The following is a 230,686-nucleotide window of genomic DNA, read 5'->3' on the forward strand; positions in this document are numbered from 1 at the left end:
CCGGTACAGCTCACAACTGACCGCGGTCAATACGAACGCCGATGGAGCCGAAACGAAAGCCGTACCTATGAAGTCCCAAACCCTTCGCAAGCTGATCCGTGCCATCGCTGCACGAAGCAACGACGATTTAGATCGCATCGCTTTTCAAATCGTGCGTGACGAAAAGCGTGTCGGTCACACGCGTCTCGCCGAAGAACTGGATGTTCTTTTGAAATCAGAGACCGCGACCAATCGCGAAAACAGCGAGGACATCGGCCCGACTTCGTCGGATGTTGGGAAACTTACCGAACTCCCACGAAGTCGCCGTTACCGCGATCCGCTCGCGACGATCATTCCGCGAGAGCAACTTGAGCACCACATGGTGCTGCCTCCGGAAGTAGAATCGCGGTTTGCAAGAATCGAGAAGGAATACGCTGCTCGGCATCGACTAGCCAAGCACGGGATGGTGCCGCGGAAGAAGATTTTGCTGTACGGCCCGCCCGGTTGTGGGAAGACTCTTGGGGCGAAACGACTGGCTTGGAACCTTGGGCTACCGCTCATGAAGGTTCGATTTGATTCGCTAGTGTCATCCTATTTCGGTGAATCGTCATCGAACCTGCGAAACGTATTCGACGCAAGCGCAGCCAACCCGTGCGTTCTTCTTTTGGATGAATGCGATTTCGTTGCCCGATCTCGTCACCAAGCCAACGACATCGGTGAAGCATCGCGAATCGTCAATACGATGCTGTTGCTTTTGGACGAGTATGAGTCTCCGGGTCTTTTTGTAGCGACCACCAACGTAGCGAACAAGTTAGACGCAGCCATCTTCCGTCGGTTTGACGAGGCTTTTGAAGTCCCACCACCAAGCGAAGATGAAATCGAGCGATTGCTGCATCAAACACTGAGTTCGATGGATGTCGATCCCAAGATCAAATGGGTAGAATTGGCGGGGACTATGGTGGGAGCCTCTGCAGCAAAGGTTGTGAAGCTATCCCGTGATGCCGCAAAGCTTGCGATCTTGGATGAGCGTTCAAGGATCGAAAAGAATGATCTCGAACAAGCATTAGCGGACAACGATATCGATACTCTTTAGCTTCGTGAACTATGCCCGAGACGGAATTCCCTCATCTTCAACTCGTCAAACGCACCAGTGGTTCATATCAGACTCCGGATCACCAGCAACGAGGCTATACGCCGGAGCATGAGAAGGAACTGAAGGCGAATTTTAAGACGCACGCTACTTCGCTTAGCCGTTCTGTCGACGAGATGCGGGCAATCTGGGCCAAGATCGAAGAAGAGAGGCCCGATGGAGCGCCCGCACTCCCTGCCGGCAAACCAATTTTGCTGAAGCTGGATCCAGACAACCTTGATCTGGATGAGATAAGACGTCGCTTAGACTTCGAGATCGTGTGCCAAGAGGAGGACGGGTTTGTAATCGTCGCCTCGCATGACGTTGATGTCGTGACGTTCAACGAAGTCGTCGACCTATTCAGTCGCTTGGATCGTGGTGGCGGCGTCGCAGCCAGAATCTACGATGTGTCGGCCAGTTCTGGCGACCAACGACTCCAGCACATCCTTTCCCCCACGTTGTACGAGCGGTGGGGCGAAATCGACGATGACGAGGCAATTTGGATCAATGCCGGTATCTCCTGCAACGGTGGCTACGAACCCCGTCTAACACCGATGGGAAAGAAAGAAAACGAGGAAACTTATCGAGCTCGCCACCGCTCGGAACTGATAAAAGCCTACGACCGATGGGATCAAGTCCGAACCGACCGAATCGGCCAGATCGAGAAATTTATTGAAGCCTACGACAGTTACATCGACCCAAGCACAAAAGAACCCGACACTGACGTTCCTGATGAATTTACTGCACGCATTCGCCTACCAGGCGTCGGGCTGCGAGACTTTGTTTTCAACTATCCCTATCTATTCGATGTCGAAGAAGCTGATGTCGCGGATCTTCCCGTTGAGTCCTCGACGGTTTCGACCGGTTCCACCAGCCCGGTCGTCATCACCCCGCCTGCATTCGATGCGGTCGCCGTCTGTGTCATTGACAGCGGCATTCAGGAAAATCATCGGCTTCTCAAAGCGGCGATCGACTCGTCCGAGTCACGTTGCTTCTTCGGGAAAACTCCGAGAGACGTAGCTGACTATGTGACTCCATCAGGACACGGAACCCGAGTCGCAGGCGTCGTACTGTTCGGCGAAAACATTCCAACGAGCGGGACTCACCAAGCCGAGTTTTGGATCCAGAATGCCAGAGTGTTGAACGATCGAAACAGTCTGCCGGATGATCGAGCGATCTTCGATATGCTCAGCGAAATCGTTGAACACTTTCGATATGGTCATCGCGGCAGTCGGATCTATAACCAGTCCATCTGCAGTTGGAGCGTATGCCGCATGCGTCACATGTCGCCATGGGCAGCCAGAATTGATGCGTTGTCGGATCGCCATGACCTACTGTTCATTCAGAGTGTCGGCAATGTTTTCCCTGACGCTACGGGGCGCATGCGTTTAGGAATTAAACAGCATTTGGCTGCGGGGCGTGACTACCCAGGCTACCTATTGATGGATTCGTGTCGTGTCGCGAATCCTGGTCAAAGCTTGCAAGCACTCACGGTCGGCTCGATTTCAACCGACGTTTACCGGTCATCTACCTGGAATAGTTTTGCGGACGGTCCCGAACGGCCGTCCGCATTTTCTCGTACGGGCCGAGGGATTTTCGGAGTGGTGAAACCGGACGTGGTTGAATTTGGTGGTGACTTCGTTCGCAATCCCAGCAACGACATCTCGAACAACCCGAGTGCCAAAGCGGTTTACCCCGACCTCGTCCGCTGCAATCTACACGCTGCAGGACCATCAACCGATCGCGACCAAGTAGGCACCTCGTTTGCCGCTCCTAAGGTGACTCGATTGGCAGCTCAACTGCAGAAGATATTTCCAAAGGAATCCACGCTTCTGTACCGGGCCCTGATTGCTCTGTCCGCTCGTTGGCCAGACTGGGCATTTTTCGGTACGCGGCTGGAACAAATTGAAGCAATTCGCCATTTGGGGTACGGACTGCCAGACCACGACCGGGCGACGGGGAACACCGACTATCGCGCCACCATGATCACTTCTAATTTGCAGAAGATCAAAGCGAAGCAAGTGGATGTCTATCAAGTCAACATTCCTGATCGGCTTCGTAAGCCAGGCAATGCTTCGGAAGTGTTGATTGAAGTTTGCCTATCCTATTCGGCTGCATCGAGGCGAACCCGACGTGATCGAAGAGGCTATCTCGCCGTTTGGCTGGATTGGCGGACAAACTATGCTGGTGAGACAGCTGAAGAGTTTGCCGCGAGGTTGGTGAAAGAAGAAAGTGGCACGGTAACGACGGATCGTGATCGGTTCAATTGGGTCGTTGGAGAGAACGCCGGAGCTGGCAAACTGACGGCAAGCAGCCGCACGGCGGGTACACTTCAAAAAGATTGGTTCACAATGCCTGCGGACCAGTTACCCGCATCATTTTGCATTGCGGTTGTGGGACACCAGGGCCACAGCGTCAGCCCTCTGGATGAAGCGAAATACCACTTGACGGTTGCGGTTGAATCTCTCGGTCAAGAAATTCAACTCTATCACGATATGGAGTTGGAAGTTGATCTGCTGTCGCGTAAGATCGAGGCGGCGGAAGCGGAAGTCAATGTGGAGTTGCTGTAGGCGACTGATCAGGGCCGGGTGGCAATTAGCGAACGCGGCCGAACCTCCTATCACCAATTGCTGTCCATTTCTGTTTGCTCATCTAACTCGAGATCGAAGCGACTTCACGCGGCAAGAGAATCACTCGCGATTCCCACCCGAAACCAATCCGTAACTACAATGGGCCTGGATTACGTCGAGAACTCGGAGGCGCCGGTTTGGAAAATTCGGGGATTTACTTCATCACGTGTGAATGCTTCGGCGTAAAGTTCGTGAAGGTCGGGAGATCGACCGACGTCGCCAGTCGCCGACGCGAACTGCAGTGCGGCTGTCCATTCGAATTGGTGATCGAATACGTGCAGCCGGTGGATGAGGATGAGGCGCTCATGCAGGAGCACCGCTACCGCGCGAAGCTCCGTTCGCTGGCACAGCGAATCCAACAAGCGGACGCCTGGCAGCTATCTGCTAGCGAGAACCTGATGCCGAGATGGTTCCCCTTTGTCGGTGAGATCGAAGCACACGTGCTCGAGCTGAAAAATGGGGAATCGCCGGAATCGCCCTTCGCGACCGACCAGCAGGCAATGTTGTTTTGAACAAGAATCGACGACCGCTCTCGGCACAGTTCGTTGCCAGCGAACGCCGCCCCTCCACGGCGTGAGCATGCGCAGCAACCATTGTCGTCTCATTGGCGACGCTGACGAACATCTCCGCATGATCGGATCGTCCAGTCGTCGTCGGCAACAACCGGCGGGGAATAATCGTGAATGAATTTAGTTTTTTGCAAGCTCTTGGGCAAGTTCTGGCTCCAGAAGTTCGGCGAGTCTTTCACGACTGGATGTGAGTCCATCCGTTTGAAATGGCCTGTGCGGCTACTGACAGGGCGCCCAGGTGCCAACGTTCGATTCAAACACCTGGAAGCAATTAAGAGACGGCAATTTGCCGGTCTTCTATTGCAACCTGGCAAAAGCATCTTGGGCATTTCGAGCGTAAGGCAATTTCCGCGACTTTGTCAAATCCGGATTTCACACGGCTCGCTTGAAAAGCCCCGCTTCGAGCATTTTCCGAAAGTGGAGAGACGTCTTGGTTGCCAGGTGGCTGGAGTTCAGGTGCAGACCGACCTCGATGTTTCTCTGCTGCGCCGCTTCGGTGAAGTTGGCTGACGAGATAAAAACGTGAGCGTTGTCGACGATCACGCACTTGGCGTGCAGCGATGACCGAATTCGGACTTCGTCGGAAACGGATCGTGGATCGTAATAGACTTTCGGCAACCGGCTGTCCTTCGGCCACTGGGCCGTTTTGAAACGTTCTACGAATCGGGAGACCAGTATCTCAGACTTGGTCGTATCGCGATCGGGGCGAGGGACGTTCAGAAAGAATTCGACATCCAGGCCAGGAAGCTCATTCATGCGTTTTGCCAAGGCCTCGAAGACCATCTGCCCCTGGTAGATCGCGTAGCCGACCACAATGACGCTATTCGCGGCATGCGAGAAGAGTTCTCGGACCACGACGGCTGTGTCCCGATTGGTCAGCCCTGGTGCTTCAGGGCCGGACGTGACCAAGTCAATTTCGATTTTTGCCCCACCAGGATTTTCAAGACGATCAAGCGAGATCATGTTAAGGCAAGCGGCAACTTGACCGGCACTGAAGAATTGCTCCGCCAAGTAGCTGATCGCTGAAATGACATCGTCGACCGCGGACGCTGAAATCAGGCGACGAAGCTGCAATGCCGAGCATGGAACAGAGATCCGTCCTGACTCCAGCCCCATGGTCAAAGCACGTAGATCGGAGTCGCTCAAGCGAGCGAAGCTGCTGGACGTATTCCGGATGCTCATCGGTTACCGTGTTGTGAAAAACTCGATGCCAAGGTTGTCGACGGTAGGAACGACCAACGCCCGATCCAGGAATTCGTTGTGTTGTTCACAAGACGTCTCAGAGATCAAAAGACAACCGTGACAGGCGGCACCATGCAGAAATCGCCGTTCGTGCTGATTCGCTGGCTCGTGCTGAGCACAGACGGGATCGTTCGAGCAGAGTTCGCCCATTTCGAGTGCACCTCGAATGTGTTCATCAATTCGACGACCGACCTGAATGAGTCCACCGAGTGTCCCCTCGGCATCGGAAGTTCCGGTGTACAGGAGCACTCCGTAGCCAATATCGGGAATCGTGTAGATTCGCTCGCGAATGGAACTAGCTGGGTATCCGCATTCAAGCGAAACCGCCGTGATCAACATGTGAGCGAATGAGTGAAATAGGACGTACGGCAGTAGTCCACCTTCCTCGACAAACTTCTTCGTTGCTCCACTGCGTTCATCTTTCCATGCCTCGTAGCCACTGAGTAGCCGCATGCCGCGGGCTTGAACCTCAGGCCGAGTGGCCCAATTCTCGACAACGTCTTTCTTAAACTGAATAAAGATTCCCTCGCCACGATTCTCCACCGCCGGCAGCCAGGTGATCTCCCGAGCCAGCGACGCTCGGCGAACGCCCATTTCGAGTTCCCCGTCGATGTCGGGTGACACCGCCTCGAACCGCGTGAAGCCAACCTGAGCCATTACTTCACGCAGGCGATGGACTAGTACGATTCGCTCGACTGACTGCATCCACGGCTTGTCCCAAATCTGCTTGGGCAGCGTTCTTGCGAAAAAGTTACCGTCAGGCTTGTCATCACCTAGCTCGTCTTTGCTGGCGATCAGCGTTTCCATCTCAGCTTGCTTGATGGTCTTCGGTGGGCCAGCGGATTGTCCGCGACGCATCTTGATCTCGGCGAACACCTCATCGTTCTCGTAGCCGTCCAGAACCGTGTTTACCTTCGCCTTTTTTCGTTCGTATTTCAGTTCGCCGACATCTTCGACTTCACCGATGAAGTCCCAAACTAGCTCCACAGCTTCACGAAGTTCAACGTTTCGGTCCGGTAGCGAGATGGCACTCATTAGCTGAGTAAAGTAGGCGTTGCTGGCCGTCCGAATTAGCAGCCGGTTGGGCTCGCCACACTTCTCGTTCGCGTACGGTCCCAACCACGGACGCTTACCATCGCATCGAAGCATCGTATCAGGCTGCTCAATTGCCAAAGCCATGCTGCGTTCTGCATTGCCACATTCACAGCGAATATAGACTTCGGCTAGGTCACCACTCGTTCCGCGTTCTTCAATCCAGAGCTGACGCCGACATTCAGTATTGCCACCATGAACGAAGTTGTACCAATCGATGTCACCAATATGCCCATTGCGGCAAGCACGCACAAATCGAACCGGCACAACGCTCCGCTTTTTCCGATTGTCGTCGATGAACTTCCCCTTAGTCAGCCTCTTGCGATGGACCAACATGCGAGCACGCACCACACCAAAGCTAGCGTCGCGATCAACGTCCTGCGTGATGAACCACTCGGGGAACTGCCAAGCGGTAATCCCGGTCTGTGGTGCTGTCGGATCATCATTGTCCGGCGGTGGGCTAATCAGTTTCAAGACCTGGAGTGGCGGATCAAACAGCTGCTTCAGCTTGTCTACCAGCCGCGGCTCGATGATCTCTTCACCGCCAGTTGACCATGCATCAAGACCGCCAATCAGAACGGAGTGATTGGGCAGGTCCATCATTGAGCCGGGACCAAAGGATGTGATCAACTGGCTCTGTCGGATCTGACCGTGAGGACGGGCTCCGGGTTTCCTACTCATTATTCGTCCTCCGATTCGATCTCAACACCATCAATCGTCTTCAGCCAGAGGTTCACGCTCGGTTCAACATCACGCATTGAACGGTTAGCTCGGAATTTTTTGTGTCGTGCTGGCAAGTTTTTGAGGTCTGGATTGAGGAACTCGTAGAGTAGACGCTGGGCACTCCCTACTTCCGTTTGATACTGCAACGCGCCACCAGTGTCATGCAGCTCTTTCGCAATCGTGCTCCAGGTATCCAGCAAGTCCTTGCAGCGATCCAAAACCTTCTGACGAAGCTCGGCAGCATCGGTTGATGAGGAATCGTGATGCGTCTCCAGGGCGCGGTCCGCGAGTTGGACAATGGCGAATTGCAAACTTGGCATCTCCCTCAAAATTTCGGTCGCCCCACGTGGCGGTGTCATTGGTGAGTGGCCGTGTCTTGCCAAGGCGATGAACGTGCCCGCCAGACCGCGATCAAGTGCTCGTGGCGAAAACGGTGTCACACTAGTGGCTTCTACACTGCGGTAGAACGATTCGTGAAAAGCTGCGAAGCGTTCAAAATGAGATCGATCGCGAGGTCGGTGAATGTTCAAAATCGTGATCACCAGCCCCGGTCGCTTGTCATCACGACCAACACGGCTGGTCGCCTGGATGTACTCGCTGCTTGTCTTGGGCTGGCCGAAACAGACCATCAGCCCCAGCCGTGTGATGTCCAAGCCAACCGAAATCATGTTTGTCGCGATCGCTACGTCGACTCGGTCCTTTCCTTTGAAAGCCTGCTCAAGCCGTCGTTTCGCTTCAGAAACCTTGTCCGTGCTGACCCGGCTAGTCAACTCTACCGGTTCGTAGGCAATCGTGCGGTCTTTAAACACTCCCTCCATTTCGCCGACACGCTTGCGGCTGCCTCGGCCCGTCAACTGTGTGCGGATTTCATCCTCGATCAATCGACGTGCCCCACCCAGTTCTCGCAAGCTGTTGAAGTAGCCGAGCAACGTCATGTAGGGATCGGCTGGGTTAGAATCGACTTTCGCACCACCGAGTTCGTCGTACGCCTTTTGCGATGCCGCGAGCAGAGCGAGATACAGCCTCAGCATGATGACTTTGGGACTTCGACCCTGAGCCGCGATGCCAACGTATTTGCGGGCGTTGCTTTCAGACGTAGAGTGTGTGCGGGCGAAAAATGAATCGCGGATGTCTGGTCCCGGAGGCGGAAACACGTCCACCTCCCGTCGGTTGAACAGGGCTCGAATCTGACTGAGCGCTCTCCGAACCGTCGCCGTCGACGCAATGATCTTGGGTCGTATATCTTTGCCATCGACTTGAATGGTGGACAGTTCGTCCAGTGCCGTTTCGTAAAGCCCTACCATCGTTCCGAGTGGCCCCGAGATCAAATGCAACTCGTCTTGGATCACCAAATCCGGCGGCGGCAACCGATCAATAGGCAACGGACGGCCCGAACCTGTATCGCAAGGACCGTAGAAACCCTCGGAATCCACTCGGTTGACCTTGCCAAAGAACCCGCCCACTTCACCCGTCCACGGCATCGCTGCAAACTTGTCGACCGTCGCAATAAGAAAGCAAGGCAAGCGGCGATAGATTGGCTCATCAACCGACAGAATCGGCAGAGGATTACCGCGTGAGAATTCACAGTGGCGATTCGCACACGTGACTCGCAAGTCTGTGGGGTTGTCCGTGTTGGGAACCAACTGAAACGAGTTCGACTTAAACTTCGAGCCGCACCACGGGCATTCTTCCAACGGAATCGGTGAGGGCTTTCGATCATCATTCTTGAATGCGATTGTTTTCGCTCTCGCAGAATCACGATTGCTTTCGCCTTTCCGGCCCATTCGGTTCGGTGTTGCCGCACGACCGACCCACAGCCCGATTTCGAATGGCCACTCGCCAAGCTTCTCGACATCCTTTTGTCGCTCCAATTCCAAAGCACAAACCAATGCCGCCGCACGGCCAAGTTGGTCAAGTGTCAACAGTCGCAACGTGTACCTCATCAGCACGCTCAAGCCCGACGATGTCAGTCCTGGATTTCGCAATCGACGCAACACCAGCGTGAATGCCGCCAGACCAAGATATGCTTCTGTCTTACCGCCGCCCGTCGGGAAGAAGAGCAAATCAACCAACTCACGATCGTTGCTGGCCGGATCCGCAATTCCTTTCAGGTTCATCAAAATGAATGCCAGCTGGAACGGACGCCACGCCGGCGTGATTTCTTCAGGAGCTTTCCCCAACTGCAGAGCCAGCCGCCGCCGACCTTGGTCAGCCATTGCCTTGTTTGCAATCCGAAACGCTTCCAAGCAGTCTGGATCCGCCAGCAGCTCGATCCCAGCTTGGATGCGATTTGCGGCCAGCCCCGCGCGATGCAACAGTTCTTTGGCCGTTTCCATTCGCCGCGGTGAAAGCCCCGCTAGCCCGGCCGACTGCTTCTTAATCCAATCGCGGTAGCTGCTCGCAAATCCACCGAGCTGCTCGAGCGCGTCATCACCATCTCGCAGGAAGGCGAGCGTCTCCATGTTCAGCGTCACGCCGTCGATTTTCGACGGAGCTACCTTCTCGACCTCGGCGGTGGGCAAGTGGCACGTGCGAACCGTTTTGCACTGTCCGTCTTCCACGACCGACTCCGTTGCCACACTGTGCCCCACCGAGAACTCGTACGAGTCGCGATACTGCAGATCCGCTACCCGCTCATCCCAGTCATCGCTTTCAAGGCTGTGAAGATTCGGGCGAGCAATGAAGGAGGTGTCGCACTGCACTTCCAATTCGACCTGAAAGATAAAACCCTCGTCACGAACTTCGTCCGGGGAAGCCTTGCGTCGATTGACCACAAACATCGACAGGCTTCGAGTTCCCTTAGGTAACCCACCGTCAATGTCGCTATCAGGCACGCCCCGCAGCGACCAAACAATTTCGACCCCCCGACTGCCGTGAACTTCGACAACACCTTGCGCAGGAACCTTGCTGCCAAGAGCAACCGAAGCGATTTCTTCGTGCGGATTGCGACGCCACTGAACCGGCGCCCCCTGCTTTGGCCCTTCTTCCTGCTCGACCCTCAGGTATTCACCAAAACGAACGATCGCTTGCAGTTCCCGCGTCGCGGCCGGCACCAAAACGCTCAGCCCAAGACTACTCGGCAAATAAGATCGTCGAGCCGCTGATTTCTCGGGCTCTTGATTCTCATCGACACCGGCAACCGCAGGAGCCTGATCGACGTCATCATCGCTGTTGGGATCGAATCGTTGCTCTTCATCCGCGTCTGTCGGCACCAAGAATCCGGTCAGATACCAACGTGACGGAGCCTGTGGCAAAACTTCGCGGTGATCGCCCAATACACCCGACGGGCCAATCAAATCAATCTGCAAAGCATCCAGCAACGATTGGCGGACTTGGATCGGTTCAGTGCTCATCGAATGGCTTCATGCTCGATTGTCAAAACTGCAGGGTCTGGGGAGGGCTGATTGTAGCACCTCAACGACCACCGCCATACAAGCCCGAAGCGCAAGCGAATGACACTCCTGCTCAGGTCGCTCTCTTACACGTCAGGCTTGTATTGTTCGAGCTCGCACTCTCAACCGACGCCGCAAATCAAACTACACACCCACTAACTCGGGGATGGCCTCAAACTCAGGCCCGCTACATGGCTTGAAATCGGCTGGCCAGCATCCTTGAAAGCGACACAAAAGTCTCTGCTGGAACGGTGCGTCGGGATTCACCTTCTGAGCGAATAAATTGACGGTGCCGCTGGGACAATCTCGCAGCAGTCGGGTCAAGTCATAGGCCAAATAGCGAGGTGCATAGCCGATGTGCGTTTGGCCCGAATCAATCGCAACCGCGAAAGGGTCGACCGGGTTGTCGGGTTCACATCGCAATGTGAGACGGTCCCCGGCGTGCATTTGCAACAAAGCCTGGATCGCATCGCTGCGGTCCAGTTGATATCTCATGCCGTGTACGAAAAAGTGGTTCAGATAACAACCATGGTCATCTGGAACCGGGCACGGGAACACCTCGATCGCATCGGTTTTCTTGATTCCCTCACTGCGCTGAAGCAACACCAATGGTTCTGGCGGATCGGCGGGATTGAAGTCGTTCCAGCGAAGAAAGTCATTGTATTCTGGGCGTGACTTTGGAAGCAACCGATTCAACAGCACCGGAAACAATGCTTCCGACTGATAGACCGCTCCCAAATCTGTCATTCCATCAAACGGCCGGAAACCGTCCAAACCACGAGCGCCTTCGGTGTAACAGAAGCGATAATTCACCGCGTTTCCGACGGACGACCGCATTGCATCCACCCTTGCCACTGGCCCCCAACGAGGGCTTGGCTGTTCGGTGTGCCAAGCGACAAAGAGTGACGAAATGGGTTTCACGAGATTTCAGTTCCTTGAGAAAGCAGAAGGTGTTGATTGGTCAACAGCAGCTCCAGTGTAAATTCTTTCGCCGACCGAGTCATCCGCCCTTCGGGCACTTGCTCAATCAGTTCCGCAAATTGGTGACGCTCGATGCCGCTAAGGCGCTCCATCCAAAAGTCACCGACGGATCTGTCGATTTCCCGCCACTTAGCGAAGCAATCGTGACTCCGCAACGTTCGGCTATCCGAGGTTGTGTCGTAGAACCCCGACTTGGCTCGCCGGGCGAAGGCTTCCATCTGCCGCTGGCGATCACCAGCATCCAAACGACGCCGGCGTTTGAGATCAGGTTCGTTACGTGCCAGTCCCGCGCCGTGATCAAACGTCGGCGCGAGCCAGCTTCGATTACCTTCCCGAATCGCACCCCAGTTCTGATGGTGACGATCTTGGTTGGCGATCAACGTGTCCAGCATCACATAGCCAATGAAAACATCCACCGCACTGCTGCACACGCCCTCTGGACGCCAATGCTCGTCGATCGGTGGAGGATCCAACTTTTCAAGGACTTTCGCGACGGCCGAAACCGTGTGCTGACGGACGCCGTATTTCTTCTCCTCTTCTGCGGGATATTCGGGGTCGACCTCGACCATCAATTGATTACCCAAGACAAGCGCCCTCGGCTTGTTTGCAATATTGGGGCAAACAACGCCGGGTAGGTCATTGCGAGTATCGTGCGCGAGCTCGTAAGGCACATGCGGCAGACCGAGCAGCTCACAGATCCTCGCGGCGATCACTTCTGCCCAGTCTTCACCGGTCTCGCGATTGTCAGCTTTGAACAACGTTCGATGATTTCTAAACGTGAACCAGAACTTCGGTTTGGTGCCGAGCTGCTCCAAATCTTCTGAAAGACTAGCGTCAATTTGATGAATAGAGTAGGGCGTCACGACAACCCACCAAGCATGGCGTTATCGCGATCCCCTCCAGCATTGGGCAATTCAACGAGTCGATCGAGCACCTTTTTCTCAAAGTCATCTGGCCAGCGAAGTCGAGGCTCTTTTTCGTCTTGGGCCGATCGCCGAAAGAACCGTACCTGCTTGACTCCGGGTGGTGGAAGAAACTCGCATCGAGCTGACAACGCCAGATCTTGCCATCCGTAGGCGTTGAGGACCGCACGGTCCATGACTTCGTGAAATCCTCTCAGCTTTTGAATCTCTTCGCTGGTTTCGTTTCGATCATGGAAGCGATCCATCAGCTCGATCAGTCCCGCATCTGAATGGATCAACGTGTTGGTCCGAAAGTCGAAAAACTCCGATGTCGCCTTCTCGAGTAATTCATTTGAGCCTGCCGGCATAGGCATCATTTGAGGTCTGGCGATCAACCGTTGCGATACCGCGTCGGAAGCAAGTTGTTGCTGATGGGCATTCCAAATGTCCGACACTCGAGACAACGACACGGACAGCTCCAGCCATGAGTCACACCGATCCCGAGGTCGTGCAGCGTCCAATGCCGCCACGCTGGTCCTTTGGTCGCGGAGGTCATCTAACGATATCAATCGTGAATCTCGTTCGATGAACACTTTCAAGAAAACGCTTCCACCGAAAGATTTCCGATCGGGCTCAAACTCCCGGCTGATCCGTGTGAGTGCCTCGTTGATGCTATCGACTTCGATATCCAATGCAGCAACACGGCAATGTCCGCCGGCAAGCCCCGCCTTCTTCCCCGGAATCAACGAGAGCGACACATCGGACAAAAGCTCGATTGGCACGTAGGCACTGGGGTGCCCCGTTTTTTGAGGCTTCTCAAGTGCTTTTTCTTTCATTGGACCGGGAACACGATTCCGGTTCACCTGCGCCAGCAGTTCCGTTCCTGCGGTCAAGAAAACGACGGTCTCGCCCGCCGTCCAACGTTCGCGTTCTTCATCCATCGCCAAGGCGATGGCGGGCATGAACAATTCAGCGCAAACGTTCGGCTTCAACTCCGGCAGCTTTCCACCGCCGATCAACTGCCACTGTCCGTCGATCCATTGCACGGGAATCCGAACGGTACGCTCAAATGCATCCGGGATCATGGATTCTTCGCCGTCTTAGCATTCCAGCGTTCAAACTGTGGGTCATTCGACTTTGGAGTGGGGAAGGCATCAGGAATTCGCACGCGAGTTGGAAGTGGAATTGCAGATCCAAACAAAAACGCCTGCTGACGTGGCAAACCTGAAATCGCCGCAACTTCTCTTCGGTCAAGCCACTCGGTGGCATTGCTGACCGCTTGTATGTCGGCTTGTCCGGTTAGCCGAAAGCATGCCCACGTGCCGCATTGAGATAGAACTGTGCCGGAAACCTCCGATGGCCGCTGAGTACTGATCCAAAGGGCCCGATTGAACTTCCGCCCTTCTTTCGCAAGCCTCTCGTACGCCAATGCATCGCCGGTTGATCCATCCTCAAGCGATACGGAACGCAGGTAATGGTGGGCTTCCTCCAAGACAAGTAATGTCGGATAGGCACGGTAGGCGACTATCTCTTTCGTAGTCGACATGCTGGCAGTTGTGGTGTCGTCATCGCTTGGATCGAGTCGACGAGGGTAAGCTTTCTTTTTTGCCATTGTTGATGCTGTTGAGAATTGGTTGGACAAGAGTAGACGCTAGAACTTCAGCTTCAGCAACCGACCCGCAGGTTCGCGGCCGTGGAGGATTAGGCGGGTGTGAGGTTCGTTTTCGATGCGGTAGCTGGGGGGAGCGTTGGTGGTGGTTACGATGTATTGGAAGGACGGGGGTGAGTTGCCGAAGACGCTTTCAAGGTAAACGGCGACGTCGAAGAGGCGTTTGAATAGCGGCATCTCCATTTCGCCCTCCCGAGGACTGTCGTGAATCAGGAACCTGGGGTGGTTGCCGACGCCGGCGATGCTGGCCATCACGCTGGCCAGATCGAATGCGATGACCGAGGCCATCGCGCTGAGCGCGCGACCATTGGGGGTCAGCTTTTGAGCCGGCTTGGGTTGCAGCCCGTTGCCGTCGACCTGGAACGTGCCGGTGGCGTCCTCGTCAAAGAACCGCTGCAGAACCTGTGTGTACGCGACCGACGCATCGTGGACCCGTTGGCGGTGGTCCATCGCTGACCGCGCGACATCCTGAGTTTCGTTGGAGGCCTCGATCGCCTTGGATAAGTTGGAAACGTTTTGCTCCAGTTCGGTCGTCGCGTGCTGGACGCCGTCGAACCGCGTGGCGTCGCTCACGTGTTGTTTCCACTTGCCGATTTGCTCGATGAGTTTGGTTTCACTCTCAGTCAGACGTTCCTTGGCCAGACGCAGGTCTTCCTTTGCAGCTTTGACATCCTCCTCGAGTCGCTTTCGCAATTCGCCCGCTTCCTTTTCCGCCGTGGTTTGCTCTTCGATGGTTTGGGCGGTGTCGGCCAGACGTTGGACGTTTCGTTCGTCTCGGGCGTGTTTTTGGTCTTGCTGCCGTTTTTCGCGAAGCCAACACGGATCGGCCTGACATTTTTGCAGCAGCGGTGGTTCGTCACCAGCAGATTGCAAGTCGCGTTGATACTTTCTATTCCATTTGACCGACGTCGAAGCTTCCGTCTCCGCCGCCTTCGCTTGATCTAGCCTCGATTCGATCTCAGTGAGCTTGGCTTCCAAGCCTGGCACCGGTGACGACTCACGGACTTCTCCCAGTATCGCGTTACTTTGATCCAACATCGCTTGTGCGTGTTCTAGAAACGAGCATTCTGGATTGCCCGCGAGAAACTGCGAATCATCGCCCTCCGGAGATTCCGTTTTCGGGGTGTACCCCATCGAATCTCGCAGGTTCTGCTGTGTCAACGTCGTCGTCTTCGATTGTCGTTCGGCGGCGGCTTTGGCTTTGCGATGTTCGGCCAACAGTCGACGGTGTTCGTTCTTCACCCTCGCCTCGTCCGGCGTCATCAGCCCGCATAGCCACTGCATCATCAGTTTGTGAATATTCAGATCGCCCGGCGAACCGGAATTGGTGTCGGCGTGTCGCCAATCATTCGCTTGGCGATAGCCGCATTCGCAATCACGGGCCAGCCAACCGAGAATGTCCAACCACTTGGGAGTTCGATCTTTGGCGATCTCCAATCGAGGCAAGTCGCCCCCGATGGCGGCATCCAGGCGTCGAAGAAACACTTTTAGTGATTGTTTCTCGGCGGAATCATCCAACGCGGCCTGCCATTGGTCGCTTTCGATCGCATCACTTTCCGCAGCGTCGTGTTGGTGCAACGGCCGGCGGACGATCCAATCCTGCCCATCTACTCGCCAATGAGCGACCACGACGGCATCCGGCAACACCTTGGCGAGTGCGTTTTGCGATTCATCGGAGGTGTAATTCGTTTCACCGGCGGTGTAGCGGATCAATCGCATCAGTAGCGTCTTGCCCACGCTGTGGGCGACAACACGTTCTTCGTTCTCTTTGCGTTCCTCCGTGCGAATGATGTTCAAGCCACAGTCGAAGGGAATGTCGCGAATTACCGCATCACGATCCGGCTGCCGCAGAACGACCAAGCGGCGAATCCAGACCAGCGGTTCGGTGCGATGGGTGTCGGGCACCAAGTCCTCATGCAGAGGAAACAAGACCGGGTTTGGCATCGGTCACCCCCTCGTTGCAAGTCGCCATGCCGTTGTCGGCGTCGATGGCTTGTTGAAAGATCAACCGAGTCTCTTCGAGTGCCTCGGTTTCCTTCTTTGAGATCGTTCCGAGCGGCGGAGGCGTTTCGCCGAGCGTCCAGATTTGCTGGTGTTCGCTTGGGTGTTTGGCCAGAAAGCCCTTGTCGACCAAGCCACCGATCACTGCGTCGCGGCCCGGATCGGCGGCAGGAATGGTCTTTGGCAGATCGCCCAATCCAAGCTTTGCCTTTCGCAATTTGGGATAACGCATCGCGATGAAACCTTCATCGAGTCCATCACGAGTAATTAGGTTGAAGTGCTGGACCAGCAGCACCACGGTGCGTTCGTCACGATCAAGCTCCTTGAACAGCGGAGTTGGTTCGACCTTCTTCGGCTTCTTCGCTTTCTCCTTCTTCTCTGGCAACTGCGAACTGGCAACTAACAACTCTTCTTTGTGGCGTTGTTCGTTGAGTTCGAGGAGGCGGGCGAGGACTTCGTCGCGGAATTCGTCGGGCCAGCGGAGACGCCAGGGCTTTTTCTTTTTGGACTTTTTCCGCGCTCCCGCTGCGGGCGGCCCCGCGTCAGCATCGTCTTCTTCCTCTTCGTAGTCGAGCAGGAACTCACAGCGAGCGCTCTCGGCGAGGTCGTCCCAGCCGTAGGCCCGCAGCACCGCTCCATCCATCAAACCGTGAAGACGACGAAGCTCTAAGATGCCCTCCGACTGCTCATGCGGATCATGAAAGCGGTTGTATGTCTTCGTGAGTCCCTCATCTGCGGAAATCATGAGTTCCGCTCGAAATTGGTACAGTGCATCGCCACTCCGCGTCAGGTCCGCACAAGTTGATTCACCTGATATATCCGCGAGGTTCGGCACTGGCATGGGAAACGTCTCAAAAACGTCGGAGATTACATATCGCAATCGGTCCTCCAAAGATGACCCAAAGAACCTAAACCAGGTCTCGTGAATCTGCGATTGAAGAATCGCAAATGTTGCGAACGAGTTCTGCGCAAAGACGACGTGCGGGCCGGACACGATCGTTTTCGCGTCTATTCTCGCGAATGCAAGATACGTCGAAGTAAACGGGTGCATCAACACAAAGTCCAATTCTGCGATAGTGTCTTGCAGTTCTTGTCGCGGTCTCTCAAACTGCCACCACGGCGCGGTTGAATGCGATCCGCGCTGCCCTTTCACTTTCGACTCGACGATCGAAATTAGATCAGGCCATCGTCTCGCTTCCGCTTCAGACATGGTCCCAAAGTTGATTATGAAGCGTCGGTGTTCGTGTCGCGGATCATTCAGCACTTCATCGCCGCCGATGTACGGGAAAATCCGCTCTTGATTCGCAGGATTTGCGTCGATCAAACGCCGCATCTCATCAATGGGTGTTGCTACACCTGATTTGTCGTTGTCGTCAAACGTCAGCCCCATTCCGAGCGGAATTGGCCCTTGGAAAACAATGCCGTCATTCGCCTTTAACGTTCGTGGATTTTCATGCCCTCCGGCATGGAACAAATAAGCAGAAATGAGTGGCACGTCGCGACCGTCCAAAGTGCAAGCGCCGTTAGCAACAGCTTCGGGCTTTTTGACAACATTCACGATACTGACAACGACTGCGGCAACTCCTGGCCACTTGTAGCGGCGAATTGCATTGAAGATCGTTCCACCATGCGTGCAAATCCATCGAAGCCCTGTTGAACGAGTGTCACCTTGACCGATTGTGTTGGTCGCTATCAGGCCGAACGCGCCACCTTGACGTAGTAAGTCGAATGTTCGACGGAAAAAGTGTGCAACTAAATCAGCATTGCCATGCGAATCCGCGTGAACAGACTTTAGCCAATCAGGAAAGCTCCTATGGCTTCCTTGGGAAATAGTGTTCTTCCCCGCAAACGGCGGATTCCCCACAAACGCATCGAACCCGCCATTCTCCCTCGCAAACACTTCAGGAAACTCAATCTCCCAATGAAACGCAGGGATGGGGTGCGAGCCTGCGCGCAGCCGCGCGGCGGCCTGGCCCAAAACGCGACGCGACTCGAAATCCACCTGCTTCCCACGCCCCGCGGTCAAACTCTCTAAATAAGAGCTGGCGACTCCAAACAGACGCTCGGCGTGCTCTTCACGCTCCTTCTTTTTCTGACCCGCAAAGAAACCGCTCACACACGCATCGCCCACCAGACGGATCAGGTCCAGCGCCTCATTGGCGAGGGCCATCTTTTGTTGTTGGTCGCGATAGGCGACGTCTTCGCGGGCATTAAGGATCTTGGCCCGCGCTTCGGTCGCTCGGTCCAGACGCCGCTGTATCAGGTCTTCGCCAAATTTCTGCTGCTTTTTCACTTCCCAATGGAAGCCAATGATTTGCTCGCGCGTCAGACCCACCAGCGAATCGCCGTGACGCAGGGCATGGTCCAGAAACGTGAAGGCGTGGTCTTTGGCTAGCGTCACCAGCCATAGCGAGAGTTTGGCCAGATCGACCGCCATCACATTCTTGTCCACTCCGTACAGACATCGCTGGGCGATCAGACGGCGGGCGTAAAGCACTTCGTCTTCATCGGGGGGAATGTCGGTCGGGACGACATCGTGCGCGTACCACGCTTTGATCAGTTCATCGCCCAGTTGGCGGCACGCTTCGACCAGAAAGGCTCCGCTGCCCATCGCCGGGTCGCAAACTTTCAGGCCGAGGATTTGGGAGGGGTGGGGTGTGCCGACGGTGCGGGCGGCTTGAGCGTGTTTGACGGCTTTCTGTGACAAGCGAACCCGCGCACCCAGTTCGCCAGCAGTGTAACGTCGTTTGTCTTCGCGGCTGGGCGAATAGACAGCTGGTTCGGGTGCTTCCCGATCGCACAACTGTTTCAATATCGGTTCAAGAGTCGTGCGAACGATCGGCTCGGTCAACGACCGCGGGGTGTAATGCGATCCGCTGCGACGTCGTTCGTCCGATGGCTGCAGAACGATCGCCCCAGCCGGCACCACTCGCGGCGTGACTTTCTTAGCGATTTTCTTATCGAGTGCGGTGAGCAGTTCTTCGATGTTGGTCGCAGCTTTTAAAAGTTTGGCATCGGCGGTGCCGACTTTCTGATCTGCGTTCTCCTTGAGCCACTTGCCTCGATCCTTGCCTTCGGTTTTTAGCAACTCATCGAGGTTGGCCGTCGCCGGCGCACCGTGTGATTTGACGGGCTTGATCGCGATCGACTTGCCGGCAGCGACCTGCAAGTTGAATCCCATCACGGTTTCATACACGCTGCCGATCTGTTCCACGTCGAGCGTCCGGTAACTAAGTCGTTCACCACCGAGGATGAGCAAGTTTTTCAGGACGCGGAACACAATTCCGTCCGAGACCCGTGGTACCGGCGTTGGCTGGTCAAGGGCGGCGTCGCGTCGGGCAAGCGAGGACTTCGTATCCTCGTTGAGCTTGAATTCTGGTGTGGCTTCGGCAACTCTTTGGGCTTCTGATTCGGCTTGGTTGACTGGAAATTCAAGAGTTACTGGGGGCTCGGAAGGGGCTTGCTCAGGTCTAGCTTCTAATGTGCTGTCACTCGATGCGGTCTCCGTCGAGGCGGTGGATGATCGGCCTTCCAAGAATGGATAGCGATCGGGATCGAACAGGTATCCTTTTCGGGCGGGTAGTTTGAATTCGCCGTGCTGGCCGCCTTCGTAGACCAGTCGGAACAGCGTGACGAGTTGACTCCAAGCGCCAAACCGCTGATCCATCGTGTCGGGGAACCGGCCCTCATCTTCTCGCAGACGCTCGAACAGCCCGGTGACGCTGTAGTGATTGCTGTAGATCGGATCACTGGACAGCAGGTCGCGGTCTTCCGAGTAGAGGATGAATACCAACCGCATCAGGACGGTCAGTAACCCGGAATAAACTTGGTTCGGATCGCGGTCGAGAACGCCTGATAACAATTCACCATTGCGAACGTCGTTGGCAGCTTGAAAGCCGCGCATCAATTCGTACAGTGCCGCCAGGACCTGCTCCGCCAGTTCAGTGGAGACCGTATTTTGATACTTGCGGCTGTTAAGCAGGATTGCAGGCAACCGTTGACTGTCGCCCATGGAGAACATGCGTTCGGCCGACAACAGCATGTGCAGGGCGGCGAACATTGGACGACCAGCAACCTGGGCCATTTCATCCACATTGAACGTGGCGTAGCCACTTGTTTCGCCACGAGGCGAGTAGACGAGCCGAAGGGAGCGTCCGTTGGACAATAGCCCAATCGGAACTTCGGTCTCACGCAGCAATCGTTCAAACTTGGCCTGTGGTGAAGCGTTCCAATGTCGACTGCTATCGGCGTCGCCGGCGTCATCAAGGTCCGTGGCGGCGGGCCATTCCTGGATCAACAGCATCCATGGGTTCTGATCTTCGTCGGGCTTGAACACGGGCACCGCATGCGTCGGCCGCAGTGTTTCATTGTACTGAGGCAAGACGACTTCCAGCTTGGCCATGTTGCCATGCAGGACTTCGCGAGCCGGTATGTCAATTAGGTCTTCGGCTTCCCAGCCCAACACAGCCTGGACGAACTCACGCAGATCGCGAATCTCCGGGATCGTCGTACCGGCCTCGTCTTGCACCAAGCATTCCAAGAACCGGGCATGTTCGCCCATAATGTTCTTGTTGACGTAGCACTGGGCTTCGAGCATCGCGGGGATCGAAACGACAAGCCCGATGGGCTGGACGTATCCCAGCCATTCGATGTGAGCGAATTCTTCAGGTGATTTAGCCATGGATTGTTACCCCGTCACCGGCCAGAGGTAGACCAGCCCAACCGGTTCGATCCGCTTGGCTTGGACTTCGTAGATGCTTGCGATCCGATCCGGCTCCGTTTTCAGTTCCTCGCGGAGTTCTTCGAGACGCTTTGCCCAGTAACGCTTGTTGGCGTCAAGTTGCAGTAGTTCATCGTCGATCTCACCAAAGTCGAATCGCATTTGCTTGGGGTCGAGTTTGGAAATGCGCTTGATGGTCTCGGAAATGTGTTTGCGCTGCGTTTCCAAGATTTCTCGCATCGCCTTTGCCTCGGCGACTCCACGGGCCGTGAGTTTCCTTTCCGCATCGGCCGCGTATTCCTCGCCGCGGGTTTCAAGATGCGTTAGCAATTCGCCGATGTCGCCGGCGGCGGACTGCCTGAGCTGTTCGATGACCTCAGGGGTGAGCTTTATGCCACCACCATCGAGCAATGAGTCGTTCAATAAGCCCATCGTCTTGGCTTCCGCGTCTTTCGCATATGGCGAAAGCGGGTCTTTGCGGATGCTGGGGGCCGACCAACGTGCGGTGACGGGAATGAGTTCTTCGTGCAGGCGGGCAGCACCCTCGCCATACAGTGCCAGACGCCCGAGAAGCACGACGCGGGGAATCGAGTCGGTTGCCTGGGCAAAGCAGGCTCGCGATAGATCGTGATGAACGAATCCCTGAGCCGTGAACCGTCCAAGCAGGCGTTGGACGACACGTTGTTCGAGGTGCAAATGAACGAAGTCATCACCGACGACGCCAGGGTCTTCAAATACAACGGGGCGAATGGGTGACGATCGCCGCCATTCCCACAGTTTTTGGTCGCGTCGGCGCGGGACACGCAGCGTGTCCATCGTTTCGGCCCATGTCGGATCGGCACCGGACCGTTCGTCGATGGCGGGAAAGGTAAAACACCTGGCCCCATCGTCGTCTTTGGTCTCGTCGAGAGTCTCGGTGCCGAGCAGAGCCAGCGAGCATGAGATGGCGGATTGAAAATGTTCGTCGCTGAGTCCAATGCTCTTGCGAGATTTCTCGAGCAACGTTCGCAGTCGATCGATCTGCTGGCGAAGATCAGTTTGCCGCTCTCGCGAGGCTTCGAGTTCGTCTTCGATAGCCGCTCGATGATTTTCGGCAATGTCGGTGGCGTCGATCTCCGCTTCGAGGTCGTCGATGGCACCGTGTCGAATGCCCAGGCTCATGGACTTGGTCAGCTTGGCGTCGATGACCTGGGACAGGCTTCCCAATTCCTTCTTAATCGTTTCTGTCTTGCGAACCAGGACTTGAAGAATGCGGTCTTCGGGCCGCTGGGTGTAGACGAAGTAGTGACAGAATACTTCGTCTTTGGCTTGCAGCTTACGGTCGATTCGTCCGTTTCGCTGCTCCATTCGGCTTGGGTTCCAAGGCACGTCGAAGTGGAACAGGTTGCTGCAGTGTGCTTGCAGGTTCAGACCTTCGCGGGCGGCATCAGTAGCGATCAGAATCCGAACCGGGTGTTTTCGCGGATCGGTGTTGAAGGCCTGCTTAATCTCTTCCCGTTTGGGTGGCGGTGTGGGGCCATGAAAGATGTTGATGCGAGCGTCGGCGCGGTCGCTGCCGGCAATGGCAGCTTCCAGGCGACTCACCAAATAGCGTTTCGTGTCGTCGTACTCGGTGAAGATCAACACACGAGTGTCGTTCCACTGGGCATCTTTCTTTCCCAGGTCGGGACACATGTTGTCGCGAATCCACTGGATCAGTTTTTCCGTTCGCGTGTCCGTCTTGCCCCGTGATTGCTCGGCAACGTCGGTCATTTCCTCTAGCAGTTGTTGCTCGCGAGCGAACAAGCCTTGGGACGCTGCGTCTTTCGTCGGCCCCATCGTTGTCGCGGAGACTGCTTCGACTTGGGACGCGACCTCGTTTTCCATTTCCTCTTCGGTCAGGGTGGCTCGCTCGTCGTCATTGTCGACACTTCCGGATAGCAGATCGGCTCGTCGCGGTGTCTCGGCTTCGACGATCGCCTCGGCTTGCATCTTTTCCCATTGTCGCTTGACCGTCTTGCGATGCACTTTGAGTGTCTTCGCGAAGGCTTCGATCGACGACAACAGTCGCTGTTGAAGGCCCGTGATCAGCAGGCCGGATGCGGCTTGCTTGCGTTTGGTTTCGTTTTTGAGGCGTTCTTCACGAGTCTGCCGGTATTCATTCAGCAGACGTGAGAGTTTGAGTTCGGGTGCATCGTCTGGCAGTCCGTCGATGGTGACCTGGACGACGCGGCGTTTTGGAAAACCACCTTGAATTTCACGAATGTCCTCTTTGATCCGGCGAACGACCGTTTCGTCACGAAACTTCGCTGATACAGGGACACCGCGACAGAAGCGTTGCGGGTCGAGGATTTCTAGCAATGCCGAAAAGCTATTGGAGTGCCCGTTGTGGGGAGTCGCGGACAGGAACAAACGGTGCTCGAAACGCGGGGCCAAGTCGCGGACGGATCGAGTGATTTGGGAGTCGATTGCGTACTTTTGCCCGCTCGATGGTGCCGCGTGGTGGGCTTCGTCGAGAATGAACAGCGATCCACTGCGAAAGGTGCCGAGATGATCGCGGAGTGGACCGGCGTAGGCTTCGTCGATGAGCAACCGATGGGAGATTAAGAATCTTGTGTGGGTGCTCCATGGATTGACGCTGAAACCGCGCTCCCGTCGAACCCGTTTCATGTAGTCCTTGTCCAAAATCTCGAACGTCAACCCGAAGCGGGCTTCGAGCTCTTCTTTCCATTGCAGCAACATCGACGGCGGGCAGGACACGAAGATCTCGCGGACCTTCTTCCGCAGCAAAAGCTCGCGTGCGATGAGTCCCGCTTCGATTGTTTTGCCCAGGCCCACATCGTCAGCGATGAATAAATTGACGCGAGGCAGCAACAACGCCTTTCGCAGAGGTTCCAGCTGATAAGCGTCGAGTCGGATACCTGCACGAAACGGTGATTGAAAGAGTTTCGGATCGGTCGATGTGACGCAGTTCCACTTGAGCGTGTTCAAGTAAGCGGCAAACACCTTTGATTCGTCGAAACCCTTTGCCGCGATTGACTCCCAGGCTTCGCTCGTCAACACTTGCGGATCGAGTTCTTTTTCCCAGAGAACTTCAAGAGGCGCACCTTGGTTGTCGTCATCAACGCAGGATAATTTCACCAGAGTGCTGTCCGCGACCCGTTTCGGCTTTACGATTTGCTCAACCAAATAGGTGCGTTGGCGTACGCGAGCGATCTGTCCAGGCTGAAGTGTTTCAATGGTCGTTGTCATGCTGGTCTTCCTGCCCTGCGGCTTGCTTACGATTACTTCTCAGACTTACTTCTGCCTCGCTGGCGTCTTCGCCGGTCGCTAAATTCGTTTCTGGAACTGCTCCAAACTCGGCGGACACAGCGGTCAACGCCTGAGCGGAAAGCATGCCTGGTTGGAAAGTTTATTCGGGATTGATTCCTCGTGGGCGCACCGGCCTCGGACCGTCGTCCCGATAGGGTACCAAACCGTGCGGCAACATGCTGCTAGGTTCACAGTTTGCCTGAAATAACCTCATCTAGCTCAAAGCCCCACGTTTTCGCAAACTCTGCGAGTTCGCTGAAGCCGCGAAAGTGTGTGGTCCCCCAATTTTGCACTGAAAATCCACTCCAAAACACGACACGTCATCTCGGTGTCCAGCGGGACGCGATTGTACGGACGAGCAGTGTGCCAGCAGTTGTTCATCGACGACCAACGAGGCCCACTTTTCTGAACCGATAGCACTCCCGCTCGCTTCGTTAGCTTGCACCCTGTAGTACATTCCAAACTCGATCAGTTATTGCTAAGAACATTTGGCTGATAGCTAAAAAAAAGCTCACGATGCCCAACCGGATGCGATCCGGCTGGGTTCGCGAGTCGGGGTGTGGTGAACGTCATTTCGACGCGGGTTGTTTGCCTTTCAGCTCATCGATCAACGTGGACGCCTCGCTGATCGTCAGTGCTGAGAGTGCCGATGCACCAAACCGATCGTGCAGCGTGCGGTCGAGCGTGATGCCTTGTCGCTTTGACATGATGGCGATCGCGTTGATCTGTTTTTCAGTCGCAAAGCGTTTCATCGATGGTTGGTGACCGGTCGGTGCTGTTTGCGAGGGATCCCGCTGCGACGGCTCGTTCGGAAGCGATTGTTCTGCCAGCATCCGGCAACGCCGGACGGCAGCAAGAATCGCGTCATTGCTCGCCTGAGCGTCCAGGGGCACGGACACCCGGACTGCTGGTCCTGACTGTCCATGTGAGCTCTCGGCCGTAATGCCGAGTGTGATTGCATTATGCAAACGTGTTCTCCTGAATGGATGATGTGAATTCGCCAGCGACGTTCAGTTCGCTGGCGAGTAAGTTAAAGGTGAAATCGCTGTCCAGTGGCATATCGCGTAGCCAGCGAGTGAATTGATGCACGGACAAGCCAGCGGCAATGGATGCCGCGTAGATTGTCGATTTTGCTGTGCATGTTCCTGCGTGAGCGTCACCCTGAGCGAACAAGGTCGATTCGTACGAGTGACGTGATTTGCTGGGCTCAGCCGTCAGTAAACGAATCGTCTCGCCGTTCATCCGAGTATCAATCAGCAGTTGGATCCGCCTTTGAAGGCATCGCCACACCGCTGCCCGCGTCGCGATGCTGTCGACACAACAAAACACGACTTCACCGACGGTGTGCATTGAGCGGAAGCGGTCGATGATGTAGTCGATCTCGATCGATGGATCGATGCGTTCGACTTCCAACGTCGTGGCAAGGGCCTTCGCTTGCCCGACCTCATCGGCCCGGTAGCCTTGCGTGGTGACGTTCGTCAGCTCGACGGTGTCGAAGTCAATCAGTTGCAGCTTCGTGACGCCGATCGAGGCGAGTTGCAGAGCGACTTGACGACCGATGGCTCCGACGCCGATCACCGTAACGCTGGTGTCGCGGATACGATCTCGTGGAACGAGACTCGCTTGACGCTCGAAACGATCTTGGTTGGTATTCAAGATGCCACCCATTCACTTTCCGACCAGCCGGTGTCATCCCGCCACTCAAAGGGATCACTGCTCAGTGTCCTCGGACGCCGAGTGAACGGATCATGAACCGTGACAGCGGCTTCGTACTCGGATTCCCAAAGATCTTGATCGGTCTCCGGGAATTCGGTGTTATAGTCGACTTCGACGCCCAGCCGCTTGTTGCATCCCGGCCCGACGTTCATCCGCAGCCGAGCGTATGTGGCACCGCCGCGAGCGACGATGAACATCACGGCCCAGTCCGGGGTGCCAAAGGCACGCTGAAACGTCTCTTCGTCCGTGCCACTGGGTAGCGGTGACGAGCCGGGATGCGTGTGCAGCCAAATTCGTCCACACGTTTCAGGCGTGTGCCCCTCGTCGATCTGATCGTCGAAATAGTCCGCAACAGCGGAGTCATCGAATGACACCGTAACGGGCGTGCAGATCTGTTGGACCATCGCCACCGACTCGATCAGCAGTAGATCGTCGGGACTGGTGATACCGAACATTCCGACCTCCGTGTTTCCCAGGTCACGCAGGAATAGCAATTTGGCCCACGCATAGGGCGTGAACCGTAGGCTCTGACGATTCCTCGCTGGGATCCGACGTCGACTCCCCTTCTTCTTCGTTAACGCAATCATCGCATGTGTCCTCCGTTAGACAGTCTTGGCAAAAGGGTTTGTTGCATCGGTCGCAGCTTGAAATGCAGCTTCCGCAAAATTGGTCTCGGCAGCCTTCGCACTTCGTCATGCAGTCGTCACAGTGAGTTTCACTGCAACCGTCACATGAGCACGTACATCCGCAGCAGATCTGGGCGTCACATTGATCACACGAGCAAATGTCGTCTTCATCAACGGTGCTGCCGCAGTCCCGGCACTCGGTACCCGACCAGTCGCCCAGCGTGGTGTAGGCACTGTGTGGGTTGTAGGTGTGCAGTACCTGATTCACGATTGTGAAGAAGTCATGCAGTCGTCCTTCGGTCAGAGCCAACTTGATCGGCCCCTGGCCCTCGCCTTCGCAGAGAACTTCCGACTGCACGTGCGGATGAGTTGTCGAATCACAACTCGACGCTGGGTTGGGATCAACTGCGACCACGCGATAGGGACATGACTGTCCCAGATACTTCAGCTCCAGTTCGATTCGGAACGCACCGAGGTCGGTGTACTCGATCTCGATGGGTTCAGTGGTGACCGCGATGGTTTTCTTCGTAAAGTCAAAATCGCAGGCTGGAAATTCAGCTTCGATCGCCAACAGGTCGGCTGTGACATCAGCTAGCGAAATGCTACGTCGTGGAGCCATCGACGCGGCTGCCGCATAAATGGCGTCATCGACTTCGCGTTGAAGATCGTTCAGAGCGTCAAGCAGACGCTTGCCAAGCGACCGCTCAGCACCGTGATATTGACGTGATCTAGCGACTGATATCAAGCGTTGCCATCGCTTCACCTTATCCGCCGATGGGACTCGAAGCGTCTTTTCCTGCTGTGAGCAATGACGATCAACGGCCGCCTTGACGAGTCCCGCCATCCGCCAAGCACGCTTGACGGTGCGGCGGCTCTGTGGTGTGAGGCGACTCACGATCCGGCACCTTCGATCTTGGTTGGCGTGATCGAGACACGGTCTCCTTCGACCAGGATTTGGTCGCTGGAGACTGGCTGGCGGTTGACTCGAATCAAGTAGTTCGATTCCCTGCCTTCACCAATGCGTTGGTTGAACAGAGATTGCACCGTCGTATCGGCTTCGATGTCGATGTGGTTGGCGAATCCGGCTCCGTCGTTGTTGATAAAAAGGATTTTCATGGTTTGTGGTTCCTGGGTTTGTTGTGATGGGGATGTGCGGTCGTCGCCGGCGTGTGTTGGTGTCTTCGCCGTCGGGTTCCGCGTGGGACAAAAGAGCGACCGGCGACACGTTCAGAGTGCCGCCGGTCGAGGGTCGCAGTGGTGAAACCGGTGTCCGGTTTACAACGCTGCAAAATCAAATGATGTGGTCGCATCGAAGTCCTCTTGGTGGGCCTCGAACTCGTCCCAGTCGATGACGTGGGGGCCTAGGTGTTCGGCTTCCGGATCGCTGATCGGCTGCGAGGGATTGGCGATCAGAAAGCCGAGACGCTTGATGGTGGAGACAGAGTCGCCGGTGGTACGAGCGATGTTGCGGTACATTTCAGCTTGAAACATGTGCATGGTTCCTGAGTTGGAAGGTGTCAACGAAAAAGCCCTCGTCGATCGGCATGGTGCCAATTCGCGAGGGCTAGGAGAGAAACGAATCGATTGGTGAAGGCTTAGCGGGACGCTGGCAAAAGCCAGTGCTCGTTGAGCCATTGAAGTTCGGCATCGAGTGCCTCACTACGGATGTCGAACGGACCGAGCATCGGACCGTCGACGGGTGAAAGGTCGGCCATCCATTGGCCGTCGTCGGTGGGTTCGACGTGCGATCCACGGCGTATATCGATGCTCCCGAGTCTGTGAAGCTCGATCGCTTCGCAGTACACGGTTCGCATCATTCCATGCGGCGTGATGACAATTTCCATGTCACCGCTCATCGGGGTCGTCGCTGGATGTTGCGGCGTGGACGATCAACCAGAAGCTGATCCAAACCAGCTTGCACCGACGCCATTCGAGTGGAAACACTCTGGCGAAGTTGCTCGCTCGTTCGCAGTTCCTGCGGGCCGATTCCGTTGACTGCCGCTCGGGCCTGACTGACCAATTGATCGAGCTGCTCATTGGATCCGATGTTGAGAGATCGGAAACGATCGAAGAATTCGTTCAGGTTCGTCACAGCCGAGTCGCGAAACACTTTCGGCTTGCCGTCCTCTTGGCCAGCGATCCGCTCAGTCAAGTGCTCGACGAGCTTCGCAAGTTCTTCCAAGAACGCTTGCTCGGCAAGCTCGACAGCCTCCACGAAACGAGACTGCACACGGCGGCATTCCGATTCGTAGACTTCCGGGTTAAGCTGCCGCAGGTAGTTGGGCGGCTCGACAGCCGGAAAGTCATGCGTGATCGCGAACTCATCGACCAGCGTGGCTGGGTAATCGCTCACGTCAAACAGGTCGCCGAGTCGGTCACGAGCGGCTTCACGCATTTCAGCGAAATGCAGATCGAGTTCGGAAACGGCAACAGTCAGCTCGTCGCGAAACACTTCCATCTGTGAGTCAAAGTCACCGATGGTTTCACGTTTGATGAGCCGCAATCCCGGTTCGGGATAGGGAAGCGACACCGTCTTCCAGTACGACACTGCTCGCGATCGAACCGACGTGACCGCTTTGTACGCGGGATGGGTCGTATCGATCAGCTTCTTCGACGCCGACAGGTATTTCGACTCAGCGTCGAAGGAATCGGCAGCCTGAGTCTTCTGTTCGGACGTCAGCGTCTTGCGAACGCCGAGCCAGTTGAAACTGAGCCTGGCCGCAGCCATCGTTGATCGCAGTCGATCACTGGAGGTGGTGACGCTTTGGGACGTCGGTTCTTCGAGGACAGTGGACATGTCAAAAATCTCCAAAAGAAAAGCCGGAAGCCGATCGCGATGATCGACTCCCGGCAGGGGTGGCAAAAAACGAGTGGAAAGAACAGCTAGCGGTCGCTAAGTGTTCGAGGATTGCTGTCGCAATCTTGGGGACGAATCTACTTCTCGATGCGGCCTTGATGGCCTCCTTCTGGGACGATCTCATTGACTTACGAACGGCCATCCAGTTGAAGATCAGCCGGACGGCATCCCAGTTGGGACACCGTCCAGTCAGGTTTAAAATCCGGATTTTAAACCCGGATTTCAGTCACGGACTTTAGTTGTTCGACGGTTCTCGATTGACTCGGCGACGAGTCTTTGGCGAACCGTTGGTCTGCTGATAGATGCCAGGGCGACTGGCCGACAGACATCGACCGCTGGCCCAGGAACGCAGTTGCCCCACGGACTCTGCCGCGGTCACCGCCACCGGCACGACGTTCTGTGCCGCCTGATTCAACGGCAGATCAAGTAACGCTGCCAGACGGCAGCACGACTTGATCTCGGCCCCAGTCCAGTTCGTGTCATCGGGAGCACTCTGCGCGGCGTCAACTTCATAGAGATCCCGATAGATCTTCCAAATCGCATCCTTCTCTTCACGACTGGGTAGATCGAGAAAGAACACACCGTCGAAACGTTCGCTGCGGCTGAACTCAGGTGGCAGCTTGGAGACGTCGTTCGCTGTACAGACCACGAACACATCCGACTCGTGATCATTGAGCCACGATAGGAACGTGCCGAACATCCGTGATGCCACGCCTGAGTCTCCACTGCCGTTCATTCCCGCAAACGCTTTTTCGACTTCATCGATCATCGCCACGCAGGGCGCCATCGCATCGATGATCTTCAGTGCCTGACGAGTCCGTTCCTCAGACTGCCCGACAAGCGAACCCATCAGACTGCCGACATCGATGTTCAAAACGGGCCGACCAACTTCCTTTCCCAGTGCTTTGCAGAACTGAGACTTGCCGCATCCTGGTGGTGACAGCAATAGCACACCACGCGGTCGATTGCGTGAGTTGCCTCGGTGCGACTGCAGCATGGCCCGCTTGCAGAAAGCCTTGAGTGCCGACAGGCCTCCCAGGCTGCTGAAATCCTCGCCGCCGCGGTACAGCGAAAGCAGACCACTTTTCTTTAGCGTTTGGGTCTTCATTTCCCAAACCGCATCGGCAGTGATCCGTTCCTGACGGACCAGTGACAAACTGAAAGCGTTCTCAGCTTCCATGCGAGTCAAGCCAGCCGCAGCGTCGATCACCGTTTGAAGCTCGGAGTCTTTCGGCAATTCTCCCTCTTCGGTGGCGATTCCCCGCGCGATCTCATCGAGTTCCTGGCGGTTGGGCAGGTCATGCTCCATCACGACGAACATCTTTTCGAGTTCCGTCGGGATCTGCACCACCGGTGAAAGTACGACCACGATCGTGCGGTTCTGTTTGCCAGCCACGATCTGCCGTGCCAGTGCCTGGACGACTTCAGCGGACTGCAGGAACCGATGAAAATTCTGCAGTACGAGAATCGCTGTGCCATCAGGCGAGGCGAGAGCGTTGATCGACCGGATCGCGGTCAACGGATCGTTGCCGATCGTGTCCTGCTGCGGTTGATCGGGAACGTTCAAGCCGGATTCAATGTCCCACGTTGCCAGTTGCCACTGTTGATCGCGGCAGAGCTGAGCGATTTCGGTAAGGGCATCTTGGTGTTCGTGTGATTCGATCCAGATGCCCGTAAAACAGGCTCTCACGTACTCCGTGAGACGGGTATTGAGTTTCAAGATTGATCTCCTTGTTAGTGGTGTTGTTGGTGGGATTGCGACTGATTGGCCTGCTGATGAAACTCAGCGGTCAGTTGTTCGCTGGTACGTTGACCAAGAGCCTGCTCGATGAACTGACTGGCCTGTCGGCACTCGCTGCCTGTAAATCCCTTGGTTTGGACTTGCGTTTGTCCCGTCGGCGTGACGACGATTTCGATGGTTGGCATCATGCGGCACCTCCCACCGTGACGGTTAACTTGATGGAGCCGTCAGCGAGTGACTGCTCCGTCACGGTGTGCCCCTTCAGATGAGCTTCCCGTTTTGCCTTCTCGACAGCGTAGGCTTGCAAGAAGCGATCGAGTTGAGCCTGTTTGCCCCAGTGGCCGTTGTAGGTGTCGAAGCGAGCCTCGCCGGATCGCGTGTCGAACACAGCCGGGTATCGCCAGCCCGAGAGATTGACAATCACGCCGGTTGCCTCGCTGCTAAACAGCTTGACCGTGCCCCGCGTGGGCGGATCCAGCTTGAGGCGTCGGCAAGCGGAACCGATTGCGACCTCGTCTCGGACTTCGGTTTTGATTTCCACAATGTGGCTCATGGATTGGTTCTCCTGGTGTTGAGATAAATGGTTAAATCGGTGGCTCGACGTCCGTCGAGGCACCACTGAACAATGCGTGATTGTTTTGCTCGTCGTCGTGATCCAAAGCTGGACGCCAAGACGCAGGCCCCGGCAACAACCTTGGCTCATCCGATGTCATTTCGAGAACGAGCATCTCCGCGACCGCCGCATGGTCCGGTTCCTGCAATTGCATTTGCCGGATCACAAACACCGCGACCACGAGCGGCAGCACGCACGCAAGCGTCAGTCCCAAGTTCTGAATCACCGTCGCGATGATAGGATCTCGGTGACGTTGCGATGCGATATCGCGACGATCCTGTTCGAGCTGGTCATGGCCTGAGTAGATGACCGATTGCTGCTCATTGAGCTGCGAAGTCATCTCAGATTGGGCGGCGATCAGTTCCCGGCGAGCTTCCGCGTCGCTTTTGACCAGTTCCTTCGCGGCTTCCGCGAGTTGGTGGCTTTCGGCCACGACGGCTTGTGACTGATCAGCGATTCGGTCGTTCTGCATGCGCTGTTCGGCCATCGATTGTTGAGCGAACTTAGCAAGCCGTTCGTCAGATGAGTCACTGCACCCGGCGACGCTGAGAATCAGCAGAACCAGGCACATCGTGACGCGTTGAAGATGATTCGTTTGCTTCACGAGGATTTCTCCATTGGGAAAAGACTCGGGCCAGGAGCGACTGCAGAGCACGCCGCAGTCGAATCTCCTTCACCCAAGCCAGGGTGAGTAGCACGACCAGCACGCTGCTGGCCGCCAGAACGGCAAAGGCCATTGGGTCTCCTTCAAAAACGATGGGATAGAAACGAAAAAAGCCCCGCAATCCAGGCATCTCTGAGTGAGATGACTGAACGACGGGGCTTTGGCGGGGGTTCCGGGGACTCAGAAAATCTAAGTCTTCCCTATTAATAGTGACACCAAAAACGCCGAAATTCGATTCTAACCGCGTGATTTACGTGTTTTCTACGCAAATCAGGCTGTTTTCGGCATTTCTGGAGATGGCAGCGAAAAAGGGGACCACTTTGGCAGCCTAAAAGGGAGCCAGGTGGTTTAAGAGGGGATGACTTGGGGGTGCCGGTGCGATGAGCTATGCCGATCGTGGTTTTAGCTCTTCTCGCACCGGAGGATCCCAGGGTGCTCAACATGCTCCAGTACGAACTGATTCGTCGAATGGTCTTGGTCGACGGACTCTCCCAGCGAGAGGTCGCCGAGCAGCTTGGCCACTCGCGGAAGACGATCGCCAAGGCCATTCAGTCTGCGTCTCCAGAACCCTACAAGCGTACGGCACCGAGGCCGCGACCGATGCTCGATGGATTTGTCGAAATCGTTCGCCAGTGGCTCATCGAAGACAAGTCCCGACACCGTAAGCAACGACACTCGGCTGTCCGCATTCATGAGCGGCTCGTCGATGAACACGCCTTTGCCGGTAGCCGACGAGCGGTCAGTGATCTTGTCAAAAAGTTGCGTCGGGAGATGCTCCCGCCCGAGGTCTTTGTCCCCATCGAACATCCGCCAGGGGCTGAAGTTCAGATTGATTGGGGGCAAGCGGAGGTTGTCTTCAACGGCGAGCTTACCAAAGTCATGTTGTTCTGCGCGCGGTTGGCCCACAGCAAGGCAACCTATGCACGAGCTTACCTACGCGAAGACCAACCAAGTTTTCTGGACGCTCACGTTCACTTGATCGATTACCTCGGTGGCGTTCCCAAGACGTTTGCCTACGACAACCTTAAGAGTGCCGTCACCAAAGTCACGGGCCGCGAGCGAGCGCTCAATCGTAAGTTCATTGAGCTACGAAGCCATTATTTATTCCAGAGTCGTTTTTGCAACGTTGCTCGCGGTAATGAAAAAGGGCACGTCGAAAACGCCGTCAAGCGAGCTCAGCAGAATTACCTCACGCCGATGCCTTCGATCACGCGAGTTGAGCTAGTCCCCAATTCCCGTACCACCGACTAAGCTTCATTTTTGAGATTTTTGCAGGTATGCTCCGGTCGTTCACTGTCACCGAATCAAAGGAGAGATTCATGGCGAAGCAGCGAAAGACGATTGGAGCGAAGCAGAAGGCCAAAGTGGCGCTCGAGGCGATCAGGGAGCAAAACACGGCTCGTGAGCTTTCGACCAAGTACAAGATCCATACGACCCAGATCAATTCCTGGAAGAAGAAGCTGATTGACGAGGCTTCAGAAATCTTTGAACGCGGACACGCCGGATCTCGCGAGCAGGAGTTCCAGCAGCGGGAGTCCGAGCTCTTTGAGGAGATTGGACGGCTGAAGATGGAGCTCGAATGGCTCAAAAAAAAAGCTGACCAATTCAGTTGAATCGCTTCGAGCGATGGTCGAACCGGGCCACTGCGAACTGAGCATCCGTCGGCAATGCGAACTCCTCGGCCTACCACGTTCCAGCTATTACTCGGAGCCAGCCAAAGAGTCTCAGGACAACTTGAAACTGATGCGGATCATCGACGAACAGTACCTCGAACATCCGCATATGGGTCGCTTGAGCATGACACAATGGCTTAACGGCAAGGGGCACAGAGTGAACATCAAGCGGGTCCGGCGACTGATGACTTTGATGGATTTGACGGCCATTTACCCGCGTCCAAGGACGACGATTCGCAACAAGGAGCACTCCGTCTATCCGTACTTGCTGCGAGGCGTGAAGGTCCAAAGAGTCAATCAAGTATGGAGCACTGACATCACTTACATTCCGATGGAGCAAGGATTCATGTATTTGGCAGCTGTCATTGATTGGTACAGCCGGCACGTGCTTTCGTGGCGGCTTTCGAATTCACTCGAAGGATCTTTTTGCATCAACGCACTGGAGGACGCGTTGACGATGACAGGCCGAACCCCGGAGATATTCAACACGGACCAGGGCGTTCAGTTCACGAGTCACAGTTTCACCGGCGTGCTCAAAACCAACGGAATCCAGATCAGCATGGACGGCAAAGGACGTGCAATCGACAACGTCTTCATCGAACGATTCTGGCGAAGTCTGAAATACGAGGACATCTACCTCAAGGCATATGAAACGGTAGCCGATTTGATTGAAGGGCTGAGGCGTTATATCGAGTTTTACTCAAATGAGCGGCCTCATCAATCGCTAGGCGGGCAGACACCCGCGAGCGTATTCCACCAAGCAGCCTGATACCAGGCGAGCAACGAAACACCAACCAGTTCCTGACAATGCCCGACCAGGGCAGCCACACGGCAGCATCTTAAATCGCGCCGTCGGTGGTACGGGAATTGGGGACTAGCTCAAGTTGACCAACTCAACGAACATCTCCTGGCAAGATGCGAAGCCGACTTAACAAGGACCGATCGATCAACCGGACTTACTTACGGCCAACTCCTTCAGCACGAACGCGGTTGCTTCCACGAACTACCCGCTGAACCGTTTAGGGCATGTATCCACCGACCGTCGCGTGTCGACCGCTACGCCACGGTTCAGCATGACGGGGTTCGCTATAGCGTCCCCATCAAGCACGCCTGCGAACACTCAGTTGTTCGTATTGGTATCGAAGCCATTGAAGTGATCGTCAACGATGCGATTGTGGCTACACACCGACGCGGTGAACCCGGCCAGTGGGTGCTGTTGATGCAACATTACCTCCCCGCTTTAGAACGCAAGCCTGGGCTGCTTGATAGCGGAAAACCCTTTAACAGCGGGGCTTTCAGTGAATCCGAACAGTTGCTCAGACGGGAGCTTGAGTATCGGTATGGTGAGGACGGAACGCGCCAGTTCATCAACATCTTGCTGCTTTCCAAACAGCATGATTATCAACTTGTCCAACAAGCCATCGAGCGATGCGTTGGGCAACGCGCCTTTCATGAGCAGGCTGTGCGGCTGGAGCTGCATCACCTCACCTGTAGCCACGGCACAGAACCCGCTGTTGCACTTGCGCTACAGGACCGCGAAGACCTATTGCGGGTCGATGACGGTTGCCGCGACCTATCGATCTACGACCAGCTCCTGATCGACGCGGCGGACAACGGTTCCGCGGTGATGTCACCGCCAACAACATCTGCATCCAAAGACTCTGTCTCTTTTTCAATTCCCGTGCAATGGAGTGCACCTCATGACGTCGAAGTTAAACCAGGAAACGATGGCGAGCGCCAAGGTGAACAAGCCAATCAATCTCAACGCCGCGACGCCTCACCTGGAGAACGATCTCAAGCGTCTTCGCTTGCCAACCTTTTTGGCGGAGTATGCTTCACGCTCTGCGGAATGTTCTCGTGAAGACGCCAGCTACGAAGACTACTTAGCCCGTCTCGCCACCGCGGAACTCACGGAGCGCGACAGCAAGTCAATTCAGCGCAACATCAACGCGTGTAAACTGCCATCGTCCAAGGAACTCGCCGACTTTGACTTCAAGTCTGTGCCCTCATTGAACAAGGCCAAGGTTCATGAGTTATCGCGTTGCGGGTACATCGGCGATCATACGAATCTCGTCATGCTGGGACCGCCCGGTGTCGGAAAAACACATCTTGCTATCTCGCTGTGTCTTTCGGCGTGCCGTAGTGGTTACCGTGCCAAGTTCTTCACGGCATCATCGATCGTCAATACTTATCGTGAAGCACGCGATGAGCGGTTGGTGACTCGCTTGGAGTCGAGTTTAAGTAAGCTCGATGTGATCGTGATTGACGAGTTAGGATACTTGCCCATCGATCGCATGGGTGCAGAAAGTCTGTTTGGATTTTTCAGCCTTTGTTATGAACAAGTCAGTGTGATCGTGACGACAAATCTACCATTCGCTCAGTGGCCTCAAACGTTCGCCGGTGACGAACGGATGACCGGAGCACTCCTCGATCGCCTGACTCACCGAATCGAGATTCTGTCCATCGAAGGCGACAGCTACCGCCTCAAGCAGAGCCGAAAAAAGAGTCGTTAATCAAACCGTCAGTGAAAACAGGCCCTCAAGTGGCCCCCTTTTAGACTGCCAGCGGCAACTTTTAGGCTGCCAAAGTGGTCCCCTTTTTCGCTGCCATCTCCAATTTCAGACTAACTGGCTGAAATCGGAGCCTCAGAGAGAGATGGCACGTCTAATGGCCGAAGCAACTAGGATAAAAAGAATGAATGTCGCGTACGGCATTGCAATATGATTCGTCAATGAGAGTTCCGTAGACGAATATGAAGCCTCAATGATCCCTATGAAAATCCTCTACCTGCACGGCTGGCACAGCGTTATCGGCGGCATCAAATCGACGTTTCTCTCGAACGCTGGTCATGACGTCATCAATCCGAAACTTGATGACGATGATTTCGATGCTGCGGTCGCAACGGCACAAGCGGCGTTCGATGAGCACCAACCGGATGTGATCGTTGGTTCATCGCGCGGTGGTGCGATCGCGATGAATATCACGTCAGGTGATGGCCATCTCCGGTGTCACACTGACGACGACACATTGTGTCTTTACCGTCAGAACAAGCCAATGAAAGTCGTCCAATACGACATGACCAAGACCTTCTCGCTTGGTGCTCTCCAACCAACAGCTCGGGCGGCCGCTTATCCGTTGGCTGCAACACGCGATACTGGGCGTGTGGCTAGCAGTTACCCAGATGGGAGTCACACCCGTTTGTCAATCAGACCATGCCAGTCAGCACGTTCACCGGTTTTGTTATCCGCATTTGGGCTGGGATCTTCGTTTGCAAGCAGAAAACGTGCGTTCGTCGCCGGAATCGCCCGTCAGCATTGGCGACGGTGGAGCATCATCAGCCCAGGCGACGATAGCCAGTGCTTCTGCATACTCGGCATCGGTTAGGCCGTGCAGAATAGAACGTACATTACGATCATACATGTGTTTCGCAAGTACCGGCGCATATTCGGCGAAATCATACCCATCGCATCCGTAGTAAACGAAGCGATCAAACGTCACATCAGGACCACGTTTGCCGGTGTACTCCTTGTGCGGCCCCACTCCAATCCAATTGACCAAGCGTGCGATTCCGTGAGACTGTGCCTCAGGACCAATCCCTCCGACACCGATTACCGCATCATATTCGCGATCACGAACAATGCCCATGCAGTCATAGACGCCAAAGCAGCCATCAGGGCCGGGGTCGCCAGCGTGGGTTCGCTTGTAAACGAGGATGTTCATGTGGACTGAGTCGGGTAACGATAGGGTTTTGCGGGCCGGAACGGTCGATTTGCCATTGCCAAACGCTCGCAAATCCGGCTCCGTAACAACCCTTGGTTCAAGACAGTCAACCATCGCACACGCCGGGGCGTCGCGTATGAAAGCAAAAACCATACTGGGTTGGCACTCCACCGGGCTTCTTGAACAGAGGACTTGAGCTTCGGCTAGCCGATCGCAATTCTACCCGCGACGAACGGAGTCAATTTGAAAAGAAAGTGACTCAACCGTCGCGTTTACGAGAAGTCAAATCCTTATTGGTTATCGCAATCATACACGATTCGCCGCGTCGTCATGGGATGCCTCTGTAACAGCGGGCATGACTTGCGCAGCAATGCTCAGGGCGCTGGAATTATGTAGGACGGATCTAAGTAGGCCGCGAGATAGAGCGTCGGAAGGTACGCCGCACCAATCAGACCAATCACGACAGCCCACAGAGCTAATCGGCGTGGAGAGCGAAAACAAGTAGCGACACCGATGACGACACCGGGAATACTAAGCGACGCTAACCAGAATACAAATGCGAACAAATATGGAGGTGCGAATCCCGCAATCGAAACACCGCCGAAGCCGGCTAGCGAAAACAAGAAACCAAGACGTCCGGCAGTATTTCGTTCAATGCGCGACGACGTACAAAGTTTTGATGGCGACTCGTATGGATTGTCCATCAAGGCTTAGCTTTCCTCGCGGCTTAAATAGATCCTGTCCACCCGAATGAACGTGCTGCACCGACTGTCGGCCCACAGCATTGGTGTGCGATAACGGTAGCGTTTTGCGGGCCGGGACGGTTGATGTTCCATAGCCAAAACGCCTGCAAGCCCGGATCGGTACCAACCCATTGTTATTTGCTTCCTTAGTTCACAGGGGACGGACCAAACGATGCGATGATGTTCCTGGCATCGGGGGTATAGACGGGATCACGCACAGCAACATCCTTGGGTATTCCCTCGAAAGTTCTGTCGGATTTTGTATCTGTGGTCGATATCGAAACGGGAATTGGCCGTCCATCAAGAATGCCTGTCACTAAAAGCGTGCGATCGCTTGGATGCCAGTCGAACGACAGTCCGTCTATCACTGGTGGCGTATCGGCTCTAGGCTTGATGATCGCAAGAGTATCGATTCCCTTGTCTGCATTGATGGTCGCAGAAGCAGAGCCACTACCGTCTTTTAGTGGGCCGCCAAATGCGACCAACCGATCGTTAGCCTTGCTCCATTCAAAGTGATAGCTTAGTTCCCCGAACGGCGACTCTGATGGCGCAAATACATTCGATGTATTACCAGTCGCCACGTCGTACAGTCGCAAGCAAGACTTTGGCACGGCGTTACCGGCATCGTCTAGACCACCGTGGAATACGATTGATTTTCCATCCGGCGACCACCGCCCACCCCACGCTCCCTGATCGGCAAGCATCTTCTTGTTTTCCCCGTCGGAATCCATCATCCAGACGGACATTCCTTTCGCTCCATCTTCCTTAGCGTATTTCGGAGGCCGACTGACAACCAACTTGGCTGCGTCAGGCGAGAACGAAGGCATGACGCCATCAGAAATATCTTTCGCGTTCGTGCCGTCAATGTTAACGACGATGACCCGTGATTCTCGCCAAGTGAATTCGCCGGAAGCGGTCCAAGCATCGAAGACGACAAGTTTGCCGTCTGCGGAAACTTCAGGTGTGCCTTGCCGGTCAAACTTGTGACGCAATGTTACGTCGGACACCAATGGTCGTATGGGTGAGCCGTCGATTTCGCAATAGTGGAGCAGAAGACGATTCAGCTGCGATGGGTCGACGTCAATTGCGCCACCCTCGGCGAAAACGCCGTTGGTCATAGCGAGCGTTACGCAAACAATAATGGCAACGCGGATGAAATTATTGCGCATCGTCAAAGTTCCATTGAGGGTTGAAAACGGGATACGTAGTTTCAATCAAATAACGACCGGCGTCACCGGGCGGGGAATGTAAAGTTGTCCATTACAAATCCAGCCGCAAGCCCCGCTCCGTCATCAGTACGCCCAACATGGGCGTGATCTTGTGGGGTGAGAGTCCCCTGTACTTAGTTCCGGTTTCTGTCTACGAGGCAGTATACCAAATGTAATCCAACAGAAAGACAGTACGAGGCGAGGGCAACTGCGGCGAGGCAACAGACCGTGGAGAGGAAGCCTGCGAAGATGATCGATAAGCCAGCGAACAACACGTGCTGGACATCTTCTCGCCAAGACCTGCCAGGTTACGAACAGAAACCTCATATGAGGCCGACGACTCCAGGCGAGCGGGCTGCTGACCGCGAAGCCGAACCGGAAGAAAGAGCGGAGGTAGATGAGGAGATTGCGCAGCGAAAGTTCACGTCCCTTATTCGGGGAGATCTGTGAGCGTACCCGTGAGTAAGGCTTGGCCTGAAAGGCGGGGCGACCGGGGTGACCCGACTCGTGCGAGCAGAAGTCAGCAGAGGTCGTAGTACCGCACTTCTTCGCAGCCTGCGGAGACGGGAAGGACCGAACGTTTCTTGACAAGGAAGAACTATCCATGAACTCAGTCGATCCGAAACACACAGAACTGACCTCCGACAACCACAAAGGAGCGGAGGAAGCAAACGGCCCGTGCTCTTCGGAGTCCCTCACAGGTCAAGTCGACTCGGCGATCATGGAGAAGCCAGCCTTGGACACCGTGGCCATGAACCTCATGGAACAAATTGTTGACCCGGCCAACCTTGAATGTGCCTGGGAACGAGTCAAAGCCAATCGTGGCGCGCCCGGACCAGACGGGATTACCATCGACGAGTTCCCCGACCACTTCCGAGACCTCTGGCCGAACCTGCGTCAACAACTCTTGGAGGGGACTTATCAGCCCGGCCCCGTACGCCGGAAGTCGATTCCAAAACCCAATGGCGGTGGCACTCGCGATCTCGGCATTCCAAACGTGATCGATCGCGTAATCCAACAAGCCATTCTGCTAGTCTTAACGCCGATCTTTGATCCGAGCTTCTCGGAGTCAAGTTTCGGCTTTCGGCCTTATCGCTCAGCCCATGAAGCGATCCATCTCGTTCAGCAACACATCCGGGCGGGTTACCGCTGGTGCGTTAACATGGACCTTACGAAATTTTTCGACACGGTTCAACATGACGTTCTCATGTGTCGTGTCGCTCGCAAGGTTCGCGACAAGCGATTGTTGCGTCTGATCGGGAACTACCTACGGGCTGGCGTGATGGTCGATACCGACTTCCACCCATCGAACGAAGGGACCATGCAAGGCGGGCCGCTCTCGCCACTACTTGCGAATATTCTGTTAGATGACTTCGACAAGGAAATGGAACAACGAGGGCACCATTTTGTGCGATATGCAGACGACTTCTTGGTATTCTCCAAAACTGAGCAGTCAGCAACACGAGTCTTTCGGTCAGTGGAACGTTACCTCACCAGAAAGCTCAAGCTTGTGGTCAACCACGACAAGAGCAGCGTTTGCCGCACGGAGGACGTCGAGTATCTCGGCTACCGCTTTCGTGGCTTCGGCGGACGCTTCGAAGTGAGTGCGAAGAACCTTCGCAAATTCAAAGATCGCGTGAAGGAGATAACACGCCGCACCGGAGGCCGGTCGATGTCATCACGCTTCATTGAACTACGACGGTACTTTCAAGGATGGATTGGCTACTTTCATTACGGCCTACGCAAGACGCAGTTGCAGTATCTCGACAAATGGGTTCGACGGCGCATCCGCGCTTGCTACTGGAAACAGTGGTACCGAGTCCGCACACGGGTACGAATGCTGTTGAAACTAGGAGTGCGTAGGGACGAAGCCATCTCGCACGGATGCAGTGGAAGAGGATACTGGGTGATGTCATCGAGTGCTGCGATGCACGTCGCGATCTCGATCGACTATCTCAAGAAGAACGGACTAGCGAGCCTTGAGGAAATCTGGAGCAAGTTTGCTTCCAAGAAACGAACCGCCGGATGCGGACCCGCATGTCCGGTGGTGTGAGAGGGGTCCGCAGCAATGCGGCCCCTATCTCGATCATTGTTACCCGCTGGTGCAGGTCGTCCAATGTAGCACATTTTCGTCACGTAGCAGGATGCCGCTCAGCAGCCGGATGTGAGAATTAAGGATTCAGGTTGCCGCGCGAACTGGTTCCGTTTCAGCTGCGATCTCGGCGGAGGGGGTCCCTCCTACGCCACACGCGGCCGAGACTCCCGACGTCCCATCGCGGCGGACCGGTACCGCCGGACCATGCGGACCCGCCGGATCAGCCGCCCCCTGCGGCGCGGATCTTCTCGAGCGTCTCGGTCGCCCTCTGCCGGACGGCGGGGTTCGGGTCCTCCGTCGCTGCCGTGACGACCGGCACCGCTGCTCCGGCCGCGCCCCCGTATTTCCCGAGTGCCTGAAGCGCGTACAGGCGAACCGACGTCGATGCATCGACACGCACCAGCTCGCTGAGCGCGGGGACGCAGTCCTCGGGAGCCGCGCCGAGGCTACCGAGCGTCCGGGCCGCCCGCCACCGCACGTTCTCGTCCGGGTCCTGGAGGGCTGCGACCAACGCCCCGGCCGCCTCCGGCCCGCCGCCGACGGACTGGAGCGCCTCCGCCGCACCGAACCGCATCCTCACGTCCTCGGACCGAAGTGCCTCAATCAGCAGGGGGACGGCGGCCGGGCCGACATAGGCGAGTGCCTCTGCCGCCCCGGTTGCCTTGCGGCTCGCGAACTCCGTCGCCGGGCCCTTGCCCTGGACTGCGTCGCGGAGCAGGGGCAACAGCCGGATCAGAGCGGGGATCGCCGACCGCCCCTGTCCCTCGAGGAGGCGGAACGCTTCCACAGTGGCGATGTTGTCAATCATGTCCGAACCGGCAAGGTTCGACGCCTCCTCCGACTTCCCCTGCCGCTCAAGCGCCGCGATCCGTTCCAGCAGCCGCTCCGCGTAGGGGGTCGTCGGGTTGAGCCGTTCGACGAGCACCGGGATAGCGTCCGGGCCGATCGCCAGCACCGCCCGCTCGGCGGCGTCCACCTTTTCCCGGTCGGGAAACCGGCCGTAGTCGAGATCGCCGAGCCACGACGTCAGCGTCCTGCCCCGGTGGACCGGCTCGTTCGCCCCAGCCCGGTCAATCGGGTCCGGTACGGGCGCGGCCTCGGCGCCGACAAACCGCAGGTCCGCGTGCGGGTCCTCCGCTGCGTGCCTCAGGATGACGCTCACTTCCCCGTCGGTCGCGATCCGCAGGGTAAGTCGGTCGGCCCGGCCGCCCTCGAAGGCGAACCCGAACAGGCGGTTCTCATGCCTCCCGTCCCCGCCGGGCTCGCTCCGCCGCCGTTCCTGGACGACATAGAACTCCCTCCGTCCCCCGGCAGGCCCGAGCAGCACCGTCGCCTGGATGTCCGCCGAAAGGGGCAGTCGCTCTCCTTCAGAAGCGAGTACGCATGATACCTTTCGCGACGGGGCGAACTGAAACTTGACGGCGCCGCCGAGCGTCCCGTCGGTGGCGACGGACGCCCGGAGCGACGGCGTTAGCGTAACCGTGCGGTGCGGCGCGACGGGGCGGGCGACTTCGACCGGCGGTTCGATCGCGGCGAGACCGGCGACCGTGTCGTGATCGGCTGGCGATTCATCAGATCGCACTTGAACCGCAAAGAATCCGAATGTAAGAACGATCGCAACGATAAAAGCCTTGGGCTTCATGTTCATCTCCGAGTAAGTAGAGGTCGATCGGGTAACGTCACTGGGAACGCGCGGAAAAGTTTCTAACGCCAAAACCGCTAGGCTCATGTTCTCAGGCGTACTCGCTTTTCACCCGCCGTCTTGCGGAATTTGGTTTCGTCAAGCGTCTGCGCCGTCAAGCGTTAGTCGCCAGTAAGTGTGAGAAATGTACAGCAGTTTGGCCCCTGGAAACAAAAACACAATACGGTCGGACGCGTCAGTTTCGGGGTGAAAAAGATGGTCGGCAACCCAAATCCGAGTTTGAACCCAGTGCCCAGGTTCGACGGTTAGCCGATCAATGCCGTAGAGTTTACCGACGACGTTGATCGTCCAGTCGTGATCGGTACGAGCCAACGGTTGCGCGGACGCGACTGAAGGAAGTACAAACGTCGCGATGATCGCGAGGGCGAAACAAGCCAGGGTTACTTTGCAGTTGCGCATTTCAGTCGGGTAAAGAATCCATGTAAGTCCAAGGTTTGACGGGTGGGAGCCATTCGTTAAAAAACTGGCGACTCAAACCCGTGATCACGGCAGCTTGCGACTGCCGGTCACATTCACTCCACCCACCAAACACATGAACTGAAATCACATGAAGATTCTCGCACTTGACCTCGGCAAATTCAACTCCGTTTGCTGCTTGTTCGACTCAAAAACTCGCAAAACGCAGTTTGTCACGACACCCACTACGAGAGAACACTTCGGTGTCATCTTCCACGACACCAAGGCCGATCTGGTCGTCATGGAGGCCTGCGGCCCCTCGGGATGGATCAATGATCTGGCACAACATCAAGGGCATGAAACACTCGTCTGCTCCACCAACGAAGAAGCCTGGCGGTGGGCCAACGTCAAACGCAAAACCGATCGGGACGACGCTCTCAAGCTCGCTCGCATGGCCGCCATGGGTGAGCTCAAAGGCGTTCACACACCGACGCTGGAACATCGTGAGTTCCGATCGCTCGTCAAATACCGCAAGACTCTCGACGGACGAATCAACAAAACCAAGAACGCCATCCGTGCTTGGTTCGTTAACCACGGGATCGAGATCGCAACCGGCGAGAAAGCCTGGTACTCCGGTCGCGAGCACATCAACTCGTTTCGCAAACCCCTGACTGACTGTGGACCTGACGAGCTTTGGAAAGGAGAACTCGACATCGAACTGACCATCCTCGATTCGCTGACCGAGCAACTCACTGGTGTCGTCAAGAAGCTCGAAGCGATCGGCAAGAATGACGAACGCATCAAGCGAGTCCAAACGATCCCCGGAGTCGGACCACGAACCGCTGAAATCCTGGTCGCGTGTCTCGACGACCCGCACCGCTTTGAAAACGGACGACAAGTGTCGGCCTACTTCGGCTTGGTTCCACGGCAGTATCAATCCGGCGAAACGGATCGCAACGGACGCATTACCAAGCGTGGCAATCCACTGGCACGAACGATCCTCGTCGAATGTGCTTGGGCCTCGCTGCGATACAACCCATGGGCCAAGGGCGTCTACGAAAGGATCTGTGGCAAACAAAAAACACGTAAGAAGAAAGCGGCTATCGCGTTGGCTCGTAAGATCGCTGTGATCGCCTGGGCAATGCTGCGAGACGAAAAGGATTGGGATCCCAAGCAAATGATCCAGGTCACTGAATCGTTCGGAAGGATGCCGACGGGGCTCAAGGACTCACTGCAAAACATGAAACCCAAAGAGAATGCAGATCAGCGAAAAAGTCGTCTTCGCAAGGAAGCCCGCGCGGCGAGAGAGGCCGCCGAGAGGGGTGCTTCAAAAACAACTGGGCAGAATCCCGTGAAGAGAACGAGCACTGGATCTGCCAAGCCGACCGCTTCCAAACGCAAGGCGACCAACTCGCCGGCGACGCGCTCGCCTCGGTCCACTTCTCAAACAAACGGGAAACGACAAACGAAAACCTCCAAGCCACGGCGAGCAAGAAAGCCAGTATCGCGTGACTGATGCTCCGACATCGGCGTAACGAATCGGCCTTGCTCGCCGCTCTCATCTTCCGGTCACCAGGACAACCTGTATCGGCTGCCTGATGCTTCGACATCGGCGTAACGAATCGGACCTGCTGACCATTCAAACCATCTCATTACTCCAACCCTATCGTCATTCCTTCAGTCAACACCACCCGGTCACCCCAGGAGCCCGCTGCCAGCCCACGACACGAACCACCAAGGAACAGACCTGCCCTCCGTACTGAGCACCGACCCAAGTTGATGCGGACCGTTCGATTTAGGATCGATCCATTGCAAAGGATCGCTAGAACTATCCGACACATCGCCCTAAAGAATGTGCCGTACCGAAGGAAGACCACTTGCTGCTCATTGAAGCCTCCAGGCAAGTGCTCGCCGAAACACGTCGCCAGTCCGAATCAAGTGGCTGGAACCGTGCAAGGATAACTGAGGGGACGCCGCCATCATGAATCATGTTGGCCCACCAGGACCAAGAGCGTTCACACCTCGAATAGTCGTTTAATCCAGCTCCTTACCCGTTCGTGTCAGAAGCCGTTGATGCATCCGTGATCGACATCAACCGAGATGGAAACCGGTGCCATTCACCTGCGCCTTTTTTCGGTCGCCACTAACGGGCGAGCGACCGAAAAAAGCCTCCGGCGAACGGCACCTCACCTCCACCAGCGGAAAAAAATGAAGTAAGACAAAAAACAACCCAACACCACTTGTCAAACCTTGGACTTCATAGTCGGTAACGATCACGTGGTCGCCGCGAACGACTAACCACTTCAACAAACTCAGCTCGGCGACTCACGTGCATCGTCTGGTTCGCCGCTTCCTCGCACCCCGAAGGTCCGTCACAAGGCGGAACCATCTGTATCGTGCGATTCGCTTTCCGGTTCAACAACGATCATGCGAATTGCCTTGGCACGCACCATAAAGCGTCGCCCAACCGCGTCTTCTAGGATCACCATGCCATTTAGTTCATACGGCACGTGTGTCTTGATGCTTTCGGTATTCGTAAATCCTACGAACCGCACACGATCGAATGTCTCGGAGCCGGTCATGTGAACGGTGGCCCAAGTGTTCTTCTTTAGCACCCCGCGAATGGACATCGTGTCTGGTTTCGCGCCGCCACGGTTGACGCGAGACAATACAGTGAAAAAGATCGCAAGTGCCATCACGCCCAAAACGACACACAGCACACCAACGCCCAGCGTGCTGAACATCTCGATGGCAGTGGGGTTCATGTAGTGCTTCTCACGTCAGGTCTAAAGATGCTGCTGTCTGTCGGCGAACGGTAGACATCACGGGGGACGGACGAAAGACTCTCCACTTCAAAAAACCGCGCAAGCCGTCCTCCCGTGCATGTCATGGTTCTGCCTTCCGATTTATGACCGAAATCACGCGTCCGTCCTGGACCAAGTATTCACGATCGTCGGGACTATTGGAAGACGAAACACGTATTGTCTTTGTTCCATTCTGTGTCAGTTCGCATGCCAACGCAACTGTAGAGGCACGAAAGGGATAGTTGCCTACGCATATCCGTCCGCCATCCCGATGCTCCCAGACCTGCCAGCTGCCCTCGTCATCAGGCGGCTGAACTGCGTAATCCGCGTCGGGATTTTCGCGAAGATACGTCACAAATGTATCGGCGTCTTGTTTCGACGAGGCTCGATAGATTGGATTGTCAAATCCGCGTGGGTCGTTGCGAATCACGACATGACTCGATGGCGCATCAGGCAGCGTTTCGACATACCAAACATCCAGGAGATCAATTGAGTTCGGCAGCGGCTTAAGTGCAAGCAGCGTGCGCCACACGAAACCATCGGATGGCAGCCGCGTTGTGATTGTGCAAACGTCGCGCTCGATGGGATCGGTTGGCAAATCAAGCGTCAAGTAAATGTCATCGATCCGTGCATGCCAACGGTGAAGAGGGGCAGGATATGTCTCCTCGCAATCCGTGATGTCAGGTTCAGTCGGCACGGAACGCCGGAATTCAGCGGCGTCGATACCCACACAGAGTTCATGTGGGTGGCCAGGCAAACGACCGACTCTGTCAATGAAGTCTAGAACGTTGCGATGTGTTAGCCACTTCACGTAGCGAAACTCTCCGTGGCAGAACGACCAACGTAACCGGGCCGCCGCCCAGTCCGTTGACATTCAGTTTGATGCGGACGGCGGCTCCGGTTCACGTAATTGTTCTGTCGCGTTCAGTAATGGTTTGCACTCAGCTTTGCATTCAGCGGTTGTTGCCGTTGGATTATAGCCTGGAATGCGACCAACAAGGTCAGGAAATGCCGATGTCAAGGCCGCCCATCCTGCGGTGCGACGATGCATTTCATCGGATGCCAGCAGTGATTGGACGAATGGTAATTCGCGTTGAATGTCGGAGCCACGTCGGTTAAGTTCAAGCAGGAGTATGTTCGGAGTCAGGCAGGCGGGATCATGGAGTTCGCCGACCAATTGTTCATCGGTCATGCGATCAAATCGTCGTGACATCCACTTGAGGCAGACGATGAGAGGCATCTGTCCAATCATCGCACCCATCACGAATCCGATTGGGATGCCCACAACACAGCCGAGTATGCCAAACGTGTTCCATCCGGTTGATCCGAGAACGACCGCTCCACCCACAGCGGCAATTAATCGAATTAGGTCAAACAGGGTAAACATGCCATTGACGTGAAGGTGGTCTTAGCGACAGAACGTTGGCCATCAGTGGGGACGGCAGAGCGACGTTCGCCTGCCAAGACGTGAGCACCGTCCTTATGGTCACCGCCGCATTCATCCTAATGACTTGAACGTGTCGGAGCCACCTTGCAGCTCAAGACAAACGTTCAATTCAATTGAAAACAGATGCGGACGAAAAAAAAATTTGTTCGAACTAACCTGGAACCAACCGTCGGAGCGTCCGACGGAGGAATGCCGCTTGACTGATCGTGGACGAATTTACCGTCCTGCCGCACCGCAATCAAAGACTGCGTTGACGGCTAAGTGGAGACCTTCGCCACGATCGGTAGCGGGATTTGCCTAACGACTACTCAGATGACGCCTTTCACAAAAAAGACCATCCATAAGGACGTCGACGTGCATCTCCCTGACTCAAGCGGAATCGCCTGCAACTCGTTCACTACAACCTCCCAAGTTTAACTCATGAGCCAACAGATTACCGTCTCGGTCGGCATCGATTGGGCCGATGCTAAACACGATTTTCATCTCATCTCGCCCGATGGTCAGAACCATACCGGCGTCTTTGAACAGAACCCAAAAGCCATTGCCGACCAAGTCGCGGCTTGGCGTAAGCTGTGCCCAGGAGCGATCTTTGCCGTTGCGATCGAAGCCACCAAAGGGGCTATCGTCAATGCGTTGTTGGAGTTTGACGATCTCCACATCTATCCCGTCAATCCAGCGGCGATGGCCAACTACCGAAAGGCATTTGCTCACGGTGGCGGCAAGAATGACCCGGTCGACGCAAAGCTTTTGGCGCAGTTCATTCATCACTATCGAGAGCAGCTTAAACCGCTCCAGCCCAACAGCGAACTGACTCGCAAGCTTGCCGCAATGGCGCAGGACCGACGGCGACTGGTCGACCAGCGAGCCGACCTAGCCAATGAGCTGACTGCACTGCTGAAAGCCTATTTCCCTGCTGCATTGGCATTGAAACCGGCCCGCAGCTACTGTGATTTCTTCCTCAAATTCTTGCAAAAGTATCCCTCGCTCGCTGCAACTCAGAGCACTGGAGCGACGCGACTGAGAAACTTCTTTCATGGTGTCGGTGCCAAACGCAAAGCCGATGACTACGTCAAAACCTTGCTGGCCGCTGTCCCGCTAACCACCGACGCGGCGACAATCGAGATGTCGGTCCTGCGTGTTGAAGCGGTGATCGATCAATTGCAAGCGCTGACCAAGCACGTCAAGCGTTACGAAAAACAGATGAAAGAACAATTGCCACAACACGATGGCTAAGCACATCTGGGTAAGTATTTCGGTATAACTGGCAAGCTTTTTGCACCCATGTTGAGTTGGGAATCCTTTCTGATTTGCTAGCAAATGCTCGATGGTCGAGATTATGCGAAGCATCATGTTTCTCCCTGTTTCACGAACCGGGAGATTCAAATGGCACGCCCCTCTACAAAATTCGCACAAATTGGCTCAGTCGAGCAAAAACAGCAACTGACGGAAATGTGGAAAAGTCATCATTGCCACTATACGCGAGTTCGTGCGCACGCAATCTTACTCAGCGACCAACAGTACGAAATAAGTTCCCTTGTCGATATCTTTGGCGTGGATCGAGATTCGGTATCCAGTTGGATTGACAGATTTTCAGAAGGCGGCCCCGACGCACTTGAAGACTCCGAGCATCCCGGTGCGCCGCCGATACTCAACGCCTCAGAGCAGCAAACTCTCCGGCGACTACTTCGAAAATACCCGAATCGACCAGCCAAGGTGCTGAAAGAGCTGAAAGAAAAAACCGGCAAGGAAATCAAGCGACCCACTCTGCGAGAATACGCGAGGCGGTTTCGGCTGAGTTGGAAACGTTATCGTCGAAGTTTGCGGCAAAAACGGGATGAAAAGAAATTTCAATTGGCCAAGGAAGAGCTAGCCGAGTTTCTCGAAGAACCGGATTTGAACGTTGTTTACTTTGACGAGGCGGGTTTCTCGCTCAAAGGAGTTGTTCCCTACGGATGGCAACCGATCGGTCGACGCTACGAAATACCCGTAACCGGGGCACACGGCAGCAACGTTCAAGCGATTGGGTTTCAGGGTCAAGACGGTGAAACCCACACCTATCTCCACAAAGGCTACGTGAACAGCGAAATGGTGATTGCAATTTTCGATGATTATTGCCAAACAATCGACGGTCCAACTGTTGTGGTCCTTGACAATGCCTCAGTCCACACGAGCGGAGCATTTCAAACTCGCATGGAAGACTGGGCAGAGAAAGGACTCTACATCTACCATCTGCCGCCATACAGTCCAGAGCTGAATGCAATTGAAATGCTTTGGAAAAAACTCAAGTACCAACTGCTCCCCGCTGCGCCCTGGGAGCGCTTCAGTACACTGCTAAACACACTTACGAAAACACTCAATGAGTTTGGAGAAGTGTCGTATATGCCTACGCTTTTTAATTATGCCGAATAAATTCACCCGACGTGCTTATCAGGTAGTCAAGTCACTTCCGGGTGCGGCAGTAAACACGCAAGCGAGAATCATTGCAGCGTTGGGTGACGATCGCAGCCGATTCGCAACTGCGGCGAATCTACAAGCGGCGTCGGGAATCGCACCAGTCACATCACAGAGCGGTCGTCAAAAGTTCGTCAATGCTCGGTGGGCGTGCCCCAGGTTCGTGAAGCAAACGTTCCATGAGTATGCCGGCTTATCGATCGCGAAAAGTCGCTGGGCCAAGGCGTACTATGAGCAGCAAAAAAAGAAGAACAAAACCAAACGTAACGGAACTCAAATCGCGAAACGTGCGCTGGCCTATAAGTGGCAACGCATCATCCACCGACTGTGGATCAGTGGCGAGCCCTACAGCGAAGATCGCTACATTGCGAGGCTTGAAGCGACAGGATCGCCGCTGTTCAAGTTACTCTCCGACGAAGCATAACCGCCAGTGGAAAACATGTCGAAAACTGCCCCTTTCTATGTGGAAACAATGTCTCAAAAAATGACCAGTAAGCCGCGTGCCCCCTAGACACGCTGCCTCAGATGTCTCCACTGCATGGCTTTGTTATTTGCTAGTTTGTGGTGCGAACAGGCTCGACGTCAAGTTAACGAGCGGGTCAATTGTTGGGAAATCGAGTGCCGTCTGAATATGAGCGATACGACCGTCGCAAATCCAGATGAGTTCACCATATCCGCCCAATCGACCAAAATACGGACGCCCGTCGCGTGTGGGCCAGCCAGGAAGCGCCGTAAGCGGTTGGTAGTGGCTAGGCCCGTTAGTGAAGTCGGCGAAATGGAATCCAATTGGCGTGGCCGGATAGATCTCGCTCCACCGGATAGCAAGTTCAGCGAAACGGTCAAGTTGTGGACGCATAGGTGCCCACCCCACATAAACAAAGACAATTGCACGTTTTGAGTGAGCGGCATTGCTGATGACGTTTTCAACGTCCGACTGAGACATGCCCGTCGCCTCCTCGAATGATGCGAGCATAGTCGCAGTCGACACGGTCGCCATTGGCACCGACTCGCTTTCAGGAGCGCAGCCGCATAGCAAGAAGCATGCGGAGGCGAGCAGGAGATTCGTGACAGGCATATTTGAATCAAATAACGGTTGCGACAACCGAGTCGCGACGAGTGATTCTCAATTGCCAACAACGGCGACTCCGCGACTTCGGTTCGTCGCATTGTTACGAGTCGTTTAGTGTAGCGTAGTACCCGTGGGCTTACCCTTGACTTCGGTCCGCAACGAGCACTGCGGCACAGTCACCAATTGTTCAGGCGTCGGACCATGCCCCGCAGGGCAGGCGTTGGTTGATGCCCCGCAGGGCAGTACTGCTTCGTGCCCCGCAGGGCTGGCGTTGGTTGTCACGACTCGGCGTCGGACGATGCCCCGCAGGGCACACTTCGCTTTGCATCCACACTCGGCTTCAGTACGGCTTGATCTCGTAACGTTACCCGTCACCGCGGACGGACGGTTGATGTTCCATTCAAGTAAACGCGCAAGCCGTCCTGCGGTGCACGGGATTGTTATTCGCGGTTTTCGGGATCAAGGTTGGACGCATCAATACCTTCGAGTTCTGAGACCAGTTTCCATCGTTGAAGCTTTAGTTTGGGGAAGATCGGAAAGTCGATAATGCGCAATCGCGTAGTGTAGCCTAGCGGATTCGCAACGGCCTCTGTCGTGTTGGTTGGATTTGTTGGTGTTCTCAAATCAAGCACGGGAACACGCTCGATAGCGTTAGCGGGAACGGTGCCGGTCAACATGCACAAATATCGCTCGCCAGCTATCACGGTTTCGTATTGGTGTTCGATATTGATTCCGGATTCGATATCGACACGGCGAAGAACCGTGTGCATCGAAAGTACCGGAACCGGGGAGGCGGCTTTGTCGAGAGACATTCGATTCACGCGAGCGTAGACCCGTGCCGCATCACCAATTAGTTCAAGATCTAGGAGTTCGCCTTCTTTGAGAGGCGGAGGAGTCTCGTCGGCAACTAATGTTCCGCCACTCACGGTGAAGGCAAGAAGAGCAACTGCAATCCATTTGTGCATCAAGACATTCCTCTGGGTCGTGAAATGATTTCAATCGAATAACGAATTGCGATCTATCCGCTGGTCAGGCGTTAGAAAAGCCCAACTTTGCGGGTTGAGCTGATCGCCTGACTTGCGGATAGATCGTGCGTTGAACTTTGTCGATCGTGATCGCCACGCTGGCAAAAACGTATGCGGAATCAATCAATTGGACTGACCCGGCGACTCCTTGATTCTACTCCACTGGCCACGCCGACCGCAACTTGTCGCGGCAGATGCTCGCCGCCGACTACCCCACAATCCCCATTTTTAACCTGATTTCTCACTTCGGCGCAGCACTCAACCAACAGCATCTCTAACGAGATACGGTATGACAACGATTTGGGAAATGTCAAACGTGTCGCCGGTCTAGGCATCTTCATACCACCTTGGCCGATACCGACTCGACATCACCTCAGTCCATGAGGGTTTGAGCGACGAAGAGATCAACTCCATTGTTTCACCACAATGCCGACACTTCGGTACCGACTCGTCAGGTTCTTCCTCCGGTTTTTCCTCGGCGACGGTCGGCGGTGTCGATTCCTCGACCGCGCTGAGCCACTCGGCACATTCTTTCATGTAGCGATCGCGATGGTGGTTACTGTAACCGCCATAGCGGCGAGATTTTGTAAAACCCTTGGGCAGAATGTGCATCGACCAGCGGCGGACGAACTCCACGCCGCTGAGGGCGTACGGTGCGCTGGCACCATCGCCACCGCCAGTCTGATTGCCAACCCGGGCCCAAAACTCGACTTTGCCGTCGGCGTGCGAAATTAAGCGACGATCGCTGATCGGGCCGCCAGTCATGTAACGTGCCAAGTATTTCGCAACATGTTCGGGCCGGCAATGCTCGTTCGGCGGGGCTTGGATGAATGACACCCATGTCTTGTTCTCGAATCGACTCAGCCACTCGTCCCAGTTCGCCTGATCCTGCAATGGGCTCCAATCGCCTTCCAGCTTCAGCTTGCCCTTACTCCGCAATCGACGCAGTCCTTTCAAGACAAGTTCGCGGTACAACCTGCGGAGTTCTTTCGCGTCCACCAAATAGGGAGCCGATGAAGGCTTGCCCTTCCGCTTGCGACTATTGATCCAGCCCGGTGCCGAGGGGGCGAGCGACGGTCCGCCACCAGGGACCAACGCGTGTACATGAGCGTGTGCGTCAAGCTTCTGATTCCAAGTATGCAGCACCATCGCAGCCGCCGCTTCAAAACCTTGTTCCTTAGCGATTAGAACGCGCAGGGCTTCCCAAGCGCAGTGGAACAGCAGGTTGTAGATTTCCCGGCGGTTTCCCAATGCCAATCCCGACAATTCCTCGGGCAGCGTGAAGACGACCTGAAAGTACGTCACACCGGGAAGCAGCAACTCGCAAGTCGACTCCAGCCAGTCGGCACGCCGAGCACCGCGACACTGGGGGCAGTGACGATCACCGCAGGAATTGTAAACCGGCGTTTCTGATTGACATCCGTCACAGCGATAGACGTGTCCACCCAGGGCCCGCGTCCGGCACAGCGCCGTCTTGGCAAGCGTGCTCTGCACTTGCGGGACTGCCTGGCCGGAGTGCTTCTTCACGTACTGCGAAGCATACTGCTTGAGCAGTCCAGTAACGGTCAAGCCTGACGGTTGCGATGCCGCCTTGCCGAGTTCTCCGTCTTTGCCACCGGCTTCGCTCTTGGCGTCGGGAACCACAACGCTGGTCGGGCCGGGTTGAGCTGGTGCCAGCTGGCGAAGCTTCCTCAGCCCGGCGGCGATGGGGTTGGCAATCGCCGCGACCAGCGGACTTGCGAGGACACTCATTAGGACTCATCTCATGAACAGACGCGGTCACCCCGCGTCGTCATGTTCAGCACTCAGCGGGCGAAAACCCCAACGCTATTTGCGTGCATGAAAGAATCCAGCCACTCGCTTTCGTTATCCGGGCACCAATTTGGTTATCCAACCCCCCGCAGCAAGAACAATCGCACCGAGGGAACCCACCGAATCGCGTTCGCGGAAAAAGAAGTGCCAGCGCCGATGCAGAACGAGCGGTCTATCGACGGCAGTCCAAGGGCGTGAAGTATCAACCGAGTGACGCATCCAACTCAGGGTGGGGACGTTGCTGAAGCGAGAGACCAGCCTTGCCGTCTCGCCATGGCTCGCCGACTACTGAGTCACCTCCGCACAAATCGAAGCGACCGATCACGATCGATTAAGTTCAACGTTACCAATCACCCGGCGGCGACGAGAGATTGTCGATTGTCAAAACGCCCGACTTCGCCGCTCGGGGAGAGTAGACCGGGGTCTCTTTGGTTTAGGTTATGCTTTGTGTTCACTGTTTGCCACTGGTTTCCCGTTGTGGTGTCACAATATTTCAACCTTGCCTCATTGACCCTCGGCCCCTCGCAGATCCGGACGTGCCGCGTTACAGCATCCGGCTCCCAGATGTCACTTGTCCCTCGCACTCAGCAACTCACGGTTCATCGCGATCAGGTCCTTCAATTTGGTCGGGCCCGCCAAGGGATGAAGTTCCGTGAAGCGATTGAAATCGTCCCAGTTCACATAGCTCTTCTGACTCCGACGGCTCAAGTGACGCTTCGCCATCCGACGAACCTTGCTACGGTAAGCCATCAGCATCGGCCAATTGTCATTGATGCCGTAGTACTGATAGTGACCGCGAAGTTTCATGTTAAGCGTTTGCCACATCTCGCCGACCGGTGTCGAGAGCTGATGATGAAACCACAGACGCATCTCCATCAACTTCACACGAAGTTTCTTTCCTGACGTTCTCCGCTTCAGTTTGAACTTTCCTGCACGCGACAGGCCACAGTAATGAGTGAATCCGAGGAAGTCGAACGTGCTCGGCGCGCCTTCGCCACGTCGCTGGTGATCGCGACTCGCAAAACGTCCGAACCGGATCAACTTGGTTTTCTCCTCGGCGACTGACAACGAGTAACGGCCCAGTCGCTTAGGCAACACCGCTTGGTATCTCATCGCATCGGTTTCGAGCTCAAAACAACACACAAAATCATCAGCGAAGCGAATGATTTCCGCTTCTCCTCTGAGTCGCGGTTTGACTTCACGCTCGAACCACTCATCCAACACATAATGTAAATACACATTGGCGAGCAGCGGTGAGAGACTGGCTCCTTGCGGAACGCCGTCTTCGGTGGCCTGCAACCGGCCTTCGATCATCACCCCTGCTTTCAGAAAACATACGATCAGCCGCAGCAACTTCGGATCGCTAATGCGTCGTCGCAGTAGCTCTTCGAGGTGCTGGTGTGACACGTTATCAAAGAATCCCTTGATGTCAGCATCACTGATCCAGTTTACTTTCCGCGTGGCGATGAATCCTCCCAGCGTCGACAATGCCTCGTGACAAGATTTGCCTGGACGGTAACCATACGAAGTATCGTAAAAATCCACTTCGTAGATTTGTTCCAGGATCATCACGACTGCGCGTTGGACAAGTTTGTCCTCCACGCAAGCGATACCGAGCGGTCGCGTTTTCCCATTCCCCTTGGGGATGTTCTTTCGCAAGCTCGGCTGCGGGCGATACGAGCCTCGATGGAGTCGCGTCAGTAGACCGCGAAGGTTCGCTTCGAGATCTGCTTCGTACTCTTCCACCGTGACGTTATCGACACCAGGTACTTTGCCTCGTTTGAGTCGGCGAAAGGCATACCACAACAGCTCATGAGTGAGCAGCGAAAAGAGGTTGTTAAAAACCCCTTCGTGGTCAGCCTTCGCTCTCTGAGAGATGCGATCCAGCCGAGTTAGCACCGAGTCTCCGTCACTGAGTACGGTCGGTGCCCGGTCTGGACCGCGTGTCATCCCGATCCGCTTCCCTGCTCCGATATTACTCGGCATGCCGCGTCCCGATTGGCATTCGGGCCGCTGCGGTACTACTGGATCGTCCGATTCCCTGAAAGTCATTTGTCTTCGTTGCTTATTCCACTTCTAGGACATACTCGATCGATCGAGATCGGCAGTCGCGAATCGATCAAGAACCTCAGGGCCTCACTGGTTGCCTGATTGACATGGTGTGTAGCGCGAGCGGGGCGCCGACTCCGGATCTCCACTCACAGCTTGCCGGTAGCGCTGTGAGCAATGTTGCCTTAAGGCATGCACAAACCTTGGGCAGATTCAACAGTTACAAAATTTCGGAGCTAATCCCGTTCACGGTCACAGGGCTACCTGCGATCCATTCACCCTCACTACCTTTCTGTGTACGCTTCAACCAACGACTTCGGCGGTGACGCCTTATACGTTGGCTGCAACACTCGATACCGGGCGTGTGGCTAGCACTTACCCGGACGGGATTCACACCCGCTTGTCAATCAGACCTTGCCAGTCCGCACGTGCATTGGATTGTTCTGCCTCTACTACGCATCCGAGTTGAGGTTGGAGTCCAGTAGTTCGATCATCTCGTAAACGAATCGGCGTTTGGACTCGTTCAGGTGCAAACGGTTACCGATTGTCTTGTCCGCCCAACCGCGAGCACTGCCACCGTCTTGTCCGAATTCCTGCGACATCGCCGTCCAATCGCAGACCATTTCAATCAGGTCGACATCCGTCATGTCGTTCGGGTCACTGTGGAAGTCAGGGTGATGGCGGTTCGTCGTCATGTGGTGATCGATTGCCGACCGGACACGTTCTTCCATTCCGTCAGGGTATGCGAACGGTTCGCTAGTGCGGCGGCACCGATGAAACTCGGTGAGCCAGATGTAGGGTATCCGTTCTTCGGGGCCGTATTTGGACGCGTCATGAACGCGTGCACGCTCATCTAGTTCGTCGGCGTATTCGGTTACGGAAGCCATCACGGTCAAGCATCGACGGACGCGATCGATGTGCTCCGCGGTTCGGCGTTCGTAAAAGGCGACCATCTCTAAAGTTGGTTCAGATGTTGTCATTCCGTGATCCGTCTGATGGCAGAACGGTACGCGTAACCGGGAACGCGCGGTGAAGTCTCTAACGGCCAAATCGCTTAGCTCGCGTTCTCCGGTTCACGCGATGGTTACCCGCCGGGCTCATCGAATATGTGCGTCCAGCCGTGGTCTCGCCACATTGCAAAATAGTGCCCGACGAGTAGTCCGAACAATGCGACAAAAATAGTCGATCCTACGACGAGCAGGAAGAGCAATGGAGGATCAATGAACCGAGTCGCTGACGATAATCGGCCAAGGCCACCGTCCGATACCAACGGGTATACGACACCCCGAATTAGGACCAGCAGCCAGTAGGCTAAAACTGAGACGACGGTTGCAGTAATGCGTGGAGAAGTCCTGGATGTACGTGCCGACCTAAAAGCAGCGCAAAACGTGCAAACCGCGACCGAGACGCATATCGCCGGTGCTGTCGCAAGTGGCTGTGCGGCAAACACGCCCGCAAAAGCGACGACAAGAAGCAGCAGGTCGATTGTCCGATAGGTCATGTACCGATATTAGTCGGGTAACGAATTGCGATCTATCCGCATGCCAGGCGTCGAAAGATCCCGGCTTTGCCGATTGGGGTGCTCGCCTGACGTGCGGATAGATCGTGCGTTGAACTTTGTCGCCACACTGCTGGGCTCGCGTACCGAGTGATGCGGCGGTGACGACCACGGTCTCTATTCTATCGCGTAGTAACTACCGGATTCTAGTCCTGGGAGCATTGCCTGGCTGCTTGGAGCACTCTCTGGATCCAGCGTCGCCGCCGCGACTGCGTATGCACCTTCTACCTGGTGTTTCAGGTACCAATCGTAAAAACCGTCACCATTGGCACCGTCCCAGAACGCTCGATCTGATCCTTGCAACGAGCCGGAGTACCAGGCTGGCACCGTTTTGCTGCCACGTGAAAATATCTCTCGCCAAGATGGACGCGGAGTCGTCGATACCACTCGCAGGGTCGCCTGCTCGCAACGCGGGCACGTTGGCTGGGTCGATCTTGGTTCGGTGGCCTCAGGTTCCGCGGGTGGGAACTCCATCGCGCCAGCGGCATACGGTAGCTCGGCGGCGTTGATGTCATCGATGCAACGCTGCTGGTAACTCGCTTGTTGACTGTTGCTCCAACCGCCAAAGTATCTTGTTTTCGTCAGTTGATCGGGCTGGATATGGAGGCACCAACTACGCACGAATTCAAGTGTCGACAGCGTCACCGGAACTTGCCTTGACTCTCCGCCCTGCTTCGTTCCCTCACGAGCCATGAATGTCACTTCGTGTTCGTCTGCGGTGACGATGCGTGAATTGCTGATCGGTCCACCGGTCAAGTAACGCGTCAGGTAGCGTACCAAGTCGCTCGGACCACTCGATTCCGATGGTGGTGGTTGGATGTAGCTGACCCACTCCAGCGATGAGAGATGTTCGATTAGCGAATCCCAGGCAGCAGCCTCTCGCAAGTCACCATACTCACTGTCTGTGTCGAGTTTGAGTTCGCCACGCTCCCGCAACCGTTCCAAGTGCGAGATCGCAAACTTACGAAATGAGGCGCGGAGATTGATCGCATCGACCAAGTAGTGACTGTCGCTGTTGTTGGACTGTGGCGGTGCCGTGCTGATCTGCCAACCGCTGTTTTTAACGCCCGGTCCCGCCCCGGGGACTAACGCATGGACGTGCCAGTGGGCTTCCAGTTTTTGGTTCCACGTGTGCAACACCAAGATCGCCGCAGGATCATAGCCCTGTTCACTGCGGATTGTTTTTCGAAGACTTTTCCAGGCCGATCGGAACAGCAGGTCGGCGAGTGACTCGCGATTACTGAGCGCCAACCGCGAAAGCTGGCTCGGCAATGTGAACACGACTTGGTAGTAGTCCACTTCATCGAGCAGCAGCTTGCCAGCCCGCTCGGCAAAGTCGTATCGTTTGCTGCCGCTGCACTGATTGCAGTGCCGGTCACCACACGAATTGTAAACATGGCAAGTCGACTCGCAGTTGTCGCACTGGTACTTGTGTCCGCCCAGAACAGAGGTGCGGCACAGCGATAGCTTGGCCAACACACTCTGCACGTGGTAACATGCTCCGCGATCACGATACTCGGCGACGTACTCAGCCGCACCGAGTCGAATGATTTGAGCAACGCTGAGTTTCTTGTTTTCTGCCGTTACTCGGCTGGATCGCCAGGCGGCTTGCTCTCCGGTTCGTTGGCCGGTTCCTCCTTGGGCGTCTCGCTGGTCTCCGGCTGGCAGTTCTCCGCGGGTGGTTGATACGTCGGCAGTTGCTGCACGGGCAACCAGTCCAGTGGACTGGGCGTCGAGATCATGTGCTCTCGTCGGCAATGCAAATAGATCATTGTCGTGACGAAACTCGCGTGGCCAAGTAGTTTGCTGATCGTCAGCAAGTCTACACCCGCTTCGAGTAGCCCCGTCGCGTAGGAATGACGAAGCGTGTGCGGCGAGATGCGTTTGCGAAGCTTCGCCATACTGGCCGAGTGCTTGATCGCCTTGAGAATCGACGTGTGGTTGTAAGGACGGTCCGGCAGGTTGCCGGGGAACAAGAGAATGCTCGGTTTGTAGATCAGCCAGTAATCTCTCAGCTCGGTCAAGAGTCTCGGTGAGAGCGGCACTTGTCGATCCTTGCCTCCCTTGCCGTGGCGGATGTGAATCTGCATCCGCTGCGAGTCGACGTCGACCAGTCGCAGATTGGCGGCTTCGGAGAACCGCATCCCGGTCGCGTAGAGCGTCGTCAGGAAGGTTCGTTGTTTGAGGTTCTTGGTGCACGTGAGCAGCTCGTTGACTTCTCTGCGGCTGAGGACCACAGGCAACGTCTTAGGGCTCTTCCCAAACGGCACCATGGAGACCGGCCATGGGACACGGATCGAATGGGTGTAGAGAAACCGTAAGGCACAAACGGCTTGGTTGAAGCTGCTATATGCGAGATTCTTGTTTTCGATCAGGTAAAGCTGGAAGCTTCTAACGTCTTCCGGGGTTGCCTGGTCCAGGGGCTTTTTAATGAAGTCACCAAACCGTTTGGCGTGGTAGGTGTAAGCATCGATCGTCGCGCCCGCCATATGGCGAATCTTCATATCCTCGGCGAGTCGCTGCGTGAGTGGGCAAAGGCGTTTCTGGTACGGAGTCATGCTGGGTATTCCAGTAGGTAGGCAACTTGCCAGCTCCCGAAGTGGGAGTGGTCAAGCAGGAGCCCCAGTACAGTTGCCGTCACAAGAAGCGCAACCTCTTTAATCACTTTAATCGTTAAACGGACGAAATAGGTGTCGCTCCCATCCCCTACAACCGGCCCGACACCGAAGTCCTTGCTCACGCCACATCTCACCGCTTTGATGTTGTCGACGTAACATGCTTGCCTTGAAACGCTGGGTGAGAATCACATCAGCGGAGACGCCCGATTTCCAGCACCGGTATCCCAAAGAAAAAAGAAAACAGCGAGCGTAGCTCATCACTTCAGTTCTTGGCTGGCATGGATGCCAGCCCTCCGCCCGCAGGGATGCGGCCAGTCATCTGAAAGCTGAATACCCCAAGCTGCACAGGAGCAATTCGATTAAGTTCAACGGCAGCGACAACCGAGTCGCGACGAGTGATTCTCAATAGCCAACAACGGCGACTCCGCGACTTCGGTTCGTCGCATTGTTACGAGTCGTTTAGTGTAGCGTAGAACACGTGGGGTTACCCGCAGCTTCGATCCGACACGAGCACTGAGTCACAGTCACCAGTTGATCAGGCGTCGGACAATGCCTCGCAGAGCAGGCGTTGGTTCGTGCCCCGCAGGGCTTGCGAGCTTCGTGCCCCGCAGGGCAGGCGCTGGTTGTCACGACTCGGCGTCGGGCGATGCCCCGCAGGGCACACTTCGCTTCAATACCAGCTTGATCTCGTAACGGCGGCGATATGCGGGCGGCGGCGAGCGACTCAACCACTGAGCCAACGGCGACTACGCCGCTCCGTCATCATTGCATTGTTACGAGTCGTTTAGTGTAGCGTAGTACCCGTGGGCTTGCCCGCGAGTTCGATCCGCAACGAGCACTGAGTCACAGTCACCAATTGATCAAGCGTCGGACAATGCCTCGCAGAGCAGGCGTTGGTTAATGCCCCGCAGGGCCTGCGATGCTTCGTGCCCCGCAGGGCAGGCGATGGTTGCCGCAGCTCGGGCGTCGGACCATGCCCCGCAGGGCATACTTGGCGTTTCATCCACACTCGTCTTCAGTCCGGCTTGGTCTCGTAACGAGGTAATTATCGCCGGTTGGCGAGGAAGGCACCCGGCGATAAGTAGCTCGTGGGGGTGTTATCGCCGGTTGCACCTTCGGTTCCCTCGGTGACACGGAAAGTGTTATCGCCGGTTCGAGGGAATGTTATCGCCGGTTGGCGTCTGTCGAGTATGAGGGGCCTGGATTCTTGGGTCAAGTAAAATTTTGCACAAATTTTGCCGCCAAAGCATTGACCTGTTTTGAGGACACGCGAAGAATCGGCTCGGTAACGCTGCGGCGATGCGGTACGGCGGGCAGGACGGTTCCAGTCTGGGAACGCCAACGGGTCGCATTGGAAGGGCCGTGGAAGAGGGCGGCGGTCTTCACTGGGAGGCTGCGGGAATCTGGGACGGAATCTGTTGCGTACGATCGACTTGGCGAGTTTCTCGTCGCCGAGTCGGGTGATTGCAAAGGACGATGTCATGGCTGGCTCTAGTCAGGCTGAAACGAGGTGGCCTCAAGACAATTGGCACGAGCAGCGTGATAAGTGGGCGAAGATTTGGTTCGAGAAGCTCAGTCGCTTCCATGGTCGCAAGCCCCAGGCGACCTGGGAATTCACAGCCGACGATGTGATCGCGTTCCTCCGCGACCGCCTGCGCCGCAAGACACCCGCTTGGAAACGTCTCAAAATCATTCAGTCGCTGATTTGCTATCGCCGTTACGTCCAGGCCGCTCCGTTTGATGACCTGATGTTCATTCGGACGAAACTCGAAGATCTTGCACTCGCGGAGAAGGTCAAAGAAGAACGGCTCAGAGAGTCAGGTGACGTCACGGCCGAGGAGATCGAAGACGTTGTTGGTCATATTGATCCGAGTGAGCCGGACGTGATCCAGAACCTGCGTCGTGCCATACGGGGGCGGCAGGACACGCTCGAGACCGAACGAGCGTATGTGTCGAATGTGAAGGCGTTCATGCAAGATCGAGGGCTCAAGTGCCAAGCGGATTTTGCTGAGATGCACGCGACCGATGTGGAGGCCCATTTGACGGATCTCGCAGTGGATGGGAATGTTGCCCCATCGACTCAGAATCGAGCTTTCTACGCGCTCTTGTACGTGTTTCAACATGTGTTGAAACGCGAAATGGGCGAAGTGCAGGCGATTCGCTCGAGCAAGGGGAAACAGATTCCCACCGTACTGAGCGTGGATGAGATTGAGCAGATTTTCGCCCACCTAAACGGCGTTCATTTGTTGATCGCCAAGCTGCTCTATGGATGCGGGATGCGGATCAGTGAAGCGTTGCGGCTGCGAATGAAGGATTTCGACTTTGACCGGATGGTGATCGAAGTCCACGCCTCCAAGGGAGGGAAGAGTCGAATCGTGCCGATGCCAGCGAGCGTCGTGCCGGACATCCGGAAGTGGATGGAATCGCGTCGCGTGCTGCACGAGCACGATTTAGAACAGGGTCAAGCGTCGGTGTGCCTACCGAAGGCGCTGGAGCGGAAGTATCCCGCTGCTGCACGAGAATTGAAGTGGCAATATTTGTTCGCGTCCCACCGCCTGTCACGCGACCCACGAACGCGTGTACTGCGACGACATCATTTGCACAAAGACACGTTCCCAGCGAACTTGCGAGCGGCGGTACAGAAGGCAGGGATCCACAAGCACATCAGCTCGCATGTTTTTCATCATAGCTTTGCCACGCATCTGCTGCGTGAGGGAACCGATATCTGCACCATCCAGGAGTTGCTCGGTCACGCGGACATCAAGACGACGCGGATTTACTTGCACTCGCTCAACCGCGAGGACGTGAAGGTGGTCAGTCCGCTGGATCGGATGACGTCGAATCACGCTGCGATTGCCCCCAACCACGAAGCGGCTGACACGAGAGACTCGGCGCAGGCGGAATCGTGTGGCGGTGCTGGAACAGTCGAAGGCTCGGAAGCGGAGTCAGCAAATCCTGAGCACCTGGCGGCTAGCGAGAACGTCGGTGTTGCTCACACGCTCACAGCGTTGGAGAGCGAGCTGTCAGCACCCAAGGGCCACACGCTAAAGAGCCGCAACACAAGTCCACGCAAGGCAGATCCAAGCGACGCGGCGACCAAACGCGTGAGTGATGCGAGACCAGCACCCGCAGCATCATTGGCCGGGCCGCCGCGAACTCGGTTGAGGTGGTGGAGCCACGCGGCAAGGGCATTCCAGCGGGCCTCAGTCGTAGTGGGCTGCTTCCTGCCATTGAGCTGATCGGACAGGTGGTTGCTGCATGTTATTCGGAGAGCGTCGACGGGCAGCACGATAAGATGTGCAGCTACCCAAGCTCCTGAAAGGTGGGATTGGACTGGTGCACCTCACCTGCCATCCTCAGCTACCGAATCGGTCCGTCGCTGCTCCGTTTGGGGAGTAGTACGCGTCATAGGCGGCGGTACCACTTCGGGAAGATCATGCTTCGATGCGGCCAAAGTATCGCCACTTGCGTCCTTTCTCCGCCGTCGGGCCAAATCCGCTCTCGATTGCCTGCTCGGTAACACTCTCGCGGGTCGCTCCGACTTTCTAGATGGCGTGTCACCGTCACCAACCAACGGCAACTCAACCGGGCCGCGGCGATGGTCGAGCGAAGTCGTTCACTTGCCGACCGACACCGTCCGGCTAGTTTTACAATCCGGATTTTAAAACGGGCTCAGTTGTTCGACGGTTCGCAGTTGAATCGGTGACGAGACTTTGTCGCCCCATCGGTCTGCTGATAGATTCCTGAGCAACTGGCCCACAGAGACCGACCGCTGGCGATCCATGGACTCAGACGCAGTGACGGCGACAGGAACCACGTTCTGAGCCACAAGTTTCAGTGAAAGATCCAACTGTGTCGACAGACGGCAGCAGCACTTGACCTCCGCACGCGTCCAGTTCGTGTCATCGGAAATGCTCTGTGCGGCGGCGATTTCATAGAGATCCCGATAAATCCTCCAGATCGCGTCCTTCTCTTCACGAATGGGAAGAATAAGATCGGTGCATATCGTTACCCCCAGATTTGATTCCATTTCTGACACGGTATGCTAAGCCTGAACGTTTGCCGTCCACAGTCCGAGGTACTCCAGTGCTGTTTCAAGTTTCCTTCGATTATCGTCCCTGCCCGTCAGAACCGGATGACTATCTGTGCCCCTTCACGGTCGACGTTCTGTGCTGGAACGCGGACACAGAGGAACATGTGCTCGGAGGACGGATAAAAGGGTACGATCTCGATATCTTTCGTGTGTTGGGAATTGGTCGAGGGATTTGGGACGTATTCGATGCTCATTCAGGAGACTTGGAATATGTGGGGACAACCCTGCTCACAGACGATGGCGAGTTGCGGGAAGAACTGAGCGACGATTTCGTCTCGCGATTGATGCTGATTGATGACGTTTGCCTGCATCCAATACTCCATCGGTGCGAACGCTTTATTTTGGATCAAGTCTCGACCTTGTTTTCGGAGGCTTCGGTCCTTGTCCTGTGGAAGAGTCAAACACTTGTTTCGGAGAAAGATCTAGCTCAAATGGGCTTTCAGAAAATTGCTGACGCCGATGCGATTTTCTTCCGTCTGAACATGAACAAATAGGAATACGAGGCCAGTCAGGACAGAGCGATTGCTGAAGACATTGAATTACCACCTGATGCCGCAACGTACATCGAAGATCTCTGGCGGCAAAAGTTCTTGCATTGATGGTGGCAAACCGTTGTCTGAATAGCCCGACCAGTCACTGGGCTGACCCCAAGCGAAAAGGACATGCGAAAATGAAGAGCATACTGGACGATCCAGCGATCAGCGGTCGCTACTTGTTTCCACAGGATCGCAACGTTGATGACCCTTTCTGGGTAAAAGCCGATGGTGCGGAGTTGGCGTGCTATCACAGGATCGTCGACGCCGAGGCACTTACGGTGATTCACTTCCACGGCAACGGTGAAGCCGTTGCTGACTACGTGCCGTTCATGGCGGACGTGTTCACTGACTTGGGGCTGAACTCTCTTTTTGTCGAGTATCGAGAATACGGCGGATCGACCGGACACGCAGAACTCGTTGCGATGCTCGGCGATGGCGAAGCCGCAATGAACGCGGCTGGCGTTGTCGCAGAGAAAGCGATCGTGTTTGGACGTTCAATGGGGTCGCTCTATGCGATTGATTTGGCGCATCGTCTGCCGGCTATTGCGGGGCTGATCATCGAAAGCGGCATCGCCGATCCTGCCGAGCGATTCCTGACTTCCGCTGATCTGAAATCGGCTGCATTCGCTGAGGCCGATGTTCGCTCCGAGGTCAAGCGATACTTCGATCACAAGAAGAAGATGTCAGGATACACGAATCCGCTGCTACTCCTTCACACCGAGAACGACGGCATGATCGACATCTCTCACGCCGAACGCAATCACAAGTGGGCAGGGTCACGCCAGAAGCAACTTGTTCGATTCCCTCGTGGGAACCACAACACGATCTTTGGTGCGAATGGAAAGGAATACTTGGCTGCGGTTAGCAGTTTCGTGAGGAGCGTCCGAGAATAGCCGTTGATGTTATAAAATCCGGATTTGAAAACTCAAGTTGCAATCGCTGAGTTGTTGCAGGTAACCCGCCACGAGAGGTTTCGTCGTTCTGACCATTCGAAACAAGCCATATCCCATCAAAAACCCAACTTGCCAGAGAAGATTTGCGTTTCTTGCGGACGAGTGTTCCGATGGCGGAGAAAATGGGCGAAGGTTTGGGCCGAGGTAAAGTATTGCAGCGACAAGTACCGCAAGATTCGTGGCGGAAAAGCAGAGACTTCGTAAAACTTGTCGTGACCATTGTCGGTCCCTTTCAACTGCTGGCCATCGCCGCATCCTGGGTATGCGGTTTCAGGGGGATCTTTGAGCCGACGTACGACGCTCTGGGTTTCCGAATCGGATACGCCGTGAGCGGCGGCGGTTAATACGCGGGCATGGGCTGGGAGCGATTGACACTTCTCCTAAATCACCAGACCTCGCACTCCGCTGCGGGAGTTTCCACCGACCGAACCAGCGTCATGATAGTTTGCCGGATGTGCTGCGGTAGTTTCGGCCAGCGGGTGAGCAGGAAAACAAGCTCAAGCTCGGTCGGGGCCATTGAGTATCCATGGGTGCCGCTCAGCAACTGCAAATATTCTGAGACAGGATTCTGTATGGTGGACACTTCCTGAAGCTGCTCCCACGAGAGTTGTTGGGGAACGTTATTTCCATTCGAAGCTGGCTTTGATGTGGCGGAAGTGCCTTCGCTGGGGCAACCGCTGGGGCAACGTAGATCGCCCACGTCGATTTGCTCGGCGATTTGCGGGGTTTCCGTCACATCGCTCTTGCTTTCGGGACGCAGAGGTCGCAAGTTCAAATCTTGTCGCCCCGATTACCTAAGTCCTTTTAAGCAAAGAACTTACATCGCCTGGTTGGTGATACCTTTTTGGCCGTTTCGTCGGTGATACCTTTCGTGATACCCTCGGTGATACCTTTGAGAGGACGGAGGGTAGCTGGGCGACCCTGAAACAGCCTTTCAGCTCAAGCTGCTGAGATGTGTCGCCACGGCCTGCATTTGGCCTGGCCTTCGTTGATTCGAGGACGCTCCCTCTGGGGCAGACCGCCGTCCTTTCAAGCTTAGCGTCTGGTTAATTGCCGGACAGCTTCGAGCCCAAGCCGGCTCAACGGGCGAAGCCCTGATCCTTTTGCTGGGGCAGGACCACCGTCGTAGTCGCCTTTGCCCAGCCGATCCTTGAAGAGGCTCCCGACCCGCTCGCAGGCTAGACCTTTGGGCTTCAGGAGCACGACTCCGCCGTTTTGGTGAGCACGCGTGCAGTTCTGCGGGCCTGCTCTTGGCCTGTCCGTGCCCGGCGGAAATCACAAGGTACGTCCTGAGGATACTATCGGCGGATTCCGTGCCTGGGCTCAGTGGTTGACTCCAATGGATCTGGGCTTGTTGATGCGGATCACCCAGCGTCCCTTCCTCAAGGAGTGCTTTCCCTGTTGTTGTTGACCGGGGGTCGGGCACCAGCGAGAATAACTCACGAGCGGCTGAGAAAAGCCTTGCGAACGCGGATAGTTTCCTTTCTCACCGGGGCGACCGCTGAGAAACGAGTTCATCGGATGAAGAGGTCTGTGCATGAACATTTTCAAACGGCCATGGTTGATCGCTGGACTGTTCATCCTCTCCCTTTGTGCCGGGTTCGTTGGCCGGGTCGCCTATGTGTGGTGGCATATTCCTGAGGCTTACGCTGCGTGGGATGCCGGTGACATGCTGCTTTGGTACATGCGTTCCCACAACAACGACTGGCCCAACAACTGGGATGACTTTCAGTCTGCCATTGAAAGTGAACCTGAGTTGTTCTTGCGGGGACGCCATCCCGAGGAACCCGACTATATGGGACGGATGAGACGTACGATCAAGATTGACTGGTCATTTGACACCGCAAATCCTCAGAGCCCAACGCCCGTAACGAGGCCAGATGGTTCGCCTTTGCACGCATACTGGAGTGACCCTAATGGTATGATCTACCAGTACTTGGATCGCCTGAAAGCCAATGAACCAAGCGACGGACCCGAAGCCGTCGACGACGCGTTTCCAAACGGCTGACCGGTCGCGGGGGCCAATGCTGTTCAGCGAGATCGATTCTCACGTTTTTCCACTCGGAATTTCCTGATGCTTGGCCTGATCCCTAAGCTCGACGTTTTGCTGCCGTTAAATGAACAAAATCCCTCTGATCCTGTGGCAGAAAACAATGACGCCCAAACACTCAGGCAACGATCCAACGTCTCGCAGAACGACGATTGCTTGCCGCTCGGGGATTGTCGCCAATGGTTACTCGAACGTCGCCGCAGGAGTTGAGTCAGACGCCCGGCGACTTGTTGAGGCGAAGTACGCAGACGAATGGAACGCCGCAAGCCTACTACGCAGATGGAAGCTGCAGCGTCTAATGGATGCTGAGATTGCGGAACTGGCTGCCAAGCTGATGCCCAACCTATCACCTGAAGCTCTGTTCTAACGCCGCATGCGTTGACCCACGAAGGTACCCATGGAGCCCAGACTTCTCCGAGCTCAATGAGGTTTCAGCTAATCGCGAAGACGGCGAATTATCAGCGTGGATTTGACTTCGCGTCGACGCGACGGTTGAGTCCCCTATTCTCTACATGATGCTCGTGCATGCGGTCGCCTGCTCGCCCCTCGCGACCTGTGCCTCTGGATTCTGCTTGCAACCGGATCCTGAACCCTTTACCGTGAACCCAGTCCAGACGGGGTGCACGCGATAAGTCCCCGCCGAACCGGCCATAACGCGTCGCGTGTCACCGAAGAAGCCGAAGGTGCAACCGGCGGTCACACTTTTCTCTCGTTCTTGTCCCTGGCCCAACCGGGGATAGTTACATCGTCATCCGAATGAATCCCTATCTTGGACCCGTATCAACCCTCCTCGACAAACAACGCGAGCGATTCGCCTGCGGTATTCAACCGATCGCTGCTTACTCGGCATCTGTACTCAATGCTTATTGCCGGCATTGCGATCTTTTGCCTGCCTCGCCTGCTTGACGTCGTTGACCAAACTGGTTCGGTGACAGACCGATTCCGGACACTACCGTTCTTCGCCGATTCGTTCGGCTTCGCTGGTGGAGCGATTGCAATCTGGGCGATACACTTACTTTCCGTGGTGCGCAAATGCGGCCGCTAGCTGCCGAGTGAATACTAGACTCGGCCCGTTGTAATCGGATAACGAGAGAATCGCACGCGAGCGGGCGACGACGGCTGTTCTTGAAATTTTGCATGTCACTCGCCCGTCACCTGAAAGCGACCGTTACTCGTACAAGCTTGTGCCTGCATTTGAACGACTGGTCATTCGCCCTTCCTCCGTGATCTCTAGCTTTGTTCCCTGAAATCCATCGAACATGATGCGTCGACTCCTCCTCTGCACTGCCGTTGCGATCGTACTGGGCGTCATCGCGATTGTCGGTGCTGCTATCGCTTCGCTGAACCGTCTTGACGATGCTTACGCTCAATGGGGTGCCGCCGACATGCTCGTTGACTACATGAGCGACCACGATGGCGACTGGCCAAGCCAATGGGCTGACCTAAAACCCTATTTCGACGCTGGTGGAGGCCGTGTCTCTGGCTGGGACTTCAACCGGTTCACCAAACATGTTTGGATCGATTTCACTGCTAACGCCGACGAACTGCGTGCCGCGTCTGCTTCGCGGGACTCCGCTCCGTTTGACGTTGTCGGCTCAACGTCCATTTTCGGCCCATGCTTCGGGGATGGGCTAGATGATATGCTGCATCGTCATTTTAATCCCGACGCACCTAACCCGAACCCGCCAACAACCGCAACCGTCGCGAAAAGAGGGCCACCCATTTTTCAGCCCGGGCTGCGGTTTGTATTTCGGCCGATTTAACTACGATCCGGTCCTCGCAGAATGCTGCCACCGAGCATCGGGCTGATTCTGATCCGATTCTCCAATATCGGCGCAGCATCGACCCCGGAGGGAATCAAGGTGGGAGGTTTTCCGAAGACGGTCAGGCCGAAGATATCCCGAGTGGGTTGTCACGGGCGGAGAGCCAACCTTGACCGCGACGGCTGGCTTCCTCGGCGAGGTGTTCTGGGCTGCCCGCTGCTCGCTTGAAAACCCGCCCAAGTCGGCTCACGACGTCACACCAGGCATGGGTATCCAAGCCGATGCGTGTGAGGATCGGCTGCAAGTGCGAGGGGATCGCACCGACCTTGTCACTGCGGAGTTGACGGCCTGTCCAGTCGAGCAATTCCAGATAGCTCGCCAACGAGACACTTAGGAAACCCTTCAGGCTGCCTCGCCTGCCCGAATGATCCAGGTGCGGCCCGACGGGATCGTGCTGCTCGTCAATTTCGATTGGACTCATCCAACCACTGTGCTGGCGACGGCGGCTTCGCTCCCAGTCATGGGTGCTTTGGCGGGTCCGATCTGAGCATTGAGTCAAGTCATCAATCCGATCCTTGGCTCCGGTGTACTCGCTCGATTCAGGCGTTTCCGCCATGGCGGCACGAATTGGGTTGAGATCCACGTAGGCCGCACACGCCAACAAACTCGTTTCATCGAGGAGCACCTGTGCCCGAAAACGCCCTTCCCAGAACCATCCCTCGCAACGCGAGGGAAATCGGGACTGGCCGATCTGACCAAATCGGGATAATTGACTTTTCGGCACTCAAATCGCTCGTTTGCTGGCTGGAGCGGTACCACCGCAAACAAATCACGGAAGGTCTCCCATGCGCCCCGACGGAAACCCCGCCGCTGCCCCCCCCCGCCTATCATTGCCATCGATAGTGAAAGCGGTTCCTCTCGATCGCGTGTGGGAGCCTGGGCATCTTCATCACCTCCATCAGCGTCACGGTTTTGAGCAGCGAAACCATCGGCAATGGTACGCAAGCCGCGATCGAAGGCAACTATTCATTGCCTGTCCCTAATCTACTATTTTACTACTTCCCGCCGAATAGCTTGCGTTGACGAGAACGTCCCTGTCGCCTTTTCATTTGGTATCCTTAGCTGAGGATTTGCAGGTGCCGGGTAATGCCCGGCCTTCTTTCCTGACCAATTTCAGTCCCCGTCACCAATCCTTCCCAAGTAAAGCCTACTGATGCGCATCGTCTCCCTCTGTGTGGCTCTCGTGGTCATTCACCTTGCAATGATGGACACATCCTTCGTCTGCGCTGACGACGTGATTGATCTTGGCAGTCGTCGTGAATTGTTTGTCGACCATTTTCTCATCGACAAGCTTGATAACGTCCAGCTGACACTCAATCGTCCCCGCGACGAAGGCGTTGCGTTGGAATTCGACAAGCCGTGGGAGGGGATGTTCTGCGGGTATTGCACGGTCATTAAGGATGGGGACCTGTATCGACTTTACTATCGTGGCAGGCCGAATGTTGGCGCCGACGGCAGTCCAGAAGAAGTCTATTGTTACGCCGAGTCCCAAGACGGCATTCAATGGACCAAACCGGACTTGGATCTCTTCCCGCTGGAAGGCCACCCGAAGACCAACATCATTCTGGCGAATGCATCTCCGATCACCCACAACTTCAGCCCAATGTTGGATACTCGGCCTGGTGTCGCAGCCGAACATCGCTACAAAGCCCTCGGAGGAACCATGACGAGTGGTCTGATCGCCCTTGTGTCAGCCGACGGTCTGCGATGGAAGAACCTGCGTGAAGAACCGGTGATCCCTGTCGAGATGGTTCCGTATAAATACATGTTCGATTCGCAGAACCTCGCCTTCTGGTCCGATCTGGAACAAAAATACGTGTGCTTCTTTCGCGTTTTCGAAGACGGGATTCGACGCATCGCCCGGGCAACCAGCGACGACTTCGTTACCTGGTCAGCTCCCGTCCTCATGGAGTATCGCCATCACGGCGGGAGGGCGCCGATTGAGCATCTTTATACCAATCAAACCCATCCCTATTTTCGAGCCCCACATCTGTACGTTTCTGTGGCCGCTCGGTTTATGCCCAATCGCCAAGTCTTGACCGCCGATCAGGCGGCGGCCATCGACGTGTCTCCGAAGTACTTCCAAGACACGTCGGATGCCGTGCTAATGACTTCGCGAGGTGGAGCAGTTTATGACCGCACATTTTTGGGAGGATTTGTTCGGCCCGGTATCGGTGCACGAAATTGGGTCTCGCGAACGAACTATCCCGCTTTGAATATCGTTCAGACGGGACCGACAGAAATGTCCGTGTACCTGAATCAGGATTACGCTCAACCCACGTCGCACCTGCGCAGGTATTCGATGCGGCTCGATGGATTCGCTTCCGCACAGGCCACCTATGCTGGCGGCGAGCTCGTCACGAAGCCGCTGACGTTTGCGGGCAGTGAACTTGAGATCAACTTTGGGACGTCAGCGGCGGGCGGTATTCGCGTTGAGATTCAGGACATGGCGGGACAACCGATTCCCGGATATTCGTTGGCGGAGGCGACAGAACAGATCGGCAACGAGATCGCTCGCAAAGTGATGTGGAAACAGGGTAGTGATGTCTCTGCGTTGGCAGGCAAACCGGTTCGTCTACGATTCATGTTGAAAGATGCCGATCTGTACTCCTTCAAATTCAACGAGTAAGACGGCTGGTCCGATGAAAACTGATTTGCAGAACGAACGCCTCGGACCGCACAAGTGACAGCGATTCAATACCTGCCGTCGTGGATCTTGTTAAAGATCCTGCTGCATGAGGATCCTTAACGGCGTGTCAATTTAGTCAGTTTTGCTGTCGACACTTGAGCCTATCGCGCTAGACTGCTGCTCACAACGATGGAAAGCTACATTCGCTGAGAATCACATGACGTGGGCCAAGCCCAAAGAGAGTCACGATCGGATCGTGCTCTTTGCTGAAACCCTTGACGACACCGTCCCTATCAACCATTCGGTTCGCACATTCGATGCCATTCTGGGTCAAGTCGATTGGTCGACGTGGGAAGCCATCTATGATCTCACGAAAGGTCAACCACCGATCCATCTAAGAGTTCTTGCCGGTGTGATTCTCTTCGACCTGCTCAAGCGTATTCGTATTTCGCGAGCTCTCGAAGAGGCGTTCGCGGTGCGGATCGCACTTTCGCTGGTTGACCGAAGGTCGCTCGATCGACCATAGCACGATTGCGAATTCCCGTACTGCTCATGGAGAGCCGTTGGCTGACCTGTTTGTTCAGATTGGACTGATTGCTCAGCAGATGGGGCACCCCACGCTGGTCACTCTGAGCTACGACGGCACGCGTTTACGAGCGAGTAACCGAAACACCGGCACGCGAACCCCCGACGAACGTCGCAAAGCAAAGCAGCAACTTGCCGGCGAATTCGCGTTGCACCGCGAAGCGATAGAGAAAACGCAAGCGAGCGAAGAGGAAGCCTTTAACGCCGCTGCGGCAGCAGAATCAAAACAGCGCGGCGAACAACGTCAGCGCCAAAGCGACCGAATCGAGGCGGCTCTGGCAGAAATTACGAAGATCGAAGCTTCTGGCAAGAAGACTCCAGCGCGCCTTCCCATTACCGGTCCAGAGTGCCGTATCGCTCCGAACAAGGAGGGTGGCTTTGCGGCCAACTTTCCCCCCACCGTGACGATCGCGGTCGATCGCGGTCTGATTGTCGCCCGCGATGTGATCAGCGGCATGGACGAACAAAGTCACATGCACGAAGCGATTGGTGAGGAGTGTCCGCTGCGGGCGAAATGCTTTCAGGACAGTCGTAATAACTACGATCGACAGATCGAAAGTGACCCAAACGAAGCAGCCCAACAGCCTCATGCAGCGAAGATGCAAGAGGAGGATTCTCGTGAGAAGTACTCGCGACGTGCCGCGGTGAGCCAACGTCCGTTCGCGGTCATCAAGCAAGTCTTCAGTGCTCGAGAATTCCTCGTTCGAGGTTTGGAGAAAGAGCGGGAGGAGTGGCGTCTACTTTGCATCGCCCACAACCTTTGCCGTCTGTTTAGCCTGATTGACCAGCAGCGTGCTCGGGAGAGCATTTCGTAGCGAACCATTTTGGCATCGTGCCCGATTCTTTGTCCGCATTTCCTACAACCGCCTACGATGATTGCGCAGCAACCGCTGTGCAATCATCGTAGGCGGAGAAAAGGTGAGAACCAGCTATGATTAGCGTTCTCAACCATCGATCGACACGCGGTTAAAGATCTTGCGCACAGGATCTTTAACAAGATCCACTACCAATTGCAAACGCTGTGCAATCATCGCAGGCGGAGAAAAGGTGAGAACCAGCTATGATTAGCGTTTTCAACCATCGATCGACACGCGGTTAAAGATCTTGCGCACAGGATCTTTAACAAGATCCACTACCAATTGCAAACGCTGTGCAATCATCGCAGGCGGAGAAAAGGTGGAAACCAGCTATGATTAGCGTTTTCAACCATCGATCGACACGCGGTTTAAGATCTCGCGCACAGGATCTTTAACAAGATCCACTACCAATTGTTGCCGTATTCTACGAAGAGCGAATGGAGGGAAAAAACCGAAGCCGCAATCCGCATGAAAAGTGGATGGCTGTTTTTATGTCATTTCATCTCAAATTCATCGGCGGATTCTCATCCCCTTCGAGCCTTTTCAATATTACGCATCGTGAAGTCGTCAGCGGCGGCGGTTTGGACAACGGCGACCCGAACGCCAGGCAGTTGCTTCGGCTCAGAAAGAAGCCAACGCACACTATTTCCTGTGGACAGGGAGAGGGGTGCCTGATCTGGGTACGCACCCAGCGCAAGTACGCCATCATTCCCAATCAGCAGACGAACTGACCACGTTCCCCCAATCCAGAGTGCAGGTTGCTTTTTTTCACCTCCCGTTATCAACTTCCGCATTCCTGTTTTGCCGGCGTTCCTTTACCCTGCTTGCTTGGGTTGTGAAAAGCGCAACCTACATGCAAGCTTGCTGAAACCGAATCGCGAATCAAAGAAAGGCTCAGTCGGCATGAATCCATTGCCCCGCCGAATTATCCAGGCAGTACTCTACGAGGTCATCGCGGTTGCCGCCGTTGGGCCTGCATTAGCACTACTCTTCAAAGAACCAATGACCTCGACCATGGGGCTCGCCATATTGATGTCCACAATCGCACTTGGTTGGAACTACGTGTTCAATGGGTGGTTCGAACGATGGGAAGTTCGTCAGGAAACGAAGGGTCGCTCCATTCAACGCCGCTTAATGCATGGGCTGGGCTTCGAGGGCGGCCTGGTGATGATACTGATGCCCGTCATGGCGTACTGGCTTAACACATCCTTGCTATCCGCCTTCATTGCGAATCTCGGCGTCCTCGCATTCTTTTTCGTGTATGCGGTCGGATTCACGTGGGCTTTTGATCGGATCTTCGGTCTCCCACTGTCTGCGTCCGAACACCGTCAGGATTAGCAACCGCAGGAATGCCCCCTGCACTATCGCGATGCTGCCGAGTCACACTAGTGATGCTCTCCAATACGTGCTATCGCTCGCAATTCGAGGTGTTTGCCGGCCATCTTCCCTCGAGAGGTGTGAGATGGTTCGCTTGGCGCGAAGGTGAAGTGTTTAATCGTGATGAGGTGGTCATCGGGCATGTCACAAGGACATGCCGTCGCTGCTACCTCCTAGAGCACGATCAATTTTCCGAGGAAAACTTTGATCACCACACGGTTTGGATCGAAGAGTACCTGCAGCAATTCACGGCCTGTTTCGGGATCGACCTGCTGGCATTCTCGATTCTTTCCAATCCGCTTCATCTGATTTCGAGGTCCCGCCCTGACGTGGTGGCGACTTGGACCGTTCAAGGGCCGTCCCAGCGGTGGTTGACGCTCCATCCTCCATCGCCGCTGCTTGATTTCCATTGTGCCGCCTATTGCATGGAGTGGAGACCGATCACATTCCCCTCGGTGTCTGTCGCAACCGCGATGAACCCGTATGGACCGATAGCCATTTTGGGTTTGCAGAGTTTCCCGCCGGCCGGTTCGACGCGTGACGCCTCGTTGGCACAGTCGTCACACGAAAAATACACCAACGTGCCCATGCCGCCCGACGGGCACCCGTCCATTTTGGCCAAGGCGCCGGACGCTCCGCCTGCTTCCATGTCCATGGGGAACGCATGCATCTCAAGGTCAGCGTCCGGCGAGTCCAACTTCATCAGCTCAACCCCAAGAACGGTTTCATAGAACTTCTTGGCCCGGGGCATGTCTTGCACATAAATTTCAAACCAGCCGACAGGATTACGATTCATAGGAATTCTCCAGTATCAGGTTCAGGAAGTTCAGGTAAATCAAACAGTGGTCGGATTTCGACAGTACCCTTCTTGGAAGGTGGCAGTCGTGCGGCGATCGCGATCGCTTCGTCAAGATTGCCCACGTCGATGACGTAGTAGCCGCCTAGCTGTTCCGTGGTTTCCGCGAACGGGCCGTCGGTAATCTGCTTTATACCATCCCGGACACGAACGCTGGTGGCGGTTGTCACCGAGTGCAAAGGCGAAGCCGCGATCCACTTACCTTGCTTTTTTAGTTCCTCGCTGATGCCCATCGACTCGATCATGCATTCCTTACGTTCGTCTTCGGTCCAGCAGCTTTCGGCACCGTAAATCAAAAGCATGTACTTCATGGTTGGTTCTCCGAGGCGTCCGGTTTGTCATTTCCCAGGGCAAGTCGGAACACGTCGGGCGTGCGAAGTCCCAGCGCAATCCAGGCGATCACCCCGATGATGATTGGAAAAAAGAATGGCTCGCCGACACGAACGTGAGTTGCCGTGGCACCGCCCAGGTAGGCCGCCAACAAGATGGCGGCAATGAATGCGGTTCGCGGAATCAGAAACAAAATCGCAATTGCGACTTCGGCGATCCCGATTTTGAACATCACGTCTTCCCCCCAGCCCAAATTGGCAAACATTTCGGACTTGCCCTCCCACTGTGTGAACTTGCCCGTTGCGCTGGCGACGATCAAAAACAAGGTGATCAGGACGCTCAGCACCCAACCGGTCATTCTCAGCTTTTTCGATCCGCTCATTTTTCAACCTGCCTCTCCTGGAACCATTACCATCCACCCCACACCAAACTTGTCGGTCACCATTCCATAGCTTGGCGACCAAAACGTTCTCATCAGTGGCATATCCACTTTCCCACCGTCTGCCAGTGCACGGAACGCGCTGTCGGCGGCGGGCTGGCTTGGAACGGAAAGCGCCAACCGAAATCCGTCGAACTTCGATTGCTCATCGCAACCGTCGGATGCCATGATCGTCATTTTCCCGACAGTGAACGACGCGTGCATGATTTTGTCTTCGAAACCGGCTTGCAGCGTCCCCTCGGGGACAGCGTCGGGACTTTCGCTGAATCGCATCTTCATGAGGACCGCAGCGCCAATCGCTGCTTCATAGAACGCCAATGCTTCTTCGCAACGACCACCGAAGAACAAGTAGGGCTGAACGGAGGCCTCTTGCAGTGCCATGGTTTGCGGCATCGCTTCCCCCTGCGCACGGACCGTTCCCTGCAAATCGCTGGGCGCAAAATCTTCGATTTCGTACAGCGGACGAATATCGATGTCGGAATCTTCCAGCATCGGGTTGGGACAGCGTTTCACCCAGTCGATGGCTTCCTGCATCGACTCGACTTCCCACAACCAGAATCCGGCGACCAACTCTTTGGTCTCCGCAAAGGGCCCATCCGTCACCGTGCGTTTGCTGCCATGGAAGTGAACTCGTTTGGCTGCTGAACTCGGCTTCAGCCCGTCGCCAGCTTTCATGATGCCGGCTTGAACGAGTTCTTCGTTGAATGCTCCCATCGCAGTCAGCAACTCCTCGCTGGGAAGTTCCCCCGCTTCGGAAGTTTGGGTTGCTTTGATAATCACCATCACTCTCATATTATCTTCTCCAATGTAGTTAAATTCAGTATTCAATCGTTCGGTAGCGGTTCTTCTCGGTCGCGACGAGGGCGTTTGCCGACAGTCCAACCGGGGAAACCGGCCCCTAACGCCCCCTGCCGCTCATGCGATTCGATTCAGAGCGATCAACGAAGGACGCTTCGTCTATCCTTGCATCGCATCCACATCCATCCACATCATTTCCCAAACGTGGCCGTCCAGGTCCGCCAATGCGCGGCTGTACATGCAACCCCACTCCTGCTTTGGATTGATGTCGGCAGTGCCATGATGCAGCGCCGCTGCATCATTCAACTTGTCTACCTCCTCTCGGTTGTCGCAGGACAAGGCCAGCATCACTTCGCTTGAGTCTGCCGCGGGAATGGGTCGGGTGGTGAACGTCTGCCATTTTTCATGCGTCAGCAACATGACATGGATCGTCTCGCTCCACACCATACAGGCGGCGGTTTCATCGGTGAACTGCGGATTATTCGTGAAGCCAATCGCCCGATAGAAAGTGATTGACGCCTGGAGGTCGGCGACGGGCAAATTCACAAAGATCATTTTTGACATTCTGTTTTTCCTATCTCGATTTTTCGACAAACTGCAAGCCATCGCGCGAACATGTCTTCTCGGCAAGTCGCGTTCCGTCCGACCACAATCAATCACAACTGAACGAGTTCCGGCGAACCGTACTCGTCGTGCCGGCGCCACCAAACGTAGGGTTCCGACTGCGGCCATCCCGTTGGCGAATCTTCCCAATTCTCCTGTCGGCCCAACGGTGCCATGTCGAGCAGCGTAAAGTTACTGAGCAGCACTTCGACGCCGCGGCGACCCGTGAAATAGGTCTGATACACATCGTCTCCCTCCCGCAGAAACATGCTCAATCCATGAGCCTCGCCCTGTGGAGTCGTCACGCCAAAGTCTTCGTTGAAAGACGACCCCGCCGAGGAGTACCAAGGCAGACGCCAGCCCATCCGCTGTCTGTACTTTTCCAGATTTCCCAGCGGCCCACGCGACACCAGGGCCAGCGAAAGATCCCTTGCTTCAAAGTGAGCCGGATGGCCGATGTTGTCGACCAAACAGGAGCAACCTGAACAGCCAGCAGTCGGCCAGCCACCGACGCCATCGGCAAACATGAAGTGATAGATTGCAAGTTGCCGCCGGCCCTGGAACAAGTCAATCAGCCCGACCTTTCCTGATGTCCCCTCCAGGCGGTAGTCAGTCTCGATCTTCACCATGGGGAGACGACGACGCTCGGCAGCCAGTGCGTCTCGCGTGCGGGTCGCCAACTTTTCTTTTGCTTGACATTTCCCGAGAGCCTGTTGCCACTCGCTGCGCGACACGACTGCTGGGCGCCCGTCCGGGGGGCTTGCCTGTCGGCTTTCTGATTCTGTGTCTTGGGTGAATTTCAAAGCCCGCGCGGCGATCAAACCGTTGACGTGTTCATCGGCGGGACGAATCTCGAACGGCCCCATCGTCACGCCCGGATGTTGTGACATCAGTGCGATGGCGTGATTCAAGTCGCGAGCTTCCAGCAATAGAATACCGCCGAGCATTTCCTTCGTTTCGGCGTAGGGGCCATCGGTCACGTCGGCGGATCCGTTCTTGATTCGCAAGGTGACCGCATTTTGGGTCGATTGCAATGCTTCACCCCCTAGAAAATGCCCTCCGCGACGCAGTTCGTCGTCATAGGCGAAACACTCCTCCATCATCCGCTGGCCCTCTTCTTCGGACATCGACTCCCATTTGGACTCTTCGATGAATCCCATGCATACAAACTTCATCGTGCGTTCTCCTGTTCATTCGCCTAACTGAATTCGAATCATTTTGCAGTCGGTTTGATAATGGTCGAACGGAAAACGCGGATATCGACATGGTTCCAGAAACTTTCTGAAGAATTTCAAAATCCGGATCGATCGATCCAGGACCCTGCTCCACCTCGCATTGAGTATCGAGCGTGCAACGAGTTTCTTCAGGAGGTGCGATGTCCCTCTGATCTCGATGCAGTGGTGCAGAAAATGAACGCAGAGACGCGAGAGTCGCGGAGATGCAGAGAAGAGGTACAATCGGAGGCCTTGATGGGCTTACTCTGCGTCCTTGGGTCTCCCAAACTCTCGCGTTGAATTCCTATCGACGACACAGATCCACCCCACGAACTGAAACGACATAGGACTATCTCTTTTGTCCAAAATCGCCCAGAAGCACCAGTGTGGGACACCGAAGATGAGCCAGGCCGGACCAGAACGAGTCACATTGGATAAGTTCAGAAAGTGCTCTGTCCCTAGCTCTATCGCTGTCCCTAGCTCTTTCGTCCCTAGTTCAGTTTGTCGGCTGAGCCGTATAATCGGAACCGACTTCCTCGTCGACGTTTTGAATCTCGATGAAGCCATTGCAGTAGCTGCAAAACTCCCCGGCACGAGGCGTGGCACGACTGAGATCCGTCTGAACATTGAACTGCCGGGATTGTCGTAGGTTGTCGATGAGCGTGCATGAATTTGAAGTCCTTTACCGAACCCACTCGCGGAGAGTATTTGCCACACTCGTTCGCATGTTGGGCGATTTCGACTTGGCCGAAGAAGCAACCCAAGAAGCGTTCGCCGCAGCGTTAGAGCAGTGGCCCAAACAAGGAATGCCAGCCAATCCGACAGCGTGGCTCGTCTCGGCGGGGCGGTTCAAGGCTGTGGACATGCTGCGTCGTCGAACACGGCAGTCAACGCGACAACCCGAATTGTCGCGTCGACTGGCTGAGATTGAAGCGGCCAACCAGTCAATCGCCGAACAGGAAATCGAAGACGACCGCCTGCGATTGATCTTCACGTGCTGTCACCCGGCCATTGACCCCAAACTTCAGGTGCCTCTGACACTTCGCGAGGTATGCGGCCTGACGACAGAGGAGATCGCAAGGGCGTTTCTGATTGCGCCAGCGACCATGGCACAGCGGATCGTTCGCGGCAAAGCAAAGATTCGCGACGCACGAATTCCTTATATCATCCCGGCGCTAAATGATCTCCCGGAGCGACTTGAACCCGTCCTGTCGGTGATCTATCTGGTGTTCAATGAAGGGTATTCGGCATCGAGCGGCGGCAGTCTCACTCGCGTCGAATTGTCGGACGAATCCATTCGTCTATCGCGTCTGCTGTTGAAACTCTTGCCGGACCCGGAAGCCCGTGGGTTACTAGCTTTGATGTTGCTTCACGAATCGCGCCGGGCGTCACGATTGAACGCTGAAGGAGACATCATCCTACTAGAAGATCAAGACCGCGGGCTATGGAACCAAGACTTGATCGCCGAAGGCAAGGCTTTGGTAGAACAGTCGCTGCGTTCCCGTCGGTTTGGAGTCTACACCATTCAAGCGGCGATCTCGGCAGTACATGCGGAAGCCGAGACGGCGAGTGAAACCGACTGGGCACAAATCGTTGCCTTGTACGACGTATTGCTTAGAGCGCATCCATCGCCCGTCGTCGAACTCAATCGGGCCGTGGCCATTGCGATGCGAGACGACATAGCCTCGGCCTTAGCCATCATTGACGCGATTTTGACTCGTGGGGACTTGCAAGATTATTTCCTCGCCCATTCCGCCCGCGGTGAATTCCTGCGCCGACTCGGACATCACGATCAAGCCAAATTCGCTTTCGAGCGAGCTTTATTACTCGCCAGGCAAGAGCCAGAACGGCGATTTCTACGCCGCAAGCTCGCTCAGATTGATAGTAAATGCTAAGGCTTCCATGCGGGGCACACGATCGTTTGCCAACAGAGATCACCGAACTGAGGGACACAGCACTTGTTGGGGAATTCCCGCTGCGTCATCGAAGCGGATACGCCGAGCTGGATGCTTGCGGCGATTTTCACGAGAATATGCTCTGTCCGTCCGACTCCTGTCCCTCCGACTCCCTGATCTTGGTGCGGTGGTGAAGGAAGTGACGCAGAGACGCAAGAGGCGGGGAGACGCAGAGAAGAGGGACAGCAAGAGGCCGTGATGGGCATTCTCTGCGTCCTCGTATTTCCCCGACTCTGCGTTGAATTCCTCTCGACGGCATGCGTCCACTCACCGATCTGAAACGACACAGGGGCGACTCATTTAGCAAAAACCGCCCAGACGTACTACTTCCGGATCATCCGACGAAAGCGTGCGTCGGAGGTTTTCGAGGCGTGCTCGGAAGTGTCCGACGATTTATTGGTGGGACTGGATTGACAGCGTTAGGCTGCTTGCCGCGAAATTAGACTGGGACTGCCGGGAAAAACGGAGCGAAGCTCTGCAGAGGTGCGGGCTGGGCAAGGGATATCCCGGTCGATGGTACGCCAATGGTGTTGCCAGTCCCTGCCGAACATTCGTTCGCCAGGGACGATTCGTTGAAAACCTATTGGATACTGGAGCTATGCCGTAAAAACCTTCCACTGTACTCCCGCGCACCCTTCCGTCGGACCAGCACTACTTGCCCGAGAATTTTGACTTTTCCATCGGAGCGGACCAGCTTAGTTTGATGCTTGCAGCGGTCTTCTTGACAAGGTGCTATGTCCCTCTCATGTTCTCTCTGAACCGGCAAATGCGAGCAAGCGATGAGAGAAACATATGCCCCATAGTATTGTCGGTGATCGTTATCTCGCAGTACCCGCAACATCGACAACCACCACCCAAACAGACTACAAACTCGCTCCGTCTACTCCATAAGGATCTTGACTAATTTCCGAGCAAACTTTTTCGAATAGCTCGCGGAGCAGGTATGTCGCGCCATGAGCAGATAAGTGATTATCGTCATGGTACAGGGAACGCGAACCGTCAAAAACAATGGAATTTCCGTTCGCATCAAAGCAATAGGGCCAAGGGTCAATTACTCTTGGACCTATCACGCGGAGTTCATCGATAATTGCATTCGCCTTATTGTGTCGGTCAGTGTTCCAATCCCTAGACGCTCCGCTGAAATCGCCTCCTTGAATCATCTTGGCTATGATTAGCTTGCTAATGAGATCGCTTGGTTGCGATGGCACCTGCTTCATCACCCAAACACGTACCCCCGCTTTCTGCAGAGATTCAATAGTTCGTCTAAGACTTCTGGCAACCGCTGCTTCTGCGAAGTCAGGCATGCCAACTTCAGACTCAGCATCGACAATTAGCATGTCCTTATCGCCGTTTAATCGGCCTTCGATATAGATGGACCATCTAGCAACCAAGACTACGTCAGCGACGTTGTTTTCCTGAACATACTTGAAAACGGCCCTATTCCAGCGAACGATATCTTGTTTGGGTCTGCCAATGCACCAAGCGTCGAGCAAGGGTGGAAAACCGCCCCAGGCGGCAATAGCACCATTGATTTCTTGCTTCAATAGTGCTTGATCGATCACGTCAACGAGACTTCCAAGATGGCTATCACCCCAAAAGAGCACACTCTGCTCTACAGTGCCCGTTGCTCCGACCGCTGGAAACTCTCCTCTTTCAGCTCCTTCTATTGAGCATATCCCGTTACGAGGAAGCTTACTGTCGGCAATCAACAACGTCTCAGCTGAAAATCTGCTTGGTAGTCCCCGACTCTTGTAAATGAATGTCGATAAACCAGCTACCAGTACAGTTACGACCAAAGCTCCCGTAAAGTAGACGCGTCGTGGCAATAGTCTCTTATTGAGTCGAAAAGGAGTCTCTACGAATCGCCAAGAAAGATACGCCAGAAAAACACTTACTCCTAACAGCGCTGCTCCGGTGATCTGATCCGGACCATCAAACCAACGTCTCCAAATTGCCAAAATCGGCCAATGCCAGAGATACAGCGAATAGCTGAGTAGACCGACAAAGACGAACGGCTTTGAAGCTAACACAGCGGCGGGGAAAGAAAGCCGGAGCGAATTACAATATATCAGCAGAAAGGCTGCGCCGCACGGCACCAAGGCGTTCAGTCCCGGAAACGGCGTTATTGGTGTAAAAAACCATCCGGCAACCAAAATGGCGCAAAGCGAAAGCCAGCTAAGAAGACTCAATAGCCACGGGCGGAGGCGATTTGGGGGGGGGACAAAGCAGATCAGACCTCCGACAAGCAACTCCCACGCTCGTGTCGGCAACAGAAAGAAGGTTGCTGACGGATGGTGTTCCACGCCGTATTGGCTTATCGATATTGAACCAAGCGCGAGTAGCCCAAGAACAAGGAGGGAGATGCGGCGACCAAGCCCGTTAAGGAGCATCAGCAGAAATGGGTACCCTAGATAGAACTGCTCTTCGACGGCGAGCGACCATGTGTGCAAAAGGGGCTTCAAATCAGCGGGACCATCGAAGTACCCTGTGTTTCGCCAGAAATAGATATTGGAAAGCATCAGCTGTTGAGCGATCGTCGACTTGCTGAGATCCGCATAGTCAGCCGGTAGTAGAAGAAAAAATCCGGCAACGAGTACTGAAACTACCATGACCGTCGCTGCGGGAATGATCCGGCGTATTCGACGCACCCAAAAATTTGCGAGGCTGAACTGTCCGGCGTCTTGTTCTTTGAGAATCAAACCGGTAATCAGAAACCCAGAAATGACAAAAAACACGTCCACGCCAATGTATCCACCCGTGAATCCAAGCCCTGCATGAAACAGAAGGACAAGTGTCACTGAAACCGCGCGAAGTCCGTCAATATCTGGACGGTATTTGAAGTCAATCATGGACGCGCAAGATTCGATAGTACAGACAGGCGGGTGTGCAACAGCCCACGACTGGTGGATTCCGGAATCACTTTTTTAGCTTGCTAGATTGCTTTGGTAAAGAGCTTCGAGCTCCTCCGAGGGTTTTGTAGCCGAGAGCCTGATGGATACACACGGTGTTTTCAAGCATCTCGATGTATTCAAACAGACTCGGCTGTGCATGTTGTCGATTGACGCAGGTTTCGAACTTGGTCCACTCATGCTTTAGCAACCAGAAGAGTCGTTCCATCACGGCGGTATCGTAGCGACATCCGGCGTGGCTCATCGAGTACTCGATCCCGAGTGACCGAAGCGTACCTCGATAAACATCGCTAGTAGTCGAAATTGAGAATCTCGATGAGGCCATTGCGGTAGCTGCAGAAATTTCATTCAGGCGGCGTGGTACCTAAGAAGCGTTCGCCGCGGCCTTAGAGCAGTGGACAAGCTGCATCGTCGAACACGCCAGGGCGAGCTACAACAAGAACTGACGTGTCGACTGGTGGAGATTGAGGCGGCTAACCACTCCAACAGCTTATCACGAAATCGAAAACGACTGCCTGCGATTGATCTTCACGTGCTGTCACCCGGCCATGGAACCGAAACGACAGGTTTCGCTGACACTTCGCGAGGCATGCGGCCTGGCGACAGATGACATCGCAAAGCGAATATGAGCACTGAAGGACACAGCACTTGTCGGAGAATTCTGGCTGCGTCATCCAAGCGCATACGCCGAGCTGGATGCTTGCGGTGATTTTCACGAGAATATGCTCTGTCCCTCTGATTCTCTGTCCCTCTGATTCTCGCTGTCCCTCTGATTCTCGCTTCGTCCTGATTCCGGTCCCTCTGATCTTGGTGCGGTGTTGAAGAAAATGACGCAGAGGCGCGAGAGGCGGGGAGGCGCAGAGAAGAGCGGGGGGCAGAGGCGGTGATCGGATTTCTCTGCGTCCTTGCGTCTCCCCGACTCTGCGTTGAATTCCTTACTACGACACGGGCCACCCATCTAGAACTGAGGGACACAGCACTTGTCGGAGAATTCTGGCTGCGTCATCGAAGCGGATACGCCGAGCTGGATTCTTGCGGCGATTTCCACGAGAATATGCTCTGTCCCTCTGATTCTCGCATCGTCGAACACGCCAGGGCGAGCTACAACAAGAACTGACGTGTCGACTGGTGGAGATTGAGGCGGCTAACCACTCCAACAGCTTATCACGAAATCGAAAACGACTGCCTGCGATTGATCTTCACGTGCTGTCACCCGGCCATGGAACCGAAACGACAGGTTTCGCTGACACTTCGCGAGGCATGCGGCCTGGCGACAGATGACATCGCAAAGCGAATATGAGCACTGAAGGACACAGCACTTGTCGGAGAATTCTGGCTGCGTCATCCAAGCGCATACGCCGAGCTGGATGCTTGCGGTGATTTTCACGAGAATATGCTCTGTCCCTCTGATTCTCTGTCCCTCTGATTCTCGCTGTCCCTCTGATTCTCGCTTCGTCCTGATTCCGGTCCCTCTGATCTTGGTGCGGTGTTGAAGAAAATGACGCAGAGGCGCGAGAGGCGGGGAGGCGCAGAGAAGAGCGGGGGGCAGAGGCGGTGATCGGATTTCTCTGCGTCCTTGCGTCTCCCCGACTCTGCGTTGAATTCCTTACTACGACACGGGGCACCCATCTAGAACTGAGGGACACAGCACTTGTTGGAGAATTCTGACTTCGCCATCGAAGCGGAAACGCCGAGCTGGATTCTTGCGGCGATTTCCACGAGAATATGCTCTGTCCCTCTGATTCCCTGTCGTCAACTCGGAGAAACCATGAACCACCATCGAATTTGCGTTCTCACTTCGACCGTCACGCTGCTCGCCATCTGCGTGGCAGTCCATTCGGCGGCCGACGAGCAACAGGCAAATGTGAAGACAGACCAGCAACCTTCGTTTACCCAAGGTGAAGCACAAACGAATATCACGAAGCTCTACCAATGGGCGGGAAACAATCCACGCACGGCAAATGTCGGGACGATCAAATCGGCGAATGGCGATGAATGGACCGTGCCTGCCAAGACGCATTTCCAGTCGGCCACCCAAGCGGCAGACCTGTACAACGAAGCCAATGGATTTGAGCCAGACGGGATTACCGACGTTGATCTTGCAGCGATTCCGGTGATCGACATCGGCGGCGACGAGATATTCACGGCTTACGTCTTTGGCGACAACTATTTCGAGTTTTCCGTAAACGGCAAACTGTTAGCGGTCGATGCGGTTCCGATGACACCATTTAACAGTGCCATTATTCGTTTCAAGACACAGCGACCGTTCACCGTTGCGATCATGGGCGTCGACTGGGAGGAACGTCTGGGGCTGGGTTTTGAAAAGTTTCGTGGCGCTTCTTTTCACCAAGGGGATGCCGGATTGGTAGCGGTTATCAAGGACGCAGCAGGCAAAACCGTTTCCGTCACCGATTCGAGCTGGAAAGCACAAACGTTTTACACGGCTCCCCTTCAGACGAAGGAATGCCTGATACTCAACGGTGCCATTCGGGACAGTTCCCAGTGCAGCACGGATGATGTGGCAGACGGCACTGCTTTCTTTGCTGCCCATTGGCGGATTCCCGAAAACTGGGCCTCCGCCGATTTCGACGATCGCGATTGGCCCAACGCAAAAACGTTCACCAACGATTATGTTGGCGTCGACAACAAACCGGCGTACACGAACTTCACCGACCTGTTCGACGATCCGAAAGCGGATGCGAAGTTCATTTGGTCATCGAGTCTGGTGCATGACAATCTCGTATTGATGCGAACCACCGTTGGCAAGCCGCGGGACTGAATGAGGCGATCGGTCGCTACCGACAAACGACACCAAGCTCGCCCGTGAACCGCGACCAGGCCTACCGAAGACTTGTTCTCTTCCGGATCGCCAGCGGCGGAACGTCCCGCCGTTGGAAGTGATCGACAGATTAACCACCCACCCCAGGCCGCCGAACGTTTCTACGTTGCGGCGTCGTCACCCCAGGTATTCCATGACAACTTTACGAGATCAAACGAATTCGCAGTTCGCGAAGCTGCAGGAAGTGAACCCTGATTTTGCGAACCTGATCGAGTCCCTGTTGGCCCGAGCCCGTGATTTTGGTGAAGGCAAAGATGCGATTGCAGTGGGGCAGCTCGCTCCAGGATTTGTTCTGCCGAATGCCAAAGGTGAAGCGATCGAATTAGCGGCTTTGCTCAGGGGCGGCCCCGTGGTGATCATGTTCTATCGTGGCAGTTGGTGTCCTTACTGCAACCTGCAACTCCGCGCGATGCAGGACCGATTGGCTGACATCGAAAAGCTGGGCGGCCAACTGGTTGCGGTGAGTCCTGAGGTTCCCGACGGATCACTGTCGTTGATCGAGAAGGCGGAACTCAAATTCTCAGTGCTTTCCGACCAAGACGCTCTGGTCGCCGCGCAGTATGGAGTCGCTTGGGAGGTCCCCGAACCGATTCTCAACCACATGCGCAACGACCGCGGTCTTGACTTGACCGAGATCAATGATGGCAATGGCTCCGTGCTACCGATCCCAGCGACTTTCGTCGTTTCACCTGATGGCATCGTGGCATGGCGATACGTCAACATCGACTATCGCCATCGTGCTGAACCCGACAACGTCATCGATGCGCTTCGCAGTCTAAAGTGATGACGGAACTATTTAGTTAGAGGTACTCTTGGACGAGAAGCACTTTCCACCGTAAAGCCCTCCCCTCGTACTCTCATTCTGATGGAGTGCAGTTGCTATACTGTATTAGGACACGAGGCCGGAACAAGGTTCAGGGGACTCTGCTCCCACAAGCCGACGCCCACGTGAGGCGTGCCGCACACGGAATGGCGGTGGAGAGTTTTCGCAAGTGGTTGCCTGGTTTCCGCCGACGGACGGCACTGGCCATTGCGTCATCCCACTGACCCGAAATATCGAATCATATGACCACTGGTAAAACGATCGCCATCATCTTCGCCGCATGTGCTGGCTTGGGCATTGTCGCGATCGGCTTTCTCTGTGTCCTTGCGGCTCCCCGACTCTGCGTTGAATTCCTCTCAACGACTCGGGGCATTGAGATTTGTGGTCCGGCGAACTCTAGGCGGGGATTTCGACTATCGGTGTTGCTGAAGAAAATGACGCAGAGACGCGAGAGGCGGGGAGACGCAGAGAAGAGGGAGGGGCAGAGGCGGTAATCAGTTTTCTCTGCGTCCTTGCGGCTCCCCGACTCTGCGTTGAATTCCTCTCGACGACACGGGGCACTGAGGAAATGCTCTGTCCCTAAATGCTCTGTCCCTAAATCTCCTAAATCTCGTTAATGGAACGGTTGAGCGGATCGCGCTATCACTTCACCAAGGTGAGTGGGGGAGCCTTCCAAGAGCCATCCAGAGCGGCTTCTTTCGGCCAGTAGAGTCGCATATACATCGCGAAAGGCCCTCTCGGGGCAGGCAGCCAGTTCGATTCGAGCTCCTCACCCGGCGACTGGTTCTGGATGTAGATTGTCAGTCCGCCGTCGGCATCCTGCTTTAGCTCCGGCAGCATCGGCGAGTTAATGAGATAGCGGTTGATGGGATTAGCCACCAGCAGGCTTTCCGGAAGCTCATACATCGTCAGCGACCAGAAAGCGTTGACGGGCGGGAACTCCTCAGGTGCGAACCGCAGCGTGTAGCGATTGGCGCCATGGAGCATCTCCCCGGCGGAATCCACTTGGTACACCGGATACATCGCCTCCTGTTCCGAGTTACCGTAGATGCCAATCGTCGCCAACCAACGGTACAGGTAGTTGTTCTTCATAAATTCGCGAGTGCCAAAGCATTCCCCCGAGGTGATCTTTCCTTCCTCAAGCTCTTTGGCTGCTCCGGCAAACTCTTCCCACGCTTCGCTCCGACCTTGTTCGATGGCGGCGTTCATTGCGGGCGAAAGTTTGGTTGGATCGAAAGTCTTGCCGCCCACGATACCGATTTTGGCGAACCGCTTGCGCAGCTCCACTTCACTCGAGTCGACGGGGCAATAGCCCAGCACAAAGTTCATGACATTGAAGAACTCAAGCGAGGTTTTCTGCTGTTCCTTGGTAAGCGGCTTGACCCAATCGACGGCCGGCACGACGTCCGGAGCGGGTGTGCTGAGGAACTCCGATAGTGGTTGGACTCTGTATTGATCCTGGATTTTGATGACATTCTTGATGTCGGCGGGATTGAACAATTGCGTGCGGAAGACAGCAATGTTGAATTCCGTCTCGGACTGAATTACCTCCTCAATGCCCTCCGGCTTTTCGCCTTTCCAGCCCGGCCCGGCGATCAGGAAGCTACCCGCGTCATTGCCGGTGGTGCGACTGCCGGCGTAAGCGAAGTTGAAGGTGTAGGCGTCAATCAACTGGATGCTGTAATAGCGGCTCTTCTCGATCTCCGGTACGGTGATCACCACCGGTTCGGCCCGCAGGTCGAGGCCCGCCCAAGAATACGGCGTATCCGAGTTCGGCGTCTGGACCGCGGTATCCGCCGGGGTATAGACGTTAGGTATGTTTTTGAGAAAGTTCCAAGGGGCCTTGAACGACTTGTCGCTCGTGTCCACGAAGTAGGCGTATTGAATTCGGTAGCTGTCTACCAGCGGATAGCCGTAGACATAGGCCTCCTTGGCAATGGCGCGAACTTCGTCGGGTGTTGGTTCTTCCGCCGAACCCGGCGAGCACAAGACCAGCGTAGCGACCGCTACAAGTAGGTGGGGGATTCTCAGTATTTTCATCGGATAAGTCTCTGCTGATGATTGTGCGGCAGGGTGATTTGTGACTCCGTTGGACCTCTGATCGATGGCATGCATCGCCTGGTCTGGTGTTCAATATCGGAGCCATCCGTTCCAGTCAGATCGAACGAGATTAGACCACCGACCGCTAACAACGTGAAAGCAGAGGTGATTGCCCGATTAGAGGTCGCGAAGACAGGACTGAGTTCGATATACCACCAATTTAGCCGAAGTCACCTCCTACGAACAGGCAAACGTGCGTCAGAAGCCCCCGGACACTCATGTAGCGGGTACGTGCCCATTCTGGCCGCCGCGTCAGCGACACGATGTCGGTTTGTTGTTACCGGGGATGTCTTGAACCGCGGTGTGGGTGAACCGTGCGCAATGGCGGCGACGAGTAGCGGCGTACAGCCATGGACACATTGGGGCCGAAATCGACTGCCTCTGTCCCGAACCCTGTTCCAGTCGCAACCGGTTCACCTCCCGCGGGAACCGGATGCCAGCGAGCACTTTCGGCAATCGAATTTCATTGCAGGGTGCTGGTCTCAACCGAAGCGACAGGAGTGAGTTCAGAGAGGGAGAGTTCAACCTCTTCGAGAATGTCGCCGGAGGGAGTGATCAGTCGGAATGTGACGGAGGCTTCTTCGCCAGACACGTCAAAGGTGAACTCGCCGAATGCTACGAATCGGTTTCCCTGGTCGTCACTGCCACTGTATCCAAAGAGTTGCTCCGGACAATTTTTGACCAAGCCGGACGGCCCCGACACGCCACCGAGCGTAGCAGGTTCGAACTCATAGAACGCGAAATCGGATGGTCTCGGAATCCGAAACCCGCGTGCGCCATGACGATCACCACTGACCAACAGAACACCACCGATCGATTCCTCCTCGATCAGGCTGAAGATTTCCTCACGGGCCTCGCGGTCCCAGATCCCCCAGGAGTCTTTCGCGTTGCTGACGTAGTCGCTCCACATCGTCCCACTACTAATCACTTTGAACTTCGCGGTTGAATTCTTCAGCGTTTCTTTTAGCCAGTCCATCTGAGGCTGGCCGAGATAGGAGCCGTATTGACCACGTTGCCGACCATCGCGACATGAGCGAGTGTCGAGCATGATCACTTCGACCGGGCCAATGCGTGCATTGAAATAGATACCTTCGCGGCTATCGTCCGCGGGTGGATTATTCCAGTTTTCGTGCCAGACCTTCCTGACGTTCTCACGATCTTGCGAAGTGAACTTCCGGGGAATACCACTCAGGTCGTTGTCAAAGTAGTCGTGATCATCCCACGAAGTGAAGACCGGCACGTGGGCGACAAAGTCGCGCCACGGTTTCGAAACGTCTCGCAGTTGATAGTCGGCGCGGTGCATGGCGACCTGGTCGTTGCGATCATCGACTGCGATGTCACCGAGCAACAGCATTGCATGCGGTTGACGATTGGCAATTGCTTGGAACAAATTTGGATTGTGAACGCCGATTTTGTGGCAGCATGATCCGAAGGCAAGCCGAAAGGAGCCCTGAGCGTTGTCCGACGGCGCCGTTTTAAATTTGCCCGACGCGATCGTGCGTCCCTCCGCCTCTACCGCGTAGTCGTAATTGGTGTTGGCCAACAATCCGTCAATTTGAACCCGAATCGTTTCACCGGGACGATGGGGTTGGGCGGAATAAGATTTTCCTGCAACGGTGACCGACAACTGGACATCGGTCGCGGGCCTCATCCAAATGGTAACGCCGTCTTCGCTCAAATCGCCGAGCATGGGTCCGCCCATCAGCAGCACCCCATTCTTCTGCGCGGACGCAACGATCTCCGAATCGGTGAAATCGCCCCGTTCGCTGGTCTCAAAAACATGGCGCGCTTCCAAATAGAACTTCCGTAGATTTTCTTCTGGCCCGCCGTAGCTATCGAGCAGTCGTGTATCGACGTCTAAGGTCCCCTGATGCGCCTCCCGCAGCGTGACTTGGAATGTCGGCTCAATGGCCTTTGCGAAAATGCGTCGGACGGGAGCCAGAACGGTCGCTGACGCGAACAGGAATAGACGACGTTTCATGTTGGTCTCCAAAATCAGGACGAGGGGCGAATCATGAGCCGGTCTTATTATGACAGGTCGACGGCAGGATCGGCAACGCTGCCATCGGCAAGGGTTGCCATCGGCAAGGGTTGCCATCAGCAAGGGTTGCCATCGGCAAGGGCTGCCCCGGAGCGAGTCGCTTGATTCCACGCCTCGGTCGAGGGTGGGTCTCAAGCCGAAATTTGCGAATCGTCTAGCGATTGCGAATCGTCTAGCGATTGCGAATCGTCTAGCGATTGCGAATCGTCTAGCGATTGCGAATCGTCTAGCGATTGCGAATCGTCTAGCGATGGTGATGATCGCGTTGACGACCACAGCAGCATGCGTCACGGTGAAACAAACGCTCAGCGATCCAAGTTAGCCGCCGATTCGGCGTGCGTTCCCACCACCCCTTCGGTTTTCGATGCATTCGGGCGTCGTGATGCCCACGTTGAGAGCGAATTCAATCCGAGCTGCGATCAATCGTGGAAGTTGACGGCATGAGACGGCTGCAGGCGGCTCACGTCTGCAAAAGAAGCCGCTATGATATCCGGCGTTGATACTTTCGTTGTTGTCCACAGCCTTCCCCTCGGCCGCATTTTCATGAGTACTCTTTTTATCGCCGTCGCTTCGGTGATTGCCTTTTTGATCGCGTATTACACTTACGGTCGATACTTGGCGCACCGTCTGTTTGACTTGCGAGATGACGAGGCCATGCCGAGTGTGACGCATCGGGATGACGTCGACTTTGTGCCCACGGATCGGAGCGTGGTGTTTGGGCATCATTTTACGAGCATCGCGGGCACAGGACCGATCGTTGGGCCCGCCCTGGCCGTATTTTGGGGCTGGTTGCCGGCTTTACTGTGGGTGGTGTTTGGTTCGATTTTGGTCGGGGGCGTCCACGATCTCGCCGCCCTCGTTATTTCGATTCGCAATCGAGGCGAGTCGATCGGGCAAGCGGCTGGGCATCTGATCTCGCCCCGCGCGAAGTTTCTGTTCCTGATTGTCTTGATGATGGCGCTATCGATCGTGCTGGCCGTGTTCGGTTTGGTGATCGCCAATATTTTCAAGCTCTACCCCGAATCGGTGTTGAGTGTGTGGGCCGCGATGCCGGTGGCGGTGCTGATCGGATGGGGGGTGATCCGCCGGGGCCGAAATCTAATTCTGCCCTGCCTGGCGGGCTTGATCGTGCTGTACTTGACGGTGTACCTCGGCGCGTATCGCTGGCCCATTGATTTGACGGATGTCTTGCCCACCGGCAGCGTTTATCTCACGCCCATTGTGGTTTGGACGGCGTTGCTGCTTGGGTACGCGTTCATCGCCTCGGTGTTGCCGGTGTGGCTGCTCCTGCAACCACGTGATTTCATCAACTCGCTGCAACTGCTCGTGGCGCTTGTGCTGTTGCTCGCCGGGCTCGCGGTGGCGTCATGGGTCGGTCAAGCGGACCTGATTCGCTCGGCACCAGCAATCGCCACCAACATTCCCAGCGATGCACCGCCGATGTTCCCGTTCCTGTTCATCACGATCGCGTGCGGCGCCTGCAGCGGTTTTCACTGTCTGGTCAGCAGCGGCACGACCAGCAAGCAGCTCAAGAGTGCTTCGGACGCGCAGTTGATCGGCTATGGATCGATGCTCGGCGAAGGCATGTTGGCCGTGCTCGTGATTCTGGCGTGCTGTGCCGGCGTGGGAATGGGCCGTCTGGAGCGAACCTTGGTCGATGGTCAAACCGTTGTCAGTCGCGTGGCACCGGATCTCGAAGCAGATGCCGCGGCGTCGGCAGATCAAGAAGGATCGGCAGCGTGGCGATCCTATTACCAGACCGGTCAAACCACATCGGCGGTTGCACTCGCCGCCGGGGCGACCGGCGACGCGCCAACCGCCGAACCAGGTGGCTGGCGAAAACAAGGCTTGTCCCAAAATCTGGCCGCGTTCATCGACGGGAGTGCCAACTTTCTCTCGGCGATTGGCATTCCATTAAAGATGGGTGTCGCGATCATGGCGGTCATGGTGGCGTGTTTTGCAGCGACGACACTCGATACCGCGACGCGTCTGCAGCGATACGTGATCAGTGAATTATCCGAGTCGGCTGGATTCACACCGGGCACGAACAAGTACGTGGCGACGGCCATCGGAGTCGGTATCGCCATGTTGATCGCGATCTTCGCCGGCGATGCACCGGGAACGGGCGGGCTGATCTTGTGGCCGTTATTCGGCGCGACCAATCAATTGCTGGCGGGACTCGCGCTGATGGTTGCTGTATTCTATCTGGCCCGTCGCAATCGCAGCGTGGCATTGGTTGCGATACCGATGTTCGCCATGCTACTGATGCCAGCGTGGGCGATGACGTTCGACCTGATCGAAAATTGGTGGCCCGCCCGCGATTGGGTTTTGGTTGTATTTGGATTGGTCATCCTGAGTCTGCAAGTTTGGATGGTTGGTGAGGGCGTGGTGCTGTGGCGGCGTGGCGTTGCCGACTCCCCTGCAGCAGACAATCAGGTAAGTTAAAGTTCGCCAAGAGATTCTTCCCCACTACGCAGGATTGAGTAGCCAGATGACTGTTAACGTTGCCATGATTGGACTCGGTTTTGGTTCTGAGTTCATTCCGATCTACCAAAACCATCCCGATGCGAACATCATCGCGATTTGCCGTCGCAATGAAGAGCAACTGCGTGAAACAGGGGACCAGTTTGGAATCGAGAAACGGTACACCCGTTACGAGGATGTCCTGGCGGATCCCGATGTGGACTTCGTGCACATCAACAGCCCGATTCCCGATCATGCCTGGATGTCGTTGCAGGCGCTCGACGCGGGCAAGCATGTCATCTGCACGGTGCCGATGGCGACAACGGTCGAAGAGTGCCGGCAGATCGTCGAAAAGGTCAAGGAGACCGGACTGAAATACATGATGGCTGAAACGGTGGTCTATAGCCGCGAGTTCCTGTTCATTCGAGACATGTACGAGAAAGGGGAGTTGGGCAAGATCCAGCATCTCGCGGCCTCACATCCACAGGACATGGACGGTTGGCCGAGTTACTGGGAAGCGATGATCCCGATGCACTATGCCACGCACGTGGTCAGCCCGTGTCTCGGACTGATGAATTCACTCGCCGAATCGGTGAGCTGTTTTGGTTCGGGACGTGTTCGCGAGGAGATTGCAAAAAAATCAGGCAGCCCTTTCGCGGTCGAGAGTTGCCATATCAAACTGAAAAACAGTGATGTGGCGGCACATATTTGGCGGTTCCTCTACGACGTCGCACGCCAGTACCGCGAAAGTTTTGACGTTTATGGAACGAAGAAGAGTTTTGAATGGACGCTGGTTGAAAACGAACCGCACGTGATCCACACAGCGAAGAAACCGGAGCACGAGATTCCGGAGAAGATCGAAATCCCTGATTTCGCACACTTGCTACCCGAGCCGATTCGCCGCTTTACGCTTCCCGCCGAAATTCACAATGATCAGCATCTGTCGTTTGTTCAGGGTGGCGGACATGGCGGATCGCATCCCCACCTGGTCCACGAATTCGTCAGCGCCTTGGTCGAAGACCGCGATCCGTGGCCCAACGCGGTCACCAGCGCGAACTGGACCTGCACAGGGATCTGCGCCCATGAGTCCGCGATGAAGGGTGGAGAACTGGTGCGGTTGCCTGACTTCACCCAAGGTTAAGCCAGAGCGGCCCCGACGTGTGCCCTCTCGCCGCCCCAGCCATCGTGGATTGGCCTTAGCAGGCTGTTGATTTCGCCGAAGTTCGACCGGCAATCGTGAGCCGAATGCCGTAAGGCATCGGGTAGCACGAGCCGCCCGGTCGCTCACGCAACTCGGCTCAAGAAATCAACACGCCGTTAGGGCGTGTCGCTAACCGAGTCCTCCTGCCCGTCTTCATCTTCCGGCCGGAATCGGTAGGCAGTGTTGGTGCGATCAAAATCCAGATCAGTCAACTTGGCGTTGAGATCGATTTTAGTGATCGCATACTGTTCTTGCAAAACCGGTTCATCGTCTGGCTTGTCTGACCACGAGTACGATGAAAAATAGACCGGCAGTTCGAGCTCGTTGTCGATGTAGACTTTCGCCACCTGGAACTTCGAGTCCGGTGTGTGTTCGATCTGGCTAACTTCGATATGTTGACACGGACGCCCATCGACCTTCGCGTCCGCAAAGTACCGGATCTTGACATTCGCGGGATCGATCTGGGACTCCATACGATCGAGAATCTGTTCGAGCATCGGACGGATGCCGGTTTGCAAAATCGAATAGTTGCTTTTGCTTTTCGCCAAACGCCCCTCGGGGTCCAGTTCGAGCGTCAGGTTAGGCAAACGCGTCCCGCCGCGGCGCACCAAGAGGTCACCGTCGCGTTGGTTTTCGACGTAGAGCACCTCTCGGCCCACCACATCGCTGGGTTTCAGGAATTTCGCGTAGAGACTCTGCGGCTGGATCACGCGATCATCGACCACGCGTCGTTCGCGGATCTTCACCCGAATGTATTGGGCGGGCTCGAGGCCTTCTTCGAGTGTTTCTCGTTTGACGAGCAAGCAGGTGTAGGCATCGATTTCGCTTTCAAATCGGAGCAACGATTTCCGTGCAAACTCAATCAGGGGCTGCAGTGAATCGGGTGGTCGTCTACCCGGGCCGATAAGATCAATGGGCATTGAGGATGCGTCATCGGCTTCCGCATCAGTGAGATCCTCGCTGGACTCGGCTGCGGCCGGTTCGGACGTGTTCACCGATGCGGCCGCGCTTCCGGCGGCGTCGTTCAATGTGGGTTCGTCGGCCGATCCGAGTACTGGATACATGACGACGAGTACGAATAGCGCACTCGCGTATAGTCTGTACAGACGATCAGACAGATTACCAGAGCTCTTTTTGCTCACAAGATTCGTAAACGTCATTGGGTCAAGCCAGCTTGGAAGAGAATGGAACAGGAGTCCACGTATGAGTCTCCATAGTCTGGTTCATTGAGGTGTGCAATCGAGATACCATTTTGCGGACGATAGCAGCGCCACGCCATGCGAAGCAATGCGAAGCTCGCCATCGGACGATGGCGAATAAATCTGTTGGCAACGCACCAAAGGAGTCTGGGCATGGGTTATAATCCGCAATCTCACCCCACGTTCCCACCTCCATGCGATCGGTCCGACGTCTGCCCGGCAGACATTGCCCGCTCGACGAGCACTTCCATTCAAATTGACAGGGCGTCGATACATGCGTTTTTCCCGTTTATTCTGCTTGCTTCTCCTGTTGCCGGTCGGTGTTCCGGTTGTTGGTTCTGCCGGGGCAGCGGCCCCCTCTGCGGCCGATTCGAACGCATCGAAGAAAATCGTGTTCCTGGCGGGTCCTCCGTCTCACGGATATGGCGCCCACGAGCACTATGCGGGCTGTCGACTGCTCGCCGAGGCTCTGCAGGAGGCGAATCCTGGCTACGAAGTCGAGGTCGTCAAAGAGAGCTGGCCCACAAACGGGGTCGAGGCGTTAAAGGATGCCGATTCCGTCGTGGTCTATTGTGATGGGGGGGAACGCCATCTGCTCAACCAACATATCGATGAAGTCGATGGTCTGATGAAAGACGGAGTTGGCTTGGTATGCATCCACTACGGTGTCGAGACGCCCAAGGGAAAGACAGGCGACGCCTTTTTAGACTGGATCGGTGGCTATTTCGAAGCGGACTGGTCGGTCAACCCACACTGGGAAGCGAAGTTTGAGAGTTTCCCGGATCACCCGATCAGTCGTGGAGTCAAACCCTTTGAAATCAACGACGAGTGGTATTTCCACATGCGATTCCGAGACAAGATGGAGGGTGTCACTCCGATTCTGTCCGCCCATCCACCAGAATCCACGATGCGCCGGCCCGACGGCCCACACAGCGGAAATGCGGCGGTTCGCAAAGCGGTCTCCGAAGGCAAGATTCAACACATGGCGTGGGCGGCCGAGCGGGATGGTGGTGGTCGGGGATTCGGATTCACCGGCGGCCACTTCCATTGGAATTGGGCCGATGAAAACTTCCGCAAAGTCATGCTCAATGCAATTGTCTGGACCGCGCACGGTGAAGTCCCCGACGAGGGGGTCAGCACAGCGAATCCGACCGAAGCAGAACTGGAAGCGAATCAGGACGAGCCCAAGCCAAAAAAAAAAGGCTAGAGAAGGCAGCAGCGAGTAAGCCCGGGCCGCAAATCAAACAGTCGGTCTCGCGAGTGAACGCGAATCGCGCCGATGCGGAGCGAGCCAAACCAATCTTCCAAAGCGAAGTGATCACGAAGCAATCCGGTGGTCACGCTGTCGACATCGATGTCGCTTTGGGTGGTGCCAAGGAGCTGTACTTGGTCGTCAATGACGGAGGGAACGGCTACTCGTGCGATTGGGCCGACTGGGCAATGCCTCGATTGGTCGGTGCCCAAGGTGAAAAGCGGCTGACGGACCTGAAGTGGAAGTCAGCGGTTGCCGGGTATGGCGAGCCCCGCATGAATCAAAATTCCGGCGGCATGCCGCTGCGAATCAATGGCGAAGCGGTGCCATACGGTATCGGCACCCACGCCAACTCGATCATCGCCTATGAAATCCCCGCTGGGTACGACCGTTTCCGGGCGCGTGCCGGTTTGGACAACGGCGGTAGCGATCAAGGTGGCTGTGGGAACGATGCCAGCGTTCAGTTCCTCGTCTACACCTCGGCACCGCCCGAGTTGCCCGGGTCAGGCTCGCATGAACCCGCCGATGCCCTGGCGGGGCTGGACGTCGGGGCGGGATTGACCGCGAGTCTGTTCGCCGCCGAACCACAACTCCGCAGCCCTTCGAACATCGACATCGATCACCGCGGGCGAGTGTGGGTCTGCGAAATCGTGAACTACCGCAGCCACAATGGTGAGCGAGTCGAAGGCGACCGCATCCTGATCCTTGAAGACACGGACGGCGACGGACTCTGCGACAACGAGAAAGTCTTCTACCAAGGCAACGACATCAATTCGCCGCATGGTGTTTGTGTGCTGGGAAACCAAGTCATTGTGTCCGCCGGAGACAAGGTACAGGTCTTTACCGATCATGACGGTGACGATCGACCTGACGAGCAACACGTCTTGTTCAGTGGCATCTCGGGTAGCCAGCATGATCATGGCATTCACGCATTCTTCTTTGGCCCCGACGGAAAGCTCTATTTTAATTTTGGCAACGCAGGCCGTCAGATCAAAGACACGCAGGGCAATCCGATTGTCGACAAAGCCGGCAATGTGGTTGATGACCGGCGGCAACCCTACCAGGACGGGATGGTGTTCCGTTGCAATCCCGACGGCAGCGAATTCGAAACGCTGGCGTGGAACTTTCGCAACAACTGGATGGTCACGGTCGACTCCTACGGAACGATATGGCAGTCGGACAACGATGACGACGGCAATCGCGGTTGCCGCATCAACTATGTGATGGAGTTTGGCAACTATGGCTATAAAGACGAGCTGACGGGGGCGGGCTGGCAATCGCCGCGGACCGGCATGAGCGACGAAATTGCCGAGCGGCATTGGCACAGCAATGACCCCGGTGTTGTGCCGAGTTTGCTGCATACCGGTGCGGGATCGCCCACCGGCATCACGGTGTATGAAGGGGATCTGTTACCGATGTTTCGGGGCGATTTGATTCACTGCGACGCAGGCCCGAACGTTTGCCGCGCCTACCTGCTGTCGAGCGATGGGGCGGGTTACACGGCGAAGATTCGCGACCTGTTGACGGGCACGCAAGATAAATGGTTCCGTCCCTCGGACGTGAAAGTTGCTCCGGATGGTTCACTCGTGATCGCCGATTGGTACGATCCAGGCGTTGGCGGACATGGCATGGGTGACGTGGATCGCGGACGTTTGTTTCGCATCACTCCCGCCTCGGGAACCGTGGACTACCCGGTTCCAAAATATGACTTCAAATCCGCTGGCGGGGCGGTCGAGGCGCTCCAAAACCCCAACGACGCGACACGAGCGATTGCATGGCAGTCGCTCCACGCCATGGGACAGGACGCTGAGAGCGAACTGCAAAAACTCACAGGTTCTGACAATCCCATCTATCGCGCCCGAGCCCTATGGTTATTGGGCAAGATCGAGGGACGCGGACGGAAGACCGTCCACGAAGCGATTGCCGATGACGACGAAAACATTCGCATCGTGGGAATTCGCTTGGCACGCCAACTGGGCATCGACGTCAACGAGTATGCCGCCTCAGTCGAGAAGGATTCATCGCCCGCGGTACGCCGGGAACTCGCCATCGCATTGCGAAACAGCGACTCACCGCAAGCGGCGAAGATCTGGGCAACGCTCGCGATGCAATACGATGGGAAAGACCGCTGGTATCTCGAAGCTCTCGGCATCGGCGCAGGCCACGGTCATGATGATGAATTCTTTGACGCCTGGATCGCAGCGGTCGGTGACGACTGGAACACGCCAGCCGGACGCGAAATTGTGTGGCGCAGTCGCGCAGCCAACGCAGCGGGCTATCTCGTCAAAATCTTGCAAGATCCGGCAACGCCCGCCGCTCAGCAGGACCACTACATGCGGGCCTTTGATTTCCACGAGGGACCGGCCAAAGAGGCCGCACTCCAAGCCCTGCTTGGACTATGAGCGGGGCATCGGCCACACGCCACGTCCCCCGGTCCAGCCAAATCTGTCACATTCTCGTCTCGCCCCCTCCCCACTCAACCGCGGTGGAGAGGCGAGGGCGGGGACTGAATTTTTTACACCACCTCAATCACGTTCCATGCACTCTCGAAATTCGATTCATTTCGTCGCCCTGCTCGCCCTGCTCGCCCTATTCACCAGCGGTCTCGCTACCGCCGCAGAAGAGGCAGCACCGCTGGCGGCCAAAGACAAGCTCGTTGTCGAAACAGTGCTGCGTCTGAAGAGCTTCAACCTCGAATCCTCGGCACCGGCCAAAGCCGCTGTGCTTCGATATCTCCGCGCTCGCCCAGGGACCACGCAATCGTTCGATCTGATTGAGCGATTCAAGCCTGTCGAAATCGCTCCGGACTTGGCCGCGTTCAGCCTCGACCACGCCGACCAAACCTCCGGAGTACGGGCTGCCGAGTTGTTGTTCGCAATGGATCAACAGACTCGATTGTTGGAAGTATCCCAAGCGGAAGAACCGGAACAGGCACTCAACGCGATTGCTTTGATTGGTCGCAGCGGTGGCGTCCAGGCTGCCGAAATACTGCTGCCGATCGTGACATCCGAAACGCTCACGATGGATCGCCGTATCGCCGCGGTAACGGCGTTGGGCAGCCACACCAACGGCCAAACACAGATTCTTGACCTCGTCAAGAAGTTCGCGATTCCCGATGATCTGAAATTCGCTGCTGCCAACGTGTTGCTGTCTTCGGACAACGATTCGATCGCGAGCGAAGCGAGCAAATATCTGACCCTCCCCGAGACCGCTGACAGTCACCCCTTGCCCCCCGTCGCCGAGTTAGCGAACCGCAGCGGCGATCGGTTGGCGGGCGCGCGTGTGTTTCGGCAGCAGGGTACCTGCATCCAGTGCCACACGCTCGGTGGGGAAGGAAAAGCCGTCGGTCCTGACCTTTCTGAAATCGGCAGCAAACTCTCACGCGAAGCGATGCTGGTCGCGATTCTCGACCCCAGTGCCGCAGTCAGTCACAACTTCGAAACCTATGTGCTGCTCACCGAAGATGGCACTGCGGTGACGGGACTGCTGATCAGCCAAACGGATGCGGAAATCACGCTGCGGACGAACGAGGGGATTGATCGTACGGTTGATCGCGACGAAGTAGAACTCTTCGAGAAGAAGTCCCAATCCATGATGCCGCAAGATCTCCAGCGATTAATGACGGTCGAGCAACTCGTCGATCTGGTCGAATACCTAATGAGCCTACGGAAGACGAATTGAGAGTCACTATTTGCTCTGCGATCGGGAGGAGCGATCGCGCTGAGTGGGTCCCATCGATCGATCTCGGGGCGATCCACGGCTCCAATTCGAGCCGCGTTGAGTCGGACATGCTTGACCGATCCGGACGGCTACGGCAACCTGCTTGACGACAACCCTGCTTTTGGCGTCTGATATGTTGTCCGCATTTTTCTTGCCCGCACGCTATCGATTCCATGACTGCTGCTCCGCTCCCACCCGATTCCACTCCCCGCACCACGCCGAGCTTCCCGCTAGGCGTCGCGGAGATCGAGCGGATGATTCCGCATCGCGCACCGATGCTACTGCTCGATCAAATTGTCGAGCTGACGTCGACGACCATCCACGCGCGGAAGACCTTTTCGGCGGACGATTATTTTGTGCAGGGACATTTCCCCGGCTATCCACTCGTGCCTGGGGTGATCCAGTGCGAATGCTGTTTGCAGGCGGGTGCGATCCTGCTGAGCGAGCAAACTCCGGACGTCGGCGAGTTTGTGCCGGTGGCCACACGGATGGATAGTGTGAAGTTCAAGAATATGGTTCGGCCTGGGGATACCGTCGACATACATATCACGCTGAAGGAGCGACTTTCAAACGCATACTTCTTGACGGGCAAAATGCTGCTCAACGGAAAAACCACGACGCGTTTGGAATTTGCCTGCAGCATCACCAACCCTCGTGACACTGCGGCAGGTACCGGGGGCAATGCGTCGTGAGTGGTCCCGATTCAACGCCAGCAGCTTTCGATTTCCTGGGTTTCACCGGGAAGACGTACTTGGTCATGGGCGTGGCCAATCGCAAGAGCGTCGCGTGGGCGATTGCGAGCCTGATTGAACAGTCCGGTGGTAAGGTAATCTATACCGTTCGCAGTGATGCCCGTCGCGATAGCACCGCGAAGTTGCTGGCCGGTCGGCGCGTGATCGTGTGCGATGTCGAGGACCAATCCAACATCGATGCGCTCGCTAAAACGCTCGCCGACGAGGACGTTACGCTCGCGGGCTTTGTGCATGCGATCGCGTTTGCCGATTACTCGGAAGGCATACGACCGTTTCACGAAACCACACGCAAGCAATTCTTGCAGGCGATCGATATCTCGGCATTCTCCTTGACCGCGGTTTGCCATGCACTACGAGACCGTCTCGCCCGTGACGCGTCGGTGGTAACGATCGGCATCAGCACCACGCGGATGGCGAGCGAGAGCTATGGGTTCATGGCCCCGATTAAAGCCGCTCTCGAATCATCACTCGCATTCCTGACGAAATCCTTCAGCCGATTCAGCGAAGTGCGGTTCAATAGCGTTGCTGCGGGACTGCTGAAGACGAGTGCGTCGGCGGGCATCCCTGGCTATGTCGATTCGTACCTGTTTGCGGAGAAAGTCATTCCGCGAGGCCGCGCGGTGCAGACTGAGGAAGTCGCCGCAACCGCGGCGTTCCTATTGTCGCATCGGTCGAGCGGCATCGCAGCTCAATCGCTCGTCGTCGATGCGGGCATGTCAATCAACTACTTTGATGCCAATGTGGTCGACGCGGTGACCGCAGCATCGGTTGATTGAGACTTCCTCGGACCGTGATCCTCTTACTTCTCACTTTTGACGACAGAAATCTCTCATGGCTCAAGCGATCTACATCAACGGCGAATACTTCACGCGAGAAGACGCCAAGATCAGTGTTTACGATCACGGGTTGTTGTACGGTGACGGCGTGTTCGAAGGCATGCGCATCTATAACGGGAAAGTATTTGCCCTCGAAGATCACCTGGTCCGCCTGTACGAATCGGCTCGTGCGATCGCGTTGACGCTGCCCATCGACATTGACGCCATGCGGACCGCGGTCAAGGCAACGGTCGAAAAGAATGGCTTGCAGGAAGCATACGTGCGATTGGTGTGCACACGCGGTGGCAACCAATTGGGACTGGACCCGAACCGGTGCGTTGATCCGCAAGTCATCATCATCGTCGACAAAATCTCTCTGTACCCCGAGAAATACTACACGGAGGGTTTAGATCTGATCACCGCGTCGACGATCCGCAACCACCCGGCGGCATTGAGCCCACGGGTCAAGTCACTGAATTACCTCAACAACATCATGGCGAAGATCGAAGCGATCCGAGCGGGTTGCATCGAAGCGGTGATGCTCAATCATAAAGGCGAAGTTGCCGAGTGTACCGGCGACAATATCTTCATCGTCCGCCGTGGACGTTTACTCACGCCACCGGTTCATGCAGGCATCCTAGAGGGGATCACTCGCAATACGGTGATGGATCTTGCTCGCGACGCGGGCATCGAGGTCGCCGAGGAAACGTTGACACGTCACGACCTATTCATTGCCGATGAGTGCTTCTTGACCGGCAGTGCCGCTGAAGTCATCCCCGCCGTCCGGCTTGATGGACGATTGATCGCCGACGGCAAAGTCGGCCCGATCACCAAGCAGCTCAACGAGCTGTTCCGAGCCCACGTGAACCGTGGCTAGCAGCCCGTTTCGTTCCTCGCATCCCGGCGGGAACAACATCGTCGTTGAGAGGAAGAGCAGACCGCGGCCCGCCTTCCTCATCAACGGATGCGCAGAGACAGAATCAACCGATACGCAGGGACAGCGATACGCAGGGACAGAGCATCTCATCAGCGTGTCCCGTTCGCTTCCGATTGCGACGGCCCGTTTTATCGAGACTCGGGGCCTTCATTCCCACGCCTTGCTGCTCCGTCAAACCGTCCGATGAGAGGGCAACGAATCGGCCCACTCTGGGTGTCCGGCAACACTGCCGAAGAACGGTCTGAAATCATGGACCAGTTCACACCAGGCCAGCGCATCGCGTCCCCGAGAGCCCAATACGCGCCCCGCTTCGTTTTTGCACCGAAGTGGGATCGCTTTGCTGGGTCGTCTCGCAGGTCGCTGGCATGGTATGCACGCGGGGCTATTTGATTCGACGAATGGCCTTCGCCACCAGACGCGGCAAACCACGCTGGATTTCGCTCCACTCCAAGACCGCGCCCTTTTTAGGGCGAACGACGATGTCAAACCCGGCTGGCATGCTGGCCCGCTGTGTTCGGAATGACTCGCGAATCAGCCGTTTCCATTGATTGCGAACGACCGCATTGCCTGTTTTTTTGGGGATCGTGACACCGAGGCGAGACGTATCGCCGCGGTCGACGGCTCGTGGTCGAGCGAACACGACCAGCGTCCCGTCGGCGGCACACCCTCCGCGCCGCATCACACTTGTAAAATCGTCGCCTTTGACCACACGGAGCGATTTAGGGAAACTGAGATCCGACATCGACACAATACAAAGAGAGATGGACTGGCGTGAATGAGTGGCCGTGAGTATTCCCTCGCGACCGCAAAGCCACACGACGCCTCGTTTAAAACGATCGGTCGCTGGCCGACGTCGCAAGCCACGTTCTGGCGAGCGTAGCGACTCGGCTAATTTCGTCCGCTACGCTGGATTGGGAAATGGTGACACATGCGAGAGTGTAGCGTAGAATCACCTGGTCGCGTAACGACAAGCCGGGGCACCGGCGGCGCGCGCCCTCACGTGTTTTGAGCCACCGATTTGTCCGTCACTCTGCATACGATTGCTGAATCCGCTAGCGGGGCCATTCATGTGGTCATTGGAGGCTATCGTTCTCGTCCGACGGCGAGCCTAATCGGGGCCGCGGGACTCACGGGGTCTACCTATGCCGTGCACTGGGCCTCGGGCCGTTGGAGCGAAGCCGGTGCGTCCGTAGGCATGGCGGCGCGTGGAATTCGATTGGGCATCCCAGCGCTGCGTGCAGGAAATACATTGCTAGGCATCGGCTCGCTCGCCGGCGGTGCTGGCGGCGCACTCGTGATGGGCGCGGGACAGTTTCGCCATCGTTATTTCTGCGCTCGCCGCGACGGTGCGCTACTATTCGCCCTGCTACGCGATATTCCAGGCATCACCAAACGCCCGCTGATTCTGTACGGCCACTCACTTGGGACGGTCGTGATCCGTTCCGCATTGGAATCGCTCGAGGAGCACCATTACCGGATCGAAGACGTTGTGCTGATGGGCGGGATGGCCTCACGAACGGGATGGGATCCGCTGGCGGAACGGTTTACCGGGCGGTTAATCAATCTCTACTCGCCACGTGATAGCATCCTGTCGATTGCACCCGTTTGGGGTCGCGTCGTAGGGACGGGCGAAGTACAGCGAACAGCGGAGAACCTGCTGCCCGGTGAGCGAGTGATCAATCACAACATTACCCGCGTGCTCCCTCATCCGATCAAAGCGGTCGCGCACCACAGTGGGTACTGGCGGCACTTCGGTCGTTTCGTGGGACGAGGCGCACGGACATGAGCGAGCGTGTTTCGGATGCGTTGACGATCACGCACCTCAATGTTAGCGCGGCGGGCAACGAGTTGTTGCGAGACGTCTCGCTGAGCGTTCCCGGTGGCAAGATCACAGTCCTAGTCGGCGGCAGTGGCGCTGGAAAATCCGTGCTACTAAGACTACTCGCCGGAATCTTGCCGCGTGAACAATCCCCCGTGTACTGGGAGGGCGACCTGCGTTTCGGTGACGCCCCGCTGGAGTCGCGTTCACACGGTCGCACCGGGATCGTCTTTCAACAGTTTGCCTTGTTCGATGAGCTCACACCGACCGCCAACGTCCAGTTCGCGATTGATCACCGCGCCGATCGCGCTGAGACACCGCGTTACTCAGCACCAGAATGGCTGGAACTGCTCGGCGTGCCCGTTTCTCCACCGGTCGCTGCGCTCAGCGGGGGCCAAAAACAGAGGCTGGCGATCGCCCGCACGTTGGCTGCCGATCCGGAAATCATTCTGTACGACGAACCGACGTCGGGTTTAGACGCAGCCACGGGGCACCGCGTTGCAGAATTGATCCAGGAAACACAGCGTCGTTTCGAGCGTACGAGTCTAGTGGTGACACACGACTACACAACGCTACTGCCTATCGCCGATGAAGTCCTGCTGCTCGATGCGAACAATGCGACGATCGTGTCAGTTCCACGTGATCAATGGGACCAAATCCCCGATCGCCTACGCGCCTCGGCGTTGCACCGCGCCTCACAATCAACTGATCGGCCACCTGACACAAGCGGTCGCGGGAGTGCCCTTGGCCGCCGAATCGGCCGAGCGATCGGTGATTTCCTGGGGTCCACCGGCGCTGCCCTGCACGCGATTGCTCGGCTGCCGATTGATGCGCGACCGATCGTCCCCCGCCTGCGATGGGCGGGACGATTCCTGTGGCATTACCTCGGCCTGATCGGGGGACCGACGGCCTGTATTTACCTCGTGGTCGCGGGTGTCATCGCGGGATTCACGACGACCTATTTCACGCTGCGATTCCTGCCCTTCCGATTATACACGCAGCCCTTGCTGATCGACGAACTGCTGGCGGCAATCGGTTTTGCGCTGTACCGGATTCTGGTGCCGATCTTAGCGACCGTGCTGATTGCAGCGAGGTGTGGCGCGGCCGTCGCAGCGGACGTGGGTGTCAAGCAGTACGGTGGGCAAATCGATGCGTTGAAAACCTTCGGTATCCGCACCCCTGCGTACTTGCTGGTGCCGATTCTGGGGGCGTTTTTGATCGCCACTCCGATCCTTGAATGGCTCGCTTTCACCGCTTCCCACTGGATCAGCCGACTCACGTTCGTTTTGTCGTATCCCGAGATCGGGATTCATTTTTGGTACCAGCACTTTTTTCGCGCTGTCGTACTGCCAACGGACTCGCTGGGGCAGCCCGCCTGGGGGTCCAGCCTGCCGGTCGTTGGTTGGTTCCTGCTGGGCAAGGGCTGGGGCTGGGTACTGCTGAAAAACCTACTCTGTGGATTCGGCACCGCAGCGATTGCCTATCACCGTGGGATCACGGCAAAACAGTCGGCGAGCGACGTCAGCCACTGCATCACGTCAACCGTGTTGTGGGCAACGCTGTATGTCTTAGTCGTGCATTTTGTGGTAGCTTTGTTGGAGTTTTGATCAACAACACCTCTTCATCACAGCCGGTATGGACAAGAAAGCTAAGAAGCGACTCGACATCATCAACAAGAAATTGCAGACGCTCCGACCACGCTTGGCCGGTTCGAAAGAGCAAGCCGACGACCCGAACGAGTTGGCTGAACTGGAGAACGAAATTGCCAAGCTCGAAGCCGAAGCTGCAGAACTCCGTAAATCGTAGCAGTCGGACTGCCCCGACAGTCTGGCGCAGCTCGATCACAACTCGCCGCAGGGAAGCACTCGCGATGGCAACTTGACCATCGAGAACTCGCAAACCCAAATCATCGGCGAATTTGAGCTCAAGGATCGCTCCCCTTAAAGAGCAGCGTGCCGAGCGGGTGCGAGCATGCGAGTGGATGCCTCACAGGCGCCCTGAGGGCTCGTCTGAAAGGCGTGTCAAGCGAATTACGGTCAAGACTCGCCGCGGCCGATAAAGTTCGGCGGACCGTTGTGCGCCGCGTGCCGAGACATCCCGGCAGGCGACTCTGAGAAGCGGGAATGAGTGGGTGGATCATCCCCAACGGCTTACGGTCCGACGGGACATCTCCACGAGCTGCCCATCGAATCCTGCCGGATCATCACGTCGCCGACTGGCGAACGTCCTTAGCCAGCCATTCGCGTGATGCGATTGTGGGGCTGGGCGAGCTCCTCGGCGCTGGGCTGGTAGCGAAACTGCATCAGGTAGGCGTCCTCGGTCGCATCGTCGTAAAAATCTCGCAGTACCGAGATGGCTTTGAAGCTGAGGTTCTTAAAGAACAGCTGCGCTTCAAGGTTGGTTTCGCGGACTTCGAGCATGATTCGGTTGCGGCGTTCTTGCGAAAGTTTACCGAGCAACTTTTGCATCATCACATTGCCAATGCCTTGGCGGCGATAGTTGCTGTGGACCGCAAAGTTGAGAATATGCAAACGATTCTTGTGCAGTTCGTAGATCATAAACCCGACGACTTTGCCGTCACATTCGGCCACCATGCCGATGCAATTGCGTTGACGCAGGCAGCGAATGAAATCATCCTCAGTCCACGGAAACTCGAAACAATCACTTTCGATGCCCAGCACGTCCGGCATGTCGCGTCGGATCATCCAGCGAATGTGGGCGGTTTGGCAAGCTTGTTTAGTCTGTTCCACGTCGGACTCCCTTCCGGTGCAATGAAGATTCCATGGCCGCTTTGGAAGCCATCCTGGCCGCCGCGGCGATAGGACGAAAATTAGCAGATCATTCATTCCGCACCAAGACAGAAAAGCAAAAAGCTAGAGACTCTGCGAAATCAGCTTTAAAAACTCATCCTCGGACAGAATCTGCACACCTGCACCATCGGCAATCAGGGATCGAGCCTTCTCCTCTTTGGTGCTCCGGGAGCGTCCCGAGCGGCGTGTGCGTGCGTCCGGCTGGCCGACGACCAGCAAATTGGTGAGTTTGGATACGCTCGCCAAACAGCGTCCACCGCAAACCTGCGTCAACCGTTCGGCATCCTCCCTGTCGATCCGAGTCAGAGTGCCCGTAAAAACCACACGTTGCCCGGCGAGCGGACGGACAAATTCGGCACGAATGAAAAGCCGCTGCACGTCCACGCCCGCCGCGGACATCATCACATCGGCCCCCGCAGGCTCAGAGGCGGTTGCCAGGCTGCCGCGTGCGGGGTTCTTGGCAGGTGAACGCCGGGCTGCCGCTGGACCCTTTTTTCCCCACTCCCCCGCCACGCCGCGGCTGAGTTTCAGACTCTTCTCGAGCTGTTCGAGCGACTCGGCACCCACGTGTTCGGCCGCTGCGAGGGCAATTTTGGCACATGCAATCGAATCCTCGAGCGCGTCATGGTGCTTGAACTGCACGCCCAACCAATCCGACAATGGCTTGAGACCGAATCGGGGTTGATCTGGCCACGCCCGCCGAGCAATCGCGCGGGTGCAACTGTACTGCATGTCAGGCGTCGGATGCCCATGCGTCGCTAGACAGGCCATCAGCACCCCGAGATCAAAACTCGCGTTGTGGGCGATCAGGCAATCATCACCGAAGGTCTGAAAAATTTCTGGCCAAAGCTCACCGAACTCCGGCGCATCTTGCACCATTTCGGGGGTAATGCCGTGAATCTCAATATTTCGCGGGCTGATGTAGAACGGTCGTGGGCGAATCAGCCAGCTCGCGCTGCTGACGATTTCGCCGCCACGGACACGAACGGCCGCGAGTTGACAGGCGCTGTCGCTTTGATGGGTCGCCGTTTCAAAATCAATCGCCGTGAAGTCCACTGATTTAGTTTCCCTGCATCTTCAAGACAGGTAATCGTCCCCGCTGGTCGATCTGAGTGGCAATCGAAGCGGGGGTCTGATCGACGGGACGAGGTCGCTGCCTCGGGGGCACCTCTGGCGCAACGAAACGGGAACCCTGACGCGATCCTCGACGAGCGAACTCAGCGTCGATTTCGTTTCGGATCGCTGATTTCTCGAGACACCACTTGGGCTCGATTAAAAACTGCGGTGGCGCGTCGCCGCTGACACGTTCCACGATTGTCGTCGGCGGGATGCGTTCGAGAAAGTCGACAACCGTGCTGACGTATTCCTCGCGGCCCATCATCTCGACTTTGCCTGCGAGGACCTCGTCGCCCAAGGGTGTGCCATGAACGCTGTACAGGTTATGCAGTTTGATGGCATCAAAGCCAAGCACACCGACTTCGTCGGCGGTCTGCATCATCATGTCGTGATCCTCGCCGGGGACCCCCAAGATCACATGGCCGCAGCACTCAAAGCCGCGACCGCGGGCGCGATCGATGGCATTAATCATGTCCGCATGCGTGTGAGCGCGGTTCATCCATCGGAGCGACTCGTCATGCACCGACTGCATCCCGAACTCTAGCGAAACGGTGTGCTCCATGGCGAGGCCTTCGAGCAACTCCAAGACACTCTCGGGAGCACAGTCAGGACGTGTTCCGATCGCAAGCCCCACAATCCGTGGATCGGCGGCCAACGCGAGCTGGTAGACTTCGGCGAGCTGGTCGACGGGGGCGTAGGTATTCGTCGCCGGTTGAAAGTAGGCAATGAACCCATCGACATGGTCGTAGCGCCGGGTAACCCGCTCAATGCCCGCGCGCAGTTGTTCACTGACGCGTTGCAGTCGTACCCGCCGCGACGGGCTGAAGGAGCGATTGTCACAAAAATTGCAGCCTCCGGTCGTGACAGCACCGTCGACGTTGGGACAGGTGAATCCGGCATCCACACTGACCCGCTGGATCCGCCCGCCGAATTTCCTCCGCAGGTGTCGCCCGAACGCATTGATCAATAACCCCTCACGCTGCCACGCGTGAGGGGAACTGTCTGGCAGGGGGGAGTTTTCATTTTCGGGCATAAATGGACCGGGCTAGAGGCGACTCAGCGAGCAATTCCCCACGATATCAGGCCTGATGCCACGGGCAAGGCGAGAACACCCCGAACCGACCGCAGGAATGCGGCAATCTTGGCAAGGGCCTGGATGGAATCGAGGCATCCCCCCCTGCGGAGAATCGGAATTTGGTAGAATGAGCAGTGGCGAACAGGCGGTCGTTTTATTCGGCGCTGGTGCGTCGAGTGAGATCAGGTACCGGGACTCCCACCAGCCCGGCCACCAACGTGTCTCGGCTTACTATATCGTCAGCCCGTTCAGGAATCCACGACCGTTCGCTTGTTTCGTGCTAGTCGAGGAGTGAAAGCTGTTCCATGCGTCGTTCATCATCCGAAGCGGAGACAGGGCCACCGGACGATCAGAGATCGTCTGTCGCCGAGGATGGTGATGACTTCGTCATCGGCTCAGCCGATCGCATGGAGGGTCTCGACCTGCCCGAGCTCCCCACCGATCGCTACCAGATCATTTCCCTGCTCCAGTCGGGCGGCATGGGGCTCGTGTATCGCGCCCGCGACCAGATGTTCGATCGGGAGGTGGTCGTAAAAGTGTTGCGTCAGGATCGGGCAATGAGCTCCAACGCGGCGGAGGACTTTGTGAAAGAGGCGCAAGTGATGAGTTTTCTTTCTCACCCCGGCGTCACTCCAATCTACGAAACCGGTGTCTGCGGCAATGGCCAACCCTTTCACGTGATGAAGTTAGTTGATGGCGTAACGCTCCGTGAGATGTTCGCAACCGGCCGAGTGGAGACCGCCGAGTTACTGAACATCTTCACCGATGTTTGCCAAACGATCGCGTTCGCGCACACCCGGGGGGTGATTCATTTGGATTTGAAGCCATCGAACATTATGGTTGGTGCGTTCGGGGAAGTGAACGTAATGGATTGGGGGCTGGCGATGTATACCGGACGATGCACGGTCGGCGCGGCGGTGCCATCGAAAAACAGTCCCGATTCTGCCATATTCGATTCGGCAACTCGACGGTCGGCCGCTGCGGAATCCGCAGGCTCGATCATCCGGCAACCCCAAGTTAACGGCACACCGCAATACATGTCTCCAGAGCAGGCTCAGGGGACAACGCTTGACGCTCGCGCCGATGTCTTCAGTCTCGGAGGTATTCTCTGCGAGATACTTTGCGGGCACGCTCCTTATGAGGGCGAAAGCCTGCGTGAAGTTTATCACTGCGCGGTGCATGGAAAGACCTCCCATAGCCTGGAATGTCTCCGCACCTGCGGTCTCGACAATGCCTTGGTACGACTAGCAGTCAACTGTTTACAGGTTGCCCCTGGCGATCGCCCGCAGAGTGCGAAGGTACTCGCCGACGTGATGCAAGCCCATCAGACGTCGACGCTGCGCAGTGTTCAAAGCGACATGAATCGCTTTTTCGAGTTGTCTCCCGACATGTTTTGTATCGCCGATCGGAATGGTTTTTTTGTGCGTGTCAATGACAACTTCAGCAAAGTGCTGGGCTACTCGACGGACCAATTACTTGCCAAGCCGTTCCTGGCATTCGTGCACGAGGATGACGTTGTTCAAACGCTCGATAAAATCAGGGCACTCAACGAGGGACGCACGGTGATTCGATTTCGAAACCGGTACATCACGACCCATGGCGTTCCAGTGATGCTCGAGTGGACAGCCAAGGCGATTGCCGATGAACAGCTCATTTTCGCGGTCGCCCGCGATGTGACCGAACGGCCGTCAGACGAGATCGCGATCGCGAACGCCCAGCATATACAGGACGGCATCGAGCCCGAGGGTGGAGACTTGATGCCGGGCTGATTCTCGCACAATCGGCTTGGCATGGAAGGCGATCCCGAGCCCCGCACGGGAGAGCATCGGCAGGTCGTTGGCGCCGTCCCCGATCGCGATTGTCTGCTCGCAGTCGATGCCCATGTCCTTAGCGAGTTGCTCGAGCAACGCTGCCTTTCGCTGCGCGTTAACGATTTCTCCGACAACGCGTCCTGTCAGTTTGCCGTCAATGATTTCGAGTTCATTGGCATGGACATGATCGATGCCAAGACGCTCGCGAAGGTATTCGGCGAAGTAGGTAAAACCACCTGAAAGGATGGCGGTTCGATAGCCAAACCGCTTCAGGTTGGAGAGCAACCTCTCGGCCCCCTCGGTCAGTTCGAGTCGGGCGGCAATTTTGGGTAGGACGCTTTCGGGGAGGCCTGCGAGAGCGGCCACACGTTGGCGAAGCGATTCGTCAAAATCGATTTCACCGCGCATGGCGGCTTCGGTCACCGCGGAAACCTGTTCACCGACACCGGCCTCTTTCGCGATTTCGTCGATCACCTCGGCCTGCAACAGGGTCGAGTCCATATCGAGTGCGACAACCCTACGAATACGGCGAAAGGCGTCATCGCGTTGCCATGCCAGGTCAAGATCCAAGCGTGTTGAAAGTTCGAGCAAACGCGCTTTGAGATCGTTGGGGTCGATGGGATCGCCGCGCAGAGAGAACTCCACACAAGCCCGTGTCGGCCCGCCATCGGTGATGCGTTTGGGCCGACCCGACAAACGCGTGATCACGTCAATATTGAGTCCCTGATCGGCGACGAGTCGACTGACGGCGGCGAACTGTTCCGCCGTGACGGCGCGGGAGAGGAGCGTCAAGATGAAACGCGATTTCCCCTCTTCGCCGATCCAGACATCGTAGGCGGCCGCGGCGATGCGGGTGTGTTTGCACTTCAGCTCGAGTTCGCTCGCACGCATCCGCAGTGCGTCGATCACGGTTTCAGATGCCACCTCGCTCGGCACGCTGACCATCAGGCCGAGCAGCAGCGAGCGATGGATGACGGCTTGATTGACATCCAGGACCCGACAACCGAAATGTGCCAAATGGTCGGATAACGATGCAGTGAGTCCCGGTCGGTCTTCGCCGGTGAAGCGAAACAGGATGGTCGTGGCGGTAGCAGTCTCGATCTGGTTCATAGCCCGCGAATCGTAACGACCTCGCGGCGTGTCGTCAAAGTGGCATTAATAATCAAGTTCGCCACCGAGTTCGCCTTCGTCGCGTGGATCGCCACACCATTGGTTGAGGGCGTCGATAACGCGGTCTCGGTCCTGGTGATTGGTCCACAGAGAATCATCCACATCCAAGCGGATTTCGTAATAGCCTTCGCGAACGCAGTCCTCCTCGCCGCAGAAATGCGGCAGGTCGGCCACCCACACAATGCGGTAGAGAGGAACATGTTTGTCGTCGATTTTGATGATGGGGGCGTGCATCCAAGTTCTCGCTTGAGGGCGCGTGCAACGGTGGGTTGGTTTCTACTGGGCCAATTCGCGACTGCGACCGGCCGAGGCGGCGACCGCGTCGATCAGGGCCGCGCGGATGGCATTCTGTTCGAGCACTCGGATCGCGGCAATAGTCGTTCCACCTGGACTGCAGACTTTGTCCTTGAGCACGCCGGGGTGTTCACCGGTGTCGCGCACCATCGTGGCGGCACCACGCACAGTCTGAGTCGCCAGTTCCAGGGCGATTTTCCGCGGCAGCCCCTCCGCCACGCCGCCGTCGGCAAGCGCTTCAATCATCAAAAAGACATAGGCCGGCCCTGAACCGCTCACACCGGTGACGGCATCGAGCTGGCTCTCGGTCACCTGGGTGACATAGCCGACACTTCCCAGCATCACTTCAATGGATTCGATATCACTGGGGGTGGCGTCCGCGGCGGTACAGTACGCCGCGGCACCTTCGCCGACCAAGCTGGGCGTATTGGGCATCACCCGTGCAACTCGCTCGTGCCCCACCCCTGCGGTGAGTTTCGCCAGGGGCACGCCAGCGGCAACGGAAATCACGAGTTTGCCTGCCAAGCCGTCCCCCACATTGTCGAGCACCGTGGGGATGATGTACGGCTTGACCGCCAGCATCACCATTTCACTCTCAGCGATCGCCTCGTTGCGTGAGGCCGCCGAGTCGGCGGCAAAAAAGCGACAACCCGGATAGTTTTCTTGCCACCACTGGGCGGTCCCTTCGCTGTTGGCAACCACCGTGAGCTTGTCTGCGTCGAGTACGGATTGGTCGATCATGCCGCCGACCAAGGCGCGCGCCATTTGACCACCGCCAAAAACGGTGAGCTGAGGAAGTTTCATGAGCTAGGGTGACAAACGGAGGTGAGCGTTAGCGAACACACGCGGCGATCAAAACAATGCGTCTGAACGAGGTTCAGTATCGGCGAGCAATTTGATCAACGCGATGCGGAGATGTTTGACACTCAAGGGTAATGGTAAGAGGGCTCGATGGGAACCGCGAACCGCTCTTTGAATCAAGTGCTTTTGATTCGGATCAACGAGCAGGATCGCAGGGATATCCTTGGTATCCTCGTTCTCAGCGAACGCGTTGTAGGCCGCGAGCGCATCATTGCCGAGTTCAGCGGCCCCGAAAATAACGCAATCGGCGGGTTTATCGATCGCATCGATAAATCGGTCCAGTGCGCGCTGCGGGTTGGCAATGATCAAAACTCGGTAACCACGGGCCTTAAGTCGATCGCGTACCGCGTTTTGCAATCCCGCCTTGGACTCAACGAACATCACCACATAGCCTTCCCCTTCGTTGGTGATCACGTGATCGTCGCCCACGTCCTCCGCGTTGACTTTCCCCGAAAGATCCGGTCCCCGCGCCTCGGCGGGCCCCTTCTCGAGTGTATCGATCACCTTTTTGGTAGCCGCTGCCAACGCCATGCAGGTTTGAATGCGTTTTTCGGGATTGAACTCCATCGCCGCGAGCAGCAATTGATTCACGATTCCAGGAAGATCGGGGACGTAGTCATAGATCGATCGAATGTCCTGGAAGCGGGAAATATTCAACCGCGCCATCCGGTCACGCGTTTCCGTCAATGCGGGCGTCCCGGCGAGCATGTGATAGAGCATGTTTCCCGCGAAAAACACATCGCTACGCGGATCGTCCTTGCGGACGTTCGTCCCGCGTTCGAGTGCGGCATAGTCAATCGCTCGCGCGTTGGGGCAATCCGCGACGACTTCGGGGTTACTACGGTCGGCCAGTGCCGCCAAACCAAAGTCAACGAGTTTCGCCACGCCGCCGGAACTGATCAGCACATTGGAGAGTTTCAAGTCACGGTGCGAAATTCCGAGTGACGCGGCAAACGCGAGCCCTTGAGCGATTTCGTGCATCAATTTCAGGGACAGGTCGACAGGTAGCTTCCCGCGAATTTTGACCAGTTCACGCAGTGTTTGGCCTTCGACGAACTCCATCACCAGGAAGGGGTTGTGTCGGTCCGGCACGACTTCGAGAATCCGCACGATGTTGGGGTGTTTGAGTTTCAGCCCCATCCGACCTTCGCGGAGAAACTGCTCGAGTTCATGGGCTTCGTCTCGGAAACGCTTGCGGAGCACTTTGACGGCATAGACCTGGCCATCTTTTTCCGCCCGATAAACACGAGCGAACGTTCCCGCACCGATCAGGTAGAGGATTTTAAAGTCGCCATAGAAATACCCGACTCGATCGCCCCGGATGATCTTTTCAGTCTGCAGCGTTGTAATCAATCCACGGCTTTGCAGTTGATCGACGACCTGCGGCAACGAGACTTCACCGACGCCGAGTTCCCCGATTGCACGACTGACGTCCATCCGCTCGGCGACACCCGTCGAGATGACGCGTTCGATGAATTCTTCTTTGGTGATGCTCATGGCGTGTGTGTTGATTTCGATGAAGTGGGTCGGCGGTAATCATGAACCGACACGCCGACTGCTTTGAGTTTTTCAATTGCCCCCTGCCAAGCCGCCGCCTTTTCTGACCGCATATCGAGATAGAGCTCCAGGTATGGTGCAAATCGTCGATTTTCGCCGGCATCTCCAACACACATTTTGACAATTGGGTCGAACGAATCGATCGGATTATTGGGCATGATCAACATCGACAAGTGCGTCAGGCCGACCAGTGGCGTGAGCGACTGGACTCGGCAATCGGAGATTTCGAGTGTCGTTAGCCCCGTCATGCTTGACACAGGCGACAGGTCGACGATGGGGTTGCCGGCGAGGTCCAGGGCACCGAGTTTCTTCCAATCGGCGATCGCCGAAATGCTCTCGACTCGATTGTCAGCGAGATAGAGCGTGCGCATGCTCCTCATTTTCCCGATCGGTTCGAGATGCTGCACCTTGTTTCCAGACAGATCGAGAAGCTGAATGGCAGTGAGTTCAGCCAGTGGCGAGAGGTCTTCAATTCGGTTGCCCGCCAAGGTGACTTTCTGCAGCTTTTTCAATCCCGCCAGCGGCGTGAGGTCACTGATTTCGTTGTCCGTGAAATCAACCAGCATCAACGACTCGCAATGCTCCAGTCCCGCCAGACTGCGAATCCCCTTCCCGGGAGCGACGAGACGAGACATGCCTGCGACATCCTCGCTCGTCAGCGGTTGATCACTCTTCGGTTTGCCCAGGACGCCGGCGCGGACGACAGCCTCCAGAGCCGGATCAGCAAATATCGACGCCGGCTCCGATTCAGGCGTTTGAGCACAGGCAGTGGTGCTCGGTCGGCCCAGCGAGCAAACGAACGTCAGAGCAATCAAGCTAAGGTGGGAGCAGCGAAACACAAACGCAACCATTTTCTCAGGGAGAAGGAGTGGACCATGAAAGAAAACTGGACCATGAAAGGTAGAGTACAAAGTCTCCACCCATCCTAGTCAAGGAGCTCGTTCAAGGCGTTTTCGCGGCTGAGCGTTTTGCGATCTCATGGATCGTGCTGACTGCTTCGGCCGGTGAGCCGTACAGAATCGTCATCCCCTCGGTGCTCGCGGCGATCGCATAGGCCTGCTCGACTTCCTCCGCAGTCAGCCAGCCCTGTGCACCCATGTACTGAATTTCAGCGAGTTTGCGTAGCAGCGAGAACGAGGGTTCGGCCAGCACACCGGTCACCCGTCGACGCGCGATCTCAGGGGTCAGTTCAGGAAACGCTTGGACGCTGAGTTTGCTGTCCAGGACAGCCCAGAATTTCTCCAATGCTTCGTTAACGTAACTTTCCGCAGTCCCGCGTTTAGTCTTCAGCAGCCTTTGGAGTTCACGATTGTCCATCTCGCTGGACGTGATCAGGGTTCGTCCACTGCGTCCGTCGATGACTTTCACCCGCGTCGAGTTTTGCGGTGAGCTGTTACGGACCTCCTTCATGGAAACGTCGAAATGCAGCAACAACTCGATGCCTTGCGTCGCCGCTGCCTTGGCCATCGCCTGCGAGCTGCCCTCGCCCAGATAGACGACACCGGGGATCCACATGCGAGGTTCACTTGGCTGGACGTAGTCACCATCGACCGTGTCGCCCTGATCGGTCGCTTCCGGATCGACATCGACTAACGCGGAACCGAATTGACCGCTCGCCATCCGAGTCTGCATCGATTCGCGGACCGTCGTGGCAACATAACCCATCAACTCGTCGAATCGATCGCTGATATTGGGGTCAGTCATCTGCGCCTGGGGCGCCGCGGCAACGGACGCGTTCGGATTGATCGGACGCCCATTGCTGTCATATTGGGGGCCGCCGCCAGCACGGAATCCACCGTCCATGTCCATCTCAGAATTCTCGTATCCTTCGTAGGAAGGCGACGAGCTTGGTGGCCCCGACATGGGCGTGCCGCTCGAGGAGCTCGGACTCCCCATTTCGCCCGCCATGTCGTAGGCAGTGGAATCGTAATCGCTGGACATCTCCATGCCCGAATCCATCCCGCCGAGTCCACCGGCGGCATCTGCTTTGATGGGAGCAAAGTCCGTAACGTCCGTGTCGCCGTGCAGGCCCAGCGAGACGCCCCACCGCAGCTGCCACACTGGGCGGCGAAAATAGTTACTGAACTTCAGACTTTGCAGGTCCTCCTTGGACTCACTCCCACCCTGGGCCAGAAACCCAAAGTAGAGATCACGGGCGAGCGGTAGGTTGCCATACCGCATGGCAACATTGGCTTCGTTTCGCAGCAAGGGACCCACCATCTGCGGCTTCGGCGGTGTGGTCGACGGCGTCAACACGCGGACAAATTCTTGGCGGAGCGGCTTCCAATCCGGCTGGATCAATTGGAAGAGTGACATCGGAGTGGGCCCCGTCGTCAGGTTGGCGACGGGCTCAGCGGCGGCGGCCCCCGGTTCGGTACCGTATTCGCCGCTCTCGTAACCGCTTTCGTACGACGAGGCGTCCGGCGATTGATCGGGTCCTTGCCCCGGGCAAGCTCCCGCCGCCGTCCAAACCATCACCCCAGCCATTAGAACGCTCCCCAAACCCCGGTTGCGGAAGCCCTGGGCCGCTGCAGACGCAAAACCGGACAGCGTTTTCCGGCTGACGAGTTCTGTCACTCGATATTTTGTGGCAAGTGGTATCATGCGAATAGACTTTGGTCGAAATGAGTCAATAAAAGAGCAAAAACTGCCGCATTGCTTGAATTTCTTGAATTTACAGTAACCTTTGCCGCAATGCTGCGTTCATAATAAGCCAATCGAAACCGCGAGACGAGCATTTTCGAGACGGTTTCCCTCTACCGAGGGAACTTTTTCTCCTCCGAGGGCGTCGTAGTCAGCGGATGTCAACCGTCATTCTGGGTAACCGGTCGCCCCGCCGCATGATGTGGATAAGGCCTACCGGCAACCTGTTATTCACGCGATTATTCTAAGATTCAGAGTTCATGCCACGCCATCCGTATCGCACCACGCGACGACTATCTCTTCAAGTACTCGATGACCGCCGGGTACTGGCAGCCATCGTGGGGAGTGTTTTCCACGATGCGAACGATTCACTGCGCCGTGACGCCGACGAGAGTGGATTGGAAAAGCGACTCGTTTATGTTGATCAAAACGACAATTCGAAGATGGATCAGGGCGAGCGGTTCGCGTTCACCGATGGCGGCGGTGCGTTTTCGATAGACAACCTGTCTGACGGCGACTACGCCGTGCGGTTGTTTACCGGTGCGAAGAGTCAAATTCAAACGACACCGTCCTCCGCCATGCCGCATCACGACGCCTTGCTGCGGACGGATATCACGGTCGTCGTGCCTGCGATGGTGCTCGATGAGGGTGCCCCGAGCGAACGCACCGCCCCGGCGGTCCTGGCCAGCGGCACGGGCCTGCAAACGATCGCCAGCGACGGCACGCTGTCGGATCCCGTCGAGATCGGTGGTGAGATTACGCAACTTTTGCGACTCGCCGATGGCTCACTCGCCGTATTCGCGAACACGAGCGATGGTGGTCAGGCATGGATCCTCGACGACGCGCTCGCTAACTCAACCAGCCTCGGCTCAACCGGATCCGAAAGTTTTATTGTTTCCGCTGGCAGTGATGATGTGGGGCGAGGCGTCATTCTCGTGAGCCCTCGCGAGGAGGGCGGTCAAAGCGAATTATGGGCCCTCGATGCCTCCAACTCGCCGATTTCGGCGACCGGCGTTATGCTCGCGCCCGGTTCCGTCGTGACTGGCGATTCGACGCCGCGAAGCGACGATGGTCCGACCCGCAGCGTCGTCAGCCAGGCGTCGCTCGTCGACGATGGCAACGGCGAGATAACACAAACGCTCGCCATTAGCCTGTGGAGCAATACCACCGCCTCGATGCTCGGTGAACCCATCGTCGTCAGTGGCGCCAGTGAAGTGGTCGCCTTCAGCGATGAGGCTGGATTGCTAGTGCTGCGAACGGGCGAGAACCTCTCCGTCTACGATGTCGACAATCATCTGGCCATGCTCTACAGCGTCGACAACACCGAACCGGTCGCCGCGATCGACGCGAGCCGGGGATTGATCGTCACCCGCTCGCCACGCTCATTCAGTGATGAGGGATCAACCCACGATAGCGGATTGCGATTGATCGATAGCGAGACCGGTGCCGTCTTCGCTGACATGCCCATTGACTTGCCGGCACTCGGAGAACTGGACGCGATTTCACTCGACGCGAGTCTGCGATCGGTCGTGGTCACCGGTGCTGCGGGACTCAGCCAACTGTCACTCCGCAAACCCATAGCGGCACGCGTGTCAGTGACGGGCGGCCAGGCCGATCCGGTCGTTTTTGGTGTCCAATTAATCGGCACCAACAGTGCGCCAACCTATACCGAGACGCCCTCCATTTCCGGTGCCGAAGACACGGTGTTCACGGTACCGTTGCCCACCGCAACGGACGGGGACCATGGCGACGAGCTCGTGATTCTACCGCTGCACCCACCCGAGTTCGGAGTCGCGACGATCGGGCCGGATGGACAGATTGAGTACACGCCGAACGATAATTTTGAGGGTACCGACACACTCTGGATCCTCGTGGGGGACGGTCAGGATTTCACCGAGACGCCCGTAACGATCAACGTCACTCCAGTTCCGGATGTGCCCTCAGGGGTAACAGCGGGGATTGATCCCGTCCCCGAAAACCTACCCCCTGGAATCGCAGGCGGTTCTCAACCGATCGGTTTCGTCGGGGTCATTGACGTTGATGCTGTCAATCATTTTGGCGTGCAGCTTCTCGACATGAATCGAGTACCTGATGAGCGTTTCCAGGTCGTTGACCTGAAGATCTACTTCGTGGGTCCTGAACCGCTCGATGCTGAGACCGAATGGATGATACCGCTGATCGTAAGCGTGGACGATCCCGATAGCGGCGGCAAACTCGAATTCCTGACAGCCATTACTGTCCTGGATGAGGACGATCCCGTCACCGATATCACGCCCGATGAGGCTACGGTGCATGAGAACTCGCCCGGTGAGCTCATCACGCCTCTCGGTGTCATCGATCAGGACGTCGGCCAGTCTCACGAACTTAGCGTTGACGATGATCGTTTCGAAATCGTCAACGGCGGCCTGAAGCTGAAGGATGGCGTTTCACTCGACTTTGAGGCGGGTAGCGCGATTACGGTCAATGTTACCGCCGAACACGAAGACGACTCCTTTACCAAAGCAATCCAGTTGACGGTGCTCGATGAAGTCGAAACCCCCGTCAACATTCAACTGAGCAACAACACGGTCATCGAACTCCAGGCCGCTGCGGTCGTCGGCGACCTAACCGTCGATGGTAGCCCCGCGGCCAACGGTCATTCATTGACGGTGAACGACTCGCGTTTTGTGATTGATGGTTCAACACTGAGGCTCGCGGACAACACCTTCATCGAACGGACCCCGGGACTCGACGACGAGATTTTGGTTGAAATCACTGCGACTCCCCATGCGAGCGGTATCGACGGTGCGACCCAGGAGTTTGTCATCGCGGTCATTGGAAATAGCACTCCGTTCCATAACGGCAACTATCCAGAGGACGTCAATTTCGATGCCGGAGTCACCGCCGTCGATGCGCTCACCATTATCAATTATCTCAACGCCTACGGTGCCGGTCCGGTCGGCGAAGGCGATCCAGCATTTGGATATGATGTCAATAACGATGGATTTGTCACGTCCCTCGACGCACTGTTGGTGATCAACGAACTCAATGCGATCAGCACGGGCGCAACGGGTGCGGTTGGCAACGAACCGAGCGGCGAACCAGACCCCAGCGGCGAACCGAAGCCCGGTTCCGGTAACCCAAAAGCGTCGAACCGGATGGCGAATGATCCAGTCGTTCCCACCCCCTCACAAGCACCGCAATCCTCTCCGCTGCGACGCTCTATGTCGCGAGATTTAGCGATTGCGAGTTTGATGGACGCGGTCTCCACGAAGGCGGTTGATGGCTCGACCCATGACGTGATGGACAAAGCGGTCGCAGTCATTTCCATCGAGCCACTGCGTGCTGATGACGATGCCACACGCGCTGACGAAGTCTTTGGCGAACTCGAGATCGATCTTTTAGACGAAGCAAGGCAGCTTACTTAGCGACCACGCGTGATTAGACCGAGAAGCTACCTGCCATTCGACGCGATCTTGGTTTGCTGTCGGCTAGTAAGATGCCCGGCAACGTGAGCCCTCGGCCGCTCACGCGACTCGGCTCATGAAATCAACACGCCGTTAGCGGGGCGTTGCTTCTAAGAGCGCATCGAGCTGAGTGCGGTCGATCGCAGGAGCCGCATCGGGCGATGGCGTTTGCGTGCGTTCCGATTGGGCGATTTGGTCGATGAACTCTTGAAATCGTGGATCGTCGGCGATACTTTTACGCCCCAATCTCGCCTGAACGAGCGCCTCACCTCTTAAATCACGCTTCAACAGTTGATCGATGAAGTCAAGCCGATAACTGGCCTGGCTGGGTGCCAAACGAATGGCCTGTTGATAGTGCGTCTGGGCATTGGGGACGTCTTCCAAAACAAAGTTGATGCGGCCGAGCAGCGATTGACACTCTGCCCGACGATCCAGTGACTCGCCGTCATCACATTCAATGACCGTGATGGCATGCTCGAGAAATTGGGGGTCGAGTTGTTCCCACTGAAGGTAAGCGAGGGCTGCGAGTCGCATCACATCAGAGTCGTCCGGAATGACATCGGCAATTTTGAGATCCGGTGAGTCCCGCAGTAATTCCATCACCCGCGGTGTTAAATCACGGTTGGTTTCCAATGCCGAACGAAGCCCCTGTGCGGCTGCGTCGAGGTCTCCACGAGCGAGTGACGCCTGTCCCAACGCAAACTGGCGAGTCGAATTGCCCTGATAAAAAATGAGCAACTGCTCCGCAGCCGTGTGCGCAACGGCTCTCGCTTGCGACGAGAATTGCTTCCCATCATTTTCGCCGCTGCCGATGACTGGAGACAAACGCAGCAGACTGCCACGTGGTTCCTGAGCGAGCGGGCAAATCCGCAAGGTATCGAGACTCGTTTTCCAGGCATTGGTGTAATGCTGCCAACTTAACAATGTCTCTGTTCGCAACGCGGGCGATTCGGGTGGGTAGTTCCGCTGCCGGTTACTCAGGTCCGTTTGCTGGTATATCTCGCGAATCTCCGCAGGCGATCGCGGACGCCACTCGCGGGTTTCGGCAAGATGCGCACGATCACGTTGGACGGTGCTCAATCGCGCCAACAACAACGGTGAGGAACCCACGGAAGTACGCGCCTGCAAGGCTTCCTCCATCTTCGCCAGTGCATCGGGATTCAATTGCCACTGTGCATACTCTTTGTTGAGGCGGCTGAGCAAAGAATCCGTAATCGCGTCCTGTTTGAGGCTGGGAAGAACAATCACCGAAAGGGTGACCATGGCGACAGCCAAACCGATCGCGGTCGCTTGATGGAAGGGCCAGCTTCGCCCGGCAACCCACTCGCGGAGCCCTGGGCGTGTGAGCGATTTTGGCGTCGGCGAGTTCTCAGCAGTTACCGCGAAACCCTCTCCGGCGTTGTGGGACGACGCTGAAAAGGAAAACCACTGTGACTTTCCTCCGCCGTTGGCAACATCGCGAGAAATGATCGCCGCCCCCAGCACCGCGGCGACGAAAAGGTTCGCCGGTAATGCTAGACCGAAGTCGAAGAACTGTGAGACGATTATGGCCCCGATCGCGTACCACCCCGCAAGCCGGACGCCTTGGTCGAGAGGATCCACCGACGCCGACAATCGGTTCAGTGAAATCAACAGCAGCGTTAACAGCCACGCCCCCACCGCCAAACCAACCAATCCCGTCTCGACGAGCATCTCCAGCCACAGATTGTCGGCGTGTTCATACCACGAACTCGGCGAGAAGTTTTGATAGGGCAGGTAGGCGTAGGCGTAGGTGGACAATCCGGCTCCCCCGGGCAGGTACGCTTTGGCCGCGCGCCAGCCATCCTGCCAGTGCAGTAATCGCCCATCGGTTTGCAGGGTGTCCGCATCGCGGGTGGATACCTCCCAACGCTGCAATGACTCAAGACTCAGGTTCATCGGCGTGATCAAAATCGCGACCGAAACGGCGATGATCACGATCAAGACGGGGAGGCTGATGAAGCCGCGGCGGGGACGGACGTAGCCGAATGCCAGAGCCAGACCAAACAAGCCCGCGACCAACCCGCCGCGGGATCCGTTGATCAGCAACCCGGCGATACACGTGGTTGCTGAGATCAACCCGACCATGGATTCACGATCGGTGATCAGCGAGAACAGATCGTTGAATTCAAACTCAGGGGTGTCCATTTCGATCTGGTGGATCGCCATCATCCGCCACGACAGCAGCCCGAGACTGGCGGCCAACCCAAAATTCAACATCAACGCCGCGTTGTTTCGATTGACAAATCCACCAAACGCATTCGATTTCTCTTGGAATATCCACAGATCCGCAGTCGGATCGAGTTTTCGGTACACTCCCAACACCGCGACGCTGGCACCCGCGATCGCGATCGCACTGAGCAACATCTTCAATCGAGAACGAGCGTGAAAAACCACCGATGCCGCCCAACAGAGTGGCAGCAGCAATGTCAGGACCGCCGCCGCGTGGGCGGTGTCATAGGGTGATACCGATAGGGACACAAAACTCGCCTGGTCGTCTCCCGGGGAACCTGTCAGCGCCCCCAATCCACCGCCGAATCCATCGAGCCACTGCGTGTACGCAGCGTAGGACCCCGGGCTCAGCCAGGTGACTAGGCTTGGCGGCAGACCGGTACACTGCAACCAAGCCCAGAGGACCAGCATGCCGATGGGCAGCAAAATCGCGTGCTGACGAATTCCCGACGAAGCGGTGTTATCGGTCAATCCCGGTAGCGCCAACGCCGTCGCGAGGACAATCCCCATCGCCGCAAAGTATTGACTCCAGTGATAAATGCCGCCGAAATCCAGCGCCAACATGACTGGGATCACCACCATCAAAATGGCCGAGGTCCACAAGCAAACATTTCGCAGTGAGGAATACAATGGAACTCTGGGCTGATAGAGGAAGTGACGTAAACCGGGCAAATACTCATTCCCGTATTGGTTTCAGCCTGCCGCTAGGTGCGTCCGTCAGTTCCATCGCGGCAGGATGCCGTCAACGCGTGGATCAGCGTCTCTTTATCCCAAAGATCGCGTGAGAAAGCGACCCATTCTCGCGTCGGAATCCAAACTTCAACGGATGCCGCTGCGGTTAACCGCAAATGCGATCGGGCGGCGCCTGTTCATCGCACTTCTTACACTGCAGCTCGTATCCAATCATTGCCTGGCGGCCCGCAATCGTGGTCACCCAGGGCCGGCTCATCCACGGCGGGTCATGACGCACGTGCTGGTTATGACCGCAGGCGAGCTCCGCGACCCAATGCCGTTCTTCGTCGCGATGGTATCCCGTGATGGGTTGGTTCATTGGGGATGGACTGCTTGCTTGGAATTTCGGAACGTCGCCATTGTGGCACCTCAGGTCGCAGCACGCCCCCCCCGCGGCCGTGCTTTCCCGTGCAACCATTGGACGATTCCCACACCGGTGAACGGGAGACCACCTGCCCAAGTGCAAAACTTTCACGGGGAAGCAATATGCACCTTGACATGCACAACCTAACATGTACCTTAGCATGCAGATATTCTATTTCAATTCAGGTACAAGGACAACGGGCGCGATGCTGAGCGAAAAAACCATCCAAATTGTCAAGGAAATCACCCCCATCGTGGCGGCCAACGCGGAGGCCATCACGACTCGGTTCTATCTGCGAATGTTCGAGGGCAACCCGGAGGTTCAGTCGTTCTTCAACCAGGCGCACCAGCATTCCGGTGGGCAGCAAAAGGCCTTGGCGGGTGCGATTTGTGCCTACTTTACCCACATCGACAACCCAGCCGTGTTAATGCCGGCGGTGGAGTTAATCGCACAGAAACATTGCTCGCTGGGGATCAAGGCGGAACACTACCCGATTGTCGGCAAGCACTTGCTGGCGGCGATCAAGGACGTCATGGGCGATGCGGCGACCGATGATATCATCGCTGCGGTTACCGAGGCGTATGGATTCCTGGCGGATATTTTCATCGGTCGAGAGGGCTCGATCTATGAAGAGCAACACTCCGCCCCCGGAGGCTGGAACGGCTACCGCAACTTTGTCGTCGAGCGGAAAGTTCCCGAGAGCGACGTGGTGACATCGTTCTACCTGCGTCCCGAGGACCAGGGGCCGCTACCACCGTTTCGCCCTGGGCAATACATCACGGTCCATATCGACCATCCTGTCACGCCTACCTCTCCGCGGAATTACAGTCTGTCGGATCGACCGGGCGTCGATCACTTTCGGATCAGCGTCAAACGTGAAGAGCGGTTACATCCCGATGCGCCCGATGGTTTGATTTCGAGTCATCTGCACGATGAGATCGAAGAAGGGCACCGCGTGAAAGTTGGTCCGCCCTGCGGCGAGTTCACAATCGATCCGGAAGAATCCGATGGGCGTCCCATCGTGTTGCTCGCCGGTGGAATCGGTGTGACGCCGTTGCTGTCGATGGCAAAGTCGATTGTGCACACACATCCCGATTCGCCCGTCTATTTCCTGCAAGCGGCCCGGAACAGCAGCGTACATGCTTTTGCCGACGAGATCAAAAACCTACAGTCGCTCAGTTCCAACATGCACGTCAAAGTGCTGTATGACGCGCCGCTCGCAGGGGATCTGGAGAGTGGCAAATGCGACGCATCCGGATACGTGACGACCGAACTGCTACGCGGTTGGACCCCGTACACTGAGGCTGATTTCTACTTCTGCGGTCCCAAACCGTTCATGAAAAACATTCACGCTTGCTTGCGCGAACTCGGGGTCGATGAACATCGTGTTCGCTACGAGTTTTTCGGTCCGCAGGAAGAGCTGGTATCAGCCGGCACATGATCGTTGAGTCGTGGATGCTCACGGCAACGATGAATCGATAGATCGTTGGCGATGAAGCGATTCATCGTTGGCGATGAAGCGGTGGTGTGTCCGGCGGCGATCGGCGGCACCATCCGTTCTGGGCCTGAGCATAGGATTGTTGTGGTATCTGGCTGCGTTGGACCGAAAGTAAGTATGTCGCCCGTGGCTTCGAATCGTACCAGCCGAACGGAACTAATTTGGCAGTCGATCGAGAGCCTTAGCCCCGACTATTTCGCCATGGTGATGGCCACGGGCATCGTCTCCCTGGCTTGCCATTTCGTTGGATTCGAATTGATTTCCAAGGTCCTCTTGGGGATCAATGTTGCGGCGTATCTCATCCTCTGGAGTCTCAACGGATTGCGTGCCGCGATCTTCCCGAAGGCCTTCTTCGGCGACTTGGTCGACCACCGGCAAGGCGTCTGTTTCTTTACCTGGGTGGCAGCTACCTGTGTTCTGGGCAATCAGTTTTTAATCGTCGTCGATTCACGTAGCATCGCGATCGTGCTGTGGGCGATAGGTATCCTGCTGTGGTTTGTGCTGACGTACACCATTTTCACGAGCAATGTGATCGCCACGAGAAAGCCGTCCTTCGTCGATGCGTTGCATGGCGGATGGCTGGTTTCAGTGGTGGCAACACAGTCCGTTTCCCTACTCGGCTCGACCTTGGCCTCTGGCTTTGATGCCTATCGCGAGCCGGCGCTCTTCTTCGCGTTGATCATGTGGTTGGGGGGAGGCATGCTCTACATCTGGATCATTTCATTGATCTTCTATCGCTACGCTTTCCTGCCCATGAAGCCCTCGGACCTTTCGCCTCCGTACTGGATCAACATGGGGGCGATGGCGATTTCAACGCTCGCGGGCGTGAGCCTGATCGCCGCTGCCGGTGGAACGGAATTGTTACCGCAACTGGCACCGTTCTTGAAAGGGCTCACGCTGCTCTTTTGGGCGACCGCCACCGGATGGATCCCGATGCTGATTATCCTGGGGGTTTGGCGGCATGTGTTTTCACGGTATCCGTTCACGTACAGCCCCCAGTACTGGGGCCTCGTCTTTCCGCTGGGCATGTACACGGCGTGCACCTACCGCATGATGTCCACCCTGGGTCTACCGTACCTGCATATGATCCCAAGCGTGTTGATTTGGGTCTCACTAGCGGTCTGGTCGGTGACTTTCGTAGGGATGCTGCGCTCCCTGCCGATCTGGCCCACCGATCTCGCCTCAGATGAACCATGCCATTCGCCGCAATAATCGCGTCGGCGAATGGCATGGGCTTAAGAAGTACGAGGTCGGGCCACGTTCAGCGCGAGCAACTCAAAGTTTGCCCGCCCACGTGTTGCTACCGACGATGGGATCAATCTTCGCTAGCAGCGACTCGATCACTCGCTTGGCATCCTGCGTCTCGACACTCAGAATGCGAATCAAAACACCGGGTACGCCGCCGGGCAGCGCCTGAGCGATCGACATAGTCTCTCCGCCTCGTTGCTGAGACTGCTCATGTTCCCGCTGCAGTAGATCGCCTGCCAACTCGGTGAATTGGTTCCCCAACACGATCACGAGCGCACAGCAGTTGAAGTGCCCCATGCGGAACTTCGACGTCAGCGGTCCCTCGGCGGGACACAACCGGATCGCATCCTCGATGAGATGCTGCCCCGCGTAATAGATACTCTGCCGCGATTGGAAATAATCAAATTTAAATCGTTCGCCAACCCCATATCGACCACTGGTAACCCAGTCGACCAAGACGAGGTTGCCACCATCGGCAATATCGAATCGTTGAGTTTGATCGTAGCGTGATTCCGCAAAACAACTAATCGGTTCAGGGGCCAAGGTGAAGATCGCATCACTGCCGATGCGAACGTGCATTGTTTGGCTGCAGGGCAGACCCCGCGGATTCTTGTAGATCTTCGTCGACGCCTGTGAACTCAGAACGCAACGACTGCCCTCGTCCAGATCCACCAGCAGATCGGTTTGGTCCCCCGCGAGAAGCCCACCACCATAAGAACTGGTGTAGACGTGCGGTAAGGCCGTCTTACGCCGCGGCACGAACAATCGCAAAGGACAGCGTGCCGCAGAACGGACGACTGTTGACCCCGTACCACGACGAGAAACACGGATCAGTCCCTCGCCGTCACGAAGGTTACGATGCATGCGTTCGTCGTCAAACGGCCCCAACGGATCGCAACTCAATTTCGCGACCGGGGGACTGACGTCCCCCGGTGTTGTCGGCACAAGTTTCACAGGCAGGTTCACGCCTTCGCCCCCCGCAACCGGCGAAGGTTGTCCTCGGGAGTTGTTGCCTCGGCAGGAGGAATTGCCACCAAACCGGTAAACGCGCTTTTCGAATACAGCATGATCCAGGTGACAACCACGAAGGGCGCTGTATAGGGTGCGAGATGCAACGGCAGGAGGATCGCAGCGAGAGCCGCGTACAACCATGTTGTGAACACAATCCCCAGCAACATGAAGATGAAACTCCTGACGGTCAGCAGGTAGAACAATCCACCGATGGCAATCGCCGTCAGGATCGCACTATACGAAAACATGCCCATGTGAATGGTCGTCTCTCGAATCTGCAGCGCCTCAGCGACGCCAATGGAGATCAGTGCCCCGATCGCCGCCATGACTGCTGAAATACGCGAGTTGATGGCGATGCCTAACAGGATCAGGTAACCCGAGACGGCATTGTCCTGGAAGAAGATCTCGCCAAACCCCTTGCCGACGCCCTCCCACCACGTGTGGATACTGTAGGCGTCGTCTTCGACCTTGTGGTCACCGGTCGTCTCATTGGCCGTTGGGGAAGGCTTAAAGACGTTGTGGTGTCCCGGTTCAAGCGCGGGCGAAAAGTGAGTTCCAGCAACGAACAACCAACTGGCGAGAACAAACGGAGCGGTCAGCGCGGGCACTTCTCCAGCGGACATCATCGAGCCGATCGCGGCTGTCAGAACGGTCGATAAGATCGCGCCAAAGACGACGTAGGCTCCAATCATCCACCACGAGATGTCGATCGCATCAAACGCGGTTTCACAGTAGAAAACGATCGCAATCGCGGTGAGCACCCCGTTGAAACCGTACAATCCCGCCGCAACCATCCCCTTGTCGGTTTTCAGAAACATCGCCGTGAGGATGGAAACGACCGAGCCAATGACTGCGGCGGTACCGAAGTCGATCGAATGGTAGAAGATCCCCGCGAGAATCACGGCCCCACTGACAGCGTTGTTCTGCAACACCACTTGGCTGAAGTTGCGCAGCACGATTAGCAGGAACCCGACCAACGTGTAGGGTGAGTCGGATGCGTCGACAGGTGCTGAAACATCACTCTTCGAATCGCTCATTTGACGGTGACTCCCACAGCATCTTCCAACGCCGCCAGAATATGCTCGGCGATCTCGGGAACCGCTTTTCCGTTTTTGACTTGAGCGAAGAACCAGGGGCCCTCCCCTCGCATCCTTTTCGTGTCGCGTTCCATCACATCCAAGTCCGCACCGACCGCCTCGGCCAAGTCGGTCTTGTTGATAACCAGCACATCGGATTGCGTCGTCCCAGGGCCACCCTTGCGTGGCACTTTGTCACCACCGGCCACGTCGATCACGTAGATCGTGAAGTCCGCCAACTCGCGGCTGAAGTCAGCCGCCAGATTATCGCCGCCAGATTCGATCAGCAGCAGATCCGGTTTGATCCGCTGACTGAGCTGCTCGAGTGCCCGCAGGTTGGCAGTGATATCCTCACGAATCGCGGCGTGGGGACACCCGCCGGTTTCAATCGCCATGATGCGGTCTTCCGCCAACGCACCATTGCGGATCAAGAATTCGGTATCCTCACGCGTGAAGATGTCATTCGTCACCACGGCCAACGACATGCGATCTCGGAGATGTTCGCAAAGAGCCAGCGTCAACGCCGTCTTACCGCTACCAACGGGTCCGCCAATTCCGACGGTGAAGGCACGCTCTTCAAAATCACGCGTGGCCAATCGCGTGGGACGCTCATGGTAAAAGCCTGCGTTCTCAAGTTTCTCATGAGTGTGGCCATGTCCGCCGTGATCATGGTCATGGTCATGCGAGTGGTCGTGATCGTGTGTCGGTGAAGTCATGAAGTTTACCTTGGTTTCAGCTGTGGAATAAACGAGAATACAGACGGTCGTGTGACGATTGCCAGAAATCCAGCACGGGGGCGGACTGAGTCACGCGGCGAAAATCAGTGATCGGGGTGCGTTGCAGCATTGTTTCCGCGTCAGCGGCGAGCATCTGTTGCAACGCTTGGCTACGCAGCGGGCCCACGATGTTCAGCCGAATGGCGGCTGACAAAACGGTCCGCAACGCGACATAGTGAACACTACGACGAACGTCCATCAGTGGAATCGCCAAGTGTTTGAACACCGCTCCGTAGAGCGGCGCGGCATGGGAGGGCCATTCGTCCCGCCGCGAGGTTCGTTTCAATTCTGCAAAGAAGTCATCATTTGGAAATGCAGCGGTCGCGGCCACTATCAATCCATTTCCCTGAGCACGGCTGGCGCGATTCGCTACCGGATTGACCAGAAAGGTGTCACAGTGTTGATCGGCGTCGATCAGGGATTCGGGAGTTCGATAGACGGCGTCCACATAGGGGAGCACCGTCTCATTAGTCTGTTGAAGTACCGTTTGCGAAAAATCCGCCAAATCTTCTTCGTCGCGAACCTGCCCGGCCTGCTTGGCAGCCTCCAGTCCGACTGAATGGGCGAAGCCGCCTGTCGGGAACGCAGAGTCGACGACTTGCCACAATATCCAATCGGGATGCATGAAGGCCCTTGCCTGAAAAGTTCAACGAAGAAGTGTTGGCGAAAAATGTCAATCAAACGGCGAAGCCGCTTACAGTGTGAACCACATCGCTGCGGCTGCAACGACTAAAGAACCACCCACGGCGCGGCTAAATCCGACCAACGTTTCCTTCGACTTGATCGATTGAATCGCTACGCCCGTACCGATCGAAACGGCCAATACCGCGGCTGTGCTCAACAACAGACCCGCAGTGTAACTGCCCATCGCAGCTCCGCCCATCTCATGAATGTGAGCGAAACCGTGGAACAGTCCAAAGACGGGAACGCAGAACAACGCGATCGTCGAGGCCGATTGACGCCGAACCAGCAGACTACCACATACCAGCACGGACGCAACAATCATCACTTCGACCCACGGCATTGCGGCACTCGACGCCGACATTCCCGCTGCGACTCCGCCCACGATTCCACAGGCGACAAACGCTGCCGGCACGGCCCACAGGGCACGCCCACCAACGCGAACGGACAGCAACGCTACCGCAGCGATGACGAGCAGGTGATCGAGACCGCTGAGCGGGTGCATCAGACCCTCGCTCCATCCACTTTCCACTCCGTGACCGGGGTGCGCCATCGCCACGACAGGCGACGCCAACACGATCGCGGTTGCGATCAAAAACGGTTTCTTCGTTAGCATCATTCGACTCCATTAAAAGGTGATAATCAGTCGCCGCAAGCGTCGCGACGAGCGTTCAAGGCACGGTAAAAAAGGCGACTGAAGCACTTCACGTGTTCAGTCGCCAAATTGCATACTCGATCAGAAGAAGTAATATCGCTGTGTCAACGGCAGCCGATCGGCTGGATCACACATCATCAATTCACCGTCGGCATGAACCAGGAATGTTTCCGGATCCACCTCGATCTTGGGAGTCACGTCGTTGAACTTCATGTCCTTCTTGCCGATGTTACGTGTATTCTGCACCGGTGCCAAACGACTCTTCAGCCCATATCCCTCGACTCCACGCGTGTGGATAGATGCCTTGGAAACAAATGCCAATGACACGCCGGCCGCAGCCCGTCCGGTGGCACCGAACATCGGGCGAAGCAACCCGGGTTGCGTCGTTGGGATGGACGCGTTGGCGTCGCCCATATTGGCCCACGCGATCACGCCGGCTTTGAAGATAATCTCAGGTTTCGCACCGAAATTCGCAGGACTCCACAGCACCAAGTCGGCCATCTTTCCCTTCTCGATGGAGCCAACGTAGTCCGACACGCCTTGCGCGATGGCCGGATTGATCGTGTACTTGGAAATGTACCGTTTGATGCGGTAATTATCGTTGCGTTCGGAATCTTGCGGCAATGCGCCACGTTGATCCTTCATCTTGCTCGCAGTTTGCCAGCAGCGGCTGATCACTTCCCCAATTCGTCCCATCGCCTGTGCGTCGGAGGAATAGATACTCAGAGCACCGATGTCGTGCAGCACGTCTTCGGCAGCGATCGTTTCCTTGCGGATACGGCTTTCGGCGAAGTGAACGTCTTCGGGCAAGTCCGGGTTGAGGTGGTGACACACCATCAACATATCCAAGTGCTCGTCGATCGTGTTCTTCGTATACGGACGAGTTGGATTCGTCGAACTGGGAATCACGTTTGGCTCACCACAAGCCTTGATAATATCGGGGGCGTGACCACCACCGGCACCTTCGGTGTGATAGGTGTGGATCGTGCGTCCCTTGAACGCCGCGATGGAGTCTTCGACGTATCCCGACTCGTTGAGTGTGTCGGTATGGATGCAGACCTGCACGTCATACTCTTCGGCCATGGTCAGGCACGAATCGATGGCCGCAGGGGTTGTCCCCCAGTCCTCATGCAACTTAAAACCGGCCGCACCGCCAACGATCTGCTCGCTCAGACCGTCTGGGTGAGAGGAATTCCCCTTTGCCCAGAAGCCAAAGTTCATCGGCATGTCGTCGACCGATTGCAGCATCATTCGCATATGGTGCGATCCGGGCGTACAAGTGGTGGCGTTGGTGCCGGTGTTCGGTCCGGTACCGCCACCCATCAGCGTCGTCAATCCTGCTGCGATCGCCTCTTCATAGAGCTGAGGGCAGATGAAGTGCACGTGCACGTCAAGCCCGCCGGCGGTCAGGATCATGCCTTCGCCAGCCATCGCCTCGGTGGTGGCACCGACGTTCATGCCAGGGGTGACATTCTTCATCACGTCGGGATTACCGGCTTTGCCAATACCGGCGATCAGGCCATCTTTGACGCCGATATCTGCTTTAAAGATCCCGGTATGATCAATCACCAAGCAGTTGGTGATCACGAGATCGAGTGCTTCGGCTTGACTGCATTCCGACTGCACGCCCATCCCGTCGCGGAGCACCTTGCCACCGCCGAAACAGGCTTCGTCACCGTAGCTGGTGTAATCTTTTTCAACTTCAAGAATTAGTGAAGTATCGCCGAGTCGAACGCGGTCGCCCGTGGTCGGTCCATACAGCGACGCGTAGCGGGCTCGATCAATTTTATACGCCATGGTAATGCCTCTATCTTGTTTGGTTTAAAAATGAATTGGGTTTGACGGTGACTATTTCTGTGGAACGTGTGAGAACTTCCGCTCCTTCACGTTGGCCATCGCGATCTCGCGGTTGTAGTCGTTTACAATCCCGGTCCCCAACCCATTGCCGCCGAAAATTCGCTTGTCGCCAGCGAGCATCACCAGGTTGACCGTCTTCTTCTCGCCCGGTTCGAACCGAACGGAGGTACCCGCGGGAATGTCCAATCGATGACCGTAGGCTTTCTCACGATCGAACTGCAGGTATCGATTCGTTTCGATGAACGAATAGTGACTGCCGACTTGAATCGGGCGATCACCGGTGTTGACAACATCCAAGACAACTGTCTCGCGTCCTTCGTTGAGCACAATCTCGCCGTCATCGATCAAATATTGACCAGGCTGTGGCATGTCGGCGTCGAGATCCTTGGCGAAGTCAGCGACTTTCGGAACCGGGAGGAAACTGCCGTACATGGCCAAGTTCAGATCGCTGTTCTCTTGAGCGATCGGGTTGTGAATCGTGACCAGCTTCGTGCCATCGCGAAAAGTACCTTCCACCTGCACCGTGTGCAGCATTTCGGCAACGCCAGCGAGCACTTGATTGGTACCGAGCAACTGGCGCCCGTGGTCCATCAAGTCTGCGACTGACATTTCTCCATCTCGAATTCGTTCAAGCACGACCGTGGCAATCAACGCCGTCGCTTCCGGATAGTTCAAACGAACTCCTCGGGCCAGTCGTTTCTGGGCTAAAAAGCCCGCCGCATGAAGATGAAGTTTGTCGACTTCGCGGGGGATCAAGTGCATCACCTAGCTCCTTGGTTTTTGGGAAAATATTAGAGAACAACTCTGTGTCGAAACGGATCGACGTAACCGCATATTTATAGGCGTCTCAGCAGGCAAATACCAGCATGCCAATTCGCGATCGGTTGGTTCACCTGTCGCTCAACACACCATCGTTGTGCGGGCAGTGCACCGGCAGATAGCAACCGGATGTTTGCAACCACCATGCCAAACACAGATGAAATGTTTTTTACCGACCATGAATGTTCGCCGGCCTGAGACAGCGGACAAAAATGTCGCGGGATCATTCGTTGTCGCTTCGCATCCGTCACGACGCAGTGTAGAATCTTCGCCAGACTGTTCAGCCTGTGATTTGAGGAAGGGGCGTCGGGATTGAGGGCTCGCAAAATACATCGACGCATCGCTGCACGCTGCGCGGCAGGATTGGCGTTGGTGGCGTGCATCGCCGTGCTCGGTTTTCAGCCTGGTACGCATCACAGCCACCATCTCGGCGATGGCACGCTCGCTCACCGGCACGCCGTCGAGCATCCGGTGCAGTTGGCTGAGCGCGAGCATGCTGCGCCAGAGAGTGCCAATCATCATCACGTGGGTCTGCATGCGCACGCTCACGACCACCCGCATACGCACACGCATCGTGGCGAGCACACTGAGCATGACGGGGGCAGTGAGCAGGGCGGGGGCAGTGCATCTGCGACTGAGATTTCGTCCGCTCATTCACACTGGCACGTTCGTGTTTTCGGTTGGCAGCTTACGCTGGTCGATGGGGATAGCGATTCGCAAACGCTTCACGACGTGAACAGCGACATTGGACGGTCCCACCTGCCGGTCGCTGACGTGGTGATGCGCTGGCTGCGAATTCGCAGTCCGATGCCGCCCGCGGCTACCCGGGTTTTCATTTGCCAACGCGCTGAGTTTCACTGCGAGTCTCAGTGGATGTGTGCTGGCTGTACTCGTGACCAACCGGCGACGCCTCCTCCTGAACGGGTGGATTGCTAGGTCACTAGCCACCCGATCTCGATTGACCGCGATCGCGATTTCGATCGCTCCGGTTCACGATCGGCTTCTATCAACAGCGCGCACAAAGCTCTCCGCTCGGTGAGTTTTTCGTCGTCGCGTTCGTATCTCGCTCCAGCGCGGCGTGTTCTATCGCGTCGTTGGCGGAGCATGGCGTCACCATACCTCTCCAAAATTCATGCAAAATTTACAATGATCAAAAAAATTGAACGGCCCGCCCATCACCGCCTCGATGGTTTCACGCTTGTGGAACTCTTGGTGGTCATCGCCATCATCGGTGTGCTCGTGGGGCTATTGCTACCCGCCGTGCAAGCGGCACGGGAAGCAGCCCGCCGCATGTCGTGCCAGAACAACTTGAAGCAGCTCTCCCTCGGCCTGCACAACTATGAATCGGTATTTCAGCAGTTCCCGCCCGGATACCTGCATGTGTTCGGTCCCGCTGGGCCGATGCAACCGGCCAATCACAAGGGGTTCTCGTGGGGCAGCATGATCCTGCCGCAGATTGAGCAAGCTGCCTTGTTTGACAGGCTCAACTTTAGCGTGCCGAGCTTCGATGTCGCGAACTTGGAGGCACGTGAAACTTCGCTGAAGACGTTTCTGTGCCCCTCTGACACGTACTCGGAGGGCTCCTTCGTGCTGCGAGATGACACCATCACCCCGGTTCTTCGCTATGCGGGTGCGTCGTACGCAGCGAACTGGGGACCATCAACGGCAGACGTGAACTTGGACGATACGCCGCTGCTCAGCGAAGGCGTTTTCTATCGCAACAGCCAGACTCGCGCTCGAGATATTCTCGACGGGCTCTCCAATACGCTGGCCCTGGGCGAACGCACTAACGGCCCCTTGCCCGTCAGCACACCGTCACCGGGTGGGCATTCCCATTTCGAAACGGCATGGTGCGCCGCGTCATATGACCGCGACGTGTTGCTCGATGACCATGGGCACATGGTGCTCTTTGAAACGCAGTTTCGGCCCAATGAAATTGACGGGGACGACAAGGGGCTCTCTGCGCCACACATCGGGCTCTGCCAGTATGCGATATGCGATGGGTCCGTTCGCGCGATCACCGTTCAGATCGACGCGAAGATTTACAACGCTCTGGGCACCCGGCAGGGGGCAGAAGTTATCTCAGAGCCGCAGTGATCAGAACTGCAACTGAGTTCCCAGCACGAACACGTTGATGTTATCTCGCCCATTGGCGAGATCGCGTTGGCCCCAACCCGCTGACAAGCGGGCGTTGCTGCCGGAGATCACGTATTGCAGCTCAAGGTCGGTTCCGCGTGTGATCGCGGCAGGGTTGACAGACGAAGCAACACTGAAGGTACGGTCGTACTCTTGCCAGCGGAACAGCGGACGCAGCTTTCCGACAACGTTGAAGATTCGTAACTCGCTCGCCATCATGTAGCCGACTTCCACCAGTCCCGCGCGACCGTCGATTGAGTTCGCATTGGCGTCGTTGGTGGTCACACCGGTATCGTAGTAGTAGTAGGCCCCTGAGAGCGTGAGCACGCCGCCGTTGTTGAGTTTGCTGTCGTAGAGAACATCTGCTGTCCAACTGTTGTAGTCGCTCACACCATCGGTGGCCGAATAGATCCCGTTGTTTTGATGGATGACGGCGGCACCGACGGCGAAGATGTCTTTTTCGCCGTAGTAGGTGCTCTGGTTGTAATAGCCTGTTTCGGGATCGAGGAAGTTGTACGCGAGCCGCGCGTTGAACTGGGGTGAGTCGCTGGGGTTGGCGCCGCCCACGACGCTGTTGGCTCCATCATAGAGACCGACCGAATATTTCAACGCTTGATTGCCAACCAAACCCCAAATCGTGGTCCCGTCTTGACGACCGTCAAAGACCGCAGGTTCGTTGCTGACGAAGGGGAATTCGTACAGGTTGGTGTAGAACGGCCCGCTGAGGTTGGCTCGATCCGAAGGTGGCAGCATGCGTCCGACCCAGCAGTTCAGAACGCCACCGTCGCCGAATTTCGCTATCGCATCAAGCAGGCGGAACTGCAGCGCGGAGTCGTCGGTGACAAAGGGGCGGAGGTAGTAGTTTTGAACATCTGTGTTGACTTCAAAACCAATGTATTTGTGCCCGCGACCGTTGAAGTAAAGACGCATGTTGTCGAGGACTTGGTCTCTGCTGTAGCTCGTCCCGTTGGCGGCCTGGTCTTGCGCGGCGACGAAGCTCGTCCGCAAGCCGGCACCGACGCTCACGTATGCATCTTCGCTCCAATTGAAGCGATGGTAATAGTTGCAAACCGAACCGCTGGCCGTGTCACCACAGTGGTGCGGGCAATCAGCATTCGTGCATGCTGGCGACGCGCTCGGGTCGCCTGTCCAGGGACTCGCCTGTACGGCGGCCATGGTTTCGGCATGATCGAGTCTTTGATTCAAGACGCCCAAAAGATTCTGGAGCTGATAGATCTGCTCCTGCATCTCTGCTTCTGACGCAGACGATGGGGGCGCTACCCGATCCGACGGCGACGCACTCGAGACCGAGACGCTGGGCATTGGCACCGCCGAGGCCGGCTCCGTCGAGGCGTTCACTTTCGGCGACTTCGAGTGCGATGGTGCTGGATCGGAAACCTGAGCCATTGCGGGCAGCGCCGCGGCGATACAGCCGGCGGTGACAGCACATTGGACGATACGAAGACTTCGGAACATCGCTGTTAACTTCCTTGTTTACGGACAATGGGATTGTGAGCGCGATGCGAATCGCAGCTCGATCCCGAACAGCCGGACGCAATCCTGGCGTCAACTACGGCTCCATCCCAATCGGCCTTTTTTAGACCTAAGGTGAAATTGTCTCAGGGGATCCATACGACCATCGCCACTATGCGCAGGTATCCCAAACTAAAACTGGGCGTCATATCTTGCCTATTTTGTCGATGGATCGAGTCGCCTTCTAGACAACCGCGTCGGCGGCTTGGGTGACAGGCCGGATTCCGTGATCTCTTCGCCAGGACGAAGTCCAGGTCGCAAGTCGGGGCTGTCGATTGAATGAGCCACGTCGATAGACGCACATCATGGTCTTGCCGCAAGGCCGCGGCGATCGTCGTTGGAGAATGCCGGTCGAACTCTGGCAAAATCGACTGCCCGCAATCACAGTGGCGTGATCGACCTACAAGCAGGCGTCATGCTCAAACACGCTCTGATAGGCATCATTGTCTTCGAAATACTTCAGTACATCGGCGTAGAAATCATGGATACACAGCGTCGCGCTATCGCCGACCACGACGAGTTTTCGCTTTGCCCTCGTCATCGCCACATTGCTGCGCCGTCGATCCGATAAAAACCCGATAATGCCTTCCGGATTGCTGCGGACCATCGTCAGCAACACGACCTCTTTCTCGCGGCCCTGAAATCCGTCGACGGTATCAATCTCCAATCCCTCAAGATCGAGCCGCGAGCGCAGCAATCGGACCTGCGCCGCATACGGAGCGATGATCGCGATTTCCTCGCCCTCGATCCCAGCATCGACCAATTGCCGCACCAAGTCCACGATCACATTCGCTTCGCCTGGGTTCAGTTTGCTCTGCCCGTCCGGCTCCAGCTGCTCTTCCAGGCCGGCGCCTGCGGTATCAATCCAGAGCAGGGGAGAATCGGTGAGCGGCGTGCTGTCGACGTCCGTGAGATCCGACAAAAGGTGTCCGCGTACCGAGGCGTCAGCCACCAGCGATCCTTCATAGAAATGATCGCTGCTGAATCGCATGATTGATTCGTGCATTCGGTATTGCACCGTCAGGCGCCGATAGATGGGGTCGCCGAAACGTTGGACGAGCCGTTGCATCAATGAATCGCGCATGCCAATCTTTGCAGCCTCGTCACTGAGCACCGTCGGCGGCAACTGACAGTGATCGCCAGCGATGATCAATCGGTCGGCACGTAGAATCGCTTGCCACATACCACCTTCAGTGCTTTGACATGCCTCATCAATCACGATGAGATCGAAACGTTCGTCGCCGAGCAATTCTTCATCAATCGTCGTTGTTGTGCAGATCACATCGGCGCGATCGAGCACGCCGCGAACGATTGATTTTTCCAGTGAGCGGATCTGACCGCGCAGTCGACCGGCTTGGGCGAACCACTCCCCCCGCTCCCGACGCCCACCGCTGGCACGCTGCGCCATTCGCAAGCATTGTTCGAGTTCTTGACGGAGATCCTTGACCACATGACTGGAGGGATCTTTCTCGACTTGGCCGTCAAGCGTGTGCTCACGAAGGTGTTCGAACACTCGTGCTGGGTGACCGACGCGAACAACATAGGGCACGAGACGTTGCAAGCGTTCGAGGAGATTATCGACGGCCGTGTTGCTGGCCGCACATGCCAACACCCGCTCGCCCCGCTCGACGGCTTGCGAGATCACTTCGGCGAGGGTCGTGGTTTTACCGGTGCCGGGGGGGCCGTGGATGATCGCAACATCATCAGCCAACAGTGCAAAGGCGACGGCATCCTGCTGTGGTGGATTGAGCTCGGTCCGAAATCGGATATCCGCGCGTTCCTCGGCGATCGCATCCTCGCTCACCGGCCCCGCACTGAGTTTACGACCGTCAAACCGCGGCGAATCGATTCCCAGCAGCACGTCGCGAAGCCGCCCGCCTCGACCACGCTCGGTCCGGGCCTTCGCCATCGCGACGAGCTGCCGCTTTCGAGTCGTTTCATCGGGCGACAGATCCACACGATAGCGGATCTCCCCAATCGATGAATTTCGATGCTTGCTCGCTTTGCCCGTTTTTACATGATGGGCGTCTGGATCGGGAAAGACCTCTGTCGCAATCTGGATCTGATCATTTTTTCGCAGGCTGACGACTCCGGCGATGCCCTCGTCAGACGGATCCGCATCATTGGACAGGACGACGGGCGAACCAACTTTGAGCCGGTTCATCGGCAGTTGCTGTCCCGCCGGCTTGGCGAGGTCCAAGAGGTAGCGACCAGCCAGCCCCGTGTGATAGTCGATCAGATCGAGGCCTACGATCGCTTGCCCGGTGCTCTCGACATCTCGCTCGCTGCGAATCTGTCGGAGTCGGGCCAGTCTCGCCCGCTCAGCGTCAGCCTCGAGGTCCAACCACAAGGCGAGCTGGTCAAAATAGTCGTTAACGTCGAGCGGGCGATCGGTCGGCAAACCGTGCGGGTAGGGCACATTGCGAGGCGCCGCGTCAGAAGCATCAGCGAGTTTGGCGTGCTGGGCCGCCTTTTTCTTCTTGGACGACTTGCCCCCCGCACCGGAGGTTCCTGCGGAGATGCCATCGCCGAACGAATCGGCGGCCTGCCCCAATCGAACCTCGTGCCCGCTGGAATGGCTTCCCGGGCGTCGGTTTTGTGGTTGAGAGGTGTCCGCAGTGGCGGATCGACCTTTACGAGTACGTGCCGACATGCGATGAGTCCGGGTGGAAAACTGAAACAAATAATGGACTCGGTGCCCATGCGCTATCTAACTATCATCGCCATTGAAATGATTCTCGCCAGTGCTCTAGCCATCGTTTTGTACTGGTGGGATAAGCGTATGGCGAGAAAAGGTGCTGGATCGAGCGCCGATCGCACGAACGCGTCTGGCCAATCTCACCGCAACCGCACGCGGCACCAACGCATTTCCGAGCGGACGCTGCTCACGGTCTCGCTGATCGGTGGATGGCCGGGGGCGTGGTGGGCGTCGCAGAAATTCCGGCATAAAACGCAAAAACGCTCTTTCCGAATTCGATTCTGGATCGCGGTATTGCTTAACATCGCGATCGTCACGGTGTTGGTGATGGGCCTGTGAAAACGGCGGGTGATTTCGTCGATGCTCGACCCGCAATGCGGAGCCGAATGCCGTCAGGCATCGGGGAACGCGGCCCACCCGTCCGCTCACGCGACTCGGCTCATCCAATCAACAGCTCGCTAGCAGCAAAACCGAGCCTGCAGCTCAGCAATGAGGTTGCCGGTGGCCCCCGAAGGCGACTCCATCATCACTTTGCCCTGAGCGTCGTGCACCGTCTTGGCGAACCAGAGCCCGGTATCGGTGCCCATCAACAGCAGCGCATCTGCGCATGTGATTGCCTCGGCGGTCAGCGACGCCTCCCGGGTCATCAGCGACAAACCGCTCGCGAGCTCGCAGACGCGGGACTGGGTGACTCCAGGCAACACGCGCCCGGCGGGCGCAAAGACGATCTCGCGTCCAAACACCAGAGCGATGTTCGCAACACTGGATTCTGTCCAACTGCCGTCGTCATCCTGCAGGACACCGGTTGCGCCGGAGATAATGGATTCGGCTTGCACGTCGGCGAGGTAGTAGTGCAACCGACAGCGAACCTTTGCTTGCCGTGACCAACTTCCCGCTGCTGGCTGAACGATGTCGGTGAGCACGACAGCTTGCCCTTGCGTTCGCCGCAGGCTGAGAGCGGCATGGTCGATCCGATTGAGATGCAGTGCGAAGGTAGGTCGATCACCGATCCGGCTTCCCGGCGTGGCCCATAGCGTGATGCCCACATCGCCATGAGCTTCCCGGAAAGCCGCATTCCGCTCGAACGATTCGTCAATCAAGCCGCTCAGGACCCGCGTAGGGGGCACGCCGTCGATGCGAACGAGACGTAGCGTGTTTTGAAATCGATCAAGATGCTGGCGCACGCGGAATGGCGAGCCGGAGTAGGTGCGAATTCGCTCGACCGCTGTGACGCCTTGGCGAAACCCCAGATCACCAACCGGCAGGCTGAGCTGCCGATAGGGAAGCCAACCATCTTGGTCGATCGATGGGCAGACAAAATAGGCGAGATGATCAGCGAAGTCTTCGCCGCGGTGGACGGAGACTCTCACGCGATATTTCGTTCCCGCGAGGCTTGGCTGCGACGCCAAAGTTTCACGATGGCAGACGTCAGCGAGGGCTCCGTCGTTTGATGGTAGATCGAATCGGCGGGCAATCCCTCAGTCAATCTCCGATGGGCTTCGCCGAGGTTGTGATACGGCAACCGCGGGAACAGGTGATGCAAGGCGTGAAAGCGAGTTCCAACGGGCCCCCATAATTCGGTGATCCAAGGACGCGAAGGAAAATTGACGCTATCGAGTAACTGCTCGTCAAACGTCATCTCCTCGCCATGGTTGGTCCAGCGGTGAGCTCCGAGCGTACGGACTTCGTTGAGCACGAGAATCCCCACCCCGACGCTGTAGGCGACCAACCAAAAGGGATCGATCCACATGTCCCGCATGATGCCTCCGCGAACGAGGAACCAGACACACCAGAGGAAACACAACACTTCTTGAAAAACCACCATCCGCATCAACTTCGGTGATGCATCGGGTCGCTCGTAGGTGGGGTCGACAAGCATCGTGGACATGTGCCGGTGGACGAACGGACGCAGCCGAGGGAACAACCAACACAGCGGGCTGATGAGAGTGAATCGCACCATGGCCAACAGCGGGATCACGAGGGCTTGGACGATAAAACCCACGATCATCCAAGGCCCATGATGGCTCAGCGCGAGATATTCGCCATCGTGCTCGGTGCCATAGTGTTTGCGCCGATGATGATCGACGTGCGGATAATACAGAAACGAAGGGATCAGAAAAAAAATCCCACAGAGTGCATTCCACCCCACTCGAAACGCCGTGAAGCCCTTTTCCGGCAAATGCACCAACTCATGGATGAACATGACCGCTCGCATGTAAAGCAGCACGGTCGCGACATAGCAGACGCTCATCACGCCGATCACTACCGGAGTGAAGCCATACCAAACGGGCAACCAAAAAATAGCGTGCAGCGTCACGTGCCCAAGAATGATCGAGCACAAAAAGTCGACCCAATAAATATTCTTGTTCGGTCGCTGCAGGTCACCGATCAGGGACCGCGCCTGCGAAAACCGAAAGGCGTGACAGGTTTCACGGGGGGCTGGCGATTCAACGGACGCCGGGATCGTGGACGACTCGGTGGCCGAACCGGCGCCGGTCGAGGATTGATCTTCTGACCCAGGCGGCATGAACGACGAAATGCTTGTAGACATGGCTCTTATTGGAATGGTCGTAGCTGGCGATATCGTTTCGGCAGGGTGCTGCGAAAATTCGTGAGGTCGCTTGACCTGCCGGCCACCCCCAAAGAAGTGGGGGCGGTGAACGGAACCGATAACATCGATCAAAGAGACCTGTGGCCCCCCGCTCAGAATACTCTACGACATTCTTTTTCAGCGGGCAGCGGAACCCACGAATTAAGCAAAATTCGTGGGTTCGAAGGTGACTCCCACGGCGCAGGCACGTGGGAAACAAGAAATAGCGATGAGCGGACTCGAACCGCTGACCTAAGCCTTATGAAGACTCCGCTCTAACCGACTGAGCTACATCGCCGAATAATGCACAGCAAAACTGTGACTCCATACGTCACCAAGGGACAGCACAATCCCGTCCCTGGTTCGTCGCGAAAACAGGTGTCGTCTTCGCGATGGCGGAAACTTACGACAAATCGGCTCGTTTGAAAAGACGTCCTTGGCCAGGTATTTCCAGATCTTGGCTCAAAACGTACCGGATGTCGCGTTAGCGGGTGTTTTCGGTATATTGTTCAACCGCTCGCCACCGGCCATGATTGGCTATTTGCCCGCCCGCCCTAGAAATAAAGAGGAAAGTTGGTTGCACACCGAACCGGCTCACGAATCGCCTAAATCGTCCGTTCCGTCTTCGCAGAGCCAAACAACTGGCGGGAAGCCTGCTGGAATGCAATCGAGCGGAGGAGACGCTCAGGCCGGAACTTCCGCCGACTCCGCTTTGGCGCGCGGGCACGTGACCGAGCACGGCCGCATCGGCCGCGTGGGCGGGATTCGCGTTGCTGGCACGGGCTCGTATGTGCCCGAGCGGATCGTAACGAATGAAGATCTTGCGGATCTCGGGTGCGACAGTGATTGGATTGTCCGCCGCACCGGCATCCGCGAGCGGCGGCACGCTGCTGAAAACGAGGCGACCAGTGACATGTGTTTCCACGCCGCGACGCGCTGCTTGGAAAATGCTGGGGTCGCCGCCAGCGACGTCGATTTGGTCCTCGTTGCCACGATCACGCCGGATCACCAGACGCCGTCGACGGCCAGCCAGTTGCAAGGTCGCCTGGGCATCGCGGCGCCCGCCATGGACGTCGGCGTGGCGTGCTCCGGGTTCACCTACGCACTCGTCACGGCGGCCCAATTCATTGCTGCCGGGAACGCGAAAAACGTGCTCGTTCTGGGTGCGGACCTGATGACGCGCACCATCGATCCTGACGATAAAAAAACGTATCCCTTGTTTGGTGACGCCGCGGGCGCCGTGTTATTGACCCCCACGCCATCGAGCGGCAGCGACGGTGCCCATAACGCCGGTGACCCCGGCCCGGCAGCCGATGGATTGGTTTCCTACCAGCTCGGCAGCGAGGGGATCTGCGGCGAGATGCTATGCGTGCCCGCTGGTGGCAGCCGCCAAATGCTCACACCCGAAGCGTATGCGGCCGGTGAGCATTTCATGAAAATGGATGGCCGAAACGTTTTTAAGTGGGCCGTGCGAGTCGTCGACGAGAGCGCCAAAGATGTCCTCGCCCACGCCGGTGTCGCCGCCGACGAGCTCACCCTGCTGATTCTGCACCAAGCGAACCAACGGATCATTGATTCGGCGGTAGCAGGGCTAGCAGTCGATCCTGATCGCGTATTTGTGAATCTGGACAAATACGGCAATACCTCCGCCGCCAGCATCCCGTTGGCTCTCGACGAGGCGGCACGGGCCGGCCGTTTGCAGCGGGGTGATCTGTTGCTCATGAGCGGATTCGGGGCCGGCTTGGCCTGGGGAACCCTGCTGCTGCGATGGTAGGCCCAAGCGTCTAACGGTCTCGCCTGGAATCGTGATCCGTTGGACGGCCTCACCACCCGATCGATCGCTCGAGGGAAGCGTGCTTCCCTGATTTTGATCCACGAGCCAATCCCGCGTTATTCGCAGGCGGCCCCTCCTGGGAATCGAGCGATGAGCCATCGCGATCGATGCTCGAAACCCATTGCCCGGCATCTTCAAACCTGAACGGACGGGATGCGGAAGCTCCGTTTTGTCGTCCCTTGTCTTGTCTCGCAATGCCTCGGTGCCCATTGCCTCGGTGCCCATTGCCTCTTCGTGCGATATCGCACGCTGTGGCTGTGCATTTTGTCACACTAAGGGAGTCACTTCCCTGCCGGTTCTTTCGTGCAACCCCTTCTCGGTTGGAAGACATTCGTTGTGGCGGGCTCGAAAACGGGCGGGTTGCAGTTCAGTGGCCGTCCACATCGATGTACTTTTCAGAACGAACGTCCACCGTGGAACAAGGTTTGCGAAAGCATGATGGCAATACCTACGCGCTGACCGCAGGTGGATTTCAAAATTGTCCACTTTTCGGTTTCGCGACCACTCCTTGGAGATCAGATGAAGAAAAATGAGCCGCTGACAAAGATCATGTCAACAGGATTACAGACGATCCACGAAGGTGAACCCGTTTCAAAGTTACGCTTAATGTTTGAAGAAGGCGGTATTCATCACATCCCAGTTGTTAGCGGGGAGAAGCTGATCGGCATCGTGAGCTGGGGCGACTTCGCGAGAATCTCCTTTGGTGAGTTTGGGAATCAAACGTCGAACTCGTTAGATCAGACACTCGATCACCTCTACAAGATTCACGACGTGATGGTCACCGATTGCGTCACGATCGAAAAGTCGGGGACGATCCGTGACGCAGCGAGGCTGCTCGGGTCTCACAGTTTTCACTCCCTGCCTGTCGTCGAAGGCGAAAAGCTTGTTGGCATTGTCACATCCACCGATTTGATTCGGTATCTCGCTGACCAGTAGCCATCACACCTCGCTCCTTTCTCGCCCTTCTCTGAGGCGTACATGCGTGCAAGCGCACATTTCTGTCCGGTGCAATCCACGTAGTACGCCCGTTTTGGGGCGGATGGGTATTGGGGAACGTCCTCAACATTGTATCTGAAACGCGGAGCGTTTCGACTTGGAGATCCGCCGCCAACCAATCTGGCGAGAGGGACTGAGGCCCCCTTCGTGTTTGAGTGAAACGCGAGGGTGTTTCACTCTCCGCGGGAGCTTGGGTAGACGTCCAACCACCGTGAACGGCAAGGGTCCAGTTCATGGTGGGTTTGAGAAGACGAACCTGCTGTTCGATGCGTGTGAAGTCGAATGGGCCGGGTGAGGGTTCAATTTCGCTCCACGTGACTCGGAAGAGCCCACCGTTCATATGCCTATTTTTGGACGGCACGTGGAGTGATCGTGCTCGCGTAGGTACCCGTTGGTTTATCAAAGTCCTCGCCAAAGCCTTCGGAGGCGAAGAACAAGGAGATAAGCAGAAGTGAGAGCATCTTTTGAGTTTTCATGATGATTGAACCCATAAAATGCCCAAAAAAGTTTCGAGACTTGAAGCAGATCCTGGCCGCTTAACCCGGATTTCCTTGCTCCTTCCGGGTGAAGCCTGGGGTGTTAAAACTTCGGGGCTGACAACGGTTTCTGTTTACGCAGGTTTTGTTCCATGAACTTGCTGCTGACTTTAGCCCGGAGGGCGGCATATGAATTGCCGGTGGCGTGAGCCACCGGACTGAAACTGAACTTACGCTGCTAGCCCGGAGGGCGACACCATGACACATGCAGGCCAGTTGTGTCGCCCTCTGGGCTAGCTGACTACGAGGCCTCTGAGACCGGTGGCTGACGCCGCCGGCAGGTGATGTGCCGCCCTCCGGGCTGAAAAAGCGGAACAAAACCCTTGCCCGATTCGCTGCGGTCAACCCAAAAGTTTTAACAGCCCAGGTTAAGCCTGGGGTGGAGGGCCGAGCCGATCCGCCCCGGTGAATGTCATGCGAATCACCACACCATGTCGCGATGTCGATCCCCAGCGAACAGGATCAGTGACAGGTCCGCTGGGGTTCCACTCCGCCAATGCCGCGACGGGCGTTACTTTTGGTAACGCTTGTCGTCGGGGTTGCCGCCGGACATGAGGTAACCCATCAGGTCGCGCACTTCACCGGGGCTGAGGGCGTCGAGTAGCTCGAGCGGCATCTGTGATACCGGCGACGCGCTGATTTCTTCGACATCATCCGCCTCAACTTCGATCGGCTGGGCATCGGCCAGGTTGGGATACACGGTCAAATCTCCACCGGCGCGTTGGATGACGAGTCCCGTGAGCAAACTGCCGTCGGCGAGTAAGACCGTTGACGAGCCGTATTGATCCGAAATCACTTTACTGGGGTCGATGATGGCCTCGACCACGTAGTTCTGATCGAACTTGTTGGGGATACTCGTTAGATCGGGTCCGATGTTGCCTCCGAGGCCAGCCAAGCGGTGACAGGATGCACACTTCGCACTGAAATACAGCGAACGCCCTCGTTCAAAGTCTGGCTTCCCGCTGCTCGCGGCTTGATTCGCCGACGCGATGTCCCACGCTTGACCGGGGCCTTCAATCGGGGCGATTTCGAAATCGGGGACGGGATTGAAATCCTCGCCCGTGATATCTTCCAAAGCCTTCCGCTGCTCATCGGTGCACGACTGGAGGGCCTCGTCACGCGCCCGGGTCAGGTACCCCGGAAAACTCGCACCGCCAGAAGTCTTGGCCGCTTCGTTGAGAAAGCGGAAGTACTCTCGACGCAGCGGGAGCGTCCATCCCTGACGAAGGTTGCGGAGCATGAACGCGTAAAGGATCTCGCGAGAAGGTGGTGGGTTGTCCAGCATCTGTTGGACGCCGCGACCGTAACCACTGTTTCGCGCCGCGATAGCTGACCAATCGGGATACTCCGGTGCACCGCGATTCACAATCAAATCCATCGCCCGCGCGGCAACCTTGGCACTCTGCAGATAGGTCAGCACGCGAACCAGTTCCACGTTCACATCGGCGAATGGACTTGGCATCAGCGGTTCGAGCTTGGCCAGCACTCGACTGCGCTGCTCGGCCGTCGGCTTGTCGAGCTCAGTGAAAACCAGAGCGAAGGCCCGAAGCACACCGAGTTGTTGGGTTTCGGTGAGTTCACCGATCGGCAGTTTCAATAGACGGTCAAGCAAGGGCCCTGCATGAGCGGGTTGCCCCATTCGAGCCAGTGCCACGGCGGTCGTGATCGCGGTTTGCGGGTCCGCATCCGCGAGAGCTCGTGCCGCCCAGGTGTCCACGTCTTGGCTTTCGATCGCGATCCGGGCAGCATAACGGAGGAATCGATCTTGGCTGGCCAGGAACGGCCAAGCGGCGTCCACGGCAGCGGCATCTTTGACGCCATGGAACGCTTCTAACTTGTGGCGTTGTTGACGCGCCGCAACATGTTCGGGCTGAGGCGGTGCGGGGGGTGCCGTGGACTCATCACCGATGTAGTGGACTCGGAACAAAGCGGAATCAGTGCCGCGGCCACCGACGGCGAAGTACATCGCGCCATCGAGACCGATGACTGCATCGGTGACAGGCAGCGGGGTACCGTAGACAAATGCTTCCGCTTCGCCTCGGTAACTCGATCCCTCAGGCTGCATATGGATGGCGTAAATCGTTCCAAACGTCCAGTCCAGAGCGAACACCGCGTCTTGATATCGCGTGGGGAAGTGGGTGCCTTCGCCGGAGATCATCCCGGTGGGCGATCCAGGACCGATGTCGACGACCGGAGGCAGGCTGTCTTCGTAGTAGGCAGGCCATTTACCGCTGCCGCTGCGCCAACCGAAATCAGCACCGCTGACGACATGACAAATCCGTGTGGGCCGGTACCAGGGCGTGCCCATGTCCCATTCCATATCCGCGTCGTAGGCGAACATGTCACCGAAACGATTCAGTGCAACGTCGTACTCGTTGCGAAAACCGATCGCGTGGAGCGTTTGCGTTTTCGCATCAACATCGAGCCGTGTGACCCAACCGCCGGGCGCCAATAGGCCTCGTGCGTGCCCGTTGGAATCCCACATCCGCGGCAGCAGCAGCCCCTCGTACCATGTCGGCACTCGGCTGCCGACGAGTTCGCCTCGCTCCGCATGATTCCCACCCACCATGTAAATGTCTTGGCCGTCTTCGGTCACGACCACGGCATGGTTGCCATGCTCGCCACCGCTGCGGCCCCCTGGAATGATTTCGGCATGATCGAGCGTATCGTCACCGTCCGTATCGGTAATGCGGACTAGGTTGCCGCCATTGCGGTGGAACCACAAACTGTCAAATGCCCACACCAACCCCTGGGCCGAGGAGAGGTCGGCCAGGTTGCCGACCGAGACCTTCTCGACAATCGGTTTTTGCGAGCCCTGCATGGTGACGCGATACAGGCCTTGTCCGCCCTGATCACAAGCATAGATCCGCCCCTTGGGATCCAACGCCATCGCCACCCAACTGCCTTGCTCCTTCGGGATCGTGTAGACGCGTTCGATCGCAAAGCCGGGGGGCACGCTGATGTTTTTCGGATTGAGCGGGTCGGAGCCACCGGCGCCGTTCTGCTCGTGATTGGGAACGCCCCATGGTTGCTTGCCCAGCGGGCCGAGTGAAGTTGCTCGCTGCCAGGCCGCGTCCTCGAACGCCACCTGCTGCCATCCGTCGACCAGCTTCTCACTTAGCTTCCAATCTTGATTCGAAACGATCGTTTGCGTCGTTCCATCGGTGAGTTCAACCTCCACTTTGCAAACGAAAGCCGCCACGCCGGTCTCATTTTGGCACTCGGCCGCAATCACATTGCGACCGGACGTCAGCGCATCGGTGATCTCTTTCTCAATGGGCCCCCTCCAATCCTTGGACTCCGCCACCAACTCTCCGTTAACCCACAGTTTCACCGAGTTATCGCAGGTTGCATACACGCGTGCAGACTTGATGTCGCCATCAATATTCAGGCCGCGACGAGTCCATATTTTTTGATTCTGCTGTGGTTTGGGGGCCCAAATCCATGTGGGTTTCGGCTCGGCTAGCAACCACTTCCCGTCGATAACCTGAGGCAATTCTGCCACCGCAGCGACGGCGGCCGCAGATGCGTCGATGGCGTTTTCCAAGGTCGCCTGCGCGTCCTGCCCTTCAAGCGGACGCAGCAGCAGCGAGCGAAACTCGACTTTCATGGGCGGCCCAGCGTGCAATTGCAGCCCGAGTTTTCCAGACGCTTTGGCACCGGGATCATTGTCCGTGATGTCGACAGTCGTGATCCCATTGACCTGATGAATCAATCGGTTTCCCACCGCGATAATGCGGAGTTCGTTCCAGCCGCCCGCAACAAGTGATTCCTCATTACCGACCTTGCCAACCACCTCGGTTTTTCCGTCGGCATCGACGACGATGCGTTGCCCGCGGGTAGCAATGATGCCCCGTGGGGTCCGTTCGCCGTACATCATGCCAAAGTAATTTTGGTCGGGGTGCAGATCAGCTTGATAACCCGCCATCGCGAATTTGCCGGCATCGACGACCTCACTGCGGTACTGCACACCGGAGTTATTGCCCTCGAAACGGACTTTGCAGCGGAACTCGAAATCTCCCACTTCGCCGCCCTGCCAGACCAAAAAGGTATTCCCATTGGTCGGCATTTCAGAAGTGGTTTGCCCCTGGATCGCGCCATCGACGACCGACCAAAATCCGTCCGATCCACTCCAGCCATCGAGTGACGTGCCATCAAAGAGGATTTGAAACGTTGGGTCCTGGACCGTTTTTGGCGCAGGCGGCTGACCGACAGCCGCAGGAAGTCCGAGCAATACCAAACACAGGCAGCCATAGCAGGCTGCCGCACGAAGGTGAAAAGACATGGGGGGGATCACAGAGGGGTTGGAAAGGCGGAAGTTTGAACAACGCGATGAAATACTTTTGGTAGCTACCGTCGTCAGAGAGTCGAGGTTCGCAGGCGACGCCAAAACCCAAGCTCTGAGGAGCGTCGCGACGACTGTCGATGACCGACCGATCGCGGCCAAAAGTTCAATCCAGCGTTAGACTTCCGTGGTGGGGGGGCGGGAAAACGGCATCGTACGATACTGATACCGAATCTCCGCACACTTTATTTCGGCACCCTCCGGGATGCAAGTCGCCAGGACTACTGCATGTCGGCGAGCGTATGCATGGAATCGCTCAGCCGCACGTAGAGGTCCCGATACACGGGGAACAGGCGGTTGTAGGTCGCCTTCGCCTTGGCATCCGGTTTGGTCTCGCCCGCAACTTCAATGGTGGCGGCACACGCGGACGCGATATTTCGGTAGGCACCATCCCCTACGGCGGCGAGCAGTGCCACGCCGTAGGCCGCTCCTTGCTCGACTCGCAGCGTGGTGATTTTTTTGCCAAACACGTCGGCTTGCATCTGACGCCACATCGTGTTCTTGCTGCCGCCGCCGGAGGCCCGGATTTGTCGCACTGGCACACCGAGCGACTCGATAATGTCGAGGCTGTCGCGGAGCGCAAAGGTGATTCCTTCCATCACGCTGCGAGTCATCGCGGCGCGATCATGAGTCAGGTTCATGCCAACAAACGCACCACGGGCTTTCGGATCCGCGTGCGGGGTGCGTTCGCCATTGAGATAGGGCAAGAACAGCAGCGCACCACTGCCGGCGGGCGCCCCAGCGGCTTCCTTCGTCGCTGCGGCAAAGGATTGACCTTTCGGCATTCCCGCTAAGCCTTGCAGCACGTTCTCCACCCACCACTGCAGCGATCCGCCACTGGTCAAATTCACGCCCATCATATGCCACTTGCCGCGCACCGCGTGGCAGAACGTATGCAACCGTCCGGCGGCATCGATGTTGGGTTCATCACTGTGCACAAACATCACGCCGCTGGTGCCGATCGAGGTGCTCAATAACCCCTTTTTGACGATCCCGTTGCCAATCGCTCCGGCGGCACAGTCGCCGGCACCACCGACGACCTTGCACTGTGTGGTTAGTCCAAGTGCCTTGGCGGCAGCCGACGTCAGCGTCCCGGTGACGTCCTCGGATTCCACCACCCGAGGCAGCAGTGACGCATCGAGCCCGAGTTTTCCGAGCAACTCGGTCGACCAGTCGCGTGCTTTAACATCGAGCAGCAACGTGCCGCTCGCGTCGCTGACCTCGGTCACGTAGTCACCGATCATCCGCCGGCGAATGTCGTCTTTGGGCAACAACACTTTCGCCAGCTTGCCGAAGTTTCGCTTTTCATTGTCCCGCAACCATAGGATCTTCGGTGCTTGGAACCCGGTCAGGGCGGGGTTGGCAACCATCCCGATCAATTTTTCACGCGAGCCGGCTGCTGACGTGATGGCATCGCACTGCTCGGCCGTGCGCTGATCATTCCACAACAACGCCGGACGGATGACTTGATCGGCTGCGTCCAAAAACACCGAACCGTGCATTTGGCCGGACAATCCGATTGCCTTGACCTCCGTTTTATCCACTTTGGATGCACGCATGACCGCACGGACGGTTTTGACGGTCGCCTTCCACCAGTCCTCCGGATCTTGCTCTGTCCAGCCTGGGCGAGGTTGCGCCATCGGATAATTGGCGTCGGATTCAGCAAGCACCTTGCCCGCTTCGTCGATAAGAAGTGTCTTCGTGCCGCTGGTGCCGATATCGATGCCGAGGTAATAACTCATGCTGCGTGCTTGATCGAAAGAAGGAGTGTTGAATAGAGAAGGAGTGTTGAATCAGGTGGATTGGGGGGTGCCCTGAACAAAACGACAATATAACGCGTATCATGGCCGCGTTGTCCCCGCGGGCCAACGTTTTCTTTGCTCCGAACCAGTACTACCATTCCATGCGATCACCCGACCACGCGAGCGAGCCTCCATCTCAGTCAACCACTCGTCTGCCACGCCGTGAGTGGATCGCCGGGGCGGGTTGCCTGATCGCCAGCTTGGGATGTCGCCCCGATCACCAGAACTCTCCGGAAGCGACCCAATCCCGGCCCGGGCGCACCGATGTGCCACTGCGGGTGCTATGGATGGGCAGGAACGCAGACGCAGAAGTGCTCGAGCGAACCTGGGCATCGATCAGTGAGCAACCGCTGGATATTCGCCTGATCGAACCGCTTCGCGAACTGGAATCAAACGACGCGCCTGATGATCCCTCACCAGGACTGGCGAACGATTTTTTGAACCAGTCCAGTGCGACGGATGTCTTGCTGTATCCGGTGTCGATGATGGGCGAACTCGTTTTAAACAAACGTGTCATGCCGCTACTCGCCGACGCAGCGGTTTCGGAGGGCAACACGGACCCGGAAGTGGATATTTTTGCCCGGCCTGATCACGCGACCCTTCCGGTCGCACTTCGCTTGGCGACATCTTTCTCAGGCGAACAGATGGCAACGCCCTTGGGCGGTTACCTGCCCTCGTTGATCCTGGGCGAAGACTCCAACGATGAATCGATACAAACCTGGAGCCAATACGCTGACTTCATCGACGCAACAGGCGGCAAATGCGCTGAACCCACCGCGATGGGCTGGGCGGGTGCGATGTATCTGTGGCGATTGGCCAGCAGTCTGCAGACAACATGGTTGTTCGACCGCGAAACACTTGCCCCCCTGCTGACGCAGCCCGATTACGTCTCGGTTTTGCAGCAGATGCGGGATGCCGTGCAGAAATCCAGTCCGGAGTTTCATGATCTCGCGCCGGGCCAGATCTATCGGCGTGTGGCCAGCGGTGAGTTGCAAGCGGGCATTGGCTTCCCACAAGGCGACTCGAACCCCGCGGATGCCCGGCCCAACGCGGACATTGTGATGACATACTCAACGCTGCCTGGTAGTGGCAACACCTCGTCGAACAGCAATGCTCGACCGGCGCGGCAACGCGCCATGGTCGATCCATTCATGCTGGTCGGATCGATGGCATCGTCCTGCCGCCAGACCGCGGCCGCGGATGCATTTCTAGAATGGCTGTCCGGCGGTCAAGGCAGTGAACCGTTGTATCGCAGCATTGCGTCGTTGGTCGACGTCACGAACCCCGCGAGTGATTCGTCGGTCGACATGACTGAACGGTATCGCGCCTGGTTAAGCACCCAGTTATCGAAACCGGGCTATGTCCCGACGCTCCAACTCGCCGGCGCCGCCGAATACTACCACGTGCTCGACACGAACGTACGCGACTGCATCCTGGGCGACACCACAGCGGAGGATGCCTGCCAGAAAATCGCCGACGAGTGGAGCCGGCTGCATCGCAAATATGATCTCCCCAGTCAAAAGCGAATGTGGCGACGCGCCCAATCGATGGGCTAACAACTCGTTCTTGCTCCCCGGAGCGTTTGCGGATGGTCGATGTCGTCGCCGGTGGTGGATCATCAGTCGCTATCGTGAAGGCGTGGTTTCACTCGATCGCATTGATGAATCGAGCGGGCGCATTGATGAATCGAGCGGGCGATCGAACTCGGCCAACACCATTGGATCGGTTTCCTCGCATTGGAATCGTGCCAGAGTCTCCTGTACGGCTTGACTACCATCCGGGTCCGTGCGGCTGGCGATCTTCCGAACCGCCCACACGCAGGCGGCTCGCACGATGGATTCCGAGTCCCGCAAGCCGATTTCCAGGGTATCGATGCAATCCAAATCGCCGATATTCCCCATCACGATGGCTGCGTTTCGCAGCAACCCACGCCGCCGCGTTCGCCACATCGCGGTGCTGCGGAACTGCGTTCGAAAGCTATCCTCATCGAGCGAAAACAACCGCAGCAACTCCATCCGCCCGCGTGTGAACGGTGCTGGCGGCGGCTGACCCGCATCCGGCACCGCCTCCTCGGCCATGGCGCGGCGTGTCGGTTTGCGATTCCACGGACACACTTCCTGACAGATGTCGCAACCGAACACCCAGCCGCCGATCCCTGCACGCAGTGGTTCAGGAATCAGTTCGCGACTCTCAATCGTCAGGAAACTAATACACTTGGACGCATCGAGCACGTGTGGGCCGACAAAAGCGTCCGTCGGACACGCATCCAAACACGCCGTGCACGTCCCACAATGGTCGGCTGCGAAGGGTACGTCCGGGGGCAATTCGATATCGACCAGCACGCAGGCCAGAAAGAAGTAACTGCCCATCGTCGGGTTCAGCAGCAGAGTATTCTTGCCCCGCCAGCCAAGTCCGGCGAGCTGGGCAACTTCCCGCTCCATCAACGGCGCCGTGTCGACGATCCCACGAGCATGGGCGTCAGGACAGAGCTCTCGAACGAGCCGGCAGATTCGCTTGAGCTTGGGATGAATCACATCGTGGTAATCGGTACCCGACCATGTGTAGCGAGCAACGCGTCCATGAACCGCCTCGGCTCCGACCTGCTCCGCTGACACGGGGTCGGTCGCCGGATAGGGAAAGGCCAACACGATCACCGAGCGAGCACCGGGCAACACCCCTCCCGGATGGCGGTAGGCATCCAGTCGCTTTGCAAAATAGTCCATTTCCGCCACATAACCGTCGTCGATCCACTTCACCAGGTCAGTAAAGCCCTGACTGTCGATAGCCGGTGCAAAACCACACGCCGAGAATCCTTCCGCCGCGGCCGCAGCGCGAATTGCCGCAGCAACTTCCTGCAGGTCAGGCGTTTGGGAAAGTGGCATAGGCTTGTCGTAGGAAGATTGAGTAATGTGAAATCGGCCGCAACTCAGTGTGGGCCGGCGCGATCGAGATTCATTCCGTCGGCGCCGGGGCCACCGATACTACCACTTTCGCTTCAGTTTGGCCGCGCGACGTGCCGACTGTAACGATTAGATAGGTTTTCCGCTTTTTTCGTTTTGTGCCGCTTCGGGACGTCGACCATGTCATCGGTTGAAACACAGTTTCACGCACCACCGTTTCCACCCTTCCCCAGCGCCTCGCGATATGTTCGCGTCGGTTCTCAGGACGATGCACTGCAGCGTGTACGTCACGCCGTCGAGGCATGGGAAGCGGTTTCGCTCGTCATCGGCCCACCCGGCACCGGCAAATCCTTGATCTGCCAGGTCCTCCAGCAGTACTTCTCACGAGACCGGGAAGTCATCGTATTCGGGGACACGACCCTCGAGAGTCCGCTATCACTGCAGCGTCACCTACTCAGCCGACTCGATCGGATCCGCGGGATCGCACCGACGCCGCCTGCACTCGGAGATGATCCGCAACTTGCTATCATCGAACGCATCGCGGGCAGCTCGAAAGAGTTTTCAGGTCTACTCCTGCTCGTGGACGAAGCCCAATCATTGCGTCCCGAGGTGCTCGAGACGATTCGCATTTTAACCAACGTGATGTCCGATGGTCGCCCCCGTGTGAGCGCCGTCTTGCTCGGCGGTCCCCAACTCGACGAAACCCTCGCGCTGCCGTCGCTCGATTCGCTCGTCCAACGCGTCTCGACACGTTGCTACCTGCATCCACTCTCTAGCGACGAGACCGTGCAGTACATTCGCCGTTCGATCGAGAGTTGCGACGCAACGGCCAGCTTCGAGATTGACGAACCAGCGATTCGCTCGATTCATTCCGCGTGCAGTGGTGTCCCTCGCTTAGTCAACCAACTCATGACCGCAGCGATGTCATTTGCGAAGGCAAAAGAGGTCACTCGTATCACCACCAGCATCGTTGATGGCGCGTGGTCGGTCCTGCAGCAACTGCCCGGACCCCTCGTCGATGAACCCGAACTGAGCCGGCCCGTGTCGGACGTCGAGTTCGGCCCCCTCCGGGACGACGATGAATCAAGCGTCGAATCCTGCGAACTCTCGGACTCGTCGTATCCCGATGAGACCACTGAACCGACTTTGTTGGATGAGCGCGTTTGCGAGGACGACAGCGACGCTCACGACTCATGTGAATCGGAGCAGGAGATCGAAGCACCGGAGTTTACAATGCTAACTGAGATCGCGTGCAACTGTGATGACGCGTCACAGTTCGGTGCTGTCAGTTTCGACTGCCAGCCGGCGAGCGATTTTGACTACGACCGTGTCACGGCGTGTCAGAACGAGGAGACTTCATTGAGTCCTCTGCTGCAGATCGAAGAAGAAGTACCCGTGAAACCAGAAGCTAGCGGAACCCTGTCGCCCGACGAATTGTTCGGTGATTTTGATGATGAAGAGCCCGTGGTCGACAGCGTCCAAACCCCGAAACTTCATCAGGGTGAATTTGCTGAGAGCGAGCTGGGGGCCGATCAAACTGCGGAGTCGTCCGATGTCGAATCAGCGCTGCATCGCGAGGTACTCAGCCTGCGGGCCGCCGCGGCTCCCGTTCTCTGGGTCGAGGATGCCGACGACGAAGAACTCGTCCATGATGATCGCGACATGCTCGTGATTGAAGATGACGTGAACGTTGATAGCACGGTGGTCGTCGCCGAGATCCGCACCGATGCTCCCGCCGAGCCATCTGTCGCAATCGACTTCCATGCCATGCTCGCCAAGATGCGGACGTCCAAACGGTAATCAAGATGGCGAAGAACCTCCACGTGGTCAATCCGATCCGCAGCAGCGATACACTCACGACACTTCTCTACCATGCGGTTTCAACGAACCGCAGCGAGCAGAAGACGTTGACGTTGGTATTGCCTGAAGGCGTCGCACTCCAACCGGCGTTCTTTTGTGATCTCGCTGAAAGTTGGCGAGACTTGCGTCGCAAAATCTCGCTCGGCGATAGCGTCGCCCTGCGGGTGGATTGCTGTCGCGACGAAGGTGCCATGGGGATATTCCGAAGGACTCTGCTCCGGTTCGAGCAATTGCGTTGCCAGCGTGATCTGAAGCAGCAGAAGCTGCATGACTTGATCTCACTGACACGCTGCCTTATTGTCGGCCGCCCCACTCGCGATACGTCTGCAATCGTCATGGGGGTCGCCGATCCGTCGGTCATGCTGCCCGATTGGGCCGAGCCGGCGAGAATGTCCATGCCGTCTCATTCGACGAACAGTGGCCGCATGTGTCGCTCGTAACTATTCTCAGTCACCTGTTTGCCAACGATCTCTTCGTTGGCAACGTGCAAGTCGGCGAACATACCCGCGAGTGATCTGCAGTGGCGTCGACAGCTCGGCAAGCTCGAGCGTGCCGACCAATTCACTGTGGCGATCGACGAACGCACCGATATCGCTCTTCGGCGCCGCCTTGCCGATCCAGTCCGCGACATCAATCGTGAAGAAATCGCTGCACGACCAAAACGGCTCCACCGTCGCAAGCTGAATGTGGTCGGCATCAACCTGCCATGGCTTCGTCCATCCGAGCTTCTCCACGGCCGCTTTTGCCGCATCGCACACGGCCTGCGGCTGCGAGCCGACAAACGTATGCTCTCGATTGGAGTTATTCCAAGCCGGCGCGACGTCGACGCGGGTTTCAGCGAGCTTTTGGAAGGCGCGTCGTTGCGCAGCAGCTTGGTGTGCGAACCGATCGCCCACGCCAAAAGAGTATTTTTCAATGGTCAGCATCGGTTTCTTTTCCCGTCATTCGATGTGGCACGCTTTCTAATCGATGGCCTGGAAACCGGCTAACCGAGCCCCCAATGGCAGCCCCGATCGCGTTATCATGAAACGCAGGTGTTAGTCCACCAGACATCAACTCCAGGTAACGGAAAATGAGTCAATCGAAAAGCTCCACCACTGCGAAAGCAAAATCGGCAGCTCCAAAGAGCACTCCCACGGAACAAAATCGAAACGGTTTTACGCGTATTGAACTTGCGGTAGTCATCGTTTCGATTGGAATCCTGCTCGGATTGCTGCTGCCAAGCATTGACAGCGGCCACCGTATCCAAGCTCGTCGCAATCAATGCTCCATCCAGCTCAAGAACCTATCCCTCGCCGCGATCATGCACGAGCACACCAAGAATCAGATGCCCACTTGGGTGAATGACTTTGGCACGTTCGGCCTCGAAAGCCCTTTGAGCGATCCATCTGACGCCGAAGTGAATCCAGACACCCTGGCCAAGCATCGAAAAATGGGGACGTGGGCTGTCTCGATTCTGCCCTTTCTCGACGCTCAGCCGACCTATGAGGTATGGACGGAGGACCGCTATCCGGTCGTCAGCGGCGGCAGTCCCCAAAACCCTCTTTCGTCGGGCGTCAGCGGCCAAGGCTTTTGCTCCAACGCGGCACCGAACCTGGCAATCATGCAGTGCCCCAGCAGCGAGTATGGCGACGTCGAATTTGGACGCAACAGCTACATCGCCAACACTGGCCTGGCGTTTTCGGTCGGTTCCGATCCGAGTCAAACCCAACTCATTCATACGCCTGGTGGTGAATCGCTACCACTATCCTTTGCCGATTCCCTACTCCCGAAGTATGGGGCGATCAATAGCCGATTGGATGCTCGCGCCCCTGGTGCGATCGATGGCTCGATCCGAGTCCCTGTTGGCCCTGCGATTCGGCTCGATGATTTCAAGGACGGTCATGGCTACACCGTGCTGTTCTCCGAATCACTCAGCGCGCTGCCATGGCACCGTAGCGGATTCACCGATCAAGCGGACCTGGTTTTCCGTGCCGATCCCGATGAAGTCGTCTTTCCCAAGTTCAGTCGATTCACAAACGGCTTGGTCTGGCACAGCGTCGACTGGGAACGCGGGCGCAAGAGCCCGCCGATTCACCGGATCAATGGCCCGGCACCCGGCGGTGATCTCAGTGCAGCGATCATCACGCCAGACAACGTGGCCGATCTCGCCCGCCCTTCGTCGAATCATGTCGGTGGAGTCAATGTGGCCATGGCCGATGGCGGCACCCGATACATCACTGACACCATCGACATGCAGGTCTGGCAGGCTCTATTGACACCCGCGGGGCACGAGACCATTGACGACGACGAAAGCTTCTAGAGAGTGGATGACACGGCGGGCAAAGCTGTGACGCATCGCTCAAACGTAGCTTGGGACCATCGTCCCGAGCGAGCAACTTTACGACCGCCAAACGTAGCTTGGGACCATCGTCCCGAGCGAGCAACGTTACGACCGCCAAACGTAGCTTGGGACCATCGTCCCGAGCGAACAACTTTACGACCGCCAAACGTAGCTTGGGACCATCGTCCCGAGCGAGCAACGTTACGACCACCAAACGTAGCTTGGGACCATCGTCCCGAGCGAGCAACTTTACGACCACGTCGTGCAAAGAACTCTCGGACGGGACAATGGTCCCATCCTACGATTTTGTCACAGGCGGCAGAAAGTGGCGGGGATTCTTAATACGCGAGGTTCGGCGCGAGCCAGCGTTCGACTTTTTCGATCGGCCAACCTTTGCGTTTCGCGTAGGATTCGATTTGATCCTTCGTCATCCGCTCGACGGTGAAATACCGTGCTTCGGGGTGACCGAAGTACAAACCGCTGACGGCGGCGCCGGGGATCATCGCAAAGCTACTCGTTAATTCGATCCCGGTTTGCTTCTCAGCATCGAGTAGATCGAACAGCGTTTGCTTCTCGGTGTGATCAGGGCAGGCGGGGTAGCCCGCTGCGGGCCGAATCCCGCGATACTTTTCGCCGATCATTTCTTCTTTGGACAATCCCTCGGTGACACCAAATCCCCAGTCGCCGCGGGCCTGCTCATGCAGCTTTTCGGCGAGTGCTTCAGCGAGTCGATCGGCGACCGCTTGCACCATGATGGCTTTGTAGTCATCCAGTTCGTCCTTGTATTTCATCGCCAGTTCCATGGCACCGATACCGGTCGTGACCGCGAAACCGCCAATGTAGTCTTCCCGCCCGCTGTCGATCGGTGCGATGTAATCGGCCAGAGAGCGATAGTCGGCTTGCCCCTTGCGTTCCCATTGCTGCCGCAAGAAGAACAGCCGTGTGAGTTCTTGGCTTCGGGATTCATCGGTATACAGGATCACGTCTTCACCGTCGCTCGCGGCGGGCCAGAAGCCATAGACGGCGTTTGCAGTCAGCAGATTGCCGGCAATGATTTCGTCGAGCAGGCTGTTGGCATCTCGAAAGAGCTCCTTGGCTTGCTCACCGACGACTTTGTCCTCCAGAATCTTCGGGTACTTGCCTTTTAACTCCCACGTGCTGAAGAACGGTGACCAATCGATGTATGGCCGGATCTCCGCGAGGGGGATGTCTTTCAGGACGCGTGTGCCCGTGAACGACGGCTTGTCAACTTGCACGCTCGACCAATCGGTCTGAAAGTGCTTTTCGAGTGCTTCGGCATAGGGAATGAGTGTCTGTTTGCGACTCTGGAAACTAGACACCAGTTTCTTCTGCGTCTCGACATTCTCGGCAATGAATCCGTCCCGGTGCTCTTTGCTGAGCAAGCGTTCGACGACGTTCACACTGCGGCTCGCGTCGAGCACGTGCAACACGGGCCCATCGTAGCCGGGAGCGATCTTGACCGCCGTGTGTTTGGCGCTGGTCGTCGCACCGCCGACCAACAGCGGCATCGTGAATCCGGCCCGTTTCATTTCTCGCGCGACGTGCGTCATCTCGTCGAGCGACGGTGTGATCAGGCCGCTCAATCCGATCATGTCCACGTTCTGCTTGATCGCTTCCTCGAGAATTTTTTCCGAGGACACCATCACGCCCAAATCGATGACTTCGTAGTTGTTGCACTGCAGGACGACGCCGACGATGTTCTTGCCGATGTCGTGCACATCGCCCTTGACCGTCGCGATCAGGAACTTGCCACGGGCAGCCTGGTCTTGAGTTCCGGCCAGACGTTTTTCTTCGTCCATGAACGGTTCGAGGTAGGCCACCGCCTTCTTCATCACCCGTGCCGATTTCACGACTTGCGGCAGGAACATCTTGCCCTGTCCAAACAGATCGCCGACGACCTTCATGCCATCCATCAGCGGCCCCTCGATCACCTGGATGCAGCGATCAAAGAACTGGCGAGCCTCCTCGGTGTCCTCGGTGATGTACTTGTCGATTCCTTTGACGAGCGCGTGCTTCATCCGCTCGGCAACGGGCGCCTCACGCCAGGTCAAATCTTCGCCGGATTTCTTTTTGCCGCCGCTCTTGACGGTCTCGGCGAACTCGAGCATCCGCTCGGTCGCGTCGCTACGCCGGTTGAGCAACACGTCTTCGACCCGTTCGAGCAAGTCCTTCGGGACCTGTTCGTAGACTTCCAACTGGCCCGCGTTGACAATCCCCATGTCCAAACCGGCGGCGATGGCGTGGTACAGGAACGCGCTGTGGATGGCTTCCCGCACGGGATCGTTGCCACGGAAACTGAAACTGATGTTACTAACACCACCGCTGGTTTTCGCGCCGGGGCACTCGACTTTGATCCGCCGGACCGCGTTGATGAAATCGACCGCGTAGTTGTTGTGCTCTTCCATCCCCGTCGCGATGGTGAGAATGTTGGGATCGAAGATGATGTCTTCGGTCGGGAAGTCGAGTTCCTTGGTGAGCAAGTCATAGGCACGTTTGCAAATTCGTACCTTGCTGTCTTCGTCGGAGGCTTGGCCCTTTTCGTCGAACGCCATCACAACCGCGGCGGCACCGTACTGACGGATCAGGCTTGCGCGGCGTAGAAACTCCGCTTCCCCATCTTTGAGCGAGATGGAGTTGACGATCGCTTTGCCTTGGACATTGCGCAGCCCCGCTTCGAGCACTTCCCATTTGCTGCTGTCGATCATCAAGGGCACCGATGCGGCCACGTGATCGCCAGCGATCAGACGCAGGAAGCGCGTCATGGCCTCCACGCCGTCGAGCATCCCTTCGTCAAAGTTGACGTCGATGATGGTAGCGCCGTTTTCGACCTGCTCGCGTGCGATCTCGACCGCTTCCTCGTACTTTTCATCGCGAATCAGCCGCGCAAACTTTTTGCTGCCCATCACGTTGGTGCGTTCGCCAACCATCGTGAACGGGATCTCCGGCCGCATCACCATCGGCATTTGGCCCGACAGACGCGTGTAGACCGGGCCCACAGAATCCTGCTTCGGTTTCCGACCCTTGATGCGCTCGGCCATCGCCCGGATATGATCCGGCGTCGTGCCGCAGCACCCGCCCAAGATGTTCACCCAGCCGTTGTCGGCATACTCGCCAACTTTGTCCGCCATCGCCTTCGGTCCGAGGTCGAACTCACCCATCTCATTGGGCAAGCCCGCGTTGGGGTGACAGGAGACAGGGATCTCGGCGACGTGCGATAACTCTTCAATATGGGCCCGCATCACATCGGGACCGAGGGCGCAGTTCATTCCCACTGACAACAGCGGAAAGTGATTGATCGCTGTCCAGAACGCTTCGACGCTCTGAGCACTGACAAACGTCCGGCCCCCGTCGCCAAACGTGCCGCTGGCCATGACCGGTACACGGCGGCCACCGGCCCGATAAAAATCAGAAATCGCGAACAGACAGGCCTTCAAATTCAACGTGTCAATCGCCGTTTCAGGCAACAGGATATCGACCCCCGCAGCGACCAAGGAGTCGACCTGGGCACGGTAGCTGTCGACCATCTGCTCGAAGGTTGCACCACGGTGAGCCGGATCCTGCTCCGTACTGATGGCGAGTTGTTTCGTCGTTGGGCCGATCGAGCCGGCGACAAAACGCGGTTTGTCCGGTGTCCGTTCGGTCCACTCATCGGCGGCAATCCGGGCGCAACGGACCGCGGCGTGATTGATCTCGTCAACCAGTTCCATTGGCAAATCGAACTCGACCATGCCAACCGGGGAAGCCCCAAACGAGTTCGTTTCGACGATGTCGCTGCCGGCCTCGTAATAGGCGCGGTGGATCTCGGTGATCTTCTCAGGGTGCGTCAGGCAGAGAATATCCGAGAAATTCTTGAGGTCTTTGTGGTGGTCCGCGAACCGCTCGCCACGCGCATCCGCTTCGCTTAACCCAAATCGCTGGATCATCGTGCCCATGGCTCCATCGAGCAGCAGAATGCGCTCGCGGATGAGCCCATGGAGGGGTGAGTCAGACACGTCGTGAGCCATGTTTATTCTAAGCTGGGATGGTTGGATAAAAACAAACGGCGGGCTTGCTGCCCGCAATATCGGGGACTCTTACCGAATCGTGCGATCTTGACAACGAATCGAGTTAATCCTAGAAACATTCACCCCTATATACCTGTTTTGCAGATATTCGTTAACCCGCGTCGTATTGAGACGAAGGAAATTGGTCGATGAGTGAAGAAGAACCGAAGAAGTCCAAGATCGAGCTGCTCAAGGAAGAGAGCATCGGGCTGCGTGGTTCGATTGTGGCCGAACTCGCCGACCCAACGACCGACCAAGTCGCCGACGGCACTACGAAGCTGCTGAAGTTTCATGGTACGTACCAGCAAGACGATCGTGATTTGCGAAAATCTCGACGTAAAGAAGGCCTTGGAAAAGCGTACTCGTTCATGGTCCGTAACCGCATTCCCGGTGGGAAAATCACGGCGGCTCAGATCCTCGGTGAACTGGACATCGCTGATGAACTCGGCAATGGCACAATGCGCATCACCACCCGCCAGAGCATCCAACTGCACGGCGTGGTCAAAGAAAACCTGTGGGGCGTGATCCACCGCATTAACGAAATCAAACTCTCCACCAAATCCGCTTGCGGTGACGTGACGCGGAACGTCTGCTGCTGCCCCGCGCCGCTGCGACAAAATGGCCTGCGCGATCAACTGCAAAAATTGGCGGATGAAATCGCCGTCCATGTGCAGCCCACCACTCAGGCCTACCATGAAATTTGGATCAAAGATCCTGAGACCGGTGAAAAGGAACAGGTCGTTGGACCGCCCGCCGAAGCGGAACCCGATCCGATTTACGGCAAGGCCTATTTGCCGCGGAAGTTCAAGATCGCGTTGGCGTTATGCGACGACAATTGCATCGACATCTACGATAACGATCTCGGATTGCTCGGAGTCACCGAAGGCGACGAACTGATCGGCTTCAATATTTTGGCCGGTGGCGGCATGGGCACCACGCCGAGCAAGAAAAACTGCTTTCCTGCGTTGGCGAAACGCCTGACGTTCGTGAAGACGGAGCATTTGCTGCCCATCATCACCGCGATCATTCTCGTCCAACGCGACTTCGGCAACCGCGCCGACCGCAGCCAAGCGAGAATGAAGTACCTGATCAACAATCTGGGGCTGCCTGCATTCCGGCAAAAGGTCGAAGAATATCTGTCGCAAGCTGAGGCCGTGTGTGGTGTCGCTGACGGCACCGTGCCACGACCATTGCCCGAACCGCATGCCGCGGACGTCAGTGGACACAACGACCACATGGGCTGGCACGAACAAGGCGACGGCAAGTGGTTCCTAGGCCTGCCGATCGAAAACGGACGTGTTAAAGATGAAGGCAAACTGCAATTGAAGTCCTGCTTCCGTGTGCTGTTCAACGGCCACGTCAGCAATGCTCGCCTGACCATGCAGCAAAACATCATTCTGTGCGATATCGAGCCCGAGAAACGCGGCGAGATCGAAAAGATTTTGGCCGATCACGGCGTCGTTCGAATTGAGCAGATCAGCAACGCGCGTCGGTTCGCATTCGCTTGCCCCGCCCTCCCCACATGCGGTTTGGCGGTCACCGAGAGCGAGCGTGCCCTGCCCGGCGTGATCGACGAAATCGAAGCCGAATTGAGCGATTTGGAACTGGCTGATGAACAGTTCACCATTCGCATGACCGGTTGTCCTAATGGCTGCGCTCGTCCCTACAACGCCGACATCGGCTTGGTTGGCCGCAGCGTCGATGGTAAATCGGGTGAAGGTCGCTACACCGTCTTCCTCGGCGGTAACTTACTGGGCAATCAGATGGCAGAGATCTACAAGGATCAAGTGCCACGCGGCGAACTCGTCGCCACTCTTCGGCCCGTATTCATCCACTTCAAAGAGAATCACCACCCCGGTGAGAGCTTTGGCGATTTCTGCCATCGCATTGGCGTTGAAGCATTGGGCAAGATGGCCGCAGCACTCGCCGAGTAATCGGCCTTGGATCGGACGGCCCTTCGGGGCCGATGATGATGAGAGATTCGCTGCCTAGCGACGGCGAATGGATACCCCGCGTAGCAACGTACGCCAGAACGTGGATGCCACCGCCCGGCGACGGTAGCGACATGCGATTTGACGCGGTTTATGGTCTCGCTGTCGCGTGCGAGTGAGTCGAGTCGTTGCGCCCACTGGGGGGCACGCTCAATGGACGGGTCAGCGTCTCGACCGGGTCGCCTCATTCCAAGTATTGAGGCAACTTTGCTCGCATTTCATTCCGCTGCACTTCCATATCGGGTACATCGCCACAGAGGTCGATGGCGTGCAGGCGGACGGCGGCAGCTTCGCGTGGATCGAGACGATCGGCAATCTTGCTCCAGCGACTGGCGAGCTTGGCACGAGCGTCCAACTCCGCAGTCACCGAAGTCGTGGCGAGTCCCTCGGACTGGATCAATTTCCATTCCGCTTTCGCAGCAGCCGCAACGGATGGGTTGCTCGTTTGCCCAAGCCAGGCAATACCATCATCCCAACGTCGTTGTTGGAGACAGTAAATGCTGGCCATCAACCCCGACGGCTGCTCGGCGGACGCCAAACGCGTCCAATCGGCCGCATTCGGCAGAGTGTCAATGGCCGCCAATAACGAGGTCGTTTCATCAATCGACTCTTTATCGCTACATATCCTCGCGAGCTGCTCGGTATCAATACGCAATACCGCGAGCAGATCGCTGCGATCGTTTGGTGAGAGTTGGTTGCTAATGACGATCCGGTCCAACAAGACATTGGCTTGGCGGAGCATCTGATCCAGATCGTTCGTCCGCACGACCCGCTTGCGAGCCGCCCGCCATGAAACGATTAACTGCTCGACTTCGCCATCATTCAGATTGGCCGTAATTTCCAGCTCACCAACGCTCGCATTGGCATAGCCACTGGAAACGGATGTCTCCGTTTCACGAAGTTGTGCAACGATTTTGGCGAAAGGGCGGACCAACCATGAGGCTTGCCGTATCAGGCGTTTTGCCGCCACGTTCTCGGCCGCCCCGGAACGCGAGAGGTCAGCGACCAAGTCCCAGGCAACGATCAAGTCAGCGGCCGCAGAGTCCGTAAACTGGGATGCCGCTGACTCCGTTTCCGACCACAGGGTGGCAACCGCTGCGGCGATCTCTGCCTCGTCCGGGGGCGGCAAGTCCTCGCTAGGTTTGACGTCGGGTTGATCACGATCGCTCGGAGCCGGTACATCGCTCGGAGCCGGTACATCCGCGATCGCCGGCGAGTTGGAAATGCTCGCAGGGGGAGGGTCGTTCGTCGGAGGAGAGGTACTCGGGGGCATCGGTGTTGAGCGGATGGGCATCGGGGGGACGGGATCCTCCATTTCCGACGAATCGATTTCCGGGATCTCAGCAACCTTCGCCAGTGCCGCCATCAACTCCTCCGTCGTCAGTTCGTGGGGGACGACCTCCGCCGCCGGGGACTGAGGAAGCATCCTTTCTCGAACGGCCTGATCCGGCAGGGGCGGTTCCGCTAAATCCTGCTTCGGCACCGTCATCTCGGGCGTGGGAGAGACGCCAGCGGCGGGCTGTACTACGCGAGGCAGGGAATCTCGAGCCGTGCTTCCAACCGCGGCCGGAGATTGGCGAGGCGCCCCCTTACCCGGAGCATGCGTGGCGACCACCTCATGTGATTCGCCGGGGATTTGGCGTGGCAAAGCCATACGATATACCGCGATCGCCGTTACGATAAAAACAGCGATTCCAGTAAGCGTGAGAATCAGCAGCGGTCCCCGAAACCATCGTGTCCAGCTCGCGGAATCCGGTTGAGACTGCAGTTCGGCGAGCACCTCAATGGCCTCTTCCCGATGATTTGACCTGAACTGCCGGCGACGCCTCGACTTTCTCATCGGTTTCTTAGGCGTCAGACGAAACTGCTGCTGCACAGCCCGGACGGAATTGCCCGCAGGCTCACCTGCAGCGAGCCCGATAACGTGCCCAAACAGCCGGACACCATTGTGTTGATCGTCGCGAACCGATGGCTGAAGGGATGCCGGCGTCCCATCGATGCAGGAAGCCGACTGCAACGCCATCGGCAGCAGCCGTCCAACGCGAACCTGTTGAAAATAGCTCCCGCGGAAGCGAGGATTGATCAACCGATACGTCGACAGCACGATCTGAGTCAGCTGATGCTCTTGCGATTCGGAGGGCGCAACCAATTGGCTCGACGCGATCGCGTCGGCACTACGAAGAGCGGCGCTGCGAATAACCGGTAACCGCCACTCGAGATTGCGGACGCCAATGGTCGCAAAATCCGCCTCGCTGGCACCGGTACTATCGGTACCCACCGAGCTATCGGTACGCATCGACTCCGCCGCGTCGTCGAGCGAATCCTCATCGAGTGTATCGCCCCGCAGATCCAGCTCGAACTCGCGGATCAACTCATCGACTGAAACCGCGTCTTCGCCGCGATCCGTATTCGTACTGACTCCGCCGCTGTGGTCGTGTTCCCTACCTAGCAGCGCGCGATTGAACGGCGGAACGCGATTGAGCGGATCCATCGGCGACGAGCTGTTGGTGGAAACGGGTTCAGAAATTGTGGTCAATCCATTGTGCCCTATTGTACGCTCCCCACACGGGCGGGGGTCGTAATTTTTCTTGTCTCTCCATTGGCCGGTTTCCGCCGCCCTCAGGGCGCAACCGCCCGCCAAACATGATGGCACCCGCATAGCCGATTTCCAGTCGCTAATCCAGCTCAGACCGGCCCAAATCGATTCGCGGCAAGATTCGGCCCCGCTGAATGATTGCAGTGGCGGACGGCAGTGAATCCACTCAATCCGAAAGAACCCGCAAATTCAGGTCAAGTCCCCTAATCGTTAAAGTCGATAGTTCAGGTGCAGGACGGACTGGCGATGGATCGCCGGGCCTTGTTACACACAACTGCGTCGACAAGTTTCTAGCCGAAAGATTGAACTGCCGTGATACCGCCTTGCTCTCGATTGAAGAAACACAGTTTTGTACGCGAAATGGAAATCGACCGTGTGTCAGGATTGGGAAAAGCGAAGTCAGTCTCGATTCCACTGGCCCAAATCACCCGGCTGTTGATCGACGCCAGCGAGTCCAACTGCTCGTGGCTTCGGGATTTTGCCGATGACTGCGTGAAAATTGACTCGGATTTATACGAAGTCTTGCTGGCTTATCAGTCGCACCGCGGCTTGTCCCGCTAGCGAGTGGGCGGCGGAGTGTTCCGCCGCGATGGTTCTCAGTGTGCTCAGCCCCTCTCATAGGAAAAACGTCATGCGCTCGATCGCAGTTATCAACCAAAAAGGCGGCGTCGGGAAAACGACCAGCAGCGTGAACCTGGCCGCCGCTCTCGCCCGTACCGGACGCCGCGTGTGCGTGATGGATCTGGATCCGCAGGCGCACGCGTCTTTGCACTTAGGCATCACCGCCATCGATGGCGAGGCGACGATGTACGAAGTCCTCTGCGGCGAAGCGACGCTCGCTGATGCTCGCCAGCAAGTTGACGAAAACTTGTTTGTCGTGCCTTCGAACCTCGACCTTGCCGCCGCTGAAATGGAACTGGCCTGCGAAGTCGGTCGCGAAATGATCTTGAGCGATAAACTCGCTGAAGATAACGAGGATTTCGACTACTTGATCCTCGATTGCCCGCCCAGCCTCGGCGTTCTGACCATCAATGCGTTGGTGGCCGTCTCGGAAGTTTTCCTGCCTCTGCAGCCGCACTTTCTCGCGTTGCATGGACTCAGTAAACTCCTGCGGACGATCGAGGTGGTCTCCCGGCGCATGAACAGCCGACTGCGTCTGTCCGGTGTGGTGCTATGCATGTACGACTCGAACACCCGTCTGGCGGCCGAAGTCAGCACGGACATCGACGAGTTCTTCACGGCGTCGAAGGACTCACGCGAGTTCTTTCGCGAAGCCAAATTCTTCGATACTCGAATTCGCCGCAATATCCGTCTCGCCGAAGCCCCCAGTTTCGGCAAGTCGATCTTCGACTACTCCCGCGAGAGCAATGGGGCGGTTGACTATCAATCGCTAGCCGACGAAGTGATCGCTCAAGAAACGAGCCGATCCCAGACCATCGCCACTCCCATCGCTGCATAACGTGTCCATTCGACGGGGCGATCGTCCCGTGCGAATCGGATCGGTTCGCTCGAAGTCCATCACAACCTCTTTCTAGGATGCTGCGTTCCCTCGCGGTTCACGACACGGCCAGGATCCGGCCCGGAAATTGCAGGAAAATTCTTTCGCTCCTTTGTGAGACTGGAATCAGGCTGCTCGATGGCTCCGTGAAGTCATCGCGAAGTCAGAAATCAAACCGACTTGACGCGCCGACAGGGCGGTCAAGGTCCGTTGAAACTCTACCGCGCGATGGCGGGCCGCTGGCACGATGGCCATGCAGCAGCTCTCTGTCGATCAGTCAAGTGCACCTGACGATTCTGGATCAGGTAGGATAGCAGCACAAACACCTGTCGATTTGCTTTCCTGGGTTGGCATACCAGGAACAATAAGTGACGGATTTACCGTAGTGGATCTTGTTAAAGATCCTGTTCTGGATGGATCTTTAACAAGATCCACTACGCCAGTTATTGATCCCGCGTTGCTTAGAGGTGCTGCGGGCGGTGGGTGAAGCGGTGAATGTTTGGAACCGAATATTTGCCTGACGACCGGACGACCACTTTCAACGGAGAATCTGCATGTTGACTCATGGACCTTTTGCCCAGAATCGCGGGGTGTCACGCCGCGATGCATTGCTCAGCGGGCTCGCCACGGCCACTTTTGCGGGCGGTGCCGCCACGGCAATCGGCTCGGACTCCGATTCTGATGGCGGGTCTCACGGCAACTCAGGTCCTGATGACCGCCGCGAATCGCCGACGAAGTATTCGTTTCGAAAATCGATCAATTTGTGGGCGTTCCCCTATCCCGACCGCATGACGCTACGCGAGTGCATGGAGTTAGCCAAGCGGGCGGGCTTCGACGGCATCGAACTCAACTACGATCTTGAGAACGATCTTTCACCGAAGGCATCGACCAAGCAACTCGCGGCGATCCGACATATGGCCGACGATATCGGTATCGAAATCAGTGGCTTGTGTAGTTTCCTGTTCTGGCCATATCCACTTTCCAGTAACGATCCTGCAAAGCGAGATCGCGGCATCGAGTTGGCCGGATTGATGGCCGAAGCGGCCCATCAGATGGGCGTGGAGAATCTGCTTGTCGTTCCAGGGGCCGTTCACATCCCGTGGCGTGACGATCATGAACCGGTTGCGAATGATGTCTGTTTGAGACGGGCGAAGGACGCGGTCGGGAAACTGGTACGTCAAGCCGAATCGTCGGGGGTCTCACTGAACATGGAGAACATCTTCTTCAATGGGTTCCTGATGACGCCGATGGAAATGAACGAGTTCGTCGATAGCTTCGGCAGCGAAGCCATCCAGGTGCACTACGATACCGGCAACATCTCGATGTTCCAGTTTGCTGAACACTGGGTCCCTATTCTCGGCGACCGAATCCAAAATGTTCACTTCAAAGAATTCTCTAAGAACGGCACCGACTATTCACTTGAGACCTTTCGCCCACTGCTCGATGGCACGACGAACTGGCCCGCCGTGATGGACGAACTCGAAAAGATTAACTACCAAGGCTATGTGACGTTCGAGTACTTCCATCCCTATCCGCACTACCCGGAAGCACTGATCTATCAGACATCCGACTCACTCGATCGAATGCTCGGGCGGCTGCCAGCATGATCATGGACAGTTCACTCGGGGAATCAGGAATGAGTTACCCAGATCGACTTCGCTCCCGTTCACGGCGCTGTTGCTACGCGATGACGTCGTGGATGACGTGACCAAAGTCCTTTTCGAGGCGCTGGCGCCCCGGGACAACCAACTCGTGCGGATTCAATCCGAGTTGGTGCAACACCGTCGCGTGAATATCGGTCACATAATGGCGATCCTCAACGGCATGAAATCCGAGTTCGTCAGTGGCGCCGTGTGTGATGCCACCTTTGATACCGCCGCCGGCCATCCAAACTGAAAATCCATAGGGATGGTGGTCACGACCGTCGGAACTCTGAGCCCCCGGAGTTCGGCCGAACTCCGTCGCCCAAACCACCAACGTCTCATCGAGCAGCCCACGTTGTTTCAGGTCCTTCAGTAGTGCGCCGATGGGTTGATCGGTTTGCTTGCACAGCTTGCCATGGCCGGCCTTCAAACCTTTGTGGCTATCCCATTGACCAGCCCCACCGTTGCTACCGTGATAGACCTGCACGAAGCGAACACCACTTTCCACTAAACGGCGGGCGGTCAGCATCTGTCGCCCAAATACTTTTGTTTCCGGCTGATCGAGACCGTACTGTTGGTGGGTTCGCGCCGACTCATCTTCCAGTCGCACAACCTCGGGAACCGCCGTTTGCATCCGGAACGCCAACTCATAGGATCGAATACGGGCGCGCAACTCGTCATCCTTGGGAAATTCTTCTGATGACAACCGGTTGAGCTGGCGGAGCAACTCAAATTGCCCCGCTTGCTCTTCGCGATACACGCCCTGTGGCGGCGCGGCATATGGTAACGGGGTGTCCGAATCAATGCTCAGTGGAACGCCATCGTACTGGGGCCCCAAGTAGTTCGCGCGATGACATTCTCGGCCACCGCAACAGTCGGCTACCGGAGTTCCCATCACGACAAATTGGGGCAAGTTGTCGTTCAATGACCCCAAACCATAGGTTGCCCACGAACCAATGGTTGGAAAGAATCCGTCGACGCGGTGTCGACCGGTGTGAAATTGTAATTGGGCGCCATGGTTGCTGTCCTCGGTCCACATCGATCGAACCACGCACAAATCATCCGCACAGGTGCTCAGGTGAGGAAACCAGTCACTGATCTCGATCCCACTTTCTCCCCGTGGACCGAAGCCAACTTGCAAGGGATAAATTTCGTTGCGAATAAAACCATTATTGGGATCGAAAGCCACCACCCGTTCGTTCGCCAAAAAGGGTGACTCCAGGACGCTGGCGTATGGTGTCTCCGTGATCGTTTTCCCAGCCAACTGGTTCAACCTCGGCTTCGGATCGAACGTCTCCATGTGGCTCGCACCGCCGATCATGAACAGCCAGATAACGCTTTTGGCCTTCGGTGCGATCGTGCTCAAACCGGTGCTAGCGAGCGAATCGCCTTGCAGAAGACTCGAAAGGGCGATACTCCCCAATCCCGAGCCGAAGTCTCGCAGAAATCCGCGCCGGTTTGGCTCGGCGAAAAAATCACTTCCAGCGTTTCGCAAATTCATAGTCATCGCAGCGTCACAAAATCGTTATGGTTAATCAGCACGTGGATTAAATTTTCACGCGCACGTCCACTCGCATCCGATGCTGGTGGTACCGTTGTTTGGGCGGTCCCCTCGGCGAGCGAGAGATGTTGCGGATCGGACAGCAATTTGGTTTGCTGCTCTAGGAACTTCTCACACGTGGAAATCTCACGCGCTGTCGCCTGACGGCCCAAAATGACGACGTAGGCGCGTCTGACGAACGAGGAATCATCGCGGTTGTCGGCGTTCAGCCGTGCCGTCGCTAACCTTGCCTGATCGATCGCGAGAGTGCTATTGGCCAGCGCGAGGGCCTGCTGCGGAACGATGCTTTCCGATCGCCGATAGCAGTCCGTTGGATTGGCCGCATCGAACACAACCAGCAGCGGCATTTGTTTTTCGTACGCGTGACGAAAGTACAGGCTCCGCCTTAGCGTCGTTTCACCATTGCGGAAATCAATGTCCGCCCCGCCCATCGTTCGATCGAGCGTTCCTGCAACGGCAAGTAAACTGTCCCGCACTTGCTCCGCATTCAATCGGCGAACGTTCGCACGCCAACCATAGAGGTTGTCTGGATCGATCGCGGTATTCTTGGCAAATTCTTGTTCAGCGCCTGGCGTGGCCGATGTTGCGATTCGATACGTGCGTGAATTCAGGATCAGTCGATGGATGTGCTTCATGCTCCAATTGTTTTCCATGAGCTCGACCGCCAGCCAATCCAATAACTTCTGATGCACCGGCCGGGGTGCTCGCAGTCCAAAATCGTCGACGCTTTGAACCAGCGGCTCACCAAAGTAGTGCATCCAAATATGATTGATCGCAACCCGAGCCGTCAGCGGATTGTCACGGTGCGTGAGCCAGTCCGCCAACGCCGTTCGTCGCCCACTGCTCGTCTCCGGATAGCGAATCCCCACGGGCGTGAACTTGCCGTCTACGGCGATAAGGTTCACGGATGCGTCGACCAGTTTCTGCTCCGATTCAGCACGCTTCGATTCGGCTGCCTCGATGGCCGATTGCTTTTTCTTCTCATCGGATTGCGTTGAACGCTTTGCATCTGAAACGGCGACTCGTTGCTTCAACACATCCAACAGGGCCTGTTGAAAATGGAGTGCACGTTCCGCTTGGGCCGCTTCGACCGCAAGATCGGCAGCATCCACTGCTGCGTTGAGTTGACCTTTGGTTGCGCGCCAGCGTTTCCTCAACGACTCGATATTTGCCGTGGCCACGGCGACGTGTTGGCGAGCAATCCCCGCTCGCCCTTCCCCGGTGCCCTCGTCGTCCTGGTCTGCGGCAAGCCTATTTTCGGCCGCCCGTAACATGCCGGTCGCCTCGGCGAGTTCCTCTGTTTCGATGTAGTCCCGTAGAAAAGGGTGCGATGCCACAGCGGAAAGCTCAATCGCATGCGTTTCGAAAGGAACGTGAATGATCTCCGGGACGGACGGACTCAGGGGATGATCCTTATCTGGATTCTTCTCATTGCCACTGACATACAGGTAGGTCGGGATATCCAGATCTGCGTCATAGGCGCGCGGCAGCCCCTGTTTTTTCGTATCGGACTGGCCGGGCAAACGCTCTGTCCGCACTCGATGAGGTTCGAAGATGGCGCGAAACCCGTAGTATTCCCGCTGAGAGATCGGATCGTATTTGTGGTCGTGACAGCGGGCGCAAGCGATGGTCATCCCCAGAAATGCTTTCGCAGTGTGCTCGACGGTGGCATCCAACCAAATATCGCGATTGCTTTTGTGGAAGTTGCGGACCAGGAAACCGGTCGCGCGGAGCACATCCAAATCACCGGGCGAGGTCTCGTCACCCGCCAGCATCTCGCGGGTCATCGCGTCGTAACCTTTGTCGGCGTTGAGCGATTCAACGATCCAGTCGCGCCAATGCCAGATGTGACGCTGGCTGCCACGCAGTTCATCCTTGTAACCATCCCAATCACTGTATCGCCAAACATCCATCCAATGACGTGCCCATGTTTCGCCGAACGCTGGATCGTTCAACAAACGATCGACTCGCCGCCGCCAGGCATCGTCAGATGTGTCGGCAAGAAAGGATTCCTGATCATCGAGCGTGGGCGGCAAACCGATCACGTCAAAATGAAGTCGGCGCAGGGCTGCTGCTGGATCGGCAGGTTCCATCGGTACCAATGCGACTTCCCGCCACTTCTCGAACATCATTGAATCGATCGGATTGGCCAACCACGATTCGGGGCCGTTCACTGGCAACTCGGCTTTGACGGGCGGGCGATATGCCCAATGTTCTGACGGCGAGTCCATGATGACTTCATCAGGCGGGCTGGGAGCTCCTCGCTCGATCCATTCGTAGATTTGTTGAACCTGTTGTTTCGTCAGCGGAGTCCCCTGGCCTTCGGGTGGCATTCGCTCGTCCATCTCCGTCGCCGTGACTCGTCGGATCAGCAGACTTGCCGCAGGGTCTGCGAAATCCAGTACGTCGTCCTGGCCATCCTCGCCACGAATGAGTGACCCCGCGTCCAATCGGAGCCCGGCTTCCTGTTGCAGCACCCCATGACAGGCACCACATTTCTCTTCGAAAAGGGGTTTGATGTCGGCTTCATAGTCTACTTCCGCTCTGAGCGGGGACATGAGAGACAGGCACGCGGCAAGCGCAAAGATAGTTCGCGGCATCGGTAGGACAGCTGTTTCGCGGAAGGTAGGAACTGCCCAGCATAGCAGGTTCGCCCGCACCGTATCTCACTTTGCTGAAGCGGCGAACTCCCAGAACTCCAATCGCTTCACCGCTCTGAGCTCACCGTCGGTGCCGTCTCATCACAGTTCGATGCGCCAAAAATGCGTAAGCTCGCGTTCTTGCCCTTGACCATTTGGCGAGGCAATTCAATAAACTGCTGCGGGGTTGAGAGCGCATCGTGAGTCGCTCCGGTGACCAACAAGTCATGCCCGATACGCTTCGTCAATGCTTCCACCCGAGCGGCGACATTCACCGTATCGCCCATGGCTGTGTATTCTTGGCGTTCGGGCGCACCGATGCTGCCGACCATCGCGATGCCTGTATTGATGCCAACTCCGATCTTCATCTCGAGCCAACCGACGCTGGCAAAATCACTCTTCATGGCGGCGATACGCGTCAGAAGTTCACGGCCCGCCGTGACAGCGGCATCGGAATGCCGATCATTGATTGACGGATCACCACCGATGCCAAAGATGGCCATGAACCCATCGCCGAGGAACTTGTTGACCATCCCACCGTTTCTCTCCACAATTGTCACCGCCTCGCCAAACATTAGATTCAATCCGGCAATCACATCATCGACGGGCGCATCGGCTGATTGAGCCGTGAAGTTCCGCACGTCAACGAACATCACCGAGATCTGTTTCTTGGTCCCCCCCAGGGTCCCCGACGCATTACTCATGTCCAGATCATCTTGCGCTGCCAAAATTTGCTTGACGGCCTCACGCCCAACGTGCCGACCAAACGTTGCTTGCAAACGCTCACGTTCGGCGAGCCCAGCGATCATGGAATTGAACTGGTTAATCAACATCCCGAACTCGTCGGCCCGGAGCGTCTTGATTCTCGCGGTAAAGTCGCCGCTGGCAACCGCCACCGCAGCAGCTTTCAATTCCAATACCGGGGATGCGACCAGTCGCCCCAGCAACCACGACGTTGCCATACCAAAACTCACCGCTACCACGGCGACCACGATGGCAAAGGTGGGCGCCGATTTTGTCGCGTCCGGCACTAAAATCAATAAAACAAGCGACAGCACCGGGCTCACCACCGCCGCAGCCGACCACATCAATCCGCGTTGAGAAATCGTCATCGGCGCGGTGCCCGCGATGTTTGCTGGCGTTCCGGTCTGAAAGAAGACAGGAAAGAGAGTTTGTTGAATCACGAGCTCGACGGCGAAGAAACTGTGCGTGACTGCGATCATCGATGCGATCAAGAATGACGTTGTCAAATGAACGATGACATTGCTCGACAGTGGTTCGTCCAGACTCGCCAGTGCGAGGGGGAAGACAGGAATGCATGTCAACCATCCCGCCGAAGCGACGGCCAAAAACCACCACGGTAGATTCACCACCTTTCGCTGCGACATCGCCAAAACATCATCGCTCACCGTCCGTCCGTTGATCAGGTCACGATGGATCGGCCGCAACTGAAAAATGGGAATCAGGAACAAAAGCACCGCGAAGGGATAGACAAACATGTTAAACCACTGCCAACACGACGCGAATCGCGCCATCTGTTGATCGGATAGCAACGGTTCGATCTGCCAGAAGTTGTATAAGATATTGAATACACTGCCGACCAAATTCGCGACGACTGGGGACAGAACAACAAAGATCAAGCCGTGACGTTGAAAGAACGTCCAGTCGCGTCTGGATATCGAATCCGACGACATGGTTGAACCAGCGTGGAGAGTTGGGTCAATGACATCGGTAGGCAAAGCACTATTCCAGTTAACGACTAGCTTCTGTCTGGCGTTAGAATCGATTCGAGCCTAGCAGGCTGCTGATGGAGTCGAAGTTCGAGCGGCCATCGTCAGCCGAATGCCGTCAGGCATCGAGTATCCCGAGTATCCCGCCCGCTCACGCGACTCGCCGCATGAAATCAACACGCCGCGAAGCAAAAGAGGCTTCCGGCCTGCCCTGCCCCAATGGATGGACGAATAGCCTCTCGGAGCATTTGGGGGGTAGTATAGCTGCTTCGATCGAAACGAGTCGACCTGCAAAGATCGACTGCCGTGGGTTTCGTCGCAGTGCTGTGAGCGGTGGCCGATGAAGTGACCGAAGAACCGGCCGAGGACGCGGCCGAAGAAGCGGCTTGCCTGTTGGGGACGATGGTCCCAACGGGCGCCGGTTGTCGACACAGACGGGACGTCGATGTGTCGGGGGCGCATAAAAAAACGGAGTGAGTCTCTCTTTCGAAGAAACTCAGCCCCGATTTAGCGTATCGACGTTTTGATCACTCTGGGGTCGATTCCCCCCGCCCGAATCCCCCACACCGGCTGCTCGTTATTCGAAATGTTATCCGAACAGACGCGGTGTATGGGACTCGTTATGGGGAAGCGATACTCAGCGTGGAAAGCGTCCTTGTAAACTTCGCTTACTACTCAATCCATCAGGATGGGTGACTAGCATCCGCAAGCTGGTGCTACGTCGCAGCAAGGCTCAGCAACTTCGCAGCCGCAGTTGCGGCTTTGGAACAGTTTGTTCAACAGGCCCTTCAGGCACGATTGACGAGGAGCACAGCAAGGGGCTGGGCTGCAGCAATCGGAAGCCGATCCGCAAGTATCGCAACCGTTGTCGCAAGGGCTAGCTGCACTGCAGCAAGGCTCTGGGCAGCAAACAGTAACGGGAACTTGACGGCAGACGACGCGAGGAACGCACTTGGTTACGGTGTAAGGTTCGCAAACTTTGCGGCACTTAGCAACACGAATCGTTTCTTGGTAGCATTCTTTGCGGCATACCGTGTGGCACACAGTCTTGGTGCGGCATTCGGGAACCATCTTGCAAACTTTGTACGTGCAAACCTTCGTGCGGCATTCTGGGACCATCTTGCAAACGGTGTAGTTGCAGGTCTTTTGACGGTTTTCGCAAACCATCTTGCACACGGTGTAGTTGCAGGTCTTCGTTCGGCACTCTTGAACCATCTTGCAAGTCGTGTACTTGCAGATCTTTTGACGGTTTTCGCAAACCATCTTGCAAACTTTGTATTCGCAGGTCTTGGTGCGGCACTCTGGGACCATTTTGCAAACGGTGTAGTTGCAGGTCTTTGTGCGGCATTCTGGGACCATCTTGCAAACTTTATATTCGCAAACCTTGGTTCGGCACTCAGGCACACGTCGGCACACAGTGTAAGGAATTTCGCGGGTGCGGCATTCTTTTACGTACTTGGTGCAGGTGATTTCACGTTCTTCACAGGTAGGAACCCAGACTTTCTTGCAGATTGTCTTGGGGCAACCTTGAACACATTCCACGCGGCAGGCGCCGGGGCAATATGTCGTGCGGCAGGTGCAAGGATCGAAGTGGCACGTGCCGGGCTCACGCACGACGCGGCGAATCATCGGTCCTGGAACCGTTTCAGTGATCGTGTCCCAGTGGCCACCCTTGACCTGAATGGTCTTGGTGTACTGCTGGGGAACGGTGACGGTGTAGTTCTCAGTGCGAACTTTGTTTTCACGCACGGTGTTGTAAACCGTGTAGTTGATGTTGCGTGTACGAGTTTCGTAAACGGGCTTCATCACCGTGTAGTTGGTCGTCTTTGTACGAGTTTCGTACACAGGCTTGTTAACGGTGTAGTTGATCGTCCGTGTACGAGTTTCGTAAACAGGCTTCTTGACCGTATAGTTGATCACACGTTCGTGTTGTTCGTAAACCGGCTTGCTAACGGTGTAGTTGATCGTCTTTTGACGAGTTTCGTACACAGGTTTCTTGACGGTGTAGTTGATCACTCGTGTGCGAGTCTCATACACAGGCTTGTTGACTGTGTAGTTGATCGTCTTTTCACGGGTTTCGTACGTTGGCACCATGACGGTGTACTGCACTTCTTTTTGGACCGTTTCCGGCACCATGCGAGTGCGATTGACGACTTGGTCAACGTAGTACGTTTCGTTACGTGTGCGATGGCGAGTCTCTTGGACTTGCTCCATCACTGTTTCACGAACGGTTCGCATCACGGTGTATGACCCACTGGCCGCACCTTCGCTAACGATCGCACCTGGAGCGGCGTCCGCAATGGAGCCCTCGACAACAACCGAATCGCCTTCGACAACACCGCCGTCGGCTACAACAGATCCGCCGCCACAGCTGCTACAGCCCTGGTAACTGATCGTGCTACAATAAGCAGCATGAGCAGCATTGGCACCCGACACAACTGCGATCAACGCAAGTGCGGGTAGTAACCACAATCTTTTCATAACACTTTCCTCTCAAGTAACGACGCATCGCAGCGCCGTAAGACTTAGCTTTCCACTGGCAGCCGGAACCCCCCGGCATCGCCCATCAACATCACAAGTCATTCTCACCAACCCAATCCATGTGGAGCGAAAACGGTAGTTACCGCGTTGCGTCCCCGATATCTCTCTTGTCCGCTTGGTGCCCGTCGGCCACACTGAAGCCCTACGGTCGCTGACAAGATTGGGAGGGTCGAGTTGCAATCATTCGCCGCTAACAAGTGCACAAGGTGTGCGGGCTAGTGAAAGTGATTCCGATGCACAAACTACATCGTCTGCGGATGAATCATGGAACAAAGAAAGATGCCTGACCAGGTAAAATATGGCGTCTGGGCTGTGCAAACGTGCCGTCCGTTCCGGATTTACCGATTGTCCTTATTTTGCACACCTCCTCACCTGAGCCACGTTTCATGAAGCCACCAAACTCGCTTGGGCCAACCGATGGAGAGCGTTCCCATGAGATTGTTCGCACGGATTTGTCGACTCCCGCGGTGGGGCGGCTAAGTCTGTACTACCGCGAGCTCCATCGTCTGCTCGACGCTGGCGAAACATCGACGAACAGTCGTGACCTGGCGGCGATGGTGAACGTCTCGGCCGCCGTCGTCCGGCGCGATCTCAGCTCGATCGGATCGATCGGCAGACGCGGGGTCGGCTACGATGTCGCCTCGCTGGCCAATCACATCGGTGTCGTCCTGGGCAGCGGTGTGCGCTGGAAGGCCGTCATGATCGGCGTCGGCTTCCTCGGCAATGCATTGCTCCGCTACCGAGGGTTTGAACGCCTCGGATTTTCGCTCGCCGCTGCGTTCGATACCGATCCGACCAAAATCGGCGGCGTCGTTGGGAATACAAAGATTTTGCCCATGGACCAACTCGAACCGGTACTGCGGGAACTGAAACCCGAACTGGCGATTCTCGCCGTGCCAAGCGAACAAGCAATGGATGTCGCCTCTCAAGTCGTGGCACTCGGAATCCAAGGTATCCTGAACTTCGCTCCCACCACGCTGCGCGTCTCGTCGGCCGTGGCGGTCATCAATGTGGACCTGGCGAGCGAACTGCAGCAACTCGCTTTTCGCATTCAAAACGCCTGAGCAACTTTCAACGCCGCTTTCAACTCTCCCGACGTAGAATCTGTGGGCCTATTGTCCGAAGGGATCGCTACTTGCTGTTTTGACCGGTTGTGTCCTCCCCAGCGGTCCTTCGAACAAGAAGATCGTGTCGATGCCCGGCAATTGTGGTCGAACGCTCCGCGCTCGACCATTCCGACCGCGGAGCGTTCGGCCACTTATTTTCCGCTCGTTCCTAAAAAAATGGTTACGGCGTGGCTCGGCGGAGGCGTTGCCACCCATTTTGACGCTGGTTTTTGCGTGCAAGGGATGGGTACCCCCTTGCCACGTCTCCACTCGAAAGTCACAGGATCCCTAGTTCAGCCGAATCACAATTCCCTTGGTATCTACGGATTTGGTTGCCTTCTTGGCGGCCGATTTTTTCTTGACAACCTTTCGCTTGTTCACGCTGCGACTAATATCAATTCGTATTTTTGTCGACTTTTTCTTCGTCGGCTTCGATACCCGCTGCTCGACCGGCTCGATCTTCGCGGTTGCCTTGACAGACTGTTTACGTTTGGTTGCCTTCTTCTTTACCACTTTCACTTTCGGCTTCTTCCCAACGTCCGTTTTTTTCGTCGCTGCCTTTTTCACTGCCTTCTTTTTTACTGCCTTCTTTTTCACTGTTTTACGCGACTTTTTCGCCGCAATCGGCGTTTGTGTCACTGGCGCCATCTCGATTCCAAATATCGCACCAAGATCTTCACCGGCAAGTTCAGAGTCACTCTCCAAGCCCATCGCGGATGTGGCGTTCTCCGCTGCCATGGCCTGTGAGATCAGGTCCTTTTGATCCACTCCGCGCAGCAAAAACAGCAGCTCGGGAGCCGCGTCGAGCCGATTGCCAACCCCGTAGAGCGTGGCCGCGAGATGTTTGCAGAGTGATACACCATCGGGACAATTGCATCTCATCTTGATCTCATTGCCCGCTGGAAACATCCCGTTTTCCGGGTCGGTCATGCGGCGGATCACGTCGTCGCCCAGCTTGCCACGCATGAGGTCAATCAGGGAATGAATCGAGGTGCTGCAATCACGACAAATCGCCCTCCACTGAGCATCCGCCAAGGGCGTGATTTCAATCGTGATATCATACAATGATGAACCACAAACCATCGAAGTGATCTTACCGCGAGTAACCCGCAGGTCGGCAATCGATCCATTGCGTGCGTAGGTGCGCCCGCGAGGTAGGCGATTGGCGTAGTCACTATATTTTTCGAGATGCGTGCACCATTTTTGACCCCAGAACGTCGTCGCGATCCTGTTCCCTGCGATCGTGACGGGCTGCAGGCTCTCACCCTTCTTCATCCGTTTGGAAGCTTGCTGCTTACCTCGAGCCTTACGTTGGGCGACGGGAACATAGGGGGCAAATCCGCCATACCATGACATGTGAGCATTTCCTGGAAAACAAGTGAGCAACGGTGCAACAATCAGGTGCGTTTGATGCACGACCGCTTAGGTGCCACCATCACCGGACGGAGGAATCCACAACATGGCGAGCATCGCTACTCCACTGCCTTGTTGAGATCGAGCGACACGAAATCGAGAAGTTGAGCGTCGTTCATTTCGGTCAACTGCAATTCGTCATTGCCGTCGGCACCGAACAATTCCCGACTGAGTGCTTTCTTGTCACGGATCATATCATCTATCTTCTCTTCGAGCGAACCGCGACACACAAATTTGTGCACCAGAACGTTGCGTTTCTGGCCAATTCGAAATGCTCGATCGGTCGCTTGATCTTCGACGGCAGGGTTCCACCATCGATCAAAATGGACAACATGGGAGGCGGCCGTGAGGTTCAGCCCGGTGCCACCGGCTTTCACCGAGATCACGAAGAACGGCGGGCCCGTTTCGGCTTGGAATTCGTTCACCAATTGGCTGCGTTTCTTGGTCGCGGTTTTTCCCGTGAGTACCAAGCCCTCGGTTTCGAAGACACTCGAGAGAAATTCGGCCAGCGGCCCACACATCGACTGAAATTGCGTGAACACCAGCATTTTCTCTTGCTTTTCGATCAATGTCTCGGCGATCGTACGCAACTGTGCAAACTTGCCCGATGCCTCGGGTGAAAAGGTCGACTGTTTCAGGTGCAGTGCCGGGTGATTGCAAATCTGTTTGAGCTGCATCAGCGCGCCGAGCACCATCCCGCGACGCTGGATTCCCGTGGCAATCTCGAGAGATTCTTTGAGGTCGGCGGTAACCGCCTTGTACAACGTTGTCTGCACGCGAGTCAGCCCACAATCAACCCGCATCTCAGTTTTCTGCGGCAAATCAGGCACAATGAGCGGGTCCGTCTTCATCCGCCGCAGCACGTAAGGCCGGATCAGTTTGCGAATACTGGCGAGCCGCTCCGAGCGACTCTCCTCATCTTTCGTATTCACAAAACGCTTGAATGCGGTGGCCGTGCCGAGCAGTCCGGGGGCACAGAAATCGAATAGCGACCACAGATCACCGAGATGATTTTCAACCGGCGTACCGGACAACAGGATGCGTCCACGAGCTGGGATCTTCTTGATTGCTTTTGTTTGTGCTGCACCGGAGTTCTTGATCGCTTGGGCCTCGTCCAAGATGACGAGATTCCAATCCATTTCGGTCAGCCACTTTTGGCGGCGCGCCAGCCCGTAGGTGGTTGCGACGACATCGTAGGGAGCGAGTTCCTCGTGGGGATCGGCTGCGATTCGCTTGAGCGCATCGGCATCGAGGCTGCTGCGATGGGCGACGAGCATATTGAGATCGGGCGCAAACCGAGCGACCTCACGCTGCCAATTCCCGAGCAAGGACGTGGGCAGTATCAACAGGCTGGGCCGGCTCGGCTGGGGCTCCCGAGCAACTTTCGCGGCATTCTTGGTGCTGCTCTTCCGCTTCCCCTTCGCGGCGCCCGTGGCGGCGCCCGTGGCGGCGCCAGGGACGCCGCCCGTGGCTTCGGTATCGTCTGGATATTTAAGATGCAACAAAAGCGAAATGATTTGAATCGTTTTGCCGAGTCCCATGTCATCGGCGAGACAAACGCCGAGCCCCAACTGTGTCGCGAAATATAGCCACGCGACACCATCAGACTGGTAAGGACGCAGTGTCGCGTGCAGACGCGGGTTCTCAGCGATCTCGACTTTGCCACTCGGACTGCGGAGTTTCCCCAGCGTTTCGCGGAGCCAATCACCGGCCTCAATTCGCGTCCAGGGTTGCACCAGTTCGTCCACGTCGTCACCGGTAATCGCCGCACCGGCGAGCAGTCTCATGCCTTCTAGGAAACCAATCCCCGTGGCGTGCGCGTCACGAAGTTCCTCCCACTGCTGAAGGGCCGATTGCAAGTGATCCGCATCGACTTGCACCCATTTTCCTCGCAGCAGAGTCATGCCCTCACGGGCGGCCAACAATTGGGCGAGCTCGTCATCATCGAGGGGCTGCCCGTCGATCGTGATGCCAACGTCCAGGTCGAGCGACTCACTGCCGAAACGGGATTGCTGCTTCGACCCCACTCGCACGGCCACCTGCGGTCGCGGCGGTCGGGAGGCGTTCCACCAATCGGGAATACGCACGACAACGCCGGATTCTTCGAGCTGCGGGACACTCGAGAAAAACTCGAACGCTTGCGAAATGCCCCAGGCCTGGGGTGAAAACAAGGCCTTGGAGTCAAGCAGTTTGGCGATCGCCGGACACGCTTGGGCCGCCCGCGAGACCGGTGTGAGCAGGGCATCGAGTTGCTCCGAATTGCCACTGGCGATCGACGCTTTGAGCGCTTCGGAGAGTGGGGTATGACGCGGCACGTCGCCACTCGCTTCGCTGCTTGTGTACGTCGCGAGAAAAGCGAACGGACGCTCAGGATTTTTTTTATTCTCGGCCAAATGAAAAGTGACGCGCCCGAGCAGATTCCATTCGGGTCGCAAGGCACGCAAGAACGAAGCCAACCCCCCTTTGCGTTTTTGGGCTGCAGTTGCCGCGTATTCGTCGAGAGTTTGCCAGAGTTCACCGACAACGTCCGGCGTGGCATTCTCCAAACCGACCATCGGTGGTGCCGCAGCCAAGATCTCCTCGATCGTGGCCGCGTCGGGAGGTTCAGGAGCACGCCAGGCACCGCCACCGGCCGAATTGCTTCGCCGCAGCGCCGTAAAATATCGGTTTGCGAATGCTCGCCAAAACTGTAGCGACGCCGGCAACGCTCCGTCGGCCGAGCACGAGACCAAAAAAACCAATCCCGCCGCTGTGGAATCGGCAAACGCCTTGACCAGCTTGGCGGGCAATACCGCCGCGGCCCCGAAGGCGACATCCTCATCTGTCCCGGCGATCAATCGAAGATGCCCGGACGGCGTGACGGCAATTCGGTAGGCGGGTGTCATAGTTTTCTGCTAATAAACGGAGGACAAACTCGTTGTCACTCGTATGGCGGATCGGTTTCGCCTCATTTCTAGTCTTTTCCATTTCTGAGTTGAACCACCATGGTGGCAAAAGCGGTATCCGATGACCCCCGCGAGGTTTGCGGTGCAAGCGAAGCAGAGGATGCGAGCGAGGTCATTGCGCGGGCCGTTGACGAGCACCAGCAGAGTTTGCTGGCGTATGCGGCTGGATTGCTGCGTGACCCGGTAGCGGCCCAAGACGCGGTGCAGGAGACGTTCTTGCAGTTGTGTCGAAAAACGCGTCAGGTCGCCGGTAGCGACGGCCCACCGACGCTGGCCGAGTTTGCCGCCCGCCTGGCACCGTGGTTGTTCACCGTCTGCCGAACGCGAGTGATTGACATGCAACGCAAAAAGACGCCTCAAAGTTTCGCCATGCGGCGTGACTCCGACCTGTCGGGCGACAATGCCCCCGAAGCCGCGGTGATGGATCCTGGCCCGACACCCGCGGACGCTGCCCAGGCGAGTGAAGAGCACCGCCGTGTGGCGGACTCGCTCTGCGATCTGACGCCGAAACAGCGTGAGATCCTGCAGCTACGCATGCAAGCTGGCTTGAGTTACCGCGAGATCGCGGCCGTCACAGGCCTAACGACATCCAACGTTGGCTTCCATCTACATCAAGCCGTCGCGTCGCTGCGAAAACAGCTCGCGACAGTCTAGTCGCTGGCCTCGATCGACACGTGGCGCGATGTCACAACAAAATAAAAACAATCATCTTAATAGGTTCACACACATGTCCACGACCAATAATCCATGGGACGATCCGCGCATCACGGCTTACGTGATGAACGAACTGTCGCCCACTGAAACGGCTGAATTTGAAGCCGCGATGCAGGGGCACCCCGAGCTCGCCAAGGCGGTTGATGAGGCCCGCCGCGTCGCTGAGAAACTCTCTGTTTTCTACGCCGCGATGCCAGCGGCGACGCTTGATGCGGAACGCCGCGAACAAATCACCGGAGCCGCAATCTCCCAGCCGGCTCGATCCTACACAGACGCAGGCTACTCAGGTCGAATGATCGCGATGTGGGCGATCGCAGCGTCCATTTTGATTCTCGCTGTCGCCCTCCCCTTGTCGCGAATGTCGACGATCCGCACCGCGGGCCATTCGGATGCGGAAAGCACGTCGTCCCAAGTTCGTATCGCCACCGAGCCTCAATTGGACAGGGTCAAGCCCAGCGAGACGGAAGCGGATGTCAGCGCACGTTCCAGCTCAATGCTCGAGGTCGTGGAGAGTCCCGAACCCGCGGAAGTTCGGATGTCGCTATCGGCCACCAACGAGAACTCTCAACTTGCCGAGGCCCCCCCCATGCTGAAATCCGCGCGAGCCCGGGTCATGTCATCTCCGCCGCCGAGTGCTCCGTTTCACGCTCCCGCTCCGGTCGCTAAAAAGAATAGGGAAATGGCGGGCAGAGGAGCCACCATGAAGACGATGCCGACAGAGATGGACTCCGGCGTGGACGGCATGGCAGAGCAGATGGATACCTTGGACGCAGGTGCCATGATGGGCCGAAACGCCATCCCCGCAGAAACTTATCACCGCAATCCAAAAACGGAGACTGCGGCGGAGATGAGAGCGAAGCCATCGGACCAGGGCACCGGCCCAGGCGCTCCCGGCGACAACTTCTCGCCGCTCGGTGAAAATGAGTTCCGCCGAGTATCCGAGCATCCGCTGAGCACCTTCTCGATTGATGTCGATACGGCGAGCTACGCGAAGGTCCGCAGCTATCTGCACAGCGATCAGCTGCCACGGCCGGCCTCGGTACGGATTGAGGAAATGGTCAACTACTTCGACTACGACTACACCGGTCCGACCGCGATCGATGGCGAATCGACCGATCCATTTTCGGCCGCGATGACAACGACGATCTGCCCCTGGAATCCAGAACATCGGCTGGTGCGAGTGGGTCTGCAAGCCAAACGGCTCACCGAGCAAGAACGCCCCCAGTGCAATCTCGTGTTCTTGATCGATACGAGTGGCTCGATGAGCCAGCCCAACAAATTGCCGCTCGTGACCGAAGGACTGAAGATTCTCCTCGACGAACTGCGTGATGACGACCGAGTCGCCATTGTGGTTTATGCGGGCTCGGCTGGCTTGGTCCTCGATTCGACTCCCGTCGAAGAACGGCAACGAATCGCTCGCGCGTTAACAGAACTACGAGCGGGGGGCAGCACGAACGGTGGTGCGGGGCTGCAACTCGCCTACAGCACCGCTCGAGAGCACTTCATCCAAGACGGCGTCAACCGCGTGATTCTGTGCAGTGATGGTGACTTCAACGTCGGCATCACGGGCACCGACGCGCTCGTAGCGGAGACACGGGCGCAAGCGAAGTCCGGCGTCGATTTGACCGTGCTCGGTTTCGGCATGGGGAACCATAACGATGCCATGCTGGAAAAGACCTCCAACGATGCCGAAGGCAACTATGCCTTCGTCGATACGATCGCCGAAGCCCGCAAGGTGCTCGTCGATCAGTTGTCGGGAACGCTCGTGACGGTGGCCAAGGACGTGAAGATTCAAATTGAGTTCAATCCCGCCGTCGTGTCAGCCTACCGATTGATCGGCTACGAAAACCGATTGCTTGCCACGGAAGATTTTAACGATGATAGGAAAGACGCTGGTGAAATTGGTGCGGGGCACCAGGTGACAGCGTTGTACGAAGTTGTTCCGGTGGGCGCGAAAATCGATGCGATCGCGCCGCCAGTCGACCCGTTAAAGTATCAGCCTGAACCGGTGGAAGAAGCAATATCCACCCCGACTGACGACGACGTTGCCACGTCGACATCATCGGAAATGCTGACGTTGAAGCTGCGTTACAAACAGCCACAGGGGACGAAAAGCAAGCTGATGACGCGAGTGCTCGATGATTCGCATACCCCGTTCGATCAAGCGGATGGCGACTTCCGATTCGCCGCATCGGTTGCCGCCTTTGGGATGCTACTTCGTGACAGTGCACTCGCTGGCAACTGGACGTACGACCAGGTGCGGCGGGTGGCAGAGCGTTCCATCGGATCGGACCCGCATGGCCTGCGGTCTGAGTTCGTCGGCTTGGTCAAAACCGCCGAGACGCTCGCCGTAGGGGAGTCCGCACGATAGCTCGCAACGTCTTACTTCACTGAAGTACCGAAAAATAACCGAAACGCGGCAAGCGATCTTCGTTGCATGAATGATGGCTGGATAACATAATTCTCGAATCTCTGTTCTTAAAGTATTCAAGTCAATCGTGTTAAACCGCCCATTCTACTACGACCATCATATTGTCGCGAGACACACCTCAGGGATATCACACCCCCCATCGGCTTGGGTTATCGGTTGGATCGTCGCAGGGAAGCGCAAGCGATCGGCGACGTGCCCGCTTTGACATCGCCCACACCACGCAGGGACGGCTCGTCACATCCGCTGGCAGACCGCCGACCGTTTCGGCAGCCCGGCAGCGTCGCCAAAGCTGCCGCTACGCGGCTTGACTGCAAACCAACCATCGCCAGACGAAGAAATCCTCGTGCTGGCGAACGTAGATACTCGGCTGATTCACGCGATCTTCTTTGCAGGCCGTTGATTGAGTCGAATTTCGACCGGCAATGATGAGCCGAATGCCGTCAGGCATCGGATAGCACAAGCCACCCGGCCGCTGACGCGCCTCGGCTCATGAAATCAACACGCCGTTAGGGAGCAGCGACGGTCTGGCGAGGTGCCGATTCCGTGGCGGTGACCGTCGCTTCAGAATCGATATCTTTCTTCAGCTCAGGATGTTCCTCGAGATATTGGGTAACTTCATCTTCGTTGGCGACTGGGCCGCCGCTATCTCCGCAACCGCATAACACAACACAAAGAGTTAGGGCTGCAAAACAAGAGAACGGGCGTAGGATGGATTTCATAAATTCAATCATTTGAAAAAGGGTTAAGAGACGATATCGGACGAACCATGGTCAGAATGCCGAGTCGATTACTTCGCTCGATGCCGACGTGCCGAGTGCCCCCCACAACCCAAACGGACTCTGCGATCCAGCTGGAATGGGACCTCCCAGGTAGACCTGCGAGTTTTCCTCTTTGCCGGACTCGATGGAATCAGTGATGAACTTGACTGCACCATCACCCATCAACACATGGCAACCGCCTTGGTGACGGCTACCCGGAGGAACGATCGCGGCGTTGCCGTGGTAATTACTTCGTCCGCCGGTGCCTTTCGCGATGCACATCTCCTTGTTGGGCGCCAGAATCGTATTGACCTGACCATACATGGGTCGTCCGGATGCCCACTTGAATCCGCGTTTCTGCTCGCCGTCTCCAATATTCGTTCCGCTCTTCCAAAACTGAGGGCGTTCGGGATCGATATATGTACGGCATGACAAGGCTTCGCCAGGCCCGCGGATCCCCTGGCCGGTTCCGCGACCGCTCGCGGCTCCTCCCAGGTCGGCTTTCCCGTGAGTCCGCTTGTCTTGATCACCCAAGCCGGAAGGGATTTCACCCATCGCGATGGTATTCGAAAGTCCGTCCAAGACGTCACGGAAGTAGGTATCACCCCGCGATTTGAAAACACCACGACAGGATGTCTTGGCCAGTTCCGCCAGGTTCGTGGGGCTGCGTTCGTTCCCCTCTTCATCCGCAAAACCATGGTTGTTGATATACGCCGAATCTCCCGAACAGGCGGCGTAATTGCTGCGACCGGCCGCGGGCAGTCCCCGACCTGGATCGCTGGGGCAACGCAGCCCGGGGATTTCCGTCAGCCATGGTTCGTAGCGGCTGATGGCGTGGTGGGTCAAGTTGGCTTGCGGATTGCCGCCCATCGGTTGATGGATCTTCCCGTTCTGGTCTTGCAGCGGGTTGGAGATTTGTTGCCACAGAGCCTGCTGCTCCATGAACGGCATCAAGCCGACCAAGATGCTCAATTCTTGGCGGTTATTCGAGAGGGGAGCCGTCGTTCCACCGTTCGGTGCTCCCGACGCGTTCGTGCCGCCCTGTAGCCGAGGAAGCTGATTGTAGGCCGAGTGATAATTGTGGATTGATAAACCAAGTTGCTTGAAATTGTTGCTACAGCTCATCCGCCGCGCAGCTTCCCGAGCGGCCTGGACCGCGGGTAATAGTAGACCGACGAGCACGCCGATAATCGCAATAACGACCAACAGTTCCACCAACGTGAAACCTCGATTCATCTGCGGGGTCTTTTGTGAAGTCATTCAAAAATTCCATGAAAAAGGTGTTTAGGATGTGCGAAAAATGCAATTAATGGGCATTAACGGCCCCATGTTATTCTATGCCGACAAATTTTGCCACAGTGCCGAGAGTCTCCTCGAATAAGCGGACTTTCTGATCACCGTCCTGAATTATCGCGAAAAACAGTCCAATAGAGCGAATCCGTCTCCCCCCAATGCTCAAGGGAGCAGGGAGAAAATTGTGACTCAAGCGACTACCAATCTCATCTGTCAATCTGTTGTGATGCCAACCAACACTCTCACCCCCCGAATGCCGAACCGATTATTTAGGAACGAGCGGAAAATAAGTGGCCGATCGCTCCGCGGTCGGAATAGTCGATGGCGGAGCGTTCGACCACAATTTCAGACAGTAAATTTCCGCTCGTTCCTTAACGAGTTCGCAGCATGATGGTATTTGCACCGCGCGTTCGATTGACTCGTTGGGCCCACGATATTCGGTAAGAGGCGAGACTGGCACTCCATATGAGAGAGACGATGCGGTTTCCCCCAACGCCAAACCCCCTCTGCCGCGGATTGCGGGAGAGGGGGGCGAATGACAGACCTTAGCGAGAGGGTCTCAGAATTAGCGAAGCACGTTTTCGTCGGACGAATCCGTTTTCTCAGCAATCTCAGTCGCCGGCAATTCGCTCGCGTCGCGAGGTGCCTGAAGCGTCGCCATCGCATACTCCTGCCATTGGCTGATCGTGTCGATCACCTGCAAGAGCGAGAACGCTTCAATCGGAGCGATCAACGTCAGCTCATCTGCGGCTGTCGATGTTTCCACCGGGGCCGACACCTCGTTGGCAACGAGGTGCTCTGCGATCGCAGCATCAGAACTTTCATCGGCAACCGGTGCGAGTTGCTCGGCATCATGGCCATCGATCGCCACAATTTCTGACACCGCGATTTCCACTGCGGCGGGGGACTCAACCTGCTCGGCTGCCATTTCAGCGACCGCGACTTCCTCGCTAACGTCCGTTTGCGTCTCACTGGCGGCAACCTGTTGCGTCGCAATCGCATCGGGAGCTTCGTCAGCGACAGGTGCGGGAATCTGCTCGCCGTCGATATCCATGGTCAAGATATCCGTGACAGCGATTTCCTCGACGGCCGGAGCGGCGACCACATCGGCGGCAAGCTGCTCGAGCACAACCGCGTCGGCGGCATCCTCGACGGCCGGTGCGAGGACCTGCTCGCCATCGGCATCCATCGCCAACACTTCCGCGACAGCAACTTCCTCGACGGCCGGAGCAGTCGCCTCATCGGCAACGACTTGCTCGAGCACAACCGCGTCGGCGGCATCCTCGGCGACAGGTGCGAGGACCTGCTCGCCATCGGCATCCATCGCCAACACTTCCGCGACCGCGACTTCCTCGACGGCCGGAGCAGTCGCCTCATCGGCAACGACCTGCTCGAGTGCAACGTCGGCGTCGGCATCCTCGGCGACAGGTGCGAGGACCTGCTCGTCTTCCAACTCCATCGTCACCACTTCAGCAACGGCAATTTCTTCGACAGCCGGTGCATCGACCGGGTCGATGACGACCTGTTCTGGCGAAGCTTCTGCTGGCGTCTCTTCGGCAATATCGTTGACGATGTCCGTGGTGCCGCCGGTCGACATTGCCAGCCAGCTGCCGACGGACTCGCCCAGTGCCGCGAGCGTCAGGTCACCGAGGTGATTCTGCTCGACAAGTTCGGCAGTGCCGTGGATCAGCTCGTCGAGCAAGCAGTCCGGCGACATCTGAATGGCCGGTTCCGAGACGGCGACCTCACTGGCGACTTCAACACCTGACGGTTCCGAAAGCGATACGTAGTTCTTCGGACGGATCGGCTGGACCGTGGTCAACGACAGATAGTCCAGCTCAATGTCTCGCTGGGCGATGTCGTAAGGGAAGTAGGCATCTGGAATCGTTGCGATAACCGGAGCAGACCCGACGCATGAGATAACATCATTGACCACAACTTGGTTGGCGCTGGCGGCAGCGGGCGACGAAACTTCGCTGTTGTCGATCGCGTCGACGCTCCACACGACAGGACCGTCATTGAGCCACCAGAAATTCAATGCCGCAATCTCATCGAGCTGTTGCTGCTGTTGAGATGGTGTTACGGCGTCCCACTCCGTTTCCGTATCGGCGGCTGGAGAACTCTCCAACGATGTCGTTGCTAACGGTGCCGACTCAAGCGGCCGCGATGAGTATGGGCTCGACTCCGGGGAGGGCGACCCGAGGGGTCCCACCATCGCGAACGGTTCCAGAAACTGCTCCACCGGGATACCGATCCTCGCTGCTGAGGCACTGACGGCTGCGGCGATAGTCTGATTGAATTGACTGGACGTGCGATGGATGGGATTCGCGGTCACACGGTCGAGGTGATCAACCGGTGAGGTTACCGCCGCAGCGGCTTGGGGGCTGAACTCGTGGACGAGAATTGAGATGCCACCGAGATGGACAGGGGGCCCATCGGCAGCCACGGCCGGCGCTGCGGCGGCGATGAGCGAGCCACCCGTAAAGAATGCGGCGAGCAACATCCGCCGACGACGTCCACGACGGGTGGCACAAAAGCGAGATGCGAAGTTTTTGATAGTTTTGAATGATTGCGATTTCATTTGAATAATCCTATGTAATTGAACCTGCGATCCTTCGCTGGCGTGAGCCTCCCGTGCGGGGGCGGCTTACAATATGAACGGCGATAGGTTTCAGAGGTCAGCGAGCAATAAACAACGCCCGCTTGAGGTGGGAAAGTTGAGGTGGGATTCGATCGATGTAGGCCGACACGGATGAATGTGCGATCCGGATAGTAGATAAGAAACCGGTCTTATCGCCCGTGTGCCGACCTGCATCAATCGCGGCATAGCACGTTATCGACGACCTCACCGACTAGGCGATAAGATTCGATAAGCGAAACTGGGCCTTTAGGCGAAAACTCCCCGTTTGTATCGATTGCAGGGGAATGATCGCGAAATCGCCGCCTTGATCGTTCGATCTTCTCGCCCCACACTGATCGAATGCCTCCCCTTTCTCCCCAATCCCGATTGATTGCTCATGCCCCCTGATTCCAAACAGCTCGTTGACTCAACCATTCTGTTTCGATTTGAGGTACGTTTGCTGCGTCAGAAGATGGAATGGACCGCACGCGGGCTGAAGCTGCCTGAATCATGTCGCATGCCCTCCTTCGCCGCCCTGTCGGGCGGCCCCATCTTTGCCGACCTGCGCGTGGCCTGGTCAATCGAGGGCATTGGATTTACGGTCAAAGTCGCGGGCAAGCGAGCCATGCCATGGTGCCGCGACACCCGTCTGGACGAGAGTGACGGACTGCATCTTTGGATGGACACGCGAAACAGCCCGAATATCCACCGCGCCACGCAGCACTGCCATCGCTTCCTGTGGCTTCCCGCTGGTGGCGGCCCCCAACGGGAACGCCCCGTTGCCCAGCTCGTGCCAATCAACCGAGCCCGTGGCAACCCGAAGCCCATTGGCAGTCAAGCCCTGAAAATTCATGCCGCACCCAAGCACGATGGCTACGAAATGTCAGGCTGGATCCCCGCCGATGCAATGACCGGTTACGACCCCATTGATCAACCGCGAATGGGATTCTTCTATATGGTCGCCGACCGCGAACTGGGGAACCAATCGTTAACCCTGAGCGAACAATTCCCGATCACCGAGGATCCTTCGCTGTGGGGCGAAGTCGCATTGATCAAGGGCTAGTTCCGTTTTCCGGGGCCGACGCCCCACGCGGTACCCAACCGTCGCTATCGCTGCAGGTCCAACCCGGCCAGCGTGCGACAAACCAAATGCGGGTGCAAATGGGTTTCGAACTCGTGATGCGATGAACTCTGCAGCGCCGAGGCAATGCAGTCACAATCACCACCGGTGACGACCACGCAGTGCGGGCTGCCATAGAGCCGCACGAGCCGTTCGATACCGCCAACGACGCTCGATAAAATCCCCAATCGAATGGCTGCGATCGTGTCCTGTGCAGGCACGCGATGCGACGACGAGAGGGTGCTCGATTCGCAGGACGCCTGCCAATCAATCTGTGGTAACGCATCCGTGCCCGAGGCGAGGGCTCGTGTTTGCATCTCCAGGCCTGGGATGATCGCACCGCCCCGATAGACACCCTCGGCATCCACTAAATCAACCGTCACGGTGGTACCGGCATCGACCACCACGAGCGGCCGGTTATAGCTCTTGGATGCGCCGACGGCGCCGACGAGTCGATCGATGCCCACCCGCTCGGGAGACTCGGTCGCGATTGCAATCGGCAAATCGTCAAAGGTGATTTGACGGAAGTGGACATGATCACCAGTGAGCGAACGAGTGAGCGAAATGAGCTCAGTCGTTTTTGCACGATTGACATTGGCGATGCGCACGTCCGCCGGTTCGCTGCGCGAGCGTTCAGACAACGTTTGCGATAGTGATTCCATCGCCTGTGGATCGGAGACTCGCTTGACGATCGTGTCCGTTTCCTCGGCGAAGGCAACTTTGATCGCCGTATTACCAACATCGATCCCGATGATCACGCTTGCTCGTCCGGCTTGGCATGGTCACTGGCTTGGGCGCCGCTATCCGGAGTCGCGAGCGTCCGCCCCATCGGCGATTGCTTGCCCCACATTTCCGGGATATCACGTGCTTGGTGATCATTTGAAAGTGACGCAGTGGGCCCTAGTTTGTGAGGTGACACCCGTCGTTTTCGCTTGCTATGGACCGGCACATCGACTTCGCGAATCGGGTTCAATTCCTCGCCCGCTTCTAACATCTGCTGGCGTCGGGCAGCAACGCGGTCCATGATGGCTTCGACAAGTTCTCGCAATCCAATTTCTGCGGCCGCACTGATGCCGAACAACTCGCGAGTATGCTCAACCGGGTGTTCCGCGAAGTATTGCTGCATTTGCGAGAACACCTCGCCATCGATATCGAGTTCGCTTTTCGTCAGCACGACCATTTCGTCACGATCGGCCAACCCCACATCGTATTGACGCAGCTCTTCGCGGATTGCTGCATAGTTTTCAATGGGATCACTTCCGTCGACAGGCGTGGGTTCGACGAGGTGCACGAGTAAACCGGCGCGCTCGACGTGCCGCAAAAATTCGTGGCCAAGTCCAACACCTTCGCTGGCACCCTCGATCAGACCGGGGATATCGGCGGTCACGAACGATCGTTCTTCATCAACGTCCACAATGCCGAGGTTGGGAAACTTAGTCGTGAACGGATAATCGGCGATCTCCGGTCGGGCACTGGAAATGCGTGACAGCAGCGTGCTCTTGCCGGCATTGGGTTTACCGATCAACCCCACGTCCGCGATGGACTTCAGCTCCAATACCACGTGGCGTTCTTCACCGGGCTCGCCAGGTGTGTGCGCCCGTGGAACTTGGTTCGTCGACGTCTTGAAACGCGCGTTCCCATGGCCACCGCGTCCGCCACGACACAGTACAAACGTTTCGCCTGGCGTCGTCAGGTCTTTGATCACGAAGCCATCGGCGATGTCGATCACGCTCGTCCCACAGGGGACGTACAATCGCATCTCACGGCCTTTACGACCGTGCCGCAGTGAGCCTTCGCCATGCCGCCCCTTATCAGCGCGAAAAAATCGGCGGTTGGCAAATGCTGCGAGCGAGTTCACCCCCACACGGGCTTCGAAGATAATACTGCCGCCCTTGCCGCCGTCACCGCCATCGGGGCCGCCGCGTGGGACAAATTTCTCACGCCGGAAGCTCGTGCAACCGTCGCCGCCCCGGCCAGCAGTGAATTCAACTTCGACGCGATCAATGAACATTCTGAGAGAGCTACTAGCTTGTTCGCTTCTAGCTGCTAGCTTTTTCGGCTGGCGACTGTGGGCGGTGGAGAGAAACAAAAAAAAGGCGTGATGACGGTTCATCACGCCTTCATGGTAATGGAAATGGCGTCGAGGTGTAGGATGGGACCATTGTCCCCTCTGACGCGTATCAGATCGCTCGGGACCAGGGTCTCAAGCGACGATATTCCTGCGTTCGCAGCTTGTTCCTAGAGGAACTTGGCCAAACGGCTGCACAGGTCTGCGGTGCGGCAGGAGTAGCCCCACTCGTTGTCGTACCACGACACAACCTTGACGAACTTGCCGTTGTCTCCGAGGACTTGGGTGAAGTCCGAAGCGAAGATACTGCTGTGAGAATCGTGCACGATGTCACTGCTGACGATCGGGTCGGTGGCGTAGAAGAGGATGCCCTTGAGTGGCCCTTCGGCAGCCTTCTTCATCGCTTCGTTGATCGATTCCTTGCTAGCTTCCTTGGCCAGGTTGCAGGTCAAGTCGACCACGCTGCCTGTTGGCACAGGAACCCGCATCGCGATGCCGGTCAACTTGCCTTGCAGTTCTGGAATCACCAAACCGACCGCTTTGGCTGCACCGGTGCTCGTTGGGATAATGTTCAGAGCGGCCGCACGGGCACGATACAAGTCGCTGTGCGGTTGGTCTTGAACGTTTTGATCGTTCGTGTATGCGTGCACGGTCGTCATCAGACCCTGCTCGATACCAAACGTTTCATGGAGCACCTTGGCAACGGGTGCCAAGCAGTTGGTGGTGCATGACGCGTTGGAGATGCACTGCAAATCAGCGGTCAGCTTGTCGTCGTTGACGCCCAACACGCACGTCAGGTCAGCACCGTCTTTGGCAGGCGCGCTCAACACGACTTTCTTCGCACCGGCTTCGATGTGGCTGTCATAGCCCGGCTTATCGCCAGACGCACGTCCGGTGAAGAAGCCTGTCGATTCGATCACGATATCGATTTTAAGATCCTTCCAAGGCAACTTGCGAGGATCTCGCTCTGCCAAGGCCGCGATCTTTTGGCCTTCGACCGTCAGCGACGAATCGTCGTAACTTACTTCGCCAGGATAGCGACCGTGAACGCTGTCGTACTTCAGCAGCATCGCCAAGGTGCGGTTGTCGGTCAAATCGTTGATGGCGACGACTTCAAATTCGTCCTTGCGTTCCATCAGGTTGCGGAAGGTCAAACGTCCGATGCGGCCGAAGCCGTTGATTGCTACTCGAATAGCCACTTTGCTCAGATTCCCTTGTTGGTGAAGTTCAGTTACCACTGTTGTTGCGCGGATTATAGGAACCTTCGCAACAATTGAAACAGCCCCCGCATCGTCGCTCCAACCGCTAACCGCTGCCAATTCCATGCCTGAATCGACTCCCAGCTCGCGAGAATCCACATCGCCGGGGATCCCCAAACGCCCCGCCGCGGCGGACCAAACCGCGTGGCGCCGTCCGGCGGGGGTGTCCGCTGGGACGTGGCGATATACCCACGAAGGGACGATCGCCTCCCGCTACAACGAATTTGTGGCCGGCACGCCGCTTTGCCGCGTCGATCTCGAATTGCTCGCAGAGATTTTCCCGGCCGTCTGTGGCTCCGAGATGGCGGCAGACATCCCCCCACCTTTACCGCATCGCGGCGCAGACGAGGGGCGCTCGAGCGCAGAGAATGCGGCCGAGAAAAAAAATGTGCAGTCGGAAAAATGGGTGCTCGATCTAGGCTGTGGTACCGGGCGAGCCTCCGAATTACTCTCCACGAGCGGTTATGACGTGCTGGCGATCGACCTCTCGCTGCCCATGCTACGCGAGGTCCGCAAGCGGAACCTGGCGTCGGTGATCCCGCTTCAAGCCAATCTCGTGGAACTCGACAGCTTGGCTGAGAACATCGCAGACGGCGCCGTGTGCCTGTTCAGCACGCTCGGCATGATCCAAGGTCGCGACAACCGGCGGCGTTTCCTCTCCCATGTGCGCCGCATCGTTCGCCCCGGCAACCCATTTTATCTCCACGTGCATCATCGCTACGCCGCGATCACCAACCTGCCCGGCCTGCGGCAACTCGCCCGTTCGGCAGCACGAGGTCTGTTCCAGCGCAATTGGGAATTCGGTGATGCCGTGTACGCCTACCGAGCACTGCCAGACATGTTCTTACATCAGTTCTCCCGCCGAGAGCTACGCGCCGACTTCGCAGCCTCGGGCTGGCAAGTACAGCGTTGGGAGCGATTGTCCCTCGATGGCTCCAGGCTGCTGGGGGACAGGGAGAGATCCATCGCGGGCGGATTTCTAGTGGTCGTGGAATAACTGGTGGTCGTGAAATAAGCAGTGTCTTGCAATCGCCAACGCATCGACGCAATCGACACGCTGTCCCTTCGAGTTGGCTTGTTTTCGCTGGAAAGCAAACCGTAGGGCCCGTTCCCACCGGCCATTTCCGGAAAGCAAACCGTAGGGCCGGTTCCCACCGGCCATTTCCTGAGCGTAGAACGGCACCGAGCCACCCCCGCCGGTTTGCTCCCTCAATGTATCGAACCGAACATCCGGGCGACGGTTACCGATAGGAACCGGATCGACGGGGCGCTGAACAACTTACCCCCGCATTGCATGTCGGGGCAATCTGGACAAAAGATGTTTTGTTCTACAAATTTCCACACATCGAAACCTGTCACTCCCCCGCCAGTTTGCCTGGCGGGAGGAAACGTTTTGCAATGGGATTGGTTCACTCTTTTCGAGAGGATGTCTCGTGCGACGCGCACATCGGCTTAGCCTCCTGGCCGGCGGAGCCGTCGGTCGACAATCCAGCATCATCGATTGACCTCCGTTGCATCGACAGCAGCGACTCGCGGTGAGGTCTCGGGGCTAATCGCCAGGGCCAGCCAACCGTCACGCAGTTCGAGTTGACTGATGGCGAGTCCTTCCATGGCAGGATGTCCGATGATTCGTGGTCCGGTCAGCGGGATGTGGCGTTGTTCCGACAAAATCTTGTTAAACAACGCACGAACTGCAATCCGCTGGCCCATCGTCATTCCGGGGCCGCGGATACTCAGGTGCCCGTCACGCACGAGATGCGCATCGAGGCCGTCGACTTTTGGCGCGTATCCCGCCCGCACGATGAACCGCGTCAGCGCCGCGCCCTCTGGCTCGGACAGCCGCACGACGCGCAAAGTGATCCATACTTTACCGTCGACAATTTCGATAGTAATCGGCCGCGTCGATGCAAATTCGATCATCGCATCGCCCGGGACATCATCGGGCAACGGCTTGGCATCCTGCCCGAACAGTTCCATCGTGTCGTCGTAAAACTGCTGGATCGATTTCGCGTGCCCAGTGGGGAGCAGACGTTCCAAGGTGTTGTTTAGCGCCGATTGGTGGATCTGCGCACTCATCCAGCTGTCGCTCCACGCACGCGGGCGAGGCGTGTGAGATGCGAGCTGCCAATCGCCGGCCAAACGGTAGCGGGCAACGAGCCGCTGCGGTGTCGTTTCCAAATCGATGACTTTGGGATCGAGGTCGAGACGACCGAGCGGGCCCAGCACCATGTCGCCGAGCTGCATTTCGGCAGCGAGCGTCTTTTCAGCGAGCTGAGTCTGCAGCTCCGTGGAAACTTCGCTGCGGATCCGATCGCTGCTGATTCGTTTGGCAACTGGGAGGGCCTCTTCGTAACGACTCTCAGCGATGCCGTGAACCAACGAGCCGATCAATGGCCAGCCTGCATAGGAACTCCGAATGCCTCGCAATCGCTGGTCGCCGGTCACGCTGACCTGGGTTTGACCAATTTGGTAGCCATTGGGGCGGATAATCAGCGGTGTCCGAGCGTCAAAATTATTGTGCCCGCTGCTCAATACGGTCACGCCCGATTGTCCGCCGTGACTGCGTGTCTGAACATCTCCATTGGTGCCCAGGGTGAGTTGCCATGAATCGGGTGACGGCTGCAGTTGCAGATTGAGATCCGATTTCACGGTGCTCACACCACGCACGGCGTTGCCGAGTATCGTTGCCTGGATCGGCTCGGTACGTGTTGGTACCGCCGGCAGGAATCGATTGAGCAATTGGGCGGAGATCGCGGTCCGCACATTCGCATTGCGATACGTCACGTCGATCGCTTTGGCGACGCGAGCGGCCTCCAGGCTCTCGGAAAACCGCAGCGTTTGAAAGGCTTCACTGACCTTGATCGCAGCCAAGTCGATCGAGTCGGTCTCTCCCCGTTCGAGATCGCTGAGCAGTCGGGCGTAATCGATCGGCTGCGATGTCCAGGATTGCAGTGATGCGGCGAGCGATCGAATCGCATCGTGCTGCAACCACTTGCGATGTTCGCTCTGCAACGAAAAGTGATCGAGCCGCGACAGGAACCGCTGGGCCAGGAGGGCGCGTTCGCCCGCGTCCCCACTCCGAGCGACGGCATCGATTTGGTCGAGCAGCAAGAAGGCGGCCCATCCCGATTCGTCGCCGGTTGCCTGCAACTGCTCACGAACGGCGGCGACCCGCAAAGACATTTCCTCGCCATCACTGCGAGCGTTCAAATCGGAGCGTTCATTTTGAAAACGTGCGAGAGAATACCCTGTACTCTCGGTCGCCCGTTCAGCGTCGGGGACCGATGTTGCAGATTGGCTGGTGGGTGAATTATTTTCTTCACCTGACATACGAGCCAATTGCCAAATCGGTCCCCAAACGGCAGCCCGACGGGAGAGCGCGTGGGACGCTCTCAACCATCGAACTTGTTGGTCGCGTGCCGGCACTCGTTCGGCTAACTGCAACCCTGTATCGGACAATGCCGCGAGCTCGCGGATTTGGTCTCCACTGCGTTCGTCGCCGATTCGCGGCAACCGGTGCAGTTCGTCGAGCGACCGTTCGACTTGCTCCGCCCACTCGCCCATGGCCAGCGTCGTTGCTTGACGTTCCTCCACCGGCGCAGGCACATCGTCACGATCAAGACGGTCCGCGCGGTCGAAGAGCTCCTGCATGATCTGCTCGTTGGTATGCAACCGCAGCGACCCAGCAGGGTTGTCGGCAGGCGCCGTGACGGACGCCAACATGCTATCGCCGCTGATTCGGCGCTGAGCCCGCACTTGCTGTGCGTCGGTGGAGATGCCCGCGAGATCTTGATAGAGTTGGATCGGCTGCGGCCACGTCACTGACTTTCCAGTGAGTGCAGACGCGCGTTCCTCTCGGACCACGGGTCTCGACGCCGAGACCGCTTCGGAGCGACGCGCGTCGGCGGCATCGCGAGTCGCTTGATCGATTGTCGGACCGACAAACTCGACAGGGCGCGGAGACTCTTTCTCGACGCGGTGCACCGCCGCAGTGTATTGCGCGTCCGACGCGACCGTCGCTGCCCAAGTGACCATCGGGGTCAAGCGATTCAGCCAGTCGTCAAGACTCTCTCGCGAGTCAACAACTCGCTGCGAAGAGTTCCCGGTGGCGGCGTAGGGATCGTCCATTCCAGGGGCAAGAATGGAGGGGAGGTCGAGGCAGGCTGTGGGAGGAGCCTCCTGTCCCGAGTATCCCGCGAGCTCCGCCACCGGGTCTAATACCGGCGCCAACAACGTCTGAGCGATCACCTGGTTGCTCGATCCCAGGTCCGCTACATCTGACGAGCGTCCGCTCTCGTCACGACCATTTCCCAAATCGATGCTGCTTGTCAAAGCATCCATCGACGCACCGGCGAAACGCACTGGCGTCGCCAACCCTCGCATACCTCGGTCCGGCCGATGCTCGGGACCAACGTCTTGCAGCGACCGAAACATCGAACTGTTCGCCAGTTCCTCGCTGTCGATGGCTGCGATCTGCAGGGAGCCGTCGCCGACATCGGGGGTGGAACGGAAGACACGATGGGCCGTCGACACGATACGTGCCATGGTGGATGTACCCAGTGTCAACGAACGTGACGAAGTCGAGTAAAACTGTGAGTCCCAACACATCGGTAGTGTGGTCGCCGCGACCAGCGCGGTCGATGCGAGTATGGGCCACAGAAGCAGTGCTCGTTTAACGTCCTTGTCCATTGTTCCAATGCCCGGTCGAGGCATCCATTGCAGTGCGGGGGAGGTGCACGGGGCGAACGTGACACGTGAAACGCAACGGCAATCGTTGCCCGCAATTCACATCTTCACAACTCCTTCGGGCTCTCCAGCAATCGATGGTGTAAACACCCCAGATTACCTAAGCCCGAATGACGACGTGCCCCATAAACTCTCACTCGTCGTCACCCTTGCTATCGTCGACCGGGGCCGCGGAAAATCAGAATGGATTGCCGCGGTGATGCAGAGGTTAAGAGCGTGGGAATCAATAGGATCGCAACAACCCGTACAGGCCGCAGAAAGGGAAGCCGGGAGCGGCGGCGAGAGCCCGGCCGCGTTATTTGAGATAAAGATCCCGATTAGGAACCGGGCGTGTCCTCCACATGCTGCACCGTTCGCCCGCTGCTCGGCAGGACGAGCTGCATGATGGACATGTCGTGCAGTCGCCCAATCTTGCGACCGACATTGCGAATGTTCCCGACGAGTTCGAATCCACAACTCTCATGCAATCGGGTCGAGCCCTGATTCAGCGCCCCGCCGCCAATGAACGCGACCAGATTGAGAATCCCCTTCTGTTTGCAATCATCGATCAATCGCATCAGCAATTGCTTGCCAACACCGCGACCGCAAAAATCTGGATCGAGGAAGATGCTGTTCTCAGCACTCGGATGGAAAGCCGTCCGGCCGTAAAACAACTTGGTGCTGGCGTAGCCGACACAGACCCCTTCCAGCTTGGCAACGAGAAACGGGTAGTCATCATCGAGACACAGATTGATTCGCTGCCGCATCTCCGAACAACTCGGCGGCACCTCTTCGAAGGTCGCGAATGTGTTGATGACGTAGTGTCGATAGATCCGCGCGATCGCTGCCGAATCCAGGTCAGGATCGACGGTCGAAATCTGGATTTGCGAACGGTTGCTGCTCAATGGTCTGGCCCTCTCTGACGTGCGACAAAATGGAAGACTCGAAATTCTCACAGCCGGTCCGCTGTTTGGATACGGGGGTGCGCCGACGTCTCCTCTGCACTTCCGTGCCCCCCACCAAGTGGCGAGCGAGTCATTGCTCACATCGAGCCGCCCACCCCGTGAAACAGCGTGAAACCCCGCCGATCATCGCTGCCAGACGAGATCTTTCGTCCACGTCCAAAGCGACCGTCGGTCAATGAGAAGCTCGCGTCGCGATGGACGACGCCCGAAAAGAGGCATGCTCACGGCTTGCATTCGGCGCCCGCGATCCCATCAATCCAACGCGATCCATCCCGCCATCTACCACCCTGCGGTGTCGTGCGACATTCGGCTGGCGACGAGCTACCGAGCGAATTCGCCGGCGCAGCGCCGCGAGAAAGAACGGGCGTGGACGGACGTGATCCAACGGCGCTATCATTTCATACTGCTCGTCCTGCCGGTGACCATGCCTAGCGAAGAACGGCTGAAGCCGAAAACATGCAGGTCCGGGAATGTCTTTCGGTCTACTGGCCGTGTTGGCGTTCGCCACGGCTCTCGCTTCTAACCGGGGCTAACGCTGGGCTGTTAAAACTTTGGGGTTGACGGCAGCGAAACGGGCAAGGGTTTTGTTCCGCTTTTTCAGCCCGGAGGGCGGCACATCACCTGCCGGTGGCGTAAGCCACCGGTGCCAGAGGCCTCATAGTCAGCTAGCCCAGAGGGCGACACAACTGGCCTGCATGTGTCATTGTGTCGCCCTCCGGGCTAGCAGCGTAAGTTCAGTTTCAGTCCGGTGGCTCACGCCACCGGCCATTCATATGCCGCCCTCCGGGCTAAAGTCAGCAGCAAGTTCCTGGAACAAAACCTGCGTAAACAGAAACCGACGTCACCCGCGTCGCTGGCGATGGATCCAGAAAAACCTCGACCGGCAATCGTGATCCGGATGCCCTCAGGCATCCGGTCATGCCACCCCCACACGCGTTCACGCGAGTCGACTCCTCCAATCAACACGCCCCTCGGGTCCGCGGCAACTAGGTGGCATGCAGCCGATTCCCCAGACCGGTCCAACCCGGTGGACTTTCAAAGGCGTCTTCTCCTGCGCCCAGTAGCCCTGACATCCACCCTGGAACGTCGCACCATTGACGCACCAGAAATATCGGGCGAGATCTCTACGGGGACGCAACTTGGCAAGGGATCACCCGTCCATACCACGCCCGTAGTGCGGTCAGCCCAGGGTGACTCGACGCACGCCGGGGTGTCCAAATTCGCTCACTCGGCGCAGGAACTCCTACCTTGAATATCCCGCCACTGGAGGGCCGCCACTTCAATCCGAGCAGAGCCACGGCGAAACAGCATTTTGCGAGACAGCAGATCGGGCTGCCCCGCTGGGGCCCAAGCACGCCAAGAGCAATTCATCTTGCTACCATCGACGTGCCCTGAGATGAACAGACAACGGACAGAGCGTTGTCTGGGGTTTTGATCGCGCCGCGTCTTCCAGCTAGAAAACGACGCAGAGATATCGCACCGCCCGTGTTTAGCCGGCGACCTTAAGCTGCGGGCGAGCAGCGGATCCGAGCAGATCACGGAGGCGTTCAAATTCTTCTGCGTCGGTGAAGTGGATCGTGATCTTGCCGCGGCTACGCGCCGATGCCTTGATCTCGACTTTGGTGCCGAACACCATCCGCATCTCTTGCTGCATCGCCTCGATGTGTGGCGGGATCGGCTTGCGTTTCTGACGCGACTTATTGGTGACCTTAACACCAGTATCTGCATCTTCCTCGTTTCGCAGCATTTCCCCGACAGCGGTTTCAGTCACGCGTACGTTCCAGTTCTCAGCCAAGATTTTGCCCGCCATTTGGAGCTGGACATCTTCTTCACCGATCGGCAGCAGTGCACGAGCGTGTCCGACGGTGAGCTCACCGGAGGTAATCATCTCGAGAATCGCCGCAGGCAGTTCCAGCAATCGCATCAGGTTCGCGATCGTACTTCGGTCGATGCTCAAGCGTCGGGCGAGATCGTCTTGCTTACATTGATGTTCATCGATGTAGCGTTTGAACGACATCGCCTTTTCAATGGGGTTGAGATCCTTGCGCTGCAAATTCTCGATGATCGCCAGTTCGGCGACCAACCGGTCATCAGCTTCGCGAACTTCGGCGCGAATGGTTTTCAGACCTGCATGGATGGTCGCACGAAGACGACGTTCACCACTGATCAGTTGGTACTTGCCGTCGACGACGCGCACGAGCACCGGCTGGAGCTGCTGGTGGTTCTTGATGCTCTCGGCGAGCGACGCGATCTCGTCGGGGTTAAACTCGCGACGTGGCTGAAATGGGTTGGCGCCGATCTCGTCAATCGACAGTTCGAGAGTTCGCACTGAGGATGCACTCCCCTGCTCGCTCGCGACAGGCGTTTGAGTAGCGGCACTGGCACTCTTGCCCTCAGGAGCAAATGAGCTGGGTTCTTCCACGGGCATGCCGTCGTCGTCCATCGACGATCCGAGCAGTGCAGCCAGTCCCTTGCCGAGACGCCGGTCTTTCCCACCACCGGAACGTTGCGCGGCACCACCACCACGATTCGAAGAGTTGGATGAATTCCCGGACGAGGATCCTTGGGTCGTTGCACTAGTCACGCTGCAGCACCTCCATGCAAAGTTGAGTATAAGCGAACGCACCGCGGCTGCGCGGCGCGTATTGAAAAACAGTCTGGCCGTGACTGGGGGCTTCGCAAAGAGCGACGTCCCGCGGCACGACATTTTCGAAAACAATATCGCCGAAGAAGTCACGCACGTCTTCGTCGATCTCACGAGTCAGTTCGAGTGACTCGTCGTACATCGTCAGCAAGATTCCGCCGAACGTCAGTCGGCCGTCGGTAGCCCCGATGACCTTCTTAATGGTCCCGATCAGCTGAGCCACACCGACCATTGCAAAGTACTCGCACTGAATCGGAATCATCACCTCCGTGCTCGCCGTCAGAGCGGTCTCCGTCATCGCGCCGGCGCTGGGCGGGCAGTCGATTAGAATATAGTCGTAGTCGTCCATCACACTATCAAGATGAGCACGCAACTGCGCCGTCGCGTGGGCATTCGAATTAGCCATCACGTCGGCGTCTTGAAAGCGACGGCTGCCGGGCAGAAGGCTGAGCCCGGGTGTCTCCGTTTGGATCACCGATTCGCTCAGCGGCGATTCACCGAGCAGAGCATGGTGAGCGGCCGGTTCACTACCAACCGCACCGGTGGCATTGCACTGCGGATCAATGTCGATCAGCAAGGTGCGGTTGCCGGCCAGCGCCAATGCCGCAGAAAGATTTACGGACGTCGTCGTCTTGCCGACTCCGCCTTTCTGATTAACGACACTGAAGATCCGAGCCACCGTGGGGAGTTCCTAATATTGCGTCCTGTCCGACTCACTAAGCCACTCGTTTCTAGGTGAAACTCGTCCAAAAGAACAAGGTCGGTTTCACAAGAAACCGACCTTGACGAGACGAGGACAGTTTGACTAGGCACGTTTCACATGGAACCAAGAGCCCCATTCACCCTCAGCCCCCTAGCTGTGTTCGCCAGAACGTGGACTCCCCGCCCCAACACAAAGCCGCCCCCAGCGACCACCAACGCTAACTAGCCGCCAAAGCCGCCACAGCGATCAAGCACCCCGCAACTACCTTCGCCAGAGAGCAGGCCCTTCATCTGGCGACAGCAGCACCGACAACATCAGTCGGGCTGACGAATCCAGTGCCGCTGGCGCGCAGGTGCCTGGTCGCCAACAACTTCATTCTCGCGGGGGCGGGAATCGCTTGCCAAGCGTCCGACGACGGCGCTCGGTTGTGACGCGGGATTTTGCACCGATTCGCTCGACGTCGTCGGTACTGTTGGTTCCTGCAGGATGGACTGCGGAAGATCACTCGCCATTTCCCACGGCGGAATTTTTGCAGCGGCCCGGGACTGACCTGCGGCCGACGTTTGCATGGGCTGGTACTGGCGGCCAGAAACAAACCGATTTGCTTTGGGAGCAGGCTGAGGAGCCGATTGGCGGTTCGCCAGTGCATCAAAGCGGCCATCATTGAAGTGTGTCGTCGTCAATGGCACAGCGAGATCATCGTAGGTGAGGGGCAGTCGCAAATCACGCCGAGGCCTTGCCTGCGCGTCCGAAGGGATGCCCCGCATGGATTCCGCCGATTGGGACTGAGACACCAGCGACATCGCCGTACTGGTCTGCTGCCGCATCGCGGCCGCACCACTGGATTGCGGATCAACGTACCAAGGGTCGTAGGATGGATCACCACCCGGATCGTAGGTCACCGTATCACTTGTGATGGCGAGCTCCGATTCAAAATCGGACACAACGCTCCGCACGCTGCTGCTGGGGGCCGGATCGACCGACGCACGGCGAAAGGGCAGCGCGGCAATGGTGCCACCGCAAACGATCACAGCACCGATGGTAAGACTTCGCACAGCAGGGGACTCTCAAGCTGGATGGTGAAAAGAAGACCAGCTTCGTCCTTGAAACGCACATGGATCGCTTCATGCGTGTGCTTCTATCTCACGTATCGGCGCTTTCGTTAGCCAAAATCCTCAGATTTTCGATTGTGCGGAAGAACCCGAGTATTCGCAAAAGTCCCAACAACGGGTAGCGATGCGGCCGCGCGTGAATCCCCCGAGTCGCTGCGTTCGCCACAACGCGGACTCCACCGCCTAACGACGCTAGCTACTTCTGATTCGGCGCGTCCGCTTTTGGATCATCCGACGGAAGCGTGCGCCGGAGGTTTTGGGGGCATGTCTGAAGTATCCAATGATTCATTTGTGGGATTGGATGGACAGCGTTAGACTGGGCCTGCCGGGGAATCAGACTGGGCCTGCCGGGGAATTAGACCGGGCCTGCCGGGAAATTAGACTGGGCCTGCCGGGAAAAACAGAGCGACGCTCTGCTGAGGTGCGGGCTTGGCAAGGGCATATCCCGGTCGATGGTACGCCGATGGTCTTGCCAGTCCGTGCCGAACATTCGTTCGGCACGGACGCTTCCTTGAACACATATTGGGTACTGGAGCGATGCCTAAAAAAACTTCCACTGCACTCCCACGCCCCCTTCCGTCGGATGAGCCCTTCTTTTCTCGCTGTCGCTAAGCGGCGCGCTCGATCAGCTCGCCCGACAGCTCGCCGATGGCGGTGCCCAGTGAGTCGAGAGTCTCGTCACGGCACGTGACTGATCTGCCAACCCAAGCTCGATTGAGGACGATCTCGATCCCCAAATAGACATCTGGCAAGAATTGCTTGCGAAGGGATTTTGTCAACGAATCGTTCGTACCTCGCCACGGATGGTTGCGGCGCACTTTCAGTTCAGGAGCGGAAAAGGATAGCTCATCGACCAAATCCATGCACCAGTCGATCTCGTCTTGGCGTGATGGATCATAGAGCAGCCCCACATCACCACGGCGCCAGTCCCCATCCCGAGTCTTGGCATTGAAGGTGCGTACCGACAGATGCACGACATACGACCAACTTCGCAGCATATCCAGAATCTGACGCTCGACTCGGTTGCGGTAGGGCGTGTAGATCTCCTCGACGATCGCGGCGCGAGAGAGCACAGGCAGCTCTCTGACCGCGGGCGCAAAGAGCTCGCGGTGATGCAGCGACCGCCCCACATCGATCAAGTCCGCTCGATGCTCGTTGCAAACGGCAACGCCACCGCTGCGATAGGCTAAGCGACGGGCGGCAAAGTTCGCCTCCCGATCGATACCCTGTCGAACCAATCGATCAGCTCCGATCCGGCCTGCCACCATGCCGGGGGGCGATGAAAGGTCAACGCTCTCCACATGCGACCGAAGTCGCATGGGGGTTTTCCAACCGCCGGTATCGCAGGTGATCAGCAGACTCACGCGTTAGGCTCCGGGGGCGAGCCGCCAGACGCCCAGTGATGAGCGCGTCCTGTTAACGACTCTAAGTCAGCCCAGAACTCCGGATACGTTTTCCGGGTGCAGGCAGGATTGACGATTTCAATGCCAGCGATCCGTAGACCGAGCAAGGCAAAACTCATGGCCATGCGGTGATCGTTGTACGTCTCGAGGACGACGGGCGTTTGAGCGGCAATGCGTTGTGCCGTCAGCGGATGGACGGTCAGACCATCTTCGTGTTCGTCGATCTGACCACCGAGCTTACGCAGTTCGATGGCCAGGTTTCCAATACGGTCGGTCTCCTTGAAACGATTATGCGCAACCCCACGGATTCGTGTCGGACCGTCGGCGAACAGAGCGACCACCGAAAGTGTTTGCACGGTATCGCTGATTTCGCCCATATCAACGTCGGTCCCGTGGAGCAGCGGCGAGGCGCTACCGACGGGCGGATCGGCCGGTCGACAATGGCCCTCGATTTGAATGCCGGCTTCGGTCGCGGTGAATTCGCAGCCCATCTGTTCGAGCACACGAGCAAAGCCCACGTCGCCTTGGCAGGCGTCCTCGTTTAAGTCACGCACGAGCACGCGGCCGCCGGCGATGGCCGCCGCAGCCCAAAAATAGCTCGCTGCCGAAGCGTCTGGCTCGATCGCGAATTCACAACCAAGGTACTCCCCGCCGACGGTGACACTGGACAATCGCCCGCGATCGTCCTGCTGCCACTCGGTCTGGCCACCGAATGCATTCATCAACTCGGCAGTCATCCGCACATAGGGCAGCGAGACCATTTCGCCCTGGATCTGAATTTGCGTTGAATTGCCGGCGATCGGTGCGGCCATCATGAGACCGCTCAAATATTGACTGCTCACCCCACCGCTGACACGGAGCGACTTGCCAGACCAACCGCGAGAATCGATTTCGACCGGCGGACACTTTCCCGGTGATACCGCCGCGATGCGGCCCGCGATCACAGGTTCGATCGCATCGACCAGATCCCCGATCGGTCGCTCGTGCATCCGAGGGATCCCCGCCAGGCGGTATCGCCCCCCGAACGCGGAGAGTGCGGCGGTCAGGAAGCGGATCGTCGTACCACTGTTAGCGATGAACATCTCGACGGGTGCATCCGTGCTGATCCGCCGTGCATCGTCACTGACGACTCCGCCAATCCCCTCGATGACCAACGTCTGTCCACCGTCGATGGGCTTGATCGAGACTCCGATCTTGGCCAGTGATTCGATCATCACCTCTGTGTCTTCGCTGACGAGTGTGCCCGTCAGCCGACTCGTGCCGCTGGCGAATGCGGCACAGATTAACGCACGATTGGTCAGGCTCTTACTGCCCGGTGGCCGCATCTCACCATCGACGGGCCCACCTGGAACGACGCACACCCGCGTGGACGGATTTGCTGCGATAGGGTCGGTCATGGCGGCAGTCATGGCGGCGGGGAGTCAGGACGATGTGGGATGGTCGCGGCAGGAGCGGAAACGATTCTCGCAGAACAATGGGCGACGATTCACGGTGCGATAAATTTCAGGGTAGACGATCTTGAAAACGATCCTGGGCGGTCAAACGAAACGTCTGCCTACCCAGCAAAGAACGGATCCTCGGTCTTATTATAGGCTTGCTGGCCCGGAATCCAAAGCGACCCCACCACCATGAGCGAAAGCGTTGCAGTATGGATCAGCCAGGCAGCATTTTGCGTCATCACGGTATGGGCAGTAACCAGGGACATCACAATCAGCACGGCCAGAAAACGCCGTTCGGCTCGCCTGGCCGCCGTCCCGGTCGTCAATTTTGCGAGCAGCAAGGCAGCGATGGCCACTAAAGGCAGTCCGAGCACGCTAAAAGCCGAGGTAATGAATACGATCTGAGCCATAACTTTACATCCTTGTGTGTCGCTGAATAGGCTCGGACATCCCGTCCGAGCGTCCGATGGGCGTCCTTGCCAACCTGACAATCCGCTTTTCACCTATTTCGCCCGTCTCAGGGAAGGCTGAACTTGAGTAAATTCCGATTTTTTTTCCCACAAAAAGAGCCCTCACCGGAATAATCGGCAAATTCTTCCTATTTTGACTGGGCGAGACCCTTCCGAAACGCCGAAACCAAGACCGGACACTTTTGTCACCCGACGATTTTTTGAACAAAAGCAATTCAATTTCGGTTTCTGCCATGACTGTTTCACGATGTGCCCATTTCCGTTTCGTGGCACCTAAAGCAACTGCGACGGCCTGGCTCAGCTGCATGCTGTGCGGCCTGATGCTCATCGGTGGATGCCGATTGTGTGCCGACTGCGACGAAGACGCCTATCCGTCGTACGGTGGAATTTGGCAGCGAACCCATCGCGATTCAGGCCGCGTGGGTAGCATTTTTGACCCGGGCGGCAACCGCGTCTCAGACCTTTCAGAACAGGCCCAGTCGGACGGTCCGAATATTACGAATCATGCTGGGTCGAGCGCGGACGGCGGGCAGGGCTCAGCCGGACCCAATCAGGGTCAAGAACGTGACATCATGGACACCGACGGCTTGGAACCGCCGCAGCCAGAGCGACCAGACGACTTGCAGGATCTCGAAAAGCGGTACCGGGATTTGCAATTGGAGGAAATCAACCACCGACGTCCCCCCGTCAACGCTGGACAATGGCAGTAGAGGAGCAGGCAGCGCGAAATATCCCTGCTAAGATACCGGGTTTTGGTTTCGCCAACGCCATCGTATCGAACCCAATAAGCCGCGACCGGCGCCGTCAACTGAACGTCTCCGCTCCGGTTCCCGCAAAGGCTCCCCCCTCCTATTTCCCTCCCGCAACGTGAGCGAGCGTTAACATCCCGTGTTCAAGGTTGATCCTCGCAAACTCGTGGGCCCAGCGATGGCAGTGGTGCTGTTCACCTTCGCCATTCGGTTGCTGCTCAACGAAGCCGGCAAAGTCTCGCGTGACGAATTTGTTCATGGCCTGACCAGTGTCCAGCCCGCGTACCTGTTCATTGCCGCTTTCTTAATCGCATTGAACTATGGGCTGCTGACGTGCTACGACTTGCTCGCACTGCGATATGTGCGGCGGGTGTTGCCACTGCGACGTGTCCTGTTGGTTTCATTCCTCGGCTACTCGCTCGGAAATAATCTCGGCACTCTGATCGCCGCCGCTCCGATCCGGTATCGCTTCTATCATCGCTGGGGATTGACCCACACTCAGATTGTGGCGCTCGTTTCGGTGCTAGGACTGACGTTCTGGTCGGGCGTCTGTGTGCTGGGTGGGGTTGCCCTGACGCTGGCGCCGATCGAACTGCCGGAGAAATATGCGTTACCCATTGGAACGCGAACGCTAGGCATCATCTTGCTCAGCATTAGCGTCTTCTACGGACTGGTCTGCGCGTTCTGGCACAAGCCTTGGCCGATTGGCAAATTACATCTGCGACCACCTTCGCTGGGTCTGGCGACCGTCCAAGCGTCCGTCGCAGCCGTTGATTTATTGATCTCGGCGACCGCCCTCTATCTCGTCATGCCCGGCAACGCGGTCGTCCCGTTTCCCATGGTGCTGGCGGCGTACTTGGTGGCGATTGTCATTTCGCTGATCTCACAGGTCCCCGGTGGATTGGGCGTTCTGGAACTCATCCTCTGGACCCTGCTCAAAGACACCGTCGGCCAACCGGTGCTCGCCTCGGTGCTGATCTTTCGCATTCTGTACTACTTCCTGCCGCTCTTCTTTGGCATGATTGTGTTGGTCGCGCACGAGATTTACAGTGGGGCTGTCGAAGCACGCACCGACGCGAAATTTGAGGCGGACCATCCGCTCAGTTTGTCGGGTGCCGAGATTCCCGCCCCAACCTCGACGGAGGATGCAGAATGAAATCGAGCTACAACTCACTCAGTGCCGAAGAAGCCCGCGTGATCCTGCACAAGGGAACCGAGGCGCCCGGCCCCGGAGGATACACCCACACGTCAGATGCCGGCACGTATATCTGTCGCCAATGCAACGCGCCGCTCTACCGCAGCGACAGCAAATTCGACAGCCATTGCGGTTGGCCCAGTTTTGACGATGAAATCGAGGGCGCCATTCTCCACGAGGTCGACGCGGATGGACGGCGCACGGAAATCATGTGCCAGAACTGCGGCGGCCACCTCGGACATGTATTCCAAGGCGAGCGGCTGACGGAAAAAAATACTCGCCACTGCGTCAACAGTATCTCGATGCGATTCATTCCCGCGGGTGGGGAACTGCCGGCGACGATCCAGGATCGTTGACGAGATCCGCGACCGCTCAATTGCTCTCGCTCTTCTGCTGACGAGCGATCGTCCACTCGATCGCGGCGATGAGCGCCCGGGCTTTGTTGAGCGTCTCCTCGTATTCTTTGTCGGGGTCACTGTCGGCGACGACGCCACAGCCAGCCTGCACGTGGTAGGCATTGTTCTGGAAAACGATCGTGCGCAGGGCCAAGCACGTATCCATGTTGCCGCGGTAGTCGATGTAGCCGACGGCACCCCCGTAGGGTCCCCGCCGGTGCGGTTCGATCTCGTCGATGACTTCCATCGCTCGCACTTTCGGCGCTCCGGAAACCGTGCCCGCCGGCAAACAAGCCTTGAGCGCATCGAAGGCGTCGAGCCCTTCACGCAGTCGTCCCCGCACCTCGCTGCTGATGTGCATCACGTGAGAGTACCGCTCGATCACCATGATCTCAGTCAGTTCGACGCTGCCGAAACGGGCCACCCGGCCGATGTCGTTGCGTCCCAGATCCACCAGCATGACGTGCTCGGCACGTTCCTTGGGATCCGCCAGCAGATCTTTTTCGAGAGCGATGTCCTCGGCTTCGTTGTCGCCCCGCGGCCGCGTTCCGGCGAGCGGACGCACCGTGACGACGCCGTCTTTGACGCGGCACATGATCTCGGGACTGCAACCGACCAGCACGCATTCCGGGGTGCGGACGAAAAACATGAACGGTGACGGGTTGACCACTCGCAGTGAGCGATAGACGGCGAACGGGTCGACGTCACTGTGCACCGTCAGACGCTGGCTAGGCACGACTTGAAAAACGTCACCCGCGCGAATGTATTCCACACAGGTGCGGACCGCGTCACAGAACGACTCTCGGGTAAAATTGGACTCGACGGGCAAGCGATGCCGCTGGTCGGCCTCAATCACCTCTTCGCACTGGTGCGGCAGCGGTTCGTTGAGTCGTTCGATTGTCCGAGCGAGTTCAGCGGCGGCCGCGGCATACACGGCGGCCGTGTCACTCGGCATGACCGCCGACCCACTGCCCTCGCCCGAGCCGCTCGTGTCTCCGTTTTCACAACGCGATGATCCATCGGCCGACGACGCGGTGATGCCCCGGCAATCCGCTAGCGATACGACCGTGATGGTTTTATCGACGTGATCGAAAACGCACAGCGTGTGATAAAACGCGAAATCCAAATCCGGCAGATTCCGATCGTCTTCGGTCGAGTCGGGTAGGTCTTCGACGTAGCGCACAACGTCGTAGCCCGCATAGCCGATCGCGCCTCCGATGAACGGGGGCAATGCATCGAGGGTGGCGGTACGATCATGAAAACGCTTGCGGAATTCATCCAGTGGATCATCGCACTGCGTGGTGACGGTCTCGCCCGTGGCCATGTTCGTTTGCGTGACGGTCTTGCCTTTGGCGGCGAATCTCGCCAGCGGCTTGGATCCCAAAAAGCTGTAACGGCCCACCTTCTCACCGCCGATCACGCTCTCGATCAAGAATGCGGGACCGCCGTCGTCCAGCAACGTGAAGGCGGTCACAGGCGTCAGTGAATCGGACAACAGACGACGATACACAGGCACGAAATCGTACTCACGAGCGAGTCGATCGAATTCGTCGGTGGACGGATGAGGCATGTTGGCTTTCTAAGGGAGTCGCGGCAAGCAAGCAGTTTGGACATTAAATGAATAATCGACAACCGGGACAACGCAAGCGATTATTGGGTTCACAGGCCTCTCCGAGCAACCCTCTCATCACTGGCGACGTTGACACTCCAATGCCCAGCGATAGAATCCTTGGGCAGTCCAAGCTGAATTCTGAAACCCTCCCTACTGAACTATCTTCGCTCTTTCGATCCTCTTTCCACCCTCGACCGTAATACCGACACCCCCCCCACGCGAGATCCTCATGAAATGTCAGTATTGCGATAAACCAGCGACCTTTCACATCACCGAGCTAACCGAGCCCGATGGTCCGCAGATTCTACATCTGTGTGAGCACCACGCTCGAACGGTGCTGCAGAAAGATGAACCCAGTCCGATCAAAACGATCACCGGTGCCCTTGCCAAACAGCTGCAGCTCGGTCAGACCAAGGAAGAGCTGCGTAAACTCGACAAGAAGGCCTGCCCCTCGTGCGGGATCACGTTTTTCGAGTTTCGCAACACCGGTCGGCTCGGCTGCCCGATGGATTACACTTATTTTGAATCGGATCTCACCCCATTGCTAGTGAACATCCACGACTCGTTGGAACATACGGGGAAGCGACCCTCACGGGCTGCGGCCAATGTGGACGCTCAAGCCGAACTGATTAGCCTGCGGAAAGACATGGAGGCGGCCGTGCGGAGCGAGCAATACGAGAAAGCCTCGGAGATTCGCGACCGGATTAACGAAATCCAGGGAGACCCCAAGCATCCCGGTTTCGTCGCCCCCGAGACCAGCGACTTTGATGAGGATGCCGTCCAAGACGCTCCCGAAGAATCCTCTGGAAGCGGTGGAGACGAACAGTGAAAGAACCTTCCGACCTCAGCATTTTGGTAAAAAACAGCGGCGAATGGCTCAAGGGCACCGGTCCCGAATCAGACATCGTGATCAGCAGTCGCATTCGCTTGGCCCGCAACCTCGCGGGCTTCCCCTTCATCAAGAAGTGTAGCGAAGACGATCGGCGCAAGATCGAGCGGCAGGTCCGCACGCGACTCGAGGCACTCCCGGCCTGGAATGAGATCCAATACGTCCACGTCGATTCGCTGTCAGAAATCGATCGCCAGTTCCTCGTTGAACGTCAACTGATCAGCCGCGAAATTGCCGAGGCCGAGGGCAGCCGCGCCGTTGCAATCGATCCGGGTGAACAGTATTCCGTCATGGTCAACGAGGAAGACCATCTGCGAATCCAAGTCATGCACAGCGGCCTGGATCTGCTCAGTGCCTGGGATCAAATCGATCAGCTCGATGACGCCATCGAAGGCGAGCTGCTCTACGCGTTCCATCCAAAGTATGGGTACCTCACAGCCTGCCCGACAAACGTCGGCACGGGCCTACGCGTCAGCGTGATGTTGCACTTGCCCGCCCTCGTGATCACGCAACAAATCGACAAAGTGTTCCGCAGTATGCAGCGGATCAACGTCACCGTGCGCGGCCTCTACGGAGAAGGGTCGCAGTACACCGGCGATTTCTACCAGGTCAGTAACCAGGTCACACTCGGTCACACCGAACGAGAACTCTTGACCATGGTGGGCGAGGAAGTCGTGCCGCGAATCATCGACTACGAACGCAAAGCACGTGATTTCCTGATGGAAAAAGGTGAACAGGATTTGCTCGACGACGTCAGTCGCGCGCTCGGCATCCTTAGCACGGCTCGGAAAATCAGTAGTGAAGAGACGATGCACTATTTGTCCAAAGTTCGACTCGGTGTGAACTTGGGTCTGATCGACGACGTCGAAGTCGCAACGATTAACAAACTGTTCATCCACACCCAGCCCGCACACCTGCAAAAACTGCGGGGACGCTTGCTGACGACGAGCGATCGACACGTCGAGCGAGCGAACTACCTGCACCAGCACTTACGAAACGGCGGCTCGGCGGACGTGAATTGATGGCAAATCTTCGCCAGACGTCCGCGCGTGAGATCACGGTCAAAGGCGCCCGAGAACACAACTTACGAGACGTCGATCTCTCGCTGCCACGCGGGAAACTGATCTGCTTCTCAGGTGTCTCCGGCAGTGGCAAGAGTTCGCTCGCGTTTGACACGCTCTATGCGGAAGGCCAGCGGCGGTACGTCGAGAGCCTGAGCAATTCCGCTCGCCAGTTCATGGGGCAAATGCCCAAACCTGATGTCGATCTGGTCTCCGGCCTAAGCCCCTCGATCTCGATCAGCCAGAAATCAACCGGCAATAATCCCCGGAGTACTGTCGGCACGATCACCGAGATCCACGATTTCCTACGCGTCCTCTTCGCACGCGTCGGCACGGGCTACTGCCCGCAGTGCGATGTTCCCATTCAAGCACAAACCAGTGACGCGATCGTCAATCGCGCCCTCCGCTGTGTCGCGGACGCCGATCTCACGCCCGCACCAGACGAGGAAGGCGACCGTGAACTTCACCGTGACGAAAGCGACCGCGACGAAAGCGACCGCGACGAACCCGATCACGAAGAAAGCGACCGTGAAGCGTCCGCCGCACTATGGATTCTCGCGCCCCTAGCCCGCGGCCAAAAGGGCGAATTCAAAGACCTGTTCGAAGACCTTCGTAAACAGGGCTTTAACCGCGCCCGCGTCGATGGCGAGACGATTCGATTGGCTGAGCCACCGCAGCTCGACCGCACCGTACGCCACGATGTCGAAGTCGTGGTCGACCGCATCGTGCTGCCGCGATCGCTCGACGCATCACTCGATCGCGCCCGGGTCAGCGAAGCCGTCGTTTTGGCTTTGAAGCTTGGCGAGAGCACCATGATCGCCTCGGTCGGTCACGTCGATGCCGACTTCATGGCGCCGGTGCAACATGACCATCTCTTTTCATCACGGTATTCATGCCCTCAGTGCGGCACCAGTTTCCGTGCACCGACGCCGCAGTTGTTCAGTTTCAATAGCCCTCAGGGAATGTGTGGATCCTGCGACGGGATCGGGCGGATGTACACCTTCGTTCCGGAACTATTGATTCCGGATGGGTCAAAGTCCATCCGCAAGGGCGCGATCTCGCTGCTGGGCAAATGGGGTGATGTCGGCCGGTACCGTCGGCATATCTATATGGGGTTCGCCGAAGCGATCGATGAAGCCTTCGAACTCGAAGCGGGGTCGATGCTCGACACGAGCTGGGACGAGCTGCCCGAGCCGGCGCGGCACGCCTGGTTATGGGGCGTCGACGACTCGCTCGATCTCTCCAATGTCTCGGGCACCAAAGCCAAGAAATACATCCAAGACTTTGACGGGATGATCCCTGAACTGCTTGATCGCTATCGAACAAGCCGCAATAAATTGCAATTGCGGCAATTCGAAAAGCACATGAATACGATCGATTGTCCCGATTGCCACGGGCGCCGATTGAACCCGCAAGCTTCTGCAGTCCGGATCACATCGAGTGCAGAATCGTTCGCCAGCGAAGCGTCTAAAACGCTCCCGCAACTATGCGAATTGCCAATTGAACAGCTCGCTGACTTCTTTCGCGACATTGCACTCTCGGGCACCGACGCCGCCATTGCTACCGAAGCTCTCAAGGAAATTCGTGGGCGGATTGGTTTCCTGCTCGGTGTCGGATTGGACTACCTGACGCTCGGCCGAACCGCCCCGACGCTTTCGGGTGGCGAGTCGCAGCGAATCCGCTTGGCAGGGCAGATCGGTTCCGGGCTCGCCGGGGTGCTCTACATTCTCGACGAACCCTCGATTGGTCTGCATCCCCGCGATAACGATCGGCTGATCGCGACCCTGCTGCGACTGCGTGACGGCGGGAACACCTTGATCGTCGTCGAACATGACGAAGACACGATGCGCGCCTCGGATTTGATCGTTGACTTCGGTCCGGGGCCCGGTGTCAAAGGCGGGCACGTCGTCGCGGTCGGAACGATTGAAGAGATTTGTGAATCACCCGACAGTGTGACAGGTGCATTCCTCTCCGGCCGCCGCTCGATTCAAGCGCCCCCCACGCCGCGGGTGATCGATGCCGCCAAGAAGCTAAAAATCCGAGGCGCGAAGTATCACAACCTAAAAAACATCGACGTCGAGATTCCCCTCGGTGTCGTCGTTTGCGTCACGGGCGTGTCAGGCAGCGGCAAGAGTTCTTTGATTAGCGGGATTCTTGAACCTGCACTGCGCCGTGATCTGAATCGGGCCGAATCGGAACCCGGTGAACACGATGCCATCGAGGGGATCGAACATCTCGATAAAATCATCGCCATCGATCAGTCACCCATCGGCCGAACACCGCGCAGCAACCCGGCAACATACGTCAAAGTCTTTGACGAAATCCGCAGCTTGTTCGCCAAGCTAACCGAAGCGAAAACCCGAGGTTACGCGGCCGGCCGATTCAGTTTTAATGTCGATGGTGGACGATGCAGTGCTTGCGACGGCAACGGCGCCAATAAGCTCGAAATGGATTTCCTCGCCGACATCTGGGTTACCTGCCCGGTCTGCGAAGGCAAGCGGTACAACCGTGAAACGTTGGCGGTGAAGTTCAAGGGCAAGTCCGTTGCGGACGTGCTCGAGATGGATATTTCTGAGGCGCTCGAACTCTTTGAAAATGTTCCCAAAATCGCCGAAAAGCTGCAAACGCTCGTCGACGTCGGCCTCGAGTATCTGAAACTTGGCCAACCGTCCCCAACGCTCTCCGGCGGTGAAGCCCAGCGTATCAAACTATCCAAGGAACTCAGTCGCCGCGATACCGGCAATACGCTCTACGTACTCGACGAACCCACCACAGGCCTGCACTTTGCCGACATCGAACTGCTGCTCGGTGTCGTCAATCAACTCGCCGATCGCGGTAACTCCATCGTCATCGTCGAGCATAACCTTGACGTGATCAAAACCGCAGACTGGGTCATCGACATCGGTGTCGAAGGGGGCCGCGGCGGCGGCGAAGTCGTTGCGGAGGGACACCCCGCTGATGTCGCAAAGGTTGCCGCCAGCTACACCGGAGAAGCCCTCGCCAATGTGCTGGGCATCAAGCGGGCCAAACGCAAAGCGATCGCGCAGGTGATCCGTGAAGTCGCGACACCGGACGCTCGAGCGCGTACTCACGTCGTGGTGGAGGGTGCCTACGAACACAACCTGCGACACGTCAACGTATCGGTCCCCCGCGATGCAATGACGGTTTTCTGTGGACCGAGTGGCAGTGGCAAGAGTTCACTGGCGATGGACACGATCTACGCGGAGGGTCAACGTCGCTATGTCGAGTCACTGTCGAGCTATGCCCGGCAATTCATCGGCCAAGTTCAAAAGCCGAAGGCGGAGCGGATCGAAGGCTTGTCACCCGCCGTCGCACTCGAGCAAAAGAACCTCGGGCACTCCCCACGCAGTACCGTCGGTACCGTGACGGAAGTCTACGATTACCTGCGCATCCTGTTTGCAAAACTCGGCACGATGCACTGCCCGGATTGCGAGCAACCGATCGGCACGCAAACGCCGGATCAGATCATCGACAAAGTCCTCAGCATGCCCGAGGGCACCCGAGCGCTCTTACTGGCGCCCATCGAGGTTGCCGCCGGCGAGGCATCGTTGGAAACATGGCAGACATTGCGAGCGAGCGGTTATGCTCGCGTGCGGATTGACGGGGAAACGGTCGAGCTCGATGACGCGAAACCGCTTGATTCACGGCGTGTGCAAAGCGTTGCCGTCGTCGTCGATCGGATTACCGTCCGCGATGACGAACGTTCGCGGATCAGCGATAGCGTTGAACAAGCTCTTTCCCTGGGCGTGGGGGTGATCGAAATTGCGTTTGCTGACGCTGATCGCCCGGAACCTGAATGGAACATCGTCCGGCACAGCCAGCACTTGGTATGCAGCTGCTGTGGTCGCTCGTTTCAACAACTCACCCCGCATCACTTTTCATTCAATTCAGCGATTGGATGGTGTCCCGGTTGCCAGGGACTCGGAACGCAAACGGGAACCAATCCAGCAGCCCTCATGGGGACGCCGCAACAGACGCTCGCCGACGGTGGGGCGCTGCTGTGGCCGAAAACCGACCAGGCCGTCAGTCGCTGGATGTTGCAGGCGCTGTCGCGATCGACGGGCATTCCAATTGACGGGCCCATCGAGCGGTTGACGCTCTCACAGAAACGGATGTTGTTCCACGGACTCGGGCCACGCTGGGTCGAGGTTCGTCGCAGCGATGCTGTCGGCACGTCGGCGACCTCAGCGGAGACCACTGCGGCAGGTGGCAAGGCGAAAGGACATCCCGATGACATCCTGTTCCGCTATCAGTTCAAAGGTTTTTATCCGGCACTCGAGGAGGCCTCTCGTTTGACGCCCGGTCTACGTGCCAAGCTGGAAACGTTTGTCGCCGAGATTGACTGCAGCGTTTGCAACGGTTCGCGTCTGCGTGACGATGCCGCTGCCGTTCGCTTTCGATCCCATACGATTGGCGATCTCGTCCACATGCCACTGGACCGCATCGATGCCGAGGTCAACGCCTGGAAGCTTGATCCACGCGAGCAAAAGATCGCTGGCGAACTCGTCCGCGAGGTCCAGTCGCGAGTCAGCTTTTTGCGTGATGTCGGACTGGACTACCTCTCGTTGCACCGGGGTGCGGCGACATTGTCGGGCGGTGAAGCCCAGCGGATCCGCTTGGCCGCTCAGCTCGGCAGTGGACTATGCGGCGTGCTCTACGTGCTCGATGAACCCACGATCGGGCTGCATCCACGTGATAACCTGCGTCTTCTCTCGGCGCTGCATCGGCTGCGTGATCAAGGCAACACACTACTCGTCGTCGAGCACGACCACGACGTGATCGCCGGCAGTGATTACCTCTGCGACTTCGGCCCCGGCGCCGGACGGCACGGCGGCAAGATTGTCGCTGAAGGACCGCCGCTGAACATCCAACCGGCTGCCACTTCCGTGACCGCCCCGTACCTGTCCGGTGAAAAACAGATCGAACTGCCCGCTGTGCGGCGTCCCGTGATGTCAGGCACGGGCAAACCGATGGTCGATTTCGTGAGCATCCGTGGCGCTCGCGAAAACAATCTCAACAACGTCGATGTCAATATCCCCCTCGGCGTGATGACGGCAGTCACCGGACCGAGCGGCAGCGGTAAGAGTTCGCTGATCAACGGGATTCTTTACCCCGTCCTCGCCCGGCGACTGCACCGAGCGAAGATCAAGGCAGGCCGTCATGATGAGCTCACGGGATTGCGGTACGTCAACAAAGTGATCCGCGTCGACCAGTCGCCACTGGGCAATTCCCCGTCGAGTAATCCGGCTACCTACACCGGCGTCTTCGATCTGATCCGCGGCGAGTTCGCGAGTCTGCCAGCGGCCAGGGAACGACGTTTCACACCGCGCACCTTCAGTTTCAACGTGGCCGGTGGACGCTGTGAGACTTGCGAAGGCACCGGTCAACGCAAGATTGAAATGCACTTCTTGCCCGACGTTTGGATCCCCTGCGAGGAGTGTCAGTCGCGGCGGTACAATGAGGACGTTTTGCAAGTCAAGTTGCACGGTTGCAGTATTGCCGATGTACTTGAAATGCCCTGTTCCGAGGCGGTCGACTTGTTCATCGACCAACCGAAGATCCAGCACATCATCCAGACGCTCTGCGACGTGGGGCTTGACTACGTCACCCTTGGCCAGTCCGCGCCAACACTCTCCGGTGGCGAAGCTCAACGCGTCAAACTCGCCGCCGAACTGGCCCGACCGGCTACCGGACACACGTTGTACCTGCTCGATGAACCGACCACCGGACTGCATTTCGGCGACATTGAAAAGTTGCTGCAGGTGATGCAGCGACTCGTCGATATTGGCAACACGGTCATCGTTATCGAGCACAACTTAGACGTGATTAAGTGCGCTGACTGGGTAATCGACATGGGACCGGGCGCGGGCGTCCACGGTGGCAGCATCGTATTCGAAGGCACCCCCGAATCGCTCGCAGCCACCACCCAGAACGCCGCTGGATCGGCATCCGTCACCGCCCCGTTCTTGGCAGATGCGCTCCACGGTACTCGCACCGCCCAGCCCCGGCCACCTCTCGCTCAGATCGATGTCGCGTCAGACCCCGCGTCCTCCGGTGCAACGCTTGACACCCACGAACCAAAAATCTCAAACGGTTCGGCAGCACCGGACAACGCACATCCTTCGGCTAAGGAACTCGACCAAAACACTTTGCCCCACGCTCCGCTGACAGAATTGTCGAGTGCCGAGCGTTCGTCCCCCGATTCAGTCCGTCGGTCTCCGCTCGTTCCCGAGACGGTCGAGGCGGAAGTCGTGGTGGAGGAGACCCCAGAGCCATTTTCGGCACCTTGGAGAATCCTCGGCCGGCGATGGCACACGCTCCCGAAAGGCTTCCCTGACAACGCCCCGCCGGACTGGCCACTCGAACTCGTCGACAGCGTGCTGGATTTACTAGCGAACGTCGCGGGCGAGCATGCCCTCGATTACCCCGCCGCTGACCGGGTCAGCGTGAAGCTCGAAACGGGAAACACCAACGGGGACTTGCCCCGGTGGGCGGAACTCGAGACCAAGCATCCCGACGGTGTGCGGCTACGGCTTCACGGCCCCAAAACAGCCATCGATCTCGATCAACTGCTGTCGCTCGATTTGCTGCACGCCCCCGACACCGACGGCACGGTCAACCTCCATGACCCTGACAACGTCACGCTCACGCTACGTCTGACACAGCTCGATCCCGCCCGCGGCAAACAACTCCGCTCGTTTCTACAAACCCACCTTGATCGGACAAGGCTGAGTAGCTGAGCAGATTCGCGAGAGGAATCCAACGCGCCGGTGCCGAGCCAGTCGGGCGAGCCGCCTGCGGAATTCAGACTCCGCCGCCCGATCGCTCCTCCCCGCGGGAAAGCAGGAACGGTTAACTCGTCCGATTTGGCATCGCTTCCCAGGCCAATTTCAATGCGCCTTCGACAGGATCTTCCACCAAGCAAAATTGACGAGGCGTGACCCCCAAGCGGTCGAGTTCGGTTTCCAGCATTCTCTGATACATGGGTTGCTGCAACAGCACACTGCCGGTTGCGGTGAGCGTGAAATCGCCTGCCGAAAACTTCAGTTCTCGCGCCACCGCAGCGACGAGCAGGGCCAGTGCGTGGGAACCAGCGCGAACGATTTCCTGAGCGGCGGCGTCGTGAGCAGATTCCTCGAACAAGAGAGGGGCCAGCGAAGCGATCTGACGTCGCGGATCGGGTGACTCATAGCACCATCCGATCAGCTGGTCCGCCGATGAGAGATGCAAGTGCTCCAGGACCGCTGGCAACAGGGTGGTCTGCGTTCGCCGGGCGTCCGCCGCCATGCAGACGTAACGCAATCCCTGAGCAGCCAACCAGTATCCGCTGCCTTCATCATCAAAGAGATAGCCATTGCCACCGGCACGCGAGGTATTGCCTTCGGCATTGCGTCCCCAGACCATCGATCCCGTGCCGGCGATCAATGCGACACCGCACCTACCGACCGTCGCCAGCAAACACTCGGCATCCCCGACAATGGCCGGGTACGCGGCGAGTTCCGTTTGGATGCACCAGTCGAGAATCCGTTGACGTTCCTCATCACGGCCCGCCCCAGCCACGCTCAAACAAGCATGCGAGGCCATCGTCGGCAACATCCCGGCGTCGTGGAACGCTCGCTCTACGGTCAGACGAATCGTTTCGAAGGCTGCATCAAAACCGACCGATCGAGGATTCCCGGCTGCTCCGATGGCGCTGCCGATCCGTCGCATCCGTCCATGGGCGACTTCGCCGAGCAACACGCGGGTCTTCGAGCCACCGGCATCCACGCCAATCAAGAACGTTCTACTCACGCTCCGCCGCCACTTCGTTGACGGCTTCGCGCAAACGCCCACCAACGCGGCGGAGTCGATCTCGAGCAGCCTCCGCATCGATGCCGCCCAAGTGCGAAAGGATCGCGGTTTTAACATCACCCTCGCACGCGCCGAGCAATTGCTCTGAAGCATCTCGAGGCAAGCCTGTCAATTCGCTGACAATGCGGATACTACGCTGTCGCAGTTTTGCGTTGGAGGCGCGAAGATCGACCATCAAATTCCCGTAGGTCTTGCCAATCCGCACCATCGCGCCGGTTGTCAGCATGTTCAGAATCATTTTGGTTGCCGTCCCCGCCTTCAACCGAGTCGATCCGCTGACCACCTCGGGCCCGACCACCGGTGCGATCATGATGTCGGCATGACGGTGTAGCTGGGAATTCGCGTTGCACGTCACCCCGACGGTGGTGGCACCACACTGGCGAGCATAATCGAGACCGCCGATCACGTACGGCGTTGAACCACTCGAAGCAATCCCGACGAGCGTATCGCTGGCACAAAACTGATGCTTCGCCAGATCTTGCCCGGCGAGCGTTAACGAGTCCTCAGCTCCTTCAATGGCATGCCGCAACGCGGTATCGCCTCCCGCAATGATCCCAATCACCATTTCCGGTGGTGTGTTGAAGGTGGGTGGGCATTCCGACGCATCGAGCACACCCAATCGCCCTGAGGTACCGGCACCGATATAAAACAGACGCCCCCCCGACTGGAAACTCTCAACAATCACGTCGATCGCTTCGGCGATGGAGGTTGCCTCTTTGCCGACCGCCCCCGCTAACAAGGCGTCTTCGGAGATCATTAAACGTGCAATCTCGAGCGCCGTAAGCGAGTCGAGATTGGCCGAGCGGTCGTTGTGAGTTTCGGTGGTTAACTCGCTCGTCGAATCCATGGTATGTCTTGCTTTCGTTGATAGGTTATAGTCGCGTCTTACCCAACTCCTGCTCTCGACCCGAAGGTTGAACGTTGCTTCCGATCGGTTACATCGACGCCGTGGTCCTCGTGCTTTCCGTTGCGACTTCGATCGCGATTGGTTTGCGGTTGAGCGGAAAAAATGATTCAGTCGAAGCGTTCTTGGTCGGGAATCGAGACCTTCCCTGGTGGGCGATCCTAGGCTCGATCGTAGCGACAGAAACCAGTACAGCGACGGTACTCAGTGTCCCCGGGGCGGGTTACGGACCGGTCGGGATGCGGTTCCTGCAAATTACGTTTGGCTTTTTGATCGGACGAACGATCGTCGTCCGGCTACTGCTACCGCTATTCTTTCAAGGCAAACTGATGAGCGCCTATGAGGTGCTCAACGAGCGTTTTGGGGGCATCGTCGAAAAGTTCGCGTCACTGTTGTTTTTGGTCGCTCGCAATATTGGGGATGGGTTGCGTCTGTTTCTCGCTGCCGTCGTGCTGCACAAGCTGGTCGGCTGGGAATTCAGCACCAGCGCTGTCGCGATTGGCGTCATCACGATCTTCTACACTTACTTCGGGGGGATGAAAAGTGTTGTTTGGAATGATTGTATCCAGTTCGTGATCTACATGCTCGGCGCGGTGGCGACCGTGTTGGTGATTTCCAGTCAGATCTCAGGTGGTTGGTCCGCATTTTGGGAGTTTGCCAGCTCGCATGACAAGCTAACGGTATTCCAATTTTCGCCGCCGGTGGGCGACACGCGTTCGATCGGTTTGTGGGTACTCTCTGAGCCGTTCAATTTCTATGCCGCTGTGATCGGTGGAGCGGTGTTGTCCCTGGGGACGCATGGCACCGATCAAATGATGGTGCAGCGTTACCTCAGTGCACGTAGCCAACGCGATGCGGCGCGAGCCATTTTGCTGAGCGCCGTTGTGGTGATGATCCAGTTCGCTCTGTTCCTGTTCATCGGGGTGCTGCTGGCATGTTACTACGCCCAGGCCCCGAGCACCGTTTTCGAAACATCCGACGAAGTTTATGCGGACTTCATCGTTCACCACTTCCCTCGCAACACGGGCTTGGTGGGATTGATGCTCGCGGCGATCCTTGCCGCAGCGATGTCGACGCTTTCAAGTTCACTCAATTCGTCTGCTTCAGCGGTCTTGAACGATTTCTATTTACCGCTGACAAAGGCGGCTCCTTCACCGGCGAGGCTGTTGTCGATCACACGCCGTCTGGCGATCGCCTTTGGCGTTATTCAAGTTTTGATTGGCATTTGGGCGATTTCGCTGGACGCCTCTGTGGTGAGTAATTCGCTGACGATCGCAGGATACTCAGCGGGCCTATTATTGGGATTGTTTCTGCTCGGCGTGTTGACGACGTCCGTCCGTTCGGACCATGCGTTGGTGGGCGCCGTCTGCGGGCTGGCAGCTCTGCTCTTCGTGCAGTTCGTGCTGCCCTCGCTCACTCGCTCGGCTTCCCTCGAGTCGGGTGTGCAAGTCGCTTGGCCGTGGTATGCGTTAATCGGATCAAGCGTGACATTCTCCGTAGGCCGCGGCTTGGCGGGTGTTTCCCAATGGCGTAAGGCCTGATTCCCGCACCGCCCTGCGAGCCGAAAGCCGTCCCAGGCCCGACGATTTCGCTCACAGCCTGGTTCTCCTTGCCCTACGCCAGCGACGCGAACGGGGAGATGGATTGATTCGATAGGACGCACAATAAACGCAGGATCCAAGACAGTCGTTTTGTGCCGTTGCGTTTGCGAAATGAAGAAGCCCAACGCGAGAACGACGAGACAACATGAGTTATGCTAGCCTGAATCATCTGGCCCACAGTTCAACCAGTCCCCACCGAACCTCGAGAGTTTCTATGTTCCGCCTCATTATCTTTACTAGCGTCATCGTCTTGGGCGTGGTTTGCAACAGTCTCGACGCCGCAGCGGAGACCTGGAGCGATACAACCGGCAAATTCTCGATCGAAGCGCAGTTCCAGGGCGTTGAGGGCAAGAGCGTCGTCCTGCTGAAGTCCAACGGTAAAAAAGTCACGGTTCCGATCGCTAGACTGAGCCCCGAGAGTCGAGCGCAAGCGAAATCGATGTACGAAGCAATGATTCGTGAGGCCGATTCTGCCATGAGCTCCGATGCGAGTTCGGCTCCCGACACGAACGCCCCCACGCACGCTACGCGATCACTCAATTTTCAACCGCCGACACCACCGGCGATGGCAGCGATGCCCACCTTCCCCGACGGGATGACGATGGAGCAAACGCTAAACTTCATCGAACAGCAGGTGTTCGACGGACATCCGGAAGTTTTCTGGTACGCCATGCCCAAAGAGATGCGAGACACTTTTGATGACCCAAGACTCCGCAAAGCGGTCAATCCCTTTGTCACCGAGCAGCAGCCCATGATCGAGGAGGCTGAATCGTTGGTTT

At 57.0% G+C, this 230,686-nt stretch carries 172 protein-coding genes, 1 tRNA gene and 1 pseudogene (1 of these 174 cut by a window edge); 68 read left to right on the forward strand and 106 right to left on the reverse strand.

Annotation, left to right across the window (positions count from 1 at the left end; translation table 11 throughout):
- The first annotated feature begins 67 nt into the window (after nucleotides 1-67).
- From SH410x_RS15260 to SH410x_RS15270, 3 genes are all read left to right on the forward strand, one after another.
- Nucleotides 68-1,072, forward strand: coding sequence for an AAA family ATPase (locus SH410x_RS15260; protein WP_473668525.1), 1,005 nt, complete (start codon nucleotides 68-70; stop codon nucleotides 1,070-1,072).
- A gap of 11 nt (nucleotides 1,073-1,083) precedes the next feature.
- Nucleotides 1,084-3,678 (forward strand): S8 family peptidase, encoded by a 2,595-nt coding sequence (locus SH410x_RS15265; protein WP_473668527.1) that lies wholly within the window; start codon nucleotides 1,084-1,086, stop codon nucleotides 3,676-3,678.
- 251 nt (nucleotides 3,679-3,929) lie between these two features.
- Nucleotides 3,930-4,250: a GIY-YIG nuclease family protein gene (locus tag SH410x_RS15270; RefSeq protein WP_473668529.1), complete on the forward strand. Its 321-nt coding sequence runs from the start codon at nucleotides 3,930-3,932 to the stop codon at nucleotides 4,248-4,250.
- Nucleotides 4,251-4,679: 429 nt separating this feature from the next.
- Here the strand turns inward: SH410x_RS15270 and drmC are convergent, their stop codons facing one another.
- The 23 genes from drmC to SH410x_RS15385 all read right to left on the reverse strand — a co-directional run bounded on the left by drmC (nucleotide 4,680) and on the right by SH410x_RS15385 (nucleotide 32,477).
- Complete coding sequence (gene drmC, locus SH410x_RS15275; protein ID WP_473668531.1) at nucleotides 4,680-5,489, reverse strand: DISARM system phospholipase D-like protein DrmC; 810 nt, start codon at nucleotides 5,487-5,489, stop codon at nucleotides 4,680-4,682.
- A gap of 3 nt (nucleotides 5,490-5,492) precedes the next feature.
- On the reverse strand, nucleotides 5,493-7,322 hold the full coding sequence (gene drmB, locus SH410x_RS15280; protein ID WP_473668533.1) for a DrmB family protein: 1,830 nt from the start codon (nucleotides 7,320-7,322) through the stop codon (nucleotides 5,493-5,495).
- A complete protein-coding gene (gene drmA / locus SH410x_RS15285) occupies nucleotides 7,322-10,717 on the reverse strand; it encodes a DISARM system helicase DrmA (RefSeq protein ID WP_473668535.1) in 3,396 nt (1,131 codons plus the stop codon). The genes drmB and drmA overlap by 1 nt, the downstream gene beginning before the upstream one ends.
- Nucleotides 10,718-10,900: 183 nt before the next feature.
- The gene (locus tag SH410x_RS15290; protein ID WP_473668537.1) at nucleotides 10,901-11,677 is read right to left on the reverse strand and encodes an HIRAN domain-containing protein; all 777 of its coding nucleotides are present in this window, start codon (nucleotides 11,675-11,677) and stop codon (nucleotides 10,901-10,903) included.
- Entirely contained in the window at nucleotides 11,674-12,600 is a 927-nt protein-coding gene (locus SH410x_RS15295; RefSeq protein ID WP_473668539.1) for a HipA domain-containing protein, read from the reverse strand. Before SH410x_RS15295 ends, SH410x_RS15290 begins: the two co-directional genes overlap by 4 nt.
- A complete protein-coding gene (locus SH410x_RS15300) occupies nucleotides 12,597-13,724 on the reverse strand; it encodes a hypothetical protein (protein ID WP_473668542.1) in 1,128 nt (375 codons plus the stop codon). The genes SH410x_RS15295 and SH410x_RS15300 overlap by 4 nt, the downstream gene beginning before the upstream one ends.
- Complete coding sequence (locus SH410x_RS15305; protein WP_473668544.1) at nucleotides 13,721-14,281, reverse strand: ATP-binding protein; 561 nt, start codon at nucleotides 14,279-14,281, stop codon at nucleotides 13,721-13,723. The genes SH410x_RS15300 and SH410x_RS15305 overlap by 4 nt, the downstream gene beginning before the upstream one ends.
- A gap of 9 nt (nucleotides 14,282-14,290) precedes the next feature.
- Nucleotides 14,291-16,252, reverse strand: a complete 1,962-nt coding sequence (locus SH410x_RS15310) for a hypothetical protein (RefSeq protein ID WP_473668546.1) — start codon at nucleotides 16,250-16,252, stop codon at nucleotides 14,291-14,293.
- Complete coding sequence (locus SH410x_RS15315; protein WP_473668548.1) at nucleotides 16,221-20,990, reverse strand: Eco57I restriction-modification methylase domain-containing protein; 4,770 nt, start codon at nucleotides 20,988-20,990, stop codon at nucleotides 16,221-16,223. The genes SH410x_RS15310 and SH410x_RS15315 overlap by 32 nt, the downstream gene beginning before the upstream one ends.
- Before the next feature lie 6 nt (nucleotides 20,991-20,996).
- Nucleotides 20,997-24,260: a DISARM system SNF2-like helicase DrmD gene (drmD, locus tag SH410x_RS15320; protein ID WP_473668550.1), complete on the reverse strand. Its 3,264-nt coding sequence runs from the start codon at nucleotides 24,258-24,260 to the stop codon at nucleotides 20,997-20,999.
- Nucleotides 24,244-24,405, reverse strand: coding sequence for a hypothetical protein (locus SH410x_RS15325; RefSeq protein WP_473668552.1), 162 nt, complete (start codon nucleotides 24,403-24,405; stop codon nucleotides 24,244-24,246). Before SH410x_RS15325 ends, drmD begins: the two co-directional genes overlap by 17 nt.
- Before the next feature lie 484 nt (nucleotides 24,406-24,889).
- Nucleotides 24,890-25,288: a hypothetical protein gene (locus SH410x_RS15330; protein ID WP_473668554.1), complete on the reverse strand. Its 399-nt coding sequence runs from the start codon at nucleotides 25,286-25,288 to the stop codon at nucleotides 24,890-24,892.
- Nucleotides 25,281-25,976, reverse strand: coding sequence for a HesA/MoeB/ThiF family protein (locus tag SH410x_RS15335; RefSeq protein ID WP_473668556.1), 696 nt, complete (start codon nucleotides 25,974-25,976; stop codon nucleotides 25,281-25,283). The genes SH410x_RS15330 and SH410x_RS15335 overlap by 8 nt, the downstream gene beginning before the upstream one ends.
- Complete coding sequence (locus SH410x_RS15340) at nucleotides 25,973-26,491, reverse strand: hypothetical protein (RefSeq protein ID WP_473668558.1); 519 nt, start codon at nucleotides 26,489-26,491, stop codon at nucleotides 25,973-25,975. The genes SH410x_RS15335 and SH410x_RS15340 overlap by 4 nt, the downstream gene beginning before the upstream one ends.
- A gap of 22 nt (nucleotides 26,492-26,513) precedes the next feature.
- Nucleotides 26,514-27,557, reverse strand: coding sequence for a hypothetical protein (locus tag SH410x_RS15345; protein ID WP_473668560.1), 1,044 nt, complete (start codon nucleotides 27,555-27,557; stop codon nucleotides 26,514-26,516).
- Entirely contained in the window at nucleotides 27,554-27,778 is a 225-nt protein-coding gene (locus SH410x_RS15350) for a molybdopterin converting factor (protein ID WP_146409757.1), read from the reverse strand. The genes SH410x_RS15345 and SH410x_RS15350 overlap by 4 nt, the downstream gene beginning before the upstream one ends.
- A gap of 159 nt (nucleotides 27,779-27,937) precedes the next feature.
- A complete protein-coding gene (locus SH410x_RS15355) occupies nucleotides 27,938-28,153 on the reverse strand; it encodes a hypothetical protein (protein ID WP_146409758.1) in 216 nt (71 codons plus the stop codon).
- A gap of 104 nt (nucleotides 28,154-28,257) precedes the next feature.
- Entirely contained in the window at nucleotides 28,258-28,518 is a 261-nt protein-coding gene (locus SH410x_RS15360) for a hypothetical protein (protein ID WP_473668563.1), read from the reverse strand.
- Nucleotides 28,515-29,459 (reverse strand): hypothetical protein, encoded by a 945-nt coding sequence (locus SH410x_RS15365; protein WP_473668565.1) that lies wholly within the window; start codon nucleotides 29,457-29,459, stop codon nucleotides 28,515-28,517. Before SH410x_RS15365 ends, SH410x_RS15360 begins: the two co-directional genes overlap by 4 nt.
- 295 nt (nucleotides 29,460-29,754) lie before the next feature.
- Nucleotides 29,755-31,239, reverse strand: a complete 1,485-nt coding sequence (locus tag SH410x_RS15370) for an AAA family ATPase (RefSeq protein WP_473668567.1) — start codon at nucleotides 31,237-31,239, stop codon at nucleotides 29,755-29,757.
- A 14-nt stretch (nucleotides 31,240-31,253) separates the two neighbouring features.
- Entirely contained in the window at nucleotides 31,254-31,445 is a 192-nt protein-coding gene (locus tag SH410x_RS15375) for a DUF2997 domain-containing protein (protein WP_473668569.1), read from the reverse strand.
- A complete protein-coding gene (locus tag SH410x_RS15380; protein WP_473668571.1) occupies nucleotides 31,445-31,813 on the reverse strand; it encodes a DUF1257 domain-containing protein in 369 nt (122 codons plus the stop codon). The genes SH410x_RS15375 and SH410x_RS15380 overlap by 1 nt, the downstream gene beginning before the upstream one ends.
- Before the next feature lie 31 nt (nucleotides 31,814-31,844).
- Nucleotides 31,845-32,477 (reverse strand): hypothetical protein, encoded by a 633-nt coding sequence (locus SH410x_RS15385; protein ID WP_473668573.1) that lies wholly within the window; start codon nucleotides 32,475-32,477, stop codon nucleotides 31,845-31,847.
- 501 nt (nucleotides 32,478-32,978) lie between these two features.
- Between SH410x_RS15385 and istA the strand changes: the two genes are divergently transcribed.
- The 3 genes and pseudogenes from istA to SH410x_RS15400 form a co-directional block, all read left to right on the forward strand.
- Nucleotides 32,979-33,788 carry an IS21 family transposase gene (gene istA, locus SH410x_RS15390; RefSeq protein ID WP_473677318.1) on the forward strand — a complete coding sequence of 270 codons (810 nt, stop codon included), beginning with the start codon at nucleotides 32,979-32,981 and terminating at the stop codon, nucleotides 33,786-33,788.
- A gap of 68 nt (nucleotides 33,789-33,856) precedes the next feature.
- A protein-coding gene (locus SH410x_RS15395) for an IS3 family transposase (RefSeq protein WP_473668575.1) occupies nucleotides 33,857-34,979 on the forward strand; the annotation gives its coding sequence in 2 pieces (ribosomal slippage) (nucleotides 33,857-34,137 and nucleotides 34,136-34,979; 1,125 coding nt in all).
- Nucleotides 34,980-35,240: 261 nt separating this feature from the next.
- A pseudogene (locus SH410x_RS15400) lies at nucleotides 35,241-35,345 on the forward strand (hypothetical protein); the annotation flags it as partial.
- 105 nt (nucleotides 35,346-35,450) lie between these two features.
- On the opposite strand, the gene SH410x_RS15405 reads toward SH410x_RS15400, so the two are convergent.
- The gene (locus SH410x_RS15405; RefSeq protein WP_473668577.1) at nucleotides 35,451-35,708 is read right to left on the reverse strand and encodes a hypothetical protein; all 258 of its coding nucleotides are present in this window, start codon (nucleotides 35,706-35,708) and stop codon (nucleotides 35,451-35,453) included.
- 202 nt (nucleotides 35,709-35,910) lie between these two features.
- On the opposite strand from SH410x_RS15405, the gene istB reads away from it, so the two are divergent.
- Entirely contained in the window at nucleotides 35,911-36,723 is an 813-nt protein-coding gene (gene istB, locus SH410x_RS15410; RefSeq protein WP_473668579.1) for an IS21-like element helper ATPase IstB, read from the forward strand.
- 727 nt (nucleotides 36,724-37,450) lie between these two features.
- On the opposite strand, the gene SH410x_RS15415 is transcribed toward istB, so the two are convergent.
- Nucleotides 37,451-37,930 carry a hypothetical protein gene (locus SH410x_RS15415; protein WP_473668581.1) on the reverse strand — a complete coding sequence of 160 codons (480 nt, stop codon included), beginning with the start codon at nucleotides 37,928-37,930 and terminating at the stop codon, nucleotides 37,451-37,453.
- Between the two features lie 889 nt (nucleotides 37,931-38,819).
- The gene (locus tag SH410x_RS15420) at nucleotides 38,820-39,887 is read right to left on the reverse strand and encodes a TolB family protein (protein WP_473668583.1); all 1,068 of its coding nucleotides are present in this window, start codon (nucleotides 39,885-39,887) and stop codon (nucleotides 38,820-38,822) included.
- 598 nt (nucleotides 39,888-40,485) lie between these two features.
- Here SH410x_RS15420 and ltrA (SH410x_RS15425) point away from each other — a divergent pair.
- Nucleotides 40,486-41,934: a group II intron reverse transcriptase/maturase gene (ltrA, locus tag SH410x_RS15425; protein ID WP_473668585.1), complete on the forward strand. Its 1,449-nt coding sequence runs from the start codon at nucleotides 40,486-40,488 to the stop codon at nucleotides 41,932-41,934.
- Nucleotides 41,935-42,196: 262 nt separating this feature from the next.
- Here ltrA (SH410x_RS15425) and SH410x_RS15430 read toward each other — a convergent pair whose 3' ends face one another.
- Complete coding sequence (locus SH410x_RS15430; protein ID WP_473668587.1) at nucleotides 42,197-43,618, reverse strand: HEAT repeat domain-containing protein; 1,422 nt, start codon at nucleotides 43,616-43,618, stop codon at nucleotides 42,197-42,199.
- Between the two features lie 138 nt (nucleotides 43,619-43,756).
- Nucleotides 43,757-44,077 (reverse strand): hypothetical protein, encoded by a 321-nt coding sequence (locus SH410x_RS15435; RefSeq protein WP_473668589.1) that lies wholly within the window; start codon nucleotides 44,075-44,077, stop codon nucleotides 43,757-43,759.
- 148 nt (nucleotides 44,078-44,225) lie between these two features.
- Here SH410x_RS15435 and SH410x_RS15440 point away from each other — a divergent pair, with 148 nt between their 5' ends.
- Nucleotides 44,226-45,590, forward strand: a complete 1,365-nt coding sequence (locus tag SH410x_RS15440) for an IS110 family RNA-guided transposase (RefSeq protein WP_473668591.1) — start codon at nucleotides 44,226-44,228, stop codon at nucleotides 45,588-45,590.
- Between the two features lie 856 nt (nucleotides 45,591-46,446).
- Here the strand turns inward: SH410x_RS15440 and SH410x_RS15445 are convergent.
- From SH410x_RS15445 to SH410x_RS15455, 3 genes are all read right to left on the reverse strand, one after another.
- On the reverse strand, nucleotides 46,447-46,839 hold the full coding sequence (locus SH410x_RS15445) for a hypothetical protein (RefSeq protein ID WP_473668593.1): 393 nt from the start codon (nucleotides 46,837-46,839) through the stop codon (nucleotides 46,447-46,449).
- Nucleotides 46,840-46,960: 121 nt separating this feature from the next.
- On the reverse strand, nucleotides 46,961-47,752 hold the full coding sequence (locus SH410x_RS15450; protein WP_473668595.1) for a hypothetical protein: 792 nt from the start codon (nucleotides 47,750-47,752) through the stop codon (nucleotides 46,961-46,963).
- Entirely contained in the window at nucleotides 47,753-48,265 is a 513-nt protein-coding gene (locus tag SH410x_RS15455; RefSeq protein WP_473668597.1) for a hypothetical protein, read from the reverse strand.
- 480 nt (nucleotides 48,266-48,745) lie between these two features.
- Between SH410x_RS15455 and SH410x_RS15460 the strand changes: the two genes are divergently transcribed.
- The 3 genes from SH410x_RS15460 to SH410x_RS15470 all read left to right on the forward strand — a co-directional run bounded on the left by SH410x_RS15460 (nucleotide 48,746) and on the right by SH410x_RS15470 (nucleotide 51,200).
- Nucleotides 48,746-49,558, forward strand: coding sequence for an IS110 family transposase (locus SH410x_RS15460; protein ID WP_473668599.1), 813 nt, complete (start codon nucleotides 48,746-48,748; stop codon nucleotides 49,556-49,558).
- 84 nt (nucleotides 49,559-49,642) lie between these two features.
- Nucleotides 49,643-50,734 carry an IS630 family transposase gene (locus SH410x_RS15465; RefSeq protein ID WP_473668601.1) on the forward strand — a complete coding sequence of 364 codons (1,092 nt, stop codon included), beginning with the start codon at nucleotides 49,643-49,645 and terminating at the stop codon, nucleotides 50,732-50,734.
- Entirely contained in the window at nucleotides 50,724-51,200 is a 477-nt protein-coding gene (locus tag SH410x_RS15470; RefSeq protein ID WP_473668603.1) for a transposase, read from the forward strand. The genes SH410x_RS15465 and SH410x_RS15470 overlap by 11 nt, the downstream gene beginning before the upstream one ends.
- A 123-nt stretch (nucleotides 51,201-51,323) precedes the next feature.
- Here the strand turns inward: SH410x_RS15470 and SH410x_RS15475 are convergent, their stop codons facing one another.
- From SH410x_RS15475 to SH410x_RS15505, 7 genes are all read right to left on the reverse strand, one after another.
- Nucleotides 51,324-51,749, reverse strand: a complete 426-nt coding sequence (locus tag SH410x_RS15475) for a hypothetical protein (protein ID WP_473668605.1) — start codon at nucleotides 51,747-51,749, stop codon at nucleotides 51,324-51,326.
- A gap of 536 nt (nucleotides 51,750-52,285) precedes the next feature.
- Nucleotides 52,286-52,810: a hypothetical protein gene (locus SH410x_RS15480; protein ID WP_473668607.1), complete on the reverse strand. Its 525-nt coding sequence runs from the start codon at nucleotides 52,808-52,810 to the stop codon at nucleotides 52,286-52,288.
- Nucleotides 52,811-53,197: 387 nt separating this feature from the next.
- Entirely contained in the window at nucleotides 53,198-54,622 is a 1,425-nt protein-coding gene (locus SH410x_RS15485; RefSeq protein WP_473668486.1) for an IS91 family transposase, read from the reverse strand.
- Nucleotides 54,623-55,249: 627 nt separating this feature from the next.
- Entirely contained in the window at nucleotides 55,250-56,734 is a 1,485-nt protein-coding gene (gene ltrA / locus SH410x_RS15490; RefSeq protein ID WP_473668609.1) for a group II intron reverse transcriptase/maturase, read from the reverse strand.
- Between the two features lie 449 nt (nucleotides 56,735-57,183).
- A complete protein-coding gene (locus SH410x_RS15495; RefSeq protein WP_473668611.1) occupies nucleotides 57,184-57,711 on the reverse strand; it encodes a DUF5662 family protein in 528 nt (175 codons plus the stop codon).
- Between the two features lie 695 nt (nucleotides 57,712-58,406).
- Entirely contained in the window at nucleotides 58,407-59,957 is a 1,551-nt protein-coding gene (locus SH410x_RS15500; protein ID WP_473677319.1) for an IS91 family transposase, read from the reverse strand.
- Nucleotides 59,873-60,847 (reverse strand): tyrosine-type recombinase/integrase, encoded by a 975-nt coding sequence (locus SH410x_RS15505; RefSeq protein WP_473668613.1) that lies wholly within the window; start codon nucleotides 60,845-60,847, stop codon nucleotides 59,873-59,875. Before SH410x_RS15505 ends, SH410x_RS15500 begins: the two co-directional genes overlap by 85 nt.
- Nucleotides 60,848-62,388: 1,541 nt before the next feature.
- Between SH410x_RS15505 and SH410x_RS15510 the strand changes: the two genes are divergently transcribed.
- A complete protein-coding gene (locus SH410x_RS15510) occupies nucleotides 62,389-64,146 on the forward strand; it encodes an integron integrase (protein WP_473668615.1) in 1,758 nt (585 codons plus the stop codon).
- Nucleotides 64,147-64,568: 422 nt separating this feature from the next.
- Here SH410x_RS15510 and SH410x_RS15515 read toward each other — a convergent pair whose 3' ends face one another.
- Nucleotides 64,569-64,937, reverse strand: a complete 369-nt coding sequence (locus tag SH410x_RS15515) for a hypothetical protein (RefSeq protein ID WP_473668617.1) — start codon at nucleotides 64,935-64,937, stop codon at nucleotides 64,569-64,571.
- 56 nt (nucleotides 64,938-64,993) lie between these two features.
- Between SH410x_RS15515 and SH410x_RS15520 the strand changes: the two genes are divergently transcribed.
- The 3 genes from SH410x_RS15520 to SH410x_RS15530 all read left to right on the forward strand — a co-directional run bounded on the left by SH410x_RS15520 (nucleotide 64,994) and on the right by SH410x_RS15530 (nucleotide 66,693).
- Nucleotides 64,994-65,494: a hypothetical protein gene (locus SH410x_RS15520; protein ID WP_473668619.1), complete on the forward strand. Its 501-nt coding sequence runs from the start codon at nucleotides 64,994-64,996 to the stop codon at nucleotides 65,492-65,494.
- A gap of 176 nt (nucleotides 65,495-65,670) precedes the next feature.
- A complete protein-coding gene (locus SH410x_RS15525) occupies nucleotides 65,671-66,429 on the forward strand; it encodes an alpha/beta hydrolase (RefSeq protein WP_473668621.1) in 759 nt (252 codons plus the stop codon).
- 162 nt (nucleotides 66,430-66,591) lie between these two features.
- Nucleotides 66,592-66,693 (forward strand): DUF2256 domain-containing protein, encoded by a 102-nt coding sequence (locus tag SH410x_RS15530; protein ID WP_473677320.1) that lies wholly within the window; start codon nucleotides 66,592-66,594, stop codon nucleotides 66,691-66,693.
- Between the two features lie 181 nt (nucleotides 66,694-66,874).
- Here SH410x_RS15530 and SH410x_RS15535 read toward each other — a convergent pair whose 3' ends face one another.
- A complete protein-coding gene (locus tag SH410x_RS15535) occupies nucleotides 66,875-67,264 on the reverse strand; it encodes a hypothetical protein (protein WP_473668623.1) in 390 nt (129 codons plus the stop codon).
- A gap of 762 nt (nucleotides 67,265-68,026) precedes the next feature.
- Here SH410x_RS15535 and SH410x_RS15540 point away from each other — a divergent pair.
- The 3 genes from SH410x_RS15540 to SH410x_RS15550 all read left to right on the forward strand — a co-directional run bounded on the left by SH410x_RS15540 (nucleotide 68,027) and on the right by SH410x_RS15550 (nucleotide 70,302).
- A complete protein-coding gene (locus SH410x_RS15540) occupies nucleotides 68,027-68,497 on the forward strand; it encodes a hypothetical protein (RefSeq protein WP_473668625.1) in 471 nt (156 codons plus the stop codon).
- Between the two features lie 109 nt (nucleotides 68,498-68,606).
- Complete coding sequence (locus SH410x_RS15545) at nucleotides 68,607-68,906, forward strand: hypothetical protein (RefSeq protein WP_473668627.1); 300 nt, start codon at nucleotides 68,607-68,609, stop codon at nucleotides 68,904-68,906.
- Nucleotides 68,907-69,801: 895 nt separating this feature from the next.
- Nucleotides 69,802-70,302, forward strand: coding sequence for a hypothetical protein (locus SH410x_RS15550; RefSeq protein WP_473668629.1), 501 nt, complete (start codon nucleotides 69,802-69,804; stop codon nucleotides 70,300-70,302).
- A 121-nt stretch (nucleotides 70,303-70,423) separates the two neighbouring features.
- Here the strand turns inward: SH410x_RS15550 and SH410x_RS15555 are convergent, their stop codons facing one another.
- Nucleotides 70,424-71,086: a hypothetical protein gene (locus SH410x_RS15555; RefSeq protein WP_473668631.1), complete on the reverse strand. Its 663-nt coding sequence runs from the start codon at nucleotides 71,084-71,086 to the stop codon at nucleotides 70,424-70,426.
- A gap of 429 nt (nucleotides 71,087-71,515) precedes the next feature.
- Between SH410x_RS15555 and SH410x_RS15560 the strand changes: the two genes are divergently transcribed.
- From SH410x_RS15560 to SH410x_RS15580, 5 genes are all read left to right on the forward strand, one after another.
- A complete protein-coding gene (locus SH410x_RS15560; RefSeq protein ID WP_473668633.1) occupies nucleotides 71,516-72,991 on the forward strand; it encodes a glycoside hydrolase family protein in 1,476 nt (491 codons plus the stop codon).
- Nucleotides 72,992-73,208: 217 nt separating this feature from the next.
- Nucleotides 73,209-73,517, forward strand: a complete 309-nt coding sequence (locus SH410x_RS15565; protein WP_473668635.1) for a transposase — start codon at nucleotides 73,209-73,211, stop codon at nucleotides 73,515-73,517.
- 37 nt (nucleotides 73,518-73,554) lie between these two features.
- A complete protein-coding gene (locus SH410x_RS15570) occupies nucleotides 73,555-74,391 on the forward strand; it encodes a transposase (protein WP_473668637.1) in 837 nt (278 codons plus the stop codon).
- A gap of 521 nt (nucleotides 74,392-74,912) precedes the next feature.
- Nucleotides 74,913-75,164 carry a DUF4437 domain-containing protein gene (locus tag SH410x_RS15575; protein ID WP_473668639.1) on the forward strand — a complete coding sequence of 84 codons (252 nt, stop codon included), beginning with the start codon at nucleotides 74,913-74,915 and terminating at the stop codon, nucleotides 75,162-75,164.
- Between the two features lie 172 nt (nucleotides 75,165-75,336).
- Entirely contained in the window at nucleotides 75,337-75,771 is a 435-nt protein-coding gene (locus tag SH410x_RS15580) for a PACE efflux transporter (RefSeq protein ID WP_473668641.1), read from the forward strand.
- Between the two features lie 212 nt (nucleotides 75,772-75,983).
- Here SH410x_RS15580 and SH410x_RS15585 read toward each other — a convergent pair whose 3' ends face one another.
- The 7 genes from SH410x_RS15585 to SH410x_RS15615 form a co-directional block, all read right to left on the reverse strand.
- A complete protein-coding gene (locus SH410x_RS15585; protein ID WP_473668643.1) occupies nucleotides 75,984-76,115 on the reverse strand; it encodes a hypothetical protein in 132 nt (43 codons plus the stop codon).
- Between the two features lie 113 nt (nucleotides 76,116-76,228).
- Complete coding sequence (locus SH410x_RS15590; RefSeq protein ID WP_473668645.1) at nucleotides 76,229-76,606, reverse strand: VOC family protein; 378 nt, start codon at nucleotides 76,604-76,606, stop codon at nucleotides 76,229-76,231.
- Entirely contained in the window at nucleotides 76,603-76,977 is a 375-nt protein-coding gene (locus SH410x_RS15595) for a YciI family protein (RefSeq protein ID WP_473668647.1), read from the reverse strand. Before SH410x_RS15595 ends, SH410x_RS15590 begins: the two co-directional genes overlap by 4 nt.
- On the reverse strand, nucleotides 76,974-77,378 hold the full coding sequence (locus SH410x_RS15600) for a DoxX family protein (protein ID WP_473668649.1): 405 nt from the start codon (nucleotides 77,376-77,378) through the stop codon (nucleotides 76,974-76,976). The genes SH410x_RS15595 and SH410x_RS15600 overlap by 4 nt, the downstream gene beginning before the upstream one ends.
- Nucleotides 77,379-77,381: 3 nt before the next feature.
- Entirely contained in the window at nucleotides 77,382-78,263 is an 882-nt protein-coding gene (locus SH410x_RS15605; protein WP_473668651.1) for a YciI family protein, read from the reverse strand.
- A 129-nt stretch (nucleotides 78,264-78,392) separates the two neighbouring features.
- Nucleotides 78,393-78,797, reverse strand: a complete 405-nt coding sequence (locus tag SH410x_RS15610) for a VOC family protein (protein ID WP_473668653.1) — start codon at nucleotides 78,795-78,797, stop codon at nucleotides 78,393-78,395.
- Between the two features lie 92 nt (nucleotides 78,798-78,889).
- Nucleotides 78,890-80,011, reverse strand: a complete 1,122-nt coding sequence (locus SH410x_RS15615) for a DUF899 family protein (protein WP_473668655.1) — start codon at nucleotides 80,009-80,011, stop codon at nucleotides 78,890-78,892.
- Between the two features lie 695 nt (nucleotides 80,012-80,706).
- On the opposite strand from SH410x_RS15615, the gene SH410x_RS15620 reads away from it, so the two are divergent.
- Entirely contained in the window at nucleotides 80,707-81,945 is a 1,239-nt protein-coding gene (locus tag SH410x_RS15620) for an RNA polymerase sigma factor (RefSeq protein WP_473668657.1), read from the forward strand.
- 923 nt (nucleotides 81,946-82,868) lie between these two features.
- Here the strand turns inward: SH410x_RS15620 and SH410x_RS15625 are convergent.
- Entirely contained in the window at nucleotides 82,869-84,854 is a 1,986-nt protein-coding gene (locus SH410x_RS15625) for an acyltransferase family protein (protein WP_473668659.1), read from the reverse strand.
- Between the two features lie 1,828 nt (nucleotides 84,855-86,682).
- Between SH410x_RS15625 and SH410x_RS15630 the strand changes: the two genes are divergently transcribed.
- Together SH410x_RS15630 and SH410x_RS15635 are read left to right on the forward strand one after the other, a co-directional pair.
- Nucleotides 86,683-87,693, forward strand: coding sequence for a hypothetical protein (locus SH410x_RS15630; protein WP_473668661.1), 1,011 nt, complete (start codon nucleotides 86,683-86,685; stop codon nucleotides 87,691-87,693).
- A 193-nt stretch (nucleotides 87,694-87,886) separates the two neighbouring features.
- Nucleotides 87,887-88,537 (forward strand): peroxiredoxin-like family protein, encoded by a 651-nt coding sequence (locus tag SH410x_RS15635; RefSeq protein ID WP_473668663.1) that lies wholly within the window; start codon nucleotides 87,887-87,889, stop codon nucleotides 88,535-88,537.
- A gap of 681 nt (nucleotides 88,538-89,218) precedes the next feature.
- Here the strand turns inward: SH410x_RS15635 and SH410x_RS15640 are convergent.
- A complete protein-coding gene (locus tag SH410x_RS15640; RefSeq protein WP_473668665.1) occupies nucleotides 89,219-90,616 on the reverse strand; it encodes a DUF1254 domain-containing protein in 1,398 nt (465 codons plus the stop codon).
- A gap of 523 nt (nucleotides 90,617-91,139) precedes the next feature.
- Entirely contained in the window at nucleotides 91,140-92,657 is a 1,518-nt protein-coding gene (locus SH410x_RS15645) for an alkaline phosphatase D family protein (protein WP_473668667.1), read from the reverse strand.
- A gap of 603 nt (nucleotides 92,658-93,260) precedes the next feature.
- On the opposite strand from SH410x_RS15645, the gene SH410x_RS15650 reads away from it, so the two are divergent.
- Both SH410x_RS15650 and SH410x_RS15655 read left to right on the forward strand, forming a co-directional pair.
- Entirely contained in the window at nucleotides 93,261-95,162 is a 1,902-nt protein-coding gene (locus SH410x_RS15650; RefSeq protein ID WP_473668669.1) for a carbon starvation CstA family protein, read from the forward strand.
- A gap of 46 nt (nucleotides 95,163-95,208) precedes the next feature.
- Entirely contained in the window at nucleotides 95,209-96,321 is a 1,113-nt protein-coding gene (locus SH410x_RS15655) for a Gfo/Idh/MocA family protein (protein WP_473668671.1), read from the forward strand.
- Between the two features lie 176 nt (nucleotides 96,322-96,497).
- On the opposite strand, the gene SH410x_RS15660 is transcribed toward SH410x_RS15655, so the two are convergent.
- Nucleotides 96,498-97,445, reverse strand: coding sequence for a DUF1571 domain-containing protein (locus SH410x_RS15660; RefSeq protein WP_473668673.1), 948 nt, complete (start codon nucleotides 97,443-97,445; stop codon nucleotides 96,498-96,500).
- 409 nt (nucleotides 97,446-97,854) lie between these two features.
- Between SH410x_RS15660 and SH410x_RS15665 the strand changes: the two genes are divergently transcribed.
- The 6 genes from SH410x_RS15665 (at nucleotide 97,855) to ilvE (ending at nucleotide 104,996) form a co-directional block, all read left to right on the forward strand.
- Nucleotides 97,855-98,787 (forward strand): ThuA domain-containing protein, encoded by a 933-nt coding sequence (locus SH410x_RS15665; protein WP_473668675.1) that lies wholly within the window; start codon nucleotides 97,855-97,857, stop codon nucleotides 98,785-98,787.
- A gap of 53 nt (nucleotides 98,788-98,840) precedes the next feature.
- Entirely contained in the window at nucleotides 98,841-101,234 is a 2,394-nt protein-coding gene (locus SH410x_RS15670) for a PVC-type heme-binding CxxCH protein (RefSeq protein WP_473668677.1), read from the forward strand.
- 136 nt (nucleotides 101,235-101,370) lie between these two features.
- Complete coding sequence (locus tag SH410x_RS15675; RefSeq protein WP_473668679.1) at nucleotides 101,371-102,513, forward strand: c-type cytochrome; 1,143 nt, start codon at nucleotides 101,371-101,373, stop codon at nucleotides 102,511-102,513.
- 212 nt (nucleotides 102,514-102,725) lie between these two features.
- The gene (locus SH410x_RS15680) at nucleotides 102,726-103,244 is read left to right on the forward strand and encodes a 3-hydroxyacyl-ACP dehydratase FabZ family protein (protein ID WP_473668681.1); all 519 of its coding nucleotides are present in this window, start codon (nucleotides 102,726-102,728) and stop codon (nucleotides 103,242-103,244) included.
- A gap of 65 nt (nucleotides 103,245-103,309) precedes the next feature.
- Nucleotides 103,310-104,080 carry an SDR family oxidoreductase gene (locus SH410x_RS15685; RefSeq protein WP_473677321.1) on the forward strand — a complete coding sequence of 257 codons (771 nt, stop codon included), beginning with the start codon at nucleotides 103,310-103,312 and terminating at the stop codon, nucleotides 104,078-104,080.
- Between the two features lie 55 nt (nucleotides 104,081-104,135).
- Nucleotides 104,136-104,996 carry a branched-chain-amino-acid transaminase gene (gene ilvE, locus SH410x_RS15690; protein ID WP_473668683.1) on the forward strand — a complete coding sequence of 287 codons (861 nt, stop codon included), beginning with the start codon at nucleotides 104,136-104,138 and terminating at the stop codon, nucleotides 104,994-104,996.
- A 442-nt stretch (nucleotides 104,997-105,438) separates the two neighbouring features.
- Here the strand turns inward: ilvE and rnpA are convergent, their stop codons facing one another.
- Nucleotides 105,439-105,798 carry a ribonuclease P protein component gene (gene rnpA, locus SH410x_RS15695; RefSeq protein WP_473668685.1) on the reverse strand — a complete coding sequence of 120 codons (360 nt, stop codon included), beginning with the start codon at nucleotides 105,796-105,798 and terminating at the stop codon, nucleotides 105,439-105,441.
- A gap of 276 nt (nucleotides 105,799-106,074) precedes the next feature.
- On the opposite strand from rnpA, the gene SH410x_RS15700 reads away from it, so the two are divergent.
- The 3 genes from SH410x_RS15700 to SH410x_RS15710 are packed head-to-tail and all read left to right on the forward strand — an operon-like array spanning nucleotide 106,075 to nucleotide 108,681.
- Nucleotides 106,075-106,842, forward strand: a complete 768-nt coding sequence (locus tag SH410x_RS15700; protein ID WP_473668687.1) for a DUF726 domain-containing protein — start codon at nucleotides 106,075-106,077, stop codon at nucleotides 106,840-106,842.
- Nucleotides 106,839-108,482 (forward strand): ABC transporter permease, encoded by a 1,644-nt coding sequence (locus tag SH410x_RS15705; RefSeq protein ID WP_473668689.1) that lies wholly within the window; start codon nucleotides 106,839-106,841, stop codon nucleotides 108,480-108,482. The genes SH410x_RS15700 and SH410x_RS15705 overlap by 4 nt, the downstream gene beginning before the upstream one ends.
- 28 nt (nucleotides 108,483-108,510) lie before the next feature.
- A complete protein-coding gene (locus tag SH410x_RS15710; protein WP_473668691.1) occupies nucleotides 108,511-108,681 on the forward strand; it encodes a hypothetical protein in 171 nt (56 codons plus the stop codon).
- Between the two features lie 422 nt (nucleotides 108,682-109,103).
- Here the strand turns inward: SH410x_RS15710 and rimI are convergent, their stop codons facing one another.
- From rimI to mnmL, 3 genes are all read right to left on the reverse strand, one after another.
- Nucleotides 109,104-109,580 (reverse strand): ribosomal protein S18-alanine N-acetyltransferase, encoded by a 477-nt coding sequence (gene rimI / locus SH410x_RS15715; protein WP_473677322.1) that lies wholly within the window; start codon nucleotides 109,578-109,580, stop codon nucleotides 109,104-109,106.
- A gap of 168 nt (nucleotides 109,581-109,748) precedes the next feature.
- Complete coding sequence (locus SH410x_RS15720) at nucleotides 109,749-110,741, reverse strand: exonuclease domain-containing protein (protein ID WP_473668693.1); 993 nt, start codon at nucleotides 110,739-110,741, stop codon at nucleotides 109,749-109,751.
- A 4-nt stretch (nucleotides 110,742-110,745) separates the two neighbouring features.
- Entirely contained in the window at nucleotides 110,746-111,834 is a 1,089-nt protein-coding gene (gene mnmL, locus SH410x_RS15725) for a tRNA modification radical SAM protein MnmL/YtqA (RefSeq protein WP_473668695.1), read from the reverse strand.
- A gap of 347 nt (nucleotides 111,835-112,181) precedes the next feature.
- Here mnmL and SH410x_RS15730 point away from each other — a divergent pair, with 347 nt between their 5' ends.
- On the forward strand, nucleotides 112,182-113,645 hold the full coding sequence (locus SH410x_RS15730) for a protein kinase domain-containing protein (protein ID WP_473668697.1): 1,464 nt from the start codon (nucleotides 112,182-112,184) through the stop codon (nucleotides 113,643-113,645).
- On the opposite strand, the gene serB is transcribed toward SH410x_RS15730, so the two are convergent.
- The 6 genes from serB to SH410x_RS15760 all read right to left on the reverse strand — a co-directional run bounded on the left by serB (nucleotide 113,565) and on the right by SH410x_RS15760 (nucleotide 120,173).
- Nucleotides 113,565-114,797, reverse strand: coding sequence for a phosphoserine phosphatase SerB (gene serB, locus SH410x_RS15735; protein ID WP_473668699.1), 1,233 nt, complete (start codon nucleotides 114,795-114,797; stop codon nucleotides 113,565-113,567). The two genes, SH410x_RS15730 and serB, sit on opposite strands and share 81 nt — an antisense overlap.
- A 45-nt stretch (nucleotides 114,798-114,842) precedes the next feature.
- Entirely contained in the window at nucleotides 114,843-115,091 is a 249-nt protein-coding gene (locus SH410x_RS15740; protein WP_473668701.1) for a hypothetical protein, read from the reverse strand.
- Between the two features lie 42 nt (nucleotides 115,092-115,133).
- Nucleotides 115,134-115,955 (reverse strand): pyrroline-5-carboxylate reductase, encoded by an 822-nt coding sequence (proC, locus tag SH410x_RS15745; protein WP_473668703.1) that lies wholly within the window; start codon nucleotides 115,953-115,955, stop codon nucleotides 115,134-115,136.
- Between the two features lie 48 nt (nucleotides 115,956-116,003).
- Nucleotides 116,004-117,509: a serine/threonine-protein kinase gene (locus tag SH410x_RS15750; RefSeq protein WP_473668705.1), complete on the reverse strand. Its 1,506-nt coding sequence runs from the start codon at nucleotides 117,507-117,509 to the stop codon at nucleotides 116,004-116,006.
- Nucleotides 117,506-118,420 carry a leucine-rich repeat domain-containing protein gene (locus SH410x_RS15755; protein ID WP_473668707.1) on the reverse strand — a complete coding sequence of 305 codons (915 nt, stop codon included), beginning with the start codon at nucleotides 118,418-118,420 and terminating at the stop codon, nucleotides 117,506-117,508. Before SH410x_RS15755 ends, SH410x_RS15750 begins: the two co-directional genes overlap by 4 nt.
- 91 nt (nucleotides 118,421-118,511) lie before the next feature.
- Nucleotides 118,512-120,173: a hypothetical protein gene (locus SH410x_RS15760; RefSeq protein WP_473668709.1), complete on the reverse strand. Its 1,662-nt coding sequence runs from the start codon at nucleotides 120,171-120,173 to the stop codon at nucleotides 118,512-118,514.
- 299 nt (nucleotides 120,174-120,472) lie between these two features.
- Here SH410x_RS15760 and SH410x_RS15765 point away from each other — a divergent pair, with 299 nt between their 5' ends.
- The gene (locus SH410x_RS15765) at nucleotides 120,473-123,619 is read left to right on the forward strand and encodes a dockerin type I domain-containing protein (protein ID WP_473668711.1); all 3,147 of its coding nucleotides are present in this window, start codon (nucleotides 120,473-120,475) and stop codon (nucleotides 123,617-123,619) included.
- Between the two features lie 132 nt (nucleotides 123,620-123,751).
- Here SH410x_RS15765 and SH410x_RS15770 read toward each other — a convergent pair whose 3' ends face one another.
- Both SH410x_RS15770 and SH410x_RS15775 read right to left on the reverse strand, forming a co-directional pair.
- Nucleotides 123,752-126,490 (reverse strand): O-antigen ligase family protein, encoded by a 2,739-nt coding sequence (locus SH410x_RS15770; RefSeq protein ID WP_473677323.1) that lies wholly within the window; start codon nucleotides 126,488-126,490, stop codon nucleotides 123,752-123,754.
- A 256-nt stretch (nucleotides 126,491-126,746) separates the two neighbouring features.
- Nucleotides 126,747-126,959: a DUF3565 domain-containing protein gene (locus SH410x_RS15775; protein WP_473668713.1), complete on the reverse strand. Its 213-nt coding sequence runs from the start codon at nucleotides 126,957-126,959 to the stop codon at nucleotides 126,747-126,749.
- Nucleotides 126,960-127,209: 250 nt separating this feature from the next.
- On the opposite strand from SH410x_RS15775, the gene hmpA reads away from it, so the two are divergent.
- The gene (gene hmpA / locus SH410x_RS15780) at nucleotides 127,210-128,445 is read left to right on the forward strand and encodes an NO-inducible flavohemoprotein (RefSeq protein WP_473668715.1); all 1,236 of its coding nucleotides are present in this window, start codon (nucleotides 127,210-127,212) and stop codon (nucleotides 128,443-128,445) included.
- Between the two features lie 183 nt (nucleotides 128,446-128,628).
- On the forward strand, nucleotides 128,629-129,714 hold the full coding sequence (locus SH410x_RS15785) for a tellurite resistance/C4-dicarboxylate transporter family protein (RefSeq protein WP_473668717.1): 1,086 nt from the start codon (nucleotides 128,629-128,631) through the stop codon (nucleotides 129,712-129,714).
- A 63-nt stretch (nucleotides 129,715-129,777) separates the two neighbouring features.
- On the opposite strand, the gene SH410x_RS15790 is transcribed toward SH410x_RS15785, so the two are convergent.
- The 7 genes from SH410x_RS15790 to ureB all read right to left on the reverse strand — a co-directional run bounded on the left by SH410x_RS15790 (nucleotide 129,778) and on the right by ureB (nucleotide 136,568).
- Nucleotides 129,778-130,716, reverse strand: a complete 939-nt coding sequence (locus SH410x_RS15790; protein ID WP_473668719.1) for an urease accessory protein UreD — start codon at nucleotides 130,714-130,716, stop codon at nucleotides 129,778-129,780.
- Nucleotides 130,713-131,798 carry an urea transporter gene (locus SH410x_RS15795; protein ID WP_473668721.1) on the reverse strand — a complete coding sequence of 362 codons (1,086 nt, stop codon included), beginning with the start codon at nucleotides 131,796-131,798 and terminating at the stop codon, nucleotides 130,713-130,715. Before SH410x_RS15795 ends, SH410x_RS15790 begins: the two co-directional genes overlap by 4 nt.
- Nucleotides 131,795-132,553 carry an urease accessory protein UreG gene (ureG, locus tag SH410x_RS15800; protein WP_473668723.1) on the reverse strand — a complete coding sequence of 253 codons (759 nt, stop codon included), beginning with the start codon at nucleotides 132,551-132,553 and terminating at the stop codon, nucleotides 131,795-131,797. The genes SH410x_RS15795 and ureG overlap by 4 nt, the downstream gene beginning before the upstream one ends.
- Nucleotides 132,554-132,569: 16 nt before the next feature.
- Nucleotides 132,570-133,238, reverse strand: coding sequence for an urease accessory protein UreF (locus SH410x_RS15805; protein ID WP_473668725.1), 669 nt, complete (start codon nucleotides 133,236-133,238; stop codon nucleotides 132,570-132,572).
- Nucleotides 133,239-133,307: 69 nt separating this feature from the next.
- Nucleotides 133,308-133,910 carry a HupE/UreJ family protein gene (locus SH410x_RS15810; protein ID WP_473668727.1) on the reverse strand — a complete coding sequence of 201 codons (603 nt, stop codon included), beginning with the start codon at nucleotides 133,908-133,910 and terminating at the stop codon, nucleotides 133,308-133,310.
- 120 nt (nucleotides 133,911-134,030) lie between these two features.
- The gene (gene ureC / locus SH410x_RS15815) at nucleotides 134,031-135,746 is read right to left on the reverse strand and encodes an urease subunit alpha (RefSeq protein WP_473668729.1); all 1,716 of its coding nucleotides are present in this window, start codon (nucleotides 135,744-135,746) and stop codon (nucleotides 134,031-134,033) included.
- Between the two features lie 51 nt (nucleotides 135,747-135,797).
- Complete coding sequence (ureB, locus tag SH410x_RS15820; RefSeq protein WP_473668731.1) at nucleotides 135,798-136,568, reverse strand: urease subunit beta; 771 nt, start codon at nucleotides 136,566-136,568, stop codon at nucleotides 135,798-135,800.
- Nucleotides 136,569-136,997: 429 nt separating this feature from the next.
- On the opposite strand from ureB, the gene SH410x_RS15825 reads away from it, so the two are divergent.
- Both SH410x_RS15825 and SH410x_RS15830 read left to right on the forward strand, forming a co-directional pair.
- A complete protein-coding gene (locus tag SH410x_RS15825) occupies nucleotides 136,998-137,561 on the forward strand; it encodes a hypothetical protein (protein WP_473668733.1) in 564 nt (187 codons plus the stop codon).
- Nucleotides 137,562-137,771: 210 nt separating this feature from the next.
- On the forward strand, nucleotides 137,772-138,722 hold the full coding sequence (locus SH410x_RS15830) for a DUF1559 family PulG-like putative transporter (protein WP_473668735.1): 951 nt from the start codon (nucleotides 137,772-137,774) through the stop codon (nucleotides 138,720-138,722).
- On the opposite strand, the gene SH410x_RS15835 is transcribed toward SH410x_RS15830, so the two are convergent.
- Together SH410x_RS15835 and SH410x_RS15840 are read right to left on the reverse strand one after the other, a co-directional pair.
- On the reverse strand, nucleotides 138,723-140,237 hold the full coding sequence (locus SH410x_RS15835; protein ID WP_473668737.1) for a hypothetical protein: 1,515 nt from the start codon (nucleotides 140,235-140,237) through the stop codon (nucleotides 138,723-138,725).
- A gap of 457 nt (nucleotides 140,238-140,694) precedes the next feature.
- Nucleotides 140,695-142,947 (reverse strand): AAA domain-containing protein, encoded by a 2,253-nt coding sequence (locus SH410x_RS15840; protein WP_473668739.1) that lies wholly within the window; start codon nucleotides 142,945-142,947, stop codon nucleotides 140,695-140,697.
- A 48-nt stretch (nucleotides 142,948-142,995) separates the two neighbouring features.
- On the opposite strand from SH410x_RS15840, the gene SH410x_RS15845 reads away from it, so the two are divergent.
- On the forward strand, nucleotides 142,996-143,331 hold the full coding sequence (locus SH410x_RS15845) for a DUF1294 domain-containing protein (RefSeq protein ID WP_473668741.1): 336 nt from the start codon (nucleotides 142,996-142,998) through the stop codon (nucleotides 143,329-143,331).
- A 119-nt stretch (nucleotides 143,332-143,450) separates the two neighbouring features.
- On the opposite strand, the gene SH410x_RS15850 is transcribed toward SH410x_RS15845, so the two are convergent.
- From SH410x_RS15850 to SH410x_RS15860, 3 genes are all read right to left on the reverse strand, one after another.
- A complete protein-coding gene (locus SH410x_RS15850; RefSeq protein WP_473668743.1) occupies nucleotides 143,451-144,362 on the reverse strand; it encodes an aminotransferase class IV in 912 nt (303 codons plus the stop codon).
- Nucleotides 144,359-145,543 (reverse strand): fatty acid desaturase family protein, encoded by a 1,185-nt coding sequence (locus tag SH410x_RS15855; RefSeq protein WP_473668745.1) that lies wholly within the window; start codon nucleotides 145,541-145,543, stop codon nucleotides 144,359-144,361. Before SH410x_RS15855 ends, SH410x_RS15850 begins: the two co-directional genes overlap by 4 nt.
- A 263-nt stretch (nucleotides 145,544-145,806) precedes the next feature.
- Nucleotides 145,807-145,880: transfer RNA gene (locus tag SH410x_RS15860), tRNA-Met, on the reverse strand.
- 363 nt (nucleotides 145,881-146,243) lie between these two features.
- Here SH410x_RS15860 and SH410x_RS15865 point away from each other — a divergent pair.
- The gene (locus SH410x_RS15865) at nucleotides 146,244-147,356 is read left to right on the forward strand and encodes a beta-ketoacyl-ACP synthase III (protein ID WP_473668747.1); all 1,113 of its coding nucleotides are present in this window, start codon (nucleotides 146,244-146,246) and stop codon (nucleotides 147,354-147,356) included.
- A 579-nt stretch (nucleotides 147,357-147,935) separates the two neighbouring features.
- Nucleotides 147,936-148,352, forward strand: coding sequence for a CBS domain-containing protein (locus SH410x_RS15870; RefSeq protein ID WP_473668749.1), 417 nt, complete (start codon nucleotides 147,936-147,938; stop codon nucleotides 148,350-148,352).
- Between the two features lie 404 nt (nucleotides 148,353-148,756).
- Here the strand turns inward: SH410x_RS15870 and SH410x_RS15875 are convergent, their stop codons facing one another.
- The 3 genes from SH410x_RS15875 to xylB all read right to left on the reverse strand — a co-directional run bounded on the left by SH410x_RS15875 (nucleotide 148,757) and on the right by xylB (nucleotide 155,035).
- On the reverse strand, nucleotides 148,757-148,888 hold the full coding sequence (locus tag SH410x_RS15875) for a hypothetical protein (RefSeq protein WP_473668751.1): 132 nt from the start codon (nucleotides 148,886-148,888) through the stop codon (nucleotides 148,757-148,759).
- A 571-nt stretch (nucleotides 148,889-149,459) separates the two neighbouring features.
- Nucleotides 149,460-153,233 (reverse strand): 3-keto-alpha-glucoside-1,2-lyase-like domain-containing protein, encoded by a 3,774-nt coding sequence (locus tag SH410x_RS15880; protein WP_473668753.1) that lies wholly within the window; start codon nucleotides 153,231-153,233, stop codon nucleotides 149,460-149,462.
- A gap of 281 nt (nucleotides 153,234-153,514) precedes the next feature.
- On the reverse strand, nucleotides 153,515-155,035 hold the full coding sequence (xylB, locus tag SH410x_RS15885; protein ID WP_473668755.1) for a xylulokinase: 1,521 nt from the start codon (nucleotides 155,033-155,035) through the stop codon (nucleotides 153,515-153,517).
- A 161-nt stretch (nucleotides 155,036-155,196) separates the two neighbouring features.
- Here xylB and SH410x_RS15890 point away from each other — a divergent pair, with 161 nt between their 5' ends.
- Nucleotides 155,197-156,651 carry an ABC transporter substrate-binding protein gene (locus SH410x_RS15890; protein WP_473668757.1) on the forward strand — a complete coding sequence of 485 codons (1,455 nt, stop codon included), beginning with the start codon at nucleotides 155,197-155,199 and terminating at the stop codon, nucleotides 156,649-156,651.
- 69 nt (nucleotides 156,652-156,720) lie between these two features.
- On the opposite strand, the gene queG is transcribed toward SH410x_RS15890, so the two are convergent.
- Nucleotides 156,721-157,977, reverse strand: coding sequence for a tRNA epoxyqueuosine(34) reductase QueG (gene queG / locus SH410x_RS15895; protein ID WP_473668759.1), 1,257 nt, complete (start codon nucleotides 157,975-157,977; stop codon nucleotides 156,721-156,723).
- A 198-nt stretch (nucleotides 157,978-158,175) separates the two neighbouring features.
- On the opposite strand from queG, the gene SH410x_RS15900 reads away from it, so the two are divergent.
- Nucleotides 158,176-159,795 carry an ExeA family protein gene (locus SH410x_RS15900; protein ID WP_473668761.1) on the forward strand — a complete coding sequence of 540 codons (1,620 nt, stop codon included), beginning with the start codon at nucleotides 158,176-158,178 and terminating at the stop codon, nucleotides 159,793-159,795.
- A 5-nt stretch (nucleotides 159,796-159,800) separates the two neighbouring features.
- The gene (locus tag SH410x_RS15905) at nucleotides 159,801-160,295 is read left to right on the forward strand and encodes a hypothetical protein (protein ID WP_473668763.1); all 495 of its coding nucleotides are present in this window, start codon (nucleotides 159,801-159,803) and stop codon (nucleotides 160,293-160,295) included.
- A gap of 6 nt (nucleotides 160,296-160,301) precedes the next feature.
- On the opposite strand, the gene SH410x_RS15910 is transcribed toward SH410x_RS15905, so the two are convergent.
- The gene (locus SH410x_RS15910) at nucleotides 160,302-160,781 is read right to left on the reverse strand and encodes a tagaturonate epimerase family protein (RefSeq protein WP_473668765.1); all 480 of its coding nucleotides are present in this window, start codon (nucleotides 160,779-160,781) and stop codon (nucleotides 160,302-160,304) included.
- A 146-nt stretch (nucleotides 160,782-160,927) separates the two neighbouring features.
- Between SH410x_RS15910 and SH410x_RS15915 the strand changes: the two genes are divergently transcribed.
- On the forward strand, nucleotides 160,928-162,157 hold the full coding sequence (locus tag SH410x_RS15915) for a DUF1559 family PulG-like putative transporter (RefSeq protein WP_473668767.1): 1,230 nt from the start codon (nucleotides 160,928-160,930) through the stop codon (nucleotides 162,155-162,157).
- A gap of 359 nt (nucleotides 162,158-162,516) precedes the next feature.
- On the opposite strand, the gene metH is transcribed toward SH410x_RS15915, so the two are convergent.
- Entirely contained in the window at nucleotides 162,517-166,203 is a 3,687-nt protein-coding gene (gene metH / locus SH410x_RS15920) for a methionine synthase (RefSeq protein ID WP_473668769.1), read from the reverse strand.
- Between the two features lie 188 nt (nucleotides 166,204-166,391).
- Here metH and SH410x_RS15925 point away from each other — a divergent pair, with 188 nt between their 5' ends.
- Entirely contained in the window at nucleotides 166,392-168,176 is a 1,785-nt protein-coding gene (locus tag SH410x_RS15925) for an NADPH-dependent assimilatory sulfite reductase hemoprotein subunit (protein WP_473668771.1), read from the forward strand.
- Nucleotides 168,177-168,417: 241 nt separating this feature from the next.
- On the opposite strand, the gene SH410x_RS15930 is transcribed toward SH410x_RS15925, so the two are convergent.
- Nucleotides 168,418-170,769 carry a hypothetical protein gene (locus tag SH410x_RS15930; protein ID WP_473668773.1) on the reverse strand — a complete coding sequence of 784 codons (2,352 nt, stop codon included), beginning with the start codon at nucleotides 170,767-170,769 and terminating at the stop codon, nucleotides 168,418-168,420.
- Nucleotides 170,770-171,141: 372 nt separating this feature from the next.
- Here SH410x_RS15930 and SH410x_RS15935 point away from each other — a divergent pair, with 372 nt between their 5' ends.
- The 3 genes from SH410x_RS15935 to SH410x_RS15945 all read left to right on the forward strand — a co-directional run bounded on the left by SH410x_RS15935 (nucleotide 171,142) and on the right by SH410x_RS15945 (nucleotide 173,934).
- Nucleotides 171,142-171,390 carry a hypothetical protein gene (locus SH410x_RS15935; protein ID WP_473668775.1) on the forward strand — a complete coding sequence of 83 codons (249 nt, stop codon included), beginning with the start codon at nucleotides 171,142-171,144 and terminating at the stop codon, nucleotides 171,388-171,390.
- Between the two features lie 70 nt (nucleotides 171,391-171,460).
- Complete coding sequence (locus tag SH410x_RS15940) at nucleotides 171,461-172,288, forward strand: ParA family protein (RefSeq protein ID WP_473668777.1); 828 nt, start codon at nucleotides 171,461-171,463, stop codon at nucleotides 172,286-172,288.
- A gap of 593 nt (nucleotides 172,289-172,881) precedes the next feature.
- Nucleotides 172,882-173,934: a sugar phosphate isomerase/epimerase family protein gene (locus SH410x_RS15945; protein WP_473668779.1), complete on the forward strand. Its 1,053-nt coding sequence runs from the start codon at nucleotides 172,882-172,884 to the stop codon at nucleotides 173,932-173,934.
- Nucleotides 173,935-174,007: 73 nt separating this feature from the next.
- On the opposite strand, the gene SH410x_RS15950 is transcribed toward SH410x_RS15945, so the two are convergent.
- The 4 genes from SH410x_RS15950 to SH410x_RS15965 form a co-directional block, all read right to left on the reverse strand.
- Entirely contained in the window at nucleotides 174,008-175,477 is a 1,470-nt protein-coding gene (locus SH410x_RS15950) for a DUF1501 domain-containing protein (protein WP_473668781.1), read from the reverse strand.
- Nucleotides 175,474-178,089, reverse strand: a complete 2,616-nt coding sequence (locus tag SH410x_RS15955) for a PSD1 and planctomycete cytochrome C domain-containing protein (protein WP_473668783.1) — start codon at nucleotides 178,087-178,089, stop codon at nucleotides 175,474-175,476. Before SH410x_RS15955 ends, SH410x_RS15950 begins: the two co-directional genes overlap by 4 nt.
- 149 nt (nucleotides 178,090-178,238) lie before the next feature.
- The gene (locus SH410x_RS15960) at nucleotides 178,239-179,864 is read right to left on the reverse strand and encodes an adenylate/guanylate cyclase domain-containing protein (protein WP_473668785.1); all 1,626 of its coding nucleotides are present in this window, start codon (nucleotides 179,862-179,864) and stop codon (nucleotides 178,239-178,241) included.
- A 732-nt stretch (nucleotides 179,865-180,596) separates the two neighbouring features.
- Nucleotides 180,597-182,381 carry a hypothetical protein gene (locus SH410x_RS15965; RefSeq protein WP_473668787.1) on the reverse strand — a complete coding sequence of 595 codons (1,785 nt, stop codon included), beginning with the start codon at nucleotides 182,379-182,381 and terminating at the stop codon, nucleotides 180,597-180,599.
- Between the two features lie 446 nt (nucleotides 182,382-182,827).
- Here SH410x_RS15965 and SH410x_RS15970 point away from each other — a divergent pair, with 446 nt between their 5' ends.
- Nucleotides 182,828-183,505: a redox-sensing transcriptional repressor Rex gene (locus SH410x_RS15970; protein WP_473668789.1), complete on the forward strand. Its 678-nt coding sequence runs from the start codon at nucleotides 182,828-182,830 to the stop codon at nucleotides 183,503-183,505.
- A 330-nt stretch (nucleotides 183,506-183,835) separates the two neighbouring features.
- Here SH410x_RS15970 and SH410x_RS15975 read toward each other — a convergent pair whose 3' ends face one another.
- Both SH410x_RS15975 and SH410x_RS15980 read right to left on the reverse strand, forming a co-directional pair.
- Nucleotides 183,836-184,903: an SWIM zinc finger family protein gene (locus SH410x_RS15975; protein WP_473668791.1), complete on the reverse strand. Its 1,068-nt coding sequence runs from the start codon at nucleotides 184,901-184,903 to the stop codon at nucleotides 183,836-183,838.
- Nucleotides 184,904-185,019: 116 nt separating this feature from the next.
- Complete coding sequence (locus SH410x_RS15980) at nucleotides 185,020-187,845, reverse strand: DEAD/DEAH box helicase (RefSeq protein ID WP_473668793.1); 2,826 nt, start codon at nucleotides 187,843-187,845, stop codon at nucleotides 185,020-185,022.
- 99 nt (nucleotides 187,846-187,944) lie between these two features.
- On the opposite strand from SH410x_RS15980, the gene SH410x_RS15985 reads away from it, so the two are divergent.
- Together SH410x_RS15985 and SH410x_RS15990 are read left to right on the forward strand one after the other, a co-directional pair.
- On the forward strand, nucleotides 187,945-188,559 hold the full coding sequence (locus SH410x_RS15985; RefSeq protein ID WP_473668795.1) for an RNA polymerase sigma factor: 615 nt from the start codon (nucleotides 187,945-187,947) through the stop codon (nucleotides 188,557-188,559).
- Between the two features lie 73 nt (nucleotides 188,560-188,632).
- The gene (locus tag SH410x_RS15990) at nucleotides 188,633-190,990 is read left to right on the forward strand and encodes a YfbK domain-containing protein (protein WP_473668797.1); all 2,358 of its coding nucleotides are present in this window, start codon (nucleotides 188,633-188,635) and stop codon (nucleotides 190,988-190,990) included.
- A gap of 566 nt (nucleotides 190,991-191,556) precedes the next feature.
- Here the strand turns inward: SH410x_RS15990 and SH410x_RS15995 are convergent.
- The 3 genes from SH410x_RS15995 to SH410x_RS16005 form a co-directional block, all read right to left on the reverse strand.
- On the reverse strand, nucleotides 191,557-191,769 hold the full coding sequence (locus tag SH410x_RS15995; RefSeq protein WP_473668799.1) for a hypothetical protein: 213 nt from the start codon (nucleotides 191,767-191,769) through the stop codon (nucleotides 191,557-191,559).
- A 51-nt stretch (nucleotides 191,770-191,820) separates the two neighbouring features.
- Entirely contained in the window at nucleotides 191,821-193,068 is a 1,248-nt protein-coding gene (locus SH410x_RS16000; RefSeq protein WP_473668801.1) for a DUF1559 domain-containing protein, read from the reverse strand.
- Nucleotides 193,069-193,666: 598 nt separating this feature from the next.
- The gene (locus SH410x_RS16005) at nucleotides 193,667-195,682 is read right to left on the reverse strand and encodes a hypothetical protein (RefSeq protein ID WP_473668804.1); all 2,016 of its coding nucleotides are present in this window, start codon (nucleotides 195,680-195,682) and stop codon (nucleotides 193,667-193,669) included.
- Nucleotides 195,683-196,238: 556 nt separating this feature from the next.
- Between SH410x_RS16005 and SH410x_RS16010 the strand changes: the two genes are divergently transcribed.
- Nucleotides 196,239-196,784: a DOMON domain-containing protein gene (locus SH410x_RS16010; RefSeq protein ID WP_473677324.1), complete on the forward strand. Its 546-nt coding sequence runs from the start codon at nucleotides 196,239-196,241 to the stop codon at nucleotides 196,782-196,784.
- A gap of 44 nt (nucleotides 196,785-196,828) precedes the next feature.
- Here the strand turns inward: SH410x_RS16010 and SH410x_RS16015 are convergent, their stop codons facing one another.
- The 3 genes from SH410x_RS16015 to gap form a co-directional block, all read right to left on the reverse strand.
- Complete coding sequence (locus tag SH410x_RS16015) at nucleotides 196,829-197,599, reverse strand: type III pantothenate kinase (protein WP_473668806.1); 771 nt, start codon at nucleotides 197,597-197,599, stop codon at nucleotides 196,829-196,831.
- Nucleotides 197,596-198,852 (reverse strand): GTPase ObgE, encoded by a 1,257-nt coding sequence (obgE, locus tag SH410x_RS16020; protein WP_473668808.1) that lies wholly within the window; start codon nucleotides 198,850-198,852, stop codon nucleotides 197,596-197,598. The genes SH410x_RS16015 and obgE overlap by 4 nt, the downstream gene beginning before the upstream one ends.
- 227 nt (nucleotides 198,853-199,079) lie before the next feature.
- Complete coding sequence (gene gap, locus SH410x_RS16025) at nucleotides 199,080-200,108, reverse strand: type I glyceraldehyde-3-phosphate dehydrogenase (protein ID WP_473668810.1); 1,029 nt, start codon at nucleotides 200,106-200,108, stop codon at nucleotides 199,080-199,082.
- Nucleotides 200,109-200,232: 124 nt separating this feature from the next.
- On the opposite strand from gap, the gene SH410x_RS16030 reads away from it, so the two are divergent.
- Nucleotides 200,233-201,165, forward strand: a complete 933-nt coding sequence (locus tag SH410x_RS16030; protein WP_473668812.1) for a class I SAM-dependent methyltransferase — start codon at nucleotides 200,233-200,235, stop codon at nucleotides 201,163-201,165.
- A gap of 497 nt (nucleotides 201,166-201,662) precedes the next feature.
- On the opposite strand, the gene SH410x_RS16035 is transcribed toward SH410x_RS16030, so the two are convergent.
- The 8 genes from SH410x_RS16035 to SH410x_RS16070 form a co-directional block, all read right to left on the reverse strand.
- On the reverse strand, nucleotides 201,663-204,713 hold the full coding sequence (locus SH410x_RS16035; RefSeq protein ID WP_473668814.1) for a hypothetical protein: 3,051 nt from the start codon (nucleotides 204,711-204,713) through the stop codon (nucleotides 201,663-201,665).
- A 518-nt stretch (nucleotides 204,714-205,231) separates the two neighbouring features.
- Nucleotides 205,232-205,798, reverse strand: coding sequence for a GNAT family N-acetyltransferase (locus SH410x_RS16040; RefSeq protein WP_473668816.1), 567 nt, complete (start codon nucleotides 205,796-205,798; stop codon nucleotides 205,232-205,234).
- A gap of 1,549 nt (nucleotides 205,799-207,347) precedes the next feature.
- Nucleotides 207,348-208,442 (reverse strand): ParB/RepB/Spo0J family partition protein, encoded by a 1,095-nt coding sequence (locus tag SH410x_RS16045; RefSeq protein WP_473668818.1) that lies wholly within the window; start codon nucleotides 208,440-208,442, stop codon nucleotides 207,348-207,350.
- Nucleotides 208,435-209,181, reverse strand: coding sequence for a ParA family protein (locus SH410x_RS16050; RefSeq protein WP_473668820.1), 747 nt, complete (start codon nucleotides 209,179-209,181; stop codon nucleotides 208,435-208,437). The genes SH410x_RS16045 and SH410x_RS16050 overlap by 8 nt, the downstream gene beginning before the upstream one ends.
- A gap of 338 nt (nucleotides 209,182-209,519) precedes the next feature.
- The gene (locus tag SH410x_RS16055) at nucleotides 209,520-210,260 is read right to left on the reverse strand and encodes a hypothetical protein (protein ID WP_473668822.1); all 741 of its coding nucleotides are present in this window, start codon (nucleotides 210,258-210,260) and stop codon (nucleotides 209,520-209,522) included.
- Nucleotides 210,261-210,925: 665 nt separating this feature from the next.
- A complete protein-coding gene (locus tag SH410x_RS16060) occupies nucleotides 210,926-211,681 on the reverse strand; it encodes an N-formylglutamate amidohydrolase (RefSeq protein ID WP_473668824.1) in 756 nt (251 codons plus the stop codon).
- Nucleotides 211,678-213,117: a 3-phosphoshikimate 1-carboxyvinyltransferase gene (gene aroA / locus SH410x_RS16065; RefSeq protein WP_473668826.1), complete on the reverse strand. Its 1,440-nt coding sequence runs from the start codon at nucleotides 213,115-213,117 to the stop codon at nucleotides 211,678-211,680. The genes SH410x_RS16060 and aroA overlap by 4 nt, the downstream gene beginning before the upstream one ends.
- Nucleotides 213,118-213,275: 158 nt before the next feature.
- Nucleotides 213,276-213,569 carry a hypothetical protein gene (locus SH410x_RS16070; RefSeq protein ID WP_473668828.1) on the reverse strand — a complete coding sequence of 98 codons (294 nt, stop codon included), beginning with the start codon at nucleotides 213,567-213,569 and terminating at the stop codon, nucleotides 213,276-213,278.
- Nucleotides 213,570-213,862: 293 nt separating this feature from the next.
- On the opposite strand from SH410x_RS16070, the gene SH410x_RS16075 reads away from it, so the two are divergent.
- From SH410x_RS16075 to SH410x_RS16085, 3 genes are all read left to right on the forward strand, one after another.
- Nucleotides 213,863-214,339: a hypothetical protein gene (locus SH410x_RS16075; RefSeq protein ID WP_473668830.1), complete on the forward strand. Its 477-nt coding sequence runs from the start codon at nucleotides 213,863-213,865 to the stop codon at nucleotides 214,337-214,339.
- A gap of 217 nt (nucleotides 214,340-214,556) precedes the next feature.
- Nucleotides 214,557-215,534, forward strand: a complete 978-nt coding sequence (locus SH410x_RS16080) for a putative bifunctional lysylphosphatidylglycerol flippase/synthetase (RefSeq protein ID WP_473677325.1) — start codon at nucleotides 214,557-214,559, stop codon at nucleotides 215,532-215,534.
- On the forward strand, nucleotides 215,531-215,929 hold the full coding sequence (locus SH410x_RS16085; RefSeq protein ID WP_473668832.1) for a methionine-R-sulfoxide reductase: 399 nt from the start codon (nucleotides 215,531-215,533) through the stop codon (nucleotides 215,927-215,929). The genes SH410x_RS16080 and SH410x_RS16085 overlap by 4 nt, the downstream gene beginning before the upstream one ends.
- 16 nt (nucleotides 215,930-215,945) lie before the next feature.
- Here the strand turns inward: SH410x_RS16085 and trpE are convergent, their stop codons facing one another.
- The gene (gene trpE, locus SH410x_RS16090; protein WP_473668834.1) at nucleotides 215,946-217,538 is read right to left on the reverse strand and encodes an anthranilate synthase component I; all 1,593 of its coding nucleotides are present in this window, start codon (nucleotides 217,536-217,538) and stop codon (nucleotides 215,946-215,948) included.
- A gap of 271 nt (nucleotides 217,539-217,809) precedes the next feature.
- Between trpE and SH410x_RS16095 the strand changes: the two genes are divergently transcribed.
- Genes SH410x_RS16095 through uvrA form a run of 3 tightly spaced genes read left to right on the forward strand, consistent with a single transcriptional unit; the run spans nucleotide 217,810 to nucleotide 226,291 of the window.
- Nucleotides 217,810-218,409 (forward strand): UvrB/UvrC motif-containing protein, encoded by a 600-nt coding sequence (locus tag SH410x_RS16095; protein ID WP_473668836.1) that lies wholly within the window; start codon nucleotides 217,810-217,812, stop codon nucleotides 218,407-218,409.
- Nucleotides 218,406-219,491: a protein arginine kinase gene (locus SH410x_RS16100; protein ID WP_473668838.1), complete on the forward strand. Its 1,086-nt coding sequence runs from the start codon at nucleotides 218,406-218,408 to the stop codon at nucleotides 219,489-219,491. Before SH410x_RS16095 ends, SH410x_RS16100 begins: the two co-directional genes overlap by 4 nt.
- Nucleotides 219,491-226,291, forward strand: a complete 6,801-nt coding sequence (gene uvrA / locus SH410x_RS16105; protein ID WP_473668840.1) for an excinuclease ABC subunit UvrA — start codon at nucleotides 219,491-219,493, stop codon at nucleotides 226,289-226,291. The genes SH410x_RS16100 and uvrA overlap by 1 nt, the downstream gene beginning before the upstream one ends.
- A 112-nt stretch (nucleotides 226,292-226,403) precedes the next feature.
- On the opposite strand, the gene SH410x_RS16110 is transcribed toward uvrA, so the two are convergent.
- A complete protein-coding gene (locus tag SH410x_RS16110) occupies nucleotides 226,404-227,342 on the reverse strand; it encodes an N-acetylglucosamine kinase (RefSeq protein WP_473668842.1) in 939 nt (312 codons plus the stop codon).
- Complete coding sequence (gene murQ, locus SH410x_RS16115; RefSeq protein ID WP_473668844.1) at nucleotides 227,335-228,249, reverse strand: N-acetylmuramic acid 6-phosphate etherase; 915 nt, start codon at nucleotides 228,247-228,249, stop codon at nucleotides 227,335-227,337. Before murQ ends, SH410x_RS16110 begins: the two co-directional genes overlap by 8 nt.
- Before the next feature lie 74 nt (nucleotides 228,250-228,323).
- Here murQ and SH410x_RS16120 point away from each other — a divergent pair, with 74 nt between their 5' ends.
- Nucleotides 228,324-229,847 (forward strand): sodium:solute symporter family transporter, encoded by a 1,524-nt coding sequence (locus SH410x_RS16120; RefSeq protein ID WP_473668846.1) that lies wholly within the window; start codon nucleotides 228,324-228,326, stop codon nucleotides 229,845-229,847.
- Between the two features lie 274 nt (nucleotides 229,848-230,121).
- Nucleotides 230,122-230,686, forward strand: the start of a protein-coding gene (locus SH410x_RS16125; protein ID WP_473668848.1) for an SHD1 domain-containing protein. 674 nt of this gene lie beyond the right edge of the window; 565 of the gene's 1,239 nt are visible here — the first part of the coding sequence; its start codon is at nucleotides 230,122-230,124; its stop codon lies beyond the right edge, outside the window.

This window comes from Rhodopirellula sp. SH410, from assembly GCF_055811895.1.

Excerpts from the sequence above, each read along its gene's own strand:
- SH410x_RS15925 (WP_473668771.1), top strand. The coding sequence starts at position 166,392 with ATGAGTGAAGAAGAACCGAAGAAGTCCAAGATCGAGCTGCTCAAGGAA.
- SH410x_RS15585 (WP_473668643.1), bottom strand. The coding sequence starts at position 76,115 with ATGAAGCGGATTGGAAAGAATCGAGAATGCCAGCAGGTCGATCCCGAA.
- SH410x_RS15905 (WP_473668763.1), top strand. The coding sequence starts at position 159,801 with ATGGCGAAGAACCTCCACGTGGTCAATCCGATCCGCAGCAGCGATACA.
- SH410x_RS15565 (WP_473668635.1), top strand. The coding sequence starts at position 73,209 with ATGACGTGGGCCAAGCCCAAAGAGAGTCACGATCGGATCGTGCTCTTT.
- aroA (WP_473668826.1), bottom strand. The coding sequence starts at position 213,117 with ATGACCGACCCTATCGCAGCAAATCCGTCCACGCGGGTGTGCGTCGTT.
- SH410x_RS15510 (WP_473668615.1), top strand. The coding sequence starts at position 62,389 with ATGGCTGGCTCTAGTCAGGCTGAAACGAGGTGGCCTCAAGACAATTGG.
- hmpA (WP_473668715.1), top strand. The coding sequence starts at position 127,210 with ATGCTGAGCGAAAAAACCATCCAAATTGTCAAGGAAATCACCCCCATC.
- SH410x_RS15950 (WP_473668781.1), bottom strand. The coding sequence starts at position 175,477 with ATGACTATGAATTTGCGAAACGCTGGAAGTGATTTTTTCGCCGAGCCA.
- istB (WP_473668579.1), top strand. The coding sequence starts at position 35,911 with ATGACGTCGAAGTTAAACCAGGAAACGATGGCGAGCGCCAAGGTGAAC.
- SH410x_RS15310 (WP_473668546.1), bottom strand. The coding sequence starts at position 16,252 with ATGCCAAACCCGGTCTTGTTTCCTCTGCATGAGGACTTGGTGCCCGAC.
- SH410x_RS15650 (WP_473668669.1), top strand. The coding sequence starts at position 93,261 with ATGAGTACTCTTTTTATCGCCGTCGCTTCGGTGATTGCCTTTTTGATC.
- SH410x_RS15380 (WP_473668571.1), bottom strand. The coding sequence starts at position 31,813 with ATGAGCCACATTGTGGAAATCAAAACCGAAGTCCGAGACGAGGTCGCA.
- SH410x_RS15980 (WP_473668793.1), bottom strand. The coding sequence starts at position 187,845 with ATGACACCCGCCTACCGAATTGCCGTCACGCCGTCCGGGCATCTTCGA.
- ltrA (WP_473668609.1), bottom strand. The coding sequence starts at position 56,734 with ATGACTTTCAGGGAATCGGACGATCCAGTAGTACCGCAGCGGCCCGAA.
- SH410x_RS15415 (WP_473668581.1), bottom strand. The coding sequence starts at position 37,930 with ATGAACATCCTCGTTTACAAGCGAACCCACGCTGGCGACCCCGGCCCT.
- SH410x_RS15300 (WP_473668542.1), bottom strand. The coding sequence starts at position 13,724 with ATGATCCCGGATGCATTTGAGCGTACCGTTCGGATTCCCGTGCAATGG.
- serB (WP_473668699.1), bottom strand. The coding sequence starts at position 114,797 with ATGAACCAGATCGAGACTGCTACCGCCACGACCATCCTGTTTCGCTTC.
- ureG (WP_473668723.1), bottom strand. The coding sequence starts at position 132,553 with ATGACTTCACCGACACACGATCACGACCACTCGCATGACCATGACCAT.
- SH410x_RS15445 (WP_473668593.1), bottom strand. The coding sequence starts at position 46,839 with ATGAACCCCACTGCCATCGAGATGTTCAGCACGCTGGGCGTTGGTGTG.
- xylB (WP_473668755.1), bottom strand. The coding sequence starts at position 155,035 with ATGAGTTATTACCTCGGCATCGATATCGGCACCAGCGGCACGAAGACA.
- SH410x_RS15755 (WP_473668707.1), bottom strand. The coding sequence starts at position 118,420 with ATGGTTGCGTTTGTGTTTCGCTGCTCCCACCTTAGCTTGATTGCTCTG.
- SH410x_RS15890 (WP_473668757.1), top strand. The coding sequence starts at position 155,197 with ATGCGATCACCCGACCACGCGAGCGAGCCTCCATCTCAGTCAACCACT.
- SH410x_RS15575 (WP_473668639.1), top strand. The coding sequence starts at position 74,913 with ATGGCTGTTTTTATGTCATTTCATCTCAAATTCATCGGCGGATTCTCA.
- SH410x_RS15960 (WP_473668785.1), bottom strand. The coding sequence starts at position 179,864 with ATGTCGTCGGATTCGATATCCAGACGCGACTGGACGTTCTTTCAACGT.
- rimI (WP_473677322.1), bottom strand. The coding sequence starts at position 109,580 with ATGATCCGACGCGACATGCCGGACGTGCTGGGCATCGAAAGTGATTGT.
- SH410x_RS15450 (WP_473668595.1), bottom strand. The coding sequence starts at position 47,752 with ATGTCAACGGACTGGGCGGCGGCCCGGTTACGTTGGTCGTTCTGCCAC.
- SH410x_RS15525 (WP_473668621.1), top strand. The coding sequence starts at position 65,671 with ATGAAGAGCATACTGGACGATCCAGCGATCAGCGGTCGCTACTTGTTT.
- SH410x_RS15440 (WP_473668591.1), top strand. The coding sequence starts at position 44,226 with ATGAAGATTCTCGCACTTGACCTCGGCAAATTCAACTCCGTTTGCTGC.
- SH410x_RS15665 (WP_473668675.1), top strand. The coding sequence starts at position 97,855 with ATGCGTTTTTCCCGTTTATTCTGCTTGCTTCTCCTGTTGCCGGTCGGT.
- SH410x_RS15910 (WP_473668765.1), bottom strand. The coding sequence starts at position 160,781 with ATGCTGACCATTGAAAAATACTCTTTTGGCGTGGGCGATCGGTTCGCA.
- ureC (WP_473668729.1), bottom strand. The coding sequence starts at position 135,746 with ATGGCGTATAAAATTGATCGAGCCCGCTACGCGTCGCTGTATGGACCG.
- SH410x_RS15955 (WP_473668783.1), bottom strand. The coding sequence starts at position 178,089 with ATGTCCCCGCTCAGAGCGGAAGTAGACTATGAAGCCGACATCAAACCC.
- SH410x_RS15655 (WP_473668671.1), top strand. The coding sequence starts at position 95,209 with ATGACTGTTAACGTTGCCATGATTGGACTCGGTTTTGGTTCTGAGTTC.
- queG (WP_473668759.1), bottom strand. The coding sequence starts at position 157,977 with ATGCCACTTTCCCAAACGCCTGACCTGCAGGAAGTTGCTGCGGCAATT.
- SH410x_RS15940 (WP_473668777.1), top strand. The coding sequence starts at position 171,461 with ATGCGCTCGATCGCAGTTATCAACCAAAAAGGCGGCGTCGGGAAAACG.
- SH410x_RS15340 (WP_473668558.1), bottom strand. The coding sequence starts at position 26,491 with ATGTTCGGTATCACCAGTCCCGACGATCTACTGCTGATCGAGTCGGTG.
- SH410x_RS15740 (WP_473668701.1), bottom strand. The coding sequence starts at position 115,091 with ATGCACGCCCCCATCATCAAAATCGACGACAAACATGTTCCTCTCTAC.
- murQ (WP_473668844.1), bottom strand. The coding sequence starts at position 228,249 with ATGGATTCGACGAGCGAGTTAACCACCGAAACTCACAACGACCGCTCG.
- SH410x_RS15990 (WP_473668797.1), top strand. The coding sequence starts at position 188,633 with ATGTCCACGACCAATAATCCATGGGACGATCCGCGCATCACGGCTTAC.
- SH410x_RS15495 (WP_473668611.1), bottom strand. The coding sequence starts at position 57,711 with ATGACAACATCTGAACCAACTTTAGAGATGGTCGCCTTTTACGAACGC.
- SH410x_RS15540 (WP_473668625.1), top strand. The coding sequence starts at position 68,027 with ATGAACATTTTCAAACGGCCATGGTTGATCGCTGGACTGTTCATCCTC.
- SH410x_RS15430 (WP_473668587.1), bottom strand. The coding sequence starts at position 43,618 with ATGAAGCCCAAGGCTTTTATCGTTGCGATCGTTCTTACATTCGGATTC.
- SH410x_RS16080 (WP_473677325.1), top strand. The coding sequence starts at position 214,557 with ATGGCAGTGGTGCTGTTCACCTTCGCCATTCGGTTGCTGCTCAACGAA.
- SH410x_RS16075 (WP_473668830.1), top strand. The coding sequence starts at position 213,863 with ATGACTGTTTCACGATGTGCCCATTTCCGTTTCGTGGCACCTAAAGCA.
- SH410x_RS15645 (WP_473668667.1), bottom strand. The coding sequence starts at position 92,657 with ATGAAACGTCGTCTATTCCTGTTCGCGTCAGCGACCGTTCTGGCTCCC.
- SH410x_RS15795 (WP_473668721.1), bottom strand. The coding sequence starts at position 131,798 with ATGAGCGATTCGAAGAGTGATGTTTCAGCACCTGTCGACGCATCCGAC.
- SH410x_RS15620 (WP_473668657.1), top strand. The coding sequence starts at position 80,707 with ATGAGCGTGCATGAATTTGAAGTCCTTTACCGAACCCACTCGCGGAGA.
- SH410x_RS15260 (WP_473668525.1), top strand. The coding sequence starts at position 68 with ATGAAGTCCCAAACCCTTCGCAAGCTGATCCGTGCCATCGCTGCACGA.
- SH410x_RS16035 (WP_473668814.1), bottom strand. The coding sequence starts at position 204,713 with ATGGCACGTATCGTGTCGACGGCCCATCGTGTCTTCCGTTCCACCCCC.
- SH410x_RS15360 (WP_473668563.1), bottom strand. The coding sequence starts at position 28,518 with ATGAGCGGTGACATGGAAATTGTCATCACGCCGCATGGAATGATGCGA.
- SH410x_RS15480 (WP_473668607.1), bottom strand. The coding sequence starts at position 52,810 with ATGCACAAATGGATTGCAGTTGCTCTTCTTGCCTTCACCGTGAGTGGC.
- SH410x_RS15355 (WP_146409758.1), bottom strand. The coding sequence starts at position 28,153 with ATGTTTCAAGCTGAAATGTACCGCAACATCGCTCGTACCACCGGCGAC.
- SH410x_RS15635 (WP_473668663.1), top strand. The coding sequence starts at position 87,887 with ATGACAACTTTACGAGATCAAACGAATTCGCAGTTCGCGAAGCTGCAG.
- SH410x_RS16030 (WP_473668812.1), top strand. The coding sequence starts at position 200,233 with ATGCCTGAATCGACTCCCAGCTCGCGAGAATCCACATCGCCGGGGATC.
- SH410x_RS15610 (WP_473668653.1), bottom strand. The coding sequence starts at position 78,797 with ATGTCAAAAATGATCTTTGTGAATTTGCCCGTCGCCGACCTCCAGGCG.
- SH410x_RS15970 (WP_473668789.1), top strand. The coding sequence starts at position 182,828 with ATGAAGCCACCAAACTCGCTTGGGCCAACCGATGGAGAGCGTTCCCAT.
- trpE (WP_473668834.1), bottom strand. The coding sequence starts at position 217,538 with ATGCCTCATCCGTCCACCGACGAATTCGATCGACTCGCTCGTGAGTAC.
- SH410x_RS16070 (WP_473668828.1), bottom strand. The coding sequence starts at position 213,569 with ATGGCTCAGATCGTATTCATTACCTCGGCTTTTAGCGTGCTCGGACTG.
- SH410x_RS15375 (WP_473668569.1), bottom strand. The coding sequence starts at position 31,445 with ATGCCAACCATCGAAATCGTCGTCACGCCGACGGGACAAACGCAAGTC.
- SH410x_RS15985 (WP_473668795.1), top strand. The coding sequence starts at position 187,945 with ATGGTGGCAAAAGCGGTATCCGATGACCCCCGCGAGGTTTGCGGTGCA.
- drmA (WP_473668535.1), bottom strand. The coding sequence starts at position 10,717 with ATGAGCACTGAACCGATCCAAGTCCGCCAATCGTTGCTGGATGCTTTG.
- SH410x_RS15640 (WP_473668665.1), bottom strand. The coding sequence starts at position 90,616 with ATGAAAATACTGAGAATCCCCCACCTACTTGTAGCGGTCGCTACGCTG.
- SH410x_RS15595 (WP_473668647.1), bottom strand. The coding sequence starts at position 76,977 with ATGAAGTACATGCTTTTGATTTACGGTGCCGAAAGCTGCTGGACCGAA.
- SH410x_RS15485 (WP_473668486.1), bottom strand. The coding sequence starts at position 54,622 with ATGAGTGTCCTCGCAAGTCCGCTGGTCGCGGCGATTGCCAACCCCATC.
- mnmL (WP_473668695.1), bottom strand. The coding sequence starts at position 111,834 with ATGCCCGAAAATGAAAACTCCCCCCTGCCAGACAGTTCCCCTCACGCG.
- SH410x_RS16085 (WP_473668832.1), top strand. The coding sequence starts at position 215,531 with ATGAAATCGAGCTACAACTCACTCAGTGCCGAAGAAGCCCGCGTGATC.
- SH410x_RS15900 (WP_473668761.1), top strand. The coding sequence starts at position 158,176 with ATGTCATCGGTTGAAACACAGTTTCACGCACCACCGTTTCCACCCTTC.
- SH410x_RS15710 (WP_473668691.1), top strand. The coding sequence starts at position 108,511 with ATGGACAAGAAAGCTAAGAAGCGACTCGACATCATCAACAAGAAATTG.
- SH410x_RS15470 (WP_473668603.1), top strand. The coding sequence starts at position 50,724 with ATGCCGAATAAATTCACCCGACGTGCTTATCAGGTAGTCAAGTCACTT.
- SH410x_RS15625 (WP_473668659.1), bottom strand. The coding sequence starts at position 84,854 with ATGATTGACTTCAAATACCGTCCAGATATTGACGGACTTCGCGCGGTT.
- SH410x_RS15560 (WP_473668633.1), top strand. The coding sequence starts at position 71,516 with ATGCGCATCGTCTCCCTCTGTGTGGCTCTCGTGGTCATTCACCTTGCA.
- SH410x_RS15750 (WP_473668705.1), bottom strand. The coding sequence starts at position 117,509 with ATGAGCATCACCAAAGAAGAATTCATCGAACGCGTCATCTCGACGGGT.
- SH410x_RS15630 (WP_473668661.1), top strand. The coding sequence starts at position 86,683 with ATGAACCACCATCGAATTTGCGTTCTCACTTCGACCGTCACGCTGCTC.
- SH410x_RS15915 (WP_473668767.1), top strand. The coding sequence starts at position 160,928 with ATGAGTCAATCGAAAAGCTCCACCACTGCGAAAGCAAAATCGGCAGCT.
- SH410x_RS15775 (WP_473668713.1), bottom strand. The coding sequence starts at position 126,959 with ATGAACCAACCCATCACGGGATACCATCGCGACGAAGAACGGCATTGG.
- SH410x_RS15845 (WP_473668741.1), top strand. The coding sequence starts at position 142,996 with ATGCGCTATCTAACTATCATCGCCATTGAAATGATTCTCGCCAGTGCT.
- SH410x_RS15730 (WP_473668697.1), top strand. The coding sequence starts at position 112,182 with ATGCGTCGTTCATCATCCGAAGCGGAGACAGGGCCACCGGACGATCAG.
- SH410x_RS15455 (WP_473668597.1), bottom strand. The coding sequence starts at position 48,265 with ATGTTTACCCTGTTTGACCTAATTCGATTAATTGCCGCTGTGGGTGGA.
- SH410x_RS15995 (WP_473668799.1), bottom strand. The coding sequence starts at position 191,769 with ATGAAATCCATCCTACGCCCGTTCTCTTGTTTTGCAGCCCTAACTCTT.
- SH410x_RS15545 (WP_473668627.1), top strand. The coding sequence starts at position 68,607 with ATGAACAAAATCCCTCTGATCCTGTGGCAGAAAACAATGACGCCCAAA.
- SH410x_RS15365 (WP_473668565.1), bottom strand. The coding sequence starts at position 29,459 with ATGTCCACTGTCCTCGAAGAACCGACGTCCCAAAGCGTCACCACCTCC.
- SH410x_RS15615 (WP_473668655.1), bottom strand. The coding sequence starts at position 80,011 with ATGAAGTTTGTATGCATGGGATTCATCGAAGAGTCCAAATGGGAGTCG.
- SH410x_RS15760 (WP_473668709.1), bottom strand. The coding sequence starts at position 120,173 with ATGATACCACTTGCCACAAAATATCGAGTGACAGAACTCGTCAGCCGG.
- SH410x_RS15660 (WP_473668673.1), bottom strand. The coding sequence starts at position 97,445 with ATGTATCCAGTACTCGGATCGGCCGACGAACCCACATTGAACGACGCC.
- ilvE (WP_473668683.1), top strand. The coding sequence starts at position 104,136 with ATGGCTCAAGCGATCTACATCAACGGCGAATACTTCACGCGAGAAGAC.
- SH410x_RS15465 (WP_473668601.1), top strand. The coding sequence starts at position 49,643 with ATGCTCGATGGTCGAGATTATGCGAAGCATCATGTTTCTCCCTGTTTC.
- SH410x_RS15475 (WP_473668605.1), bottom strand. The coding sequence starts at position 51,749 with ATGCTCGCATCATTCGAGGAGGCGACGGGCATGTCTCAGTCGGACGTT.
- SH410x_RS15680 (WP_473668681.1), top strand. The coding sequence starts at position 102,726 with ATGACTGCTGCTCCGCTCCCACCCGATTCCACTCCCCGCACCACGCCG.
- SH410x_RS15315 (WP_473668548.1), bottom strand. The coding sequence starts at position 20,990 with ATGGCTAAATCACCTGAAGAATTCGCTCACATCGAATGGCTGGGATAC.
- SH410x_RS15875 (WP_473668751.1), bottom strand. The coding sequence starts at position 148,888 with ATGAAAACTCAAAAGATGCTCTCACTTCTGCTTATCTCCTTGTTCTTC.
- uvrA (WP_473668840.1), top strand. The coding sequence starts at position 219,491 with ATGGCAAATCTTCGCCAGACGTCCGCGCGTGAGATCACGGTCAAAGGC.
- SH410x_RS15265 (WP_473668527.1), top strand. The coding sequence starts at position 1,084 with ATGCCCGAGACGGAATTCCCTCATCTTCAACTCGTCAAACGCACCAGT.
- SH410x_RS15505 (WP_473668613.1), bottom strand. The coding sequence starts at position 60,847 with ATGACTCCGTACCAGAAACGCCTTTGCCCACTCACGCAGCGACTCGCC.
- SH410x_RS15590 (WP_473668645.1), bottom strand. The coding sequence starts at position 76,606 with ATGAATCGTAATCCTGTCGGCTGGTTTGAAATTTATGTGCAAGACATG.
- SH410x_RS15770 (WP_473677323.1), bottom strand. The coding sequence starts at position 126,490 with ATGGTGGTGATCCCAGTCATGTTGGCGCTGGATTTCGGCGGCATTTAT.
- SH410x_RS16095 (WP_473668836.1), top strand. The coding sequence starts at position 217,810 with ATGAAATGTCAGTATTGCGATAAACCAGCGACCTTTCACATCACCGAG.
- metH (WP_473668769.1), bottom strand. The coding sequence starts at position 166,203 with ATGGCTCACGACGTGTCTGACTCACCCCTCCATGGGCTCATCCGCGAG.
- SH410x_RS15805 (WP_473668725.1), bottom strand. The coding sequence starts at position 133,238 with ATGCATCCCGATTGGATATTGTGGCAAGTCGTCGACTCTGCGTTCCCG.
- SH410x_RS15350 (WP_146409757.1), bottom strand. The coding sequence starts at position 27,778 with ATGAAAATCCTTTTTATCAACAACGACGGAGCCGGATTCGCCAACCAC.
- SH410x_RS16010 (WP_473677324.1), top strand. The coding sequence starts at position 196,239 with ATGCCCTCCTTCGCCGCCCTGTCGGGCGGCCCCATCTTTGCCGACCTG.
- SH410x_RS15600 (WP_473668649.1), bottom strand. The coding sequence starts at position 77,378 with ATGAGCGGATCGAAAAAGCTGAGAATGACCGGTTGGGTGCTGAGCGTC.
- SH410x_RS15765 (WP_473668711.1), top strand. The coding sequence starts at position 120,473 with ATGCCACGCCATCCGTATCGCACCACGCGACGACTATCTCTTCAAGTA.
- proC (WP_473668703.1), bottom strand. The coding sequence starts at position 115,955 with ATGAAACTTCCTCAGCTCACCGTTTTTGGCGGTGGTCAAATGGCGCGC.
- SH410x_RS15810 (WP_473668727.1), bottom strand. The coding sequence starts at position 133,910 with ATGCTAACGAAGAAACCGTTTTTGATCGCAACCGCGATCGTGTTGGCG.
- SH410x_RS15855 (WP_473668745.1), bottom strand. The coding sequence starts at position 145,543 with ATGTCTACAAGCATTTCGTCGTTCATGCCGCCTGGGTCAGAAGATCAA.
- SH410x_RS15515 (WP_473668617.1), bottom strand. The coding sequence starts at position 64,937 with ATGGAATCAAATCTGGGGGTAACGATATGCACCGATCTTATTCTTCCC.
- SH410x_RS15580 (WP_473668641.1), top strand. The coding sequence starts at position 75,337 with ATGAATCCATTGCCCCGCCGAATTATCCAGGCAGTACTCTACGAGGTC.
- SH410x_RS15870 (WP_473668749.1), top strand. The coding sequence starts at position 147,936 with ATGAAGAAAAATGAGCCGCTGACAAAGATCATGTCAACAGGATTACAG.
- drmC (WP_473668531.1), bottom strand. The coding sequence starts at position 5,489 with ATGAGCATCCGGAATACGTCCAGCAGCTTCGCTCGCTTGAGCGACTCC.
- SH410x_RS15975 (WP_473668791.1), bottom strand. The coding sequence starts at position 184,903 with ATGTCATGGTATGGCGGATTTGCCCCCTATGTTCCCGTCGCCCAACGT.
- SH410x_RS15675 (WP_473668679.1), top strand. The coding sequence starts at position 101,371 with ATGCACTCTCGAAATTCGATTCATTTCGTCGCCCTGCTCGCCCTGCTC.
- drmD (WP_473668550.1), bottom strand. The coding sequence starts at position 24,260 with ATGACAACGACCATTGAAACACTTCAGCCTGGACAGATCGCTCGCGTA.
- SH410x_RS15435 (WP_473668589.1), bottom strand. The coding sequence starts at position 44,077 with ATGCGCAACTGCAAAGTAACCCTGGCTTGTTTCGCCCTCGCGATCATC.
- SH410x_RS15830 (WP_473668735.1), top strand. The coding sequence starts at position 137,772 with ATGATCAAAAAAATTGAACGGCCCGCCCATCACCGCCTCGATGGTTTC.
- SH410x_RS15840 (WP_473668739.1), bottom strand. The coding sequence starts at position 142,947 with ATGTCGGCACGTACTCGTAAAGGTCGATCCGCCACTGCGGACACCTCT.
- SH410x_RS15325 (WP_473668552.1), bottom strand. The coding sequence starts at position 24,405 with ATGCTTTCCGCTCAGGCGTTGACCGCTGTGTCCGCCGAGTTTGGAGCA.
- SH410x_RS15880 (WP_473668753.1), bottom strand. The coding sequence starts at position 153,233 with ATGTCTTTTCACCTTCGTGCGGCAGCCTGCTATGGCTGCCTGTGTTTG.
- istA (WP_473677318.1), top strand. The coding sequence starts at position 32,979 with ATGCTCCAGTACGAACTGATTCGTCGAATGGTCTTGGTCGACGGACTC.
- SH410x_RS15865 (WP_473668747.1), top strand. The coding sequence starts at position 146,244 with ATGCAATCGAGCGGAGGAGACGCTCAGGCCGGAACTTCCGCCGACTCC.
- drmB (WP_473668533.1), bottom strand. The coding sequence starts at position 7,322 with ATGAGTAGGAAACCCGGAGCCCGTCCTCACGGTCAGATCCGACAGAGC.
- ltrA (WP_473668585.1), top strand. The coding sequence starts at position 40,486 with ATGAACTCAGTCGATCCGAAACACACAGAACTGACCTCCGACAACCAC.
- SH410x_RS16000 (WP_473668801.1), bottom strand. The coding sequence starts at position 193,068 with ATGACTTCACAAAAGACCCCGCAGATGAATCGAGGTTTCACGTTGGTG.
- obgE (WP_473668808.1), bottom strand. The coding sequence starts at position 198,852 with ATGTTCATTGATCGCGTCGAAGTTGAATTCACTGCTGGCCGGGGCGGC.
- SH410x_RS15705 (WP_473668689.1), top strand. The coding sequence starts at position 106,839 with ATGAGCGAGCGTGTTTCGGATGCGTTGACGATCACGCACCTCAATGTT.
- SH410x_RS15965 (WP_473668787.1), bottom strand. The coding sequence starts at position 182,381 with ATGAAAAGATTGTGGTTACTACCCGCACTTGCGTTGATCGCAGTTGTG.
- SH410x_RS15550 (WP_473668629.1), top strand. The coding sequence starts at position 69,802 with ATGCGTCGACTCCTCCTCTGCACTGCCGTTGCGATCGTACTGGGCGTC.
- ureB (WP_473668731.1), bottom strand. The coding sequence starts at position 136,568 with ATGCACTTGATCCCCCGCGAAGTCGACAAACTTCATCTTCATGCGGCG.
- SH410x_RS16005 (WP_473668804.1), bottom strand. The coding sequence starts at position 195,682 with ATGAAATCGCAATCATTCAAAACTATCAAAAACTTCGCATCTCGCTTT.
- rnpA (WP_473668685.1), bottom strand. The coding sequence starts at position 105,798 with ATGTCGGATCTCAGTTTCCCTAAATCGCTCCGTGTGGTCAAAGGCGAC.
- SH410x_RS15835 (WP_473668737.1), bottom strand. The coding sequence starts at position 140,237 with ATGTTCCGAAGTCTTCGTATCGTCCAATGTGCTGTCACCGCCGGCTGT.
- SH410x_RS15945 (WP_473668779.1), top strand. The coding sequence starts at position 172,882 with ATGTTGACTCATGGACCTTTTGCCCAGAATCGCGGGGTGTCACGCCGC.
- SH410x_RS15685 (WP_473677321.1), top strand. The coding sequence starts at position 103,310 with ATGGGCGTGGCCAATCGCAAGAGCGTCGCGTGGGCGATTGCGAGCCTG.
- SH410x_RS15460 (WP_473668599.1), top strand. The coding sequence starts at position 48,746 with ATGAGCCAACAGATTACCGTCTCGGTCGGCATCGATTGGGCCGATGCT.